Raw genomic sequence first — 223,595 nt, forward strand, 5'->3', positions numbered from 1 at the left:
CTCGTCCTCGCCAAGCCGGACCTGCAGCCGCTGATCGACGCCCTGCCGCCAAGCCTGAAAGCGCCTCAGGGCCGACCGCTTCCTTCCGCCTTGGTGCCGATTTGATAGTCGAAGACGAGTTTTCCCCCATGCCAGCCCGTCACTGCGGTCATCCCCGCCATGACCAGCGACAAGGCCAGCCCAACCGGCAGCACCGCACCTTCCGGATCACCGATGCGGATGATCCAGTTCGCCCCGAGGATGGAGAGCAGCATCACCGCCAGAATGAAATGCGTCCAGCTCGACGCGCGGTTGCGGATGCCGCGCACCAGCAGCAGTTCGGCGGTGCCCGTGAGGCCGGCCAGCACGCCCATGGCGAAGGCGCCGAACACCGCATAGGCCGCCACCAGCGCCCAGAAGCCCTCGCCGGTCCACATATAGAGAAGGTCCGCCCCCAGCGTGCTGAAGGACAGGGCGATGGGAAAGGCCACCAGCATCGCGTGCAGCGGATGACCGGCGATGGCGATCTTCGATTCCGTGTCCTGCAGGGCCCGCCGCTCTTCCAGCGGGTCGAACAGATCGGGGCGCGTATCCATCGGGTTCCCTTCGCTTCGCGTCTGGCCTCCCCGTTGAAGTGCGCAGGCTTGGCTACGGTTCCCCTTCTTCTGGCGGGATGTGACGGCCCGCTCTCGACCCTGTCGCCCTCCGGCCCTGTCGCGCAGGACATCGCCTGGCTCTGGTGGGCGATGCTGGCGGGGGCGACCCTGCTGGCCCTCATGGTGTTCGTGCTGGTGGCCCTCAGCTTCGGCCGGCCCCGCGAGGTGCCCGAGGCGCGGTGGATCCTCGGACTGGGCGTGTGGTTCTCGCTCGGCGTACTCACGCTGACGCTTATTGCCGCGCTGTGGGTGGGCGAGCGTATCCTGCCGCACGGGACCGCGCTGGAGGTGCACGCCCATGCACGGCAATGGTCGTGGAGCTTCACGCAACCCGGCGCGGACGGCCCGAGCGAGACGCAGGGCGTACTGCACATACCCGCCGGCCAGCCGGTCGACGTGCTCATCACCTCATCGGACGTGATCCATTCCTTCTGGGTGCCGCAGCTCGGCGGCAAGATGGATGCGATCCCCGGCCGTGTGAACCGTCTGCGCATCGAAGCCGCGCGGCCTGGCACCTATGAAGGCCTGTGCGCCGAGTTCTGCGGGCTGGAGCATGCGGCGATGCGCTTCGAGGTGATCGCGCACGACCCGGCCGATTGGCCGCCACGCGCGCCGGAGGCCCGCCCATGACCCCGAACGACATGCCCTCCGCCCTCCCCGCCAATCGCGCGCGCCGGGCGCTCGCCCTGCACAGGGAAATGGATCGCGTCTGGCGCAACGATCCCGGCCTGTGGGGACAGATCACCACCGTGAGCCACACCACGCTCGGCCTGCGCTTCATGGGCACCGCCTTCGTGTTCTTCGGCATTGGCGGCCTGCTCTCGATGCTGATCCGGGCGCAGCTGGCGACCCCGGACGGCGCGTTTCTCGACACGGCGCTCTACAACCAGATCTTCACGATGCATGGCAGCATCATGATGTTCCTGTTCGCCATCCCGCTCCTGGAGGGGCTGGCGATGTATCTGCTGCCGAAGATGCTGGGAACGCGGGACCTTGCCTTTCCTCGCCTCTCGGCGCTGGGCTACTGGTGCTACCTGCTTGGCGGCACCATTCTCATCGTCGCGCTGCTGGCCGGCGTGGCGCCCGGCGAAGGGTGGTTCATGTACACGCCCTTGTCGGGGCGGGCCTATTCGCCGGGAATCAATGCCGATGTCTGGCTTCTGGGCGTCACCTTCGTCGAGATTTCCGCCCTGTCGGCGGCGATCGAGCTGATGGTGTCCATCCTGCGCCTGCGGGCGCCGGGGATGAAGCTGACGCAGATGCCGCTCTTCGCCTGGTACATGCTGGGCACCGCCGCGATGATGCTGGCGGGTTTCCCGCCGCTGATCCTCGGCTCCGTCCTCCTGGAAATGGAGCGCGCCTTCGGCTGGCCGTTCTTCGATCCCGAACGCGGCGGCGACCCGCTATTGTGGCAGCATCTGTTCTGGCTGTTCGGCCATCCCGAGGTCTACATCATCTTCCTGCCGGCGGCGGGCGTCCTGTCCACCGTCATTCCCGTGCTCTGCCGCACGCGGATCGTCGGCTACGGCGCCATTGTCGCGGCGATCCTCGGCATGGTGTTCCTGAGCTTCGGGCTGTGGGTGCACCACATGTTCGCGGTGGGGATTCCCCATCTCGCGCTGGCGTTCTTTTCCGCCGCGTCGATGCTGGTCGCGGTGCCCACCGCAGTGCAGATCTTCGCCTGGATCGGCACGATGTGGCGCGGGCGGCCAGAGCTGAAGCTGCCCATGTATTACATACTCGGCTTCTTCCTTACCTTCGTGATGGGCGGGCTGACAGGCGTGATGCTGGCGGTCGTGCCGTTCAACTGGCAGGCGCACGACACCGCCTTCGTCACCGCCCACCTGCATTATGTGCTGATCGGCGGCTTCGTCTTTCCTATGCTGGCGGGGATGACGTGGTGGATGCCGATGATGAGCGGGCGCCGCCCCATCAAGGGGCTGGGCGAGGCGGCCTTCTGGATCATTCTGATCGGCTTCCACGGCACCTTCTTTCTCATGCACCTGACCGGCCTCATGGGCATGCCGCGCCGGATACCGACCTATGCCGGCAATCCCGAATGGATGTGGCTCAACCTGAGCTCGTCCTTCTTCAGCTTCGTCATGACCATCGGCTTCGCCCTGTTCCTGATCGACCTTCTGCTTCAGGCCGGGCTTGGCAAACGCAGCGTGCGCAACCCTTGGGACGCGCCGACGCTGGATTGGGCGATCGCGCTGCCGCCGCCCAACTACAATTTCGCCTCGCTGCCGGGCCCGGCGCTGCTGAGCGCCGGCGCGCCGGCGGCAAGCCTGCCCCTGGCGCGCGGCGAGGGCCTGCTGCCGGGGGCGCCGCGCGGCCGGCGCGAAATCCTGGTGTCGTCCGTCGGCTCGGCACGGCCCGAGCATGTCGCCCTGTTGCCGTTCAACACGGCCCTGCCCCTGCTGGTCGCGCTCGCCATCGGCACCTTCGTGCTGCTGATGCTGGCGGGCCTCTACAAGGTGGCGCCAGTGGCGCTGATCCCGGTCGTCGCGCTGACCTGGATATGGGCCCGACGGGCCACTGTTGGGAAGGACGGGGAGACGATCGAGGTCGCGCCGGGGCTACATCTGCCGGTCGGCCCGCGCGATGAGCCGACGCTGACGCTGAGCGGGCTGCGCTTCCTGCTATTTGCCGACGGCGCCTTCTTCGCCTCGCTGCTGTTCGGCCTCGCCTTCCTGTCGCTCGTCTCGCCCGGTCCCGCCATGCCCCCCTGGCAGCCCGCCGCCCCAGCGGTTGGCATCGGCGCCGTCGCCCTGCTGGCGCTTCTCGCGCTGGGCGCCATCTGCGCCCGGCAGGCGCTGTCACGTGCCGAGACCCGCCGGCCCGCGACGGCCCGACTTGCCGGCGCCGTGGCCGCCAACCTCATTGCCTTGCTTGCGCTGGCGACACTGGCATTCTGGCAGCTTCCCGACCCGACCCGCCATGCCGCAGACGCGGTACGCGCGGCCATCGTGGCCTATGCCGGGCTGCATGTCGCCCTGGCGCTGCTCTTCAGCGCCTTCGCGCTGGATGAGGCGCGACGGGGCGAACTGACGCCGCGCGCGGGTTCGCTGCGCAATCTCGGGGCATGGCAGAGCTACACGCTGGTAGTGGCCGGGCTGGCGGCGGTGGCCATCTGGGCGCAGGGGACGGCGGGATGAGCAGCTCTGGCGGGATACGCTGGCTGGCATGGTTCATCGCCGGCCCCACGATCTGGGCGGTGAGCTTCTCCGCCGCCTATGGCCTGCACGGCCTTGGCTGCGCGTGGGACTGGACGTCGCTGGCCATTGGTCCGGTCAGCCTCCAGCGCGCGGCGATCCTGCTCGTCTGGCTGGCCGGAATGCTCGCCTGCCTCGCTCTGCTCCCTCCGGCCGGCCGAAGCCTCGGCCCTGACGCGCGGCTGCCCCGGCTGGGCCTCTGGATCGGCTTCGTCGCCACCCTCTTCACGCTCGCCCCGGCGCTGGTAGCCTCTACCTGCTGATCCGCCCGCCCGTCTTCATCGCCACGCACCAAGGGCCATGACGACAGGGCGCCGCTGCGGGCAGGCCGTGCTGGATTTGCGTTGGAAAACCGAGCCGATTGCAGGAGCCCCGGCCGCTGGAGACATTGCCTCTTCTCGTGGCGATCTCGGAACCGAAAGGGCCACGGCCGAACCGCAGCGCTGCGAAGGCAATCCGCAGAAAATGGCGCGCCCACGGGGAATCGAACCCCGGTTTTCGCCGTGAGAGGGCGACGTCCTAACCGCTAGACGATGGGCGCATCTAGGCAGGCCGGTCTCTTAGAGCGATTTGGCAGCGGGATCAAGCGTCCCGTCCGGAGGCCGCTGCTTTTTCCACCGGCTGTGCACGTCGCTGGTGCGACCCGCCATGGCGGCGCGGCTCAGGGCGCACTGGCGAAACCGAGGACGCCGCGCGGCGCGCGGGTGTCGAGGTCGAAGAAATGCGTCTCGACGCGGCCCTCGCGCGCCACCGTCACGGCGATGAGGTCGCCCGAGACCACGGCCGAACGCACATCCGCGCCTTTTGGCAGCTGGATCGTACCGGCAATCTCGGCCGGGGCGCTTTTCCTGCCGCTCATCAGCTTGTATGCGATCGCTCCAAAGACGGCGAGAAAGCCGAGAAGCATGATAAGGCCGGAGAAGGCGGCGAAGCGGCGCATCCGGCGCAGCACGCGCTCGGCCGCGGGGTCGAGCTTGTCGTCGTCTGTATCAGGAGAAGTCATGCCGGCACCGGACGAACTGAACGAGGATCTGGACGATGTCGTGCCGGAAGTCGGCGCAACGCGCGTCGATATCACCGTCGGGCCGGAGGATGAAGGGCAAAGGCTCGATCGGGTCCTGGCGCGGCACTGGCCCGAGCTGAGCCGCACCCGTCTGCAGGCCCTGATGGCGGGGGGAAAGGTCCAGCGCGCCGGGCAGCCGGTCTCCGGCGGTTCGGCCAAGGCCATAGTCGGCGAGACCTACAGCATCGAGGTGCCGGCGCCCGAGGCGGCCGCGCCGGTGGCGCAGGACATCCCGCTCGACATCGTCTACGAAGACGAGCACCTGATCGTTATCGACAAGCCCGCCGGCATGGTCGTGCACCCCGCCCCGGGCAATGCGGACGGCACGCTGGTCAACGCGCTGCTATATCACTGCGGCGACAGCCTTTCCGGCATTGGCGGGGTGAAGCGGCCGGGCATCGTCCATCGGCTCGACAAGGACACATCCGGCCTGATCGTCGTCGCCAAAAACGACCGCGCCCATAAAAGGCTGGCCGCCCAGTTCGCCGACCATGGCCGCACCGGCCCGCTGGAGCGCGCCTATCTCGCCTTCGTGTGGGGCGTGCCCGATCTGCCCAGCGGCACGGTGGACGCCCCCCTCGCCCGCCATCCCGTCGCCCGCGAGCGCATCGCCGTGCGCACCGGCGGACGCTTCGCCATCACCCATTGGCAGCGCCTCGCCTCCTATGCCGACACGCAGGGCCGCCCCATCGCCGCGTTGGTGGAATGCCAGCTGGAGACCGGGCGCACGCACCAGATCCGCGTGCACATGGCCCATGTCGGGCACCCCCTGCTGGGGGATTCGATCTATTCCGGCGGCCAGCGCACGCGCGCCCACCGGCTCGGCGAGCCGGCGGGCGCGGCGCTGGAGGCGCTCGGCCGGCAGGCGCTCCATGCCGCGCGGCTGGGCTTCGAGCATCCCGCGACCGGCGAATTTCTGCTGTTTGAAAGCGAACTCCCGGCGGACCTCGCGCGCCTGCAGGCGGCGCTTGATGCCGGCGACTGAGCCCGTATACGCCCGCTCAACGCTTCGTGACCCTTCTTTGCCTTGCGCTTTCGCAAAAACGGCCTCTTCCTGCTATTATAGGTGTAGGGCCGGCTAAAAGCGGCCGCAAATCGGTCGCCCGATGAAGGGGACCGCGAGAAAAGGAGGGTGCAGTTATGGCCCGTTCCGCTATGAGCCTACCGTCTGCCGAAGGCGGCCTGAGCCGCTATCTGGCGGAAATCCGCCGGTTCCCCATGCTGGAGCCGCAGGAAGAATATATGCTCGCCAAGCGCTGGCGCGAGCACGAGGATCCCGATGCCGCGCACCGGCTGGTCACCAGCCATCTGCGTCTCGTCGCCAAGATCGCCATGGGCTACCGCGGCTACGGCCTGCCGATTTCGGAAGTCATTTCCGAAGGCAATGTCGGCCTGATGCAGGCGGTGAAGCGCTTCGAGCCGGACAAGGGCTTCCGTTTGGCCACCTATGCCATGTGGTGGATCAAGGCCTCGATCCAGGAATACATCCTGCGCTCGTGGAGCCTGGTGAAGATGGGCACCACGGCGGCCCAGAAGAAGCTGTTCTTCAACCTGCGCAAGGCCAAGAGCCAGATTTCAGCGCTGGAGGAAGGCGATCTTCGTCCCGACCAAGTGCAGCAGATCGCGACCAAGCTCGGTGTTACCGCGCAGGAAGTGATCGAGATGAACCGGCGGCTGGGCGGCGACGCCTCGCTGAACTCCCCGCTGCGCGGCGATGTCGAGGGCGGCGGCGAGTGGCAGGATTGGCTGGCCGACGACAGCGACAGCCAGGAATCGGTGCTGGTCGAGCACGAGGAGATGGATAACCGCCGCAGTGCGCTGTCCGGCGCCCTCTCGGTGCTGAACGAGCGCGAGCGGCGCATCTTCGAGGCGCGCCGGCTGTCCGACGACCCGATGACGCTGGAGGATCTCGCCACCGAGTTCGGCGTGTCGCGTGAGCGCGTGCGCCAGATCGAGGTCCGCGCCTTCGAGAAGGTGCAGAAGGCGGTGATCGACCGCGTGCATCAGATGGAGACGGCGCCGATGCGGCAGGAAGTCTCGCCGGCGCTTTGAGGCCATTCATCGATCGAGCCGAACGAGGGCGCCCCGCAAGGGCGCCCTTTTCATTTCCGCTCAGATCGGCAGAACCCCTGCCCCGGCCGAGGTCGACAGCGGCGCGGCGAAGGTGCTGGCCCGGCGGACATCGTGAGACAGCACGTCGCGGATGCTGAGCACGCCGACCAGCTGGTGCTCTTCCAGCACCGGCAGATGCCGCACATGGTGTTCGTCCATCAGGGCGCGGACATGGTCGACGGTGTCGGCCATCTGGCAGGAAATCATGTTGCGCGACATCAGGTCGCCGACCGTGAGCCGCAGCGCGGCGGCCCCGCGCTCCGCCACGGCCCGCACCACGTCACGCTCGGAGAAGATGCCGACGACGGTGACGCCCTCGGAACCGCAGGCATCCTTCACTACCACGGCGCCGATGCGCTCGCGATTGAGCAAAGTTGCCGCCATTTCAACGGTTTCCGACATGCGGACCGTTGGCACGCGGGCGTTTTTCAGCTTCATGAGATCGGCGACAAGCATGGCGTATCCCTCTGGTGGTGGAGCCTAGGCCGTCACGCTTCTTATTCTTTTGTCTAAGTCTGGTATGCAATACACAAGCCGTCAACCAATTCCGTTGCGGCACCGCAACATCTGGCGCAACCGGCACAGCAAAAAGGCCGGGCGTGTGCCCGGCCTTTGGCCGCTCCGAGGTGTGGAGGGTCGGTTCGATGAGGTGGACGATGAGACCGACGAGACCGATGAGGCCGGTCCGACCGACCGGCCTCGCGGGGCGTGCCGCTCAATGTCCGAGGTTCTTGACGATGTCCTCGACCATTTTCTTGGCGTCGGCGAACAGCATCATGGTGTTGTCGCGGAAGAACAGCTCGTTCTCCACGCCGGCATAGCCCGCCGCCATGCCGCGCTTGATGAACAGCACCGTCTTGGCCTTCTCCACGTCGAGGATCGGCATGCCGTAGATCGCCGAGGTCGGGTCGGTCTTCGCCGCCGGGTTGGTCACGTCATTGGCGCCGATGACGAAGGCGACGTCCGCCTGCGCGAACTCCGAGTTGATGTCCTCGAGCTCGAACACCTCGTCATAGGGCACGTTGGCCTCGGCCAGCAGCACGTTCATGTGCCCGGGCATGCGCCCCGCCACCGGGTGGATGGCGTACTTGACCTCGACGCCCTCCTCCTTGAGACGGTCGCCCATCTCGCGCAGCGCGTGCTGGGCCTGCGCCACCGCCATGCCGTAGCCCGGCACGATGATGACCTTGGAGGCGTTCTTCATGATGAAGGCCGCGTCCTCGGCCGAGCCCTGCTTCACCGGGCGGCTTTCCACCGCGCCGGCCGGGCCGCCCGCCGCGTCGCCGCCGAACCCGCCCAGGATCACCGAGATGAACGAGCGGTTCATCGCCTTGCACATGATGTAGCTCAGGATCGCGCCCGACGAGCCCACCAGCGCGCCGGTGATAATCAGCGCCGTGTTGCCCAGCGTGAAGCCGATGCCCGCCGCCGCCCAGCCGGAATAGGAGTTCAGCATCGACACCACCACCGGCATGTCGGCGCCGCCGATCGGGATGATGATGAGGCCGCCCAGCACCAGCGCCGCGATCACGATCAGCCAGAACACCGTGTGGCTTTCGCTCATGACCAGCACGCCGATCAGCACCACGATCAGCGCGGCAAGGCCGGCATTGATCACGTGCCGGAACGGCAGCATGATCGGCTTGCCCGACATGTTGCCGTTGAGCTTGGCGAAGGCGATCACCGAACCTGTAAAGGTGATGGCGCCGATGGCGACGCCGAGGCTCATCTCGATCAGCGCCTGGGCGTGGATATGGCCGGGATCGCCGATGCCGAACGCCGCCGGCGCGTAGAGCGCCGCCGCCGCCACCATCACCGCCGACAGGCCGACCAGCGAATGGAAGGCCGCCACCAGCTGCGGCATCTGCGTCATGGCGATCTTGCGGGCGATGACGGCGCCGGCGCCGCCGCCAATGGCGAGGCCGCCGATCACCAGCGCCCAGCCGCCCAGCCCCGCCGGGGGCGAGGCGGCCAGCGTCGTCAGAATGGCGATGGTCATGCCGACCATGCCGAAGATGTTGCCCTGGCGCGAGGTCACCGGGCTCGACAGCCCGCGCAGCGCCAGGATGAACAGGACCCCCGAGACGAGGTAGAGAAGCGCGACGAGATTGGCGTTCATGTCAGCGCGCTCACTTCTTCTTCGAGTACATGGCGAGCATCCGGCTGGTCACCAGGAACCCGCCGAAAATGTTCACCGCCGCCAGGATGAGGCCGACAAAGCCGAAGCCCCGCGCCCATTCCGTGCCCTCGGCCACGGTGTCCACGCCCACTGCCAGCAGCGCGCCCACCACGATCACCGAGGAGATGGCGTTGGTCACGCTCATCAGCGGCGTGTGCAGCGCCGGCGTCACCGACCACACCACGTAATAGCCCACGCACACCGCCAGCACGAAGATGGCGAGGCGGAACACGAACGGGTCGATCGCCCCGCCGGTCAGCGCATGCGCCGCCGTTCCCGCGATGTCGGCATAGTTCTGCGCCGCGACCTCGGCATAGGCCTGCGCCGCCTCCGCCGCCTGGCGCGCCACGTCCGCTGCCATGCGCGCGCCTTCGGCCGCGTTCTGCGCCACGGCGTCGGAGACGCCCGGTGCGTTCTGGGCGAGTATCACGCCCCCTGCCGGATTGGCCATTTCCTATCCCCTTGAAGACTGTTTCCCGGGGCCCAGCCGCACCCTCCCCGGCACGGCCGCCCCGCCTGATCGATCGGGTGACGCGGCGCCTACGCCGCCGAGACGTCCGCCGCAGCAGCCGGTGCCGCAACCTCAACCGCAACCTCTTGCGGCCTGAAGCCCGGATGCACCACCGCCCCGTCCTTGGTCAGCAGCGTCGCCTTCACCAGCTCGTCGTCCCACTTCACCGCCAGGCTCTTCGTCCCCTTGTCGACCAGCGTCTCGACAAACGCGTAGAGGTTCTTGGCGTAGAGCTGCGAGGCGGTCGCCGCCAGCCGGCCCGGCACGTTGAGATGGCCGACGATCTTGACCCCGTTCGCCGTGGTGGCGACTTCGCCCGGCACCGCGCCCTCGACATTGCCGCCGCGCTCCACCGCGAGGTCGATCAGCACCGAGCCCGGCTTCATCGCCGCCACCATGTCGGCGGAAACGAGCTTGGGCGCCGGCCGGCCGGGGATCAGCGCCGTGGTGATGACGATGTCCTGCTTGGCGATATGCGCCGCCGTCAGCGCCGCCTGCTTGGCCTGGTATTCCGCCGACATCGCCTTGGCGTAGCCGCCGGCCGTCTCCGCCTGCTTGAACTCCTCGTCCTCGACCGCGATGAACTTGGCGCCGAGGGATTCGACCTGTTCCTTCGCCGCCGGGCGCACATCGGTGGCCGAGACCACCGCGCCGAGGCGCCGCGCCGTGGCGATCGCCTGCAGGCCGGCAACGCCCGCCCCCATCACGAACACCCGCGCCGCCGGCACGGTGCCGGCCGCCGTCATCATCATCGGGAAGGCGCGGCCGAACTCGGACGAGGCGTCGATCACCGCGCGGTAGCCGGCAAGGTTGGCCTGGGAGGACAGCACGTCCATCACCTGCGCCCGCGTGATGCGCGGCATCAGCTCCATGGCGAACAGGCTCACGCCGGTGCCGGCCACCTCGGCCAGCGCCGCCTCATGGCCGTGCGGGTCGGCGATGGCGATCACCAGCGCCCCGGGCTTCACCCCGGCGAGCGCCGCCGCCTCCGGCCGCCGCACGCCGAGCACGATATCCGCCCCGGCCACCGCCGCCGCATTATCCGCAACCACCGTGGCCCCCGCGCCCTCGTAATCGGCATCGCCGATCCCCGACGCCGACCCCGCTCCCGACGCGACAAACACATCCGCCCCAAGCGAAACATACCGCTTGACCGTGTCCGAAGACGCGGAAACCCGTGGCTCCGAAGCAGAGCTCTCTTTGACAATTGCGATACGCATGGCTGGTCTCAGGACGTGATGATCAAGGCGAGGACGAGCACGCCGAGGAGGGCGAACAGCAGCTTGGGCTTGCCGTCCTGCGAGGCGAGGCCGACGGCGCAGGCGGCTACCGCGGCGAGCGTGCCGACGGTGAAGATGCCCCAGTGCCCGTTGGCGCCGCCAATGGCGAAGGCCACCATGAAGCAGCAGAGGGCCAGCGTGCTGACGAGGGTCATCTTGGTGAAGAAGTGGTACGTGCCACGGTGCTCGGTATAGTCGTTACCGTCCGCCTTGGCGTATTCGGTCACTCCGTGATCGGCCATGTCGACCCCCTCCCAAAGAATAATGATCGCGCGATGCTCCGCTTTAGCGGAAGACGCAAGCTGCGGCAACGGCAGCTCCCCGGCAGCTCAGCGCAGCCCGGCCTTTGCGAGCGCGGCGCCTTGACGCGCCGCCACCGTGTCCACCGCGAAATCGGCGATCGCCTGCTCGAACAGCGCGTGGAAGTTCAGCTCGGCCTTCAGATGCAGGAACACCCCGCCGAGGCCGATGGCCGCCCGGTCCATGAAGACGAATTCGCGCGGCACCCGCACCGGCCCCAGCTCCTTCAGCGCACGGTGCACGGTGAAGGCCTCGCGCCGGCCATATTCGCCCGGCGCCACGCCGTCGGCGATGGTGCGGACCCGGTCGTCAAGCAACGGCCCATAGATGAAGCGCGCCCAGATGTTGAGCACGTCGATCATCGCGCGCTGGAGATCGCGGAAGCCCCAGGTCTCGTAGGCATGCACGATGCGCGCCTCGTCGCCGGTCTGCAGCCCGCGATAGAGATCGACGACGCCGCCGACGAAGCTTGGGGGGAAGATGCGGATGCAGCCATAATCCAGCAGGTTGATGCCGGCAGGCTCCGCCTTCCGCGCCCCTGCCTCCTCGAACACGGTGTAATTGCCGAGATGCGGGTCACCATGGATGACGCCGAAGCGCGAGAAGGGTAGCCACCAGGCGGCGAACATGGCCCGGGCGATGGCGTTGCGCTGTTCCAGAGGATGGTCGACATAGTCGAGCAGCCGCCGCCCCTCCAGCCAGTCGAGGGTGAGCAGCCGGCCGGTCGACAGCGCCGCGCGGACGCCCGGCACGCGCACGGAAGGCTCATCCGCCAAGATCTGCGCGTACAGCGCCGCATGGGCGGCCTCGCGCCGATAATCCAGCTCCTCGCGCACGCGCGCGCCAATTTCCTCGGCGATTTCAGTGGTATCGATCGCCGGGTCCATGCGGCGGTGAAGGGCGAGAAGCATGCCGAGCTGCTGCAGATCCGCCTCCACGGCGGACTGCATGTCCGGGTATTGCAGCTTCACCGCCAGCGCGGTGCCGTCGAGGTCGCGGGCGCGGTGCACCTGGCCGAGCGAGGCGGCGGCCGCGGGCTCCTTGTTGAAGGAAAGGAAGCGCGCCATCCAGTCCGGGCCGAGTTCAGCCATCATCCGGCGCTTGACGAAGGCCCAGCCCATGGGCGGGGCCTGGTTCTGCAGGGTGGCGAGCTGGGCGGCATATTCCGGCGGCAGCGCGTCGGGGATGGTCGCCATGAGCTGGGCGACCTTCATGATCGGCCCCTTAAGGCCGCCGAGCGCGGCTGCAAGCGCGGCTGCATTGCCCTGCTGCTGGTTCAGCCCGAACAGGCGCGTGCCGGCCATGCGCGCCGCCACCCCGCCGACCTTGGTGCCGACACGGGCATAACGCAAAGCACGGGCGGAAAGCCGGTTGGCTTCCCGGTCGGTGGAATCGGAATCGGTCAAGGCAACCTCGCGCGTTTCCCAGCACTTAGGGTCCGCCGGGCGGCGCGCAACCTGTCGCACCGGCCGGGGGCATCACCTTTGCGGTACGGGCCCGAGCACGCGCTGGACCAGCAGCAGGCCCAGCACGGCAAGCGGGGTGAGGAAATCGGTATAGAAGATCGGCCCGGCATTGCCGCTGGCGAGGTTGCCCGTCTCCTCGATCTGGATGGCGTGGCCGATGCCGGCACCGCCGAGGAAGCCGACCGCCACCACGCCCACCGCCGCGCGGAAGCCCGGCGAGCCGAGAAAGGCGCCGATGAGCCCGGCCATGCCGATGCCGAGATTGGCCATGCCGACCTCGGTCTGGAACGGGCTCGTCGCCCAGCCGATCGAGGCCGCCGTTCGCTCGGCGAAGAACACATGGCCCGTGAAGGCCCACAGCCCCTGAAGGCCGACCGGCAGCAGCATGATGTAGCGCAGGAGCTGATCGACCAGCACGCCGAGCGAGAACCGGCGCGGCCCACGCAGTGACATGGCCACCGCCAGCACCAGCGCGAGCGCCCAGATGATCAACGGGAACCAGAAAACCACCGGCACCTCCCCCCTTGCGGCGGCGCAGTCTAGGTCACAGACCCATAAACGGGATTCCCTTTTGGGTCGGAGGCTGATTCATTTCTCCTGATGGAGGATGAGATGGCCCGCTTTGATCTAACGGATTTCGAGTGGTCGGTGATCCAGCCGCTTTTGCCGAACAAGCCGAGGGGCGTGCCTCGGGTGGACGACCGGCGCGTGCTGAACGGGATTTTCTGGCGACTTCGGACCGGGGCGCCGTGGGCCGACATTCCCGAGCGCTACGGCCCGCACACGACCTGCGTGAACCGCTTCAACCGCTGGCGCAAGGCGGGGGTCTGGGATCGGCTTCTGGAAGCGGTGTCAAAGGCTTACGATGGCGACATCCAGATGATCGATTCCTCCAGCATCCGCGTGCACCAGCACGCCGCCAACGCCCAAAAAAAGACGACCGATCCGGTTGCATGGGTCGCTCGCGGGGCGGCCTGACAACGAAGATCCATGCTCTGGTGGATGCCGAAGGCCTGCCGATCGCCCTGAAATTGACCGAGGGCCAGGCTCATGACGGACGCAGCGCCCGCGACATGCTCGGCGCGCTTGTCGATGGCCAGACCCTCCTGGCCGACCGCGCCTATGACAGCGACGAACTCCGGCAAAGCCTGCGCGAGCGAGGCGCATGGGCCAACATCAAGCCCATGCCGAACCGCAAGAACGTGCCAGCCTTCAGCCCCTTCTTGTATCGCTATCGCAACCTCGTCGAGCGCTTCTTCAACAAGATCAAGCACTACCGCGCCGTTGCGACCCGATACGACAAGCGACCTGACAATTTCCTCGCCGGCGTAAAACTCGCATCACTCAGAATATGGATGCGGTTTAATGAGTCGGTCGCCTAGGCGCCGCTCGCGATCCGCTCCAGCACGCCGGCGACGGCGTCGCGGTGCTCGGTCAGGCCCTTATAGGCGAGTTGCTCGGCGTCGAGCCCGAGGATCTGCGCGCGCAGCGAGCCGGCGAGTTCGCGCCCTTCCGGATGGCGGCGGAAGGCGGTGAACGGGTCGACATGCACCCGCACCGTGAACAGCATGTCGCCCGACACCGGCAGGCGCCGCAGCGTCTGCCGCTCGACCCGCACGAAAACCTCCGGCGCGAGATTGTCGGGATCGTCGAACCAGTTGCGCGGGCGCGCCTTCGATTCGGGATGGTGCAGTTCATCGTCGGGATAGATTGACCAGTTCAGCCGCCACACCGGCTGCTCCACCTTCAGATTCTCGAAGATGCGGTTCATCAGCTTGGCCATCTTGTCGGGATAGCCCGGCACGGCGGCGTGGATGGCGTCCAGCGACTGGCCGAACTTCTCCGCCAGCGACCAGGCGGAGGGAAAGCACAGCACGGCGGCAATGAGCCGGTAGCCGCCCTCGCCCTTGCGCAGCATCAGCAGGTCGTCGGAGATCAGCTGCGCGGCGATGACGAGCGGCGCCTCGTCCGTCGCGTCGAGATAGAAGCTGCGGCCGGTCGGCACGACGGTGAGAGTGCGCCCCTCCAGACGATATAGCAGGGGATAGGTGGCGGTGACGAACGCCACGATCAGCTCCAGCGCCTCGCGCTGGGCCTCGCGCGTGCCCGCCTCCTCGCGCACCACCACGTCGCGCTTATCGCGGATCAGGGCCTCGCGCTCGGCCAGCGTCGCCGCCAGCCGCGCATCGGGCTCGATCCATTGCGCGAGATCGAGCGGGGCCAGCGCGATCGAGAACGGCTTGCGCGAACCGTCAAAGGGCGTGTGGGCAAAAGGCTCCGCCGGGGCCTCTTCAAGGCCGGCGAGCGGGGCGGGAGACGGGGTGGCGATGTTCATCGTAGCGGCTCGGCTAGGGGCGCGGGGGCCTCCAGCTTAGAACGTGTGCAGCAATTCCGTCAGCCCAATCTTTGGTCGGTTGCGACGACGATGCGCGCTCCCCCGCCGCCGATACGGACGGCACGGCGAGGCCGACGCCGTCCGCGCTCCTGTCAGTTCGCGAACTGGTAGGTCACCGGCAGCCAGCGATAGCCCCCATCCCGCCGCTCGACATAGCCGAGCGAGGGGAAGGAGGTGTGATAGGCTGCCACCGCGATCCGTTCGGTCGCCGCCATGTCGTAGATCCTGCGCCGCGTGGCGACGCCCGCTTCCTTGTCCTGGTCGAACAGCGCATGCCAGTCCGGCCGCGCCAGCGAGGCCACCTCGTGGTGGGCGCAGTCGCCCCAGACCAGCAGGCGCTGGCCTTCGCTCTCGACATGGAAGGCAAGGTGGCCCGGCGTGTGGCCATGCGCCGCCACCGCGCGGATGCCCGGCACCACCTCGCCATCGGCCGCCACGAAGCTCATCCGCTCTGTGAGCGGCAGCACATGCGAGCGGAACATGATGGCCGAGCCATATTCGTTGCTCTCCTTCGGCGCAGCGAGCGGGCGCTCGCTCTTCCAGAAGTCGAACTCCGTGGCGCCGATGACATAGCGCGCGTTGGGAAAGGTCGGCTTGCCGCCGCTCATCAGTCCGCCGACATGGTCGGGATGGGCATGGGTCAGCGCGACCACGTCGACCTGCTCGGGCGCATAGCCGGCCGCTTCGAGCGACGCGACCAGCCAGCCGCCGGCCGGCGGCGGAACGAACCCGTTCTCGCCATTGCCGGCGTCGAACAGGACCAGTTCGCGCCCGGTATTGACGAGGGTTGGCGAGAAGCCGGGACGGAAGCGGCGCTGCGGCAACAGGTTCGCCTGCATCAACGCCTCGACCTCGCCGGCCGGGCGATCCTCCCCGACGATCGGCCATGGGCCATCAATCATGGCGCTGGCGTCGAGCAGCGTCGTCACGTCGAAGGCCCCGAGCCGGAGGCGCTGGAAGGTCTGGGTCGTCGGCCCGAGGGCCGGCGCACCGGCATGCGCGGGGACACAGCGCAGCACCGCCGGCGCGCAGACAAGGCCGAGTGCGGCCGCCAGAACCCTGCGGCGCGACGGTGCGCCGCCCCGGCCAGGCGGGTGAATGAGGGTCTTCATGGACGTTCCTCCCGGCCCGCTTCGCGGCGCGCCCTTTTGATGTTCAACTGGGTGCGGTGTCGCGCGTGCACCATTGGGGAGGCTAGCCATGGCGCCGGCGGCGCGCTTGTATGAATGTGCGGCGCCCGCCCGGCCCGGGACGGCGCCGGGGCCGCTATGGCACCTCGACGGCGAACGCACCTGCTTCATCGGCCCGCTGACCTACAACGCGCCGCACCGGCACGGCGCCCCGGTGTTCCTGGCAGGGCTCTACGGACGGTTCGGCCTGCGGCTCGCCGGCGGCCCCTGGCGCCGTGTGCGCACGGCGATGGTGCCGGCGGGCGTCGTCCACGAACTCGACATTGGCGGCGACCCGATCGGCGTTCTCTACATCGAGCCGACGCTGGAAGGCGCCCACACGCTGGCCGCCCTCGCCGCCTCGACGACGGAGACGCAGGGCGCGCTGACCGGCGAGGACGCCGGCACCGGCGCCTGCGAGGTGATGCGGGAATTGTGGGAGGATGCGGCAAGCGTCGCGTGGGCCGGGGCGGCGCTGGACGATCTCATAGGCTTCGGCGCCCGGCGGGCGCGCCGGCTGATCGACCCCCGCATCGCTCGGATGCTCGGCACGCTGGCGGAAGGCGCGGACGGTGCGACCGGCGTGGCCGCCGCCAGTGCGCTGGTGGGGCTTTCGCCGCATCATTTCCAGCACCTGTTCACCCGCGAGGTCGGCGTGCCCTACCGGCGCTATCGTTCCTGGGGACGCATGCGGCGCGCCGTCGCGGCGGTCGCGCGGGGCTGCACTTTGACACAGGCCGCGCACGAGGCGGGCTTCTGCGACCAGGCGCATTTCACCCACGATTTCCGCCGCACCTTCGGTGCCCCACCCTCGTGGAGCCTCAGCGGCGTGCGGCTATCGACACAGCCGGCGCGGGGGAAGCCCCCAGCGCCGGCGTGAGGCTTACGCCTCCTCCATCGCCTCAAGCTCGGCGATCATGCGCTCGATGAGGCCGAGGCCGGTCTGCCAGAAGGCGGGGTCGCGGGCGTCGAGGCCGAAGGGCTTCAGCAACTCCGAATGGTGCTTGGTGCCGCCGGCCGCAAGCATGTCCAGATAGCGCTCGGCAAAGCCCTCCGAGGCGTTCTCATAGACGGCATAGAGCGAGTTCACCAGGCAATCGCCGAAGGCATAGGCGTAGACATAGAACGGCGAATGGATGAAGTGGCCGATATAGACCCAGTAATTCTCGTAGCCCGGCCCGAGATGAATGGCCTCCCCGAGGCTCTCGCTCTGCACTTCCATCCATATCTTGCAGATACGCTCGGCGGTCAGCTCGCCATTCTTGCGTTCGGTGTGGATGCGGCGCTCGAACGTGTAGAAGGCGATCTGGCGCACCACCGTGTTGATCATGTCCTCCACCTTCGAGGCCAGCATCGCCTTGCGGGCGCGGGCATCCGGCGCGGCGGCGAGCAGCCGGCGGAAGGTGAGCATTTCGCCGAACACCGAGGCGGTTTCAGCCAGGGTGAGCGGGGTCGGCGCCATCAGCGCGCCGTTCGGCGCCGCCAGCACCTGATGCACGCCATGGCCAAGCTCATGGGCGAGCGTCATCACGTCGCGCGGCTTGCCCATATAGTTGAGCAGCACATAGGGATGGGCGGAAGGCACGGTGGGGTGGGCGAAGGCGCCCGTCGCCTTGCCCGGCCGGATGCCGGCATCGATCCAGCTCTTGTCGAAGAAGTCGCGGGCGATATCGGCCATGCGCGGGGAGAAGGTGGAATAGGCGCCGAGCACCGTGTCGCGCGCCTCGTCCCAGCCGATCGGGCGGGTATCCACCTTCGGCAGCGGCGCGTTGCGGTCCCAATATTCCAGCTTCTCCTTGCCGAACCACTTGGCCTTGAGCTTGTAGTAGCGGTGCGCGAGGCGCGGATAGGCGGCGTGGACGGAGGAGACCAGCGCGTCCACCACTTCGCGCTCGACGCGATTGGCGAGGTGGCGCGAATCGGCAATGTCCTCGAAGCCGCGCCAGCGGTCGGAGATTTCCTTATCCTTGGCCAGCGTGTTGGTGATGAGGGTGAACAGGCGCAGATTCTCGCCGAACACCTTGGCGAGCGCTTCCGCGCCGAGCTTGCGCTTTTCCTCCTCCGGATCGGCGAAGAAGTTCAGCGCCTGCTCCAGCGGCAGGATCTCGCCGCCCACGTCGAAGCGCAGCCCCGCGATGGTCTCGTCGAACAGCCGGTTCCACGCGCCGCGCCCGGTGACGCCCTTTTCGTGGAACAGGTGCTCGATGCGGTCTTCCAGCTGGTAGGGCTTTTCCGCCCGCACATCCTCGATCCAGGGGCGGTACGTGCCGAAGGCCGGATTGGCGAGCGCGGCCTCCATCTTGGCATCGTCGAGCCGGTTCAGCTCCAGCGTGAAGAACAGCAGATGCGTCGAGGTGTCGGTGAGCTTCTCCTGCACGTCGCCATAGAACTTGGCGCGAACGGGATCGGTGGTGTCGCCGGAATAGACAAGACCGGCAAAGGAATAGAGACGGCCGAGCAGATCCTCGATCTTCTCGTAGCGCGCCACGATCTCCGCCATCTGGCCTCCAGCATCCGCGCCGTCGAGCACGGCGGAGAGCTTGCCCTTATAGGCGTCCTCGAAGCCGACCGCCTCTGCCGCGACGGTGGCGAGGTCGGCCTCCAGCTCCGGCGAATCCATCGACGGATACAGGTCCGACAGGTCCCATTGCGGCAGTTGGGCGAGAGCGGCGGCGGATGCCTCGGGCGAGCGGGGCACGAAGGCAAGATGATCGAGACGGCGCGGCATGTTCACTCCGGCGGGATGGGGAGGCGCGGTAAGCTGTGCTGCACTGATATCGTGCGCGAATGCGCGCTATCAACCACCACGTCGCCGGATGGTTGCCTGAACGACCGTTTGCCCGGCAGGCCGGCGCCCGCCGCCCGCAACTCTCCCTTGCCGGCAACCCGGCGCCGCCGCATGCTGCCGGCAAACCGGGGGTTCAGAGATGTCGTTGCAGCGCTTTGTGGCCGCCTTCGCGGCGGTGATGATCGGCCTTGGTGTGTCAGCCGCCGAGGCGGCGCCCAAACGCATCGTGATCGTGCGGCATGGCGAGAAGCAAGCCCCCCTCACCCTGTGCAGCATCGGCACGGAGCGGGCGCAGGCGCTGGCGGCGCAATATCTCAGCCCCACAAGCCCGATGAGCCTGATCAAGAACGACCCGCCGGCCGCCATCCTCGCCATGACGCTGCACACGGTGGAAACCGCGCGCCCCATCGCCCGCGCGTGGAACATGAAGCTGACGGCGCCGGCAATCGGCTATGTGCCGATCCGCAACAACCGCTACTTCAACGCCAAGCTCAACACGGTGAACCAGCGCGTGGCGGCGGACCTGCTGACCAATCCCCGCTGGCATGGCCAGACGGTGGTGATGGTGTGGGAGCATTTCCATATCGCCAGCGCGCCGCTGGAGAAGGAATTCGCCGGCGAGAAGGTGACACTGCGCCAGTTGCTGCACCTCGACCAGGTGAAGGGCGTGCCGGGCGGTGTTCCCGACACCTGGCCGGACGACAACTATAATTTCTTCTGGATCCTGACCTATGACCGGCCGGGCGACACGGTGCCGAGCCAGTTCAAGGTCGTCCGCCAATATTTCGCCGAGCCTTATGCGAACCTGCCCTCGAATGGCTGGGGCAAGCCGGAACCGCGGCCCGCAGGGAGCGGCTGCAGCTAAAAAAAAGCGCCCCGTGAAGGGCGCTGAAGGCTGGTCATTAAGAAGTAGAGCGCTCGATGGTCAGTCGAAAGCGCGCTTCATGCGCTGCCAGGGCGAATCGCGCCCCTCATAAAGCGGGCCGAAGAAGGCGCGCTCCTTCGATTCGCCCTGCGTCTGGCGAACCTGCTGCTTGCGAATCCTGTCGTGCTCGCGCACCTGCTTGCGATCCACGCTGTCGCCGATCTGCGGCTTGTCGCGCGGGCCGACCGAGGTTGCGCTGGCGGGGGCGGCGACAAAAACAAAGCCGGCGGCAACAAGTGCAGCAACGCCGACCGACGTCTTCACTCGCGTCTTCGTCATGATAACCTCCATGAGGATGTTCTGACGGATCAACTTCCCAATCGGCAATTGGTTGCAAACAAATACGCGATTCCTCGCAGGCAACTCCACGCCGCCCGCCCCCGCCCGGGCGCCGAGGCGCGGAACATTTCGATACCTCCGGCTGTTTCTGCAGACAAACTTGCCCGGGAGCTTGCATGAACACGCCCGCCGCCTTCACCCCGCCGCTCCGGCTGACGGTCGACGGTGAAACCGCCGACATCGCCACCCTGGATGCGGCACTCATCTTTGCCGAGAGGCATCCCCGCCCCAAGGGCGATTATGAGGGGCTCATCCGACGCCTGCAGGGCGCCCACAGCGAGGCGCAGAAAACAGAGGCGGCCGACGCCTTTCGCTGGTGGGCCGAATCCAACGCGCTCTTCGCGCCCGCATGACAGCGGCGCGGGCGGTCGACTGAAAGGCTTGGGGAAGGCTCGCCGCCATTCCCGGGGCCGGGAATGGGAAGGACTGGAATGGTGGGCGCGACAGGGATTGAACCTGTGACCCCCTCGATGTCAACGAGGTGCTCTCCCGCTGAGCTACGCGCCCATTCCGTGGTCTCTTGCGAGCGGGGCTCCCCTATAACGAGAACCCTCCGCCCGTGCAAGCGGGTAGTGGCGGCTGTGGATGACGTCGCCGTTCCGCGCTCGATCCGGCGGCGCCTTCACGCCGCCGCCTTCCTCACGCCGCCAGCATCTTGCCGACCTCGTTGACGAGGTCGCGCAGGTGGAACGGCTTGGACAGAACCTTGGCATCCTTGGGCGCCTGGCTGTCGGCGTTCAGCGCCACCGCCGCGAAGCCGGTGATGAACATCACCTTGATATCCGGGTCGAGATCGGTGGCGCGGCGGGCGAGTTCGATGCCGTCCATCTCCGGCATGACGATATCGGTGAGCAGCAGTTCGAACGGCTCTTCACGCAGCCGGTCATAGGCGGAACGGCCATTGTCGAAGTCGGTGACCTCGTAGCCCGCATTCTGCAGCGCTTTCACCAGAAAGCGGCGCATGTCGTTGTCGTCTTCGGCGAGCAGGATCTTGAGCATCCCGGGCATCCTGATTGTCTGAGGCGGCGGGCTGGGCGCCGGACGAGCCGATAGGCGCACTGCCCCCGCATGTACATCACCCTTGGGTACTCCCACGCCTCTTAGCACATCGTGAACATGCGCGAATTCTGCCGCCCTGTGCCTGAGGGCCTCGCGCTGACGTGTGCGCAAATACACGCTCCCCCGCCCCTGCCGCATTCCGCGCCGGGAGACGTCATGTTAGACACGGTCGGGGAGGCGCGTGGGGATCGCCCTTGCAGACCCCGCCGCCGAAAACGGATGAGGAATGATGGCCGTCATCGCGGAGCTGATCGACCCGGCATTCGAGATCGTGCAGCCGGCCTCGCTCCGCGCCCCGTTCCTTTTCAACTCGCCTCACAGCGGGGTGGTCTATCCGCGGGAATTCGTCAGCCAGTCCCGGCTCGAACTGCCCGTGCTGCGCCGCTCGGAGGACAGCTTCGTCGACGATCTGTTTCGCGACGTCACCGGCCTCGGCATGAATTTCATGCGGGCGCACTTCCCGCGCTGCTATCTCGACGTCAACCGCGAGCCCTATGAGCTCGACCCGCGCATGTTCGACGGCCGCCTGCCCGCCTATGCGAATACGCGCTCCATGCGGGTGGCCGGGGGGCTCGGCACCATTGCCCGCATCGTCGGCGAGGCGCAGGAAATATATGGCCGCCGCATTCCGGTGGACGAGGCTATTGCGCGGATCGAATCGCTCTACAAGCCGTATCATCGCTCGCTGCGCCAGTTGATGGTGCAGATGCAGCGCAGTTTCGGCATCGCGGTACTGGTGGATTGCCATTCAATGCCGTCCGGCTGCCAGCGCGATGCGCGCATCGACATCGTGCTCGGCGACCGCTACGGCACAAGTTGCGCACCGGTCATTCCCGACATCATCGAATCCGAGCTGCGCCGCCGGGGTTATTCCGTGGCGCGCAACAAGCCCTATGCCGGCGGCTTCATCACCGAGCATTACGGCAACCCGGCCTCCGGAATGCACGCCGTGCAGATCGAGATCAACCGCGCCTTGTATATGCGCGAGGCGGTCTACCAGCCGTCGGAAAACTTCGAAATCGTCCGCAACGACCTCATCGAGGTGGCGCGGGCGCTCTCGGATATTTCCCACCTGGACCTCGCGCCGCTCCGCGCGGCGGCGGAATAGTTGTTATTTTCAATACGTTAGATGCATCGGGTTGCAGTTTTGATGGGGTGATGTAAAAAACCTCAAAAGAGAGCCTTGCATTTTCAACATGCGACCTATACCAATTCTGCACGCTCGGTTCCGGGCTGATGTTCCACTACCGATGGATCGGTTCAAGCCGCCACGAGGCGGAGGGAAATGTCAGCTCAGGTGATCGGGGGGCTCTTTCGAGGGCGCACGGACAGCAGTGAACCGACCGGCAAGATGGCAAAGCCCACGGCAGGCGGTTCGTCAGGCGCAAAAGAAAGAGGCCGCTTACGCAGTGCGCAAGCGGCCCAAGTCTAGGGAGGAAACGCCCAAGGAGGGCTGTACGAAGCGACGCCAATCGCTGCGTACGAATGTAAGATGTAGGTGCATTGCGGAATAATCAAGGCAGGCACCGGGACTTTCTGGCATACCAAATACAACAGTCGTTCCGGTGTGGCATTAATGCCTCATTCGATGGTACGGCAGCACCCTGCGAAGGGGGCTCGCCGCCCTGACGGGCGTTGACGGGTCGGCCGGGGGGTCGCGACGCGTCAGCGCCCGTTTCGTCTGTAGGGCTTTGTCAGCCGAATTTCCTCGGAATCGTAGCCTCGGAACGCTGAGGCGCCTCGCCGTCATGTGGCGAAGGGCCCGCGTTGTGCACGCCTGAGCGGCATCGCTCCCGCCTCCAACCCCTCGCCATCGTCCGTCGCCCCCCATAGCCTTTGCCGGGCCGGCATGGCCTTTTGCCGGGCTGGCGGCTGCGGCGGGACGCCCCTCACCGCAAGCCGCGCAACCCCGGCAGGGAGTGTTTTGCGGAGCGTTCCGTGCGGAGGGGCTCGTGCGGCGAGGCGGATGCGAAGCGCGCCGGAGGGCGGCATCCCTGCCCCGTCAGACGCCCGGCCAGAGGCGGCACGCAGCGCGGGGCATGTCTGAAAAGAAAGAGGCCGCTTACGCAGTGCGCAAGCGGCCCAAGTCTAGGGAGGAAACGCCCAAGAAGGGCGGCGGCAACATGACGCCAATCACGTCGCCGCAACGCAATATCCATAACCCTGTGGCGCGTGGCTGACAACCGCCAAACGAACCAAACGAAACCGGCATTTGGTCGCAGGCCTTCAAATGATGACAATCGCGCATCCGACGCGCCCTACCCCCGAAACAGGCGCCCGCCGGTCCGTGGCGCGCAATCGAGCGCCTACGGGCGCGCCCGCGCTCAGGGAATGCGGCGGTAAAGCCCGACACGAGCCACCCGCCATGGACGCGGATAACCGTTTATTTTCAAGATGATGCTGAAAAAGAAAGGGGCCGCTCACGTTGCCGGAGCGGCCCAAGTCTAGGGAGGAAACGCCCAAGGAGGGCGGCGGTAAAGCGACGCCAATCGCTCTACCGCGCTGCAATAATATGGCAGTTTCGCTTCCCGAAGGCAACGGCAGAATTGCCCATTTCTTGACCGTGCCGGAATGGCAGCCATGCGCAGGACGCGGGGCATTTCTGACATACGCCCCTCAGCTTGTGCATGGCGCGCCAGATCCCGCCGCCGGGGTTCATGTCCCACCGCATATCGGGCGCGGACGATTGCCGTCTCCCGCCGCGCCCGATATGCGTTGACGACCGGCGCCGCGCGTCGGCGTGTGGCAGCCGACAGGGATCTGGCCGATGGGTGCGGTGGACTTCGAGACGTTCGTGCAGGAACTCGCCACTCTCTCGGGGCAGGCCATCCTGCCCTTCTTCCGCACCGCGCTGGGCGTCGAGGACAAAAGCCGGGGCGCGGTGTTCGACCCCGTCACCGCCGCCGACCGCGCCGCCGAGCAGGCCATGCGCACCCTCATCCGCCGCACCTTTCCCAGCCATGGCGTGCGCGGCGAGGAGTTTCCCGACGAGGGCACGGATGCCGATTATGTCTGGGTGCTGGATCCCATTGACGGCACCAAGTCGTTCATAAGCGGCATGCCGGCCTGGGGCACGCTCATCGGCCTGTGCCACCATGGCGAGCCGGTCTACGGCATGATGCACCAGCCCTTCATCCGCGAGCGCTTCTTCGGCGACGGCGCGCAGGCGCGCTATCGCGGTCCGGCGGGCGACCGGCGCCTGACGGTGCGGGCCTGCGGCAGCCTGGGCGAGGCTGTGATGATGACCACGAGTCCGCTGCTGATGGATGAAGGCAATCGCGCACTCTATACGCAGGTGGAGAAGCGGGTGCGCCTGCCGCGCTACGGCGGCGACTGCTACGCCTACTGCATGCTGGCCGCCGGCCATGTCGACCTCGTCATCGAAACCAATCTCAACGATTTCGACATCCTGCCGCTGACCCCGATCATCGCCGGCGCGGGGGGCATCGTCACCAATTGGGAAGGCGGCCCGGACCTCACCGGCGGCCGCGTGGTCGCCTCCGGCGACCGGCGCGTGCATGACGAGGCGCTCCGGGTCCTCAACGGCGGCTAGAGCTTTGCGTCACGCGGCGACGCCCTCGATCAGGCCGCCGCGCTGCCGGGAATGAAGGCGTCGAAAGCCGCCAGCAGCGGCTCGCGGAACACGTCGCGCTCCTGCAGCAATTCGTGCCGGGCGCCGGGAATGACGATATGGGCACCGGCGATGAGCCGCATGCCGAAATGCTCGATGGTGGGCGTGCAGACGATCTTGTCCGCCCCGGCTGCCACCATCAGCAAGGGCTGGCGGATCGCCCGCGCGGTCGCCGGAGCCGCCAGCGTTTCCATCAGGTCGAACGCGGCCCGGACCCAGCCGATGGTGGGCGGCCCGACATCGAGCTGCGGCTGCTCCAGGGCGATGGTCAGGTTGCGGGCGAAGCGGGCCTCGTCCGAGGTCAGCCGGTTGCCCTCGAAATGCACCTCGTGGATCGGCCGCACCTTCCGGGTCGGCACGTAGGCGCGCGACAGGCCGAGGCGGGAGAGCGTGCGCGCCAGCCGCCGCGCCGCGACATCATACTTGACCAGCGAGAGTTCGAGCATGGGGGCGATGAGGAACATGCGGTCGAAGAACGGCCCCTGGCGCCGCGCATGGTCGATGAGGATGGAGGCGCCCATGGAATGGGCGAGCGCGAAATACGGGCCGGGCATGTCCGGCGCCACCACCTGGCGCACCAGCGCCTCGATATCGAGCTGGTACTCGGCGAAATCGCGGATATGCCCCTTCATCGCATTGGCGAGAAGGCGCTGCGAGCCGCCCTGCCCGCGCCAGTCGATGGCGGCGACCGCGAAGCCGCGCTGGAGCAGGTTGCGCACCGTCTCGAAATATTTCTCGATCTTCTCCGTGCGGCCGGGAAACACGCACACCGTGCCCCGGCACGGCGCGTCCTCCACCGGCATCCAGCGGGCGACGCGCAGCTTGACGCCGTCCGAGGCCGGCACGAGGCCGCAACTGGCCCCCTCGGGGACGGGGTTGCCCTTGGTGCTGTAGAGGGTGGTGTCGGCCATGCGGGGGAATACTCGTTGCGACCTTGCGGCTTATAAACCAGCCATGCCGCGCCACAAGGCACCCGCCCGGCAAAAGCCGCCTGGTTTTGCCGTTCAGTAGCGTTTGTCGCCGAAGCCGATCACCTTCATGCCGCTGATGGCGCCCGAGGCCCCGTCGACCACCACCTGCACCCGCTCGCCGCGCGGGCCATTGGCCTCCAGCAGGATGGTGGCGCCGCGCCGGCGTATCACCGAGATATTCGAGAAGCCGCGCCCGGCAAGCATCCGCATTGCCGCGTCGGCATCGACGGGTCCGCCGGCCCGGCCGCGCGGCGCGGGCGGCGCATCATAGGGGGCGTAAGGGCCGGGACTGGGGGCGTAAGGGCCGGGGGGCGGACGATAATTCTGGGCGTGCACGGTCAATCCGCCCGGCAGGGCGGGAAGCAGCAGCCCGAGCAGCAAGCCCAGCGCGACGATCCGTACCGTCGATGCCCGCGCCATCACGCAAACCGTCCTTTGAAACCGGCGAGTATCGAATGTCTATCCCATAAGAACCGGGCACTGAACACCGCCCGAGCCGCCCGTTCATCTCCCGTTCATCGAGGTCACTTCGGTGCTGCAATACCTCGCGGCAGGGTTGCGGCACGGCCGCGCGGTGCCCTGCCCTTCCCGCTGCGCGACGCCGGAAGATTTGCGGCGAAGGCCCTTGCGGCGTGCAAACGCCTTCCTATCTCGAAGTCGTACCGGCCGGAAGGCGGTACGCGAACCGGGTCCGGCTCAGTCGAGAGGACCCAACCATCTGCATGTCGCTTTAAGTGAGGATATGCCATGCGTACGTTTGATCTTACCCCCCTGCACCGTTCCACTGTCGGCTTCGACCGGCTCTTCTCGCTGCTCGACCAGGTTAACAGCGTCGACACCAGCACCACCTATCCCCCTTACAATATCGAGCGGACGGGCGAGAATGCCTACCGCATCACCGTTGCGGTGGCCGGCTTCACCGAGCAGGACCTGTCCATCGAGGTGAAGGAGAACGGTCTTTCCATTCGCGGCGACCGCAAGGCCGAGGCGGCCGGCAAGAACGAAGTGCTCTATCAGGGCATTGCCGCGCGCGGCTTCGAGCGCCGCTTCCAGCTCGCCGATCACGTCGAGGTCCGTGGCGCCAGCCTTGCCAACGGCCTGCTGCATGTGGACCTGGTGCGCGAGATTCCCGAGGCGATGAAGCCCCGCACCATCCCGATCTCGGCCGGCGCCTCCACGCCCCGCACCATCGAGGCGAAGACCAGCGAAGCCCGGGCGGCGTGACCGCGCCGTCAGCCTGAGGCGGGTGGATTGACCGTCCCCTTTTCAGGCGAGGCGCAATAATCGGCCGGGTGAGGCTCTCCCCCACCTCCCCCGGCCCGCAAGGAAAAGGGCGCCCCGGCTGACCACCGGGACGCCCTTCTTCGTATGTAGCGGGCCGCTGGCGGCGCTATTCCTCGGCCGGCGCCGCCTTGGTGGAGGTGCCGCGCGCAAACACAGAGGCCGTACCGGCCGGCGTGTCGCTGCCGGTGCCGACGCCGGTTCCCGTGCCGCTGCTCGGAAGCGGCGGCTCGGCCGACGCCGCAGCACTTGGCGCCGCAGAATTTGGCGCCGCAGAACTTGGCGCGGGCGTCGCGCTCTCCGCCCGTGAATCGGCTGTGCTGCCGGCGGCCGCCGCCGCGCTGGGCGGCACGGCAGTGCCGGGAATGATCCGCACTGCTCCGGGCGCCGCCGGAACTGGGGTCGCCGGAGTTGCAGCTGCCGTCGCTGGCGCTGCTGCGTCGGATGGCGCCGCAGCGTCTGATGGCACCGAGGTCGCCGGGGCGGTGGGCGCCTGCTCGGCAGCGGCCGACGGTGCGGCCTCCACGGACGGCGCGGGCGCCGGCACGGCCGCCAGTTCCGGCGGGCGCGTCGGCGGCAGCGGCGCCACGGTGGGCAGCGCCTGCCGCGCATTCGGCGGGCGCGGGGCGGCGGCTCCGGCGAACGGCTCTTCGCCCAAAGGCGCGCGGCCGACCGGGGCTTGGCCTATCGGGTGCATGGCGATCACCTGCCCGCTATAGGCATCGATACGCACGCGCATGCGCGCACCCGACCGCGCGGTGGCATCGACGAGATAGGTCGGGCCATCGACGCGGGCGCGCCCAATGCCGGTCATGCCCATGGAACGGAGCATCGGGCCGATATCGGCGAAGGGAAAGCGCCCCGGCGCCGCATAGGCCGGCGGGGGCGGATAATAGGCGGGCGGCGGCGGGTAATAGGCCGGCGGCGGCTCGTAATACCGCTCGACATAGACCCCGCCATAGGGACGCAGGAAAACCTGTGCCTGCGCCGGCACGCTGGTGAGCGCGCACAGGCCCGCCAGCACCGGCAGGGCGACCGACGAGAGGCGCAGCGGCGCGCGGGCCGTCGGCGCGAAGGACATCGGCATGGACATCTCCGAGGAGGTTGAACCGCCCCCAAGGGAAGCCCTAAATACGGCGTGGGAAAGACCCTTCGCGCAGGAACCGCCGCCCGCGAAGCGGCGACGACGCGAGCAACGGCGTTGCGTGCGGACGCCGGGCGCCTTACCGTTCGTTTCGCGTGGCGCGCACACTTCGCAAGAAGAGTGAAAAAACGCGTCGGCCATCGCACGCGCGGCGCTTGTGCGCGAGCGTCAATTCTGGCATCTTCGCGGTTGATAGGGCAGCTATGCTGTCCTATAATTCGACGGCCGGTGCCCGGAACGGGCATGGCACGAAGGATGCTAGCGGAGTTCGGCGGCCGAGCACGCCTTGCGGGGGAGCGCCCTGCGGGGTCAATACGTGTCGGCGCCGGGCGTTAAGGCGACCCTTGAGGGAGTGACGGGAATGACAGAGGAAATGGGCGGCCTTGCCGCGCACGTGGTCGGCGAGGGTTCGGTTCGTCCGGCCGCGACGGACCGTGCCACCAAAACCATTTCCCATATCGACCCGGGCTTGCCCGTGGCGCAGGGTCTCTATGACCCGCGCAACGAGAAGGATTCCTGCGGCGTCGGCTTCATCGCCGACATCAAGGGCCGCAAGTCGCACCAGATCGTGCAGGACGGCCTGAAGATCCTGCTGAATCTCGAGCACCGCGGCGCGGTGGGCGCCGACCCGCGCGCCGGCGACGGCGCCGGCATGCTGGTGCAGCTGCCGCACAGGTTCTTCGTCAAGGAAGCGGCCAAGCTCGGCTTCGAGCTGCCGGAGCCCGGCCACTATGCCGTCGGCCACATCTTCATGCCGCATGATTCCGAGGGGCACGACATCATCCGCGCCACCATGGAGCAGGTGGTGGCGGAAGAAGGCCAGGTCGTGCTGGGCTGGCGCGACGTGCCGACCGACAATTCCTCGCTCGGCCACACCGTGCTGCCGACCGAGCCCAAGCATGTGCAGGTTTTCGTCGGCCGTGGCGAAGCGGTGGCCAGCGAGGACGATTTCGAGCGCCGGCTGTTCGTGCTGCGCAAGGTCATCTCCAACGCCATCTATTCCGCCAAGGACCCGCGCACCTCGGGCTACTACGTCGTGTCGCTGTCCTGCCGCACCCTCGTCTACAAGGGCATGTTCAACGCCGACCAGCTCGGCGCCTATTATGCCGACCTGCATGACGAGGATTTCGAGAGCGCGGTGGCCCTCGTCCACCAGCGTTTCTCGACAAATACCTTCCCGGCCTGGTCGCTTGCCCATCCCTACCGGATGGTCGCCCATAATGGCGAGATCAACACGCTGCGCGGCAATGTGAACTGGATGGCGGCCCGCCAGGCTTCCGTCGACAGCGAGCTGTTCGGCAACGACATCTCCAAGCTGTGGCCGATCTCCTATGAGGGCCAGTCCGACACCGCCTGCTTCGACAACGCGCTCGAATTCCTCATCCAGGGCGGCTACGAGCTGCCGCACGCGGCGATGATGCTGGTGCCGGAGGCCTGGGCCGGCAACCCGCTGATGAACGAGGAACGCCGCGCCTTCTACGAGTACCACGCCGCCATGATGGAGCCGTGGGACGGGCCGGCGGCCATCGTCGCCACCGACGGGCGCCAGATCGTCGCCATGCTCGACCGCAACGGCCTGCGGCCGGCGCGCTACATGGTGACCACCGACGACAAGATTGTGCTCGCCTCGGAAATGGGCGTGCTCACCTTCCCCGAAAGCGAGATCATCACCAAGTGGCGCCTGCAGCCGGGCCGCATGCTGCTGGTCGACCTTGAGGAAGGCCGGCTCGTGCCGGACGAGGAGGTGAAGACCGCCCTCGCCCAGGCCCACCCCTACAAGGAGTGGCTGCAGCGCACCCAGCTGGTGCTGGAGGAACTGCGCTCGGTGGAAGCGCGCGAGGTGCGCACCGACGTGTCGCTGCTCGATCGCCAGCAGGCCTTCGGCTACACGCAGGAAGACCTCAAGATGCTCATGGCGCCGATGGCGACCACGGGCCAGGAGGCGGTCGGCTCCATGGGGACCGACACCCCGATCTCGCCGCTGTCGAAGAAGTCGAAGTCGCTGTTCAGCTATTTCAAGCAGAACTTCGCGCAGGTCACCAACCCGCCGATCGATCCGATCCGCGAGGAGCTGGTGATGAGCCTCGTCTCGTTCATCGGGCCGCGGCCGAACATCTTCGACCTCGAAGGCAACTCCCGCCGCAAGCGCCTGGAAGTGCGCCAGCCGATCCTGACCAATGGGGATCTGGAGAAGATCCGCTCCATCGGCTTCATGGAGGAGCGCTTCGACACCCGCACGCTCGACATGACCTACCCGTCCGACAAGGGCGCGGCGGGCATGGGCGATGCGGTGGAGCGGCTGTGCGAGCGCGCCGAGGCCGCCGTGCATGGCGGCTACAACATCATCATCCTGTCCGACCGCCTGGTCGGCCCGGACCGCATCCCGATTCCCTCGCTGCTGGCGACGGCCTCCGTGCACCACCACCTGATCCGCAAGGGGCTGCGCACCTCCGTCGGCCTGGTGGTGGAGACCGGAGAGGCGCGCGAGGTGCACCATTTCGCCTGCCTCGCCGGCTATGGCGCCGAGGCGATCAACCCCTATCTCGCCTTCGAGACGATGATCGACATGCGCGTCGACATCCCCGAGGAGGTCGACGAGTACGAGATCGTCAAGCGCTACATCAAGTCGATCGACAAGGGCCTGCTCAAGGTCATGTCCAAGATGGGCATCTCGACCTACCAGTCCTATTGCGGCGCGCAGATCTTCGACGCGGTCGGCCTGAACCAGGACGTCGTCGACCGCTATTTCTCCGGCACCGCCTCCTCCATTGGCGGCATCGGCCTTGCCGAGATCGCCGAGGAAACCGCCATGCGCCACCGCGACGCCTTCAGCGACGCGCCGGTGTACCGCACCTCGCTGGATGTCGGCGGCGACTACGCCTTCCGCCTGCGCGGCGAGGAGCATGCGTGGGACCCGGAGACCGTCGCGGTGCTGCAGCACGCGGTGCGCGGCAATGCGCAGGACAAGTACCGCCACTTCGCCCAGCTGGTGAACGAGGCCGGCACCAAGACGCTGAACATCCGCTCGCTGTTCCGCATCCGCGAGGCGGAGGAACTCGGCCGCACGTCGGTGCCGCTCGACGAGGTCGAGCCCGTGGCCGACATCGTCAAGCGCTTCGTCACCGGCGCCATGTCGTTCGGCTCGATCTCGCGCGAGGCGCATTCCACGCTGGCCATCGCGATGAACCGCATCGGCGGCAAGTCGAACACCGGCGAGGGCGGCGAGGAGGCCACGCGTTTCAAGCCGCTGCCGAACGGCGATTCCATGCGCTCGGCGATCAAGCAGGTCGCTTCGGGCCGCTTCGGCGTCACGGCGGACTACCTTGTCAATGCCGACATGATCCAGCTCAAGATGGCGCAGGGTGCCAAGCCCGGCGAAGGCGGCCAGCTGCCCGGCCACAAGGTCGATGCGGTGATCGCCAAGGTGCGCCACTCGACCCCGGGGGTCGGCCTCATCTCGCCGCCGCCGCACCATGACATCTACTCGATCGAGGACCTGGCGCAGCTCATCTACGACGTGAAGAACGTCAATCCGGAAGCCGACGTCTCGGTCAAGCTCGTCTCCGAGGTAGGCGTGGGCACGGTGGCGGCCGGCGTCGCCAAGGCGCGCGCCGACCACATCACCATCTCCGGCTTCGAGGGTGGCACCGGCGCCTCGCCGCTCACCGCCATCAAGCATGCCGGCTCACCCTGGGAGATCGGCCTCGCCGAGGCGCACCAGACGCTGGTGCTGAACAATCTGCGCGGGCGCATCGCGCTGCAGGTCGATGGCGGCCTGCGCACCGGCCGCGACGTGGTGATCGGCGCGCTGCTCGGCGCCGACGACTTCGCCTTCTCGACCGCCCCGCTGATCGCGGCGGGCTGCATCATGATGCGCAAGTGCCACCTCAACACCTGCCCGGTGGGCGTCGCCACCCAGGACCCGGTGCTGCGCAAGCGCTTCAAGGGCACGCCCGAGCATGTCATCAACTACTTCTTCTTCGTCGCCGAGGAAGTGCGCGAGCTGATGGCGCTGATGGGCGTGCGGACCTTCCGTGAACTGATCGGCCGCTCCGACTGGCTCGACCAGCGCGAGGCGATCGAGCACTGGAAGGCCAAGGGACTCGACTTCAGCCGCATCTTCGCCAAGCCGGATGCCGGCCCCGATGTCGCGATCTACCACACCGAGCGGCAGAACCACCCGATCCAGCACGTGCTGGACCGCACGCTGATCGCGCAGGCGATGCCGGCGCTGGAAAGCGGCGAGAAGGTGGTGATCCACAGCCCGATCAAGAGCATCAACCGCTCCGTCGGGGCGATGCTTTCGGGCGAGGTGGCCAAGCGCTATGGCGACACCGGCCTGCCGGACGACACGATCGACATCCACCTGACCGGCACCGCCGGCCAGTCATTCGGCGCGTTCCTGGCCACCGGCGTGTCGATGACGCTGGTGGGCGAGGCCAATGACTATGTCGGCAAGGGCCTTTCCGGCGGGCGCATCGTGGTGCAGCCGGCCAAGGACAGCGCCATCGTGCCGGAGAACTCGATCATCGTCGGCAACACCGTCATGTACGGCGCCACCTCCGGCGAGTGCTACTTCCACGGCGTCGCCGGCGAGCGCTTCGCGGTCCGCAACTCGGGCGCCATCGCGGTGGTCGAGGGCACCGGCGACCATGGCTGCGAGTACATGACCGGCGGCATCGTCGTCGTCATCGGCCAGACCGGGCGCAATTTCGCGGCCGGCATGTCCGGCGGCGTCGCCTATGTGCTGGACGAGGACAACAGCTTCAAGAAGCGCTGCAACCTCTCCATGGTCGATCTGGAGCCGGTGGAGGAGGAGGAAGACCTTCTCGAACGCCTGCACCACCATGGCGGCGACCTGGAGTTCAAGGGCCGCATCGACATCATGGAGGATATGGGCCACCACGATGAGGAGCGCCTGCACCAGCTCATCGCCAAGCACCTGCACTATACGGGCTCGGCGCGGGCGCAGGCGATCCTCGACAACTGGGCCGAATATCGCGGCAAGTTCGTCAAGGTGATGCCCGTCGAGTATCAGCGGGCGCTGCGCGAAATGGAGAAAATGCGCGGCCTGCAGGCGGCCGAATAGGCCCGCCTGCTCTCCCGCCGCGACGCGGCGGGGGGACATGGCCCTTCCGGTGGGCCACGGCTCGGTCGTGGCGCGGCTCTCTGCCGCGCCGCCATTTTCCAACTGGCATGTTTGATGTATCTGGCACCGGAGGTGGAATGCCTCCAAGGTGGCGGTGCTCCGCGAAAGAGGGCGCAATGGGCAAGGTTACGGGCTTTCTCGAAATCGATCGGCGCGAGGCGAAGTATCAGCCCGCTTCCGACCGCATTCGTCACTTCCGCGAATTCACCCTGCCCTTGCCGGATGCCGAGGTGGCCAACCAGGCCTCGCGCTGCATGGATTGCGGCGTGCCGTTCTGCCACGGCCCCAATGGCTGCCCGATCCACAACCAGATCCCGGACTGGAACGACCTCGTCTATCACGGCAATTGGGAAGAGGCGGCGCGCAACCTCCACTCCACCAACAACTTCCCCGAATTCACCGGCCGCATCTGCCCCGCCCCCTGCGAGGAAGCCTGCACGCTGAACCTCGAGGATGTGCCGGTCACCATCAAGACGGTCGAGCAGGCCATTGCCGACAAGGCGTGGAAGGCGGGCTGGATCAAGCCGGAGCCCGCCGCGCACAAGACCGGCCGCAAGGTCGCGGTGGTCGGCTCCGGCCCGGCCGGCCTTGCCGCCGCCCAGCAGCTCGCCCGCGCCGGGCACGAGGTGCATGTGTATGAGCGCGAGCCCAAGGCCGGCGGCCTGCTGCGCTACGGCATCCCCGACTTCAAGATGGAAAAGCACTATATCGACCGCCGCGTCGCGCAGATGCAGGGCGAGGGCGTCATTTTCCATTACGGCGTCAATGTCGGCGTCACCACGCCGCTGGACGAATTGCTGGAGGCCCATGACGCGGTGTTGATGTGCGGCGGCTCGGAAGCCCCGCGCGACCCTGCCCTGCCCGGCCAGGAGCTGGAAGGCGTGCACTACGCCATGCCCTATCTCGTCCAGCAGAACCGCCGTGTCGGCCATGAGGACGTTTCGCGCGAGCAGCCGATCCTCTCCGCCGGCAAGCATGTGGTGGTGATCGGCGGCGGCGATACCGCCTCCGACTGCGTGGGAACCTCGTTCCGCCAGGGCGCCCTCTCGGTACACCAGCTCGATATCCGGCCGGTGCCGCCGCTGAAGGAAGACAAGCTGGCCGTGTGGCCCTATTGGCCGACCAAGTTCCGCACCTCCTCCTCGCAGGCCGAGGGCGCGGACCGCGAATTCGCGGCAGCCACGCTCGGCATCGAGGGCAAGAAGGGCCGCGTGACGGCGGTGAAGTGCGCCCGCGTCGACGCCAAGCGCCAGCCCATTCCCGGCACCGAATTCTTCATCAAGGCCGATCTCGTCTTCATCGCGCTCGGCTTCGTCCACCCGCTGCGCGAGGGCATGCTGGAGCAGGAAGGCCTCGCCCTCGACAAGCGCGGCAATGTCGGCGCCAGCGATCTCGACTATGCCACCAGCGTGCCCAAGCTGTTCGCCGCCGGCGACATGCGGCGCGGCCAGTCGCTGGTGGTCTGGGCGATCCGCGAAGGCCGCCAGGCGGCGCAGTCGATCGACACCTTCCTGATGGGCAGCTCCGTCCTGCCGCGCTGAGGGTCGTCATGGCCGACAGCAACGCCGGCGGCGGGCCCTCCCCTGCGCCGGATTTCGTCTGGGCGCCACTGGTGCCCGAGCTCCTGGTGGCGAACCTCGCCGCCAGCCTTGTCTTCTGGCGCGATCTCTGCGGCTTCGAGATTGCCTATCGCCGCGACGAGGATGGCTTCGCCTACCTCGCGCGCGAAGGCGCGCAGCTGATGCTCGAAGAGCTAGGCGAGGGCCGGCAGTGGATCACAGGGCCTCTCGAAAAGCCCTTTGGCCGGGGCATCAATTTCCAGATCGCGGTACGTGTGGTGGAGCCGATCCTCGATGCGCTCGCCGTCGCGGGCTGGCCGCTCCACATGGCGCCGGAAGACAAATGGTATCGCGCCGGTGAGGACGAGGTCGGCGTGCGCCAGTTCCTGGTTCAGGACCCCGACGGCTATCTCATCCGCTTCTCGGCGAGCCTCGGCCGGCGGCCCCGCAGCTAGTCCTATTTCGCGGCGGGGTATGGAATTCAGGGCGTCGTCGCGCTCGGCAGCGGCGTCTGCGGCATGGCCGGCACCAGCGGCTCGGTCGGCTGCCCGGCGGGCCAGCGGAAATCGTCGGTCCGCCCCACCACCGGCGGCAGGGCCGCGCCATCCACCAGCACGCTCGCCGGCTCGGGCTTGCCCTCTTCCGCGGCAGCGGCCCGGCCGATATCGTTCACCGACGCGACGCTCGGGGCGCCGGCAAGCGTGCGGGCATTGCCCGCCGGCGCTCCGCCGGTGAGCATGATGATGGAGGGGCGCGCGTCGGCGGGATCGGCCGCCGCTGCCGGAATATCCTGGCCCGAGAGCAGGTCGTCGAGCTTCTGGTCGACGAAGAAGGCCAGCTTGCGTGCCCCCGCGCGGGTGAAGCCGACGCCGTCGGAGTTGCGCAGCCGGCGCCGCTGGCCATCGACCGCCGGGCCGGACATCATGAACTTGCCGTTCTCGTCGACGAACCCGTCCGTCACGTCCACGAAGATGAAGCCGCTGCGCTCGACCATTTCCTTGAGCAGGGCGTTGTAGCGGGCGATCTGCTCGCTGCGCACGCTATCCTCAACGGGGGGCAGGCCCACCACCACCACGGTGCGGCGCTGCAGCTTCAGGGCCAGCAGGAAATCCTCGAAGCGGCGGGAATAGAGGTCGCGCCAGCGCTCGTCGAACAATTCGGCCCGGCCGGCCGGGTCGTCGATCGCCTGCAGGTCATTGCCGCCGGCGAACACCACGATGACGTTGGCCTGGTCGTTGCCGGTCGGCAGCTGGCGCGCGGCGGCGATCAGGTCGACGCGTCGGCCCGGTGCGAAGCCCGCATCCGCCTCCGAACGGCTGACGACGGCGGCGGTCTCGCGGTCGGCGGCGAAGGCGTCCGCAAGCCCCTGCGCCAGCGTGCCGGCCTGCTCGTCACCGAACACCAGCACGACTTCCTTCACATCCCCGGAGGAGCCGCGCGCGTCGGCGACCGAGTCATACACCTTGCCGCGCGGATCGGCCGGCGGCTGCGCCACCACGGGCGGCGGCGGCGCGAAGACGGGCGCTTCGGAAGGCGGGCGCACGCGGCGGGGGCGGTTGTCATTGCCGCCGAACAGTTCGATCAGCGGCTGGAACGGCGACCAGCTGCGACGCGGCTCGGCGACCTGCGGCGCCGCACGCTGTTGCTGCTGTTGCTGGGGCCGTGCCTGCTGGCGCTGCTGCGGGCGTTGCTGCTGCTGGGAGGGGCGCGTGGCGGGCTGGCCGACATCGCCCGGGGGGCGGAACCAGTCGCTCTGCGCCTGCGCGAGCGAGCAGCCGGCGACCAGCGCGCCGGCCACGGCCAGCGCCTTCAGTCCGATCCGGTAGCCGTGCACGCGGCGCATGAGCCGTTTTCCCGATGGCAATCGCCTTGCACGGGTGAACCATTATCGCGGCTGTTTCAAGACCCGCGACGCAAGTCGCGGTATCAGGTGCCGCCGCGCAGGCTTTCCAGTACCTCGCCGCTCGCCATTCCGTCCGGCGGCAGTCCCGCCGCCACCTGATAGTCGCGTACCGCCGCCCGCGTCTGCGCGCCGATGGCGCCGTCATGCGCGCCGACATCGTAGCCGCGCGAGGCCAGGCGCTTCTGCAGCTCCGAACGCTCGTTGCGGGACAGCGCCCGCTGATCATCCGGCCAGGGCTGCACGAAGGGCCCGCCGCCGCGCAGGCGGTCGGCAAGGTGCCCGATGGCGAGCGCATAGGCGTCGGCCGGGTTGTAGCTGAGGATGGCCTTGAAATTGTCGGTCATCAGGAAGGCCGGGCCCTTGGCACCAGCGGGCAGGAGCAAATAGGCCGTTTCGTTGGCGTCCGGCATCGCCCGCCCCTCGGGGCGCTGAACCCCGAGCGCCGCCCATTCGCGCATCGGCTTGCGGACATTCTTGTCGGCGAGGAGATAATCGAAGCGCCGGGGAAGCACGACCTCGTATCCCCAGCTGCGCCCCGCCTGCCAGCCACCGCGCTTCAGCTTGTTGGCAGTCGAGCCCATGGCGTCGGCCACCGAATCGACGACGTTGCGATGCCCGTCGCCGTCGAAATCCACCGCGTCGCGCTGGAAGGCGGTGGGCATGAACTGGGTGAGGCCGAAGGCGCCGGCCCAGGAGCCGCGCAGATGCGTTTCGGGAATGTCGCCCCGGTCGACAATGCGCAGCGCGGCGACGAACTCGTCGCGGAAATAGGCCTTGCGGCGACCGACGCAGGCAAGCGTGCCCGTCGCCTCGATCACCGGATAGGAGCCGCGGGCGCTGCCGTAATTGGTCTCGATGCCCCAGATCGCCGCCACCACATAGCGGTCGACGCCATAGGTACGCTCCACCTGCGCGAACACGGCGGCGTTCTGCGCCATCGCCTCGCGGCCCTTGCGGATGCGGGTCTCGGAAACCAGCATGGTCACGTAGTCGCCGGCGGTGCGGGTGAATTCGGGCTGCGTCTGCAGCTTGTCCATGATGCCCATGTCCGGCTTCAGGCCGGCGGTGTAGCGTCGGAACCCGGCGGCCGAGACGCCGGCCGCGCGCGCCTTCGGCTCCAGCGCGGCGATGCAGCGGCTGAAATTCGCCTCGTCGCGGGCAAGAGCGGCGGGGGTCATGTCGGGATGGCCGGACGTGGAGGCCGGGGCGGCGGGGCGTGCCTGGGCCACGGGGCGCGGCGCGGTGGCGCGCGCCTGCGCCGGCGGCGCGGCGAAGGCGCCGGTGATGTCGTTCGAACCTGCGCAGCCGGCGAGGCCGAAGCAGACAATGGCGACGCCGGCAATGATGCCGGCATGCCCCCGGCCGGAGGCCGTGCGATGACTCATGACGCAACCCTAACGCAATTCAGGGCGATGATTAGGCAGGCCACGTGGTTTCGAGGCCGTTAACGCCACGGAATCTTCCCAAACGTCAGGCACTCCCGCCGTCGGTAAAAAATGAATGCCGTATCCGAACCTATTCGGTCATGTCAGCGTTATCCCGCCGGTGCATTGCCGGGAGCGAAGCGTTAAGCTCGCTACGTTACCAATTTCGCTCTTTCTGTCTGAACCTGCGTCATCAAAAGCGGCATATCTCCCCGATGGTAAAACCTATCCGCAAAGCGATCCTCCCCGTCGCCGGCCTCGGCACGCGGTTTCTGCCGGCCACCAAGGCCGTCCCGAAGGAAATGCTGACGGTGGTGGACCGCCCCGTCGTCCAGCATGTGGTGGACGAGGCCCGCGCGGCCGGCATCGAGCACATTGTCTTCGTGACCGGACGCAACAAGGGCGTCATCGAGGATCATTTCGATCGCCAATACGAGCTCGAAGACACGCTGCAGGAACGCGGCAAGATCCAGATGCTGGAGCGGCTGCGCGAGGAGACCATGGGTCCCGGCGCCACCAGCTTCACCCGCCAGCAATTGCCGCTCGGTCTCGGCCACGCGGTGTGGTGCGCGCGCGACATCATCGGCAACGAGCCCTTCGCGCTGCTGCTCCCCGACATGCTGCACAAGGCCAATAACGGCATGGGATGCCTCGCCCAGATGGCCGCGGCCTATGCGCGGACCGGCGGCGGCAACCATCTCGCGGTCTATGAAGTGCCGAGCGAGCAGACCGACCAATACGGCATTGTCGGCCTCGGCGAGGAAATGGCCGAGGGCGTGCACAAGATCGCCCGCATGGTTGAGAAGCCTAAACGGGACGTCGCGCCCTCCAACCTCGCCATTTCGGGCCGCTACATCCTGCAGCCGGAGATTTTCGATCTCCTCGCCACCCAGGAGCGGGGTGCCGGCAACGAAATCCAGCTCACCGACTCCATGCTGAAGCTGGCGCAGACGCAGGAATTCTACAGCGTCACCTTTGACGGCGCGATCTATGACTGCGGCTCCAAGCTCGGCTTCCTGATGGCCAACGTCGCCTATGCGCTGGACAACCCGGAAATCTCCGGCACCTTCCGCCCCGAGCTCGACGCGCTGCTGGCCAAGAGCTGACAGAGCGGGAGCGGACGGGCCGGAAGCTGACGGGCCGGGAGCTGAACCGCCGTCGGCACGCCATATGAAAAGGGCGCCTCGCGGCGCCCTTTTGGCTTGTTCGGCGCGGCGATCACGCGCGCCAGAAGTCGGCCGCCCCTTCCGGCAGTGTCCCCAGCAGCCTGTCGAACGCCTCAGTGTCCACATGCCGGCGTAGCGCCCGGGCAACGTCGACGAGGCAGGTGTCGGGCGCGAAATTATGGTGCTGGCGCAGCGCCTGCACCTCCCGCGTCAGGCTCGCCCGGTCGGTGAAGGGCAGGACCGGCTCGGCGAGGTCCCAGCGCGCGACAAAGATGGCGCGCACGAGCGGCGGCAACGTATCGGCAAAGTGCAGCGCCTGCTGCACCTTCAGCCGGCGGCGGAACGTGCGAAGCACACCCTCGACCATCGTGTAGGTCTGATTGCGGGTGGTGAGGCCCGATCCGTCGCGGGCATCGGCGAGAAACCGCTCGAAATCATCCGATGCGTGCTGCAGTTCCATCGGTATTGGCATGCGCGGTTTGCCTTCCCTCATGCAAGAAGGGCCCCGGCGAGGGGCCCTTCGGTGGTTCTGAACGATCACAAAGGCGAACGGGACCCGGTCGTCAGGCGGCTTCGTCCACCGTGCGGGCGCGGGTGTCGAACAGCAGTTCGTTCGCCCCGCGCTCCACCCGCACCGCGTCGCCATCCTTCACCGTGCCCGCGAGGATGCGGCCGGCCAGCGGGTCCTGCAGCAGCTTCTGGATGACCCGCTTGAGCGGGCGCGCACCATAGGCCGGGTCGTAGCCCTTCTCGGCAAGGAAGTCCCGCGCCTCGGGGGTGATCTCCAGCGCGATCTTGCGCTCCTCCAGCAGCTTCTCCAACCGCTTGACCTGAATGTCGACGATGGCGCCCATCTGGTCGCGGCGCAGCCGGTGGAACAGGACGATCTCGTCGACCCGGTTGAGGAATTCCGGGCGGAAGTGCGAACGCACCACCCCCATCACTTCCTCGCGCACCGCCTCGCTGTCCTCGCCGTCGGGCTGGTTCACCAGATATTCGGCGCCCAGATTCGAGGTCATGATGATCAGCGTGTTGCGGAAATCGACCGTGCGGCCCTGCCCGTCCGTCAGCCGCCCATCGTCCAGCACCTGCAGGAGGACGTTGAACACGTCCGGATGCGCCTTCTCGATCTCGTCGAACAGCACCACCTGGTAGGGCCGGCGCCGCACCGCCTCGGTGAGGGCGCCGCCCTCCTCATAGCCGACATAGCCGGGAGGCGCGCCGATGAGCCGGGCGACCGAGTGCTTCTCCATGTATTCCGACATGTCGAGGCGCACGAGCGCGGTGTCGTCGTCGAACAGGAACGAGGCCAGCGCCTTGGTCAGCTCGGTCTTGCCGACGCCGGTGGGGCCGAGGAAGATGAACGAGCCGATCGGCCGGTGCGGGTCCTGAAGCCCGGCCCGCGCGCGGCGGACCGCAGTCGAGACGGCCTCCACGGCCTCCTTCTGGCCGACCACACGCTTGGACAGCATGTCCTCCATGCGCAGCAGCTTCTCCTTCTCGCCCTCCAGCATCTTGTCGACGGGAACGCCGGTCCAGCGCGAGACGACGCCGGCGATGTGGTCGGGCGTCACCGCCTCCTCCACCATGCCGGCGGCCTTGGAGCCGTCATGCGCCTCCACCTCGGCGAGCTTCTTCTCCAGCGCCGGGATGGTGCCATAGGCGAGCTCGCCCGCCTTCTGGTACTCGCCCGAGCGCTGGGCGATGGCGAGGTCGGCGCGCGCCTTCTCGAGATCGCTCTTGATCTTCTGCGCGTCGCCCAGCTTCTCCTTCTCCGCCTTCCAGCGCGAGGTGATGGAGGCAGACTGCTCCTCGAGATTGGCGAGTTCCTTTTCCAGCTTCTTCAGCCGGTCCTTGGAGCCGGAATCGCTTTCCTTCTTCAGCGCCTCCTGCTCGATGCGCAGGCGCACGATCTCGCGGTCGATGCTGTCGAGTTCCTCGGGCTTGGAATCCACCTGCATGCGCAGGCGCGAGGAGGCCTCGTCGACGAGGTCGATCGCCTTGTCGGGCAGGAAACGGTCGGTGATGTAGCGGTTCGACAGCGTCGCCGCCGCCACCAGCGCGGAATCAGTGATGCGCACGCCGTGATGCAGCTCGTACTTCTCCTTGATGCCGCGAAGGATGGAGATGGTATCCTCCACCGTCGGCTCTGCGACGAAGACAGGCTGGAAGCGGCGGGCGAGCGCGGCGTCCTTCTCGATATATTTGCGGTACTCGTCGAGCGTGGTAGCGCCGACGCAGTGCAGCTCCCCGCGCGCCAGAGCCGGCTTGAGCAGGTTCGAGGCGTCCATGGCGCCTTCGGTCTTGCCGGCACCGACAAGGGTGTGCAGCTCGTCGATGAACAGGATGATGCCGCCGTCGGCCGCCTGCACTTCCGACAGCACGCTCTTCAGCCGCTCCTCGAACTCGCCGCGATATTTCGCGCCGGCGATGAGCGAACCCATGTCGAGCGAGAGCAGGCTCTTTTCCTTGAGGCTCTCGGGTACGTCGCCATCGACGATGCGCAAAGCCAGACCCTCGACGATCGCCGTCTTGCCGACGCCGGGCTCGCCGATGAGCACCGGATTGTTCTTGGTGCGGCGGGACAGCACCTGGATGGTGCGGCGGATTTCCTCGTCGCGACCGATCACCGGGTCGAGCTTGCCCTCGCGGGCCGCCTCGGTGAGGTCGCGGGCATATTTCTTCAGCGCGTCATAGGCGTTCTCGGCCGTGGCGCTGTCGGCCGTGCGGCCCTTGCGCAGCGTCTCGATGGCGGCATTGATCTTCTGCGGCGTGGCACCGGCCTTGGCGAGAATCTTGCCCGCCTCGCTGTCCTTTTCCAGCGCGAGGGCCAGCAGCAGCCGCTCAACGGTGACATAGCCGTCGCCGGCCTTCTTCGCCGCCTGCTCGGCCGCCTCGAAGACGCGCGCCATGGCCGGCGCGAGATAGACCTGCCCGGCACCGGAACCCTGCACCTTGGGCAGCTTCTTCAGCGCCGCCTCGGTATCGGCGAGCACGATGCGGGCATCGCCGCCGCTGCGGGTGATCAGGCCCGCGCACAGGCCCTCCGGGTCATCGAGAAGCACCTTGAGCAGATGCTCGGGCGTGAACTGCTGGTTGCCCTCACGCAGGGCAAGCGACTGGGCGGACTGGACAAATCCGCGCGCGCGCTCGGTGTATATCTCGAAATTCATGTCTCAAAGCCTCCTGGCCCCCCGTCCGCCCGGAACGGCACGAACGGTCACGTGGGACGACGGCGCCCGTATCCCGGCCACCGCAACGGATCCCGTTGTGGCGATCCGTCCGTCTTCATGTAGTGTGGCTTATCGGCAACGGAAGGGCGTTGCGCAGCATCAAGCGCGGATTTTCCTCACGCACCCGCCGGCTCGGGCAGCGGCACGGTTCCGCCACGGCGTGAGCCGGTTCCACCCGGGCAACCGCCGATGAAGTAGGCGCCGGCCGCGAGCAGCGCCACGCCGCCCAGCACGAGGAAGGCGGTGGGGTAGCCGAGTTGCTGCGCCACCACGCCGCCGAGCAGGGTGGAGAGGGAGGCGCCGATGCCCTGCGCGGTCATCACGAAGCCCAGCCCGAAATTGAAGCGCCCGGACCCGGCGAGGATGCGCGCCACCACGCCGGGAGTCGCCACGCCGAGCAGGCCGGCGCCGACGCCGTCCAGAAGCTGGACCGGAACGAGCGCCCAGAACGCCCCGTAATGCACCGCCGCCGCCGCGATGACGCCGCGAACAGGCAGCGCCGCCAGCGCCAGCAGCAGGACGAGGCGGTAGCCGCGCTGCTGGCCCAGCTTCGCCGCGATCAGCGCCATCGGTATCATTGCCGCCTGCGCCACCACCACGGTGGTCGCGGTGAGCGCGCTGGGGTCGGCGCCGGCGGTCGCCACCATGGCCTGGCCGAACAGCGGCAGCATCGCCGCATTGCCCAGATGGAACAGGCCGAAGGTGATCGCCGCCGTGACCAGTGCCGGCTCGCGCAGCAGCCCGCCAATGCTTTCCCGGCCGGGCCGGGCCTCGCCGGCCACCGTCGGTGTCGAAGCGCCGCCCCGCGCCGCTTCGTGGTCGATGGCGTCGGCCGGAATCATCAGCGCGGACAGGGCGCCGAGCACCGCCATGGCGCCGAGCAGCGCGAACACCGCGGGCAGCCCGAACCACCAGCCGAGCACGCCGGCCAGCACCGCGGCAAGGATGTTGCCGGCGTGGTTGAAGGCTTCGTTGCGGCCCAGCTGGTGGTCGAAGCCCGCCGGCCCGACCAGCCCGAGCGTGAGGCCGGCAATGGCCGGCAGCAGCACAGCGGCAGCGATGCCGTTGACCGCCTGCGCCACCGCCACCGCGCCGAAATTGGGCAAAGCCAGGATGGTCATCGACGCGGCGAGAATCGCCGCCGAACCGATGACGATGATTGCCCGCTTGGCCCGGCTGGCATCGACGAGCGCGCCCATCGGCATGGTGGCGGCCATGCCGGCGAGGCCGCCCAGCGTCATGACGAGGCCGATCTCGGAGGGGCTCCAGCTCTTTTCCTGCAGGAACACGCCGAGAAACGGCCCGAGCCCGTCACGCACATCCGCGAGGAACAGGTTCAGCGCCGCAAGTGCCGCGAGCGGGGAGAGCAACGCGACCGTGGAGGGCGATGAGCGCATGGGCGACAATCCTGAGGTGATATCGCACCGATAAGTCGCCGCCGCTCGGCCGGTTCCGGCCGGGTCGCGTCATTTTGCTGGTGGCGTCACGCTAGGCTTCCGGCCGCCGCTGCGCCAGCATCATGTAGTTGACCGAAAGGTCACCGGAGCGGCGCCAGTCATTGGCCAGCGGGTTGAACACCACGCCCTCGCGAGCGACCACCTCAAGGCCCCCGGCCTCCAGCGCGCCCTGCAATTCCTCCGGGGTGACGAAGCGCTTCCAGTCATGCGTGCCTTTCGGCAGCCAGCCCAGCACATATTCGGCGCCGACGATGGCGAGGGCGAAGGAGCGCTTGGTGCGGTTCAGCGTCGCGGCAAACAGCAGGCCGCCCGGCTTCACCATCTCCGCCGCGCGGGAGAGGAACAGGTCGACATCGGCCACATGCTCCACCACCTCCATCGCCATCACCACGTCGAATCGCTCGCCGGTATCGGCCAGCGCCTCGGCGGTGGTCGCGCGGTAGTCGACGGCGACGCCGCTCTCTTCGGCGTGCAGCGCGGCGATGCGTACATTGCGTTCGGCCGGATCGATGCCGACCACCGACGCGCCCATGCGGGCCAGCGGCTCGCTGAGCAGGCCGCCGCCGCAGCCGATGTCGAGAAGGCGCAGCCCCTCGAGCGCGCGGATGTCGCGCGGGTCGCGGCCGAAATGGGCGGTGATCTTCTCGCGCAGCCAGGCCAGCCGAACCGGGTTGAACGTGTGCAGCACGCGCATCTTGCCGCGCGGGTTCCACCATTCGGCGGCGAGTGCGGCGAAGCGCTCGACCTCGCGCGGATCGACGGTGGTGGCGGTTGCGGTCATCGACGCCTCGTCTTCGCTCGGCCATGCCGAGAGGGATTCCAAGCTCGCGCGACGGCGTTGCGGGCGCGGCGCGAGGTGGATATGTATACGCGCCTTTTGGGCCGGGAGCCCACCTCCTCCCGCCCGGCCCCACAGAAGAACACGGTACGGTTTCCCGCAATGGCACGTCTGGTGATGAAGTTCGGCGGCACGTCGGTCGCCAACATTGAGCGCATTCGAATCGTCGCGCGGCACGTCAAACGGGAAGTGGAGGCCGGCCACCAGGTTGCCGTCGTGGTGTCCGCCATGGCCGGAAAGACCAATGAATTGGTCGGCTGGTGCCGCGAGGCCGCCATGCTGCACGACGCGCGCGAATATGACGCCCTCGTCGCTTCCGGCGAACAGGTGACCTCGGGCCTGCTGGCCATCGTGCTGCAGGACATGGGCATTCCGGCCCGCTCCTGGCTCGGCTGGCAGCTCCCCATCTCCACCGACGATTCGCATGGCGCCGCGCGCATTCTCGACGTGAATGGCGAGGAGATCATCAATCGCTTCGCGCAGGGCGAAGTGGCTGTTATCGCCGGGTTCCAGGGCATCCATTTGCCGTCCGGCCGCCTCACCACGCTCGGGCGCGGCGGCTCGGACACCAGCGCGGTGGCGGTCGCCGCCGGCATCAAGGCCGACCGCTGCGACATCTATACCGACGTCGACGGCGTCTACACCACCGATCCGCGCATCGTTCCCAAGGCGCGCCGGCTGGAGAAGGTCGCCTTCGAGGAAATGCTGGAAATGGCGTCGCTCGGCGCCAAGGTTCTTCAGGTGCGCTCGGTCGAGCTCGCCATGGTACACAAGGTGCGTACCTTCGTGCGCTCCAGCTTCACCGATCCGGACGCCCCGGAACTCAAGACCGCCGGCGACCCGCCCGGCACACTGATTTGCGACGAGGAGGAAATCGTGGAGAGTGAAGTCGTCACCGGCATCGCCTTCGCCCGGGACGAAGCCCAGGTCAGCATCCGTCACGTGCCGGACCAGCCCGGCATCGCGGCCAATGTGTTCGTGCCGCTCGCGGAAGCAAACATCAATGTCGACATGATCGTCCAGAATATCTCGGCCGAGGGCTTCACCGACATCACCTTCACCGTGCCGACCGCCGATTTCGAGCGCGCCAAGGCGGCGCTCTCCGCCGTGCGCGACGAGATCGGCTTCCAGAGCATCGAGGGCGCCACGGATGTCGTGAAGGTCTCGATCATCGGCATCGGCATGCGTTCGCACGCCGGCGTCGCGGCGCGCGCCTTCAAGGCCCTGTCCGAGCGCGGCATCAACATCCGCGCCATCTCCACCTCCGAGATCAAGATCTCGGTGCTGATCGACGCCGCCTATACCGAGCTTGCCGTGCGAACGCTGCATTCGGTATACGGGCTGGACGCCTGACGTCAGGCAACGACGCGGCGCGAGTCGCGCCGACTTAGGTAAAGCTCCGGGACAGCGGCTCCCGGAAACCGAGGACGGCCAATGCGTGGCGCGCTCGGCGGCCCGCGCGTGCTTTTGAGGCGTCTCCGCGAGGTCATGGCGGAGCCGGTGAGCGCGCAGGACCGCCTCGACAAGATCGTGGTACTGATCGCGGCCAACATGGTGGCCGAGGTGTGCTCGGTCTATGTGCTGCGCGTCGACGGCACGCTTGAGCTCTACGCCACCGAGGGCCTGAACCGCACCGCCGTGCATCTGACGGTGATGCGCATCGACGAAGGCCTGGTGGGCACCGTCGCCCGCGAGGCAGAGCCGATCAGCCTGTCCAACGCCCAGGCGCATCCCGCCTTCTCCTACCGGCCGGAGACGGGCGAGGAAATCTACCACTCCTTCCTCGGCGTGCCGATCCTGCGGGCCGGCAACACGCTCGGCGTGCTGGTGGTGCAGAACCGCGCCCACCGCTCCTATACCGAGGAGGAGATCGAGGCCCTCCAGACCACCGCGATGGTGCTGGCCGAGATCATCGCCTCGGGCGAACTCACCGCCATGGCGCTGCCCGGCGCCGAGCCGGCCGCCCGCCGGCCGCTGCACCTCAAGGGGCTCGCGCTTTCGGAAGGCATCGGCCTCGGCCACGTGGTGCTGCACGAGCCGCGTATCGAGGTCACCAAGGTCATCGCCGACGACCTGCCCGCCGAGCTGAAGCGCATCGACGGGGCGGTGGAGACGCTGCGCGCCTCGATCGACACGATGCTGGCGGACGAGGGCGTCGCCCGCGTCGGCGAGCACCGCGAGATCCTCGAAGCCTACCGCATGTTCGCCCATGATCGCGGCTGGATCGGCCGCATGCGCGAGGCAGTCATGACCGGCCTCACCGCCGAGGGTGCGGTGGAGCGCGTGCAGTCGGACACCCGCGCCCGCATGCTGCGCATGACCGATCCCTATCTGCGCGAGCGGATGCACGATCTCGACGATCTGGCCAACCGCCTGCTGCGCCAGCTCACCGGCCGCTCCGCCGGCTCGGACCATGATCGGCTGCCCGACAATGCGGTCATCGTCGCCCGCAACATGAGCCCGGCGGCGCTGCTGGACTATGACCGCACCCGCATTCGCGGCCTTGTGCTCGAAGAAGGCGCGGCCACCAGCCATCTCACCATCGTCGCCCGGGCGCTCGGCATCTCCGCCGTCGGCCACATGGAGAATGTCGTCGGCCAGGTCGACGCCGGCGACGCCGTCATCGTCGATGGCGTCAGCGGCGAGGTGCATATCCGCCCGCCCGCCGAGGTCGAGAACGCCTATGCCGACAAGGTGCGGTTCCGTGCCAAGCGGCTGGAGCGCTATGCCGCGCTGCGCGATGTGCCGACCGTCACCAGGGATGGCATCCCGATCGAGCTGCACCTCAATGCCGGCCTGCTCGTCGACCTGCCGCATATCGAGGAGACCGGCGCGACCGGCATCGGCCTGTTCCGCACCGAACTGCAGTTCATGATCGCCTCCGCCTTTCCGCGCACCAATGAGCAGCTCAAGCTCTACCGCTCGGTGCTGGACGCGGCGGGCGAACGCCCGGTGGTGTTCCGCACCCTCGACATCGGCGGCGACAAGGTGCTGCCCTATATGCGGGCGATCGAGGAGGAGAACCCGGCGCTGGGCTGGCGCGCGATCCGCCTCGGCCTCGACCGGCCCGGCCTGCTGCGCAGTCAGATCCGCGCGCTGCTGCGCGCCGCCACCGGCCGCGAGCTGCGCCTCATCTTTCCAATGGTGTCGGCGGTGGAGGAATATGACCGCGCCCACCATATCGTCGAGCGCGAGCTGACCCATCTGCGCCGGCACGGCCACGGCCTGCCCGAGCGGGTGCTGGTGGGGGTGATGCTGGAAGTGCCGGCCCTGCTGTTCCAGCTCGACCTGCTGTTCAGCCGGGTGGACTTCGCCTCCGTCGGCTCCAACGACCTCGTGCAGTTCCTCTACGCCGCCGATCGCGGCAATTCGCGCGTCGCCGACCGCTTCGACCCGCTGGCCCCGGCGGCGCTGCGGGCGCTGAAGATGATCATCGACAAGGCCGCCGAATACGGCAAGCCGGTGACGCTGTGCGGCGAGCTGGCCTCGCGCCCGCTGGAAGCGCTGGCGCTGGCCGCCATCGGCTATCGCAAGCTGTCCGTCTCGCCGGCGTCCTATGGGCCGGTGAAGGCGATGCTGCTGGAGCTCGATCTCGCGGCCGCCTCCGCCTTTGTCGCGCCGCTTCTGGGCATCACCGGCGAAGTACACTCGCTGCGCCCGCAACTCGCCGCCTTCGCCCAGAAGGCGGGCCTGCCGCTGTGAGTGCCGCTACGTGACCGCCCTGCCCGATGCCCGGCTCGACCAGTTGCTCGCCCGCCACGCGGAGATCGAGCATGCGCTGTCGGGAAGCCCGGAGGCGGAAACCTATGTCCGCCTGTCGCGCGAATTCGCCGACCTTTCCCCCCTTGTTGAACGCGTGAAGGAATTGCGGCGCGCCGAGCGCCAGCTCAGCGAGGCCCGCACCCTTGCTGCCGACACGGCGGGCGACCGCGAGATGGCGGCCATGGCGCAGGAAGAGGCGCACACGCTGGAGGAGGAGGTCGAAACCCTCTCCCGCGCGGTGCGGCTCGCCTTGCTGCCCAAGGACGCGATGGATGAGCGCGGCGTCATCCTCGAAGTGCGCGGCGGCACGGGCGGCGACGAGGCGGCGCTGTTCGCGGGCGACCTGTTCCGCATGTATGAGCGCTTCGCCGCCCTCAATGGCTGGTCGGTCGAGGTGCTGTCGATGACCGAGGGCGGCGCCGGCGGCTTCAAGGAAATCGTCGCCGGGCTGCACGGCAGCGGCGCCTATGCCAAGCTCAAATTCGAATCCGGCGTCCACCGCGTGCAGCGCGTGCCGGACACCGAAGCCTCCGGGCGTATCCACACCTCCGCCGCGACGGTGGCGGTGCTGCCCGAGGTCGAGGATGTCGACATCGACATCAATGAGAGCGACCTGCGCATCGACGTGTTCCGCGCCTCCGGCGCCGGCGGCCAGCACGTCAACAAGACCGAGAGCGCGGTGCGCATCACCCATATTCCCACCGGCACCGTCGTCGCGGTGCAGGACGAGCGCTCGCAGCACAAGAACAAGGCCCGCGCCATGGGCATGCTGCGGGCGAAGATCTACGAGGCCGAGCGCGAGAAGCGCGACAGCGCGCGCGCCAATGAGCGCAAGGTGCAGGTCGGCTCCGGCGACCGTTCCGAGCGCATCCGCACCTATAATTTCCCGCAGGCGCGCGTCACCGACCACCGCATCGGCCTCACCCTGCACAAGCTGCCGGAGATCCTCGCCGGCGACGCGCTGGGCGAACTCGTCGACGCGCTGACGACCGAATATCAGGCGGCACTGCTCGCCGAGGCGGAAAGCAGCGGCTGGGGCGAACGGTGATTTCCCGCGGCGACCTCCTGCGCGAGATTGCCGCAGGCTTTGCCGCGGCAGAGATGGAAGTGCCCGACCGGGAGGCACGCGCGCTGCTCAAGCTGGGCCTCCATCTCACGGATCTCGACCTCGTCGCCCGTGCCGAGACACCCGTGGCGGATGACGACGCCGAGGCGATGCGCGTGCTGGCGGGCCGCCGCCGGAACGGTGAACCGCTCGCCCGGCTGGTGGGGCGGCGCGAGTTCTGGAGCCTCGACTTCACGCTGGCGCCCGAGACGCTGGTGCCGCGCCCGGAGACCGAAACGCTGGTCGAGGCGGTGCTCGCCCTCTACCCCGAACGGCATGCTCCGCTGCGCATCCTCGATCTCGGCACCGGCAGCGGCGCCCTGCTCGCGGCGCTTCTGAGCGAGTATCCGTCCGCGCGCGGCCTCGGCGTGGACCTGTCGCTGGGGGCGGCCCGGCAGGCGCGGAAAAACCTTGTGGCATTGGGGCTTGGCGCCCGCTCGATGGTGATCGTCGGGTGCTGGGCGGAGGCGCTCGGCGGGGGCTTCGATCTCGTGGTCTCCAATCCGCCTTATATTCCCAGCACCGATATCGCGGCGCTCGACCGGGAGGTGCGCGAACACGACCCGCTTCTCGCCCTGGATGGGGGCCCGCGAGGCCTCGACGCCTACCGCGTCCTCGCACGCGCCCTGCCCGGCCTGCTTGTCCCGGGCGGACGTGCGGTGCTGGAACTCGGGATCGGGCAGGAAGAGGATGTGGCGGCGCTGCTTGCTGCGGCCGGACTTCCCGCCGACGGTGCCGCCCGGCGCGACCTCGCCGGAATCGCACGCGCCATCGTGACCGGGCCGGCCCGGCTTTGATGGCAGTGCAGCAAAAAAGGGCTTGGAACGAGATACCGAACCGATTAGTGTCGTCTGTAGGAATCGTCCTGAGACATCATCTGCCTTTTGGTGATTTGACTGCCGGTCGCTCCTCGACCCGAGCGGCCGTGCTCGTCGCCGGCAGACGCATTCTGAACCTTTCGGAAGGCCGGGATGCAAACCGTTTCAAAGGGGCGAACGCTCCAAGAGTTTATCAGCGCGGTTTCGGTTGCGCGATGAAACATGGGGTCGGCTGCAGCGCAAAAGCGCGCGCCGGGTCCAGGCCGGAGAAATGCGGCCAGGACGGATCGTTGTCGGCATGGCCGGCGGCGAAGCATCTTCGAGATGCGCTCCCATGGAAGAAGCCTGATGGTCGACGGCGACCTGTGGCACGACTGGAACCTCGCGGTTCCGGCCTGCGGCAGCCTTGTCCCGACTGATGGCGAGATTTCCCGCCGTGCCGTTACCAAAGGCCTTGGGCCGAAGGAGCGGAACTGCGGACACATTGGTGATTGACCCGCCTGCACGGCACCGACCGGGGTTCGCCCCGCCAACGGCCTTTCGGCACCAGAGACCAGCTCGATGCGAAATAATAACCAGCAGAAGCGTATGCGTAGCCGCAACAACAACAATAATGGTGGCGGCGGCAATCGTCGGAGCCAAAACCCGCTGACCCGGGTTTACGAGTCAAACGGACCGGACGTGAAAGTGCGCGGCACCGCGCAGCATGTCGTCGAGAAATACCAGCAGCTCGCGCGGGATTCACAGGCCACCGGCGACTATGTGGCGGCGGAGAACTATCTCCAGCACGCCGAGCACTATTACCGGATCATCGCCGCCGCGCAGGCGCAGTTCGGCGTGCAGGGCCAGCCCTACCAGCGCACGGATGACGAGGATTTCGACGAGGACATGGAGGAAGGCAGCGCCGACGCGCAGCCGGCGTTCCAGCCCCGCGAACAGCAGGCGCCGCGTGACGGCGGCCAGCGGGACAATGGGCAACGCGACAATGGTCCGCGCGAGGGCGGCCAGCGCGACATTGTCCAGCGTGAGGGTGGCCCCCGCGAAGGCCAGCGCGACTTCTTCCGCGACCGCGACAACCGCCGCGACAATCGCGATCGCGGGCAGGATCGAAACCTGGACCGTAATCAGGATCGAAGCCAAGACCGCAATCAGGAGCGCGCACCGGAACGCAGCCAGGAGCGCGATCGTGGCGATCGCCCGGACCGCGACCGGGCGGACCAGCCGCGCGAGAGCCGCTGGGGACGCGACAACCGCCCCTATCGCGATCGCGACAATCGCGACAACCGTGCTCCCCGCGAAAATGGTGAAGCCGGCTACCGTGACCCTGCCCAGCAACCGCAGCCGCGCCTCGGGCCGGATGTGGAAGCCGAGATTGGCCTCCCCGCCTTCATCACCCAGAGCGGTGGCGCGACGCCCGTAACGCCGGCGCCGGCGCGCAAGGCGGAAGCCCCGGTTGAGGCCGCCGAGCCCCGCTCGGCCGCTCCTGCCGTCACCGCATCGCCCGAAGCCGCTCCGGTGGAGGTGGCGCCCGCCGCCGAAGCACCGGCGCCGAAGACCTCCAGCCGCTCTCGCGCGGCAAAGCCGCCGGTGGCAGCCGTGCCCGAGGAAGCCGTCGCCGAGGACGGCGAGGCCCGCGCCCCGCGCACCCGCCGCCGCCGCTACCGCCGCAGCGAGACCGAAGGCGAAGGCTCTGAGCCCGCCACGGCGGACGTCGCCGAATAAGCCGGCGACGAAACCAAGCTTCCAACATGAAAAAGGCCCGGCTCAGCCGGGCCTTTTTTGTAGCATCCACTCAGCATGGGCCGAGGTCGGCGCCGGGCCGGCGGCTCAGACGGTAATCCGCACCGAATCCCCGTCGGCAATGAGCCCGCCCTGTTCGATCTCGGCGAAGATTCCGCAATCGGTGTGCCCGAAGGTGCGCATCAGCGTCCCCGGCACGTCCAGATCGCGCTTGGCCGTTTCCGGGTCCACATTTGTCGCCGCACAGCGGAAGATGCGCTGGGTGACCTTGAGCCGGACCTGGTTGCCGACCTCGATCGTATGGCCGACGAGGTCGAACTCCTCCCACGGCTCCATGCCGTCGAGATAGAGATTGCCGCGAAAACGCAGCGGGTCCACCGGCTGGCCGATAATCTCGCCAAGCGCCCGGCAGCTCGCCAGATTGATCAGCGAGATGTAGCCTTCGGTCGTGTCCACGAAGCGGAAATCCTGCGGCGCGGCCAGCACGCGCGGCGCGCCGCGCAGCTCGTAGCGGGAATAGCGCTGGAAGAACGCCTCGATCGCCTCCCGGCCTTCGGGCGTGTCGAGCTTGCCGCGCACGACCTCGGCCCCCTCGTGACGGATCACCAGTTCGGCGGTGGCGTCCTCGAAACGGGCATCGAGCGCGGCCAGGCGCTCATTGCGCATCAGCATCAGGAACTTGATCTTCGGCTGGAAGGCCGGCGCTTCCGGGATGAAGCCGGAGGGGCCGTTCTCGATGGCATAGAGCCGGTCGCCGGGAAAATACTTCCCTGCCTCCAGTTCCACCACCTCCAGCCGCTCGGGCGTCAGGCCTTTCACGGGGTAACGGTAGATGGAATCGATACTGGCGAAGCTGAGCGACTTCGCTGCCTCCGTCGCAGTGATGGAAAGATCGGCATCTTCGGTCGATTCGCTCGTCATGCCTCACCATATCGGCTTGCGGCGCCCGCGTCAGCCGGAGAGGCGTCGCAGGGCCCGCCCCACAGGCACCAGCCCGGCCCGTGTTTTGCCTGTCGCATTTTGGGCTTTTCCTCGGAGGGCGAATCCGTGTCAATCATCGGCTGGTTCCCTTGCCGGTAACAGATAGGAGGGGGTCATGCCGCGGCTCTTCACCGCCCTCGAAATCCCGAGCGACGTCGCCGAGCATCTGTCGATGCTGCGCGGCGGTCTTCCCGGCGCTCGCTGGATCAGCCCGGAATTCTACCATGTGACGCTGCGCTTCATCGGCGATGTCGACCATGTGGTCGCCCGTGACGCCGCCGCCGCGCTCGACGAGATCGAACGCTTCGGCTTCGACCTCACCTTGTCGGGCGTCGACCAGTTCGGAAATCACAAACCGCACTCGATCTTTGTCGGGGTGAAGGCGAACCAGGAGCTGAACGACCTGCAGGCCGAGCACGAGCGGGCGATGAAGCGGATCGGGCTTCCCCCGGAGGGCCGCAATTTCCGCCCGCACGTCACGCTGGCGCGGCTGCGCGACGCCGCCCCCCGGCAGGTGGCGGATTATCTCGCTCTGCGCGGCTATTTCCGCAGCGAGACCTTTCAGGTCTCCCGCTTCGTCCTCTACTCCTCGCGCGATTCGGTTGGCGGCGGGCCGTACCGGCTCGAGGCGGCCTATCCGCTGATGTGACCACGAGGATGTTGCGAAAACGCACGGGGGCAACCATGTCACGCCTAAGGCCGGCCGTCCTTGTGCCTGTCCGGAGAGCGAGATGATCCACCGATCCGACCCTTCCTTCGATCTCGACGACATCGAAATCCCCGCCGCCGGCGCCGAGGAGGAAGCGCGGGTGCGCGCGCGTTTCTGGCCGAAGCTGGCGGCGACATTGTCGCGCGTCCCTTTCGCCGAGGACGCTGCCGCCGCCTATTATTGCGCACTGGACAGCCAGACGCCGACCCGGGTGCGTGCCCTGCTGTTCGGCGCGCTTGGCTATTTCCTGCTGCCCACCGATGCGGTGCCGGACATCTTCGTCGGCCTCGGCTTCACCGACGATGCCGCCGTGCTCGCCACCGCGCTCAACCTTCTCGCCAGCCATATCGGCGCCGACCATCGCGCTGCGGCGCGGGCAGCCCTGGCGCGGTTGCGCGGCGCCTGACGCCATGCGGGCGGCGATGGTATCGTGCGGGCTGGGGATCGCGGGAAATTCGCCCGCTCTGCCATCAATTCGCCGCCCGTCTTCAGCCATTTAAGCGACAAAGCCATCCTATCGGGACGCCAAGGGTTCACAGCCGCGACTCGCGCGGATATCCCTGATGCGGCTTGAGCGGAGAATCACGCGGGCCGCCTCGGCGGCCGACGATACGGAGGACGGAGACCATGGCACGACGCACCGTGCGCGCGGCGCTCGCCGGCTTGGCACTGGCGATGATCGGAACAGTCGGCGCCAGTGCTCAGGGTGCGCCCAAGCTCGTCGGCCAGTTCGGTGACTGGGGGGTCTATCTGGATACGAGCGGCAGCGGCAAGATCTGCTATGCCCTGTCGCAACCCAAGACCCGCATGCCGGCCGGCCTCAAGCGCGACCCTGCCTATTTCTTCATCTCCACCCGCACCGCCGAGAATGTGAAGGGCGAAGTCAGCGTCATCATGGGCTTCGCGCTCAAGGAGGGCACCGACGCCGTGCTCACCATCGGGACCGCCAATTTCGAGCTTTATACCCGCGGCACCGGCGCCTGGGTCCGCAATGTCGCCGAGGAAACACGCCTCGTCGACGCCATGCGCAAGGGCCGCGACGTGGTGGTGAAGAGCACGTCCCTGCGTGGAAACGTCACTACCGACACCTACTCGCTGAGCGGCATTTCCGCGGCCGTCGACCGTGCCGCGCAGGAATGCCGCTGATCGACAAGCGCCCACGCTAGACGCCGCCGAACCGGAGGCCGCAGACAGGCATATTGCCCGGGCGGCCCCGGATGCCTGACCAGATGATGGCGGCCGCTGCCTGCGACCGCTCCCGTAGCGCCAATCTTCGAGGTCACCATGCCCGCCGAACTGCGGCTCATCCCTTGCCTGGCCGACAATTACGCGGTGCTGCTGCGCGACCCCGTGACGGAGGCGACCGCCGTCATCGACGTTCCGGAGGTGGCGCCCGTGCTCGCCGCGCTGGAGCGGGAGGACTGGACGCTGACGCACATCCTCGTCACCCACCACCACACCGACCATATTGCGGGCGTGGAAGCGCTGAAGGAGCGTTTCGGCGCCACGGTCATCGGGCCGAAGGCAGAGCGTGACACCATCCCCGGCCTCGACTTCGCCGTGGTGGATGGCGACCCGGTCGCGGTGGGCGGGCTGGTGGGGCGGGTGATGGAAACGCCCGGCCATACCAAGGGCCATATCGTCTTCCTGTTCGAGGAGGAGCGCCTGCTGTTCTCGGGCGACACGCTGTTTGTCATGGGCTGCGGCCGCCCCTTCGAGTGCGACCCGCCGGTGCTGTGGGAATCGCTCGCCCGCCTGCGCACACTGCCCGACGACATCTCGGTGTATTGCGGGCACGAATACACGCTCTCCAATGCCCGCTTCGCGCTCAGCGTCGACCCGGACAACGCCGCCGTCGCCGCCCGGCTGGAAGAGGTCGAGATCCTGCGCGCACAGGGCAAGCCGACACTTCCCACCACGATTGGTGCGGAGAAGGCGACGAACCCCTTCATGCGGGCGGACGACCCCGAGCTTGCCGCCCGCATCGGCCTGCCGGGCGCCGAGCCGGGCGCGGTGTTCACCGAGTTGCGCAGCCTCAAGAACAGCTTCCGCGGCTGAGACGGCCCATGCGCCTCGACGAGCTTTCCGCGCAGGAGGTCATCGCCCGACTGGCGCTCGCTCCGCACCCGGAAGGCGGCCATTTCCGCGAGACCTTTCGCGATGCGCACCGCTACGCAGAGGGGCGCTCCGTCTCCACCGCAATCTACTATCTGCTGCGCGCCGGCGAGGTGTCGCACTGGCACCGGGTGGACGCCGCCGAGGCGTGGCACTGGTATGGCGGGGCGCCGCTGGAGCTGCGGGTGGCAGAGGCCGATGCGGGACCCGTCGCGGTTCATCTCCTCGGCCCCGCGCTCGATGCGGGCGAGGAGCCCCAGCGCATCGTGCCGCGCGACGCCTGGCAATCCGCCCGCAGCCTCGGCGCCTGGACGCTGGTCGGCTGCACCGTGGCGCCAGGCTTCGACTTCGCCGGCTTTGAGATGGCGGCACCGGGCTGGGAGCCGGGCTGAGCCTCAGCGCCGTGCCAGCAGCGTTGCCACGGCGGCGCCGCCGACGATGAGCGCGCAGGCGGCCGCCAGCGACCAGCTCAGTGCAGCGAACCCTGCCGCCACCAGCAGCAGCGTCGAGAGCACGGGCGCCGCGTAGGACATGACGCCGAGCAGGCGGATGTCGCCACGCTTCATGCCGATGTCCCAGGTGTAGAAGGCGATGCCGACCGGCCCGATGCCGAGCGCCACCACCGCCAGCCACTCCCCCGCCCCCGCCGGCCAGATGGACGGCTCGAACAGGGCGTGGCAGACCGCCGACAGCACGGCCGTGGCGAGGCAGAAGCCTGCGACGACCTCGGTCGGCACGTTCGCGAAATATCGCGAGCCGACCGAGTAAAGCGTCCAGATCACCGCGCAGAGCGCGGCGGCGAGATAGCCGGGCACGAATTCCGGCGCAAAACCAAGCCCGCCGGCGCGGGCGCCCAGCAGCACCACCGTGCCCGCCAGCCCCATCAGCGCACCGACAATATGCGCCGGGCGCAGCTTCTCGCCCGGCAGGAAGGCCGAGAAAACGACGATAAGCAATGGCCAGAGATAGGCGATCAGGCCCGCCTCGGCCGGCGGCGCGAGCTTCAGCGCCGAGAAATAGAAGAAGTGATAGCCGAACAGCCCGCCCACGCCATGCAGCCACACCGGCCAGGGCTGGCGCAGCACGCCGAGGCCGACGCCGCGCACCAATGCCGTGACCAGCCCCACCGAGCCGCCAATGGCGAAGGTCAGCGCGGTGAGCAGGAAGGGCGGCACGGCGCCGGTCGACGACGTGGCGAGTGCCAGCGTCGACCAGAGCAGGATGGCGGTGAAGCCGATGAGGGTGGCGGCGCGGCGGGAGAGCGGGCGGGCGGCGGCAGTCGAGAGCGGCATGGGGACACCTGGATGGGGCGCTTCTTATGGCCGGCCGGGTGACGCAAGCCAAGGGGGCGCACGCCGAGAGGACGCACGCCGGCAATCGTCACATGCGGGGAACCGTTCGGCCGAGAGCGCCTTACCCTTGCGTTACCTCACCCTTCAGGAGCTCCGCATGAAATCCCTGGGTTATGCCGTCGCCGCCCTCGCCTTCGCCGCCCTGCCCGCGCTCGCTCAGACCCCGACCATCAGCGCCGAGGACGCGCTGCGTATCGCCCGCGATGGCGGGCTCACCACGATCACCTCGATCGAGCTCGACGATGGAGAATGGGAAGCCGAGGGCCGCGACAGCGCCGGCAAGGAGATGGAGATCGACATCAACGCCGCAACCGGTGCCGTCGTCAGGCGCGAAATCGACTGAGCACGGCCATCTTGGTCAAGCGCACCTTACGGCCAAGCGGCGCGCCTTGCCGCTTGGCTTATCGGGCTCCGGGCCCAAGGCTCAGACCAGATACTGGCCGCCATTGGCCGCAAGCGTCGAGCCGGTGATGAAGCTGGCCTCATCGGCCGCGAGGAACACGACGCACCGGGCGATTTCCTCCGCCTCGCCGAGCCGGCCCACCGGGATTTGCGGGATGATGTTCTTCTCCAGCACGTCCTTCGGCACAGCCAGAACCATCTCGGTGGCGATATAGCCGGGGCAGATGGCGTTTACGGTGATGCCCTTGCGGGCCACTTCCTGCGCTAAGGCCTTGGAGAAGCCGATTTCGCCGGCCTTGGCGGCGGAATAGTTGGTCTGGCCCATCTGACCCTTCTGGCCGTTGATCGACGAGATGTTGACGATGCGGCCGAAATTGCTCTCGCGCATGCTGTCGATTACGTTTCGGCACATGTTGAACACCGAGGTGAGGTTGGTGTTGATGACCGCGTGCCAGTTCTCCGGCGTCATCTTGTGCAGCATGCCGTCGCGGGTGATGCCGGCATTGTTCACCAGCACCTCGACCGGGCCGAGCTGTGCCGTCACCGCCGCGATGCCGGCCTTGCAGGCGTCGAAATCGGAGACGTCCCATTTGAAGGTGGGAATGCCGGTCTGGGCGGTGAAGTCGGCGGCGGCAGCGTCATTGCCGGCATAGTTGGCGGCGACGGAGTAGCCTGCCGCCTTCAGGGCCCTGCAGATGGCCGCGCCGATACCGCGCGTACCACCCGTGACCAACGCAACACGAGCCATGTATTCCCCCTCTGGCGTCCCTTCCCCAGGGAACTCTCGACGGCTTTTACGTCGATTCTTGATGACGGCAAGGCGGAGTGCCCGCCTGCCGCAGCGTTAGGGCACAGCGGCTGCCCGCTGTGCCCGATTCGCATCAGTCGCGCTCCAGGCACATGGCGATGCCCATGCCGCCGCCGATGCACAGCGTGGCAAGCGCCTTCTTGGCGTCGCGCTTCTCCATTTCATAGAGCAGTGTGGTGAGCACGCGGGCGCCCGAGGCGCCGATCGGGTGGCCGAGCGCGATGGCGCCGCCATTGACGTTGACCTTGGCGGGGTCCCAGCCGAGGTCCTTGTTCACCGCGCAGGCCTGCGCGGCGAAGGCCTCGTTCGCCTCGACGAGGTCGAGATCGGCCACCGTCCAGCCGGCCTTTTCCAGCGCGCGACGCGAGGCGGGGATGGGGCCTGAGCCCATGATCGCCGGATCGACGCCCGCCTGCGCCCAGGAAACGATGCGCGCCAGCGGCTTCTTGCCGGCGCTGGCGGCCCGGGAGGCCGACATCAGCACGAGTGCGGCAGCGCCGTCATTGATGCCGGACGCGTTACCCGCCGTCACCGTGCCGTCCTTGGAGAAGGCCGGGCGCAGCTTGGTCATGGCATCGATGGTGGCGCCGTGGCGGGGATATTCGTCGTCGCTGACGATGACGTCGCCCTTGCGCGAGGAGATGGTGACGGGGACGATCTCGTCCTTGAAGCGGCCGGACTTCTGCGCCGCCTCGGCCTTGTTCTGCGAGCCGACGGCGAAGCTGTCCTGCTCCTCGCGGGTGATCTGCCACTGGCGGGCCACGTTCTCGGCGGTCGTGCCCATGTGATAGCCGTTGAAGGCGTCCCACAGGCCGTCCTTGATCATGGTGTCGACCATTTCGAGGTTGCCCATCTTGGTGCCGTTGCGCAGATGCGCGACATGTGGCGCCTGGCTCATCGATTCCTGCCCGCCCGCCACCACGACGTCGCTGTCGCCGTTCAGGATCGCCTGAAAGCCGAGCGCGACGGCGCGCAGGCCGGAGCCGCAGAGCTGGTTGACGCCCCAGGCCGGGCTTTCCACCGGGATACCGGCCGCCACCGAGGCCTGCCGCGCCGGGTTCTGCCCCGCGCCGGCGGTGAGGATCTGGCCCATGATGGTCTCGCTCACCTCGTCCGGCGCGACGCCGGCCCGCTCAAGCGCCGCCGCGATGGCGATCTTGCCGAGTTCATGCGCCGGCAGCGAGGAGAGCGCGCCGTTGAACGCGCCGACAGGTGTGCGCGCGGCGCCGACGATGACGATGCCGTCTTTCATGAGTGACGTCCTCCGGTACGTTGCGTTTTTTCTGGCGCAGCCTGCGAGCCAATGCCGCACCTTCACGCTCAGCTGTGACAGTATCGTGGTGGGCTCGCGTGATCCATGTCAATGGCAGGCGGCTTTTCTTGACCTCAGCTCTGCTGCCCGCCGCGCCGCCGGCGCTCCCGCCCGCAAGCGGCCACAATTCCTGTAGCCGAGCGTCGGGAAACGTCCTAGAGTTTTCAATGGGAAACGATCAAGGCGACTGGATCACAATGGCTAAATCCAACGAACCCGTCACCATCAAGAAATACGCGAACCGCCGCCTCTACAATACCGGCACCAGCACTTATGTAACGCTCGAAGACCTCGCTCAGATGGTCAAGAACGGCGAAGACTTCGTGGTCTACGATGCAAAGTCCTCGGACGACATCACCCATTCGGTCCTGACCCAGATCATCTTCGAGCAGGAAGGCAAGGGGCAGAACCTGCTGCCGATCAATTTCCTTCGCCAGATCATCCGTTTCTACGGCGACAGCATGCAGATGCTGGTGCCGCGCTATCTCGACATGACGATCGAGAATTTCAGCAAGGAACAGAACAGCCTGCGGGAGAATTTCACCAAGACGCTGGGCATTGGCGGCATTGGCGGCTTCGGCATACTGGACGAGCATGTCCGCCGGAACATGGAAATGTTCGACCGGACCTTCAAGATGTTCCTGCCCAATGGCCGCACCGAAGAGACCCCAGCGGCGCCGGCCGGCCCGCAGCCGGACGATTTCGACGAATTGCGCCGGCAGGTCGCCGACATGCAGAAGCGCCTGGACAAGCTCGGCGACGGCGGCAAGACGGACTGAGGAGCGGCGCCCACCGCTCTCTCCGTGGAAGGACGGCGGCGCGAAGAGTGGCCCGGACAGGGGCGCGCGCCCTGTCGCCCGCCCGAACTCAGCATCGGACCAAACTCAGCATCCGCGTTGAAAGCCGCCCCGCCGCGACAGAGCGCGTGCGGCGGCGGCCGGCGGCCCTCAGCGCCGCGCGACGGCGTTCGCGCTGACGATGGACGTCGCGGTGTCGACGACCGGATCGCTCTCGTGCGGTTCGCCCGCGCTCGATTCGGATTGGGCGGGAAGGCCGGCAGCAACCTGCGATGCCCGCATCTTGTCGATGCCCGAGAACTGGATGCCCGCCACCTCGACCGTGGAGGCCCCGCTCGCCTGTGCGGCGCGCGCCAGCATGCCGCGCAGTTGCGGGGCCATTTCGGCCAGCTGGGCAAATTTGGCGTGGTTGAAACCGTCGGTCGACTTCACATTGGACATGTCGATGACGACAGCGCCCAGTTCGACCAGTTCGGTGTCGTGCGTGTAGGCGCCGAGGCGCGGCTTGTCGCCGGCGATGAAGTCGGAGAAGGCCAGCGCCTTGTCGTCGCGCGAGACGATGACGATGAAGGGCTTGGGCAGCTTGCCGAAACGCTTGAGCTGGCTCTTGAAGACATCAACGTCGATGTCGGGGGCAGCCAGTACGATGTTGCCGAGCTTGTTCACGGGCAGCGGCCGGTCGGAGATCTTGATCTGGCGCAGCGCCTCGACCGTCACCCAGTTACCCATCGAATGGGCGACAATGGTCACCTGATCGGCCCCGCTGTCGAAGACGAGGCGCATCGTCTCTTCCAGCCGGTCGCGGGCGGCGGTGGCGCTGTTGTTGTCGTAGACATAATCGGTGACCTCGCCGCGCGAGGCCCAGGTGAACAGCACCGGCACGCCGGGCGCCTTGGAATCCTCCGCCATCTGGGTGAGGCGGTAGAGCGCTTCGGAGAACAGCGTGTTGTAGCCATGGACGAAGATGACCACCTGCCGCTTGCCGACGGGATATTTCGACAGCTCGCTGTTGAGGTCGGCGCTGAACTGTTTCGGCGTGTCGCGATACACCGCCTCGCGCACCACCATGTCGGTGGCGGGATTGGGCGGCGATTTGGTCGGGGCCTCCACCATGCCGGGCTTGTGGGTGGGAGGAACCGCGATCTCGACCTTGGCGAAGCTGAGTTCCGGCGTCCGCTCGCCGCTGTAGAACACACCCGGACGTGAGTCGCGGGCACGGGCGGAGGCGACGAGAATGGTGTGCTCGCTGATGCTGACCGGGTCGACCTCGATGATCGAAAGCGCGTCATCGCCGGGCCGGGACGCGCAGCCAGCAAGAACCGGCACTGCCACGGCAGCCATCAGCAGCCAGGCGAACCGGCGGCGCATTCCACGGCTGGCATCACGCAACACGGCACGCTCCAAGGTTCACCGGCCGGAAGCTACCATCGTTCCGGTGCAACAGTAAGGCAGGCGGCAGGGCTCGCGCGCTTCATCGATTGCCATGGCTTCCGGATCGTTACCGGTTCCGGGACGGCAACGCATCGCGCCGCATCGCCAAACGCAGAAAAGCCGGCCCTCGGGGCCGGCTTAAGCGCAACGGGCAGGACAGCCCGGCTGACGGCGATCAGGCCTCGGCCTTGACCTTCAGCACCTGACGGCCCTTGTACATGCCGGTCTTCAGGTCGAGGTGGTGGGGACGGCGAAGCTCGCCGGAATCCTTGTCCTCGATATAGGTCGGCTTGGCGAGGGCGTCGGCGGAACGACGCATGCCGCGACGCGACGGGCTGGTTTTCTTCTTCGGAACTGCCATGGTCTTCTCCTGTCCCGGCTTGGCTCACGCCCAGTCGGAAGGGCCGGCGCCGGATGGTGCGTAATTCGAGTGGCGGCTTATACAGACTCATGCGCGCGAGTGAAAGAGGCTGACGCAATTCTGTCGCAGGCTTCCCGCGCCGCCTACCACCCGCTCAGAGGCAGGAGGTGAGCTCGGCGCCCTCGCTCGGAATGCGGGCCTGCAGGTTGGCGGCCAGCCGGCTCAGCCCGCGCCCCGGCTTGCCGGCGTCGCGCTTGTGTGGATTGGGCAGCATCACGGCCAGCAGCGCGGCCTGGCGCGCCGACAAATCCCCTGCCCCGCGCCCGAAGGCGCGCTGCGCCCCGGCCTCGACGCCGAACTGGCCGTCGGGGCCCCATTCGGCGAGGTTGAGATAGATTTCGAGCTGGCGGTGCTTGGACATCACCACGTTCAGATAAAGCGCCAGCGGCAGCTCCAGCCCCTTGCGGATGACGCTGCGGCCGTTCCACAGGAACAGGTTCTTCACCAGCTGCATGGTGATGGTGGAGGCGCCGCGCGGCGCATTGAGCCCGTCCGATTCGTCGATCACCCCTTGCAACTCGACCATGTCGATCCCCGAATGGGTGCAGAACCGCGCATCCTCGGAGGCCAGCACGGAGCGGACCAGATTCGGCGAGATGGCGTCGAGCGGCTTCCAGATGCGTTCGACCGGCTGGCCCGTCACCCAGCGCGCCAGCATCAATGTCGAGGGCGCAGGTGCCACATTATATAAAAGGCCGAGCACCAGCGGCGTCGCGACAACCACCAGCGCGATCTTCCAGGCCCAGCTCCACACGACACCCATGCTCTCTCCCCGGCAAGGCACTCTAGAACACACGTCGCGCGGAGGGCACCGCTATCTCAGCGATAATCTCGCGCGACGCACCGGCACCGCTCTGCTTGACCCCACCGCCCGGCTCGGGCACGGAACGGCGCGTTCCGGCTGACAACCCTGTGCGGATCTCCATCATGCCTTCTACCCAAAGCCGCCCGCCCCTTTCCGTTGTGCTGGCGCACACGGCCGAGGCCGTCGCCCATCATATTGACGGCGTCATCGAGACGAGCGGCGCACCGGGCGAGCGGCTGGCGGCGGCGATGCGCCATGCCACGCTTGCCGGCGGCAAGAGGCTGCGCCCGTTCCTGGTGATCGAGAGCGCGGCGCTGTTCGGCGTGCCGGCGGCTGCCGCAATGCCCGCCGCCGCGGCGCTTGAATGCATCCACTGCTATTCCCTCGTCCATGACGACCTGCCGGCCATGGACGACGACGACATGCGGCGCGGCAAGCCGACCGTGCACCGCGCCTATGACGAGGCCACTGCGATTCTCGCCGGCGACGGGCTGCTGACGCTCGCTTTCGAGATTCTCGCGGGCGAGGATGCCGGTCCGGATGCGCAGGTGCGCATCGCCCTGGTCGCCAGCCTCGCGCGGGCGGCGGGCGTGGCGGGCATGATCGGCGGCCAGATGCTCGACCTCGCCGCCGAGGGGCGATTCGCCGATGGGGCGCCGCTCGATCTGCCGGCGGAGGCGATCATCGAGCTGCAGGCCATGAAGACCGGCGCGCTGCTGCGCCAGGCCTGCGAGGCCGGTGCCCTGCTGGGGCGGGCGGGAGCCGGCGAACGCGCGAGCCTTGACCGTTACGCCCGGGCCGTCGGGCGCGCCTTCCAGATCGCCGACGATCTGCTCGATGTCGAGGGCGAGGCGGGCATGGTGGGCAAGGCGGTGGGCAAGGATGCCGCCGCCGGAAAGGCCACCCTTGTCGGCCGGCTGGGCGTCGAGGGTGCGCGCGCGGAGCTGGCGCGGCTGGTCGGCGAGGCCGAAGCCGCGCTCGCCGGCTTCGGCAGCGCGGCAACACTTCTCGTGGAAGCGGCATATTTCGTTGCCGATCGGCGGAATTAGGACTTCCCTCATCTCGACGGAACGATAAGTTCCGGGCAATGTTGTACCGAACGAGACCGTCCGCGCCGCGCGACGCGACCGTTGCTTGGAGGTTGAGATGCGTGTCGCCCTGTTCGCCCTTGCCGCTCTGGTAGCCGGCACCGCTGTCGTCGCCACGGCGCCCGCCGACGCGCAGGAGTCCAGCCGCATCATTATCCGCAAGTTGCCGCCGCGGTCCTATCTCGATCCCGGCCCGGTGGTGAAGCCCGGCACCTCGCGCGACCTCAACTATGTCTATGTCGTCCAGCCGCTCTACCCGCAATATGGCGACGATGGCGGCATTACCGGCACGCGCTGGCCGCTGCCGAGCCGTTTCGATCTGCCCGGCTACTGATTCGCCCCTTCAGATCGCCTGTGACGACCTCAAAGCCCGGCCAGCGCCGGGCTTTTTCATGAGCGGATGCGGGCGAGAGCCAACAAAAAGCCCGGCCGAAGCCGGGCTTTTCGCGTCTTGAAGGGAGCGACGACGGCTCAGGCCGCCTTGTCGAGCTCGGCGAGGATGGCGTCGCCCATGCCGGACGTACCGACGCGGGTCTTGCCCTCGGAATAAATGTCCGCCGTGCGGAAGCCGCCGGCGAGCACCCCGGCAATCGCGGCCTCGATGCGGTCGGCCGCCTCCAGCTCGCCAAAGGAATAGCGCAGCGCCATGGCGAGCGAGCCGATCATGGCGATGGGATTGGCGAGCCCCTTGCCGGCAATGTCCGGGGCGGCGCCGTGGACGGGCTCGTAAAGCGCGCGGCGGCGCCCGGAGACTTCCTCGATTCCGCCGAGCGAGGCGGAGGGCAGCATGCCGAGCGAGCCAGTCAACATCGCCGCGACGTCGGAGAGGATGTCGCCGAACAGATTGTCGGTGACGATGACGTCGAACTGCTTGGGCGCGCGCACCAGCTGCATGCCGCAGGAATCGGCGAGCTGATGCTCCAGCTCGACATCCTCATAGCTCGACCCGTGCACCTCGCTCACCACCTGCTTCCAGAGCAGGCCGGTCTTCATCACATTGTGCTTCTCGGTGGAGACCACCTTGTTGCGGCGGGTGCGGGCGAGATCGAAGGCGACGCGGGCGATGCGCTCGATTTCATAGGATTCATAGACCTGCGTATCGATGGCCCGCTTCTGGCCGTCGCTGAGGTCGGTGATCGTCTTGGGTTCGCCGAAATAGACGCCGCCGGTCAGCTCGCGCACGATCAGCACGTCGAGCCCCTCGACCAGCTCGCGCTTCAGGCTGGAAGCGTCGGCGAGCGCCGGGTAGCACACCGCCGGGCGCAGATTGGCGAAGAGCTGCAGGTCCTTGCGCAGGCGCAGCAGGCCGGCCTCGGGACGCACCTCGTAGTGCACATTGGCCCATTTGGTGCCGCCCACGGCGCCCAAAAGGATGGCGTCGGCCGCGAACGCCTTGGCCATCGCCTCCTCCGAAATCGGCTGGCCGCAGGAATCATAGGCCGCGCCGCCCACGAGATCCTCCTCGATGGCGAAGGAGGCAATGCCGCGCCTGTCGAGCCAGTCGATGACCCGCTTCACTTCGGCCATGACTTCAATGCCGATGCCGTCGCCGGGAAGAAGGAGAAGCTTGTGGGTGGCCATGATGTCCCTCGCAGGCGCTGTGGGGGAAGCGTCTTAGCCGGGCGGGCCGCCCGGTGAGGGAGTGCTAAAGCCAGACGCGTGCGCTGGCAAGCGGTGCCGGGCACCCGGCCGGGCAAAAGGAAACCGCCGGCAGGGCGGCCGGCGGCGACAGGTGGGGAGGAACGAGAGCGCTGCCCCGTTCCGGGCGCGGGAGGAGCCGGGATCGCTCCCGCATGGCCGCGCCATCCCGAACGGCCTTGCGGCCGCAGCGGGATAGCGGGGTTGGTCAGATGGTCTTGCGCGTCATCTCCCCGGCGATGAACTCGGCCTGGCGCAGCGCCAGCGCCACGATGGTCAGGGTCGGGTTCTCGGCGCCGCCGGTGGTGAACTGGCTGCCATCGGCGATGAACAGGTTCGGGACATCGTGGGTCTGCCCGTGCTTGTTCACCACGCCGTCGCGCGGCTTTTCGCTCATCCGGTTGGTGCCGAGATTATGCGTCGAGGGATAGGGCGGCGTCGGCAGGGTGCGCGTCGCGCCGACCGAATCATACATCGCCGCGCCCTGCGTATAGGCGTGGTTGCGCATGGCGACGTCGTTGGGATGGTCGTCGAAATGCACATTGGCGACCGGCAGGCCGTACTGGTCCTTCACGTCGGTGTTGAGCGTGACGCGGTTGGTCTCCTGCGGCATGTCCTCGCCGACGATCCACAGTCCGGCCATGTTCACATAGCCGTCCATGGCGGAGGCGAAGGGACGGCCCCAGCCGCCCGGATCCAGGAAGGCGGCCATGAACGGCACGCCAATGGACAGCGTCTCCATCTCGTAGCCGCCGACGAAGCCGCGCTTGGTGTCGTTCACCGCCTCGTCGCGCACGATGCCGGCCATGGTGGTACCTCGATACATGTGCACCGGCTTCTCGAAGATGGCGTAGACCGAGCCGGTCATGTGCCGCATGTAGTTGCGCCCCACCTGCCCCGAGGAGTTGGCAAGCCCGTCCGGGAACATGTTGCTGGCGGAATTGAGCAGCAGGCGCGGGCTCTCGATGGAATTGCCGGCCACCGCGACGATGCGGGCCTTCTGGCGCTGGGTCTTGCCGTCCTTGTCGACATAGACGACGGCCGACGCCTTGCCGGAGGCATCGTGCTCGATCTTCTGCACCATGCTCTGCGGCCGCACTTCCAGATTGCCGGTGGCCTCGCCGCGCGGGATCTCGGCGATCAGCGTCGACCATTTGGCGCCCGACTTGCAGCCCTGGAAGCAGAAGCCGATCTGCTGGCAAGAACCACGGTCGGCACGCGGCTCGCTGTTGATCGCCATCCGGCCGGTGGAGACTTCCTTGTAGCCGATCTTCTTGGCGCCGGCCTCGAACACCTTGAAGTTGTTGTTGCCGGGCAGGCCGGGAATGCCGTTGGTGCGCGTCACGCCCATCCGGTCCTCGGCCTTGGCGTACCAGGGCTCAAGCTCCTGCAGGGTGATCGGCCAGTCGAGCAGGTTGGCCCCTTCGAGGCCGCCATAGGTCGTGTGCGTCTTGAACTCGTGCTCCTGCAGGCGCAGCGAGGCGCCGGCCCAGTGGACGGAGGAGCCGCCGACCGCCTTGACGATCCAGGCGGGAAGGTTGGGGAAATTCTTGTGCACCCGCCATGAGCCGGAGGTGGTGCGCATGTCGGTCCAGGCGAGCTGGGAGAAGCTCTCCCACTCATTGTTGACGAAATCTTCCATGTTGTGGCGCTGGCCGGCTTCAAGGATCACCACCTTGATGCCCTTCAGCGCCAGCTCGGTGCCCAGCGTGCCGCCGCCGGCGCCGGAGCCGACGATGACAACAACGGAATCGTCATTCAGATCGAAGGGTGCGGACATGGTTCAAGCTCCCTTCACAGCCAGGCGATGTCGTTGAAGCCGCGGTCGATGTAACCGCCTTTGTCGGCCGAGGAGCCCTCATAGCCAAAGATCGGCCAGATCTCCTCCTGGTTGTAGAGGCCGACGACCAGCCCGCCGCGCACCTTCTGGAAGAAGGCGCTGTCCTCGATTTCGCGCAACACGGCGACCCGCTGGTCCTCCCAGCCGACATCGGCATAGGGCACGCCGTATTTGGCCTTGGCGAGCGTATCGAGGGTGATGACGCCATTCTCGACCAGCGTCTTGACGGCGGGGTCCTTGGCCGAATCGGCCTCATAGGGCTTCATCGCGATGGCGTAGAAGCGGTCGGGAACGCGGTCATGCGGGTAGACGTCGCGCGCCATCACGATGAGCGTGCGCATGGTCTCGGGCTTGAGCGCCGTGACCTCCAGCCCCCAGGCCTCGCGCGGATTAAGCACCGCCGCGCCGCTCACCATCAGCGCGCCGGCCGCTCCGATGCCGGCGAGAAGGGCGCGGCGTGACGGACCTCGCCTGTCGATCAGTGTTGCCATTGTTACCTCCCAGGTATTTTTATGTATTATTTAAGTCTTCCGCGCCGGTTGGCGTGCCGGCGCGGTCTTTCAGCGGTATCGTCCGTGCTTCTGCAGCACCTCGATCTTGTAACCATCCGGGTCCGCGACGAAGAAAAACCGGGCGAGCAGCGCTCCCTCGTGCATGAAATCCTTGATCGGGTTCGGATTGAGCCCTTCATCACTGAAGCGGGCATGCTCGGCGGCGAGATCGTCCACCACGAAGGCGATGTGCCCATAGCCGTCGCCCAGCACATAGGGCTCGGTGCGGTCGTGATTGATGGTCAGCTCGACTTCGAAATCGGCTTCCGCGTTGCGCAGATAGACCAGCGTGAAGCCGTCAAAGGGCAGGCGTTGGGCAATCTCAAGCCCGAACGCGCGTGCGTAGAAATCCACCGAGCGCGCCTCTTCGAGCACGCGGATCATCGAATGTATGGCCTTCGCCACCTGTTCCTCCGGCCTTGAACCTCACCGCGGCGAACGCGTCGCCGTGATCAGGATGCTAGGCCGCGCCACCGGCGGCAGGTGGTAGACAGCTAACACATCACCACGATGTGCATTGAAGACCGGCGGACCGGTGCTTCGCCCTGCCCTATTCGGCAGCTTCGAGGTGGATGCGACCGCTTTCGCAGAGATAGCGTCCGCGGGCGGCGGCGGGCGCGACCCCGGCCGGGCGCACCTCGGCGAGGAAGATCAGGCATGAGCAGCGCAGCAGCGAGGCGAAGTTGCGCACCTCGCCATGCAGGTCCAGCACCTCGTCATGCAGCTTGGTGACGAATTTGCCGACGCTCATGCCCTGATGGACGGCAACGTCCTCGAGCACGGTCCAGAAGGCCGCTTCCAGGCGAATCGAGGTCGAATGACCGCCGATCCGCACCGAGCGGGTCTGGCTCTCATAGGTTTCGGGCGCTTGGCCCGCGAAGATGTGGCACATGGGGCGTCTCCCGGAATGTTCTCGTTTTGAACGATTCCATCCCGGGAACACGGCGCTGTAAAGCGAAAACGCGACAGCGCGCACTCTCAGCCCTGGCGGCGGGCCGTTACCTCGATCTCGATCTTCATCTCCGGTTGCAGGAGACCGGCGACGATGAGCGTGGCGGCAGGCCGCGCTTTGGCGAAATAGCTGCCGAAGATCGGGAAGACGGTGTCGGCATAGCTCGCATCGGTCACGATGTAGCGCACCCGCACCACATCATCGAGGCCGGCGCCCGCCTCCGCCAGCGCCGCCGCGATGTTGCGGAAGCAGGCATGGGTCTGGGCGACGAGATCCGCGGGCAGCTGCATGGCGGCATAGTCGTAGCCGGTGGTGCCGGACACGAAGATGTCGTTCCCGTCGACCACGGCGCGGGAATAGCCGGCCAATGCCTCGAAGGCGGAGCCGGAGGAGATGCGGCGACGCTCAGCCATGGTTGTTTCCCCGTGAAGTGAAGAACCGCGTCACGGCTGGCTCCGTCCCGGCCATCCACGTCTTCCTGCTGCGCCAAAGACGTGGATGCCCGGCAAACGGCCGGGCATGACGGCGTGGTTCCGATCCGTCAGGACCACGGCCGCTCATTGGCCAGCGTGTCCTCGAAGGACTTGATCTTGTCCGCCTTCACCTGGGTGAGGCCGATATCGTCGAGGCCGTTGAGCAGGCAGTGCTTGCGGAACGCATCCACCTCGAAGGAGATGCTGCCGCCGTCCGGCCCGGTGATGGTCTGGCTTTCCAGATCGACGGTGATTTTGGCATTGGCGCCGCGCCCGGCGTCGTCGAACAGGGCGGCGAGCTGCTCGGGCGTAACCTTGATTGGCAGGATGCCGTTCTTGAAGCAGTTATTGTAGAAAATGTCCGCGAACGAGGTCGAGATCACGCAGCGTATGCCGAAATCCAGCAGCGCCCAGGGCGCGTGCTCGCGCGACGAGCCGCAGCCGAAATTGTCGCCGGCGACCAGGATCTGCGCGCCCTTATAGGCCGGCTTGTTGAGCACGAAATCGGGATTGTCCGACCCATCCTCGAGGTAGCGCAGTTCCGAGAACAGCCCGGTGCCGAGCCCGGTGCGCTTGATGGTCTTCAGGTACTGCTTGGGGATGATCATGTCGGTATCGACATTGACCAGATGCAGCGGCGCCGCGACGCCGTTCAGGGTGGTGAACTTGTCCATCTCTCAAACCTCCAGGACGCCGGAGCGTCCGTCAAATTCAATCGGAGCCGGCGGGTCTCAGCCTGCCGCCTCCTCGATGCGCTCCATGTCGTCGTCCGACAGGCCGAAATGGTGGCCGATCTCATGCACCAGAACGTGGGTGACGATGTCGCCCAGCGTTTCCTCGTTCTCCGCCCAATAGTCGAGGATCGGGCGGCGGTAGAGAAAGATCATGTTGGGCAGCACCCCGGTGACCGTCTCGTAGCCCTGCGCCAGGCCGATGCCCTGGAACAGGCCGAGCAGGTCGAACGGGCTTTCCGCCTCCATCTCCTTCTGCACCTCGTCGGTCGGAAAGTCCTCGACCCGGATGACGAGATTGCCGCACAGCGCCCGGAACTCGTCGGGCAGCCGGGCATAGGCCTCCTCCGCCATCTCCTCCATGTCGCCGAGGGAGGGCGCCCCGCGCTTCAGCCAGTCCCCGCTTTCGGTCATCGGCTCACCTGAGATAGGTCGCAAACAGATAATAGGCCATTGCGAGCCCCGCCACGACGGCGAGCCCGCGCCCGATACGGCGGCCCCACACTTCCATGGGGTCGTCCTCGGGCGGAAACTCGTTGGGTGCCCGGCTCATGCGGCGGTTTCCCCTGCCCGCACATTTCCGATTCGCACGGCCATGGACGGGTTTCGCAAGGGCACCCCTACAGCCGGCGCGGTCCGCACACCCCACATCTCCATCGGGCGACGTCCTAGAGAAGGACGACGATAATGACCACGATGACATCCCGCGCGGCCGGCGCGATGAAGACCGGCCTCGTCGCACTCACCTTGCTTGCCGGCAGCGTCGGCATCGCCGCCGCTCACGGTGGAGGCGGCGGCTTTGGCGGCGGCGGCTTCCATGGCGGCGGCTATGAAGGCGGCGGCTTTCACGGTGGTGGATTTCCCGGCGGATACCACGATGGCGGCGGCTATTTTCCGCACGGCATTCCCTTCCACAACGTCTACCACAACCACGGCTATGGCTTCGGCTACGCGCCCTTCTTCGGCGACTATGCCTTCGGGCCGTACTCGTCCTATCTGGATGAGGGTCCGGCCTGCAGCACCGCTCTGGTGAAGGTCGGAACGCCCCACCATCGCCGCTACGTCAGGGAAACGAACTGCGGCTGAACCGACGCGCGCCTGCGTACCCGGCCCGGCGCGAAGCCGGGTCGGGAACACGCATCACACGGCGCCGGGCCACTGGCGCACGTCCACGAAGCGCCCGGCGATCGCCGCCGCCGCCGCCATGGCCGGGGAGACGAGATGGGTCCGGCCCTTGAAGCCCTGCCGCCCCTCGAAATTACGGTTCGAGGTGGAGGCGCAGCGCTCCTCCGGGCCGAGCTTGTCGGCGTTCATGGCGAGGCACATGGAGCAGCCGGGCTCGCGCCAATCGAAGCCGGCCGCGCGGAAGATCGCGTCCAGACCCTCGGCCTCGGCCTGCAGCTTCACCAGGCCGGAGCCCGGAACGATCATCCCGCTCACGCCCTCGCGGATGGTGTGGCCGTTGACGATCTTCGCCGCCGCGCGCAGATCCTCGATGCGGCCATTGGTGCAGGAGCCGATGAACACCTTGTCGACGGCGATGTCGGTGATCTTGGTTCCGGCGATCAGGCCCATATAGGCCAGCGCGCGCTTCTTCGCCTCACGCCGGTCGGCGTCCTCGATGGCGTCTGGATCCGGCACGCGTCCGTCCACCGAGATCACGTCCTCCGGGCTGGTTCCCCAGGAGACGATGGGCGGCAGCGAGGCGCCGTCGAGGCGGATTTCCTTGTCGAAGAAGGCACCTTCATCGGAGCGCAGCGTGTCCCAATAGCGCAGCGCCGCATCCCAGGCGGTGCCCTTCGGCGCGCGCGGGCGATCCTTGATATAGGCATAGGTCGTCTCGTCCGGCGCCACCATGCCGGCCCGCGCCCCGCCCTCGATCGACATGTTGCAGACCGTCATGCGGCCTTCCATGGTGAGGTTGCGGAACACCTCGCCGGAATACTCGATGACATAGCCGGTGCCGCCGGCGGTCCCGGTAGCGCCGATGATGGCGAGCGTCACGTCCTTGGCGGTCACGCCGTCCGGCAACCGGCCGTCGACCGAGACGCGCATGTTCTTGCTCTTCTTCTGGATCAGCGTCTGGGTGGCGAGCACATGCTCGACCTCCGAGGTGCCGATGCCATGAGCAAGCGCGCCGAAGGCGCCATGCGTCGAGGTGTGGCTGTCGCCGCACACGATAGTGGTACCCGGCAAGGTGAAGCCCTGCTCCGGGCCGATGACGTGGACGATGCCCTGGCGCTTGTCGAGCTCGTTGAAATATTCGACACCGAACTCGCGGGCGTTCTCCGCCAGCGTCTCCACCTGGATGCGGCTCTCCGGGTCGTCGATGCCGAAGCGGCGGTCCGTCGTCGGCACGTTATGGTCGACCACGGCGAGCGTCTTGGACGGCGCATGCACCCGGCGGCCGGCCACGCGCAGGCCCTCGAAGGCCTGCGGGCTTGTCACCTCATGCACCAGATGCCGGTCGATATAGAGCAGGCAGGTGCCGTCTTCCTGGCGGTCGATGATGTGGTCGTCGAAAATCTTGTCGTACAGGGTGCGGGGAGCGGACGTGCTCATCTGGCGTCTCACGAAACAGGGAAACAAGGGGCGGGGCAGCAGCGCGGCCGGGAGCACGGGGCTCCGGGCGGCGCTCAGCTAAGCCCGGCGACCGCGCAGGCGGTGAAGCGGCCGAAGAAACGCGCCGGCATGCGGACATGGTCCGGCACGGCGGCAAAGCCGATCGTGGTCGGCAGCCGGCGGCGAACCTCGGGACGCGCGGCGCCGGGCGCCGACGAGACCGTCGCGCCGCAGGAAGCCGTGGTCGAGGAGCCTTCCGCCATCATGGAACCCTTCTAGCAAGAACGTCTTCTAGCAAGTCTTGAGCGCGCAAACAATCACCGCCCGTGATGTCAGCCACGCCGGACCGCGCACGAGCCCGTGACGACCGGGTGAGCGGCGCGAAACTGTAATAATGTATAACCAAGTATCTGCCCGATGTTTTTCTCTGCGACACTAAGATCAGGGGCGTTACGAAAGGATATGGCGTAACGTAAGCCTCGACGCCAAGCTGAGCGGGCGTTGGGAGACAACGATGCGTGTGACCGACATCGCCCTGATCGCTGCAACCCTCGGCGTGTTCGTCGCCGCCGAAGCGCATAACCGCATCGATATGACCCCGCAGCTTGCCAAGGCAGAGGCGGCCCCCGCCCGCCAGTTGATCACCTGCCCGCTGCGCCGGCCGGACTTCGCCACAGTCATGCAGGCGGCGATGCTGGGCGACGGCACGCTGCTGGTGGAGCAGCAGACCAATACCCGCGTGCTGCACATCAAGGATTGCTGACGCGCGCCCCGTTTGGGCAGCCCGCTCAGGCGGCGTGCATGCTCTGCCGCGCGCTCTTCATGTCGCGCACCGGCGGCTGGCCGAACAGCCGGCCATATTCCCGGGTGAACTGCGGCACGCTCTCATAGCCGACGGCGAAGGCGGCGCTGCTGGCCGAGGCGCCCTCCCCGGCCATGAGGCGGCGCGCTTCGATCAGCCGCAGCTGCTTCTGGAACTGCAGCGGCGAGAGCGAGGTGACGGCGCGGAAATGCTGGTGGAAGGCGGAAACGCTCATTCCCGCCTCGGCTGCCAGCCTTTCGACCGGCAGCGGCCGGGCAAAGTCGGCGCGCAGCAGGGTGATCGCCCGCGCCACCCGCCGTGCATGGCCGTCCGGCCATCCGAGCCGGCGGATGGCCGCGCCGTGGCGGCCGGCCAGCAGCCAGTAATGCAGCTCGCGCACCAGCTGCGCCTGCAGCACCGGCAGGGCGGCCGGACGATCGAGCAAGCGCATGAGGCGCAAGGCGGCATCGGCCACCTCGCTGTCGGTCGGGTCGACCCGCACCGGCGCGCCGCCGTGCCCAAGCGCACCCTGCATCTGCGCGCCGAGGTCCGCGATCACCGTCGGGTCGAGTTCCATCACCAGCGACAGATAGGGCGCGGCATGGCTGGCCTGGATGATCTGGCTGGCGATCGGCACGTCGGCGGTGATGAGCAGCGTGTCGCCGGCGCCGAAGCGAAACTCCTGCGTCCCCGCATTGTGCGTTCCCCAGTCGCGCGTTCCCATCGCGACATGCTTGGCTCCCTGCACCACCAGGCAGATGAGCGGGCGGGAAATGGCGTGGGCGATGCCGGTGGGGGCCGTGGCGCGCACGACCATGAGGCCGGGGACCGCGGTGGGCGCCATGCCGTTCGCGTCCGCGTGGAGCTTGCCGTGTCGGGCGACGGCGTCGAGCAGCGTTGTCATGCCGGCATGATAGCGCAGGACGGCTTCTGTTGAACCTTCTTTGGAGGATTGAGCAAGCAATCGCGGCCATCCGGCAACCGCCGCCACGGGGCCGGCTCCATATCTGGTTCATCCACCTGACAGGAGACCTATCATGACGAAGATCACCCTCATCACCGGCGGCAGCCGCGGCCTTGGCCGCAACACCGCCCTCTGCGTCGCCCGGCACGGCGGCGATGTCGTCGTCACCTATCAGAGCCGCGAAGACGACGCCCTCGCCGTCGTTGCGGAAATCGAAGCGCTCGGCCGCAAGGCTGTCGCGCTTCAGCTCGACACCGGCAAGATCGCCGGCTTTCCCGACTTTGCCGATCGGCTGCGCAACACGCTCAGCGCCATCTGGGGCCGCGAGACCTTCGACCACCTCGTCAACAATGCCGGCCACGGCGACTACGCGTCCTTCGCCGAGACCACCGAGGCGCAGTTCGACCGGCTGGTCGACGTCCATTTCAAGGGCGTGTTCTTCCTGACCCAGACGCTGCTGCCGCTGCTCGCCGACGGCGGACGGATCGTGAATTTTTCCAGCGGCCTGACGCGGTTCGCCTATCCCGGCTATGCCGCCTATGCGGCGACCAAGGGCGCGGTGGAAGTGCTCACCCAATATCTGGCGAAGGAGTTGGGCGCGCGCGGCATCGCCGTCAACACCGTGGCGCCCGGGGCGATCGAAACCGATTTCGGCGGCGGCGCCGTACGCGACAACCCGGAGATCAACCGGCACATCGCCGGCATCACGGCGCTCGGCCGCGTCGGCGTGCCGGACGATATCGGCCCGATGGTCGCCAGCCTGCTCTCCAGCGACAACCGCTGGATCAACGCCCAGCGCATCGAGGTCTCGGGCGGCCAGGCGATCTGAGCCCCCGCCCATCGCGCGAAAAACAAAAAGGCCGGGGCATGCCCCGGCCTTTTCATCAAATGCGAAGCGTGGTGCTCACTCGGCAGCGGCGACCGGGGCAGCGCCCTTCTTGCGGCTGCCGGCGTTCTTGTCCTGGCGCTCGGCGATACGGGCCGACTTGCCGCGACGATCGCGCAGGTAATAGAGCTTGGCGCGGCGGACCTTGCCGCGGCGGACAACCTTCAGGCTGTCAATGTTCGGCGAATAGAGCGGGAACACGCGCTCGACGCCTTCGCCGTAGGAAATCTTGCGGACGGTGAAGCTCTCATTGATGCCGCCGCCATTGCGGGCGATCACAACGCCTTCATAGGCCTGAACGCGGGTGCGCTCGCCTTCCTTCACCTTCACGTTCACGATAACGGTATCGCCCGGCTGGAAGTCGGGGATGGCGCGCACTTCGGAAAGCCTGGCGGCCTGCTCGATGTCGAGCTCGCGAATAATATCAACCATTTTATCACCTCAGGCGAGATCGGTCAGGGCATGTCAGACCCGGCCGCCCGCATCTTGCTGTTGTCAGTTGGTAGTGACGGCGCGCCCTATACGCGAAACCGAAGGGTTTGTCATTCCCCCTTCGTCGCAGGACCGTCATGCGCGGCGCGCCAGGTCGCCCAGAGGTCCGGCCGGCGGGCCTTGGTGACGGCCTCCGCCTGCTCGCGACGCCAGCGCGCGACCTTGGCATGGTCGCCGCCGGTCAGCACGGCGGGGATCTCAAGCCCCTCGAAATTCTGCGGGCGGGTATATTGCGGGTATTCCAGCAGCCCGGCGGAGAAGCTCTCCTCGGTGCCTGAGTTAGGATGCCCCATGACACCCGGCAGCAGCCGCACGCAGGCGTCGAGCAGCACCAGCGCGCCGATCTCGCCGCCGGACAGCACAACGTCGCCCACCGAGACTTCCTCCAGTTCCCGTGCGGCCACGAGGCGATCATCGACCCCCTCGAACCGCCCGCAGACGACGACGACCCCGTCGCCCGCCGCCAACTCGCGCACCCGCTTCTGGGTCAGCGGCGCACCGCGCGGCGTCATCAGCAGGCGCGGGCGGGTGTCGCCCTGCGGCGCGGCGGCATCCACCGCACGGGCTAGCACGTCGACCCGCATCACCATGCCGGGGCCGCCGCCGGCCGGCGTGTCGTCGACCGAGCGGTGGCGGTCGGTGGCATGCTCGCGCGGATCGACGGTCTCGACCGCCCAGCCGCCCTGCCCCAGCGCGCGCCCCGCCAAGGACAGGCCGAGCGGGCCGGGAAACATCTCGGGGAAGATGGTGACGATCGAGGCGCGCCACATGGCAGGGTTTCCGATCCGGTGGCCAGCGTGGTCAGGCCGTCATCCCGGAATGGCTGCAGCCCTATCCGGGATCGCGTGAAAGATAGGGCTCTACGTACGGCGCGCGATCCCGGCTCGGCCCTCGCTTGGCCGGGATGAGGGCTCGCCCAAGCCGTCCCGACGGCCGCTCAGCCTCGGTCCGCCTCGGGCGGCGGGGCCTCCTCGCGCGCCCATTCGCCGGGATCGACCGTGAGGCGCCCGGCCTTGAGATCGACGCTCGGCACCACCGCCTTGGTGAAGGGCAGCATAAGGGTCTTGCCCCCCGCCTCGGGGGATATTTCCAGAATGTCGCCGGCGCCGAAATCATGCACCGCCACCACCTTGCCGAACGGCGCGCCATCGCCGGTGAGCGCGGCCAGCCCGATCAGGTCGGCATGGTAGAAATCGTCTTCCTCATCGGGTTCCGGCAGCAGGTCACGGGTGACGTAGAGGCCGGCATTGGTGAGCGCCTCTGCCGCCTCGCGCGTGTCGACGCCTTCCAGCCGGGCGACGAAATGATCCTTCGCCGGCCGCAGCGTCTTGATGCGGAAGACGCGCGTGCCCGCCTCGTCGGTGAGCGGCTCGTAATCCTGCAGCGCGGCGGGATCGCCGGCAAAGACGAACAGCCGCACCTCGCCGCGCACCCCGTGCGGGGCGCCGATGCGGGCGAGGAGGATGCGGTCAGGGGACATGAAGCGGTCTCGCGGCAGATCAGGCAAGCGCCTGCGGCGCAGCCTCTCCTAGGTCCCGGATCGGCGCTTTGCTATGGCGTCGCTGGTCCGGGACACAGCAATGGGCCCCGTTTCCCGGACAAGACGCGCGCGGCGCGGCGCCGATCCGGGACCCAGCAAAAGATGCCGCCGAAGGTGTCGACCCTCATGGGTCGACACCTTCGGCGCAGGGTCTCACTCGGCAGAGGGGGCCGCAGCGGCGGCGGCAGCGGCTTCGGCGGCCTTGGCGGCCTCGGCAGCGCGCTCCTGCGCCTTCTTGCCGGGAACGGCCTTCTCCGGGTTGTTGCGCGCAGCGCGCTTCACCAGCTCAAGGCTGTCGAGGAAGCGGGCGACGCGGTCGGTCGGCTGGGCGCCCTTGGCGAGCCAGGCCTTGGCCTTCTCGACGTCGAGGGTGAAGCGGTCGGTCGCATCCTTGGGCTTCAGCGGATCGAAGGTGCCGATCTTCTCGATGAAGCGGCCATCGCGCGGAGAGCGCGAATCGGCGACCACGATGCGGTAATAGGGACGCTTCTTGGCGCCGCCACGGGCGAGACGGATCTTGAGGGACATGTCTTTCTTCCTTTGGTGTCGATGTCGTCGGTTGGTGTCTGTCGTCATCCCGGACGAAGAGAGCGCAGCGAACGCCGATCCGGGATCGTTTGACGCCTAAGGCGGGGAACGATCCCGGATCGGCGCTTGAAGCGCCGTCCGGGATGACGGCAATGGGGTCAGTTCATCGGGCCATCACTTCTTCTTCGGCGGGAAGCCCGGCAGGCCCGGAAGCCCGCCCGGCTTGGTTCCCAGCCCCGGCAGCCCGCCCGGAAGGCCGGACATGTTGCCGGGGAAATTAGGCGGCAGACCGCCGCCACCAAGCCCGCCGGGCATCTTCTCGGCCATCTGCTTCAGCTGGTCGGGGCTCGGCATGCCGCCCCCACCCAGGCCGAACATGTTGGCGAGGCCGGCCATCGGCCCGCGCTTGGCCCCCGGCGCGCCCATCGCCTTCATCATGTCCGCCATCTGGCGGTGCATCTTCATCAGCCGGTTGACCTCTTCGACCTTGGTGCCGGAGCCGGCGGCGATGCGCTTGCGGCGGGACCCGTCCATGAGCTTCGGGTTGCGCCGCTCCTTCTTGGTCATCGAATCGATGATCGCCTTCTGGCGCTTCAGCACCCCGTCATTCATGCCGGAGGCGGCGAGCTGGTTCTTCATCTTGCCGACGCCGGGCAGCATGCCCATCAGCCCGCCGAGGCCGCCGAGCTTCTCCATCTGGTCGAGCTGCATGCGCAGGTCGTTGAGGTCGAACTGCCCCTTGCGCATGCGATCGGCCGCAGCCATCGCCTTTTCGGCATCGATGTTCTCGACCGCCTTCTCGACCAGCGACACCACGTCGCCCATGCCGAGGATGCGCCCGGCGACGCGGCGGGGATCGAAATCCTCCAGCGCGTCCATCTTTTCGCCGGTGCCGAGCAGCTTGATCGGCTTGCCGGTGACGGCGCGCATGGAAAGGGCGGCACCGCCGCGCCCATCGCCATCGGCGCGGGTCAGCACGATGCCGGTGAGGCCGACGCGTTCGTCGAACGCCTTGGCGGTGTTCACCGCGTCCTGGCCGGTGAGGCTGTCGGCAACGAGCAGCACTTCATGCGGCTTGGTCGCCGCCTTAACCTCAGCCACCTCGGCCATCAGCGCTTCGTCGAGCGTGACGCGGCCGGCGGTGTCGAGCATCACCACGTCGTAGCCGCCGAGACGGGCGGCCTCCATGGCGCGCCGCGCGATCTGCACGGCGGACTGGCCGGCAACGATCGGCAGGGTGGCGACGCCGACCTGCGTGCCGAGCGTGGCCAGCTGCTCCATCGCCGCCGGGCGGCGGGTGTCGAGCGAGGCCATCAGCACCTTGCGGTTGCTCCGCTCGGTCAGGCGCTTGGCGATCTTGGCGGTGGAGGTCGTCTTGCCCGAGCCCTGAAGGCCGACCATCAGCACCGGCACTGGCGGGGCGGCTTCGAGGTCGATCGGCTTGGCGTCGGAACCGAGCATGGCGATGAGTTCGTCATTGACGATCTTCACCACCATCTGGCCGGGGGTGATCGACTTGATCACCTCGGCACCCACCGCGCGCGCCCTCACCTTGTCGGTAAAGGAGCGCACCACGTCGAGCGCGACGTCGGCCTCGATCAGGGCCCGGCGCACTTCGCGCATGGCCTCGTTCACGTCGGCCTCGGTGAGGGCGCCGCGTCGCTTCAGCCGGTCGAGTATGCCGCCAAGGCGGTCGGTCAATGAATCGAACATGCGTTCGCTCAGCTCCATTTCCCGCAGGTCACTACGCAACGCCGAACGTCGCCCGAGGGCGCAAAGCGCTGTCGGGCGTTAACCTCCGGACTCAAGGACCGGGCGGCGGGTCGGCTCGCGGGTTCTGCGAGGATGCGGGTTTCGTAAGCGCCGCCCGCGGGTAAGTCAAGTTTTCGCACGCTTTCGCACCCTTTCAAAGACTGCGGCAGAGGGCGAGGCCATCTGACAGCGCCTTGCCAGGGCTCATGGCCCGACGAGATAATGGCCCGTCCATTCCGAGGTCGGGATCGCCGCGCCCAGCGTGTAGCGGAAGCTCTTCACCTCCAGCCCCTCATGGGCGGTCTCGCATTCATAGGCGATGTGATACCAGGTCGCCCCGCTGCGCACCGCCGCGCCCGGCGCCCGGATCGCCCAGCCCTTGATCACCGGGTCGGCATAGGCATAGGCGACCAGTTCGTCCGGATGCAGCGCCTTGTGCTCGCGCCCGACCTCGCCCATAGCGCGGGCATTGCACCGCTGCTCGATCCGCTCGGACGGCACCAGCATCATCATCTGGTCGTCGGCCGAACGTGCCTGTGCCGGCGGCACCGAAAGGGGCACGGCGGCCAGCGCGAGGAGGAGGATGGCAGGTGCGGCGGCGATGTGCGGCATAAGCGCTCGATTCCCGTATCGTCGATGATGCGTTGGTTGAATAGCGCAGTTTTGTCCATCCTGTGGCTCACATCCGCGTTTCGACGCAGGAGGGGCATGTTGCCGAGATTTGTGCGGCAGATTAGAACCGCCCCATGGCGCTGATGGACCTTGCCAACCCCACTCGTTTCCTTGCCCTTTCCGGGCGCGTCCTGCCATGGCTGACCGGCCTTGCGCTGGCGACGCTGGCGCTTGGCTTCTTCCTCGCCTTTCGTGCCCCCGCCGACTACCAGCAGGGCGAGACGGTGCGGATCATGTACATCCACGTGCCTTTCGCGTGGCTGGCGATGTTCGGCTATTCCATGCTGGCGGTCTCGGCGCTCGGCATCCTTGTCTGGCGCCACCCGCTGGCGGATGTCGCGCACAAGGCTATGGCGCCCATTGGCGCGGTGTTCGCCTTTCTGTGCCTGTTCACCGGTTCGCTGTGGGGGCGGCCGATGTGGGGCACCTACTGGGTCTGGGACGCGCGGTTGACCTCGATGCTAGTGCTGCTGCTGCTCTATCTGGGCCTGCTCGCGCTGCGCTCGGCGATCGAGGACCCCAACCAGGCGGGCCGCGCCGCGGCGGTGCTGTCGCTGGTCGGCTTCGTCAACGTGCCGATCGTCAAGTTCTCGGTCGACTGGTGGAACACGTTGCACCAGCCGGCCTCCGTCTTCCGCATGGACGGGCCCACCATCCACCCGAGCCTGCTGTGGCCGCTGATGATCTGCGCCCTCGGTTTCACCTTGCTCATGCTGGCGCTGCACATGGCGGCGATGCGCACCGAAATCTACCGCCGTCGCCTGCGCGTGCTCGAAGCGCGCGCCGCCGCCGAGGCCGCCTATGCGTGAGGCCGCGTGATGCTTGGTGGAATGCTTGGCGAGCATGGCTTCTTCATCCTCGCCTGCTATGGGATGAGCGCGCTGGTGCTGGGCGCTTTGGCGCTGTGGATCGTTATCGACGGGCGCCTGGTGCGGCGCCGGCTGGACGAGCTGGAACTACGCGGCGTGCGCCGCCGCTCCGCCGGGCGGGAGCCCTCGTGAGCGCCTCCTCGGACACCCTGCCCGGATCGCCCCCGCCCGAGCCGCCCGCGCCGGAAAAGACCGGTCGCCGCCGGCTGCTCGTGCTGCTGCCGCTCGTCGCCTTCCTGGCGCTGGCGGGCCTGTTCTATGGCCGGCTGTTCTCGGGCGACCCGTCCCGCGTGCCCTCGGCGCTGATCGGCCGGCAGGCGCCGGCGCTCGACCTGCCGGCGCTCGAAGGGTTGATGCGCGACGGTCAGCCGGTGCCCGGCCTTGTCTCGGCCGCGCTCAACGGCGAGGTGACGGTGCTGAACGTCTTCGCCTCCTGGTGCGTGCCGTGCCGCGACGAGCATCCCTTTCTTGTCCAGCTGTCGCAGATGCCCGGCTTCCGCCTCGTCGGCCTCAACTACAAGGACGATGCAGGCAATGCCCGCCGCTTCCTCGGCCGCTTCGGCAACCCCTACGCGGCGGTCGGCGTCGACGCCAACGGACGCACCGCGATCGACTGGGGCGTCTATGGCGTGCCGGAGACCTTCATCATCGGCAAGGACGGGCGCATCGCCTACAAGTTCATCGGCCCGATCGACGCGCAGGGCCTAAAGGAACGCCTGCTGCCGGAGATCGAGAAGGCGCAGGCGGCGAACTGAGGGCCTGCTCTCGGGGGGGCCGTCATCCCGGCCGGAGCGGAGCGGAGAGCCGGGATCGCTATCAATTCGCCAAAGCGATCCCGGATCGGTCCTGTGGACCGTCCGGGATGACGATTGCCGCCCCCCTCAGTTCCGCTCATCCGGCAGAACGGGGATCGGCAGCACCTCGATCTCGTCCTCGATCAGCGCCCGCACCTCGTCGGGTGTCGCCTCGCCGCGGATCGCGCGCTTCTCCTCCTCGCCCTCATGCATGCGGCGGGCGCGTGTCGCGAACTCGTCGCCGACATCGACGGAATTGGCGACGACATGCGCCCGCACCGCGCGCAGCATGGCGCGCAGCTGCTGCTCCTTCTCCGACATCAGGGCGACGGGCTGAACGGCGGGCGAAGGAGCTGCGCTTGCCTCCGGGGTTTCCGCCGGCTCGACGGGAGCCTCAGCCGCGAATTTGCGCGCCGCACGGCCCAGCGCCGGGGCCATCAGCGCCTTCTCCACCTCAAGCGAACCGCAGACCGGGCAGGTGACGAGGCCACGCGCGCGCTGGTCGTCATAGGCGGTGGAATCGCGGAACCAGCTCTCGAACTCGTGCTCCTTCGCGCAGCACAAGCGGTAGAGGATCATGCCCCGCCACCGGGAACGAGATGCAGCCGGCTCTGGTCGGCCGGCATCACAAGCTCGAAGCGACGCCCGTTGGACAGCGAGGGAATGCGCGCGCGCACGGCCGCCACCTTGGCCGGGTCGATCTCGGCGGCGACGATTCCGGGCTCGGTCCCACCCTCGGCGAGAACAGCGCCCCACGGGTCGATGATGAGGCTGTGGCCGAAGGTCTTGCGGCCGTTCTCATGCGTGCCGCCCTGTGCCGCCGCCAGCACGTAGCAGCCGGTCTCAATGGCGCGCGCCCGCTGGAGAATGTGCCAGTGCGCCTCCCCCGTCGACTGGGTGAAGGCCGCCGGTGCCGCGATCATCCCCGCCCCGGCCTCGGCCAGCGCGCGGAACAGCGCGGGAAAGCGCAAATCATAGCAGATGGTGAAGCCGAGCCGGATCTGCGGCAAGTCCGCGACGATGGCCAGGTCGCCCGGACGATAAGCGGCGGATTCGCGGTAGACGTCGCCATTGGGCAGGTCGACGTCGAACATGTGGATCTTGTCGTAGCAGGCGGCGATCGACCCGTCGGGAGCGAGGAGATAGGAGCGGTTTGCCGCCCGGTGCTCGCTGGCCCGCACCGCCAGCGAACCGATGTGCAGATGTATCTTGAGCTCCGCCGCCAGCGCCCGGAACGCCGCGAGCGCCGGATCGTCTTCCTCCGCGTGCAGTACCCTGAACAGCGCGTCGCGGTTCTCTTCCATGGTGCCGGTCATCTCCGGCGTCTGGATATAGCTCGCCCCTGCGGCCGCCGCTTCGCGGATCATCGCGGACGCCGCCTCTATATTGGCCGCGACGCTCTTGGCCGTGCGCATCTGGATGAGTGCGGCGCGGAAGGGAGCGCCGAGCGGCGGGGTGCCCGGCGTGATGGTGTCGGAAGAGGCGGTCATGGTTACGGTCTCGTTCAGCTTGCCACGAGCGCGTCCAGCTCGCCGGCCTCCTCAAGGGCGTAAAGGTCGTCGCAGCCGCCGACATGCCGTCCATCGATGAAAATCTGCGGCACGCTCGTCCGCCCATTGGCCCGGCTCGACATCGCCGAGCGCGCCACCGGGTCGCCGGTCACGTTGAACTCGGAGAATTCCAGGCCCTTGCGCTGAAGAAGCGCCTTGGCGGCACGGCAATAGGGGCAGGTATAGGTCGTGTAGATCTCGATCTTCGACATCGACTGGTCGTCCTTGCCGTCGGCCACCGCAGCGGCCGGCATTCGTGTTTCTTATGATATGGGCGCGTCATGCCCGTCAGCAACCCGCGCGAACACAAGGACGTCGACCTGTCCCGCCCCGGCGCGCAGCAGCGCCTTGACGCAGGCATCGAGGGTCGCCCCCGTGGTCAGCACATCGTCCACCAGCACCACCCGCCGGCCACGCAGTTCGCCCTTCGCCATGTCGGGCACGGCGAAGGCGCCCTGGACATTGCGCGCCCGCGCCGCCCGGTCGAGCCCCACCTGCGGCAGGGTCGCCCGCCGGCGCTCCAGCCAGCCGGCGCGCACCGGCACGCCGATTGTCCGGCCGATGACCCGGGCAAGGGCGGCCGACTGGTTGAAACGCCGCCGCCAGAGCCGCAGCCGATGCAGCGGCACCGGCACCAGAGCCTCGGCCTCCTGGAGAATGTCAGCTCCGGCGCGCACCATCATCCTCGCCATGGGCGGGGCCAGATCGAGCCGGTCGGCATATTTGAGACCGTGGATCAGGTCGCGCGCCACATCTCCGAACAGCACCACCGCCCGGGCACGGCCATAGGCCGGCGGTTCCGCGCGCGCCTCCGCCGAGATTACCCGGCCCTCGCCGGGCTGGAACGGCAGCGGCGTCCCGAGGCGGTCGCAGATCGGCGGACCAATGAATGAGAGGCGGCTCCAGCACGCGCCGCACAGGCATCCCGGCTCGTCCACCGCCGCGCGGCAGGCCATGCAGGCCGGCGGTAGCGCGACATCGACAAGCCCGCGCATGACGCGGCGCGCCAAGGCGCGCGCCCGCCCGAGAAGGGCCGGCGCAGGCTCGGTCTCGCAAACCGGCTCAAAAGACGGATCCATGCCGCCAGCCTAGCATGGGCCGCGGCGACCCGCTGCGCAGGACGGCTGCAACCGGACGGCCTTTGACCCCGTGCCGCTGTCGCCCTATGGCTCTCGCCCAAGGAGCATCCCAATGTCAGCTTCGCCGGCCTCCGGTTCCCCGCTCGATGTCTTCGATCCGCGCGCCCTGGCGCAACGCCGCCGCCGGGCCCGGGCGCTCGGCCCGGAGACGTTCCTGCTCGACCGGGCAGCGGAGGATCTCGTCGACCGGCTCAGCGCGGTGAAGCGCCGGTTCGGCACCTGCGCCGATCTCGGAACGCCCACACGCACCCTGCGCGACGCGCTTGCGGGCTCGCCGATGGTCGAGCGCTATTTTGCCTTCGGCCCCGCCGAGCGCACCGATGTCGATGCCGTCACCGACCCGGAAATCCTGCCCTTCGCGCCGGCCTCGCTCGACCTCGTCATCTCCGCACTGGCGCTTCAGAGCGTGAACGACCTGCCCGGCGTTCTCGCGCAGATCCGCCGCGCGCTGCAGCCGGATGGACTGCTGCTCGCCGGGTTTTTCGGCGGCGGCACGCTCGCCGAGCTGCGGGAGGCCTTCGCCGTTGCCGAAAGCGACACGCTCGGCGGCATCTCGCCGCGCGTGGCGCCCTTTGTCGATCTGCGCGACCTCGGCGGGCTGCTGCAGCGCGCCGGCCTCGCTTTGCCGGTTACCGATGTCGACCGCGTGGTGGTGCGCTATGGCGACCCGCTGGCACTGATGCACGATCTCCGCCGCATGGGCGCCGCCAACCCGCTCACCGACCGGCGCCGGGCCCCGCTGCTGAAGAAGACACTGGCGCGGCTCTTCGAGGTCTATGCGGAACGCTTCGCCGACCCGGATGGCCGCTTGCGCGCGACCTTCGAAATCGTTTGGGTGTCCGGCTGGGCGCCGCATGAGAGCCAGCAACAGCCGCTGCGGCCCGGTTCGGCGAAGGTACGCCTCGCCGATGCGTTGAAAGTGCCGGAGGGCCGGCTGAAAGGCGACGGCTAGCGCCGTTTAGCTCGCAAGGCGGCGACCGGCGGAACGGCGCAGGACGACGATCTGCGCGATAACACCGATGACGAGCAGCGCCAGCAGGCTTGCCTGCGCCCCCACGAGCAACGGCGCATCCATTCGCGTGACGATGGGGTGTCCATCGGGCACCCGCCGCAGGATTTCGCTGACGGTGGGCACCATGAGCAGGAACGCCGTCACGCTCAGGCTGATCGTCTCGATATAGCGGCCCGCCCTGCCGAGGCCGGCCCACCCCACCAGATAGCCGACCGCCAGAAAGAGCAGCGTCACCGCCCCGATGATGTTGCTGACCGGCTCATGAGCCACCAGAAATACCGTGAACCCGCCGATCAGCATCGACACCAGATAGAGCATGCCGGCCGGCGAGCGGGGCACGATCCGGCCATAGCGGGCGAGCATGTAGGCGGCGGCGGGAATGGCCGGCAGGCTGCCAAGCGTGTGCACCCAGCCGATGGGAGTAATACCGAACATGAGAGTTTTCCTTTTGAGAGATGAGGGAAGACGCAGAACAGGCCCATAGACTACCTACTGATTGGTAGGCCATTCTATCAAATAGCCACGTCCGCTTGGCCGCGGATCAGGGAAGAAGCCGCTCCAACAGTGGACGGGTGATGCGGCTGAAGGCGCCGGGATCGCCATAGGCACGGGCCGAGAGCATGGCGCCGTGAACCGTGGCCATGAACAATTCCGCCTCCGCCTCGGCAGTGCCGGTCAGGCGCAGCCGGCCCTGCCGGGCACCTGCTTCCAAGACCGAGGCCAGCCAGGCCGACAGCCCACGAAAATGCATGCGCACCTCGGCCGCGACCGCCTCCGGCAGGGCGGGGAGTTCGCTGGCGAGCAGCGCGCAGATGCAGATGGGCGCGCTGCCGTCGGCGATGCACGTGCTCCAGTACCCGACATAGGCGTGCAGCCTTTCCACCGGGTCTTCGACATGGCGCTCAAGGTTCCCCAGCCCGACCTCGGCCTCCTGCCGATACCGTGCCACGAGAACCCGCACGAGATCGGCCTTGCCGGGGAAATGGTGGTGGATGCTGGCATTGCGAATGCCGACCACCTTGGCGATGTCGGCATAGCTGAAGCCGTTATACCCCCCCGCGACGATCAGCGAGCGCGCGGTAAGCAGAATGTCGTCGGACGTGGTCGAAGCCTTGCTCATACATCTACCTACCATCTAGTAGGTAGATCGTCAATGTGTCGGTGAGGCGACGCTCCGGCGCGGCGCGCTACCGCCCCGGCCCCAGAAGATCGAGCAGCACGGGAATCAACGGCTCATCCGCCGGCGGCATGGGGTATTCCCGCAGCGCGCCCGGCTTCACCCAGGCGAGGCGCTGGCCCTCGCGCCCTTGCGCCTGCCCTTCCCAGCGCCGGCAGACCCATAGCGGCATGAGCAGCTGGAAATTCTCATAAGTGTGCGAGGCGAAGCTGAGCGGAGCCAGGCACGGCTCCTGTACGTTGATGCCGAGTTCCTCGGCAAGTTCGCGGATGAGGCATTCCTCCGGCCGCTCGCCCGGCTCGACCTTGCCGCCGGGAAACTCCCACAGCCCGGCCAGCGACTTGCCCGCCGGCCGCTCGGTGAGCAGCACGCGGCCATCGGCGTCGATGAGGGCGGCGGCGGCGACGAGCACGAGCTTCATGAACTTCTCCTCGACATCAGATGGTCATCGCCGGGCTCGCACCGCCCCTCCGCGTGCTGGACGACGACGGCGTGGCCCGGGCGCGATGGTGGCCATCCGGCCTGCCGAGCTACGCTCGCCCACCATGTCAGGAGCGGTAATCGCCATTGATGGCGACATATTCCTTGGTGAGGTCGCAGGTCATCACCCGGTCGCTCCCGCGCCCCAGTCCGATATCGACGGCGATGTCGATCACGTCGTTCTTCATATAGGCGGAGGTTTCCGCCTCGTCATAGGCGGGATCGCGCGCGCCTTCATGGGCGACGCGGATCGGGCCGAAGGAGATGGAAAGCCTGTCGCGCTCGGCCGGCTCACCGGCCTTGCCCACCGCCATGACGATGCGGCCCCAATTGGCGTCCTCGCCGGCCACCGCCGTCTTCACCAGCGGCGAATTGGCAATCGACATGGCGATGCGCCGGGCCGAGCGCTTGGAGACGGCGCCGGTGACATGGATGCGCACCAGCTTGCGCGCCCCCTCCCCGTCGCGCGCCACCTGCTCGGCGAGATCCGCCAGCACCCCGGTAAGCGCTCGGCGGAAGCGCGCAAGGCGTGGATCCCTGGCATCACTGATGCGCGGCGCGCCTGCGGCGCCGGTGGCAAACAGCATGAGCGTATCGGACGTCGAGGTGTCGCCGTCGATGGTAACGGCGTTGAAGCTGTCGACCACGCCCTTCGACAGCAGCGCCTGGAGCGCCGGCGCCTCGATCGCCGCATCGGTGAACACGAAGGACAGCATGGTCGCCATGTCAGGCGCGATCATCCCCGCGCCCTTGGCGATGCCGGCGATGGTCACCTCGACGCCGTCGATCTTCACCTTGGCCGTGGCCAGCTTGGGGAAGGTGTCGGTGGTCATGATCGCCTTGGCCGGCTCGATCCAGGGCAGCGGTGCGAGCCGTGTGGCGGCCTCCTCCAGCACGCCCTCGAACTTGCCGGCGTCCAGCGGCTCACCGATGACACCGGTCGAGGCGAGATAGATCTCCTCCTCCCGGCAGCCAAGCGCCTTGGCGGCGATTTTCGCGGTGAGCGCGGTCGAGGCGCGGCCCTTGCCGCCGGTGAAGGCGTTGGCATTGCCGGAATTCACCACCAACGCCCGTGCGGTGCCGTTCGGCAGATTGGTCCGGCACCACTCGACCGGCGCCGACGGGCATTTGGAGCGGGTGAACACGCCCGCCACCGTCGTGCCGGCGTCGAGGGCCAGCACCAGCACATCTGTGCGGCCCTTGTACTTGATGCCCGCCTCGGCGGTGGCGAAGCGGACCCCGGCCACGGTGCCGACCTCGGGCACGGTCTTCGGAGCGAGCGGAGAGACGGGAGAAGCGTGGGCCATCGTCGGGGACTCTGCGCGGGAGGGGCGAGACGGGTGTGCCCGAGATGCGCAACATTCGCAAGACGATGCACGGCGGCGCCGCACAATTCGGGCGGTACGCATGGACCACGTGGCGCCTTCCCGATGAGAGGGCGCCCGAGAGGCGAGCACTTCGCGGCGCGGCGAAGGAGGGCTCAGCCGGAAGAGCGGCATGACGTGTGTTGCGCCGGGTGGGACGGCGCCTTGGGCAGCCGCACAAAGGGGAGCCGAAGCTCGTGGAGATGCACCGCAAAGAACGGCGCGGCGCGGCGTTGAGGTGGTACGGCTTCATCCGGCTTGGCTCACCCTTGGCAAGGCCCTGCCTCAGCGGGCGGCGGGACGTTGCGATCTTTGCCGCGACGTCTCGGCCCAGACTATGTCGGCGATGACCAATGCACGCGGCCCTCGCCCAGCGAACCGCCTTCTTCCGGCATCGAGGCAAATCGGGTAGCCGCCTAATGATTGGATATTCGCCCGCCACGCATATGGTGGCGGCCGGTCTTTGATCATCGCCATGAGGCGCGGGTTCCATTGCTAATGCGGCCAACTTTTTGTTTCCGGAGTTTATTAGCCGGCTTATGATAAAACGACGGATGACCTTGGAGAGGCTTGTCACGGCGTCCGGCGGCGGCTCACTAAGGGAGGCTCCCGCCCTTGTTGTGATGAGGCGTTAAGAGCGTGGCCAGCGGGGGCCGCCGGGTATGTGATGCCCGAACGACCCGCACCGAGCGCCCGGCCACGGCCCCCCTCTTCCGCGCCAGATGCTTGAAACGAGAACCTGTCGCTGACGACCCCGCAGTGTGACGTGACATGACGCGGCACAGCGTGATCGGACGTCGCGCCTGAGCATCGCGGAACGCTGACGGAGCATCGAGATGCTGGTGCAGCGGGCAAGCGGCACCCCCGCGCGCAACCATCGGCGACGTCCAAGGTCTCGCCGGAGGCACGTAGCGGTGCGTTCCAGAGGAGCCTTGCCCTATCGCGGACGGCGCGAGCAGAGGGCGTTATGAGGGCAATCTCGGCCAGCGCGCCGCAGGTGAGAGCCGCATCCTGTCGGATCAGACGGCACCAAGGCAGCACGAACCTCGCCGGGAGACTAAGCGGAGCGCGTGACAGTTTGACGGCTGCACAGCGGCAGGAGGTTGCCGTGTCAGGCGTTACGGCCGAGCTGACCGCAGCACGATGGGCTTACAGTACCATCGGAAGGCAGCACGGATGTCGCGCGCACCCCGCCGTGCTGAGATCGCTTACCGCGATCAAACTTCGTGTCACAGCGTCCCTCAACAAGGCAGCGTCGAGGCCCAGCATTGGAGCTTCGACTCACATCGCCGGAGGGCAGCGCGCCGGCTTTGCCGAGGCATGGGCCAGTGCGATGCCGCTGGTCGACGCACAGGCGGAAGGCCCGACACGGCGGCATCGAGGGCCATCGTCCGCGTCGAAGCCCGCCCGGCCCCTAGCAGCGGCGCTCGCACGGGAAGGCGCGCCCTGCCCCGGCGCTCGCCGGGCTGGTAGGGCGCACCCTGCTTCAGCGCCGCCCGGGCTTGAAGGGCGCATCCTGCTCTGGCGCTTCCCCGGGCCGGTAGGGCGCACCCTCAAACGGGACTGATGCAAGGCCAAGGACTGCCGTCTCCATTGCGCCCCGCGATTTCGAAATCGCCACTACCTCCCACAACTTCAACACCCGCGCAGCCTCCCGGTGGTGACAGCAGGCCCGCTCCAGCCGGTGCCGAGCGGCGTCAACTACCCCCATGACACCCCGGCCCACCTGCAGCGACGGGGTTGGTGTCACACCTCGGCGGCGGGTCTCAGACGGTCGGCCCGCCGCAGGCGTGCCATTCACCCGCAAACGGCGCGGACCGCCGCCGAGCCGGCGCCTCCCTGTGAGGCTCGTCCCATTCTTCGAGCGCCCAAGGGGCAAGTCACACGAAGAACCGCGACCTCCACACGGCGCTCGCCATTCGATCACCGGTGGCGCGGACAGCACGTCGACTTCCGGCATCCCCGCGGACCTCGCCCCATTCGAGCGCGCGGCGTGAGGCATTTCTACCGTCGTGGGACGGCAAACAGCTTTGGCGTTCCGCGGCGCCCCGCAGCGTCTTCCGCACACAAGCCCGTCGCAGGTTATGGTTAATATCTGGACGCGAATCATGCCGAAGGCGCACCATCACGAGGGCAGGTGATTCGCGGTGATGCCGTAGCTGAGGTCGAACATGCGCCTGCGCTACACTGTGCGTGTCGCGCAGGTGCACGAATGTGTTCGATGCCAAAATTCCAGCGAAAACAACAACCTAATAATCGATACGTAACGTACCGTTTTGATGAACGTTTCGTGACGTGTCGTTTAGTTACGCGTATTATCGCGGCCGGCGGCGCCCCTGCGGGCGCCGGACGATGGTTAACGCAGATGGTTAAAAAGGATGGTTAACGGGCCTTCACGGCAAAAGCCAGCGGGAGCCGCTGAAGGGCTCGGGCGCCGGGGCTCGGCGGGTCCACGCAGAAGCAAGGCGGCCGCGGACGCCATTATCGAGGCGGCCGTAGCCGTCCTCACAGAAGACGGCTACGCGGGCTTCACCATTGAGCGGGTGGCCCGCCGCGCGGGCGCCGGCAAGCCGACGATCTATCGCTGGTGGAGCGGCAAACCCGCCTTGCTACTGGAAATCTATGCGCGACAGTCGCTCGATCTGTCGGCCACGGATACCGGCGCGCTCGAAAGCGACCTTATGGCCGTGTTCCGCCTCCTGTTCCGCTTCTGGCGCGGTACGCCGGCCGGACAGGCCTTCATCGCCATCTTGGTGGAAGCCCAGCACGATCCTGCGGCTTTGCAAGCGTTGCGCGCCTTCGTCGCCGAACGCACCTACCCGCTGGCCGATCCGTTCGACCGTGCGGCCCGGCGGGGCGATCTCGCTGCGGATTTCGACCTCGCTGCCACCCTCGATCTCGTGAGCGGCTATGTCTGGGCACGCCTGCTGACCCGCCAGCTCGATGAGGATCACGAGGCGCTGGCCTCCGCCGCCCGCATCATCGTGCGCGGCAGCCTGCGGCGGTAACAGTCCCGGCCAAGAACGTCGGGGGCCTGTGCCGGATGTGGCGCGAGAGCGCACCCTTGCCCCCCGGCTCCCCTCGCCGGCCCGTTCGACCGTGCGGCCCGGCGGGGCGATCTCGCGCCGGATTTTGACCTCGCTGCCACCCTCGATCTCGTGAGCCGCTTTGTCTGGGCACGCCTGCTGACCCGCCAGCTCGATGAGGATCACGAGGCGCTGGCCTCCGCCGCCCGCATCATCGCGCGCGGCAGCCTGCGGTGGCAACTGTCCCGGCCTGGAACGCCGGGGCCTTGTTCCAGGGGGCAAATGAGAGCACGCCGTGGCCGGCTATCGCGCTCCAGTTCCTCGGCGGTTTGGCGGGGACACAGCCCAGATCAGGCAGTTCCAACGCGCCCTCCCCGCGCTGGAGCCGGCTTCCATGACTTTCGATTTCAGAAGCCCGAGCAGGCACGAATGGGACTGGCCGGCAACTGGTCCCACGCCGCACGGCCGGTTACGCAGGTCTTGACCTTCAACTCCACCCGTCCCTGCTTGTGCGTCGCCGCCAAGCGCGATGCGCCCGGTGCCTTCCGGCTGGACGACCGCGCCGACCGAGACCGGCGCGACGCCTAGGTGTTTGATTCCGGGCTTTGATGGTGCAGTCTTTTCGCAGGAATGGAGGGATGCGCAATGAGCCAGATTCTCACTGGATGCTTGCCACGACGACAGAGACGGTCCGTCGAGCGATTCAGCACAGCCAAGAGAGCCTGACGGCTCCGGCCCAGCGCTACGGGATCAACCAGAAGACTGTCGCGAAATGGACGCAGCGGGCCTCGGTAGCCGACCTGCCGACTGGCCCGAGGGAGCCCACATCGACGGTTCTGTCGGTTGAGGAAGAGGCCATCATCATCGCCTTCTGCCGGCATACGCTGCTGCCACTCGATGACTGCCTCTATGCCGTGCAGGCGACGATCCCGCACCTAACACGGTCATCCCTACATCGTTGCCTTCAGCGCCATGGTATCAGCCGGCTGCCGGAGGTGGAGGGCGACAAGGAGCCGAAGAGGCGCTTCCAGTCCTACCCTATCGGCTTCTTCCACACGACATTGCCGAGGTGCACATGGAAGAGGGCAGATTGTGCCTGCATGTCGGCACGGACCGAACCTCGAAATTTGCCCTCGCCCAACTCGTCGAAAAGGCCCCACGGCCACGATACGGGTCTTCCTCGACGCGCTGGTGGCTGCCATTCCCTCCAGCATTATGACGGGCACGATCAGTTCCGAGCCCGCCTCGATAGCTTCATCGCCCCCTACAAATTCGCCCGTGCCTCAAGACCCTGACGGGCGTCACGCCCTGCGAATTCATCTGCAAATGCTGGAGTTCAGAGCACGCAAGATTCACCCTTGATCCAATCCATCAAATGCCGGGACTGAACACCGAAGACGCGCACCTTGCGACAGACGTGCTGGCTGCGGAGCAGCGTCGGCAGCACCATGGCGGCGATAAGCTTGCCTGGTTCCAGCGCTGTCCCGATAGGCGAGGTGTCGCCCGGCAGCCTGTCGAAGTTCGCGTCGTCGGGGTCCCGGGTGCCGCCGTCGGCGCACACGGCCGTCGCGTCCAGCGCGCAGCATGACGGCCTGTCGGGGGGATGCATGGCGATGCGGGCCTCGCTGGCGCCGATGACGCCAAGCTGGGGGTCATGCCACCGATGGCCGCTCAGCGACCGCCGGGACGACGTTTGTTGCGGGGTTGGTTGGTGTCGTGGAAATAGAGGCGGCGGGTGCCCTGCGGCGGTTGCGGCCGCCCCATGTGTCGTCGCATCCGGCTACGGCAGATTGCGCCGTCTCGGCAATGCCGGCGTCGCGCCGTGGAAGGCGCCCATCTGCGGCGCACGAAGCACCGGCGGGCCATGTTCCATCCGACCGCCGGGCGGGTCGGCGCCCCCAATGCGTATCGCCTTCAAATGGCGGCTGCTCATCGCCGGCTCAAAGCCATCGCGCCGTCGGGATCACTGCGCGGTTTCGAGAAATGGGGCCGCCACCGCCGCGTGCCCCACCATAAGCGCCTCACCGGTGTCGCGAACCACGAAGCGGCAGTCGGGGACGTCGGCAGAACCCAGAGCCGCGCCCTTGCCGAGGCTCGAGGAAGGCTTCCAACGGAAAAGGTCCCGCACCTTTCGATCCGGGACCTCACTTTGTTTCCATGCCCGCGACCGCGCTGGCCGAAGGCGCTCGGCACGCCATCGGCACGGTCGATCGCGCGCCGCGCGTCAGCCGTGCCGTATGTGCACCCCGCACCGGGCGAGAGCGCCGATGCGGGCGCCGCTCACGGGGTCGGGGTGGCGGGGGCCGGTGCGGCCGGTGCGGTCATCAGGTCGCTGGGCTTCGGCGCCGCGTCGGTCTTCTCCACCTTGGCGCTCTCGCGGGTCTTCTGCACCACGTCGGCCTGGGCCTTCTGGGCCACGAACTGCTCGATCTGCGGCTTCACTTCGGCGAAGGTCGGCACCGGGCGCTCGCGCACTTCCTCCAGCTTGATCACGTGCCAGCCGAACTGCGTCTTCACCGGCTTGGAGACTTCGCCCGGCTTCAGCTCGAAGGCGACCTCGGCGAATTCCGGCACCATCTGCTCCTTGGTGAAGAAGCCGAGATCGCCGCCATCCTTCTTGCCGGAGGGGTCTTCGGTGAGTTCGCCGGCCAGCTTGGCGAAGTCCTCGCCCTTCTTCAGGCGCGCCTCGACATCCTCTGCCTTCTTCTCGGCAGCGGCACCGGAGGCCGCGTCGGCCGGGTCGGCGCGGAACAGGATGTGGCGGGCGCGCACTTCCTTCTCCGGCTTCTGCTGCGCCACGGCTTCCTGGTAGGTCTTCTGCATGGCGTCATCGGTGAGGGCGGCCTTGGTCGCCTTCTCCAGAATGGCCTGCATCAGCACGCGCTTGCGGATGAATTCCATCTCGCGCTTGAAAGCGTCGGTGTCATACAGCTTCTCGGCCTCGGCGGCCTGCGCCATGGCGTTGAGGTCGATGAGGAAGCCGAGCACATATTCGTCGCGCGCCGGGCCCTGAATCTGCTGCGGCAGGTTGGGCGCCAGCTCGGCGGCGGCGGCCGTCACGTCGCTGCGGCGGATCGGCGTGCCGTTCACGGTGGCGAGCACCGGGTCGTCGCCCTGGGCGGCGGCGGCCGCGGCCGGCTTGGGGGCGTCCTGCGCCAGCGCCGGAAGGGCGGGAAGCAGCGCCGCACCGAGCAGAGCGGCGAGAAGGCCGGCGCGCAGCGGGCCGGAGGCGACCCTGCCGGCGGCGGGGCGAACGGACGCCTCGGTCGCGGCGTGCGGGCAATGACGGGTCATGGAACGTTCCTCAATTTCGGTTTGGCCGCGGGGGCCGCGAAAGCTGGCCCAGCCCGGTCCAGGTTGCAAGCATGTATGATCACCGACGCCGGATATTTCGCCGCTTGCGCGCCGTGGGCATGGGCAGCCTCAGCGAAGGCCTGCCGGTAAGCAGAACTGTCGTCGGGCCTGCGATTGACAACCCCTAAACCCGTTCATAAGTGTGGCACGCAGCGCGGGTTCCCGCCCGTGCTCGCGCTTATGTGACGCAAGAACCCGCAAGCCGTTCGCGGCGGCTTGGCCTCGAAGACCCATTTCGGCCGCAAATGGCGTCTCGATGAGGCTTAGCCCGCGCTTTCGCGCCCGCAGCTTGCGCAAGAGGACGACGCGGCCCGTCACCGCCCGTCCGACACCTGAATCCTGGCGGACTCGGATTGGAAGCCTCATGTTCGGCGCTCTCGCGCGAAAGCTCTTCGGATCGGCCAATGATCGCCGCGTGCGCGGCTATCAGCCCAAGGTGGCGGCCATCAACGCGCTCGAGCCGGAGCTGAAGGCGCTCTCCGACGACGATCTGCGTGCCCGCACCGTCATGTTCCGCGAGCAACTCGCGAAGGGCGCCACGCTGGACGATCTGCTGGTCCCGGCCTTCGCCACGGTGCGCGAGGCCTCGCGCCGCGCCCTCGGCCAGCGGCACTTCGACGTCCAACTCATCGGCGGCATGGTGCTGCATGAGCGCGGCATTGCCGAGATGCGCACCGGCGAAGGCAAGACGCTGGTGGCCACCGCGCCGGTCTATCTCAACGCGCTCACCGGCAAGGGCGTGCACGTCGTCACCGTCAACGACTACCTCGCCAAGCGCGATGCCGAATGGATGGGGCGCGTCTACCGCTTCCTCGGGCTCACCACCGGCATCATCCATCACGGGCTGGACGATAATGAGCGCCGCGCGGCCTATGCCTGCGACGTCACCTACGCCACCAATAACGAGCTCGGCTTCGACTATCTGCGCGACAACATGAAGTACGAGCTGAACCAGATGGTGCAGCGCCCGCACTTTTATGCCGTGGTCGACGAGGTCGACTCCATCCTGGTGGACGAAGCCCGCACGCCGCTCATCATCTCCGGCCCGCTGGACGACCGCTCGGACTTCTACAACACCATCGACACCTATATTCCGAAGCTGTCGAAGGAAGATTACGACGTCGACGAGAAGCAGCGCTCGGTGGCCCTCACCGAAGCCGGCATGGAAAAGACCGAGACCCTGCTGCGCGACGCCGGCCTGCTCAAGGGCGAGAGCCTGTACGACATCGAGAACGTCTCGGTGGTCCACCACGTCAACCAGGCGCTGCGCGCCCACACCCTGTTCCAGCGCGACAAGGACTACATCGTCCGCAACGACGAAGTGGTCATCATCGACGAGTTCACCGGCCGCATGATGCCGGGCCGCCGCTATTCGGAAGGCCTGCACCAGGCGCTGGAGGCGAAGGAAAAGGTGCAGGTCCAGCCCGAGAACCAGACGCTGGCCTCGATCACCTTCCAGAACTATTTCCGCATGTACGAGAAGCTGGCCGGCATGACCGGCACGGCCAACACCGAGGCGGCGGAGTTCCAGGACATCTACAATCTCGAAGTCATCGAGATCCCCACCAACCTGCCGGTGCGGCGCGTCGACGATGATGACGAGGTCTACCGGACGGCCGGCGAGAAATACAACGCCATCATCGACCTGATCGCCGACTGCAAGACGCGCGGCCAGCCGGTGCTGGTCGGCACCACCTCGATCGAGAAGTCGGAACTGCTGGCGGAGCTGCTGAAGAAGCGCGGCTTCAAGCAGAAGGACTTCTCCGACCCGGACGCCTTCCGCCCGCTCTATGATGGCGATCAGGGCACGGCCGACGACCAGGTGTTCGCGGTGCTCAATGCCCGCCACCACGAGCAGGAATCCTACATCGTCAGCCAGGCCGGCGTCCCCGGCGCCGTCACCATCGCCACCAACATGGCCGGCCGCGGCACCGACATCCAGCTCGGCGGCAATGCCGACATGCGCATCTCGCACGAGCTGGGCGACATGCCCGAGGGCGAGCAGCGCGCGGCAGCGGAAGCCGGCATCCGCGAGGAGATCGCCAAGCTCAAGGCCAGGGCGCTGGAGGCCGGCGGCCTCTACGTCATCGGCACCGAGCGGCACGAGAGCCGGCGCATCGACAACCAGCTGCGCGGCCGCTCCGGCCGCCAGGGCGACCCCGGACACTCGCATTTCTTCCTGTCGCTGGAAGACGACCTGATGCGCATCTTCGGGTCGGACCGGCTCGACGGCATGCTGCAGAAGCTCGGCCTCAAAGAGGGCGAGGCCATCGTCCACCCCTGGATCAACCGCGCGCTGGAAAAGGCGCAGCAGAAGGTCGAGGCGCGCAATTACGACATCCGCAAGAACCTGCTGAAATATGACGACGTGATGAACGACCAGCGCAAGGTGGTGTTCGAGCAGCGCGTCGAGCTGATGCAGGACGAGGACGTCGCCGAGACTGTCGCCGAGATGCGCCACGGCGTCATCGAGGACATCGTCATCAAGCACGTGCCGCCCAATGCCTATCCCGAGCAGTGGGACACGGACGGCCTTGCCGAGGCGCTGGAGCGCGTGCTTGGCCTCAACCTGCCGGTCAAGGAATGGGCCGCCGAGGAAGGCATAGCCGACGAGGAGATGCGCGAGCGCGTCCAGCGCCGGGCGGACGAGGCGATGGCGCTGAAGGCCGCCAAATACGGCCCCGACATCATGCGCTATGTCGAGAAGTCGATCCTGCTGCAGACGCTGGACCACCTTTGGCGCGAGCATCTGGTGACGCTCGACCATCTGCGCCAGGTCATCGGCCTGCGCGGCTATGCCCAGCGCGATCCGCTGAACGAGTACAAGTCGGAAGCCTTCCAGCTGTTCGAGGCCATGCTCTCGAGCCTGCGCGAGGCCGTAACCGCCCAGTTGATGCGCGTCGAAGTGATGTCGGCGCCGCAGACCGACGACATGCCGCCCATGGCACCCCACCACATCGACGCGGCGACCGGCGAGGATGAGTTCGCGCTGGCCGATGCGGAGATCGCCGTCGAGGCGACGCTGGCCCCCGCGCCGGACGCGGCCGCCCCGGCGCGCAACCCGGATGACCCGTCAAGCTGGGGCCGGGTCGGGCGCAACGAGCCGTGCCCTTGCGGCTCCGGCCTCAAATACAAGCACTGCCACGGCAAGTTCGTCTGAGCGGCGCCATGGAAAGCAGCGGCTCGGCGGAAGACGACATCAGGAGCGTCGAGGCCGCCGAGCTCCGGCTGCGCGATGCGGCTCTTGCGGGCGATGTAGCCGCGCTTGAGGCGCTGCTGGCGGATGACCTCGTTTTCGTCAACCAGCTCGGCCATGTGCTGGGCAAGGAAGACGACCTCGACCTGCACCGCACCGGCGCCTTCCGGCTGGAAACACTCACCTTCTCCGGCTATCGCCTGCGGTCGATGGGCCCGGGGCTGATCTTCGCGGTGCTGCGCGCCGACGCCACCGGCGAAGCGGGAGGCGCGCCCTTCGAGGCGACGCTGCGCTTCACGCGCCTTTGGCGGCGCGACGAGACCGGCTGGCGGGTCGCCAGCGCCCAGTGCACGTCCATCGCCTGAAGCCGGCACACGGCCCGCTCGACGCGGCGCCGGCGGCCACTTCCCGGCTACTGCACCGACGAGAAGCTGCCCGGCGCCAATATGCCGGTGGCGCCCGGCAGCGTCGGCGGCGTGCCATACAGCGTTTCACTCCCCGACGAGGCGACGGCCGGCCGCAAGGCGGGCGTCGCCGTGCCCGGCGCGACGGGCGCCGACGCGCCTGGCGCGGGCTTGGCCGGCGTCGCGGCCACCGTCGAAGGTGCCGGTTGCGGGCGGACCGCCTGCGGCGCCGGAGGCGTGGTCGCCTGGCGCGGCACGGGCGGGCGGGCCGGCGGCATCGGCACATCGGCGGCGGCTTCCGCCTCGGCCGCAGGCGCCGGCGGCGTGCTGCCGCCGAACCAGTTCTTCAGGCTGTCGAGAAAGCCGCCATTGCTGCCGGCGTCGAGCGCGGCGACCTGCGGCAACGGGGCCGGCTTGGCGTCCGCAGCCACCGGCGGCGCGCCGGCCGTTCCGGCTGCCTCCGGCTTGGCATCCGTGGGGCCGGCCACCGCCGGCTTGGCCTCGCTCGCCGACGAGCCGCCGAACAGGCCGAAGAAGCCATTGGACGCTACCGACGCAGGAGCCGCCGCCACGGCGGTGCGCGCCCCGCCCGGTGCGTCGTCCGGGCGGGGTATCGGCAGCGGGACGGCCGCTGATTCGGTCACCGTGTCGGCATTAGCCAGCGCGATGCTCTCGGCCGGGGCCGGCTCGGTGGTGGAGACGCCGTAGTCGACGCCCGGCGGCTTCACCACCGGCGGCAGCGAGCCGGGCGCGGAAAGCTCGGGGTTCTCCAGCTTGGCGAGGAACACCTTGTGCATCCCGCCATCCTTGCCGGTCTTGACAGGCGCGACGGGCTGCAGGGCGCCCGCGCTGGCGATCTTGGCGTTGGCGTCCTTCTGGCGGGCGGCCACCGCCTCGGCGAGACCCTCGGGCAGCGTGTAGTCCGGGCACGGGACCGAGGCCTGCAGCTTCTGGCCGGGGTCGGTGGGCGTGGCGTTGAACACATAGCGCTTGCCGCAATAATCCACCTTCGGCGGCGCCTTGGTGATCTCGAACACGTCGCTGCCTTCCTTCAGCATCTTCCAGAAGGCGAGGTTCGGGTTGTTGCGGTGCCGCACCAGGTTGTCGGACGTCATGCGGAAGGGATAGGCCTGCACCTGGAAGGAGCGCTGGCCGCCGAAGAAGCTCTCGCGGCCCAGCGCGAAAATCTCCTGCACCTGCTCGTCGGTCATCGCGTAGCAGCCGCGCGAGGAGCAGTCGCCATGCACCATCAGATTGCTGCCGGAGCGGCCCAGGGCGCGGTCATAAGCGTTGGGATAGCCGAGATCGAAGGCGAGGTAGTAGCTGGAATTCGGGTTCATCTGGCCGGGGGTGATGGTGTAGAAACCCTCCGGCGCCTGCCGGTCGCCTTCCCGCACCTTCGGCCCGAGTTCACCGGACCAGCGGCAGATCGGGTAGGTCTTGAGCAGCGCGTATTCGCCGCCGCCGGTCTCTTTCCAGACCTCCAGCTCGGCTTCTTCCTTGAAGATGCGGACCACGATCGGGCTCGACTTGGTCATGCCCTTCTGATCGATCAGCGCCAGCGTCTGCGGCGACAGCGACTTGCTGGCCTTGGACATCGGGGACGAACCGTCACCGCCATTGCAGCCGGCCAGAACCAGCGCGGTGCAGCCGGCAAGCAGGACTGAACGCCAGCGCGCGCCGAGCCCCCGGTTGCCGGTGCTGCGCAAGAGGCTGGAAAACCCTGCAACCTTCAACCCCGGAATCTCCCCGAAAGCGCGACGCTGAAAGCGCCTGCGCAGAAGCGTTATACCGCCCCGGAAGGGTCCGCAATACCGCCCCGGAATACCAGTAATCCCGCCTTTGTCGTCAAAGGCCGCCGGCACGTCGTCCGGGGGCGCGCCGAGCCCGCAGGCTCAGAGGTTCCGGCCGATGGCGAGGAACTTCTCGCGGCGCGCCTTGCGAAGCGATGCCGGGTCCATTCCGTCCAGTGCGCCAAGCGCCGCCTCGATGGCGTCGCCCGCTGCCTCCATCGCCACCTCGGGGGCGCGATGGGCGCCGCCGGCAGGTTCGGCGATGATCGAATCGATGACATGGAAGCGGAGCAAATCCTGCGCCGTGATCTTCATGTTCATCGCGGCGTCCTGCGCCTTTGCGGTGTCCCGCCAAAGGATTGAGGCCGCCCCTTCCGGCGAAATCACGCTGTAGATCGAGTGCTCCAGCATCAGCACACGGTTGGCCGTGGCAATGGCGATGGCGCCACCCGAACCACCCTCGCCAATGATGACGGCAACATTTGGGACGCCGAGCGAGAGGCACGCGTCGGTCGAGCGGGCGATGGCCTCGGCCTGGCCGCGCTCCTCGGCATCGAGCCCGGGAAACGCGCCGGCGGTGTCCACCAGCGAGATCACCGGCAGCGAGAAGCGGTCGGCAAGCTCCATCAGCCGCACCGCCTTGCGGTAGCCTTCCGGGCGCGCCATGCCGAAATTGTGTTTGATGCGGGTCTCGGTCGAGGAGCCCTTCTCCTGCCCGATGAGGCAGACGGCGCGGCCGCGAAAGCGCGCGAGGCCGCCGAGAATCGCATGGTCGTCGCCGAATTTGCGGTCGCCGGCGAGCGGGTCGAACTCTTCGAACAGGTGCGCCGCATAGTCGGAAAAATGCGGGCGCAGCGGATGGCGGGCCACCTGCGTCTTCTGTGAAGGCGAGAGATTGGCGTAGAGCTGGAGCAGCGCGTCGCGCGCCTTGCCCTCCAGCCGGCCAATGTCGTCGCCAATGGCGACCGCGTCGCCCTGCGCCGCCATGGCGCGCAGTTCTTCCAGCTTGGCCTCAAGCTCGGCCACGGGCTTCTCAAAATCGAGGTAGCTGCGCATCGGAAATGACTGAACCGTCTGACAAGACAAGGGCGGCCACCCGGACGGGCGGCCCGCGAAATCGGGCGGAAGCTGCCCCGAGAGGGTGGCGACGTCAAGGCAGGCGCGCAAATGCGCTCAATCGCCGCTGCCGTCGCCCAGCGGATGGAGGTCCCGAACCAGGCTTTTCAACCGCTCGTCCAGCACATGGGTGTAGATCTGCGTCGTCGAAATGTCGGTGTGGCCGAGCAGCGTCTGCACGATCCGCAGTTCTGCTCCATGTGCCAGCAAATGGCTGGCGAAGGCATGGCGCAGCACATGCGGCGACAGGCGGGCGGGGTCGATCTCCGCCGCCAGCGCCAGATCCTTCAGGTCTAGCGCCACCTGCTGGCGGGTGATGTGGCCGCTGGCGGCGCCGGAGGGAAACAGCCACTTCCCGCGGGGCTCGGCGCGCGCCTGCCCCGCCTTGCTCGTTTCCGCCTTCGCCGCCGCCGCCTTTTCCAGCGCCCCGCGATAGGCGGTCATCGCCGCCTTGGCGGCGTCGCCCAGCGGCACCAGCCGCTCCTTGTTGCCCTTGCCGCGCACGATGATGGCATCGCCGCGCGTGTTCGCGGCAGAGGCCGGCAGCGCCGCCAGCTCGGAAACGCGCAGCCCTGTGGCGTAGAGCAGTTCGACGAAACACGCCGTGCGCGCCCGCCGCGCGCCTTCCGCGAAGCTCGACACTGCCTCGCCCGCCCGCTTATGGGCGGTGGCGATCAGGCGGCTCACCTCGTCCAGCGACAACACCTTCGGCAAGGGCCGGCTGCGGCGCGGGCCTTCCAGCACGGCAGCGGGGTCGTCACCGCGATGGCCCTCGGCATAGAGAAAGCGGTGGAGCTGGCGCACCGCCGAGAGTTTGCGCGCCACGCTGGCGCTGGCGAGGCCGCGCCGGGAGAGGTCCGCGAGCCAGTCGCGAAGCTGGGCGGTGCCGGCGACGAGCAGATCCAGGCCCTGCCTCGCCAGAAAGCCCTCATAATCCTCAAGATCGCGCTGATAGGCCGCCAGCGTGTTCGGGCCCGCACCGCGCTCGGCCGCCATCATGTCGAGGAACAGCCGCGCGGGGTTGTGGACGCTCATTTCGCGAACCGGTCCGGCGGCACTGCGATGTTCATTTCACGCGTCTGCGGGTGAACGAGATTGGCGAAGGCCCACAGCGTGCCGTAGCCGATGCCGCCGAGGATGCCGAGGATGACCAGAAGGCGGATGAGGCTCGGCATGGGGAAGCGGGCCTTGCGCGATTCGAAGAACGGACTCTTGCGATCCTACGGCCTTTCGGGCCGGGCGGAAGCAAACGGAACAGGACGGTTTCAAACTCACCCTGCCACGCCTGTCTGAACGGAGCGTTACACAGGCCGGCCCAACCGGGCTGGAGCATCGCCTTCGCATTGCGTCACCCTCGCATTGCGTCACTCTTTCGCCAATGATAGTCCGCGCTTCGATGAACGAGCATGGTGCCATGACGGCGGACCCCGAACAGGACGAGAAGGCGGCGAGGCTGCGCGCGGTTCTCGGCGCACGCTCCATCGTGCTTGTCGGCATGATGGGGGCCGGCAAATCCTCGGTCGGCAAGCGCCTCGCCCGCCGCCTCGCCCTGCCCTTCGCCGATGCCGACACCGAGATCGAGCAGGCGGCGGGAATGACCATCCCCGAGATCTTCGCCCTGCACGGCGAGCCGGCCTTCCGCGACGGCGAGAAGAAGGTGATCGCACGCCTGCTGGAGGCCGGCCCCATGGTGCTCGCTACCGGCGGCGGCGCCTATATGAACGCGGAGACGCGCGCCGCCATCGCCCGCCACGGCATCTGCGTCTGGCTGAAGGCCGAGCTCGACGTGCTGCTGCGCCGCGTGCGCCGGCGCGACGACCGGCCGCTGCTCAAGAACGGCGACCCGGAATCCACGCTCGCCCGGCTGATCGACCTGCGTTATCCCGCCTATGCGGAGGCGGACGTCACTGTGGTGTCGCATGACGTGCCGCAGGACGTGATGGTCGATACCGTGATCGAGGCGCTGGGCCGCCATCTGCACGTGCCGGGTCCGGGAGACGAGATGTGAACAAGCCTGCCGCCCCCTTCACCGCCGCCGACCGGACGCAGCTTCGCGTCGGGCTCGGCGATCGCTCCTATGACATCGTCATCGGCCCGGGGCTGCTGGCAGAGGCCGGCACCCGCATCGCCGCGCTGCGGCCGGGTGCCCGCATCGGCATCGTCACCGACCGTAACGTCGCCGACCGCCATCTCGGCACCGTGGAGGCCGCCCTGCTAGCGGCCGGCCTGACCCCGACGCCGGTCATCGTCGAGCCGGGCGAGAAATCCAAGTGCTTCGCGGTCTTCGAGCAGGTGGTGGACGCTTTGCTCGCCGCCCGCATCGAGCGGGGCGACCTCGTGCTCGCCCTGGGCGGCGGCGTGGTCGGCGATCTCGCCGGCTTCGCGGCGGCGGCGCTGCGGCGCGGCGTCGATTTCGTGCAGGCCCCGACCAGCCTGCTGGCGCAGGTGGATTCGTCCGTCGGCGGCAAGACCGGCATCAATTCGCGCCACGGCAAGAACCTCGTCGGCGCCTTCCACCAGCCCATATTGGTGCTGGCCGACACCGGCGCCCTTGACACATTGCCGCTACGCGAATTCCGCTCCGGCTATGCCGAGGTCGCCAAATACGGGCTCATCGACAACGCCGCCTTCTTCGGCTGGCTGGAGCGGAAGTGGCAGGCCGTGTTCGGCGGCGGCGCGGAGCGTATCGAGGCCATCGCCACCAGCTGCGCCTCCAAGGCCGCCGTGGTCAGCCGCGACGAGAAGGAAACCGGCGACCGCGCTCTGCTCAATCTCGGCCACACCTTCGGCCACGCGCTGGAAGCCGGCGCCGGCTTCTCGCAGCGCCTGCTGCATGGCGAGGCGGTGGCCGTCGGCATGGCGCAAGCCTTCCGCTTTTCCGCCGCGCAGGGCCTGTGCCCGGCAGCCGATGCCCAGCGGGTAGAGGTGCATCTGCGCACCGTCGGCCTGCCCACCCGCGTCGCCGACATCCCGGGCGACTTGCCGGACACGGACGGTTTGATGAACCTCATCGGCCAGGACAAGAAGGTCTCGCGCGGCGCCCTTACCTTCATCCTCGCCCGCGGCATCGGCCAGAGCTTCATCGCCCGCGATGTCGACCCCGCGCAGGTGCGGGCTTTCCTTGAGGGCGAGCGTCAGGCCGGCTAAGAAGGGCCATGACCCCTTATGATTGGCTCGCGCTTGGTGCCGTCGTCATCTGCCTGCTGCTGTCCTTTTTCTTTTCGGGCAGCGAGACGGCACTGACCGCTTCCTCGAAGGCGCGCATGCACGCGCTGGAGAAGAACGGCGACGTGCGCGCCGCGCTGGTCAACAGGATGATGGGGCAGCGCGAGCGTCTCATCGGCGGCATCCTGCTCGGCAACAACTTCGCCAACATCGCGGCCTCCTCGCTCACCACCGGGCTGCTGCTCGCCTGGTTTGGCACGGCCGGCATCGCCTATGCGACGTTGGGCATGACGATCGTCATCGTCATTTTCTCGGAAGTGCTGCCCAAGACCATCGCCATCAATCATCCCGATCGCGTGTCACTGCTGGTGGCGGGGCCGATCCGTTTCATCGTCGGCCTGTTCGGGCCGCTGACGCTCGGCATCGAGGCGCTGGTGCGGGCGCTGCTGCGCGCCTTCGGCGTCACCCTCGGCGCCACCACCAATGTGCTCTCCGCCTCCGAGGAACTGCGCGGCGCGGTCGACCTGATGCACCGCGAAGGCAGCGTGGTGAAGGACGAGCGCGACATGCTCGGCGGCCTGCTCGATCTCGGCGAGCTCGAAGTCTCCGACATCATGGTCCACCGCACCAAGATGGCGAGCCTGAACGCCGACGAGCCGCCGGAGCGGATCGTCCACGACGTTCTCGCTTCCCCGCACACCCGCCTGCCGCTGTGGCGCGAGCGCCCGGACAACATCATCGGCGTGCTGCACGCCAAGGATCTGCTGCGCGAACTGATGGCGCTCGGCAACGACACCTCGAAGCTGGATATCGAGAAGATCGCCCGGGCGCCGTGGTTCGTGCCCGACGTCACCTCCCTGCCCGACCAGTTGAAGGCCTTCCGCCGGCGCAAGCAGCACTTCGCCCTCGTCGTCGACGAGTATGGCGAGGTGATGGGGCTGGTCACCCTGGAGGATATTCTGGAGGAGATCGTCGGCGACATCTCCGACGAGCACGACAAGGCCTTCACCGGCGCCCGCCGCAACCCTGACGGTTCGCTCAGCGTCGAGGGTACGGTGGCGATCCGCGACCTCAACCGGGCGATGGGCTGGCACCTGCCGGACGAGGAGGCCACCACGATTGCGGGCCTCGTCATCCACGAGGCCCGCATCATTCCCGAGCCGGGGCAGGCCTTCATGTTCCACGGCTTCCGCTTCCAGGTGATGCGCAAGCAGCGCAACCGCATCACCCTTCTGCGCGTGTCCCCCCTGCGGCGCCCGGGCGCCTGACGACGATCGGAAGGGTCAGTCCTCCGCAGCCGGCGCCGGCACCGGATCACCCAGCGGGTTGACGTCGTCGACGAAGGCCAGGAGATGGGCGAGCGAGGTGATCGGCGCCTCCCCGACCCGAAGCGGCGAATCCCCGTCTGGCGAGAAGACCTTGAGCGTTCCCGCCATTGCCGTATCGCCGAGGTCGGCCGGATCGACCCCCGCATTGAAGATGGATGTGACCGAGGCCCGGATGAGCCCGACAAACGTCTCGATGAGTATGCGGCTGCCGACCGGGCCCAGATGCTCGCCGCCCGCGAGTTCCGCCTCGCGAAGGATGTAGTACCAGAGCGGCGTCTTCACATCGAATTCGTGCTCGCGCAGAACGGCATTGTCGTCGAGCGCCAGCGCATCGTCGGCAATGAGCGTCTTCATGACCTTGCCCGGGGTCAGCAGGGCACTGCCCGACAATCCGCCGGCAGCGGCCATCAATTGAGCGACGTCCTGTCCGCAGGGAAGGCCGAGGCGCGCGCCGCGAAGAAGATTTCGTGCCGCCAGATTGCCCCCGCCACCCGGCAGATTGCCGAGCGCTGGCATAATGCGGGTGTCGAGCTTCTTGGCGACGCCCAGAGGGACTTGCGGGCGAGGAACGGCCGGAAAACCGGGAACCTCGGAGAAATCGAACAGCCGCCGCCAATCGGCAATCCAGATACTCGGCAGGGCGACGAAATCGTTCGCAGGTGCCGTCGCCAGCTTGTCCGGCTTGCCCAGGCCGCCGGACGTATTGGTGAAATCGAAGAACTGCCGGAACGGCGCGCCGGGAAAGATGCGGTTCCACGAATAGCCCGGCCGCACGAGGGAATGCCCGAGCCGGTAGGTGGCGACGGAGAATTCCAGCGGCATGGGCGGCGTCTCGTATCCGGTGACGCGGAAGAAAAGCGGATTGAGCCTCAGCGTGGCTGGCAGCGTGAGGGGCTTGGCCGGGTCATCGGGAAGGTCCGACGGGGTGAGGCCGAGCACGGCCGCAAAGGTCGCCGGATCCGCGATGCGGCGGATGAAATCGAACAGCACCAGCCACTGGTAATGGCGCGTGACGAGTTCCCGCGTCTGCTTGAACAGCGAGGTCGGGCTGATCGCGCCTTTCGCCTTCAGCGTTTCCGCCACCTTGTTGTGAAACTTGAGGAAGGCGAGATGCAGCTGGGCGACGATGAGGTTTTCGTCGTTGCGGTCGTCGCCGATCAATGGCTTGCCGGCATCCTGGCCAAACAGGATGCGAGGCAAATCATTGGGGAGCGCCTTGCCCGCCGGATCGTTTTCGTCCACCGCAAATTGCGGTACCGGTTCGGTCAAGCCGATCCGAAACATTACCGGGTCCGCCGGTTCGAAGAAGGCATCGGCGCGCCCGCCGAAATCGCCGTACAGGCTGTCGAGATCCAGCCGCGGCGAGCGTATCTGCAGCACCTGGTCAGGGCTGAGCGGCTTCACCTCCTCCACGCGGCCCGCCGTGCCATCCCGGGTAATGTCGTGGTCGACGAACTGCCCGAAATACGTGTAACCGGCTGGAAGTTTGGAATCATCCGGCGGCAGGGGCGGCTGTCCCGCAGCCAGCGCGGCGGTCATCCGCGCGCCCAGCGCCGTGAGCGATGCGTCGGTCGGGCGAAAAGGCGCCAGCCCCTCGAAGATGCGGCCGAACCGAAATCCCGCGCCGGGCGTTTCGAGTTCCGTGCCCTTGACGACCTGGATCTCGCCCTCGACCTCGTAAGTATCCTTAACCCCGTGATGCGCCATCGCCCGTCCCCCTGGGCGGGTGGTGGGCCGCAGCCCTACCGAGCCCGCACGCCATGATTGCAGGGGCAGCCTATAACTCTTTTAAGTTTAGTCTATCTTCATTTTCTATTTATGCGTGCATCACCCGCCCGGCGTGTCGGGAGCGGTGCGCGCATCGCCTGCGCCGGCAACGGCTGGAAATTTCGTCGCCGGCACCCATATGGGCGATATGAATTCCGGAAATGTCCCGCGTCGCCCCCGGCAGAGCGCGCTATTCGCCGGGCGCCTTCGCCTCGATGGCGAGCGCGTGCAGGCCGCGCGCGATCTCGCTCGCGAGCAGGCCGTTCACCATGCGGTGGCGCGCCAGCCGGTTCTGGTCGCGGAAAACCTCGGCGACGAGGCGCACGCGCAGGTGGGTGAGCTGCCCCGGCCGGTGCCCGCCATGGCCTTCGTGACGATGGCTTTCATCCTCCAGCTCAAGGACGGAGGGGGAAAGCTCGGCCAGCGCGGCCCGCACGCGGGCAAGCGCCTGGGCGACGGCATCGTCGGAACCGGGAATATGCGTGTCCATGGTCGATGCGGTACGCCCCCGCCCCATCGGCGTCAACATCTGGGCTAAGATCGCCGCGAGAGGCGGTGACGAACCCACGGTTTCTTGTATACCTGCTCCAGCATCAGCATAATCGTCGGACCATGAAGCTCGACTCCCCGATATTCGACCGCATCCGCGTCAAGGCGGACCGCGATCGCCGCGCCAAGGTTGAAGGCCCTACCTGCGAGTGGGAGGGCTGCAGCCATGCCGCGACTCATCGCGCGCCGAAGGGCCGGCAGATGGAGGGCCAGTTCTGGCGCTTCTGCTTCGACCATGCGCGCGCCTACAACCAGTCCTATAATTATTTCTCGGGGATGGGCGACGACGCCGTCGCCGCCTACCAGAAGGACGCGCTCACCGGCCATCGCCCGACCTGGAAGATGGGCTCGAAGGGCGGAGCGGCGAAGGCCGCCGAGCATGCCAAGCGCCATTCGGCGGAAGACATCGGCGATCCGTTCGGCATGTTCGGCGAAGTGGGCGGGCGCACCCGCCCCGAGCCCGAGCCGCCGCGCGAGAGCCGGATGATCCGCAATGTGGAGCGCCGGGCCTTCGAATCCCTCGGCATGGAGATTTCCGCCACGCCCGAGGAGCTGAAGGCGCGCTTCAAGGAGCTGGTGAAAAAATACCATCCCGACGCCAATGGCGGCGACATATCGACCGAGGACCGTCTGCGCGACGTGATCCAGTCCTATAATCATCTCAAGAGCGCGGGCTTCTGCTAGGAAGCGCGTGTGCCAGACCAGTCCGCGCCCGTGCGCGGCAACGGAGGAAGAATGACCGCCCCGCTCACGCAAGCGCCCGCGCTGCCGGACATGAAGGTTTCGGTCCGTCAGGTTTTCGGCATCGACGTCGACCTCGAAGTGCCGGCCTATGCCGAACCGGACGCCCATGTGCCGGAAATCGATCCCGATTACCTGTTCGACCGTCCGACCACGCTCGCCATCCTCGCCGGCTTCGCCCATAACCGCCGGGTGATGGTCACCGGCTATCACGGCACCGGCAAGTCGAGCCATATCGAGCAGGTCGCGGCCCGCCTCAACTGGCCCTGCGTGCGCGTCAACCTCGACAGCCACATCAGCCGCATCGACCTGATCGGCAAGGACGCCATCGTGGTGCGCGACGGGCTGCAGATTACCGAGTTTCGCGACGGCATCCTGCCCTGGGCCTACCAGAACAACGTGGCGCTGGTGTTCGACGAATATGACGCCGGCCGCCCGGACGTGATGTTCGTCATCCAGCGCGTGCTCGAATCCGCCGGCCGGCTGACGCTGCTCGACCAGAACCGCGTCATCCGCCCGCACGGCGCCTTCCGCCTGTTCTCCACGGCCAACACCATCGGCCTCGGCGACACGACGGGCCTCTACCATGGCACCCAGCAGATCAACCAGGCGCAGATGGACCGCTGGTCCATCGTCACCACGCTGAACTATCTGGCCCATGACAAGGAGGTCGATATCATCGTCTCCAAGGCCAAGAACCTGCAGACGCCGGAAGGCCGCGACACTGCCGCGCGCATGGTGCGCCTCGCCGATCTGACCCGGCAGGCCTTCATCAATGGCGACCTGTCCACCGTGATGAGCCCGCGCACCGTCATCACCTGGGCCGAGAATGCCGAGATCTTCCAGGAACTCGCCTTCTCGTTCCGCGTCACCTTCCTGAACAAGTGCGACGAGCTCGAGCGCCCGCTGGTGGCCGAGTTCTACCAGCGCTGCTTCGGCAAGGAACTGACCGAGTCGGCCGTCAACGTCGTGCTTTCCTGAGCGGCACGCACCCTCTCCCCGCCGAACCCGGCCGCTGCCGGGTTCGGTTGCAGCCGGGGTCGGCGGGGCGAGGGTCTTCGATGCCCCGCGCGGCGCGTCACCTCTCGCCGGCTGCTTTGAGGGCACCTCTCCGCAATGGAGAGGAAAGGTAAACACCTAGGGCCAAAGCCATGAGTTCCACGTCGAACCGCACCACCCGCACCCCGCCCAAGGAAGCCCCGACCGAGCCGCTCAAGCGCGCCGTCACCGGCTGCCTGCGCGCCATTGCGGGCAATCGCGAGATCGACGTCACCTTCGGCTCCGAGAAGCCCGGCTATGCCGACGGGCGGGCCCGGCTGCCCGAGCCGGCGCGCCGCATGTCGAAGCAGGACGCCGCCATCATGCGCGGCCATGCCGATTCCATGGCGCTGCGCATGGCCTGCCACGACCCCAAGGTGCACAAGCGGCTGGTGCCGATGGGCGAGCAGGCCCGCGCCGCCTTCGAGGCCGCCGAGCAGACGCGCTGCGAGTCGGTCGGCGCCCTGCGCATGGACGGCGTGGCGCTGAACCTCTCGGCCATGCTGGAAGACCGCTACCAGAAGGCCAATTTCGCCAACCTCGCTGACCGCTCGGACGCGCCGCTGGAGCACGCGCTCTCGCTCATCCTTCGCGAGCGCATGACCGGCATGGCCCCGCCTGCCGCCGCGCGCGAGATGGTCAACCTCTGGCGCGGCTTCATCGAGGAGCATGGCGCCACCGCGCTCGACGAACTGGCCGGCGCCACCGAGAACCAGGCCCGCTTCGCCGAAGCGATGCGCGACCTGCTCTCCTCGCTCGGCATGGGCGAGGACATCGCGCCCTTCGACGAGAATAACGACCCCTCGACCGACACCGACGACAGCCGCGACGACGACAACGGCAAGGGCAGCGACAGCGAGGACGAGGAAAACGCCGAGGGCCAGACCGAGGTCGACACCGATCTCTCCTCCGACCAGAACCCGGAAGAGGCCGAGGAACAGCAGGACCAGCCCAATTCCGAGCTTTCCGACGATGCGGAGCTGGGCGAGTCCGACGATTCCTCCGAGCCGTGGAAGCCGGAAAACGCGGTGCCGGCCGAGCCGCGCCCGCCGGAATATCACCCCTTTACGCCGCGTTTCGACGAGACGGTGAATGCCGACGAACTGTGCGACGCCGAGGAACTGGCGCGGCTGCGCGCCCATCTCGACAAGCAGCTCGTGCATCTCTCGGGCATCGTCGCGCGCCTCGCCAACCGGCTGCAGCGCCGGCTGATGGCGCAGCAGAACCGAGGCTGGGAGTTCGACCTCGAAGAGGGGATGCTCGACCCGGCGCGCCTGCACCGCATCATTCTCGACCCGATGCAGTCGCTCTCCTTCAAGCGCGAGCGCGACACCGATTTCCGCGACACCGTGGTCACGCTGCTGCTCGACAATTCCGGCTCGATGCGCGGGCGCCCGATCACCGTGGCCGCCGCCTGCGCCGACATTCTGGCGCGGACGCTGGAGCGCTGCGGCGTGAAGGTGGAGATTCTCGGCTTCACCACCAAGGCCTGGAAGGGCGGGCAGGCGCGCGAGGCGTGGCTCTCCGCCGGCAAGCCGGGCTCGCCCGGCCGCCTCAATGATCTGCGCCACATCATCTACAAATCCGCCGACGCCCCGTGGCGCCGGGCGCGGCGCAATCTCGGCCTGATGATGCGCGAGGGGCTGCTGAAGGAGAACATCGACGGCGAGGCGCTGGAATGGGCGCATAATCGGCTGCTGGCGCGCAATGAATCGCGCCGCATCCTGATGATGATCTCCGACGGCGCGCCGGTCGACGATTCCACCCTCTCGGTAAACCCCGGCAATTATCTGGAGCGCCATCTGCGCTGGATGATCCAGCAGATCGAGGACAAGTCGCCGGTCGAGTTGATCGCCATCGGCATCGGCCATGACGTGACGCGCTACTACAAGCGCGCCGTCACCATTGTCGACGCCGAGGAACTGGGCGGCGCGATGACCGACAAGCTGGCGGAACTGTTCAGCGAGCAGGGGGCGCGCGGCGCCGGCAAGGAGCAGAAGGGCCGCAGCGCCGCAGCTTTCGCGCAGGCCCCCAAGCCCGCGAAGCCCGCCGCACCCACGCCGCTGTCCACGCGCCGGGTGCACTGAGCCCGGCGTCGTCGGCTTCGCGCCGGCCGGTCGCGAGCCGGAAAAAGTTCGTCATGGCCGGGCTGGACCCGGCCATCCACGAGGTCCGGCCGACACACGTCGTGGATGGCCGGCCCAAGGCGGGGCATGACGTCGCTTTCGTCGAACGCCAGGCGCTAGACGCCACGCCAGACGCTGGGAACACCGAAGGCGCCAAGACCCAATGCGCGACCGCCGAGCGCACGGCCCTGCCCTCGCCCCTTGCAAAGCCGGCGCGGCATCCCACATTGATGCTAACCCAGTCAGAACAGGGCTTCCGGCATGTTGACACCTCGTCAGTGTCTCGTCGGATGGAGCGCGGTCAGGACGGATGTACTCCGACCACGCTTGAACCCTCCGGCCGCTTGACGAGCGGCCGGCTTCTGACCGGGTACCTCCAAGGGGAAATCAGCGCGCCGCATGGCGCGCTTTTTTTTGCGCCGGCACAGCAGGCGCAGCGTGACGCAAGCCCAGCGCCCACGCGAGGCTCGGCTCGCGCGACGCTGGGCGGCCCTCACATATAGGGCCCGCGCGGCACCGCGCCGGGCTCGTCGGCAAAGGGCGCGCCGGGGCCGGGATCGTCCGGCAGATGCGGCATCGCCACCACGGGCGTGACTACCGGGGTCAGCAGCGGCGGCTTGGTCGCCACCTTTTCCGGCTCCGCCTGGGCAGCGATCGGCGCGGCCGCGTCGGATTCCGGCGCCAGGCTCGCCGAGGCGCTGGACGCGGTGAGGTCGACTACCGACCCCTCAGAGGAGGCCGGCGGGCGGCTCTCAATGGCAGCGGCAATCGCCGCCTTCACGCGCTCGGCCTCACTCTCCAGCATCGGCGTCGTCGCCAGTCCCGGAGGCAGCTTCCATTCGAAGGCGTCGAGACGGCCGGTGACGGGAGAGACCGGTCCCCATGCTTCCGCCACCACGCCATCCGCCACCCACGCGGGATCGCGCTGGGCGCGTACCGCGCGGGCCGTCCATTCGCGCGCCTTGCCGACATCACCGTGCTCGCCGGCTTCCAGCTCCGCCATCAGAAGGCAGGTGCGCTGCGTCGGCGCCACAAGCAACGGCGCCAGCGCCGTGCGGGCGACGTCAAAGTCCTGCGCGTCGATGGCCGCGCGCGCCAGCGCCATGGCGCTTTCGGGGTGCGCCGGCATATGCGCGGTCAGCGTGCGCACGCGCTTCAGCCGCTCGCGCGAGGCATCGCCCGGCCGCAGGTGCAGATAGGCGTCGGCGAGGTCGGGATGCGGCGTTGCCGCATAGGCGGCCTCGAGAACCTTCGCTGCCTTGCGCACATCGCCCGCCGCGCCCAGCAGGCGCCCGGCAATCTCTGCCGCGGGCACCAGAGTCGGTGCGAGGCGCGCCGCTTCCTGGGCTTTTTCGCGCGCGCTCGCCGGATCGGAAAGTTCCAGGGCCTGCGCCTGCGCGGCCAGCAGCACGGCGCGGCGGCGCCGGTGCGTCGCGCGGTCCAGTGCCCCATGCGCCGCTTCGCGCTCCAGCGTCGCGAGCGCCCCGGCGAAATCGCCATTGAGGCAGCGCGACTCGATGACCGCGTCCGCCGCCCAGGCAAGGCCCGGTTCGTGGCGGGCCGCTTCTTCCGCCGCCTGCAGCGCCGCGCTCTGGTCGCCGCGACGCCGCGCTTCCACATGCAGCCCGCGCAGGCCGAGCAGGCGCGTGCCGGGGTTTTCCGTCATGGAGCGGAACACCGCCTCGGCGCCGGCGGCATCGCCGGAAAGCTGCGCCGCCTGCGCCGCCAGCAGCTTCGAAAGCGGTTCCTCGCCGAGCAGGCGCTGGGCATCATTGGCCGCGCGCCGCGCGCCCACCGCATCTCCGGAGCCGACCGCGACAAGGCCGCGCGTCACCGCCGACCAGCCACGGTTGCGCCGCCGGCTGCGCCAGGAAAACGCGATCATGTCCGGCGAGCGGACGATCAGCCGCAGCAGCGTCCACAGCAGGATCACCGTCGCCAGCAGGGCCAGCAGGGCACTCGCCGCCACGAGGATGCTGGTCTCGATCTGCCAGCCCTGCCAATCGATGATGACCGCGCCGGGCCGGTCCGCCAGCCAGGCGATGCCGAAGGCGACGACGGAGAGAACGAGAAGGTAGACGACGAGGCGGATCACTGGGCCCCTCCCGCGAGTGTGGCGAGCACGCGCCGGTCAAGTTCGGCGATGGTGGCAAGCGCCGCCTGGCGTGCGTCGAGCGCGGCAAGCACCGGTTGGGCAGCGGTGCGTTCGCTCTCCGGCAGTGCCGCGAGCGCGGCACGCGCGGCATCGACATCATCCCGCGCCAGCGCCGCTTCCGCCTGGGCCAGCGCCGGCGTGGAGGCCGCGTCCTCCGAACGGCGAACGGTGACGAGCTTCTTCGCGCCGCTCAGCAGCTTCGCGGCGAACCCCTCCTCGGCCGCCGCCTCGGGCGTCGGCTCGGTGGCAGTCGCGGGAGCGGTGGCCGTGCGCAACTGCGCGGCCAGCGCCGGCCCGGTGGCGAAGCCGTTCGCGGCGGCAGGCTCCAGGGCAGCGAGGGACGCGCCCTCGCTGCCCAGAAGGGACTGTGCCGCCTTCAGTTCGGTGGCGAAGGGCCGGCCGGAAGCCACCGCCTCGCGCAACCGGCCGAGCATCACCATCTGCGCCGCGCCCTGCCCGCTCTCGCGCTGGGCGGCGGTGGCGGCGCCGAGCTTGTCTTCCAGCGCCTTGAGACGCGTATTGGTGGCGTCGAGATCGGCGGGCGAAGCAGCGGGCACCGGCGCGGGAAGCGCACCCACACGCTGCTCCAGCGCCTCGATCTGCCCCCGCACGGCCGCCACGTCCTCGGACGAGGCTACGGGTGCCGTACCGGCCCCGGCGGAAGCGGGCGCGGCCGGAAGCGTGTCGACCTTCTTGCCGAGGGAATCGAGGCCGCTTTCCAGCGCGTCGAGACGCGTCGCCAGCTCGGCTGGCGCGTCGAGGCCAGGCGCCGCCGCCTCACCGGAGCGGGTTTCCAGCAGTTCCACCCGCTGGCGCAGGTCGAGGGCGCGGGCCTCCAGATCGGTGATGGCGTCGACATTTTGCTCGGCATTGGAGAAGGCCGAAACGACCGCGAGCGCGAAAGCCGCGCCGATGACGCCGGAGAGCAGCGCCGCGAACAGCGTGCCGATAACGCCCAGCGTGCGCGGCGAACGCGGCGCGGCCGGCGGAGGAATGGGGTGGACGGGCTCAGGAGGAGCGCCGCGCGTTTCGCCAGCCTCGGAAGGCTCCGCAGGCGGCACTGGCGTGTCCGGGGGAGAGGCGTCAGCAGCGTCAAGCGCCGGCGCCTCGCTGGGCGCGGCCACATCGGTCGCGGGCGGATTCGCGCGTACTGTCTCGGGAGCGGCCGCCTCGGGCGCCGTATCGCCGGTCGCGGCGTCGTCCGGGACGGACACCACTTCCTTGGCCGCGAGGTCGAGCGTCGGCGGCTTGCGGCGCGCGGGCTTGGCACCCGCCTCCGGCTTGTCCTCGGCACCCTTGTTCGGATCGTCTGTCGCCACGTGCTTACCTCTGCCTTGATAAAGCGCCGGGCCGGCCCCTTGTTCCCGGGATAGACCGCCCGCCCCCGCGCCGCAACCTCGGGAGACTGCGATGGTTTACCGGACGAGCAGCGCGAACAGCCCGTCTTCCGTCGGCGCGGCGGCGATACGGGTCGGCCAGCCGGCCGCCGCGAGGGGCGCCGCCACATTGGCGGAGAAGCACAAATGCTCGACATGGCGAAAAAGCGCCGAGACGCCCGCTTCCTGCGCCCGCGCCGCCAGCGTCGCCGCCGTACGCGGCGAGAAATGGAAGGCCGTGTCGATCCGCCCCTCCTGCACCGCCACCATCGTCTCCATCGAAAGCCTTGTCGCCGGAACGGTACGGTAGATCACGAAAAGTTCGGTGGAAATGCCGTCGGCGACAAGTTCCGCCCCGAGATCGACCGCCCGGTCCGCGCCGGCCACATAGAGCAGCCTCGCCCCGCGCGGCAATTCGGCCCGCAGCAGGGTGGCGAGCGCCGCGCCGTCGCCGCCGGCGATCCGCACATCGGCGAAGGCGTCCGGCGCCGCCGCCGCCGTGCGTCGTCCCACCGCGTAAAGCGGCAGCCCGGCCAGCGCCTGCAGTTCCGGCCGTGCACCGAGAGCCCGCGCCCCGTTGACGCTGGTCAGCGCCACCGCGTCGAAGCGCCCCGGGGGCAGCTCCGCCCCGGCCAGCGCCTCCACGGCGAGCAGGGAATCCACCATCGCCTCATGCCCGGCGCCGCGCAGCCGCTCGGCGGTCGCCCAGGCATCGGGAAGCGGCCGTGTCACCAGCACGCGCATGCCTCGCCCCCCGCTCAGTGCGGCAGCAATTCGGGCGGCACCAGAGCGCGCATCTCCTTGCCCGCCGCAATGCCGAGCTCCAGCGCGCGGTTGACCGGCCCGTAGCGCACGATCTCGTAATAACGTGACCCATCGGGCGAGAGCACGGCGCCGCGGAAGTGGATCTCATCGCCTTCCACCAGCGCCAGCCCGCCGATCGGCGTGCGGCAGGAGCCATCGAGCTGGCCGAGATAGGCCCGCTCCACCCGCAGCGCCAGGCCGGTGGCAGGGGAGACCACCGGCACCACCAGCGCGTCCACGGCGATGTCGCCGAAGCGGGTCTCGATGGCCACCGCCCCCTGCCCCACCGCCGGCAGGAAATCCGCCGTCTCCAGCACCGAGCTCACCCTGTCGGCAAGGCCGAGGCGGCTGAGGCCGGCATAGGCGAGCAGTGTCGCGTCGAATTCGCCGCTCTCCACCTTGGCGAGACGGGTATGCACATTGCCGCGCAGCAGCGCCACCTCGAGGTCCGGCCGCAGCCGGCGCAGCTGCGCCTCCCGCCGCAGCGAGGCGGTGCCGACCCGCGCGCCCGGCTTCAAATCGCGCAGCGCCACGCCCTCGCGCAGGATAAGCGCGTCACGCACATCGGCGCGCGGCAGGTAGCCGACAAGGTGCAGCCCGTCCGGCAGCCGGGTCGGCATGTCCTTGGCGGAATGCACGGCGAGGTCGATGCGCCGGTCGATCAGCGCTTCCTCCAGCTCCTTGGTGAACAGGCCCTTGCCGCCGGCCTCGGAAAGCGCCCGGTCGGTGATGGCGTCGCCGGTGGTGCGGATCACCTGCACCTCGACGGCCTCCTCCGGCCAGCGATGCGCCTTGAGCAGCGCGTCGCGCACCGCATGGGCCTGCCAGAGCGCAAGCGGGCTGCCGCGCGTGCCGAGCCGGAGTTTGGGAAGCGATTGCGTCATGCGGTCCTGCGGTGCTACTGGGTAAAACCCGTCGGATAAGCTCCAGATGTCGGGTTTCACCCACAATATCAATATTTTGTGGGCCAAATTGGCCATATCATCGCGGAGCCGGATGATGCGGCCGGGCCACCAGCGGTTCGGTTCCGGTTCAGTTCACTGTCCAACCTTATAAAGTCAATGCGCGATCTTCTCCTGCTCGGGATCGAAACCACCTGCGACGAAACCGCCGCTGCGGTGGTGCGTCGCCGTGCCGATGGCACCGGCACGATCCTGTCCAACATCGTCCATTCGCAGACCGAGGATCACGCCGAATATGGCGGCGTGGTGCCGGAGATCGCCTCCCGCGCCCATGTCGAGGTGCTCGACCATGTGATCTCGCGCGCCCTGCGCGCCTCCGGCCTGGCGCTTGCCGAACTCGACGGAATCGCCGCCGCCGCCGGCCCGGGCCTGATCGGCGGCGTCATCGTCGGCCTCACCACCGCCAAGGCGCTGGCACTGGCGGCGAAGAAGCCGCTCATCGCCGTCAACCATCTGGAAGCCCATGCGCTGACCGCGCGGCTGACCGACAAGGTGCCCTTCCCCTTCCTGTTGCTGCTGGTGTCGGGCGGCCACACCCAGCTCGTTTGCGTCACCGGCATCGGCGAATACGCCAAGCTCGGCGGCACCATGGACGACGCCATCGGCGAGGCTTTCGACAAGACCGCCAAGATGCTCGGCCTGCCCTATCCCGGCGGCCCGGCGGTGGAGCGCGCGGCGCTGAAGGGCGATCCCGGCCGGTTCGCCCTGCCCCGCCCGCTGCACGGCAAGCCGGTGCCGGACTTCTCGCTCTCCGGTCTGAAGACCGCCGTGCGCATCGAGGCGCTGAAGATCGCCCCGTTGAGCGAGGAAGACGTCAACGACCTCTGCGCCTCGTTTCAGGCGGCGATCGTCGACATTCTCTCCGACCGCGTGCGCTGTGCCCTGCGGGTGATGCGCCAGAAGGGAATCAAGCCGAGCGCCCTGGTGCTCGCCGGCGGCGTCGGTGCCAATCAGGCGGTGCGCCGCACGCTGCACAAGGTCGCGGCCGATGGCGGCACCCGCCTCGCCGTGCCGCCGCCGGAACTGTGCACCGACAATGGCGCGATGATCGCCTGGGCCGGCGCCGAGCGGCTGGCGCGCGGCCTGCATGACGGGCTCGACGCCTCGCCGCGCGCCCGCTGGCCGCTCGCCGAGGTCGAGGGGATTCCCGGCTCCTCCGCGCTTGCCGCCCTTGCCGCGCCGGCAGAGACATCAGCCGCCGATGCCGAGCGGATTGGCGGCTGATGTCCGCACGATTCGGGTCCATCGGCGTTGTCGGCGCAGGTGCGTGGGGCACCGCATTGGCCAATGCGAGCGCCCGCGCCGGGCGCGGGGTCGTGCTGTGGGGCCGGGATGAGGAACTCATCGCCACCCTGCGGCGCGCGCGGGCCAATCCAGCCCATCTGCCGGGCGTCGATCTCGCCGACAGCGTGCGCCCGACCTCGGATCTTGCCGAACTCGCGGGCGTCGACGCCGTCCTGCTCGTCGTTCCGGCGCAGGCGAGCCGCGCCGTCGCGCAGGCGCTGGCGCCGCATCTGGAGGCCGGCACGCCGGTGGTGACCTGCGCCAAGGGCATCGAGCGTGGCACCTCGCTGTTCATGACGCAGGTGCTGGGCGAGGCCTGCCCGCAGGCGGTTCCCGCCATCCTCTCCGGCCCCAGCTTTGCCGCCGATGTCGCCGCCGGCCTGCCAACCGCCGTCACCCTCGCCTCGCGCGACCTCGGCATCGCCGAGGCGCTGGCGGCGGCGCTCGGCTCGTCCTCGTTCCGGCTCTATCACAGCGATGATGTGCGCGGCGTCGAGATCGGCGGCGCGGCCAAGAATGTGCTGGCCATCGCCGCCGGCATCGTTGGCGGCCGCCGGCTGGGCGCCAGCGCCGGCGCGGCACTGGTCGCGCGCGGCTTCGCCGAGCTGATGCGCTTCGGCAAGGCGTTCGGCGCCAAGGCGGAAACGCTCACCGGCCTGTCGGGCCTCGGCGACCTCATCCTCACCTGCTCCACCGCGCAGTCGCGCAATTACGCGCTGGGCCTCAGCCTCGGGCAGGACGAAGGGCTGCACCCGCCCGGCAAGCTGGCGGAGGGCGCGCTCACCGCCGGCGTGCTGGTGGCGATGGCGCAGGCCCGCGGCGTCGACATGCCCATCGCCCGCGCGGTCGAAGCGGTGCTGGCCGGGCGCAGCGATATCGAACAGGCGATCGGGTCGCTGCTGGCCCGCCCCCAGAAAGCGGAAGCGTGACATGGCGCACTGGCTCTACAAATCCGAACCGTTCAAATGGTCCTGGGAGAACCAGGTCGCCGCCGGGGCCAAGGGCACGCATTGGGACGGCGTGCGCAACCACCTCGCCAAGCAGCAGCTTCTGGCCATGAAGCTGGGCGATCACGGCTTCTTCTACCATTCCAATGAGGGCAAGGAGATCGTCGGCATCGTCGAGGTGATCAAGGAAGCCTATCCCGATCCCTCCGACCCCTCCGGCAAATTCGTCATGGTCGACATCAAGGCGGTCGACACGCTGAAAAGCCCGGTGTCGCTGGCCGCCGTCAAGAACGAGCCCCGCCTTGCCGAAATGGCGCTGATGAAGTTCTCGCGGCTGTCGGTGCAGCCCGTCACCGACGCCGAATGGGACATCGTGCTGGAGATGGCAGGCGGCACGCGGTGACGCCCCGCGTCATTGCCTATCCCGCCGCCTTCATCCGCCTGGAGACCCGTCTCCTTTCTCCGCCTTTGGTGCCGGAGATCACGCTCCACCTCGCCGAGGAATCGCTGCCGATCTGGCAGCGCACCGAGGAGGAGCTGGGCGAGATCGGCCTGGCCCCGCCCTTCTGGGCCTTCGCCTGGGCCGGCGGGCAGGCGCTCGCCCGCTACATCCTCGACCATCCCGAGACAGTGCGGGGCAAGCGGGTGCTGGATTTTGCCTCGGGCTCCGGCCTCGTCGGCATTGCGGCGCGCAAGGCGGGGGCGGCGCATGTCGCCTGCGCCGACATCGACCCCTTCGCCCATGCCGCCATCGCGCTGAATGCGGCGCTGAACGCGGCCGATGCCGTGACGGTGCTGACGACGGATGTCATCGGCACGCGGGGCGGCTGGGAGGTGGTGCTGGCCGGCGACATCGCCTATGAGCGCGATCTGGCGACCAGGGTCTTCGCCTGGCTGGAGACCCTTCACGCCGAGGGGGTGCAGGTGTGGATCGGCGATCCCGGCCGCTCCTACCTGCCGCGCGACAGGCTGGAAAAGGTGGCGGAGTATGCCGTGCCGGTGTCGCGCGAGCTGGAAGATGCTGAGATAAAGGCCACCAGCGTCTGGCGCCCGCGTCCCGAACGCGCGGGCGGTGCTGCGACGTCGCCAAGATCAGGCCACGCGCCATGACAGGAACGGATATGACCGAGGACAACAAGCAGCTGGTCCGCGACTTCATCGAGAGAGCGATCAACGGTCACGACCCGGAAGTCGCCGGCGACTACGTGGCTGAGGACATGGTGGAGCAGGTGCCGTTTCCCGGCCAGGGACCGGGTCTGGCGGGGCTGAAGGACGTCCTGCGGGGCCTGTTCTCCGCCTTTCCCGACATGCATTGGACCGTGGAGGAGCAGATCGCCGAAGCCGACAAGGTGCTGACGCGCTTTACATGGACCGCCACGCATGGCGGTGCATTCTTCGGCATGCCGGCCTCCGGCAGCCAGGTGTCGGTCTGGGGCATGGTGATCGACCGCATCGAGGACGGCCGTATCAAGGACACCCGTATCCTGATGGACCTGCCGGCGCTGATGCGGCAGATCGGGGCGGGGGCCTGAGCGCGGGCCGACCGGGCCCCCGTACGGTGCGGCGCGGCTGCACCCGACCAAAGTTCGGCGCAGCCGCGCTTGTCGCGGGTCAAAGCGCCGCCCATAATTTCATGAGAAACAGGAGCGAGGCGGCCCCGAAGAGGCCGCCGCCCGAGCCTTGGAGGAAGACGCCATGACCGACAAGATCTACGATGTGCCCGCGCAATGGGCCGAGCGCGCTTTCCTCGACGATCGCGCCTACCGGGCGAAGTACGACGCGTCGGTGAACGACCCCGAAGCCTTCTGGGCGGACGAAGGCAAGCGCATCGAGTGGTTCGAGCCGTATACGATCGTCAAGAACACCTCCTTCGCCCCCGGCAATGTGTCGATCAAATGGTTCGAGGACGGCGTCACCAATGTGGCGTGGAACTGCATCGACCGGCACCTTTCCACCCGCGCCGATCAGGTCGCCATCATCTGGGAAGGCGACGACCCGTCGGAGCAGCGCCACATCACCTATCAGGAGCTGCATGACGAGGTCTGCCGCTTCGCCAATGTCCTGCGCAACCGCAGCGTGGAGAAGGGCGACCGCGTCACCATCTACATGCCGATGATCCCCGAGGCGGCCTATGCGATGCTCGCCTGTGCGCGGCTCGGCGCCGTCCACTCGGTGGTTTTCGGCGGCTTCTCGCCGGACAGCCTGGCCGGGCGCATCCGCGATTGCGGCTCGAAGGTCGTCATCACCGCCGATGAGGGCCTGCGCGGTGGCCGCAAGGTGCCGCTGAAGGCCAATGTCGACGCCGCCATCGCGAAGCTGACGGATATCGAGGTCGATCATGTGGTCGTGGTGAAGCGCACCGGCGGCGCTGTCGACATGAAGCCCGGCCGCGACGTGTGGTATCACGAGGCTGCGGAGTTGGTGACCAGCCACTGCCCCGCCGCACATGTGAACGCCGAGCACCCGCTGTTCATCCTTTACACCTCGGGCTCCACCGGCCTGCCCAAGGGGGTGCTGCACACCACCGGCGGCTATCTCGTCTATGCCGCGATGACGCATCAATACGTCTTCGACTACCATGACGGCGACATCTACTGGTGCACCGCCGATGTCGGCTGGGTCACCGGCCACAGCTACATCGTCTATGGCCCGCTCGCCAACGGCGCCACCACGCTGATGTTCGAGGGCGTGCCGAACTACCCGACCAATTCCCGCTTCTGGGAAGTGATCGACAAGCACAAGGTGAACATCTTCTACACCGCCCCTACCGCCATCCGCGCCCTCATGCAGGGTGGCGATGCCCCGGTGACGAAGACCAGCCGCGCCAGCCTGCGCCTGCTCGGTTCGGTCGGCGAGCCGATCAACCCGGAAGCGTGGGAATGGTATCACCGCGTCGTCGGCGAGGAGCGCTGCCCCATCGTCGACACCTGGTGGCAGACGGAGACCGGCGGCATCCTCATCACGCCGCTGCCCGGCGCGACCAAGCTCAAGCCCGGATCGGCGACGACGCCGTTCTTTGGCGTGGTTCCCGAGGTGGTCGACGCCGAGGGCACGCCGATGGAGGGCGCCTGCGAGGGCAATCTGGTGATCGCCGATTCCTGGCCCGGCCAGATGCGCACGGTCTATGGCGACCATGAGCGCTTCATGCAGACCTATTTCGCCACCTATCCCGGCAAGTACTTCACCGGCGATGGCTGCCGGCGCGACGCGGACGGCTATTACTGGATCACCGGGCGCGTCGATGACGTCATCAACGTCTCCGGCCACCGTATGGGCACCGCCGAGGTGGAGAGCGCCCTCGTCGCCCACCCGAAGGTGTCGGAGGCCGCCGTGGTCGGATATCCCCACGACATCAAGGGCCAGGGCATCTATGCCTATGTCACGCTGATGTCCGGCATCGAGCCGACCGAGGAACTGCGCAAGGAACTCGTCACCTGGGTCCGCCGCGAGATTGGCCCCATCGCCTCGCCGGACCTCGTGCAGTTCGCGCCCGGCTTGCCCAAGACCCGCTCCGGCAAGATCATGCGCCGCATCCTGCGCAAGATCGCCGAGGACGAGTTCGGCAATCTCGGCGACACCTCGACGCTGGCCGACCCGACCGTGGTCGAGGATCTCATCTCCCACCGCCAGAACAAGAAGCACGCGCCGGTCTGACGCGGCGCTGGCCGGCCGCGCATTGTCGCGGCCGGTTTTCTCTCACGGCCGGTCGGCCCCGGTAATGTCGTGATGCGGCCGGCGCTCCCGCGCCGGCGGCAGCGTGCGCCAGTCGCCATAGAGGTTGCGCAGAACCTCGTCATACGCGCGCGGCACGGGAAAGCGGTGGCCCTCGAACGCCATCTCGATGCAATCGTCGAAATCGCGCGCCGCACGCATCTGGCGATAGCGCATCCGCCCGGCGACGAGGCAGGCGAGATGCCCGGTAGGGCGCCCCTCATACCACCGGGCGAGCGTCTCCAGCCGCTCGGCGAGACGGTTCGGACACTGCCGGACAGCGAGCCAGCCGAGCGCGCGCCGCGCCCAGCGCCGCACCGCCGAGGACGGTCGTCTTTGCGCAGGCGCCCCCTTCTGCCCATAGGCCAGCATCGCCATAGCGAGATAGGCGCCGCGCATATGCAGCCGCCCGCGCAGCGGCGCACGGCGGACGCCGTCGAAGGGGAAGATGTCGATAAAGGCGCCCGAGACGCGGCCCGGTGCCCGGCTCCTTTCCATCTTGCAAAAGAGGAAGCCGCAATCGGGGTCGGTTCCCCTGTGCTGCAGCCGGCAGGTCGGCGCGAGCCCGTCCGGCGCGAACTCTTGCCACGCGACGGTGAGAAACCGTTCATACGCCTCGCGGCGCAGGCAGACGTCGATGTCGTCGTCCCAGGGAATGAAGCCGCCATGGCGCACCGCGCCAAGCAACGTGCCAGCGGCGAGCTGGTAGGCGATGCTGTGCCGGCGGCAGATCCGGTCGAACGCGACCAGCAGCGCAAGCGCCTCGCTCTGGATCCGGCCGAGCTCCGTCATCCCGGCACCCCGCCGTTCCGCAGCGGGACGCAGCGAAGGGCCGGCGAAACCTCCTCAAGCGGATGGCGGACAGCGAGATGGCCGTCGATGCCAGCTATCCGGCCATTGAGGATGCGCGGGCGCCACTGCCCCTGCCCATCGCTCTCCAGCACGCCGGTGCCGACCCAGGGCTGCATGATCGACGTGGCGCAGGAGCCCAGATGCAGAGAGAGCGAGGCGCCGCGAATATGGGTGATCTGGATGCGCGGGCCGTATTTGTTGAAGCAGCGGCGTTCCTCCAGGCTTTCCATGGCGGCACAGCGCAGCGCCGACGCCTCGATCTCCTCCGCCGTGGGGACTGCCTCCGAGACGTCGCGGGCAAGGTTGCGGGCCGCGCTGTGCACCGCCAAAGGCGGCACGCTGGCGCCATCCGCCAGCGCCGCGCGCATCTCCCGGAAGCGACTGTCGATAGCCGCCACCGCCCCTGCGGCGCCGCCGAACTGCGTGGACAGATCGACCAGGCGGAAGGCAATGAGGGCGTCGGAAAAACGGGCGAGCAGGGCACGCAGGCCGGCGACGTAGCGGTCCTGATCGCCCGGCGGCACGCCGTTGATGTCACCCAGCACGCCGTGAAAATAGGAGAGCGAGAACAGCACGCCGGCGGCATGGTGCCCGGCGACGGTTTCGGCGTAGCGGCGCAGATGGCCGATCCAGAACACCTCCGCCCAGTCCAGTTCCGGCGCGGATGGCTGGAGCGCGCCCTTGTAGCCGCCGAATGGCACGGCGAATTCGAGCGGTGCGCCCGCCTCGATCGCTGCCGCGATCTTGGCGCGGATGTCGGCCAAGGTCTGCGGATCGACGCGCGAGCGACGCCATTGCCTGGCGCAGACCCGCGCGGCAAGGCGCTCGACCGGCGACATCGGCTCGGGCGATCCGCCCGGCGTCGGTTCGAAGACGCCCGCCGCCGGCGCTGCGGTCAGCCGTGCGATGGCGGCACGGATCGCGGCCTCGTTCATGGCAGATCGGCGAATGCCGGCGTTCCGGCCAGTTCCAGCGGGCTTTCCTGCCAGTACTGCACCGGCCTGCCTACTGTTTCGAGATAGAGGTCCGGCCCTTGACGGCCGCCGCCCTCGAAAGGCTCGGCAGCGTCGGCGATGGCGGACCAGCGCGCCATGATCGCCGGCATCTGCTCCATCATCTGCGGATACAACCCCGCCACAAGGCGCGGCATGCGGTCGAAATAGAAGCCGAAGCGGTCATGGCGGAACCGCGTCGCGCCGCCCTGCGGATTGACGACCTGATAGGCGACCTTCCGCCCGCCAAAGCGCAGATAGCGCACGAAGATGCTGTAGGCCGCGCGCTGCGGGTTCAGCTTCAGCGTCTGCGCGAACGCCAGCCCTTCGCCCGCGCGGGCGCCTAGCTCGAAGGTCACCTCATGGGCCAGCAGGCTCACCAGATCGTCCTCCGGCGTCGTCAGGTGCTCGACGGCGGAAAAGTCGATATCGAAGAGCGGCACCGTGCGCCAGAAATCGTCACCCGCCTCGGCGAGCAGGCGTGCCAGCGCCGTCCGCCGCGCGGCTTCGCTGACATGTCGTCCGATGGCGAGGCTTTCCGCCGCGACGATGACGTTCTTGGGCGTCGCGTCGCGAAACGGCACGCTTACCTGTTCGTCCCATCGCACCTTGAACGCGTCGAGCTCGGTGCGCTCCGTCGCGCTGAGCGGCGGCAGCCCGAGCAGTTGCGAGAGCAGCGCGAACATGCCCGCGACCTTGATGTCGCAGGGATAGGGGCCGACGCTCAGCCGGCCGGCGGCCTCCGCCAGCAGCGCCTGCATCCGCTCGACCCGCGCGCGGCAGCGCTCCAGAAGCACGAGCGCGGCCCGCTCCGCCCCGGCCTGCAGCGCGACGTCGACGCTGCCCATGCGCCGCAACAGACGCAGGAGATCATAGAGCCGGATGCCCTCGACGAGTTCGAGGTGCAGTTCGCACCCGCGCTGCTCAAGGGGACGCGGCACCAGATTTTCGCCTCGCGCGTCCGCGAGCAGGCGGAGCGTCTCGAATTCGCGCCGGGCGCTTTCGGCATCCCGCGCCTGCTTCAGGAAGGCGCTTACGGAACGGCGGTCGCGGCCGCGAAAATGCTCGTCCTTGCTGATATCGGCGCGGAAGTGGTCAAGAACATCGGCCGGGAAGGGTCGCGTAGCGCTCATCATGGTCCATCAGGCAGGCTCGGCACGAGGGCGCGCGTTTGACGTCGCGCGCGCCAGATCATCGAGCGTGTCGATATCGTGCGCGCCATCCAGAGGTAACATAATGGCCCGAATCGAGAAAGCTCGCTCCGTTGTTTCTTCCCGCAAAAGGGCGGCGATGAGCTGCCACTGGTAGCGCATGCCCGCCTCGGCCGCCTCCCGCAGGCGAGTCCGTAGCTGCGGCGGCCAGCGCACCGCATGGGCCATGCGCCAGGCGCTTGCCCGCGCCGCATCCGCCACGGCGAGCACGGCGCCATCCCGAACCTCGACGGGAATTTCGCCATCCCCGACGCCGGCGCGCGCCGTCACGGCCATCGCCACACCGCCCGGTTCGGCGGCGAAGAGCGCGGCGAGGGCAGCGTCGGAATAGACGGTATCCGCCAGCAGCACCCAGCAGTCGCGCAGGCCCGGCAGCTCCGGCGCCAGGGCGCAGCCAAGGCTCTGCAGCATCTCGGTCGATTCGTAGCGTGAATTGTGCACGCAGCGCGCGCCGGGGAAGCGCCCCCGGACGAGGCGCTCGACATCCTCGTGCCGATAGCCGGTCACCACCGTCACCCGGTGCGCGGGGAGATGACCGAGCTGGCCGAGCAGCCTTTCCAGCGTGCCCTGCCCTGCCACCGCGGGCACCAGCGCCTTGTGCGCGGCGATTCCCATGCGCCGCCCGCGCCCCGCGGCAAGGATGACCACATCCGCCCCCGGCTCGCGGCCTGCCGCCCCGGCGCGGTTCCCGCCTTCTGCGCTCACCAGGCCCCCCGGCGCTAGCCTCGAACGAGATCGCCGATCAGGCTGGCGGCCACCGACAGCTTCGACACGCTCAGCCCCGAGCCGGCGATGTCGTGGACGCCGTTGCGCGCCCGCTCCACCACATCGCCGCGCGCCCGCGCCCAGCTGGACACGCCGGCGACGCCGGCGCCATGGTCCTCGATCACCTCGGCGGTGAGCCGCCGCACCGCGCTTTCGAACGCCGCCAGCGCCCGCTCCAGCGCCAGCCGGTCGTAATAGTCGCTCACCGAGAGCGTCCGGGCCGGGCCGAGAATGCGGTCGAGGCGGAACAGCAGGGCGACGGCGAAGAAGGTCACCGCGGCGTCCGCCAGGGGGGCGCGGGTGCGGTCGGCGATCAGCACGATGTCGGTGGCGCTCTCCACCGCCGGCAGCCGGGCGATGCGGCGTGCCAGCGCCTCGGGCACGCCGGCCTGCGTCCACTGGCTCACGCGCGCATCGTGCAGCACGCGGGTTTCCTCGGGCAGCAATTCCCGCACCGGGCCGGCGAGCACCTTTTCCACCGGACCGATGCCGGCGGCGTAATGGCCGACCAGCTCGTCGAGATTGCGCCTCAGATCGACATTGCGCAGGAACCAGATCGACCGGTCGAGCAGCATGTCCTGAACCACGGCATAGAGGTCGAGTTGCACCGCGCCCGGCACCTGCCCGTCCAGCGCATCGATCTCGCGGTTGAGCACCGAGAGCCCGAAACCGTCGCGCACCACGGCGAAGGCCTTGGCGATGCTGTCGATGCCGGCACCGGTCTCGTCCGCCAGCCTTGCGATGAAGGCCGGCCCGCCATGGTTGATCATGGCGTTGGACAGGCGGGTGGCGATGATGTCGCGGCGCAGCCGGTGGCGCTCGATGCCCTCGGGGAATTGCTCGCGCAGTTCGGCGGGGAAATAGGCGGCGAGTTCGCGCGCGAGATAGGGGTCGTCCGGCACGCCGGTGTCCATCAGCTCCGCATGGGCGGAGAGCTTGGCATAGGCGAGCAGCACGGCCATTTCCGGCCGGGTGAGGCCCTCGCCGCGCCCGCGCCGCTCGTTCAGCTCGGCGTCGGAGGGCAGATACTCGACGGCCCGGTCGAGCAGGCCACGCCCTTCCAGCCGCTGCATCAGCCGCTGGACGAAGCCGATCTCGTCGAGCCCGCGCATTTCGGCGAGCGAAAGCGCCAGTGTCTGGAGGTAATTATTGGTCAGCACCAGCGCCGCGATGTCGCCGGTCATGCCGGCGAGGATATGCGCCCGCGTCTGCGGGTCGAGCCGCCCCTCGCGCAGCGCCGGGCCCATGGCGATCTTGATGTTCACCTCGATGTCGGAGGTGTTCACGCCGGCGGAATTGTCGATTGCGTCGGTGTTGAGCCGCACCCCGCGCCGCGCCGCCTCGATGCGCCCGCGCTGGGTGACGCCGAGATTGGCGCCCTCGCCGATCACCCGCGCCCGCACCTCGCCGCCGGTGATGCGCACGCCGTCATTGGCGCGGTCCCCGGCCTGGGCATCGCTCTCCGTCGACGCGCGCACATAGGTGCCGATGCCGCCGAACCACAACAGATCCGCCGGCGCGCGCAGGATGGCGCTGATCACTTCGGCGGGCGACGCCGAGCTCTTGTCGAACCCCAGCACCTCGCGCATCGCCACCGTGAGCGGGATGCTCTTGGCAGTGCGCGGGAACACCCCGCCGCCCGGCGAGATGAGCGACTTGTCATAGTCCTGCCAGGAGGAGCGCGGCAGCGCGAACAGCCGCTTGCGCTCGCGGAAGGAAAGCTCCGGGTCGGGGTTGGGATCGAGGAAGATGTCGCGGTGGTCGAAGGCGGCGACCAGGCGGATGGTGTTCTCCAGGATCATGCCGTTGCCGAACACGTCGCCCGACATGTCGCCGACGCCGACCACGGTGAAGGGCGTGCTGCGGATGTCGACATCCATCTCGCGGAAATGCCGGCGCACCGCCTCCCAGGCGCCGCGCGCGGTGATTCCCATCGCCTTGTGGTCGTAGCCGACCGAGCCGCCGGAGGCGAAGGCGTCGCCCAGCCAGAAGCCGCGCTGCAGCGAGAGCGCGTTCGCGGTGTCGGAGAAGGTCGCCGTGCCCTTGTCGGCGGCGACCACCAGATAGGGGTCGTCCTCGTCGTGCCGCACCGTGTGCGGGGGATGGACGGTACGCCCGTCCTCGATGTTGTCGGTGACGTCCAGCAGGCTGGAGATGAACAGCTTGTAGGCCTCGATGCCCTCGGCCTGTATGGCCTCGCGCGGGCCGGCGGGCAGTTGCAGAGGCACGAAGCCGCCCTTCGCCCCCACCGGAACGATGACCGCGTTCTTCACCTGCTGCGCCTTGACGAGGCCGAGCACTTCTGTCCGGAAATCCTGCGGCCGGTCCGACCAGCGCAGCCCGCCGCGCGCGACGCGGCCGAAACGCAGGTGAATGCCCTCCACCCGCGGCGAGTGCACGAAGATCTCGAACAACGGGTGCGGTCGCGGCAGCCCCTCGACCTCGGCGCTGATGAATTTCAGGGCCACCGTCGGGCGATGGCCGCCCTGGGCGCCGCGCTGGAAGAAATTGGTCCGCACCGCCGCGCCGATCAGATTGACGAAGCGGCGCAGGATGCGGTCCTCGTCGAGGCTCGGCACATCCGCAAGCGCGCTCTCGATCTCGGCGCGCAGCTCCGCCTGCCGCTCCACCCGGCGCTCGCCCTGGTCGGGGTCGAAGCGGACATGGAACAGCGCCACCATCTTCTGGGCGATGGCGGGATGGGCGTTGAGCGTCTGCCAGAGATAATCCTGGCTGAAGGGAATGCCGACCTGCCGGAGATAGCGCCCCAGCGCGCGCAGCAGCGCGATGTCGCGCCAGCCGAGCTGGGCGTTCAGCGCCAGCGCGTTGAAGCCATCGCTCTCGCCGCCGCGCAGCACCGCCATCAGTGTCGCGTGCAGGCGGGGGCCGAACTTGTCGAGCGGGATCTCGCTGCCGCCCCGGCGGGAAAGCAGCATGTCGTGCAGATAGACCGGCGCGCCGCCGGTCGGCCGGATGGTGAAGGTTCGTTCGTCGATGACAATAAAGCCCATCGATTCGAGCAGCGGCACGCGCTCGGAAAGCAGGCGCGGCACCTTGTAGCTGAACACCTTCAGCGCGACCCGGCCGCGCTCGCGCAGCGTCGAGGTGCGGAAATCCGCCGCCACCGGGCTGGCATCGCTCAACTCCTCGATCAGCCGCAGGTCGTCGATCGCCTCGGCCGGCGCGCTGGCCGACTGGTAGCCGGCCGGAAACGCCTTGGCGTAGCGCTCCATCAGCTCGCTCGCCTTGCTGGCGGGAACCGTCGCCGCCAGCGCCTCGGCGAAGCCGTCCGCCCAGGTGCGGATGATCGCGCCGATCGATTCTTCCAGCGAGGCGCGGCTGACGGCGGGCACCTCGCCCGGGCCGCGCTCGATGATGAAGTGCACCCGCGTCAGCGGCCCATCGAGGAACATCGGGCGGAAGGCGGCGATCTGGCCGCCGAAGCTGACCGCCAGCAGGTTGCCGATCTTCTCGCGCACCTCGCTGCCATAGCGGTCGCGCGGCACGAAGACGAGGATCGAGACGAACCGGTCGAAGCGCTCGTTCAGCGCCAGCACACGCACGCGGGGGTGCTCGTCGAGCTGGAGGATGGAGAGCGCGAACTGGTACAGCGCCGCCGAATCGATCTGGAACAGGTCGTCGCGGGGGTAGGTTTCGAGCACCTTCACAAGGGCCCGGCCGGAATGGCTTTCCGGCGCGAATCCGGCGCGTGCCAGCACGGTGGCGGTCTTTCGCCGGAGCATCGGGATGGTGCGGACCGAGCTCGTATAGGCGGTGGCGGTAAAAAGGCCGGCGATGCACAGCCCGCCGACCACGCGCCCCTGCGAATCGTAGCGCTTGACCAGAACCACGTCGATCCAGGCCCGCCGGTGCACATGCGAGAGGGTGCGGGACTTGGTGACGATAAGCGGGCTGGTATCGGCAAGCGCGTCGGTGAGGTCGGCACTGACGGCGCGTGGGTCGCCGGCGGAGCGGAACAGGCGGAAATCCTCGTCCGCCATCAGGCCCAGCGCGTCTTCCATGCGCCGCTCGAACTGCGTCGCCTTGGGGCCGGCGGGCGTACCGGTGGCCTGATAATGGCGGCAGCCGAGAAAGGTGAAGCGCCCGGCCAGCAGCCATTCGAGGAAGGCGATGGCCTCCTCGCGCTCTTCGCGCGGCACCATGGCGGGGGCGAGGGTGAGGTTGGTCACGGCGGCGCGCACCTGCGCCATCATCGGCTGCCAGGCGCCCACCACCTGGCGCACCTGGTTCAGCACCAGCCCGAGATCCTCGACCAGCGCCGCGCGCCGGCCCTCATCCTCGATCCGGGGCACGTGGATCTGGATCAGGCTCTCGCGCCGCATCCGCGCGCCGGCCGGCGACTCCCCGGCGATCAGGCTGCTCACCTGGCCGCCGGCATCGCGGTCGACGCCCATGATGGGATGCACGACGAAGCTCGCGGTCAGGCCCTGCGCGTTGAGCGCACCCATGACCGAATCGAGCAGGAACGGCATGTCGTCATTGACGATCTCGATCACCGAGACGCGGCCCAGCCGGTCGCCGCCCTCGGCGGGCTCGGGCTGCTCGATGCGGATGTCGAAGCTGTCGCGCCGGCGAACCTTCAAATGGCCATAGGCGAGGCGGGCGAGAGTCGCGAGTTCATGCGGCGTATAGACACGCACGTCCTCCGCCACGGCACGGCCGAACAATCCATGGGCGAACCGCGCCGGCACGTCGCCGTCGGTTGCCTGCAGAATGAGGTCCGCCTGCTCGACGAGCTGGCGCGCGACGCGCTCGTCCTCGCTGGCCAGGAACCCTTCGACGCCCATCACTTCCCCCCGCCGGATGCCGCAGGCGCCGCATGGCTGCCCACGTGCCGGCTGTCTCCGATCGTTCTATTATACGTCTATTCTTCCCGCTGGAATGCGGGTTCCCCCGTCGCCCTTCGTTCTGTTGCCCGTCGGTCACAGAAATACAAGACTATCGCCCGATTGATCTCGATCAAGCGCGCGGCGCCCTCCTCCCCTCACGAATAGGCGTGTGCCCCGCACAGGGGCAAGGGAATCAAGGGGTTTGGGGCATGCCGTCCATCCGGTTAACATCACGTCGCGTTTCCGCTCCGGCGGTGGGTCTGGCTCTGTTGGGCGCCGCGCTTGCCGGGGCGCCGGCGCGCGCCGCCGACATGACGCGCACGCCGCCGCTGGCCTACAAGGCGCCCGCGCCGGTGGTGGAACAAAGCCCGTGGCAGATCCGCCTGCGCCTGCTCGGCGTGCTGCCGGAGGATGGCGGCTCGGTGCGCGGGGTCAACGGCTCGAATCTCGATTATTCCGACTCGGTCGTCCCCGAACTCGACATCACCTATTATTTCACCAAGAACTGGGCCGCCGAACTGATCCTCGGCGTGACGCCCCACGACATCAGCGGCGCCGGCACCCTCAAGAGCCTCGACAAGATCGCCGAGGTCTGGCTGCTGCCGCCGACCCTGACGCTGCAGTACCACTTCACCGATCTCGGCGCCTTCAAGCCCTATGTCGGCGCGGGCATCAACTACACCTTCTTTTTCGACCAGAAGGCCTATTCGGCCGATTCGATCGATGTGAAGGACACGTTCGGCTGGGCGCTGCAGGCCGGCTTCGACTACATGCTCGACGAGCACTGGGGCCTCAACGTCGACGTGAAGAAGCTGTTCCTGAAGCCCGATTTCGATGTCGTGGTCGCCGGCCAGAAACTCACCGGCACCGCCGATCTCGACCCGTGGATCGTCGGCGTCGGCGTCACCTACCGCTTCTGATTGTCATCTGAACGACGCCATGGCCGGGCTAGCCCCGGCCATCCACGTCCGGGGTCCGGTGGATCGTCGGGAAGGCGTTCATCCCCGGGCCAGGCGCGGGGATGACGGCGGGCGGGCGACGTGCGCCCCATCAGTGCCGGAAGTGCCGCACCCCGGTGAACACCATGGCGAGGCCGGCCGCGTCGGCGGCGGCGATCACGTCGGCGTCGCGGATCGAGCCGCCCGGCTGGATCACGGCGGTCGCCCCCGCCTCGATGGCGGCAACCAAGCCGTCGGCGAAGGGGAAGAACGCGTCCGAGGCCACCACGCTGCCGCGCGTCAGCGGCTCGGCCATCCCGGCGGCCGCTGCGGCGTCGCGCGCCTTGTGGGCGGCGATGCGCGCCGAATCGACACGGCTCATCTGGCCGGCGCCGATGCCCACCGTGGCGAGGTCGCGGGCGTAGACGATGGCGTTGGACTTCACATGCTTCACCACCCGGAAGGCGAAGGCGAGGTCCGCCCGTTCCTTCTCGGTCGGGGCGCGCCTGGTCACCACCTTCAGCGCCATGTCGTCCACCACCGCATTGTCGCGCGACTGCACGAGATAGCCGCCCGCCAGCGACTTCACGCCGAGCCCGCCGCCGCGCGGGTCCGGCAGCGCGCCGGTGACCAGCAGGCGCAGGTTCTTCTTGCCGGCGATGATGGCGGCGGCTTCCTCGGTGGCGTCGGGGGCGACGATCACCTCGGTGAAGATCTCGACGATGGCGCGGGCGGCGTCGGCGTCCAGCGTGCGGTTCAGCGCCACGATGCCGCCAAAGGCCGAGGTCGGGTCGCAGGCCAGCGCCTTGCGATAGGCCTCGACCAGCGTCTCGCCCTCGGCCACGCCGCACGGGTTGGCGTGCTTGACGATCACCACCGCCGGCGCGCGAGACGGGTCGAACTCGGCCACCGCCTCGAAGGCGGCATCGGTATCGTTGAGGTTGTTGTAGGAAAGAGCCTTGCCCTGAAGCTGCCGCGCCGTGGCGACGCCCGGCCGGGCCGCGCCGCCGACATAAAAGGCCGCGCTCTGGTGCGGGTTCTCGCCATAGCGCAGCGCCTCGGCAAGCCGCCCGCCAAAGACGCGGCTCTCGGCTGCCGCTTCCGCGTTTTCCTTCGCCTCCACCTCTGCGAACCACGCCGCGATGGCGCCGTCATAGGTGGCGGTGCGGGCATAGGCGAGCTGTGCCAGCGTGCGGCGGGTGGCGAGCGTGGTGCCGCCTTTCGCGTCGATGTCGGCGAGCACGGTAGCGTAGCTCGACGGATCGACCACCACCGCCACGTCGGCATGGTTCTTGGCCGCCGCGCGGATCATCGCCGGGCCGCCAATGTCGATGTTCTCCACGCAGTCATCATAGCCGGCGCCACGCGCCACCGTCGCCTCGAACGGGTAGAGATTCACCACCACGAGGTCGATCGGCAAAATGCCGTGCGCGTCCATGGAGGCGCGGTGGCCGGCGTCGTCGCGAATGGCGAGAATGCCGCCATGCACGCCCGGGTGCAGCGTCTTCACCCGCCCGTCCATCATCTCGGGAAAGCCGGTGAGGTCGGAAACGTCGCTCACCTCCAGCCCGGCCTCGGCCAGCGCCTTGCGGGTGCCGCCGGTGGAAACCAGCGCGATGCCCTTGGCGGCCAGCGCCTGCGCGAAGGGCACGAGGCCGGTCTTGTCGGAGACCGAGAGCAGGGCGCGGGCGATGGGGCGGATGTCAGCAGACATGGGGGCGGCCAGTGCGTTTGAACCAGGATGGGCGCCGCCCTACCACGTCTGCCCCCCCGGGTGAACCGCCGCCACGGCAGAACGGCTCTGCGCGCAACGGCAGGGGATGCCGGCCTAGCCCCGCAGCGCCCGCAGCTGGACGAAGGTCCACTCCACCCGGGGCGTCTGCCGGGCGGTGCCTGATATCACCAATTGCTCGGTGCGGCGGGGGCCGGCATTGCTGCCGAGGAAGATGCTTTCCTCGATGACGACGGCACTGCCCGGGGCGGTGAACGCCCAGTCGTCGCCATCCGGCAGCCGCAGGATCACCGTTTGCCCGTCCGAGGCGCGGGAGGGCTCGACAGAGGGGTGCAGGTGGAAGCGCACCGCGTAGCGGCCCGGCTGGTCGGAGGAAAATTCCTCGCCCTGCGCCACCCGGAACAGGTCCTCGCCATCGAGCCGCATGCCGTCGCCCGACAGCCGCCAGGAGCGCTGGTGGATGACGCCGAAGCGCTGCGCGTAGCCGTCATGGCTGGCGAGCAGAACGTCAGCCCCGCCCCGCTCGCTGCGATCGACATGCAGCTCGCCCGGGCCGCCCAGCACCGGCGCGCCGCACAGCCGCGTCAACGCCCCGGCAGAAAGGAAGCGGCAGGAGGAGGTGTCCTCCACCACCACGGTGGAATGCGCCGCCGTCTGCCGTGCCACGGCGCGCCATTCCTCCCGCCCGGCGGCGGGCAGGCCGCAATTGACCACGAGGCGGTGCCTGCCGGCCGAAAGCTCGAAGGACAGGCAGCCCGCATGCGCTTCCAGGCTGAGTGGCATGGGCGGCGGCGCGCCGGTGTCGGCAATCACCACGGTCGAGCCGGCCTCCATGCGCTGGTAGCCGGAATAGGGCGCGTTCGACACCGGGCGCCCGCGCGCATCATCATAGGCCAGCACGGTGGCCAGCACGTCCGCCGGGGTCGGGCCCATGCCGTTGAACAGCGCGAAGGCGCCGTCGACATGGCGGAAGAAGCGCAGCATCGGCATCATGCGGTCGATGGCGTTGAGCAGAGCCGGCGGCGGCGCGATATGGCGCGCGCCATAGCACTGGCGCAGCGGCAGCAAATCGAGCAGCAGCTCGATGAGCACGCCGGGATTGCGGCTCACATGGCCGCCATCGCCCAGCACCTGGCGTTCGAGTTCCTCGATGAGCCGTTTTTGCGCCGAGCGCATCAGCCGCGTCTGGTCGGCCATGCAGAGGCTCGCCAGCGCCAGCGTCACCGCGCAGGCAAGGCGCGGGCGGCCATCCGGCGCGTTCGGGGCGACGCTCTTGATGTAGCGCACCTGCGCCGTCAGGCTGCGGATGAAGCGGCGATGGAAGCTGGGATCGGCATCCTGCAGGATCAGCGGCGCCTGCGTCAGCCAGCTCGCCACCCGCCGCGCGGCGACCTCCGGCGCGGAGGCACGCGGCAGGCGGTGGCCGCGCATGGCGATCCAGTCGCCCACCAGCGCGCGGGCATGCGCCCGGGCGATGGGGGAGGAGGCGGCCTGCAAATGCGGCAGCCAGCCGAAGGAATAGAGTTCGCGCGCCCATTCCGGCGAGGGCGGCTCCATCTCGAAGGGCGAGGCGCCGTCGGTCAGCACGAGCTTGCCGGCGAAGCTGTAGCGGCCGGCATAGAACTCGCTCGCCCGTGCCGGATCGCCGGTGCGCAATTCGTGCGGCGCGAAGAGAAGGCGCGAGGGCACGGGCACGGACGCCGCGCGCCACGGAAACCACGGATGCGCCAGCGTGCGCGCTACAAGGCTGTTCCAGCCGGTCTCGGCGGCGAAAAGCGCCAGGCGGGCGCGGTCCGCATAGATTTCGCGGGCCATCAGCGTCTCAGCCCCTCTCGAAGACGCCGGGAATCACCAGCTCTGCCATGGCGCGACCTTAGCGGAGCGGCACCCGCCGTCCAACCGGTCACCGGGCTCGCGCACCCCCTCACCCCTTGCGCAACCGCGCGGCGAAGAAGCCGTCGAGGCCGGCATAGCGCGGGTCTTCGTCGGGCAGGTGGGTGGGCAAGGTGCGAACCTCGCCCTGCGTGTTGATCCACTCCGCCGCGATGCCGCACTCGCCCGATGTGACAGGGTCGCGGACAAAATCGGGGCGGCGTTCCAAGAAGGCGGCGACCTGCCGCTCGCCCTCCTCCGGCTCCAGCGAGCAGGTGGAATAGACCATCACCCCGCCCGGCTTCACCAGATCGGCGGCATGGGAGAGCAGCCGGGCCTGCAGCGCGGCGAGGCTGGCAATGTCGGCGGGCGCCTTGGTCCATGCCACTTCCGGGTGGCGGCGAATTGTGCCGGTGGCCGAACAGGGCGCGTCGATCAGCACGGCGTCGAACGGCCCCGCCTGCAGGCGCGTGGCGTCGGCCTCGATGATGTCAGCGGAAAGGTTGAGCCGCGCCAGATTGGCCTTCAGCCGGCGCAGGCGCGGGGCGGAACGGTCGACCGCCACCACCCGCGCGCCAGCCGCCGCCAGCTGCGCCGTCTTGCCGCCGGGTGCAGCACAGAGGTCGGCGATTACCATTCCTGCAGCCGGGTGAAGCAGCAGTGCCGGCAGTGCCGCCGCCGCGTCCTGCACCCACCATTCGCCCTCGTCGAAGCCCGGCAGCGCGGTGACGTTGCCGGCCTCCACCAGGCGGATCGAGCCGGTCGGCAGCAACCGTCCGCCGAGTTTTTCCGCAAGCATTTCAGGGTGTTGACGGGCGGTGAGATCGAGCGGGGCCTCGGCGGCCAGCGCATGGGAGATCGCGGTGCCTGCCGCCGGGCCATAGGCCGCGGTCCAGCCCTCCACCATCCATTCCGGCTGGTCGGCGACGTCGGGAAGGACAGCCTTGCCCTCCCGCGTGATCCGCCGAAGCACAGCATTTGCAAGGCCTTTGAAGCCGGCCGTACTCGCCTGCTCGCCCACCAGCGTCACCGTGGTGCCCACCGCCGCATGGTCGGGAACGTCCATGAACAGGATCTGCGCGGCACCGACCAGCATCAGCACCTCGACCCGCCGCGCCTTTTCCGGGATGCCCCGTTCCAGCAGTGTCCGCAGCAGCGCCCGCAAGCTCCCCAGCCGCCGCAGCGTCGTTGCCGCGATCATCCGCGCCAGCGCGCGGTCGCGGTCATCCAGCCCGCGGGTGAGCCGTTCCAGCGTCTCCTCCAGCGGGTGGCCGCTTTCGAGGATAGCTTCGACGGCGTCAGCCGCCGCGCGGCGGGGCGCGAGACCGGGCGCATCGAGGGAAGCGGAGCGAGGGGTTTGGCGCGTGTCTTTCATCGCGATGGGACTAGGCCGAGCCACGCGGGAAGGCAACCTTATCTCGCCGATCGCACATTGCCACGCATCCAAATGGCCACGTGGGGGTTGTCGAAGCGGGCGAGATTGGGTCCTATCCCGACTTGACCCGCCGCCACGCCTCTACGCCGCCACGCCTTTTCTCGCAGCGAACGGACCATGCCGCACCAGATCCTCATCGCCGATATCGGCGGAACCTCCTCTCGCCTCGCCCTCGTCGGTACGGATGGCGTGCCGCGCGACATCCAGATTCACCGCAATGACAGCTTCGCCGGCTTCAAGCAGATGATCGAGGCCGATCTCGACCAGCGCGGCGAGGGTGCCCGCGCGGCCGTCGGCGGCGCGGTGCTGGCCGTGGCGGGACCGGCGGATGAGGAGGTCATCCGGCTGACCAACCGCGACTGGTCGTTTGCCAAGCGTGACATGCGCCGGCATTTCGGCTGGCAGAAATTCGCCGCGCTGAACGATTTCGAGGCGCTTGCGCTGGGTGTGCTGGCGCTCACCCCGGACGACCTCGTTCCGGTGGGCGGCGGGCATGCGGAACGCGACGCGCCCATCCTCGTCTGCGGCCCCGGCACCGGCTTCGGCACCGCCATTCTTGTGAAGACCGGCCGCAATCGCATGGTGCTCACCGGCGAAGGCGGGCGCGTGCGGCTCGGCGCCGCCGATTCCGAGGAGGCGCTGCTGCTGGGGCACATGGTGCGCGAGCTCGGCCCCGTGGTGGTGGAGCATGCTCTGTCCGGCTCGGGCCTCGCGCGCATCCACCACATCCTGTCGGGCACCAGTCTCTCTCCCGAAGCGGTGATCGCCGCCGCCCTGCGCGGCGAGGACGAAGCGCAGCACAGCTGCCACGTTTTCCTCAAGCTGTTCGGCCGCATTGCCGGCGATCTCGCGCTCATTACCAATGCTCGCGGCGGCGTTTATCTCGCCGGCGGCGTCTCCGTGGGCCTGGCGTCGCTTTTCGCCGGCTCGGCGTTCCGTGCCGCCTTCGAGGAACATCCGCCCTTCGAGGGGCGGCTCGCCGACATGCCGGTACAGGTCATCACCCACCCCACGCCGGGGCTGATCGGCTGCGGCCAGTATGGCGGCCGGATCGCCCGCACGCTCAAGCCCGGCCTGCGCGTGGTGTGAAGTCGGCGGCATCCGCCAGCGCTTCCAGCACGGCGGGGTCGAACCCCGCCCGCTCCAGCGTGGCGCGCATATGGGCGGGCAGCGGCGCTCGCACGTCCACCGGGTCGCGGCCCTTCTTCTGCGGGATCACCGCGCGCCGCGAATGCAGATGCAGGATCGGCCCGCCCGGCAGGCGCGAGGCGCCGCCATAGATGCTGTCGCCGAGGATCGGGTGGCCGATGGCATCGAGATGCACGCGCAATTGATGTGTGCGCCCGGTAAGCGGCGAGAGCGCCAACACCGCCAGCCCCTCGCCCTCAGCAATTTTCTCCCATTCGGTGATGGCTTCCTGCCCCTTGGCATCGACCGCCATCCACCAGCCGCGCGTCGGCGAGCGCTTGGCGAGCCGGAGTTCGATGCGCCCGCGCGCCTGCGCCGGCACGCCGCGCACTACCGCCATATAGGTCTTGCCCACCGTGCCGTCGGCAAATGCCTTGCCGAGATCGGCCAGCGCCTTGCGGTGGCGGCCGAGCACGAGGCAGCCGGAGGTGTCCTTGTCGAGCCGGTGGGCGAGTTCCGGCGCATTGGGCAGGCCGAAGCGCAGCGCGTCGAGATGGTCGGCCAGGGTCTCGCCGCCCTTCGGCCCCTTATGCACCGCAAGACCCGGCGGCTTGTCGATGACCAGCATCATGCCGTCGCGATGCAGGACGCGGGCGGCGATGTCGAATGCGCCCTCCGTGGCGGGGGCGGCTTCGTCGGAAGGGGCGGTCTGGCTCATTGCCCCGTCACACCACAAAGCCGGGCGCGCGTCGAGGGGCGCCTATTTCGCCACCCAGCCGCCATCCATCTGCTGCAGCGCGCCGGTGATGGAGCGGGCGCTGTCACTGGCGAGGAACACCGCCAGCGCCGCCACTTCCTCGACGGTGACGAACTGCTTGGTCGGCTGCTCGGCCAGCAGCATCTCCTTCACCTGCGCCTCCGTCATGCCGCGTGCCTTCATGGTGTCGGGAATCTGCCGCTCCACCAGCGGCGTCCAGACATATCCTGGGCAGATGGCGTTGACCGTGATGCCGAACGGCGCCGTCTCCAGCGCCACCGTCTTGGTCAAACCGGCAATGCCGTGCTTGGCCGCGACATAGGCCGACTTGAAGGGCGAGGCGACCAGCGCATGGGCGGACGCCGTGTTGATGATGCGCCCCCAATTGCGCGCCTTCATGCCCGGCACGGCGGCCTTGATGGTGTGGAAGGCGGCCGTGAGGTTCAGCGCGATGATGAGGTCCCATTTGTCATCGGGGAACTCGTCGACCGGCGCGACATGCTGCACGCCGGCATTGTTCACGAGGATGTCGACCGAGCCGAGCTTTTCCTGCGCGAATTCGATGAGGCCGGCGCATTCCGCCCCCTTGGTGAGGTCGGCACCGGAATACAGTGCCGTAACGCCGAAGGCGCTCGCGATGCCGGAACGGTCCTGCTCGATCGCCGCAGCATCACCGAAGCCGTTCAGCACCACATTGACCCCTTCGGCGGCGAACGCACGGGCTATGGCGAGGCCGATGCCGCTGGTCGAGCCGGTGATGACGGCGTTCTTACCCTTCAAGGCCATGGACACTTCCCTGTTCGACGAAGACGGGCGGCATACCGCGCCGCAGGAGAGGCACGAGGCGGCGACGGGCGTGTCACCGTCTCGCACGCAGGGGCAGGCGCCGCCAGCACCGGCGGCGCGACAGCCGCCGGTCAGGGCTGCTTGAGGCAGACCGCGACGACTTCCTTCACCGGGTGCTCGCAGGCGACGACGGTCTTGCCGCCATCCGCCGCAAAGGACGCGATGTGCTGGAACCCACGGTCGGTATTGACGCAATAGCCGGAAACGATGACCTCGCCGGCCTCGCAGCTGCTGGTGCAGCCCGCCGACGGACACGGCGCGGTGCGCACCGTGATGGCGGTGGCCCCGGACGAACCGGGCGCGCCCGCCGCGCCGGCAGGGCCCTGCGGCCCCGTGGGACCGGCCGGACCGGCGGGGCCGGCAGGCCCTGTGGTGCCGGCGGGACCGGCCGGGCCAACCGCACCTGCGGGACCCGCCTGCCCGACGGCGCCAGCCTCGCCCTTCGGCCCGGGAGGACCGGCGGCGCCCTCGAAACACCCTGCCAGAGGCAAGGCGAGCGCCGCGATGAGAATGAATTTGAAAGCCTGCATAGAACCCCCAATGAGCTACCCAGCAGGCCCATCCTGCTCCGGCTCACCGAGGGTCACAAGGGAGCGATGCGGTGAAAAACGCCTCTCCCGGCAACTCTTTTGCCCGGCCTGCTGCCTTTCGCTGGCGGGCACGCCTGCGGCACGCAGCGCATTCCCGGCTTTGTGGCGGGCCGTCATGGCGCGGCGACGGGGGAGACGTTATATTGATGCCATGTCGACGCTCCCTCCCTCGCCCGCCGGTCCACATGGGCATGATGACCACGATCATGCCGCCTGCGTGGCCGGTGCCATTGCGCGCTTCGAGGAGTGCTGCGCCCGCAGCGGCGCGCGCCTGACGCCGCTGCGCCGGCGCGTGCTGGAGGAACTGGCCGACAGCCACACCCCGCTCGGCGCCTATGATCTTGTCGAGCGCCTCGGCGGCTCCGGCGAGAAGCCGCCGCCGATGTCGGTGTATCGCGCTTTGGATTTTCTGGTGTCGGAAGGGCTCGTCCACCGCATCGAGAGCCGCAACGCCTATCTTGTCTGCGGACGCGAACATGGCCCGGACGACGTCATCGTGTTTCTCATCTGCGAGAGCTGCGGCGTGACGGCGGAAGTCGCCTCGCACGCCATCGGCCGGGATCTCGCCTGGGCCACCCGGGGCGCCGGCTTCACGCCGCGCACCCCGGTGGTCGAGATTGCCGGAAGCTGCGCCCGATGCCGCACCGCCGCTGGCGCGGAAGCCGCGCGGACCGAACGCGTCGAGGCCGCCCGTTGACGCCCCGCCCGCGCCGGCTTACCCCCTGCCGCGCAGGCGCGCCGACCGCCGCAAAAACGACTCTGGCCCGCGCGATATTGCCGCGCTTTGCCTCCGGACGATGAACCCCATGGACGCCCTCTCGCCTGCCCCCATCGTAGCGCCCGATCTGGAAGCTGCCGGCCCCGCCCCGCGCCGACTCACCGTCGCCGTCAAGGTTGGCGGCGTCACGGTCGGCGGCGGCGCGCCGGTGGTTGTGCAGTCGATGACCAATACCGACACGGCGGACGCCGAGGGCACTGCCCGGCAGATCGCGGCGCTGGCCCGCGCCGGTTCGGAGATCGTGCGCATCACGGTCGATCGGGATGAATCCGCCGCCGCTGTGCCCGCGATCAAGGAGCGCCTGCTCCGCATGGGGCTCGACACGCCCCTCGTCGGCGACTTCCATTACAACGGCCATTTGCTGCTGACGAAATACCCGGACTGCGCGCAGGCGCTCGACAAGTACCGCATCAATCCCGGCAATGTCGGCTTCGGCGAGAAGCGTGACCGCCACTTCGCCACCATCGTCGAGCAGGCAATCAGATACGAAAAACCGGTGCGCATCGGCGCCAATTGGGGCTCGCTCGACGACGACCTGCTTACCGCGCTGATGGATGCCAACGCCCGGCTGCCCAACCCGGCACCGGCCCGCGCCGTCACCCGCGAGGCGCTGGTGCGCTCCGCCCTTCTCTCGGCGGCGCTGGCCGAGGAGATAGGTCTGCCGAAGGAGAAGATCATCCTTTCCGCCAAGGTCTCGGCGGTGCAGGACCTCATCACCGTCTATGCCGAACTGGCGCGCCGCGCCGACTATGCGCTGCATCTCGGCCTTACCGAGGCCGGCATGGGCTCCAAGGGCATCGTCGCCTCGTCCACCGCCATGGGCGTGCTGCTCCAGCAGGGCATCGGCGACACGATCCGCGTCTCGCTCACCCCCGAGCCGGGCGGCGACCGCACCCGCGAGGTGACGGTGGCGCAGGAGATGCTGCAGACCATGGGCCTGCGCACTTTCGTGCCGCTGGTCGCCGCCTGCCCCGGCTGCGGTCGCACCACCTCCACCACCTTCCAGGAACTGGCCTTCGAAGTGCAGGACTTCATCCGCACGTCGATGCCGGAATGGAAGAAGCATTATCCCGGCGTCGAGACGCTGAACGTCGCGGTGATGGGCTGCATCGTCAACGGACCGGGCGAGAGCAAGCATGCCGATATCGGCATCTCGCTGCCGGGCACCGGCGAGTTCCCGACCGCCCCGGTCTATCTCGACGGCAAGAAGGCGATGACGCTGCGCGGGCCGCGCCTGCGCGAGGATTTCAAGAAAATCGTCGAGGACTATGTCGAGCGTCGCTTCGGCGTAGGCGGACGCAATGCGGGTGTCGACGCGGCGGAGTGAGGGCGATGAAGAAGGGCTACCAGCAATTGCTCGCCGAAGCCGAGGCGCATATCGAGGCGATCGAGGTGGCCGACGCCTCGACGCTGCAGGGCCGAGACGACGTGGTCTTCGTCGACCTGCGCGAGCCCCGCGAGCGCGAGCGGGACGGCACCATTCCCGGCGCCTTTTCCTGCCCACGCGGCGTGCTGGAATTCTGGCTCGACCCGGAAAGCCCCTACGCCAAGCCGATCTTCGCGCAGGACAAGCGCTTCGTGTTCTTCTGCGCCGTCGGCTGGCGCTCGGCGCTGGCGACCAGGACCGCGCAGGAAATGGGGCTGGAGAAGGCCTGCCACCTCAAGGGCGGCTTCACCGCCTGGAAAGACGCCGGCGGCACGGTGGAGACGGTTTCGGCGAAGGGATGAGCTGCGGCTGGGATAAGCTCGCTTCAGCCCAAGCCGAGAAAGAGCGCCAGTGATCGCGTAACCCGGACCATCGCGTCGTCCTCTAATCGGCCGAAAGCCGGGCCAATACGATCACGGCGGATCGTCATGGGCTTGTCGACCATGATCTGCGAGGATTTGCGCAGGCCATTCGCCTCACTCGGCTCCACCGCTATGCGGATCAAAGGCGCATCGACCAGCGTGCCGGACAGTGGAAGCACGGTGACGGACGCGGTCTCGTCGAACTGGTCCGCCTGAACCACAAGGGCCGGACGCAGCTTGCCAAAATCGCCCGGAAGCGAGACCGTCACAAGGTGGCCTCGCATCACTCATCTGCCGGAAGATCGGCCCATGCCCCATCCATGAAGGCCTGAAGGTCCTGGTCAGCTAGGTCGGCCGCCGCCGTAAGGCGCGACTGCCGCCGGCACTCCTCGGCAAATCCCGGGCGCCGCGTATCAGGCACCCAGATTTGAACGGGCCGAAGCCCTGCCGACCGCAACGCGTCGCGGCGGCGCTGGACCCGCACCCTGACGGATGTTGCCATCGCACTCTCTCCAATGTGTTACATGTAACATAAGTCGAGCCCAAGAGCTGTCAATGGCGCCGGGCTGCCCCGCGCCACCACCCGTTGCCTCGCCGCGCCTTATCGCGTAAAAGCCCGCGCTCGCCCGAGCCTGTGAATGGCAGGGCCTTCAGGAGATCAGCACATGGGCTACAAGGTCGCCATCGTCGGTGCCACAGGCAATGTGGGCCGCGAAATGCTCGACATTCTCTCCGAGCGGGGATTTCCCGCCGACGAGGTGGTCGCGCTCGCCTCTCGCCGTTCCGTCGGCACCGAGGTTTCGTTCGGCGACAAGACGCTCAAGTGCAAAGCCCTGGAAAACTACGATTTTTCCGACACCGATATCTGCCTGATGTCGGCCGGCGGCGACGTTTCCAAGGAATGGTCGCCCAAGATTGGCCGCCAGGGCTGCGTGGTGATCGATAACTCCTCCGCCTTCCGCTACGACAGCGACGTGCCGCTGATCGTGCCGGAAGTGAACGCCGACGCCATCACCGGCTTCACCAAGAAGAACATCATCGCCAACCCCAACTGCTCGACCGCCCAACTCGTCGTGGCCCTCAAGCCGCTGCACGATCTGGCAACCATCAAGCGCGTGGTGGTGGCGACCTATCAGTCCGTCTCCGGCGCCGGCAAGGACGCCATGGACGAGCTGTTCGCGCAGACCCGCGCGGTGTTCGTCTCCGACCCGGTGGAAGCCAAGAAGTTCCCCAAGCGCATCGCCTTCAACGTCATTCCTCACATCGACGTCTTCATGGAAGACGGCTACACGAAGGAGGAATGGAAGGTGATGGTCGAGACCAAGAAGATTCTCGACCCCAAGATCAAGCTCACCTGCACCGCCGTGCGCGTGCCGGTGTTCATCTCCCATTCGGAAGCCGTGAACGTCGAGTTCGAGAAGCCGATCACCGCCGAGGAAGCGACGCAGGCCCTGCGCAACGCGCCGGGCGTGCTCGTCATCGATAAGCGCGAGCCCGGCGGCTACATCACCCCCTATGAGGCGGCCGGCGAGGACGCCACCTATGTCTCGCGCATCCGCGAGGACGCCACCGTCGAGAACGGCCTCTCCTTCTGGTGCGTGTCGGACAATCTGCGCAAGGGCGCAGCGCTGAACGCGGTGCAGATCGCGGAAGTTCTGATCAACCGCAAGCTGATCCAGCCCAAGGCCCGCAAGGCGGCCTGAGCCCCTGCGCGATATCGTGACTAAAGCACCGGCCGCCTTCGGGCGGCCGTTGCCGTTTAGGGTGCGCCCCGTCACCATTCCGCCGAACTCCGCCGCCACCACTGCGTCACCTTGGCGGCTTGAGAGGAACCGACGTGATCCAGCGGCTTCTGGCCACACTGCTCGTCCTCGGCGCCCTCACCGGCTCCGCGCTGGCCCATCCGCACGTGTGGGTCGAGGTGCATTCCGAGCTCGACTACGCCCCGGACGGCACGCTCGCCGGCGTGCGCCACCACTGGAAGTTCGACGAGGCGTTCTCCACCTATGCCCTGCAGGGCCTGGAAACGACGCCCGATGGCAAGCCGAGCGAGAAGACACTCAAGGAACTCGCGCAGGTGAACATCGATTCCCTGCACGAATTCGACTTCTTCACCTACGCCAAGCGCGGCAAGCAGGACATGACGTTCCTGCCGCCCAAGGACTACACGCTGACCTATGACGGCACCGCGCTGACGCTGCACTTCACCCTGCCGCTCGCCCAGCCGCCGGCCCGAAAGGGCGAGCTGGCGCTCGACATCTACGACCCCACCTATTTCGTCGCCTTCCAGCTTGCCGACGACAACCCTGTGACATTCGCCGGCAATGCCGGGGACTGCGCGCTGACCCTGCACCGGCCCGACCCGGCGGCGACCGGCAGCTCGACCACCCTGTCGGAAGGCTTCTTCAACGCCCTCACCTCGGCCAGCCAGTTCGGCTCGCAATTCGCCAACCGCGTCACGGTGAAATGCTCGTGAACCGCCGGCTGGCCGCCTTGGCACTGGCGCTCGTCGCCGGCGCGCTCATGCTGCACCCCGCCCTCGCCCAGAGCCCGTTCGGCGTCGGCGCCCCCGCCCCGCCGGAGGCCGGAGGCATCGCCGGCTTCATCCTCGCCAAGCAGGCCGAGTTCTACCGGCTGCTCACCTCGGCCGTGCGCGCCTCGAAGCAGGACGGGCACGCGGTGCTGCTGCTCGGCGGCATCTCCTTCGCCTATGGGGTGTTCCATGCCGCCGGGCCCGGCCATGGCAAGGCGGTGATCTCGTCCTATCTGCTCGCCAATGAGGCGACGCTGAAGCGCGGCATCGGCCTCGCCTTCGCCAGCGCACTGGCGCAGGCGACGACCGCCATTCTGGTGGCCGGCATTCTTGCCGCGCTCATCGGCACGACGGCGGCCACGATGAGCCGGGCGGTCTCGCTGATCGAGCTGGCGGCCTATGGGCTGATCGTCCTCATCGGGCTGCGGCTCACTTGGATAAAGGGCCGCGCCCTCCTCGCCGCCGCGCGCGGCACCCCGGCGCGTCGCCACGGTCCGGAATGCGGCTGCGGCGACGACCACGCCCATATGCCCGCTCCCGACGACCTGCCCCGCAGTGGCGGCTGGCGCGAATGGTGGGGCGCAGTGATGTCGGTGGGACTGCGCCCCTGCTCGGGCGCCATCCTCGTGCTGGTCTTCGCGCTGGCGCAGGGCATCTTCTGGGTCGGTGCGGCCTCGGCATTGCTGATGGGCGTCGGCACGGCGCTGACGGTGAGCGCCATCGCCGCCATCGCGGTGTTTGCCAAGCACACCGCCGTCCGGCTCGCCGCCAATCGTCAGGGGTCGACGGGCGCGCTCGTCCTGCGCGGCATGGAGTTCCTCGCCGCGCTGGCGCTGGTCGCCTTCGGGCTGGCCCTGTTGCTCGGCTTCATGGCCACCGAGAGGCTGACGCTGGGCTAGGCTCGGTCCTTGAGATAGTCGTGGACCACCTTGCCGAGGCCGAGGGTGACATCGGTGCGGAAATGCGCGGCCGAGAGCACCTCCAGCACCGGAGCTTGGCGACGTCGGCGAGAGCGTGCGGGAACAGGCCCAGCGCCCCCGGCCCGGTCCACGCCTCCTTCACCACGATGTCTTCGAGATGATACTCGACCAGCTCGCACACCCGCGCCGAACCGTCGACATGGGGAATGATCTTGATCACCCAGTTCGGCCCGCGCAGCGAGGCGTGCAGGGCCTCCTTGTCGAGCGCCTTGTACTTGTAGCCCATGGTGGCGGAGCTCACGAGTACGCTGCCGTAATGCAGCGTCCCCACCAGCGTGTCGCTCTCGATGCGCAGCGATGGCTTGGCGAGCTTCTTGGGAAAGCCCCACAGCTCGCGCCCGCCGGCGATCGGGGCCTCGTCGTCGAGATACATGGAGTGGACGTAGACGCCCTTCACCCCGTTCAGCTCCACGGGAATGACCTGCCCGGTCTCCGTATAGTCGCCGAAGCCGGTCGAATCCGGCATGCGGATGAACTCATATTTGACGATGGGCTCGACCACCTTGAGCGGCTCGGGCACCACCTTTTCCAGCGCCGCGGGATCGGTGCGGTAGGTGATGATGAAGAACTCGCGGTTGAAGAATTGGTACGGCCCCTTGGGATAGGACGGGCTGGTGAGCGGCATGGAATAAGCGGTGCGGCGAACGTCGTCGATCTTCATGGCGGGGCTACCTCCTGGGACGCCTCAGCTTAGAACATCGACGGCGACAAAGAGAGCGGAGACGGCCGAACCTCAGCGTGGCAGGCCCGGCCGGCACCGACTCAGAAGCGGTAGGTGAAGCCGCCCTTGACCGCGTTGGTGTCGACATCGCTGGCGAACTGCCCCTCATAGCCGATGGTGAGCAGCGCGTTCTGTCCGACCGCGACGTCGATGCCCACGCCGAGGAGGAAGCTGTCCTCGGCAATCGGCGCGCCGGCGACGGTGAAGGCGGTGCCGGTGGAAGCGAACGCCATGCCGAGTTCCGGCGTGATGTCGCCATAGGCGTGGCGCCAGGCCAGGCTGGTATGCGGCGTCACCGTCCCCTCGCCCATGGCGAGCGTGGTGGCGAGGCGCAGGCCGAGCGTGGAATAGGGCACGTCATAGGACAGGCCGGAGGAGACGAGCCCGCTGGCAAAAGCCCCCGTCTCGGTGAAGCTGTCGGTGTCGACCCAGCTCCAGGCCATCTGCGCGAAGGGCTCGAAGGCGATGCTGCCGGCCTGCCACGCATAGGCCGCCTCGACGAACACGTTGGCGGTTGCGCCGTCATAGGAGCCGAGCGGATTTTCCTGGAGGCTCAGCATCGAAACCGTGCGCCGGGTGTCGATGTCGCTCCAGCCATAGCTGGCGCCGCCCCGCAGGCGGAAGGCATCGAAACTGGCGCCGGCATAGGCGGCCAGGATCATCGTGTCGGCGTCGGCACTGCTCAGCCGGTCGTCGACATCCGCGCTGGCGGAGGCGTAGCCCGCCGCCAGGCCGAAGGTGAGGTTGCCGGAGGTGACGTCGCCGCCGGCGAGGAAGCCGCCGAGCGAGGAATCGACATCGGCCGAATTGCCGCTGCCGTCGGCCGAATTCCATTGGCCGAAGCCCTGCGCCCAGGTCGCATAGACCGGCCCCACCGGCTCAAGAGGAGCCGCCTTGACCGGGAACGGGCTGGCCGCTGCCGGCGCCTTGGCGGCGTAGGCCGTCACCGGGCCGCCATTGGCGAGTGCCGCCAGAGCCGGCGAGGCGCCTGACCCGGAGGAACCCGCCACGGTGGCCTGCCGCAACCGGCCGACCAGCGTGTCGGCGATCAGCGACGACTGGTAGAACAGCGTGGTGCCGAGCGAGGCGTGCACCTCGCCCGAAAGCAGGTCGTAGCCGGCGCGGATCGCCTGCGACTGGCCCTGCGTGCCGGCGAGGACCGTGCCTTGCAGCAGGCTTCCCTCCGCGCGGTCGAGGGCGCGGGCGACGCTCGCCTGGTTGGCGGTGCGGGCGAGGCTGGCGAAGGCGACGTCGTTGCGATCGATGGCGAGCGTTACCGAGGCGTCGTCCCGGCCGAGTTCGGCGTCGACGAACAGGAAGCCGGGATCCTGAAGCTCGAACTGGGCCGCCGGCGTGGTGGTCGCCACGGCGGAGAGGAGGGTGAAGATGGTGCCATCATAGAGCGGACCGATCGCCGAGAGCACCACCGCCCCGCCATTGAGAGTGAGCGTGTCGGTCACGATCTGGTCGGAGGAAAGCCCGCTCAGCTCGACCTCGTAGACGGAGCCAGCCTCGAACGTGGTGGTGCCCAGCACCGTAATGGTGCCGATGGAATTGCCCGGCGCCACCGTACCGCCGGCCCCCATGGTGAGAGTGCCGACCGTGGCATTGCCACCGAGATACCCATCCTCGCCGACGCCGACCGACGCCGAGGCCAGCGAGCCGTTCAGCACGAACGATCCGTTGATGTCGACCTTGCCATCAAATGTCGAGCTGCCCGTGCCGGTAAAGCGCGAGCCTTCGTCCACCAGCAGCGTGCTGAAGTCACGATATTGCGCGTCGTCGCCCAGCAGCGACAGGTCGAACGTTCCCACGCCGCCGAGTTCGAAGGTGTTGTCGCCATCATTGCCGAGAACGAGGCCGATCACCTCGCTGCCGTCGACATAGACGAACAGATCGTCGCCGCCCCCCATGTCGACCGCGATGTCGTTGTCGCTGGAGATCAGGCCGGCATTGACGATGGTGTCGTCCTGCGTGCCGATGAGGGTGATCGCGGTTCCATCCGAACGGATGGTGCCCTCATTGGCGATCTGCGTCGCGAAGGGCGCCGGGCCCTGCGAGCTGTCGTCGATGAGGATGGCGCGGCCGACATCGTCGGAGCCGTCATTGGGGTAGTTGTCGAACGCCTCGATGATGGCGCCCGCATGATTGACGATGGTGCCGCCGCCGGCCGCGATGCCGTCCGCCGTGTTGGGGGTGCCGTCATTGGTGCCGGTGGCGCCGGTGCCCTGGATCAGCCCGTAATTGCTCAGCAGCAACTTTCCGTCGACGTCGATGCCGTCACCGTCGCCGTCCGGCACGCCGTCGGGATCGCCATCATCGTCGATAAGGCCCGTCACCTCGCCGCGGATGGTTCCGTAATTGACCACCTCGACGAGGGTGTCGCCGCTGCTGTCGACATTGATGCCCGACCCGTTGCGGCCGACGATCAGACCGCCCTTCTCATTGAGCACGCCGACCGCGCCATCGCCGGTGACGCCGTGCTTGGCGCCGAGAATTTCGCCGGTCGATTTGTTGATCACCGTGCCGCCGGCATCCTGGAAATCGACGCCGTCGCCGTCGCTGGTGAGGTCGGTCGACTGGATGAGACCGTAATTGGTGACGACGGCGCCCGCGCCGGGGCGGATGCCGTCGGCGACCGAGGATTGCAGCGTGCCGTAATTGACGATCGCGATCTGGTTGTCCGGCGAGGTCAGGTCGGCGAAGTCGAGTGCTTGGCCGACGCCGCCATCGATCAGCCCATGGTTCTCGACATAGATCTGCGCGTCGGAGGTGTCGGAATCAGCAGCGAACTTGAAGCCGTCATCCTGGCCGAGAATCTGGCCGCCCTTCTTGTTGATGAGGGTGAACGAGTCCAGCGTGTCGATCGTGGCCTTATTGTCGAACTTCAGCGCGCGGCTTTCGCCCTCCAGCGTCTGGATGGTGCCCGAATTGGTGAGCACGATGGTGCCGCCGCCAAAGCGTATGGCGTCGCTGTCGAGGGCCGTGATCGTGCCGCGATTGTCGATTTCGACAATGGCGCTTTCCGCCGTCGCCTTGTTGAGATCGAAGACCTGGCCGCTGGTGGCGGTCATCGAACCCGTATTGACGACATACAGCTCGCCATCGGCGAAGGCGCCGTTGAGACGCACCGTGTCGTCGTCCGAGGTGATGGTGCCAGTGTTGCGCAGGGTCAGCGTGCCGCTCACATTGGAGGCGGTATCAAGCGCCCGGCCACTGCTCGTGAGCGTGCCGTTGTTGCGCAGGACGACGCCCGTGCCGGTCGCCGGCGCGCTCCAGGTGATCGCCGTTCCGTCGACCTCAAGCGCCCCGTTTGTCGCGATCACCCCGGTATCGGTGCCGGACACGCTCTGCGGCGCCGTCTCCACCGCGCCGTTTGGCACGGAGAAGGATTCGGCGCGGGCGGCGGAGACGCTGGCAAGCGGCGCGACGAGAACGGCACCAGCCGCCAGCAGCGCAAGGCGGCTGGTCGACGAGAAATAGCGGCTCATGGCAATAAATCCCCGGACATCTTCTCTTGATGTCCCGGGCTAGCGGCGAGCGATGACAGCGGGGTGACGATGCGAGAGCGGCACGGCCGTCTTGACCGGCTCGGCCACACGTGCCCGGCACGCGTGGCGCGGCAGCCACAGTCGGGTCGTTAAGCCATTGACGCAGCTTATGGTATCGATGAACCGTCAGAAAGCGAGGAGGCCCGCCGCCCCGCTCTCCGTGCCGATGGCGAGCGCCCCCCCGTCGCCGCGCCATGCCAGAGCGCTCACGGCCGCGCCGTCGGGCGCGCGCAGCAGGATCTCGGCGCCGTCGGAAATCCGCACCATCAGCACCAGCCCGTCCTCATAGCCGCAGGCGATCACCTCGTCGCGCGGATGGGCGGCCACCGCCGAAACCCGGACGTCGCGCGGCGCCAGCATCGTCGGCTGCTTGCCCATAGGCCCTTCCTTGCTGGCGAAGGGCCAGAGGATGGCCTCCCGGGAGCCGGAGGTGGCGAGGAACTTGCCGCCCGCGGTGAAGGCCATGGAGGTGACCCGCGAGGGGTAGCCCGACATGCGCATATGGCCGCCATCGGCGAGACGCCAGCCATGCAGCGCCGCCTCCTGCATCGTCGTCACCACGAAGCGCATGTCCGGGCTCCACATCACGCCGCGATGCGAGCCTTTCCACTCAAGCCGCTCGGGCTTGGCGACGGCGTTGGGAAACCACAGCGAGACCCCGCCATAATGAGCCACGGCGAGACGCGTGCCCTTCGGCGCGAAGGCGAGCCCGCCCACGGTGGAGGGCAGGTCGAGGCTCCGGCGCTCGCCCTTGACCGGCTGGAAATGCGCGGTCTTGCCGGCGGAAAAGGCGAAAGCCCCGTCGCTCCCGGCCGCCACCTGGTCGATCCAGCGGCCCTTCTGCTCGAACAGCACCTGCATCGAGCCGTCAGCCGAGGTCGCCACAACGCGCCCGTCATCGCCGCCGGTAATGAGCCGCTTGTCGTCGCCGGCGACGGAGAGGACGGCGCCGGCATGCGCCCGCACGCGCATCTCCTCCTCGCCAGCCAGCACAATCTCGCCCTCGCCGAGGGCGAAGGCGGCGCGCGCGCCGAGGAACCGCACGGACACGGCGACCCCACCCAGATCGAGATGGCGGAGCTTGGAGGTCAGGGAGGAGGGAGCGGAGGTGTCGGCCATGGCGCTATCGGTGCTCGGAATGGACCGAAGCCTTACCCGATGCCGGCGGTGACGTCACGCCCCCGCCGGCGGCGCGAGGGATCAATGCGTGGTCAGTCGCCATCGCCCTCGCCGCGCCACCCGCCCCTCACGCCACGCAGCTGAGGAAGCCCTTCTCCAGCGCTGCCGCGTCCAGCTGCCGGCCGATGAAGACGATACGGCTCAGCTTGGGCTCATCCGCCCGCCAGGGGCGCTGATGGTCGCCGTCGAGGATCATGTGCACGCCCTGGAACACGAAACGATCCGGGTCGTCCTTGAAAGCGAGGATGCCCTTGGAGCGCAGGATGTTCGGCCCTTCCGTCTGGGTCAGGTTCTGGATCCAGGGGAAGAACTTGTCGGCGTCGAGCGGCTTTTCCGACGAGAACGAATAGGAGCGCATGTCCTCGTCGTGGAAGTGGCGATGGCCGCCTTCGAGGAAATCCGGATCGATGGCCTGGATGCGATCGAGGTCGAACGCCCCCTGCCCTAGCACCTTGTCGATGGCGATCTCGGAACGCTGGGTCCGGTGGATGCGGGCGAAGGGATTGATGGCACGGATGCGCATCTCCACGTCCTTCAACTCGGTCTCAGAGACGAGGTCGGTCTTGTTGAGCAGGATCACGTCGGCGAAGGCTATCTGGCTCTTGGCCTCCGGCGCGTCCTTCAGCCGGTCCTTCAGCCATTTGGCGTCGGCCACCGTCACCACCGCATCGAGCGTCGTCTTGGCGCCCACCGTTTCGTCGACGAAGAAGGTCTGCGCCACCGGGGCGGGGTCGGCGAGGCCCGTGGTCTCGATGATGATGCCGTCGAAATCGTTCTTGCGGCGCAGGAGGCCGTCGATGATACGGATGAGATCGCCGCGAACCGTGCAGCAGATGCAGCCATTGTTCATCTCGAACACTTCCTCATCGGCGCCGACCACGAGGTCGTTGTCGATGCCGATCTCGCCGAATTCATTGACGACGACCGCGTATTTCTTGCCGTGCGGCTCGGAGAGGATGCGGTTGAGCAGGGTCGTCTTGCCGGCACCGAGATAGCCGGTGAGCACGGTGACGGGAATTTTGGTGGAAGCCACGTCAGGCATGGAAACCTCGATCTTTCATGACGTCACACCCGGGCGCGGCCCGAGCATCCATGTCTTCCCTCAGGAAAAACGGGGATGGCCGGGACGAGCCCGGCCATGACGAAGTGGTGAACCGTACGCTCAGCTCGACAGCGCCGAGGAGAGCTGAGCGACGTTGTTTTTCATCATGTCGATGTAGGTGCTGGCCGGGCCTTTGTCATCGGAGAGCGCGTCCGAAAACAGCTCGCCGCCGATCTTCGCCTTGGTCTCGGTGGCGATGCGCTTCACCAGACGCGGGTCGGAGATGTTTTCCATGAACACGGCCGGGATTTTCTCGGCCTTGATCTGCCGGATAATGCGGGCCACGTCCTTGGCCGAAGCCTCGGATTCGGTGGAGACGCCCTGCGGGGCGATGAACTCAACGCCATAGGCAGCGCCGAAATAACCGAAGGCATCATGCGAGGTGATGATGCGGCGGCGCTCGGCCGGAATGGCCGCCACGCCTGCCTTCACCTCGGCGTCGAGCGCCTGCAGCTTGGCGGCGTAGGCGCCGGCATTCGCCGCATAGGTGGCGGCGCCCGCCGGATCGGCGGCGATCAGCGCGTCGCGGATATTGGCGACATAGATCTGCGCATTGGCCACCGACTGCCAGGCATGCGGATCGACGCCACCATGTTCGTGGCCCGCATGGTCATGCTTCTTGTCGTGGTCGTGGTCATGCGCATCGGCGGCACCGGGCGCGTCCTCCTCGGCCATCGCGCGCGGCGTGATGCCCGTAGTGGCGACGACGATTTCGGCCTTGGTGCCGGAGGCCTTCACCAGCCGGTCGATCCAGCCCTCGAAGCCGAGGCCGTTGACGAAGACGATCTGCGCGGCCGCCACTTTCTTGGCGTCGGCGGGAGCAGGCTGGAACACATGGGCATCGCCATTGGCGCCGACGAGGGTGGTGACATCCACCCGGTCGCCGCCGACCTGCTTCACAAAGTCGCCAAGGATGGAGAAGGAGGCGACGACGGGGATCCTGGTCTCCTGCGCCGCGGCAGGAATTGCGAGCGGCAGGGCAAGGCCGAGCGCGAGCGCGCCGGCGAGGGTGAGGCGGCGGGTGAGCATGGGTGGCTCCTTCAGGCTTCGAGGTGGCGTTGTGGCAGGAAGCGGAGCAGAAGCCCGCCGACCGGCCCGAACAGCACCGACAGCGCATAGGCGCCGCCGGCAACGAGGATGATGGCGGGCCCGGAGGGCACGCCGGAATGGTAGGAGACCAGCAGCCCCAGCACGCCGGACGCGCAGGCGATCAACACCGACAGGCCGACCAGGGTGGTCAGTTCGCGCGTCCAGAAACGCCCGGCGGCGGCCGGCAGCATCATCAGCCCGACGGCCAACAGCGTGCCCAGCGCGTGGAAGCCACCGACGAGGTTCATCACCACCAGAGCCAGGAAGATCAGGTGCGTGGGCGCCCCCGCCCGGCTCACCGAGCGCAGGAAGCCGGGGTCCACGCTCTCCAGCACCAGCGGCCGCCACGCCAGCGCCAGCACCAGCAGTGTCAGGCTGGAGATCGAGACGATGAGCAGCAGCGTGGCGTCGTCGAGCGCCAGCACAGTGCCGAACAGCACATGCAGCAAATCGACATTCGAGCCGCGCAGCGAGACCAGTAGCACGCCGAGCGCCAGCGAGATAAGGTAGAAGGCGGCCAGCGCTGCGTCCTCCTTCATCTGCGTCGCCCGCGCCACCGCACCGGCGCCGAGCGCCACCGCGAAGCCGGCGACCAGCCCCCCCACCGTCATGGCGAACAGGTTCAGCCCGGCGGCGAGGAAGCCGACCGCCGCGCCGGGAAGGATGGCGTGGGCCATGGCGTCGCCGGCAAGGCTCATGCGGCGCAGCATCATCAGCACGCCGATGGGGCCGGCCCCGACGCCGAGCGCCAGAACGCCAACCAGCGCACGGCGCATGAAGTCGAATTCGGCGAAGGGCGCAATGAGCAGATCGTACATCACGCCGCCCTCCCCGACGAATTCACCTTCCGGGATGGCGCGCAGGCGGGGGCGTCCTCGTCCCACGCCTCGCACATGCGCCGCGCCTCGGCGAGATTGTCGGACGTCAGCACCTCGTCGGTGGCGCCCCAGGCCACCGCCTCGCGGGCCAGCAGCAGCGTGCGGGGGAAATGCCCGCGCACCAGCTCGAAATCGTGCAGCACGGCGATGACGGTGCGGCCCTCGCCGTTCCAGCTATTCACCAGCGCGGTCAGATCGGCGATAGTGCCGGCGTCGAGCGCGGTGAAAGGCTCGTCCAGCAGCAGCAGCCGCGCATCCTGCAGCAGCAGGCGGGCGAACAGCGCGCGCTGCATCTGCCCGCCGGACAAGGTGCCGATGGGGCGCGCCTCGAAGCCTTCCAGACCGACGGCGGACATCGCCTGCTCGATGCGCGCACGATCCGCGCGGCTGATGCCGCCGAACAGCCCGGCCCGGCGCCAAAGGCCCATGGAGACGAGGTCGTAGACATCGATCGGGAAGGAGCGGTCGACCTCCGCCGCCTGCGGCAGATAGGCTATTTCCTGTGCCGGCACGTGCCCTTCGATGCGGCCGGTCAGTGGCGCGAGCACGCCGGCAATGCCCTTGAGCAGCGTCGACTTGCCCGCCCCGTTCGGCCCGCAAATGGCGAGCATGTCGCCTTCCGGCACCTCGCCGTCGAGATGGTGCACGGCGGGGTGGCGATCATAGCCGAGGGTGAGGTTGCGGAAGGACAGCACGTTGCCCATCACGCGCCAACCCCGATCACCGCGAGGGCCATGATCCAGAGGAACGCCGCCAGCGGCACGGCGATGGCCAGCCGCTGCAGGGCCGAGAGCCGCAGCAGCGAGAAGGCCGGACGCGCCGGAGGATGCCGCTCGCCGGCGGCATGCGCGTGATGACGGTGGGAAGGGCGCGCTTGGGTGTGCGGATGGTCATGCCCATGCGCGTCCCCGGAACCGGAAGGATGAGCATGCCCGTGCCCGCCATGACTGGCCTTTCCACCTCCCTCCGGAGGGGCGGAGCTGTGGGGGTGGTCGTGCAGGCGGACGGGGGCGAGGGGCATGCTCAAACTCCATAGGCCGAATTGATACTGTATATCCGCTGGAGCCGTCCAGCGAAAAGATACACTGTATCGATCGCCGCCTCGAACATGGTCGCTACTGCCCCGACCGCACAGATCGCCGCTGCCAGCCGAATTGATGGGACGACATGTCTCGACGGCGCGCCCGCATCGACTTATGAGAGGGCGCCTTTACGCCTGCCGGCCTTGCCGGCCCGTCGATCTGGAGCCCGTTGGAGCCCCCTCATGGATATTTCGCGCATTTCGGTCGGGCCCAACCCGCCTGACGAAGTCCACGCCATCATCGAGATCCCGGCCGGCGGCGCGCCGGTGAAGTACGAAATCGACAAGGAATCCGGCGCGCTGTTCGTCGACCGTTTCCTGCACACGCCGATGTTCTACCCCGGCAATTACGGCTTCGTGCCGAACACGCTCGGCGATGATGGCGACCCGATCGATGTGATCGTCATTTCGCCGATGCCGCTGATCGCCGGCTCTGTCATCGCCTGCCGGCCGATCGGCGTGCTGATGATGACCGACGAGAAGGGTGGGGACGAGAAGATCCTCGCCGTGCCGGCGGACTCGGTCTACCCCTACCATTCCAAGATCAAGAGCTACGAAGACCTGCCGGGCCTGATCATCGAGCAGATCGGCCACTTCTTCACCCACTACAAGGATCTGGAGAAGGGCAAGACGGTCACGGTCGCCGGATGGGAAGGCCCCGAGCGTGCCCGCGAACTGATCCTCAAGGCGATCGCCGCCTATAAGTGATGCCAGGCGCCGGTTCGGCGCGGCGAAAAGCGAAAGGCCCGGGCATGCCCGGGCCTTTTTTGCATCGAGCGCTCCGGCTTAACGGGCGGCGTCCTCGAACCCCATCTGCGCCAGCGCCCGCTGCACGGCCGCCGTCAACGTCACGCCCTCGCGGGAAGCTCGCTCCCGGTTGAGCAGGCGCCGCGTGCCCGGCAGCCGCGCGCCGGGCTCGCTCTCGATGGCCAGCGCCAGCCGCTCCAGATGGTCGAGATACGCGTCGCCCGCCACCGCGCCGGGATCGATGGCGATGATCACATGCCCCACCGCCGCCGGAGGCCCCTTTTCGTCGAAGAAGCTGGGCGCATCCAGGGAGAAGGTGGATGCCGTCAGCGCCGCCGCCATCACCTCGATGACGAAGGCCAGCGCCGTGCCCTTGGCCTCGCCCATCGGCACCATGGTGCCGGCCAGCGCCGTCGTCGGGTCGGTCGTCGGGTTGCCGTCCGCATCGAACGCCCAGCCCTCGGGGATCGTGTCGTCGCCACGCTGCACGGCGGCGAGGATGTTGCCGCGCGCCACCTTGGCGACCGAGAGGTCCACCACCGCCGGCGCTCTCGCCTTCAGTGGCGTGGCGAAGGCCATCGGGTTGGTGCCGAACACCGGCCGCTTGCCGCCCCATGGCGCGATGGAGGCGGACGCATTGGCGAAGGCGAGGCCTACCAGCCCTTCATTGGCCAGCGCCTCCACGGGCTGGCCGGCGACGCCGAAATGGCTGGAGCGGCGCACCGCCATCATGCCGATGCCGCTCCCGCGCGTCATCGCCACCAGTTCCGGCAGGCCAAGCGCGAGGGCGGGATAGGCGAAGCCGTTGCCGGCGTCGACCGCCAGCACCGACGGCGCGACGCGGCGCATCTTCGGGGCCGCGTGGCCGTCGATCTTGCCGGCCGCCGCCATAGCGCCATAGCTCGGCAGCCGCGTAAGGCCGTGCGTGCCCAGCCCGTCCGCCTCGGCGCGCACCAGCGCATCGGCCGTGACGGCGGCGTTCTCCGGCGAGGTGCCGAAACACTCCAGCACCCGCGCGGCATAGGCACGCGCCGACGCAAGGGCGAGAGACCGGCTGTGGAAAGCCGGGCGGACGATCGACGCTTCCATCAGACAGCCGCCCCGCCAAGAGGACCGGCCGGCAGCCGCGACAGGTCGAAGCGATGCACGTCGGCGAGCAGTTCCACAAAGGCGCGCGCGCCATAGAGCGCGCAGGCCTCGCCCTTCTCACGGCTGGCCTCGCCGGCATTGCCCATGGCGCCGGAGGGCTGGATATCCTGCGCCATCCAGCCGAAACCGGCCGGCGAGCCGGCGCGCAGGAAGGCGAATTCCTGCTCCATGGCGAGCGTGACGGGAGGAAAATCCCGCACCTCGCCCTCACGCACCGTGTCGGGCCGGAACGCCTGCATGAGCGAGGTCTCCACCCCGCCGGCGTGGATGCCGTGCTGGCGCTCCTGCGCGGTGAACAGGCCTTCGGGATAACCGAAGCGATGCCAGGAGACGGTCACCGCCAGCATGCCGAGCCGGGCCCGCAGTTCGCGCGCCACGATGTCGAGGATCGGCACATTGCCGCCATGCGAATTGACGATGACCAGCTTGCGCACCCCGGCGCGATGCACGCTTTCGCCGATCTCGGTCCAGGCGCGGACCACCGTCTCCGCGGAAAGCGTCAGCGTGCCGGGAAAATGGACGTGCTCGTTGGACTTGCCGATGGCCTGCAGCGGCAGGAACACGGCGGGAAGGTCGTCCGGCAGCAGCCGCGCCACTTCCTGCAGATAGCCCTCGCCGATGAACGCATCGACGCCGACGGGCAGATGCGGGCCGTGCTGTTCCACCGCCGCCACCGGCAGCACGGCGATCCAGTTCTGCGTGTCGCCCTCCGCAAAATCGGGCCAGGCAAGTTCGGTCCAGAAGCGTTTGGGGGGCATGGCAGCGGGTCCGGTCGTTGAATGGCGCGTTCTAGATCATTTCCGCGCGACGTGCGCTAGGCTCATTCCGCCCGCGCCGCCAGCGCCTCGATCTCCACCTTGAATTCCGGCCGGGCGAAGCCCGAAACGATCATCAGCGTGGAGGCCGGTGGCGGATCAATGATGAATCGGTCGCGCGCGGCCATGTAGCCGCTGAGATGCGCGCGCTCGGTAACATAGGCGTTCAGCCGCACAATATGCTGGCGGCCCATCCCCGCCTCATCGAGGCAGGCAGCGATGGCGGCAAAGCACAGCGCCGCCTGCTCCTCCACGCTCTCGGGGATGGTGTCGTCCACAGCAATGCCGAGCTGGCCGGAAACCAGCAGCAGCCGCGCCCCGGCGGGGATCTCCACCGCATGGCTGTAGCGGGCGAAGGGCCGGCGGATGGCGGGTGGCACAAGATGGCGGAGCATGGCGAGGTTCTCCGTTGGGCGTCGGCAGGCGCGCAGGACGCGCATGCACAGGCTTGTCGCCGAGGCATATGTGCATCGCGATTAAGCTCGCCTATCATGACGGCACAGCTTCCGTCACGCATTGCCCTTCGTACCCGGATGGAGATCTCGATGCGCCTGCGTCTGCCGCGCTTGCGTTCCCTCTTCCCCCTCGCCGCCCTTGCCGCGCTGTGCGCCGCCGGGCTCCTGCCCGCAACGCCGGCGGGGGCTACCGACAAGGTGACCTTCGGCACCAACTGGGTCGCCCAGGCCGAGCATGGCGGCTTCTACCAGGCGCTGACCGACGGTACGTATGAGAAATACGGGCTCAACGTCACCATCCTGCCGGGCGGGCCGCAGGCCAATAACCGGCTGCTGCTGCCGGTCGGCAAGATTGATTTCTACATGGGCGGCAACATGCTGCAGTCGATTTCCTCGGTGGTTGAGGAAATTCCCACGAAAGTGGTTGCGGCCATGTTCCAGAAGGACCCACAGGTTCTCATCGCCCATCCGGACGTGACCGCCTTCGAGCAGCTCAAGACCCGGACGCTTTTCATCTCCAAGGAAGGGCTGGCCAGCTATTATCAGTGGCTGGTGGACGCGTACGGCTTCAGCGAGGAGCAGGTGAAGCCATATACCTTCAACGCGGCGCCGTTCCTCGTCGACAAGAACAGCGCCATGCAGGGCTATGTTACCTCCGAGCCCTATGCCATCGAGCAGCAGGGCGGGTTCAAGCCGGCGCTGTTCCTGCTGGCCGATTACGGCTTCGACACCTATGCCACCACCATCGAGACCCGCAACGAACTCGTGAAACAGAATCCCGACCTCGTGCAGCGTTTCGTCGATGCCTCGATCATCGGCTGGTACAATTATCTCTACGGCGACAACGCCAAGGCCAACGCGCTGATCAAGCAGGACAATCCCGAGATCACCGACGCCATGATCGCCTTTTCCATCGCCAAGATGAAGGAGTATGGCATCGTCGATTCCGGCGACACCGCCACGCTTGGCATCGGCGCCATGACCGATGCACGGATGAAGGGGTTCTACGACAAGATGGTGAAGGCCAAGGTGCTGGAACCCGGCATCGACTACGCCAAGTCCTACACGCTGCAATTCGTCAACAAGGGCGTCGGCAAGGAGTTAGCGCCGAAATGACCGGGCGGCCGCATGACGGGGCGTCGGCGACGAGGCCCGCCTCCTTTTCCGCCGTGCCCGCGTGCCGGCCATGAACGCCCTGGCACCGGAGGTCGAGCCGCGCGCGGCAACGGGCGCGCCGCTGCTGCGTCTTGCCGGCGTCGGCAAGCGCTTCGCCAATGCCGTCACCGCGCTTGAATGGCTCGACATGGAGGTGCGCGAGGGCGAATTCGTCTCGCTGCTCGGCCCCTCCGGCTGCGGCAAGTCGACGGCGCTGCGCCTCATCGCCGGGCTCACCGAGCCGAGCGAGGGACGGCTGGAATGGGATGAGAACGAGAAGGGCCGCCGCGCGCGCGAGCCGCACTCCATCGGCTTCGTCTTCCAGGAGCCGACGCTGATGCCGTGGGCCAGCGTGTTCGGCAATGTCCACCTGCCACTGAAGCTGGCCGGGATCGGCCGGCACGAGGCCGAGCCCGCGATAACCGAGGCGCTGGAGCTCGTCGGCCTCTCCGCCTTTCGCGACGCCTATCCGCGCGAACTCTCCGGCGGCATGAAGATGCGCGTCTCCATCGCCCGCGCGCTGGTCACCAAACCCCGCCTGCTGCTGATGGACGAGCCCTTCGCCGCACTCGACGAGATCACCCGCTTCAAGCTGAACAACGACCTGCTGGAGGTGTGGCGACGGCTTGGATGCACCATCGTGTTCGTTACCCATTCCGTGTTCGAATCGGTCTACCTGTCCTCGCGCATCCTGGTGTTCCGCGCCCGGCCGGGGCGGGTGTCGTCGGAACTCTTCATCGATCCGAACCAGCCGCGCGACGAGGCCTTCCGCACCTCGCCGGAATATGTCGGCCTGTGCCGCGAAACCTCCCTCGCCCTCGCCCGGGCGATGGACGCGCAGTAGCGGGGGCGGGGATGGCCACTTCGCCGCTGCGCTGGCTTTTCCCCCTCGGCGTGCTGGCGGCGCTCGTCCTGGCCTGGTCGCTGGTGGTGAGCCTGAACGACCTGCCGCCCTATGTGCTGCCGGCGCCGGGGGCGGTGCTGGAAACGCTGATCGACGACCGCGCGGTGCTGTTCGCCTCCATGCTGGTGACGCTGAAAACCACGGTGATCGCGCTGCTGCTCGCCGTGGCCGGCGGGGTGGCGCTGGCCCTCATCTTCGCCAGTGCCCGCATCGTCGAATTCTCGCTGTTCCCGATTGCCGTCATCCTGCAGGTGACGCCGGTGATCGCGGTGGCACCGCTGATGCTGATTTATCTCTCCACCGACGCCGCCGTGCTGGTCTGCGCCTGGATCGTCGCGTTTTTCCCGGTCCTGTCCAACACCACGCTGGGGCTGAACTCCGTCGACGCGAATCTGCGCGACCTGTTCCGCCTGTCCGGCGCCTCGCGCTGGCAGACGCTGATGCAGTTGAAGCTGCCGACCGCCCTGCCTTTTTTCCTCGGCGGCCTGCGCATTGCCGGCGGTCTGGCGCTCATCGGCGCGGTGGTCGGCGAGATCGCCGCCGGCTCGGCCGGACAGGGCTCGGGCCTCGCCTTCCGCATTGTCGAATCGGCCTACCGGCTCAACATCACCCGCCTGTTCGCGGCGCTCCTGCTCATTTCGCTCACCGGAATCCTCATCTACGCCGCGCTGAGCCTGCTCTCCTGGCTGGTGCTGCGCCGCTGGCACGAGAGCGAACTCGGCGGCCGGGCGTGACGGGGGTCGATCTGAAGACGCCTCCCGCCGCGTGGGTGCTCGCCCATGCACGGGTGCCCGCCTGCCTCGTCCCGGCGCTCCCCGGACCGGTGGATGCGGAGGGGCTGGTGGCGCTCGACATCGCGCTGGAAGGCCTGCGCATCACCCGCCTCGCGCCCGCCGGAACGCTTCTCGACGCCGGCCCCCGCCATGATCTCGCCGGCCGGCTGGTGCTGCCCGGCCTCGTCGACCTCCACACCCATCTCGACAAGGGCTTCATCTGGAAGCGGGCGCCGAACCTGGACGGGACGTTTGACGGCGCCGTAGAGGCGGTGACCGCCGACCGCGCGGCGAACTGGACCGAGGACGACCTACGCCGACGCTTCGATTTCGCGCTGCGCTGCGCCTATGCGCACGGCACGGTCGCCATCCGCACCCATCTCGATTCGGATGGCCCGCGCGCGGCCACCGCGTGGCGGGTGTTCGGCGAGATGCGGGAGACGTGGCGCGGGCGCATCGCGCTGCAGGCGGTCGGCCTCATCGCGATCGACCATGTCCGCGACGACGCGGCTTTTGCGACCCTCCTCAACCTCGTGCGGGAACATGGCGGGCTGCTCGGCAGCTACACCTATGTCACGCCCCATCTCGCCGCCGGGCTGGAGCGCCTGTTCGCGGCCGCCGAGCGTCACGGGCTTGGGCTGGACCTCCATGTCGACGAGCGCGACCGCCATGGAAACGGCCTCGACGCTCTGGCGCGCATGGCGCTGGAGCGTCGGTTCGAAGGCCCCATCCTCGCCGGCCATTGCTGCGCGATGGCGGTGAAGGACGCGCACGAGATCGACCGAACGCTCGACCTCGTGGCGCGGGCCGGCATCGCCGTCGTGTCGCTGCCCATGTGCAATCTCTACCTTCAGGACCGGCACGCCGGCCGCACCCCGCGTTGGCGCGGCGTCACCCTGCTGCACGAGATGAAGGCGCGCGGCATTCCCGTCATGGTGGCGAGCGACAACACCCGCGACCCGTTCTATGCCTATGGCGACCTCGATCTGGTGGAGGTCTACCGGGAAGCCGCCCGCATCGCCCATCTCGACCACCCCCATGGCGACTGGCCGGCGATCATTGCGCGTGAACCCGCCGCGCATATGGGCGTTGAGGCAGGGGTGCTCGCGACGGGGACCACCGCTGACCTGTCAATCTTCCCCGCGCGCAGCCTCAATGAATGGCTGTCGCGGGCGCCGACCGAGAGGTTGGTGCTGCGTGGCGGGCTGGCCATCGACACGGCCGTGCCCGACTATGCCGACCTCGACGACCTGATGGAGCGCCCGTGACCTACGACCTCGCCGCTCTCAAGGCCCGGCTGGACGGCATCCGCACCGAGGACAATCCCGCCTTGGTGCGCCAGAAGAGTCGCGACTTCTACTGGTACTCGCCGACGCTGAAGCGTCAGCTCGACGCGGTGACCGGCGATATCGTTGTCCTGCCGGCGAGCGAGGAGGAGGTGCTGCGCGTCCTCGCCGCCTGTTTCGATCTTGGCATCCCCGTCACCCCGCGCGGGACGGGGACCGGCAATTACGGACAGGCCATGCCGCTGGCGGGCGGCGTGGTGCTCGACCTTTCCGGTCTCGACCAGGTGCTGGAGATCGCCCCCGGCCGGGTGCGGGCGCAGGCCGGCGCCATCCTCGCCGATATCGATGCGGCCTGCGGCCCAAGCGGGCAGGAACTGCGGCTGCACCCTTCCACCTACCGCACCGCCTCGATCGGCGGCTTTATCGCCGGCGGCTCGGGCGGGGTCGGCTCCATCACCTGGGGCGGCCTGCGCGACCTCGGCAACATCCTCTCGCTGCGCATCGCCACCCTGGAGGCGACGCCGCGGATTCTCCACCTGACCGGCGAGGACGTGCAGAAGGTCGCCCATGCCTACGGCACCAACGGCATCATCCTCGACGTCGAAATGCCGCTCGCCCCGGCCTATGGCTGGATCGAGGCGATGGTGGGCTTCGCCGATTTCGGCGAGGCCGCCGCCTATGCCAACGCGCTGGGCGAGCAGGACGCGCTGCTGAAGAAGCTGGTCTCGGTCATCGCCGCACCGATCCCGCAGGAAACGTTCCTGCGCCACCGCGCCTTTCTGCCGGACGGCATGCATATCGTGCTGGCGATGCTCGCGCCGATGGCGCGCGCGGGCTTCGAGAGCTTCACCGCCCGCCATGGCGGCACCCTGCTGTTTCGTTCCGACCTGCTGTCGCCCGAGGAAGCCAAGGGGCTACCCCCGCTCTATGAGCTCGCCTGGAACCACACCACGCTGCGGGCGCTGCGAGTCGATCCCACCATCACCTATCTGCAGACGCTCTACCCCTTCCCGAACCAGCGGGAGCTGGTGGCCCGCATCCACGCCCTGCTCGGTGACGAAGTGCCCGCGCATCTCGAATTCGTGCGCTTCGACGGCAAGATCACCTGCTTCGGCCTGCCCTTGGTGCGCTACACCGGCGAGGAAAGGCTGGCGGAGATCGTCGCGCTGCATGAGCAGCACGGCATCCCGGTGTTCAACCCGCACCGCTACACGCTGGAAGAAGGCGGCATGAAGCAGACGGACGCGGCGCAGCTCGCCTTCAAGCGCGAGGCCGACCCGAAGGGCCTGCTGAACCCCGGCAAGATGATCGCCTGGGACCATCCCGACTTCGATTTCGATGCCGGCCGGACCTATCTGTTTCCGGGGCTGGAAAACCGCAACACGGGAGATTCCGGCTGATGCGCGCGCTTGTCGTCTATTGCCACCCGGTCGCCGAGAGCTTCACCGCCGGCGTGCGCGACGCCGTGCTGCGCGGGCTGCGGGCGGCCGGGCACGAGGTCGATCTCCTCGACCTTCATGCCGAGGCGTTCGATCCCGTCATGGGCCGGGACGAGCGCCTCGGCTATCATGAGCCGGGCCTGAACGTTCTGCCCATTGCCGGCGATCTCGAACGGGTGAAGCAGGCGGACGCCCTCATCTTCGTCGCCCCGACATGGTGGTACGGGCCGCCCGCCATGCTGAAGGGCTGGCTGGACCGCGTGCTGGTGCCGCACGAGACCTTCGGCATGCCCAAGCCTCTCAGGAATCTCGAACGCCGGCTCACCAATATCCGCGTGCTCGTCGCCGTGACCACGCTCGGCTCGCCCTGGTACTGGTGGTTGTGGATCGGCCAGCCCGGCCGGCGCATCCTGCTCGACGGTGTCGGCGGCATCATCCACCCGCGCGGCAGGAAGCTCTGGCTGGCCCTGCACAGCATGGATTCGGCGAGCGCCGCGAGCCGTGCCGCCTTCCTCGCCCGCGTCGAGGCGCGCTTCGCCCGGCTGTGAGCGGCGCCAAACCGGCCGAACTTTGACGAACCCCGCATTTGCGGCCATGTTCGTGCTGTCACGGCAATGCGTTACTCGGGGATTATATATCCGCCAGCGTGCCGTATTCGGTCGCAGGGGCGCCCATGAAAGACGGTTTCGACAAGAAGATCGGCCAGAGACTGCACCATGTGGCGCGCCTTCAGCGCGCTCTGGCGGCACGGCGTCTTCAGGATATCGGCCTGTTTCCCGGCCAGGAAACCGTGCTGCGGCTGCTGATCGAATCCGATGGCCGCACCATGACGGAACTCGCCGCCGCGTTGAAAGTGCGGCCGCCTACCGCTTCGAAGACGGTCGGCCGGCTCTCCGCGCAGGGACTGCTGATCCGGCGCGCCTCGGAAGGTGACGCCCGGCTGGTCCGCGTGCATCTCACCGACGAAGGGCGCGAGCGGGCCGTCACGATCGACGACATCTCGGACTCGATCGAGGACACCATGACCGACGGCCTCGACGGCAAGGACCGCAAGCGGCTGCGCAAGATGCTGCGCAAGATCGAGCGTAACCTCTCGACCCAGCTGGGCGCCGTCTCGACGGACCCGGACGAGGATGCCGAGGACGGGCTCGAGGAAGAGCCCGCCTGAAGCCGAAGGGCCCTTCGTCCGAATCGGGCTTGAATCCCGCCGGTCTTTGGTGAGGAATACCGGCCCTTTCGTCCCGAGGAGTGCCCCATGTCCGCCCGCCCCGACCTTCTCCAGACCGGCCCGATGATGGGCATGATCGAGGCGCAGCTGGAGGAGCACTTCACCGTCCACCGGCTCGACGCGCCGGATGCCGAGACGGTACTTGCCGAGGTTGCCCCGCGCATTCGCGCCGTCGCCACCGGCGTCGGCTCCACCGGCGGCGGCGCCCGCCGGGTGACGGACGCGCTCATGGCGCGCCTGCCCGCGCTGGAGATCGTCGCCAATTTCGGTGTCGGCTATGATTCGGTGGATGCCGAGGCCGCCGGTCGGCGCGGCGTCGTCGTCACCAACACGCCCGGCGTGCTCGACGACGAGGTGGCGGACCTCACCATCGGCCTGCTGCTCGCCACGCTGCGGCAGATTCCGCAGGCGGAGCGGCATTTGCGCGCCGGCAAATGGCCCTCCGGCGGCTTCCCGCTGACGGCGACGCTGCGCGACCGAACGCTCGGCATTGTCGGCATGGGCCGCATCGGCCGCGCCATCGCCCGACGGCTGGAAGGCTTCGGCCGGCCGATCGCCTATCACAGCCGCCGGCCGGTGGCGGACGTGCCTTATGCGCATTATCCGGAACTGGCGGCACTGGCGCGCGATGTCGACGTGCTCGTCGTCATCGTCCCCGGCGGCGCCGAGACCGACCGCATGATCAACGCCGATGTGCTCGCCGCTCTCGGACCGACCGGCGTGCTGATCAATGTCGCGCGCGGCTCGGTGGTGGATGAGCCGGCGCTGATCACGGCGCTGCAGGACGGCACCATCGCCGCCGCCGGGCTCGACGTCTTCGCCAATGAACCGCATGTGCCGGACGCGCTGATCGGCATGGACAATGTCGTGCTGCTGCCGCATGTCGCCTCTGCCACCCATGTCACCCGCAACGCCATGGGCCAGCTGGTCGTCGACAATCTGCTCGCCTGGGCGGCCGGCAAGCCGGTGCTGACACCGGTGCCGGAAACGCCGCTGAAGCCAGCGCCATGACCGGGAGCCGACCATGGGCCTTCGCAACAAAATTGGCCTGAGCCGTCATCGCCGCGCCACCATCGCCGCCACGGGGGCGCTCGTTCTCCTGCTCGCCTCTCCGGCCCGGGCACAGGAGAATGACGCGCCGCCCGCCGCGACACTCGCCGCGGATTACCGGCTGACCAATGCCGATGGCGACCGGGTCTGTCCCCTGGTGCTCTCCGACAAGCCGGAAGGCCGGCGTGGCGGTGGAGCCGAGCGCTACGCGGTCGCACTCGACCGCGCGGCCTGTGCCGCCATTCTGTTCAGTGTCGACATCGCCTCCTGGGCGCCCGGCCCCGGCAATTCCATCCGGCTGCACAGCCCGGATGGCGCGCTGGTCGCCGAGTTCACCGAAGGGGTCGGCGGCACCTGGGAGGCACTGCGGGAGGGCGACGGCGTCTATTTTCTCGTCAATCCCCACCTTGCCGACCCCGGGCTGCGCGCCGCCGACCTTGTCGGCGCCTGGGACCTCGCTGAGACGGCGGGCAAGCCGATCTGCCGCCTGGAACTCACCGATGCCGAGGCGGGCGGCGGCACCTTCCGCGTCAGGCTCGCCGCCACTTGCCCCGCGCGCCTCGCCGCACAGGTACCCGAGCGCTGGCGCCTCGATGGCGGCAGCCTGGTGCTGCTCGGCGCCGGCGGCGACGGCCTGCGCTTTGCGGCACAGGAAGATGGCGGCTGGGAGAAAGTTCCCCCGGACGAGGGCACGCCCCTATTGCTGAGCCGGCCGTGAACGAGACATTATGGAAGGATACCTTTCGTCTCACACATCGGACGGCGACATTTCTGTGCCTATAGTCTCCATATGTATACCGACCTATAGCCGCTCGAAAATGCTGGCGGAGCTGCTCGACAGCATCGTTGCGGAAGGTCATGCGGACGATGTCGAAGTCGTCGTGAGCGACGATGCGTCGACAGATGACACACTCGTCGTGGCTGGTCGATACAGCGAGCGCATCAAACATTTCAACTTGATAAGCCAGCCGCACAATTTAGGGTTCGACCGGAACTTCCTGGCCGTTACCGCTGCAGCCCGTGCACCTTATATCTGGCTCATGGGCGACGACGATCTTTTGGAGCCCGGCGGCCTGTCGCGACTGCTGGAGATGATCGAGCGATGGCCGCAGGCGGTGGGATTTACGCTTGGTGTCATCGACTACGATGTCACGATGACGACACCGATCGGAATCCGCGGCACGCCTCCGACACAGCTGATCACCGGGGCCAAGGATCTCTTTCTGTCCATGGCCGATCTCCTCGGCTTCATGTCGACACTTGTCGTGAAACGCTCGCTTTGGGATCAGGCGGCCAAGGATCCGCAGGTGCAATCCGTAAATAATTGCTATGTCCAGGTTATCATCGCTGGCAAGATCATCGGCGAAAGCGGTCAGTGGGGGGTCATTCAGGAGCCTTGCGTCGGCTTCCGAACGGGTAACGACCAGTTGCTCGCCAGATATGGCTGGCTTGACCGGCTTAAGATCGATGCACGGGCCTATGGCGAGATCGCCGACCTGCTGTTTCCCGATGATCCCGAGACACGGGCGCGGATCATCCGGCGCATTTTCGATACCCACATCATGGCGCGGATCCTCAATGCCAAGACGATGCCCGAGACAACCATGGGAACCTTTACGGCCGCTGTCTTTCTCGCCAGGACATACGGCGATCTGCCAGCCTATTGGACACGGGCGCTGCCGATCCTGATGGCTCCGAAATGGTCCATTCGGCACGCGCGCTCATTCTACAAGAACTATTTCAAGTCATCCGGCGCGTATCGTGCGTCGAATGAGTTCGCGAAGAAGGCGTAAGGCGCCGGACGGGGCCCGCGCCCAGTAAAGCCGACGATCAGGCGACCCGCAAAAACTAGCGCGGTCCGAGAGGCATCGCCTTGGGATCGATCTGGCGGGCCGCGCGCAGGCCCGCTTCGATCGCGCCCTCGACCCAGCCGGTCTTCAGCGTGGTGAAATCACCGGCGAAATGGATGCGGCCCTCGGGGGTGGTCCACTCGTTGACCATCCAGCCGCCACCGATCGGCGTGGACCCGAACGAGCCGCGAATCCAGGGCTGCTCGCTCCAGGCGAAGTCGCTGACGCTGACGACGTCGCCGAGCAGGCCCGGCAGATCCTGCTGGAACGCATCGACAACACGCTGTGCGCGCACGTCCCGGGGGGCATTGAGCACGAGGTCGGCGTTCGGCCCGTTGAGGTAGAAGAAACCGTTGCCGTGCCCGCCCGGCTCATTGCCGGTAATGTCGATGAAGCGTTCCCACGGGCGGTCGCCGCCGGCCATCGGCCAGCCGTGAACGTTCTGGCCGAGCCAGGTCGGCTTCTTGGTCTTGACGATGACCTTGACCGTCTTGTCCCACTCCATCTCGGCAAACATGCGCGCCTTGCCGGCGGACCAGGCCGGCATGACCTCGACCTCGTTCATCACGCTGAAGGGGATGGTCGATACGATGGCGTCGCCGGTGAATTCCTTGCCGTCGCGCGTGGCGACGCGGATCCGCGAACCGGTCTGGTCGATCGTCGTCACCTGCGCGTCGAGAACGATGTTGCCGGGGCCGATGGTATTGGCCATTGCCATGGGCAGGCGCTGATTGCCGCCCAGGATGCGAAAAACATTCTGGTCGCCGAAATGGTAGGCGAGGTCGGGAATGATGCCCAAGGTCTGCGCGAAGGGGGTGAACGTGCCGCCATGCGCGCCGAGCAACTTCAGGAAGGCCGTGGAAGCACCGACAGGCCGCAGCAGGTCTTCCAGGGTGATGTCGTCAAGGCGGTCGAGCAGATCGGGATTGGGCCAGCTCGGCTGCAGGACCGTCGCAGTGTCGAGGCCGGCGCGGAACAGATAGCGGTTCAGATTGGCCGCCACCGTGACATTGCGCTCCTCCGGGGTCAGGTCCCACGGCCAATCGGTCACATCGGCCGACTTTACCGTCTTTCCGTCGACCATATAGACCGGCAGCCCGTCGTTCAGGCTGAGCAGCGGCAGATTGTAGTGCCGCACATAATCAAGGACCAAGGGCATGTTGGAGCGGAAATGACCACCGCCGGCCTCGGTGAACATGCCGTCGCCGAGCGGCAGCGACAGCAGCCGGCCGCCGATGCGGCCCTGCCGCTCTATGACCGTTACCTTGTGCCCACGGCGCTGAAGCGCCAGCGCGGCGGTGAGGCCGGACATGCCGGCGCCGAGAACCAGGACGTCGACAGGCCGCTCCGGCTCGGTCTGAGCGAGGGCGGGGGCCGCCAGCCGGGACGCCGCCAGCGCGCCCGCGGTCGCAGCGGTGCCGGCCAGCAGCGAGCGTCGGGAGAATGCACGAGAAGGTGTTTCGGGAGGTGTCGCCATCAGCAAGTGCTCCGCCATGCCATGGCGGTTTCTAGCAGACAGAACTTAAAAATCTTCTGCCGATACCATCGGCGGCAACGAGGCTCAGATCAGTCGGAGACCGCGCAGGCTGGCGTGGCCGTCCTTGCCGACGATGATGTGGTCGTGCACCTCGATGCCGAGTGGCTTGGCCACGTCGATGATGGTCTTGGTCATCTGGATGTCGGCGTTCGAAGGCGTCGGGTCGCCACTCGGGTGATTATGGACGAGGATGATGGCGCTGGCGGCCACCTCCAGCGCCCGCTTCACCACCTCGCGCGGATAGACCGGCGTATGGTCCACCGTGCCACGCTGCTGCACCTCGTCGAGAATGAGCTGGTTGCGCTTGTCGAGAAACAGGATGCGGAACTGCTCCTGCTCGACGAAGGCCATGCTGGCGCGGCAATGGGCGATGACAGCGCTCCAGGAGGAGAGCACCGGCCGTGCCCGCACCTGGCCGCGCGTTACCCGCTCCACCGCTGCGCCGATCAGCTTGAGCTCGGTGACGATGGCCTCGCCCACGCCCTTCACCTCCCGCAGCCGCCCGGGCGGGGCGGTGACGACCTCGGCAAACGAGCCGAAACGGTCGATCAGCGCCTTGGCCAGCGGCTTCACATCCGCCCGAACGACGGCGCGGAACAGCACGAGTTCCAGCAGTTCATAGTCCGGCAACGCCTCGCCGCCGGCCTTGCGGAAACGCTCGCGCAGCCTTTCGCGGTGGCCGAGAAAATGCGGCTCCGCCTCCGCGAAGCCTGCCGGCGCGGCCAAGGGATCGGCCGGCGGATCGTCACGGCCGCCGCTGCGCCCTGATGGGTTTCGCGCCATGCGGGCTCCCGCCTCGCTCAGTCGTTGCTGAAGATCGGCTTGTGATAGCCCTTGGGCGAGAGGGTGAATATCTCGCACCCGGTTTCCGTGACGCCCACCGTGTGTTCGAACTGGGCGGAGAGCGAGCGGTCGCGCGTCACCGCCGTCCAGCCGTCGGAGAGCACCTTCACATGCGGCCGGCCGAGATTGATCATCGGCTCGATGGTGAAGATCATGCCGGGCAGCAGTTCCGGCCCGTCGCCGCGGCGGCCGACATGCACAATATTGGGCTCGTCGTGGAAGATCTGGCCGACACCATGGCCGCAGAAATCGCGCACCACGCTCATGTGGAATGGCTCGACGAATTCCTGGATCGCCGCACCGATGTCGCCGACATGGCGGCCGGGCTTCACCTCGGCAATGCCGCGCATCATCGATTCGTGAGTCACGTCGAGCAGCCGCTCGGCGCGACGGGGAATCTCGCCCACCGGGTACATGCGGCTGGAATCGCCGTACCAGCCGTCGACGATCAGCGTCACGTCGACATTGACGACGTCACCCTCACGCAGCGGCTTGTCGTTAGGAATGCCGTGGCAGACCACATGGTTGATCGAGGTGCAGGTGGATTTGCGGTAGCCGCGATACATCAGCGTCGCCGGCAGCGCGCCATGGTCCATCGCGAACTCGAACACCAGATTGTCGATCGCCTCGGTGGTGACGCCCGGCGCGACCAATTCGTGCACGAGGTCCAGCGCCTGCGCGGTCAAATGCCCGGCCTTGCGCATGCCCGCGAAGCCCTCGGGGCCGTGCAGCTTGATATGGCCGGTCTTGCGCAGCGGCGCACCGGCCGCCTCCACATAGCTCATCGTCGAAACGTCCAACTGCGTAGGGTCAGGGCGAATGCCCGCACCGCGAATGCCTGCGGGGAATGTAAGCTATCCGCCGCTTGGCGCAAGGAAAGCGCGCGCAGATCAGACAGGCGCGCGTCGCGTCACCCCACCTTGCCGCGAAGCCCTACCCCATCGCCTTCGCCATATGCACGAGCCGCCGGTCCGGCAACTGCTCCACCCGCTCGATGGCGAAGCCCTTGCGGCGATACCACTGGATGTTGGCCGCCAGCGGCTCGCCGGTATAGAGCCGTGCCGTGTCACGCCCGAGCGCGCGCGCTCTCGCTTCCACGGCCGCCAGCAGGACGTTGCCATGGCCGAAGCCCTGCGCCCGTGGGCAGGCGGCGAGACTGTCGATGAACATGTCCTCGGCCCGCGGCAGCAGTATGGCGACGCCGACAGGCCCGTCGCTGCCGTCGAGCACCCACACCTCGCGCTCGCGGAACACCTGGGCGTAGTCCCACAGCAGCGGCAACGGCTCGACGCCGAGCAGGATGCGGTTGCGGGCATAGGCCGCGCGCTGCAGCGTTTCCACGGCCGGCAGGTCCGACAGGTCGGCGCGGCGCAGCGTGCGGCCCTCGACCTCCATCTCGCGTGCGTTGAGCACGGAAAGCGCCGACAATTGCCGTCCGTGCGCGTCGAAATTCTCGGGCGCCAGCCAGGCTTCCATCGCCACCGCGATCTGCGGCCATTCCTCCGCAAGAATGGAGAACCAGGCGGTGTCGCGGTTTCGGCCCTTGACGATCATGTGGTGGCGGAAGAGACCCTCGAACCGGAAGCCGTAGCGCTCGGCCGCGCGCCGCGAGGGGGCGTTGAGCGCGTTGCACTTCCACTCATAGCGCCGATAGCCCAGCGTCTCGAAAACGTGCCGCGCCATCAGATACATGGCCTCGGTGCCGCCGGGCGTGCGCATCAGCGCGGGGGTGTAGAGGATATGGCCGACCTCGATCGTCCGGTTGGCCGGGTCGATCCGCAGATAGGTCGCATGGCCGATCGCGACGCCGGTCTCCTTGTCGAGGATGGCGAACATCAGCGGGTCGTCACGCCGTGCCGCCTCCCCGTAATAGGCCTCGAAGGCGGCGTAGTCGGCATAGGGACCATTGGGCAGATAGGCCCAGATCGCCTCGCTCGCCGGCCCATGGCTTGCCGCGAATAGTGCCGGCCCATGCACCGCGACGTCGAACGGCACAACAGCGACATGCCGCCCGATCAGGCGCGTACGTTCCGGCCGGGGCGCCGGGGCGGTGTCGACAGGGGCGCCGAGAGGGAGGCTCTCCGGCTCGGATTTCGGCTCATGCGGCACACTCATCGGCGTCACATCCACTCCCACGACCGCCGGCCCGGCCAGCGGAACCCCTTGAACCTCGCCCCTCTCCCGTGTGACAGGAATGCGAAAGACTGCAAGAGCTTTGACGCGACTTGCTCCCGGAAACGCCGCGAGGAACTGATGACCGCTGCCACCGCCTCCCCGATACACCCCGTCGCGGCCTTCGACCGGATCGGCGAGGAGAACGCCTTTGCCGTGCTTGCCCGTGCCGCCGCCCTGTCGGCGCAGGGGCGCGACATCATCAATCTCGGCATCGGCCAGCCGGATTTCGCGACGCCCGGCCACATCGTCGAGGCCGCCATCAAGGCGCTGCGCGACGGCCAGCACGGCTACACGCCTTCGGTCGGCATCCAGCCGCTGCGCGAGGCGGTGGCGGCCGACATTCACCGCCGCTTTCAGCTGGAGATCGACCCCGGCCGGGTGGTGATCGTGCCGGGGGGCAAGGTGACGATGTTCAGCGCCATCCTCATGCTGGGCGAGCCCGGCGCGGAAATCCTCTATCCCGATCCCGGCTTTCCCATCTATCGCTCGATGATCGAGTTCACCGGCGCCACTCCCGTGCCCGTGCCGGTGCGCGAGGAGAACGGCTTCGGCTTTTCCGCCACGGAGGCGCTCGCGCTCATCACCGAGCGGACGCGGCTCGTCATCCTCAACTCGCCGGCCAACCCGACCGGCGGCGTCACCCCGAAGGCCGAGATCGACGCCTTCGTTGCCGGACTGGCCGAACACCCGCATGTCGCCATCCTGTCGGACGAGATCTACGACCAGTTCCTGTTCGACGGCGAGGCGCACACCACGCTGCTCGCCTATCCCGAAATCCGCGACCGCCTGATCCTGCTCAATGGCTGGTCGAAGACCTACGCCATGACCGGCTGGCGGCTCGGCTGGGCGCTGTGGCCGGAAGGGCTGTTCGATGCCGCGCGCAAGCTGGCGGTCAATGCCTGGTCCTGCGTCAACGCACCCGCGCAGTTCGGTGCGCTGGCCGCCCTCACCGGCCCGCAGGACTGCGTCGCGGAGATGGTGGCCGAATTCGACCGCCGCCGGCATCTGGTGGTCGACGGGCTCAACGCCTTACCGGGCGTACGGTGCGCGGTGCCGAAGGGGGCGTTCTACGCCTTCCCCACCATCGCCGGCACCGGCTGGACCTCGGCGAAGAAGCTCGCTACCGCCTTGCTCGACGAGGCCGGCGTTGCCACCATTGGCGGGCCGGATTTCGGCGTGTTCGGCGAGGGCTATATCCGCCTCTCCTATGCTAATTCGGCCGAGAACATCTCCCGTGCGCTGGAGCGCATGGACGCTTTCTTGCGGACGGGCCGGACCGCCTGAGCACGACATCGCGGCGAGGAGCGAGGAAGACGATGACGCACCCGCTTCGCCTTCGCGGCTCGCTTGCCGCCGTTGCGCTGTTGTTCGGCGCACTGGCGCCGGCGGCCCTCGCCGGGAGCCCGGCCGAGTGCCGGCGCCAGAACGCCGACCCGCGCGGCTATCTCGACTGCCTGAACCTGCTGCAGAAGACCGGCGAGGACGAACTGCAGCGAAGCGTGATCGGCGTTACCGCCGTCATCGAGGCGCGCGCCGACCTGCAGCCCGCCCAGCGCCGGCGCTGGATCGGTCTGTTTGAGGAATCGCAGGGGCGGTTCGTGAGCTGGCGCAATTTCGAGTGCCAGAGCATCGCGCCCTTCGAGGGCGAAGGCCCCCGGCAGAGCGTCGGCGGGCGGATGGGCGGTGCCGGCGTCATCGAGCAGCGGCTCGTCTGCCTCATCGGCCACAATGAGCGCCGTGCCCGCGACCTCGCAGCCCGCTACGCCCCGGCCGGTGGCTGGCCGGCGCCCGCCGTTCCGCCGCCGGCCAGCGCGCCCGCGCCGGCGGCCTCCGCCGCACCCGCCGTCGCGCCGCGCCTCATCATCGCCCCCTGAGACCATGGCGGGATAAGCCCGCCGCGCGTCTTGTGCGTTTGCGGCGGTGCGGGGATCATGTCGGCCATGACTTTCCCCCCATGCGAAGGATGACCGAAGATGGATCTCGGACTGAAGGGACTGCGCGCCGTCGTGACCGGCGGCACCAAGGGCATCGGCCTCGCCATCGCCGAAACCCTCGCCGCTGAAGGCTGCGATGTGGCGGTGTGCAGCCGCAATGGCGCTGAAGCGGAAACCACCGCTGCCCGTCTCGCCGGCTCCGGCGTCAAGACCCTGGGCGTCGCCGCCGACGTGGCCGATGGCGCCGCCCTCGCCAGCTTCGTGGAAAAGGCCGCCGAAGCCTTTGGCGGGCTGGACATCGTCGTTGCCAATGTCAGCGCGCTGGCGGTCGGTCATGATGAGGAGCATTGGAAGAAGGGTTTCGACACCGACCTCATGGGCACGGTACGCCTCGTCAACGCGGCGATGCCTTATCTGGAGAAGAGCGCCGCCGGTTCCATCGTCACCATCTCCTCGGTCTCGGGCCGGGAGATCGACTTCGCCTGCGGGCCCTATGGCGTGTTCAAGGCGGCGCTGATCCACTACACGCAGGGCCTCGCCTTCCAGCTGGCGCCGAAGAAGATCCGCGCCAACACCGTCTCGCCGGGCAACACCTATTTCGACGGCGGCATCTGGAACCAGATCAAGGACGGCAACCCGGCCCTGTATGCCGAGGCGCTGGCGCTCAACCCGACCGGCCGCATGGCGACTCCGCAGGAGATCGCCAATGCCGCCGTGTTCCTCGCGAGCCCCGCTGCGAGCTTCGTCTACGGCACCAATCTCGTCGTCGATGGCGCGCTGACGCGCGGCGTCCAGCTCTGAGCCCCCACTCGATTCCGTCCCGCCTCGCGTGGGACGGAATCCACCCCGGCCTTGCCTCACCGGGGGAATAAAGCGAGGCTCCCGCGCGAATCGACGCGCGACCGAGGAGTGACGCATGGCCAAGGTAATCTCGATCGGCGAAGTCATGGTCGAACTGGCACGCGGCGCTGACGGGCGCTTCGGCCAGTCGATCGGCGGCGACACGTTCAACACCGCCGTCTATCTCTCCCGGGCCGGCGTCGAGACGGCCTATGCCACGGCACTGGGCGACGACCCCTACTCCGATTCCATCCGCGCCTCCGCCGAGGCCGAGGGCATCGACACCCGGCTGATGGCGCGGGTGCCCGGTCGCACGGCAGGGCTTTACCTCATCGACACCGATGCGATGGGCGAGCGCAGCTTTACCTATTGGCGCGAGAACGCGCCGGCACGCGAGTTGTTCGAGCTGGCGGGCTGGGAGGCGCTGTGCGAGCAGCTGATCGAGGCCAACCTCGTCTACCTCTCCGGCATCACCCTCTCGCTCTATTCCAATGCCGGGCTCGGGCGGCTGCTGGCGACGCTGGAATTCGCGCGTGAACGCGGCACGCGCATCGTCTTCGATGGCAATTTCCGCCCACGCAACTGGCAGGGTGATGTCGCCCGCGCCCGCGCGGTCTACGCCCAGGCACTCAAGCGCAGCTCCATCGCCCTGCCCACCTTCGAGGACGAAGCCATGCTGTGGGGCGACGGATCACCGACCGCCACCGCCGAGCGCCTCGCCACCTTCGGTGTGCAGGAGATCGTGGTGAAGAACGGCGCCGAGGGCGCGCTGGTGGTCAGCGGCGGCGCGGCGCAGCTCGTCCCCATTCCTCAGCCGGTGGACGCCATCGACACCACGGCGGCAGGCGACAGCTTCAACGCCGCCTATCTCGCCGCGCGACTGGCCGGCGAGGCGCCCGCCGCCGCCGCCGAGGCCGGCCACCATCTCGCCGGCCGCGTCATCCGGCATCGCGGGGCGATCCTGCCGCGCCACGCCAATGCCTGATCCACACGTCAAGCGCAGGTGCGAACGCTTCTGCGAATGACTTGCAAGTCATTGCGCATGCTTGCTTTTTCTGAAGTGAGCGACTAATCGCTGCGGCATCGGGCGCGCGGCGCCGAAACGGATACGGCGCCGATGGCTCACTCCTCGCGAATCGCATTGATCAATGTCGGCATCAGCCTTGTTGTGCTGGGGCTGAAATATCTCGCTTATCTGCTCACCGGCAGCGTGGCGCTGTATTCCGACGCGCTGGAAAGCATCGTCAATGTCGCCACCGCCATCACGGCGGTGCTCGCATTGCGCGTCAGCGCCAAGCCGGCCGATGCGGCGCACCCCTATGGCTATGCAAAGGCGGAGTATTTCTCCGCCGTCATCGTCGGCGTGCTCATCGTCGTCGCGGCCATCACCATCTTCCGCGAGGTTTATCTGGGCTGGCTTTCGCCGCATGCCTTCGATGCGTCGCCCAAGGGCCTCGCCATCAACGCCCTCGCCACCGTGATCAACGGCGTGTGGTGCGCGGTGCTGATCCGCGAGGGCCGCCGCTCCCGCTCGCCGGCGCTGGCCGCCGATGGCCGCCATCTGCTGACCGATGTCATCTCCTCGGCGGGCGTGCTGCTGGGCGTCGTGCTGGCCGCGCTCTCGGGCTGGGATAAGCTTGACCTCGTCCTCGCCGGGCTGGTCGCCCTCAACATCCTGTGGTCCGGCTGGTCGGTGCTGAAGGAGAGCGTTGGCGGGCTGATGGACCAGGCCGTGCCGGCCGACACGCTGGAGCGCATCCGCAAGCGCATCGCCGCCGAGGCGACCGGCGCGATCGAGGCGCACGACCTGCGGACCCGGCAGGCCGGCCGCATGATCTTCGTCGACTTCCACCTCGTCGTCCCCGGCGACATGCCGGTGAGCCAGGCCCATGCCATCTGCGACCGCATCGAAGACGCGCTGGAGGCCGAGGTCGCCGACATCCTCGTCAACATCCATGTCGAGCCGGAAGTGAAGGCCAAGCAGCAGGGCGTGCCTGTGCTGTAGAGGCTGACGGTTGGTCTGCCCTGCCGGCGAACGCTACCCCCCGCGCCGTTATCCCGCCCAGTCGCCGTCATCCCCGGGGTTTGACCCGAGGAACGAGGTTTTCGGCGCGAGGAAGAATGGCGTGGAGGACCGGGTCAAGCCCGGCCGTGACGTCGATCTGCCGGAAAAAGAATCACTTGCCCGCGCGCAGCGCCGCCACCAGTTCCGGCGTCGGGTAGGAATCGGCCGGCATGCCGAGCCGCATCTGCTCCACCTTGATCGCCTGCCGCGTCGCCGCGCCGATAATGCCGTCGACGCGCCCGACATGATGCCCGCGCGCATTCAGCAGCGTCTGCAGATCCTTCGCCTGCGCCATGGAGAGCACCGGGATCTTGTCGCCCTGCCCGCGATTGAACGGCCCCGCCCCGGCAACACGCGAGGCGAGATAGGCGGCGGAGGTGGCGTAGGTGAGCGAGTTGTTCCACTCGGTGAACACGTCGAAATTGGGATAGACGAGGAAGGCCGGCCCGAAGCGCCCCATGGGCAGCAGCAGCGAGGCCGGCAGTTGGTCGGCGGGAAGCTGCCCGCCGCCGGCCCGCACCACGCCCATGCGCGCCCATTGCGACCGGGGGATCTTGATCGAGAGATCCGCCTGGTCCCAGGGCAGGTTTGCCGGCACCCGCACCTCCTCCAGCCAGGGCTGTCCGGCCTTCCAGCCCAGGGCCTGGATGTAGTTCGCCGCCGAGGCCAGCGCGTCGGGGGCGGAGCGGATCAGGTCGACCCGGCCGTCGCCGTCGAAGTCGACGCCGTAATTGAGATAATGGTCGGGCAGGAACTGGAACTGGCCGAGCTCGCCGGCCCAAGGCCCGCGCATGGTCTGCGTGGTCAGGTCGCCGCGGTCGATGATCTTCAGCGCCGCCATCAACTGGGTGCGGAACATGTCCGAGCGCCGGCAATCCCACGCCAGCGAGGCCACCGAGCGGATCGTCTGCTTGTCGCCCATGAAGGCGCCGAAATCGGTCTCGAGCCCCCAGAAGGCGACCAGCACCGCGCCCGGCACGCCGAAGCGCTGCTCGATCCGGCTGAACAGATCGGGATTGCCCTGGATCTTCTGCCGCCCCTGCTGGATGCGGTAATTGGCGACCATGCGGTCGGAGAACTGGAAGAAGCTCTGCCCGAACACCTTCTGCCCGCGATCGGTGCCGACGATGTCGGGGGCGTAGGTCACGCCGTTGAGCGCCGCCGCCACCGTGCGCGGCGAGACGCCCTGCGCCACCGCCTGCTGCTTGAAGCCGGCCAGCCACGCATCGAAGCCGGCTCCCGAGGTGCCACAGTTCTGCTGCGCCATGGCGCCGGTGGCAAAGGCGAAGGGCGCGGCAAGCGCCGCCAGTATGGCAATCCTGCCAAGCGATGTGGTCAAGCTGGGCATGGCACTCTCCGGTGTCTCGTTCTGCAATCTAGCGCGTGGCTCAGCAATCTACAGGAAATACGGCGGCGGCAGGGTGACGGATCGCACCGGATTTGACCCGGCACCGACTTTCGTCAAAGATCAACACGTTCCAAGGGGAGCCCCGCTAGGGGGCTGAGAGAGCGCCGGCCACGCCGAAAGGCAAGGCAACGCGATGACCCTTCGAACCTGATCCGGGTCATGCCGGCGAAGGGATCGGAACCGAATGGCGTCGCCACCCCGCGCTTGTCGCGCCGGACAGGCGCCGCCATCCTTCCCCAACGTCAAATACCCGGGTCTCCCCAACCTCTGGTTCTGGAGATCCACAATGACGACCAAAAACCCCGAAAGCCCTGCCATCGGCGTCGCCACCGGCGCCATCCCCGGCTCGCGCCGCATCTATGCCGAATGCCCGGCGCGCGGCTTTCGCGTGCCGTTCCGCGAAATCCTGCTGCACCCCTCGGCCGGCGAGCCCAATCTGGCGGTCTATGATGCCTCCGGCCCCTATACGGATGAGAACGCCGCCATCGACATCGCATCGGGCCTCGCGCGCCCGCGCGACGCCTGGGTGCGCGGGCGCGCCGACGTTGAAGAGTATGCCGGCCGCCTGGTGAAGCCGGAAGACAACGGCCATGTGCCCGCCGACAGGCTGGTGGCGCCCTTCCCCGTTCACCGCCGGCCGCTGCGGGCGAAGGCCGGCGCGGTGACGCAGATGGCCTATGCGAGAGCCGGCATCGTCACGGCGGAGATGGAATATGTCGCCCTGCGCGAGAATGGCCTGCGCGAGCGGATGCACGACCTCATCCGCGACGGCGAGGATTTCGGCGCCGCCATCCCCGATATGGTGACGCCGGAATTCGTGCGCGACGAGGTGGCGCGCGGGCGGGCGGTCATCCCCGCCAACATCAACCATGGCGAGTTGGAGCCGATGGCCATCGGGCGCAACTTCCTCGTCAAGATCAACGCCAATATCGGCAATTCCGCCGTCACCTCCTCCGTCGCCGAGGAGGTTGACAAGATGGTGTGGGCCATTCGCTGGGGCGCTGACACGGTGATGGACCTCTCCACCGGGCGCAACATCCACAACATCCGCGACTGGATCGTGCGCAATTCGCCGGTGCCCATCGGTACCGTGCCGATCTACCAGGCGCTGGAGAAGGTGGGCGGCATCGCCGAGGACCTCACCTGGGAGGTGTTCCGCGACACGCTGGTCGAGCAGGCCGAGCAGGGCGTCGACTATTTCACCATCCATGCCGGCGTGCGCCTGCCCTATGTGCCGCTCACCGCCAACCGGGTGACCGGCATCGTCTCGCGCGGCGGTTCCATCATGGCGAAATGGTGCCTCGCCCATCACCGCGAGAGCTTCCTCTATGAACGCTTCGAGGACATATGCGAGATCATGCGCGCCTATGACGTCACCTTCTCGCTCGGCGACGGGCTGCGCCCCGGCTCCATAGCCGACGCCAATGACGCGGCGCAGTTCGCGGAGCTGGAGACGTTGGGAGAACTCACGCAGATCGCGTGGAAGCACGATTGCCAGGTCATCATCGAGGGGCCCGGGCATGTGCCGATGCACAAGATCAAGGCCAACATGGACAAGCAGCTCGCCACCTGCGGCGAGGCGCCGTTCTATACGCTCGGGCCACTGACCACCGACATCGCTCCCGGCTACGACCACATCACCAGCGCCATCGGTGCGGCGATGATCGGCTGGTTCGGCACCGCCATGCTCTGCTACGTCACGCCGAAGGAGCATCTCGGCCTGCCCAACCGCGACGACGTGAAGACCGGCGTCATCACCTACAAGATCGCCGCCCACGCGGCCGATCTCGCCAAGGGCCACCCGCTGGCGCGCGCCTGGGACGATGCGCTCTCGCGCGCCCGCTTCGAGTTCCGCTGGCAGGACCAGTTCAGCCTGGCGCTCGACCCGGACACCGCCATGGCCTTCCATGACGAGACCATGCCGAAGGAGGCGCACAAGCTGGCGCATTTCTGCTCGATGTGCGGGCCTAAATTCTGCTCGATGAAGATCAGCCACGAAATCCGCGACACCGCCCGGCAGGCCGAGAACGTGCGGGGGATGGAAGACATGGCGGAACGCTTCCGCAGCGGCGGCGGGCAGATCTATCGCGACGCCACAGCGGCGGAGTAGGTTCGGTGCGCGGCAGGCCCACCCCTGCCGCGCCCCTTCAGGAGCACCGACTGAATGAATGCGCCGTCCTCTGCCCGCCCTACCGTCGCCGTGCTGGCCCTCGTCGAACGCGCGGGGGAGGTGCTGCTGGTGCGCCGCGCCAATCCGCCGGATCAGGGCCTGTGGGGGTTTCCCGGCGGCCGGGTGGAGCCGGGCGAGACGCATCTCGACGCGGCACTGCGCGAACTGCACGAGGAAACCGGCATTGCGGCCGACACGCCGCGCCTGCTCACCGTGCTCGACTTCATCCAGCACAATGATGCCGGCACTCTCGCCCACCATTTCGCGATGATCGCGGTGCTTTGCCGCTGGCGCGCCGGCGAGGCGGTGGCGGCCGACGACGCGCTGGAGGCACGCTGGTTCGACCAGCCGGCGCTCGCCGTGCTCGGCCCGCTCGCCAGCCTGAAGGTCGAATACCTCGCCGATCTCGCGCTGGCTCTGCCGGCCGACGCCGGCTGAAATCCGTCTCCAAAACGAAAAGGGGGCCCGCAAGGGCCCCCAGATCGTACAGGTAACGCTATGGCGTGCGTTCCGTCCGGCGGCCGGAGGGGCCGCCGATCGGGGTCAGGCATGCGCCGAGGCGGTGGTGGTCTTTTCCACCGCAGGCGGCATGGCGGCGGAACGCGCCACATGCGCCTTGAGGGTGCGCGGCAGAACCGCGATCGCCAGGAAGGCCGCGAACAGGTCCATGGCGGCAACCGTGTAGAGCACGGTCGACCAGGTGCCGGTCGCTTCCATCAGCAGGTTGCCGACCGGCACGAACAGCGCGCCGATGCCCTTGGCGGTGTAGAGCACGCCGTAGATCTTGCCGATGTGCTTGGTGCCGAAGGCGTCGCCGGCCAGAGCCGAGAACAGCGAGTAGACTTCACCCCAGGCGAGGAACACCACGCCGGAGAGGATGAGGAACGCCCACGGATTGTGGCCGAAGGCGCCGAGCGCGATGATGCCGAGGCCTTCGAGCGTGAAGGCGATGACCATGGTCTTCTCACGGCCGATATGATCCGAGATCCAGCCGAACAGCGGACGCGAGATGCCGTTCATGACGCGATCGAGCATCAGCGCGAGCGGCAGGGCGGCCATCACGAAGAAGTACAGGTCGACCTTGAACTCCTTCACGCCGAGATCCTGCGCGATGACGCCGAGCTGCGCCACGGCCATCATGCCGCCGGTGACGACGCAGATGAACATCAGGAACATCAGCCAGAAGAGCTTGGTGCTCATGGCTTCGGTGAGGGTGTAGTCGCGGCGGCTCTGGTTGAGCTTGTTGGAAGCCTTCACTTCGCCAACCTTGGGCGAGCGCAGGAACCAAGCCGCGACGAAGGCGAGGCCGCCCTGCAGCAGGCCGAAGAAGAAGAAGGTCTCCTGGAAGCCCGACGACTCGATCATGGCGGCGATCGGCAGGATGGTGGCGGCCGAACCGGCGCCATAGCCACCCGCCGTCAGGCCGACGGCGAGGCCGCGGCGATCGGGGAACCACTTCAGGGCGTTGTTGATGCAGGTGGCGTAGATGGAGCCCACGCCGATGCCGCCGATGGCCGCGCCGAAGTAGAAGCCCATCAGGCTGGTGGCCTGCGCGTTGATCACCCAGGCGGTGCCGATGAAGACGGCACCGAAGGCGACCATCAGGCGCGGGCCGAGCTTGTCGATGAAGTAGCCTTCGATCGGCGCAAGCCAGGTCTGGACGAGGACGAAGATGGTGAACGCGATCTGGATCGATGCGCGCTCCCAGCCGAAGGTCTCCTGAATCTCAGGAACGAACAGGGTCCACGCGTACTGGATGTTCGCGGTGGCCACCATGCAGACGACACCGACGACAAGCTGAAGCCAGCGACGGCTTTCCGAAAAATCCTGGCCTGGCCCGACGGCCGCCAGCGTCTTGGACGTACTCAAGGGCGATCTCCTCATCCCAATTCAAATTGTGCCGCGGATCGGCTTTTTTGTTGCGGTCGCTCCGAGCCTCTGGGCAAGGGCGCCGGCTTGTCGTTGGTCACGGGGAGCGCTGTTCCCGCCCCCGTGACGGCCGCGTCGCGGCAGTGTCATTCCCAAAAAGGTTGCGCGGTATCTGCCGCCTTACGTCGTGTCCCGAGCCGCTCGAAGGCTCCTGACGCAGGGTTGCAGAACCGACCCGCTAAGGCCTGATCATAATCGACAATATTATGTATGCCAATTGTGTTTTATGCCTCTCACACCGTTCGGTAAGCCAACAGTCCTCGTACACTTTCGACTTGCCCTATGAGTCGACATTAAAAGATGTCACATCGTTGTCGCACGGTTGCGTTGGGTAAGCTCAAATTCATATAGCAAGTGATGAGCAGGAACGTTGAGGAATGTTGACTGACCCTCATCCGGGCAAACAACGTCAAATTCGCGGCGAAAGCGTGAACGGAGCCCCCGTCGCCAGCACCCGGGCGCCGCGTGTCTGTTTTGAATACTGCCAAGCTGCGCAGCGGGAGCCCGCCGCCGTGCCCTCGTGCGCAGGTCGCCAACCGCCGCGCCAAAGAAAAAGGGCCCGTCCGGAGACGGGCCCTGAAGATCGAAGCGACGAAAAAATGGCGGCGAACTACTCGGCCGCCACCACCTTGGCGGCCGACGCCTTGGCCGCCGCACGGCGGCCATGGGCTTTGGCCAGCGGCTTCAGCACCGCCAGCGCCATCACGGCGGCGATGATGTTCAGCGCTGCAGCGGCGATGAACACCGCGTGCCAGCTTCCGGTCGCGGTGGTGAGGATGCTGGTGAACGGCACGATCAGCGCGGCGGTGCCCTTGGCGGTGTAGAGAAGTCCCGCATTGGTGGTCGCGAACTTCGAGCCGAAGGCGTCGCCGCACATTGCCGGGAACAGCGAGTAGATCTCGCCCCAGGCGAAGAACACCAGGCCGGTGAGGATCACGAACAGCACCGGGTTCTGGCCGAGCACGCTGAGCGCATAGATGCCGACGCCCTCGATGGCGAAGGCCACGAACATGGTGTTCTCGCGGCCGATCTGGTCCGACACCCAGCCGAAGAACGGACGGGTGAGGCCGTTGAGCACGCGGTCGATCGCGGCGGCGAAGGTGAGTGCCGGCAGGGTAATGCCGATCAGGCTCACCGGGACGTCGGCGATGCCGAAATCCTTGGCGATCGGGCCGAGCTGAGCGGTCGCCATCAGACCGCCGGCGGCCATCATCACGAACATCGCGTACATGACCCAGAACAGCGGGGTCGTCAGCATTTCCTTCGGCGCGAAATCGCGCGCCGACTGGGAGACCTTGGCGATCGCCTTGGCGGCGAAAGCGGCGATCTGCTCCTTCTTCGGCGCGGCGAGGAAGAGGCCGATGAACAGGATCACGATGCCCTGGCCGATGCCGAAATAGAAGAACGCGGCCTCATAGCCCTGATTCTTGATCATGTTCTGGATCGGGATGACGGTCAGCGCCGAGCCGGCACCGAAGCCGGCGGCGGTGATGCCGGCGGCGAGGCCGCGACGATCCGGGAACCACTTGAGCGAGTTGCCCACGCAGGTGCCATACACCGCGCCGGCGCCGACGCCGCCGAGTGCCGCACCGACATAAAGCAGGGTCAGCGTGTCGGCATAGGAGTTCACCACCCAGGCAAGGCCGCAGAGCAGGCCGCCGAACAGCACCACCACGCGCGGGCCGTACTTGTCGACGAACCAGCCTTCGACCGGCACGAGCCAGGTTTCAGTAACGATGAAGATGGAGAACGCCACCTGGATCGCAGCGCGATCCCAGCCATGGGTTTCCTGCATCGGATTCACGAAGAAGGTCCAGCCGTACTGCATGTTGGCGATCATGCACATGCAGATCACACCGAACACGAGCTGCAGCCAGCGCTTCTTATTGACGGATGACGTTGCGTCAGTTGTCATAATGTCCTCGAACGTTTCCCAACGTAAAGCGAGCCGAATTTTCCTGTTCTTGCTTTTGAATGCGCGTCGATCGCGCCCATTCATCGGGCACACGATCGGCCATTGCGGCCACCATACTGACATTTTTCGGTTATGCAAAATTTTGCATACCATAAACATCTCGATGTAACAGAAAAATTGCTTACCTAGCGGCACATTACGGAAGGGAATACTGTCGGGTTATTACCTAACGTCACAGCGCCGCAATGCCGCCGCAAACCGGCATGGATCGGCGAAAAGCGCATGGGGCCGGGACAGGAAGGCCTGACGGCAAAGGTCGGCGCGCCCGCAGCCGGCCGCACGCCGCATGGACATTCTGTATGTGTTATACGATGCTCATTCGCGCCGCTTTCCCATGAAGAATCGTCAAGGTTCACGAGAGCGGCGCAACAGCCCGACCGAACGGGCGCCCTGCAGGAAACCTGCGGCGGCAGATAACAAGAACAACACTTTCACAACTGACGAGGAAGCCGCCCGTGGAAAGCGCCGACACCCAGACGAGACTGAACATCGCGCCTCTCGCCGCCAATACCAGCCTTCGGACATTGGCCTATGACGCCATCAAGAAGGCGATCACCGAGATGGACATGTACGGGCAGGACAGCGAGATCCGGCTGGACGAGCGTCAGCTCTCCCATGATCTCGGGGTCAGCCGCACCCCCATCCGCGAGGCGCTGACGGTTCTCGAACAGGAGGGCTTCGTGCGCTCGGTGCCGCGCCGGGGCATCTTCGTGGTGCGCAAGTCCAAGCGCGAGATCATCGACATGATCATCGTCTGGGCGGCGCTCGAGAGCATGGCCGCGCGTCTTGCGGCCAGCCGCGCCAGCGACCGCGACCTCGCCGAACTGCGCGAGATGTTCCACGGCTTCGAGGGCGAAGCCCCCGCCGAGCATATGAACGAGTACTCCAACGCCAATATCCGCTTCCACCAGACCATCATCCGGCTGGGCGGCTGCGAGATGATCGCGGAGGTGACGGAAAACCTCTTCATCCATATTCGCGGCATTCGCGCCGTCTCGGTGCGCCAGGAGAATCGCTCCGAGCGCTCGCTGCAGGAACACCGCGCCATCATCGCCGCCCTGGTGGGGCGCGATGCCGATCTCGCCGAGCGCCTGGTGCGCGAACACACGCTTGGTCTTGCCGCCCATGTGGAGAAGCACGGCAAGTTCCCCTCCTGAGCCGCGTCCGGGTTTCGGCGACGCGGGCGCGCCGCACCATCCCCCTCTCGCAACAGCCGTTTTCCCGGCCCGCTGCCCTCATCGGCGGCGGGCCGTTTCGCGCGATGAGGCCGGGTTCCGCTGGGTGTGGACGCCGTAGGGCGGTGTCCCCGCGAACTTTTGGCTGCGTGTTTCAGCAAAGTGTTCAGACGCTCTCGCCACGCGGGATCACCCGTGGTATATTGCATACGCAAGCGCGCTCCGGCCATCTTACGGAACGTCAGTCAGGCAAGAGAAAGCGCGCTGCGAGGTGAGGAAGAGGAGCCCGGGATACCCCCGTGACGGGGATAATCGAATTGACATGTTGGTATTTGGTATGCCACTTTTTCGGAAATCCTCGGTGGATTTTCCGCAGAGGACGCTTCCGTGAGCAGCAAGGCAATCGTGAGCAAGCGCTGGCAAAGCGGTGAGAATGGCCTGACCATCGAACGCCTGCCAGCCAAGGAGAGCTTCAAGAGCAAGGCCTATGCCGCTCTCAAGGAAGCCATCACTCACATGAACATCTACGGCTCGAGCGAGCCGATGCTGCTCGACGAGCGGGACATTTCCGAGCGTCTCGGCGCAAGCCGGACGCCGATCCGCGAGGCGGTCGCGATGCTGGAGCAGGAAGGCCTGCTCCGCGCCGTGCCCCGGCGGGGAATTATGGTTGTTCGCCGTTCCAAGGCCGAGATCATCGAGATGGTCGAGGCCTGGGCGGCGCTTGAAAGCATGGCGGCCCGGCTCGCAACGCAGCGCGCAAGCGACGAGGCGATCGCCGAGCTGAGGACGTTGTTCAAGAAATTCGATCTCTCACGGATCGAGCGTGACCGGTGCGACGAATATTCCAGTGCGAATATCGCGTTTCACCAGGCGCTGATCCGGTTGAGCGGCTCTTCGCTGCTCGTGGCGATGACGGAAAACCTGTTCTTCCATGTACGGGCCATCCGCCATCGCACGATCTTCGAGATGGACCGGGCCCAGCGTTCGGCGTCCGACCATCTTGAAATCATCCTTGCTCTCGAGGCGCGGGACGCGGACCGCGCGGAACGTCTGGTCAGAGACCACACGCTCCGTCTCGCCGAGCATGTCGAGAACCACGTAGACCTAGATTAGGGCGGCATGAACCCGCCGAAGGACGTTTGGGAGGGAATACGGGATGTCCGCAGTCGCACAGGTTATTGACGTGAATGCCGCCGCCGAGGTCGAACAGGACCTCACCGACGGCTTCCACCTGGTCATCGATGCGCTCAAACTGAACGATATCGACACCATTTACGGCGTGCCCGGGATTCCGATTACGGATCTGGGCCGCATGGCGCAGGCCGAGGGCATTCGTGTCGTCTCGTTCCGCCACGAGCAGAACGCCGGAAACGCGGCCGCCATCGCCGGCTTTCTGACCAAGAAGCCGGGCGTGTGCCTCACCGTCTCGGCGCCGGGCTTCCTCAACGGCCTCACCGCCCTGGCGAACGCCACCACCAACTGCTTCCCCATGATCCTCATCTCAGGCTCTTCCGAGCGCGAGATCGTCGACCTCCAGCAGGGCGACTATGAGGAGATGGACCAGCTCGCCATCGCCAAGCCGCTCTGCAAGGCCGCCTTCCGCGTGCTGCACGCGGCCGACATCGGCATCGGCGTCGCCCGCGCCATCCGCGCGGCGGTCTCCGGCCGTCCCGGCGGTGTCTATCTCGACCTGCCGGCCAAGCTGTTCTCGCAGGTGATGGATGCCGATGCCGGCGCCAAGTCGCTGGTCAAGGTGATCGACGCCGCCCCGGCGCAGCTCCCCTCCCCGGCCGCGGTCACCCGCGCCTTGGACGTGCTGAAGTCGGCGAAGAAGCCCCTCATCATCCTCGGCAAGGGCGCGGCCTACGCGCAGGCCGACGAGGAGATCCGCTCCTTCATCGAGACCTCCGGCATTCCCTTCCTGCCGATGTCGATGGCCAAGGGCCTGCTGCCCGACAATCATCCGCTCTCGGCCGGCGCCGCCCGCTCGACGGTGCTGAAGGACTCCGACGTCGTCCTGCTCATCGGCGCCCGCCTCAACTGGCTGCTGTCGCACGGCAAGGGCAAGACCTGGGGCGACGCCCCGAAGAAGTTCATCCAGGTCGACATCGAGCCGAAGGAAATGGACTCGAACGTCGAGATCGCCGCCCCGCTGGTCGGTGACATCGGCTCGGTCGTCGAGGCGCTGAACAACGGCATCAAGTCCGGCTGGAAGGCGCCCGCCTCCGAGTGGATCGACACCATCAACGCCCGCAAGGAAGTCAACATCGGCAAGATGTCTCAGCGCCTGCTGAAGAACTCGACCCCGATGGACTTCCACTCGGCGCTCGGCGCGCTGAAGCAGGTCATCAAGGAGCGTCCCGACGCGATCCTGGTCAATGAGGGCGCCAACACGCTCGACCTGGCGCGCGGCGTGATCGACATGTACCAGCCGCGCAAGCGCCTGGACGTCGGCACCTGGGGCGTGATGGGCATCGGCATGGGCTTCGCCATCGCCGCCGCCGTCGAGACCGGCAAGCCGGTTCTGGCAGTCGAGGGCGACTCGGCCTTCGGCTTCTCGGGCATGGAAGTCGAGACGGTCTGCCGGTACAACCTGCCGGTCTGCATCGTTATCTTCAACAATAACGGCATCTATCGCGGCACCGATATCGACCCGACGGGTCGTGATCCCGGCACCACCGTCTTCGTCCCCGGCTCGCGCTACGACAAGATGATGGAAGCCTTCGGCGGCGTGGGCGTCAACGTCACCACCCCGGACGAGCTGAAGCGCGCCGTGGACGAGGCGATGGACAGCGGCAAGCCGACCCTGATCAACGCTGTGATCGATCCGGCGGCCGGCAGCGAAAGCGGCAATATCGGCAGCCTTAACCCGCAGAGCGTCGTGAAGAAGAAGTAGTCAAACCGGGACGGGTGGGGAGCGGCAATTTCCCCACCCGTCCCATTCCCGATCCAACGACACAACGGCGAAAAGCCGGGTCATCTTGAGAGGAACCCCATGGGCAAGGCATTGGACGGCGTTCGCGTCCTCGATTTCACCCATGTTCAGTCCGGCCCCACCTGCACGCAGCTACTCGCGTGGTTCGGGGCCGATGTGATCAAGGTAGAGCGTCCCGGCGAGGGTGACGTGACCCGCGCCCAGCTGCGCGATGTCCCCAATGCGGACAGCCTCTACTTCACGATGCTGAACTCGAACAAGCGCTCCATCACGCTCGACACCAAGAACCCCGAGGGCAAGAAGGTCCTCGAGGAGCTGGTGAAGATCTGCGACGTGATGGTCGAGAATTTCGCCCCCGGCGCGCTCGATCGCATGGGCTTCACCTGGGAGCGCATCCAGGAGCTCAACCCGCGCATCATCCTCGCCTCGGTGAAGGGCTTCGGCCCCGGCCCGTTCGAGGACTGCAAGGTGTATGAGAATGTCGCCCAGTGCACCGGCGGCTCGGCCTCGACCACGGGTTTCCGCGACGGGCTTCCTCTCGTCACCGCCGCCCAGATCGGCGACAGCGGCACCGGCCTGCACCTCGCCCTCGGCATCGTCACGGCGCTCTACCAGCGCACGCTGACCGGCCGCGGCCAGAAGGTGCTCTGCGCCATGCAGGACGCGGTGCTGAACTTCTGCCGCGTGAAGATGCGCGACCAGCAGCGCCTGGAGCGCGGCCCGCTGCGCGAATACAGCCAGTTCGGCGAGGGCCTGCCCTTCGGTGATTCGGTGCCGCGCGCCGGCAATGATTCCGGTGGCGGCCAGCCCGGCCGCATCCTGAAGTGCAAGGGTTGGGAAACCGATCCCAACGCCTACATCTATTTCATCACCCAGGCTCCGGTCTGGGCGAAGATCTGCGACGTGATCGGCGAGCCGGATTGGAAGACCGATCCGAACTACGCCACGCCGGCCGCCCGCCTGCCGCACCTCAACGAGATCTTCCACCGCGTCGAATCGTGGACCATGGCCCACACCAAGTTCGAGGCGATGGAAATCCTCAACGAGGTCGACATTCCCTGCGGCCCGGTGCTCTCCATGAAGGAGATCGCCGAGGATAAGTCGCTCTACGCGACCGGGACGCTGGTGGAGATCGACCACCCCACGCGCGGCAAGTACCTCACCGTCGGCAACCCGATCAAGCTGTCGGACAATGACGTCGAGGTCGAACGCTCGCCGCTGCTGGGCGAGCACACCGAAGAGATCCTTGCCGAGGTTCTCGGGCTGGGTGGCGACGAGATCGAGCGCATCAAGGCTTCCGGCGCCGTCGGCGAGCCGGTGCGCCTGGCGGCCGAGTGATCGGCGCCCGAGTGACGGGTTGCCGAGTTATCGGCGCCCGGTGACGCCTCCGCCCTCGGGCGGTGCAATTCCTTCACGGCCGGTGCGTACACCGGCCGTGCGAAGGCCTCCCGGCGGCGGGAGGAAAGGGCGGACGTGTTCCCTCGTGTGCACGATTGCCCTTCGGACCAGACGGCGCGCCTGGCGGATTCGTCACGGCGCGTTGCGAAGAACGGTCTGTCGGGCGGCGAGCGCGATCTGCGCGGGCGCCCGGCGAACCGCAAGGCCAGGGTGGAGAGCAGACGTCGTACGTCGTTCCGAAGTCGATCCCTCCTGGGAGATGTCCGCCGATCCCCTCCGGGATTCGGGGGGCATGGGGAGAAGTATGATTTCCATCCAAGAGGGATGGAAAATCTCATTCCGGCGGCAGGGTGAGCCTGCGTTCGGATTAACGCTAAAAGGGAAGTCGACTAAAATGTCTAAGCCCCTCGAAGGTATTAAGATCATCGATTTCACGCACGTCCAGGCCGGTCCGGCCTGCACGCAGCTTCTTGCCTGGTTCGGCGCCGACGTGATCAAGGTCGAGCGCCCCGGCGCGGGCGATGTCACGCGCTCGCAGCTGCGTCATGTCAAGGACGCCGACGCGCTGTACTTCACCATGCTGAACTCCAACAAGCGTTCGCTCACGCTCGACACCAAGACGGCCCAGGGCAAGGAAGTCCTGACCAAGCTGATCAAGGAATCGGACGTGATGGTCGAGAATTTCGGCCCCGGCGCGCTCGACCGCATGGGCTTCACCTGGGAGCACATCCAGTCGCTCAACCCCGGCATGATCCTCGCTTCGGTGAAGGGCTTCTCGGAAGGCCACGCCTATGAGGACCTGAAGGTCTACGAGAACGTCGCGCAGTGCGCCGGCGGCGCCGCCTCCACCACCGGCTTCTGGGATGGCCCCCCGACCGTGTCGGCCGCCGCCCTCGGCGACAGCAACACCGGCATGCACCTTGCCATCGGCATCCTGACCGCTCTTCACCAGAAGACGAAGAACGGAAAGGGCCAGAAGGTCGCCGTCTCCATGCAGGATTCGGTGCTGAACCTCTGCCGCGTCAAGCTGCGCGACCAGCAGCGCCTCGACGCGCTGGGCTATCTCGAAGAGTACCCCCAGTACCCCCACGGCGAGTTCTCGGACGTCGTTCCGCGCGGTGGCAATGCCGGCGGCGGCGGTCAGCCGGGCTGGGTGCTGAAGTGCAAGGGCTGGGAAACCGATCCGAACGCCTACATCTACTTCACCATTCAGGGCCATGCCTGGGCGCCGATCTGCAAGGCGCTTGGCAAGCCGGAGTGGATCGACGACGCTGCCTACAACACCGCAGAAGCCCGTCAGGACAAGATCTTCGACATCTTCGCCTTCATCGAGTCCTGGCTCGCCGACAAGACGAAGTTCGAGGCCATCGACATCCTGCGCAAGTTCGACATCCCCTGCGCTCCGGTGCTGTCGATGAAGGAAATCGCCAACGACCCGTCGCTGCGCAAGAGCGGCACCGTGGTCGAGGTCGATCATCCCAAGCTCGGCAAGTACCTGACGGTCGGCTCGCCGATCAAGTTCTCGGACGTCGAAGTCGAGATCACCGCCTCGCCGCTGCTCGGCCAGCACACCAATGAAGTGCTCGCCGATCTCGGCTACTCGCAGGAAGAAATCGTCGCCCTGCACGACGCCAAGGCCGTCTGACCACTTTGGTCTGATCCGCCTTCAGGGCGGCGCGCCCCGCGCGTCGCCTGCATTGCCGCAGGAAACTGCGGACCTATCGGCATTTCCCTCAAAGCTGCGCGGCAATGTGGCGGAGTGGAATAGCCCCCGAGCCTCCCGGAGCAGGACGAAGGTTTACCCGACGTTCGGTTCCTCCTAGGCGACTGGTGCCGGCGCTCACCGCGCCGGCATTTTTTTGCCGTCTACCTTCCCGAATACTGCGTCGTGAGGCGGCGTGCCGCCTCGCGCACGCGGGCGCCAAGATCGGCGATGCGCTCGGGCGGCATGCGCACGGTGGGCGCCGAGATCGAAATCGCCCCCACCGGCTCGCGCCATTCATCCAGCACCGCCGCCGCCACGCAGCGCATGCCCGGCGTGTGCTCCTCGTCATCGATGGAAAAGCCGCGATCGGCGATCTCGGCGAGATCGGCCTGCAGCGCGCGCCGGCTGACATGGGTGTGCTCGGTGAAGCGCTGCAGCTGGTCGCCGCCGAGCCAGGCGCGGCGCGCCTCCGGGTTCATGCCGGAGAGAATGGCCTTGCCGCCGCCCGAGGCGTGGATCGGCAGGTCGCCGCCAATGCGGAAGAAGGCGCGCACCGCCGCATGGCTTTCCACCTGCGCCACGCAGACGAGGTGCGGCCCCTCGATCAGCGAAAGGTTCACCGTCTCGTTCACGCCGTGCGACAGCTCGCGCAGCAGCGAGCGGGCGATTTCCGGCAGCTTGCGGATGCGCAGATAGGCCGAGCCGACGCGGAACAGGCCTATGCCCACCATCCACAGCCCGGTCGCAGCGTCATGGCCGACAAGGCCGCGCCGTTCCAGCGTGGTGAGCAGCCGGTGCACCGTGGAGGTGGGCAACTCGGCGGCGCGCGCGACTTCGCTCAGGCTCAGCCCATCCGACAGCGCCAGCACTTCCAGCAGGGCGATGGCGCGGTCGAGCGACTGCACCTCGCCCCCGCCGCCCCCCTCGGTGCCGGTGGCGGAGGACGGGCGGCCGCGGCGGCGCACGGTCGGGACGGCCTGGTTCATCGGAAAACTCACCTCCGCATGCGGGCGGAAACATCCACCCCGACGCCTGTTTGCCCAACGCCTGTTCGCCCTTCCGGCGGCCGGCAGCGGCGCTTGCCTAGCATAAAGGCGCATCCGGTCTTTTTTCGCAAACTAGAAATACATCCCGTATTGCGGAAATGGGGACGACGTGGCATGTTTTCCGCGATTTCGGAAATTCATTCCGCAGTGCGGAAAGAATGATGCCGCTACGCAGCATGCGCCCGGTTCGCCGAACCATCGCTCGCCGCTGCGTGGGGCCGCCGAAAAGAGAGTTTTGAACAGGTCGGAAAGGCCGGTGCCGGGCGCCGCCAGCCCCGTGAAGGGGCGAGCCCCCGCCGGCAGGAACGACGCCAGGAGGAAGTCCCATGGCCAAGATGCGTGCCGTCGATGCGGCAATCCGAATTCTCGCAATGGAAGGCGTCACCACCGCCTTCGGCGTGCCCGGCGCTGCGATCAATCCGCTCTATTCCGCGATGCGCGCCTATGGGCAGACGCGCCACGTGCTGGCCCGCCATGTCGAGGCCGCCTCGCACATGGCCGAAGGCTATACCCGCGCCAAGGCCGGCAATATCGGCGTGTGCATCGGCACCTCCGGCCCGGCCGGCACCGACATGATCACCGGGCTCTATTCGGCCTCTGCCGATTCGATCCCGATCCTGTGCATCACCGGCCAGGCGCCGCGCGCGCGGCTCTACAAGGAAGACTTCCAGGCGGTCGACATCGAATCCATCGCCAAGCCGGTCGCCAAATGGGCGGTGCTGGTGCGCGAGCCGGCGCTGGTGCCGATGGTGTTCCAGCAGGCTTTCCACGTCATGCGCTCCGGCCGCCCGGGCCCGGTGCTGATCGATCTGCCGATCGACGTGCAGCTGGCCGAGATCGAGTTCGACGAGGAGACCTATTCCCCGCTCGAGGTCTACAAGCCCAAGGCCACGCGCAAGCAGGCCGAGAAGGCGATCGCCATGCTGAACGAGGCGGAGCGCCCGCTCATCGTCTCCGGCGGCGGCATCATCAATGCGGACGCCTCCGACAAGCTGGTCGCCTTCGCCGAGCTGGCCGGCATCCCGGTCATTCCGACCCTGATGGCCTGGGGCACCATCCCCGACGATCACGACCTTATGGCCGGCATGTGCGGCCTGCAGACCTCGCACCGCTACGGCAATGCGAACATGCTGGCCTCGGACTTCGTGTTCGGCATCGGCAACCGCTGGGCGAACCGCCACACCGGCTCGGTCGAGGTGTACACCAAGGGCCGCAAGTTCATTCACGTCGACATCGAGCCGACCCAGATCGGCCGCGTCTTCGGGCCCGATCTCGGCATCGTCTCGGATGCCGGTGCAGCGCTCGACCTCTTCATCGAGGTGGCACAGGAATACAAGGCTGCCGGCAAGCTGAAGGACCGCTCCGCCTGGGCCAAGGAATGCCTCGACCGCAAGAAGACCATGCTGCGCAAGACGCATTTCGACAACGTGCCGCTGAAGCCGCAGCGCGTCTATGAAGAGATGAACGAAGCCTTCGGCCGCGACACCCGCTACGTCTCGACCATCGGCCTCAGCCAGATCGCCGGCGCGCAGATGCTGCACGTCTACAAGCCGCGCAACTGGATCAATTGCGGCCAGGCCGGCCCGCTCGGCTGGACCCTGCCGGCAGCGCTCGGCGTGCGCGCGGCCGATCCGGACGCGGAGATCGTGGCGCTCTCGGGCGATTATGACTTCCAGTTCCTCATCGAGGAACTCGCGGTCGGCGCCCAGCACAAGCTGCCCTACATCCACGTCGTGGTGAACAACTCCTATCTCGGGCTGATCCGTCAGGCGCAGCGCGGCTTCAACATGGACTTCGAGGTCTCTCTCGCCTTCGACAACATCAATGCCGAGGAAAATGCCGGCTACGGCGTCGACCATGTCGCGGTGGCCGAGGGCCTCGGCTGCAAGGCGGTGCGCGTCTCCTCGCCGAACGAGTTCAAGGACGCCTTCGTCCGCGCCAAGGCGCTGATGAAGGAGCACCAGGTGCCGGTCGTGATGGAGTTCATCCTCGAGCGCGTCACCAACATCGCCATGGGCACCGAGATCGACGCGGTGAACGAGTTCGAGGACGTGCTCGACCTGCCGCTGGAAGGCGCCGCCAAGGCGTGAGAGTGGTTTCGCGATCATTCGCGAGCCGAAGTGCCTTTACTTTCCTCTCCCCGTTGGGGAGAGGTCGCCGCGCAGCGGCGGGTAAGGGGAAAGCCTCCGCCCTGCGGTAGCCCCCTCACCCCACCCCTCTCCCCGCCGGGGAGAGGGGGTCCGTCCATCTTCCGAATGCCCCAGGAGCGGTCCATGCCCCGTTTTGCCGCCAATCTCACCATGCTGTTCAACGAGGTGCCCTTCCTCGACCGGTTCGAGAAGGCCGCCGCGGCCGGCTTCACCGGCGTCGAATACCTCTTCCCCTATGACTTCGCGGTCGAGGAACTGGTCGCCAAGCTGCAGGCCAACAACCTCAAGCAGGTGCTGCACAATCTGCCCGCTGGCAATTGGGGTGGCGGCGAGCGCGGCATCGCGATTCTTCCCGAGCGCGTGGACGAGTTCCGCGCCGGCGTCGATAAGGCGATCACCTACGCCACGGCGCTGGGCTGCCCGCAGGTCAACATCCTCGCCGGCATCGCCCCGGCGGGCGCCGACCGCGAGCTGCTGCACAACACCTTCGTCAACAATTTGAAGTTCGCCGCGCCGAAGATCAAGGAAGCCGGCCTCAAGCTGCTGATCGAGCCGATCAACACCCGCGACATTCCCGGCTTCTTCCTGAACTACACGAAGCAGGCCAAGGCGATCATCGAGGAAGTCGGTTCCGACAACCTCTTCATCCAGTACGATATCTACCACATGCAGATCATGGAGGGCGATCTCGCCCGCACCATCGAGGCGAACCTTGCCTCCATCGCGCATGTGCAGCTTGCCGACAATCCCGGCCGCAACGAGCCGGGCACCGGCGAGATCAACTATCCCTTCCTGTTCCGCCATCTCGACGCCATCGGCTACGAGGGCTGGATCGGCTGCGAATACAAGCCGAAGGGCGACACGGAAGCCGGCCTCGGCTGGCTCAAGGAACTCACCGGCGCGGCGTGAGGCGGCTCCGGTCAAGAAACAAAACCTGTCTGGGAAAACGAGGACACGACGATGGCGAATGTTGGATTTGTAGGTCTCGGCATCATGGGCGCGCCCATGGCCGGTCATCTCATCGACGCGGGCCACACGCTCTATCTCTATGACGTCAAGCCGGTTCCGGCCGAGCTGACGGGCAAGGGCGGCGTCGCCTGCGCCAGCGGCACGGAAGTAGCCAAGAACGCCGACATCATCATCACCATGGTGCCGGATACTCCGCATGTCGCGGCGGCGCTGTTCGGCGAGAACGGCATCGCGGCGGGCCTGTCGGCCGGCAAGATCGTCGTCGACATGAGCTCCATTGCTCCGGTGGAGACGAAGGAGTTCGCCAAGAAGATCAACGATCTCGGCTGCGAATATCTCGACGCGCCGGTGTCGGGCGGCGAAGTGGGCGCCAAGGCGGCCTCGCTCACCATCATGGTCGGCGGCCCGGACAGCGCCTTCGCCACGGTGAAGCCGCTCTTCGAGAAGATGGGCAAGAACATCACGCTGGTCGGCGGCAATGGCGATGGCCAGACCACCAAGGTGGCGAACCAGATCATCGTCGCGCTGACCATCCAGGCGGTCGGCGAGGCGCTGCTGTTCGCGTCCAAGGCCGGTGCCGACCCGGCACGCGTGCGCGAAGCGCTGATGGGCGGCTTCGCCAATTCGCGCATCCTCGAAGTGCACGGCGAGCGCATGGTGAAGCGCACCTTCAACCCGGGCTTCCGTATCGAGTTGCACCAGAAGGACCTCAACCTGGCGCTCAACGGCGCCCGGCAGATGCAGATGTCGCTGCCGGCGACCGCGATCGCGCAGCAGCTGTTCAGCGCTTGCGCGGCCAATGGCGGCGCGGCGTGGGATCACTCGGCGCTCGTCAAGGCGCTGGAAATGATGGCAAATCACACCGTCGCGCCGGACGCCTGATCACTCCTGCATTCATAATTCACAACGACTTTCGGGGGCGCTTGGCGCCCCCGAACTGTTTCTGGCGAAAAAAGTAAGCATTGCTGTCCGGATAGTGAAACGCGACCCGGTCCGACGTCTTTTGCGTATTCATTCAGACAATTGTTCCGGCCTATACACCGTGGACAAGCCGGTCCTCCCCGAAGTAACTTAAGAGACACGTCGCAAACACGCCCCGCAAGGCAACGCGAAGCGGCTAAACATGCGCGACGTTTTATCACGCCCGTGCCTTCGCTCTTGACTAGGGCCTTATCGTCCCTAATCATGGCATACAAAATACCAAACAAAGTCCGGGCACCGCGGGGGTAGCTCGGGCATAGGAGGGAATCCCATGAAGGTCTGCATCTATGGTGCCGGCGCGATCGGCGGTTATGTCGGCGTTCAGCTCAAGCGGGCGGGCGTCGATGTCAGCCTCGTTGCCCGTGGCGCCCATCTCGAAGCTATGAAGAAGAATGGCCTCAAGCTGCTCATCGACGGCGAGGAGCGTGTCGAGCACATTCCCTGCTCCGACAACCCGGCCGAACTCGGCCCGCAGGACTATGTCATCGTCGCGCTGAAGGCCCATTCGGTGCCGGGCGTGGTCGACGCCATGCAGCCGCTGCTGGGCAACGACACCGCCGTGGTCACCGCCGTCAACGGCGTGCCCTACTGGTACTATTACAAGCACGGCGACCACCTCGAGAATAAGACGCTGGAAAGCGTCGATCCGGGCGGCAAGCAGTGGGCCGGCCTGCGCCCCGAGCGCGCCATCGGCTGCATCGTCTATCCCGCCACCGAAGTGGTCGAGCCGGGCGTCATCAAGCACGTCTATGGCGACAAGTTCCCGCTGGGCGAGCCCTCCGGCGAGATCACCGACCGCGTCACCAAGCTGTCGGAAGCCTTCACGGCGGGCGGCATGCGCGCCCCGGTGCTGCCCAACATCCGTGACGAGCTTTGGCTGAAGCTGTGGGGCAACCTCTGCTTCAACCCGATCAGCGCCCTCACCCACGCCACGCTCGACGTGATCGCCTCCGATCCCGGCACCCGTGCGATCGCGAAGGCGATGATGCTCGAAGCGCAGGAAATCGCCGTCCAGTCGGGCGTCAATTTCCGCGTCGGCGTCGAGCGCCGCATCGATGGCGCGGGCGCCGTCGGCGCGCACAAGACCTCGATGCTGCAGGATCTCGAGCGCTCGCGCGCCATGGAGATCGACGCGCTGGTCACCGTGGTCCAGGAAATGGGCCGCCTCGCCGGAATTCCGACCCCGACCCTCGACGTCGTGCTCGCCCTGGTTCGCCAGCGCGCGCAGATCGCCGGCTGCTACAACTGAGTTCGGCGACACATGACACAGTGGGTTCGTTACCAGCACTCGGGCGCTGCCGGCTTCGGCACGCTTGAGGGCGACACCATCACCGTCCACAGCGGCGACATGTTCAATGGCGCCACCCCGACCGGAGAGCGCGTCGCGCTCTCCGAGGTCGACCTCCTCGCCCCGACGGAGCCGACCAAGATCATCGCGCTGTGGAACAACTTCCATGCCCTGGCGGCGAAGATCAACTCGCCCATCCCGGCCGATCCGCTCTATCTGCTGAAGGCGGGCTCCTGCCTCACCACCCCGGGCGCCACCGTGCACCGGCCGGCCTCCTATGACGGCAAGGTCGTCTATGAGGGTGAGCTCGGCATCGTCATCGGCAAGAAGGCGACCGCCGTCTCCGAGGAAGAGGCCGGCGACTACATCTTCGGCTACACCTGCGTGAACGACATCACCGCCGCCGACATCATCAACAAGGACGCCACCTTTGCCCAATGGGTGCGGGCCAAGAGCTTCGACGGGTTCGGCCCGTTCGGCCCTGTGGTGGCGACGGATGTCGACCCGGCCACGCTCGTGGTGCGCACCGTGCTCAATGGCGAGGACCGCCAGCGCTACCCGATCAGCGACATGGTTTTCTCGGCCCGCCAACTGGTGAGCCGCATCTCGCATGACATGACTCTGAACCCCGGCGACGTCATCTGCTGCGGCACGTCGGTCGGCGTCGGTGTGATGAAGGCCCCGACCAACACGGTGGAGATCGTGATCGAGGGCATCGGGACGCTCAGCAACACTTTCGTGCAGTAGCGTCTTGGCGCGCTAGCGCCTATAGGGAAATAGGATACGCCAATCGACGGGGGGGCCTTCGGCAGCCCTCCCGACCCGCCGGTTGTGGAGGAGCGGAATTTTATGAACATCCATGAATATCAGGCCAAGGGAGTCCTCCGCGAATACGGGGTCCCGGTGCCGAATGGCGTCGCTATTCTCGACGCCTCCGAGGCGGATGCCGCCGCGGCCAAGGTCGCCGGCCCGGTCTGGGTGGTGAAGAGCCAGATTCACGCCGGCGGGCGCGGCAAGGGCAAGTTCAAGGAAGCCGATGCCGGCGAGAAGGGCGGCGTGCGCGTCGTCAAATCCGCCGCCGACGCCGCCGCCAATGCCAAGCAGATTCTCGGCAAGACGCTGGTGACCATCCAGACCGGCCCGTCCGGCAAGCAGGTCAACCGCGTCTATATCGAGGAAGGCTCCGAGATCGAGAAGGAGTTCTATCTCTCCGCCCTCGTCGACCGCGCCACCTCGCGCGTCGCCTTCGTCGTCTCCACCGAAGGCGGCATGGACATCGAGGAAGTCGCCCACTCGACCCCCGAGAAGATCCACACCTTCTCCATCGACCCCGCCACCGGCGTGATGCCCCATCACGGGCGCACCGTCGCGCAGGCGCTCGGCCTCACCGGCGATCTCGCCAAGCAGGCCGGCGACATCGTTGCCAAGCTCTATGCCGCCTTTGTCGGCAAGGACATGGCGATGCTCGAGATCAACCCGCTGGTCGTCACCAAGGACGGCAAGCTGAAGTGCCTCGACGCCAAGATCTCCTTCGATTCCAACTCGCTCTACCGCCATGCGGACGTGGTCGCGCTGCGCGACGAGACCGAGGAAGACGCCAAGGAAATCGAAGCGTCCAAATATGACCTCGCCTATATCGCGCTCGACGGCTCGATCGGCTGCATGGTCAACGGCGCCGGCCTTGCCATGGCCACGCTCGACATCATCAAGCTCTACGGCGAAGAGCCCGCCAACTTCCTCGACGTCGGCGGCGGTGCCACCGAGGAGAAGGTGACGGCGGCGTTCCAGATCATCACCTCGGACCCGAGCGTGAAGGGCATTCTGGTCAACATCTTCGGCGGCATCATGAAGTGCGACGTCATCGCGCGCGGCGTCATCGCCGCGGTGAAGACGGTGGGCCTCAAGGTTCCGCTGGTGGTGCGCCTCGAAGGCACCAATGTCGAGGAAGGCAAGACCATCATCCGTGAAAGCGGCCTGAACGTCATCCCGGCGGACGATCTCGACGACGCCGCCCAGAAGATCGTCAAGGCTGTGCAGGGAGCCGCCTGATGTCCATTCTCATCAACAAGAACACCAAGATCATCACCCAGGGCTTCACCGGCAAGAACGGCACCTTCCACTCCGAGCAGGCGCTGGCCTATGGCTCGCAGGTGGTTGGCGGCACCTCGCCGGGCAAGGGCGGTTCGGTCCATCTCGGCCTGCCGGTGTTCGACACCGTTGCCGAGGCGCGCGACAAGACCGGCGCCGATGCGTCGGTAATCTATGTGCCGCCCCCGGGCGCGGCCGATGCCATCTGCGAGGCGATCGCGGCAGAGATTCCGCTCATCGTCTGCATCACCGAGGGCATTCCGGTGCTCGACATGGTGAAGGTGCGCCGCGCGCTGGACGGTTCCAAGTCCCGCCTCGTCGGCCCCAACTGCCCCGGCATCGTCACCGCCGGCGAGTGCAAGATCGGCATCATGCCGGCCAACATCTTCAAGAAGGGCTCGGTCGGCGTCGTCTCGCGCTCCGGCACGCTGACCTATGAGGCGGTGTTCCAGACCTCGCAGGAGGGCCTCGGCCAGACCACCGCCGTCGGCATTGGCGGCGATCCGGTCAAGGGCACCGAGTTCATCGACATGCTGGAGATGTTCCTGGCCGACGACGCCACCGAGTCGATCGTGATGATCGGCGAGATCGGCGGCTCGGCCGAGGAAGAAGCGGCGCAGTTCATCAAGGACGAAGCCAAGCGCGGCCGCAAGAAGCCGATGGTCGGCTTCATCGCCGGCCGCACGGCGCCTCCGGGCCGCCGCATGGGCCATGCCGGCGCCATCATCTCCGGCGGCAAGGGCGGCGCCGAGGACAAGATCGCGGCGATGGAAGAGGCCGGCATCACCGTCTCCCCCTCGCCGGCACGTCTGGGCAAGACGCTGGTCGAGGTCCTGAAGGGCCGCGCCGCCGCCTGATCCATAGGCGACCGCAAGACACCAAGCCCCGTGGCAGCGATGCCGCGGGGCTTTTTCATAGGTCAGGCCGCGTAGCATTCCGGCGCGAGCGCCGCCGTCTCTTCCTCGCCGAGCAGTTCCACGATCAGGATCGACACCAACGCATGGGAGAGGATGAGCAGCGGCAGGATGGGGTACACCGACTGGAACATGCGTCGTCTCCGGTCCAATTCTGTTGCGACGCAACATACGGAACGGCTGACGTATCTGGTATACCTAATGCCATATACCACCCCCGCATCGGGCGCATGACAATGACCATGGGGCATCCGCGCAGGTGAAGCCATGCGCCGAAGGTCCGGGCCGGAAGGTCGAGGCCGGGAAGGTCAGCGCGCGGAAGGCGAGACGCGGCACCTCGTCCTCTTATGAGCCCGGAACGCAAAAGGGGAAGCGAAACGCTTCCCCTTCGGCCGTCAACCAGGGCGAGTTGCCCGATGATCAGTTCTGGTTCTGCTGCGGCGGGCCCACGGGCAGGCCCCACGCCGTGAAGGCCTCGCGGAACGCCTCATTGCCCGCGCCGCCCTTTTCCAGCACCAGGATGGCGCGGCGGCCATTCTCGAACACCAGCGGCAGGTCGAGCCAGTTGCGGGTGATGATGAAGCCGAGATTGCGCTGCACATCCGTGTCGAGCGAGGACAATCCGACCAGGAAGTAGTTCGGCGCCACCCGCACGGCGAGGCCGACCAGCGGCGCGCCCTGCGCTCCCTCGGAGGCCTTGGCGCGCATGCCCGGCACGCTGGAGATGTTGCCGAGATCGAAGCCGGACGGCAGCTTGAACTGCACCTCGATGATATGCGAGGCGGGAATGCTCGGATCCTGGTTGCGGCGGAAGGTCAGCGTGGCGGTGATGTTGCGGGCCGGGATGGAGATTTCCGCCCGCACGCCGACATCCGCCGGCTGGCCCGCACTGGCGCTCGCGCTCTCTGTGCTCCACACGACATTGCCGACATATTGCTGCAGGCCCTGCTCGCCGCCGCCGGCGCTCTCCTCGAACAGCACGGCGCGCGGGTCGGCGCCGATGGCCGAGCCCGATGCGCCGCCCGTCTGTGCCCCGCCCGCCTGCGAGGCACCGCTCGGCGCCGGCGCGGCGTCGTCGGCAGCCTGGACAATGCGGTCGGTCGACTTCGGCGCATCGGTCGACGCAGGAGCGGCCGGGGCCCGCGCGGACGGCGAGGGCGAGGCAGAACCGCCGCCCTTGATGAGCCCGACGATGGTCTCGCGCTGGGTATAGCCGACGACGCCGCCGGCAATCAGCAGCAGCGCGAAGACGAGGATGGCGAACAGCCGCCCCTTGCCGCCGCCGGAGGGCGCCTCCTCGGCGAGAACCTGCTCGGAAGCGGCCTCTTGCTCGACCTCGCGGGCGTGGGAGGCCACCTCTTCGGCCTCCCGCTCGCGCACGAGCCGGGCCGCCTCGCTGCGCCAGTCCGACGCGCCGCCGGCGCTGCGGGTCGGCACGAGGCCGGCCGCCACGGCTTCGGCTTCGGTGGGGTGGAAACCGGAGACCGGCTCGATGGGCCGCTCCGGCTGACGCGTGGAATAGGCAGGCTGAGGCGCGCTCGCGGCAACCACTGCGGCCGGCGTGACAGGCGGCGAAGGCGCAATGGGCGGCGGCGCGGAAAGCGGCTGCCGCGTCACCGGCGGCGCCGCGGGAGGAGTGGGTTGCGGCGCGGGCGGATTGGGAATCCGGGCTGCGGGCGCCCCGCTACCGGCGAATTCCGCCTCGACCCTGTCGATCGCCGTCTCCAGCGACTGCCGCTCCCGCGCCACGTCGGGCTCGGAAAGCGGCGGATCGACGGCGGTCAGCTGCGCGAGAAGCGCCCGCCGGGCCCGCTCGTAGACAGCCTTGCGGGCCTCCCCGGACTTTTCGGGAAGGCCGCCGATAGCGCGAGCGATGAGCGGGTAGTAGTCGGCCATGGGGGGCGATCGGATCTCGAGTGGAGGTCTAGGATTCGAAGGGATTCTTCATCAGGATCGTATCATCGCGTTCGGGGCTGGTGGACAGCAAAGCCACCGGGCAGCCGATCAGTTCCTCGATGAGACGCACATACTTCACCGCCTCGGCCGGCAGATCAGCCCAGGAACGGGCGCCCGCCGTCGATTCGGTCCAGCCCTCGATGGTCTCGTAGATCGGCTCCACCCGCGCCTGGGCGTCCTGCCCGGAGGGGAAGTAGTCGATCTCGCGGCCGTCGAGGCGGTAGCGGGTGCACACCTTCAGTTCGGTGAAGCCGTCCAGCACGTCGAGCTTGGTCAGGGCGATGCCGTTGATGCCGGAGGTGCGCACCGTCTGGCGCACCAGCGCGGCGTCGAACCAGCCGCAGCGACGCGGCCGCCCGGTCACGGTGCCGAACTCGCGGCCCCGCTCGCCGATACGGCGGCCGGTGTCGTCATGCAGTTCGGTCGGGAACGGGCCCTCGCCGACGCGAGTGGTGTAGGCCTTGGTTATGCCGAGCACATAGCCGATCGCGCCCGGGCCGAGGCCGGAACCCGTCGCTGCCTGCGCCGCCACCGTGTTGGACGAGGTGACGAAGGGATAGGTGCCATGGTCGACATCGAGCAGCGCGCCCTGCGCGCCCTCGAACAGGATCTTGGCGCCGCGCCGGCGCTCGTCGTCGAGCAAGGCCCACGCGCGGTCCATATAGGGCAGCACCTTCGGCGCAACCTCGATCAGCTCGTCGCGCAGCCGCGCGGCATCGACTTCCTCGATCCCGAGCCCGCGGCGCAGCGCGTTGTGGTGCGCCAGCAGGCGGTCGATCTTGGCGTCGAGCGTCTCGGGCGAAGCGAGGTCCACGAGGCGGATGGCGCGGCGGCCGACCTTGTCCTCATAGGCCGGGCCGATGCCCCGCTTGGTGGTGCCGATCTTGGTGCCGGCGGAGGCGTTCTCGCGAATGGCATCGAGTTCGCGGTGCAGCGGCAGGATGAGCGCGACCGTCTCCGCCACGCGCAGCCGCTCGGGCGTCACTTCCACACCCTGCCCGCTGATCCGCGTGATTTCGTCCACCAGCGCCCACGGGTCCAGCACGACACCGTTGCCGATTACCGAAAGACGGGCGCCGCGCACCACGCCGGAAGGCAGCAGCGACAGCTTGTAGGTTTTATCGCCGACGACCAGCGTATGGCCGGCATTATGGCCGCCCTGGAAGCGGACGACGACGTCCGCTTGCTCGCTGAGCCAATCGACAATCTTACCCTTACCCTCGTCGCCCCATTGGGAACCGACGACGACCACATTCGCCACGAGCCACGCTCCTGATTGCGAGGCGGGGTCCGGCGGCGTGCCGTGCCCGCGCACAGACAAAACCCCGGCGAAACGTCCGACCGGGGCTGCATCGTCTTAAGGTATGAGTCCGGGTGAGGCAAGAACGCAGCGGGCGCCCCCTTATGTTCGCCCGCAGCGCAGGCGCCGGGCGCGGATGGCAGAGCGGCCTTGCACGCCTGCAATCACGAGGTGATTGAACCCTTGCCCGGCCTGAGCGACGGTGAGTCTCGGCATCCGCGCGTGTAGTTTCCGCATGCCGTCAAGGAGCAATCATGAGCACGACCACCCGCAGCGCGTCCCCCTCCACCCAGGCGGGCGCGACCCTTCCGGCAAACCTCGGCATGGGGGCGGTGCGCCTGCGCGTACATGACGCGGCGCGCGCTGCGGCTTTCTACACTGGAACGGTAGGCCTCAGCCTGCTTGGCGAGAACGCGGATGGCAGCCTGCGTCTCGGCGCCGGCGGGCAACCCCTCGTCGAACTGGTCGGCGCTCCCGCCGCCGGCCCGCGCCCGCACGGCAGCACCGGCCTTTTCCATCTCGCCCTCCTGGTGCCCGACCGCGCCGCCCTTGCCGTCGTGCTGCGCCGGCTGGTGGCGAAAGGCGTGCGTCTGGGCGCCTCCGACCATCTGGTGAGCGAGGCGCTCTATCTCGACGACCCCGATGGCAACGGCATCGAGATCTATCGCGACCGCCCGGCCGCCGACTGGCGCTGGGATGGCGCGACGGTGGCGATGGCGACCCAGCCTCTCGATCTGCGCAATCTTCTGCAGGAAAGCCCCGAAGCGGTGCCGCTGGACGCGCCGATGCCCGAGGGCACCCGCATGGGGCATGTCCATCTCCAGGTCGGCGATCTCGCCGCCGCCCGCCGCTTCTATGTCGACGATTTCGGTTTCGACGTGACGACGGATCGCTACCCCGGCGCGTTGTTCGTCAGCGCCGGTGGCTACCATCATCATCTCGGGCTGAACATCTGGCAGAGCCGGGGCGGCCGCCCGGCTGCCGCCGACAGCGTCGGGTTGATCGCGTTCGAGGTGCTGCTGCCGGATGCCGCGTCGGTGGAAGCGGTGCGCGGGCGGCTGGCGGCGGCGGGGCATGTGCTCACGCCCCACGCGCACGGCTTCACCGTCGCCGATCCCTGGGGCAACCGTCTGCACCTGCGCGCGCGGGACTGAGAGCGTCCCGCCTTCCCCCGCCTGCCGTCCATCGCCTGCGCGAGGCGATGGATCAGAAGATTTCATGGCTGCGGCGATGCCGCCGGGGCGAATTTGCTTTAGAGCGTGGGCGGGCCATCCGTTCCCACCCGGCCGCAGCCATGTTCCGTCGCCTGCTCGACGCGCCCTATCTTCTGCTCACCCTCGTGCCGCTCTTCTGGGCGGGCAATATCGTGATGGGCCGCCATGTCGCCGGGCACGTGCCGCCGGCGAGCCTTGGCTGGCTGCGCTGGGCGCTGGCGGTGATGATCCTGCTGCCTTTCGCCTGGCAGGCGATGCGGGCGGACTGGCCGCTGATGCGGCGGCACTGGAAACTGGTCGGCGTCCTGTCGCTCACCGGCATCACCCTGTTCAACACCATGCAGTATCACGCGCTGCAGTTCACGCCGGCGCTCAACGCGCTGCTGATCCAGTCGACAGGCCCGCTGCTCATCGCCTTCTGGTCACTCATCCTCAATGGCGAGCGGCTCTCTCTTGGACAGGCATTCGGCATCGGCCTGTCGCTGCTGGGCGTGCTCACCATCATCTGCCGCGGCGACCCGGCGGTGCTGGTCAGCATCGGGTTCAACCAGGGCGATGTCTGGATGGTCGCCGCGATGGTCGTCTATGGCGTTTATTCGGCGCTGCTGGCGCGCCGGCCCGCCTTCTCGCAACTCGGCTTTCTCGGCTTCAGCCTGGGCCTCGGCGCGGTGCTGCTCACGCCGCTCTTCGTCGCCGAGCGTCTGGTGAGCCCGCCGCTGGTGTTTGACGCGAAGGCGCTCACCGCCATTGGCTATGTCGCGGTGTTCCCCTCGGTGCTGGCCTATCTGTTCTTCAACCGTGGCGTCCAGCTGGTAGGCCCCAACCGCGCCGCGCCGTTCTTTCACCTGATGCCGGTCTTCGGCTCGGCGCTGGCCATCGTGTTCCTCGGGGAGCGCCCGCATCTCTACCACGCCGCCGGCTATGCGCTGGTGCTGGCCGGGGTGGTCACCGCCACGCTATGGGCGCCGAAAACCGGCCATCGCGCGCCCTCACCCGAGCTCGAAGCTGGTGACCCCATAGAGGAGCTCCAGCGCCACCGGCCGGATTGAGCCGGTATACATCCGCGCGGTCTCGAAGACGGGGCTGAGCGCGTGGCGGCGGGCCAGCGCGAGGGCCGGCGCGTTCGGCTCGGGAATGTCGAGCACGATCGGCGCGTTGCCGGCCCCCGCCCGCAGCGCGCGAAAAATCTCCTCTGCCACGCCCTCATCCTCGGCGACCAGCGGACCGATCTTCCAGCCCTCCAGTGCCGGGCGCACCACACCCCACCCCGCAAGCCGGCCCTCGCGCAGCACCGCCCGCCCGGCATGGCCCGGCGCGGAAAGCCAGGCCTTGAGGAAAGCCGCGCGGCCGGCCGGAAACACCGCCGCATCGCTGGCCGCCACCGCCTCGAAGGGAATCCCCGCCAGATCGACCGTGCCCCCGGCCTCGCCCGGTTCCGGCGTTCCCGCGAAGCGGATGTTGCGATGGGCGAAGACGAAGCCCTGCCGCGCATAGTTCGCCTGCTGCGCCAGCACCCCGTCGAGGCCGATGGTCCGCGTGCCGGCATGGGCGAGGCCGGCCTGCCACAGGCGAAAGCCGATTCCCTGCCCGCGCAGGTCCGGCCGTACGATGTAGAAACCAAGAAAGGCGAAGCGCGCGTCGTAATTCACCACCGAGATCACTGCCGCTGGCGCGCCCTCGATTTCCGCCATCAGGAAGCCGCCGGGATCGACCGTCGCGAAGCAGGCGGCATCGCCGCAGCCCGGATTCCACCCCTCCGCCGCCGCCCAGGCGAGAGGCAGCTGGATTTCCGCCGCATTAAGCGCGCGAATGCTTAGATCCGCAGGCATTTACCCCTCCTCCGCCGCCCCCTGGGAGACCACGATGTTCTTCGATGAAGTCGCCATCGGCATCGTGACGATGTTGCTGGTCACGCTTGTCCATCTGATGGCCACCTATGTCCTCATCGACCATACCGACCCGTATGAGAACCTGCTGGCCCATCATCCGCGCTTCCGGCTGATGGTGGCGCTGGTCGTTGCCAATGTGGTGCTGCTGGCCGCCCATCTCGTGGAGGTCGGCATCTGGGCCGTCGTCTACGCCCAGAAGGGCTTGGTGGTGCATCACGAGGACGCCTACTACTCGGCCTTCGTCAACTACACCGCGCTCGGCTACGGCGATTCGCTGCAGCAGACGACAACGCGCCTGATCGGCCCGATGACGGCCGGCAGCGGCATCATGATGTTCGGCTGGACCACCGCTTTGCTGTTCCAGGTGATCCAGCGTCATCTCCCCGAAGTCCGGCGGCCGCCGCGCAAGCGTCCCGCCCATCGCGACGAGCCGGCTCAGGGTGTGGTGGAGCAGGAAGCGACCGGCGCCGCGTCCTCGCCCAAGGTCACGTCGTAGAGATCCGCCGTGTTGCCCTTGGTCCACCAGACATATTTGCCGGCGGCATAGCGGGCGCCCGAGGCGGCGAGGACGTTGGAGGCAACAAGGAATCCGCCCTTGAACGCCAGGCTCGCCAGCGCCACCGGCGGCGCGTTGAAATAGCGCGCCTCCACAGCGCCGAAGGTGCCGCAGGTGTAGTGCGCCTTGACGGTCTCGGCGCGGGCGCCCGCCGGCAGGGGAATGACGATCTCCCCCGCTTGCGCCACAGCGGGCGCCCCGGCGAGGACGAGGAGGGCGAAGAGGGCGTGGCGAAACTTCACGGCGTCACTCCTGAATCGGCGGCTTGTGGTGGGTGTGCCAGTGGCGGGCGATGTCGATGCGGCGCGGCACCCACACCCGGTCATGCCTCGCGATGTGGTCGAGAAAGCGCTGAAAGGCGAGGATGCGCCCCGGTCGCCCGACCAGCCGGCAATGCAGGCCGACGCTCATCATCTTCGGCGCCTCCGCCCCTTCCGCGTAGAGCGCATCGAAGGTGTCGCGCAGATAGGCGAAGAACGGGTCGCCATAGTTGAACCCGGCAGGTATCGCGAAGCGCATGTCGTTGGTGTCGAGCGTGTAGGGAATGCTCAGATGCGGCCCGCGCGGCCCCTCCACCCAGAATGGCAGGTCGTCGGAATAGATGTCGGAATCATAGAGAAAGCCCCCCTCCTCCATGACGATGCGGCGCGTATGCGCGGAGGTGCGCCCGGTGTACCAGCCGAGTGGGCGCTCGCCGGTGATCTCCGTATGCAGCCGCATTGTCGTCTCGAAGTCGGCCTTCTCGGCCTCATAGGAATGGTCGCGGTAATCGATCCATTTCAGCCCATGGCTGGCGATTTCCCAGTCCGCCTCCTTCATCGCGGCGACGGCGTCGGGGTTGCGCGCCATGGCGGTGGCCACGCCATAGACTGTGACCGGCAGGCCGCGCGAGGTGAACAGCCGCCACAGCCGCCAGAAGCCGGCGCGCGAGCCATATTCGTAGATCGACTCCATGTTCATGTGCCGCTGCCCCGGCCAGGGCTGGGCGCCGACGATCTCGGACAGGAAGGCTTCGGAAGCCGCGTCGCCGTGGAGGATGCAGTTCTCGCCGCCCTCCTCGTAATTGATCACGAACTGTACGGCGATCCGCGCCCCGCCCGGCCATTTCGGGTCAGGCGGGTTGCGCCCATAGCCGATCATGTCGCGGGGATAGATGGAATCGGTCTTGAACATGGCTCACTCGGGTGCGGCGGTGTCGTCCGGGTCAGGCTAGGTCATGAACGCTGAAACGGCTAGGCGCCGCCGGGCCCGGTGAGCCCCACCGCATCGGCCGCGATGAGCGCAAGCAGCCGCGTGCGGTCGTCGGGTCCGCTGAAGCCGAGCAGCACCGCGGCCGCCGCCGCCCGCGCCTGCCGGCCGAGCAAGGCGTCGGCCAGTTCGCCCGCGGTCCAGAAGGACAGCACGCCCCGGAAAGCGACCGCGAGGTGACGCGGCAGCGCCTCGAGCGCCAGTGGCCGCGTGGCGGCGGGCAGGTCGTCGCCCGCGCCCAGTGCCTCGCCCCACCAAGCCCGCGAGCGTGCGGAAACATCGCCTGGCGGCTCGCCCGGGGCGCCAATGGCCGCCATGACCGCGCGGCTGACCATCGGCGTTTCCAGCATGACCGCGCTCGCAATGTCGACCGCCACGAGAACGCGTCCCACCGTCGCGGCCGGCAGCGCCGCCTCGGCCAGTTGCCCGCGCATGGCGTCGATGCGGCGCTCCGACAGGGCGAGCATGATGCCGGCCTTGCTGGCGAACTGGTTGAACGGCGTCGCGAAACTTACCCCCGCCTCCTCGGCGAGATCGCGCATCGAAAAGCCGGCGCCGCCCTGCCCGAGCAGGCGCTCGGCGGCATCGAGAATGCGCGCGCGCGTCGTTTGCTTCGGCCGCGCCGGCCGGGGCTTGCTTTGGTCCATATCGAAATTATATCATGATATAAGTTTGCGATCGATCAACAGCAGGGATCCGCCATGACCACCTCCAGAACCTTCCTTATCACCGGCGTTGCCTCCGGTCTTGGACGCGCCTTCGCCGCAGCCGCCCTCAATGCCGGACATCGGGTGATCGGCACGGTGCGCCGTCCGGCGGACGCGGAAGCCTTCGGCGCGGCGGAGCGCGCCACGCCGCTGCAACTCGACGTTACCGACTTTGCCGCCATAGCGGGGGCCGTCCGCGCCGCCGAGGGCGAGGCCGGGCCGGTGGACGTGCTGGTCAACAATGCCGGCTACGGCCATGAGGGCGCGCTCGAGGAATCCTCGATCGACGACCTTCAGCGCCAGTTCGCCGCCAATGTGTTTGGCCCGGTGGCGATGATGAAGGCCGTGCTGCCGGGCATGCGCGCGCGCCGGCGCGGGCACATCGTCAACGTCACCTCCATGGGCGGCTTCATCACCATGCCGGGCATCTCCTTCTACTGCGGCAGCAAATTCGCGCTGGAAGGAATTTCCGAATCGCTCGGCAAGGAGGTCGCCGGCTTCGGCATAAAGGTCACCGCCCTGGCGCCGGGCCAGTTCCGCACGGATTGGGCGGGGCGCTCCATGGACCGCACGCCGCGCAGTATCGCCGACTATGACGCGGTCATGGACCCGCTGCGGCTGGCCCGCCAGATCAAGAACGGCAGCCAGCCCGGCGACCCGGACAAGGCGGCGCAGGCCCTGCTCCAGCTCGTCGAAGCGGAGAACCCGCCGACACGGCTCTTTCTCGGCGAGGATGCGCTGGGTCTCGTCGCGCAGAAGCTGCAACAGATGCAAGCCGAAATCGCCGCCTGGGAAGAGCTCTCCCGCTCCACCAGTTTCGCGGCTTGAACAAAGCGCGCGCATCGAGCCGCCGACGCGTGTGCGGGGCGTGGGATGGGAGGCATTGCCCCGCACTGCACAAAACTTGCCGTCGGGTCTCGACAAGCCGGCGCCCGGCGGTCTTCATGTGGCAAGGAATTCCGTCCCTGATCTCGCCGAACTTCTTGCAAGGTGCCCGATGTCGCTCCCCGATCCCAGCCTGCTGCTCGCCCGCGCTCCCGTCGTTCCCGTCGTCACCGTGCCGAGTGTCGCCGCCGGCGTGAAGCTCGCGCGCGCATTGGCCGAGGGCGGGCTGCCGCTGATCGAGGTGACGCTGCGCACGCCGGCGGCACTGGAAGCCATCGCCGCCATCGCCGCCGAGGTGCCGGACGCCATTGTCGGCGCCGGCACGGTGACCCGGCCGGACCTGATCCAGAAATCCATCGACGCCGGCGCCCGCTTCCTCGTCAGCCCCGGCTGCCCGCCGGCCCTGGCCGAAGCGTTGGCGGAAGCGCCGGTGCCGGTCATGCCCGGCTGCGCCACCGCAACCGAGGCGATGGCGCTCCACGCCATGGGTTTTCCGGTGCTGAAGCTGTTCCCGGCCGAAGCGGTCGGCGGCGTCAATCTCCTGAAGTCGCTGGCCGGCCCGCTGCCGGACCTGCGCTTCTGCCCGACCGGCGGCATCGGCCCCGGCAATGTCGGCTCCTACCTCGCCCAGCCCAACGTGCTGGCGGTCGGCGGCTCGTGGGTGGCACCGAGCGAGGCGGTGACGATGGGGGACTGGGAACAGATCGTCGCGCTGGCCAAGGCCGCCGCCAAGCTCCACCGCGCCGCCTTCCCGATGTGAGCGGGAAGGTCAGAAGGCTTTGGGGAGACCCGCCTGTTTCAAAGTTTCATTCGCGGAGTGCCGCGACTTTGAGCCTGTATCGATAGACACCTTGCGACCGGTTTCCGGATTCAACCATATCTCATGGTTCGCCCTTGCCGGAGCGCAGGTGCTCATAACCGCTGTCCATCAGGATTCGTCGCAACGCCGGCCAAAAGGCGCTCATGCAGCGTCGCGCTTAACGTGATCCGATACCCGGGCGACGATCTCGATCGAAAATTCATCCGGCGCGTCGCCGAGTTCTTCCAGCATATCTGGAATGATCAATTTGAGGCGTTCCCGCAGCGCCTCGATCGACGGCGCCTCGGTGACCACGTTGACACTGTCGGCCACACCGACCCAGACGTCGACTTCGGGATCCCAGATCGCTTCGACTCGTACGACACGCATAGTATGAGCCCTCCCCCGGATGTCGGGCGCATGATCGCCCAACACCCAAGGTCCGTCAAAGACGCCGCGCCGTGGCTCAGAACGCCAGCGGCTTGGCCTGCTTCACCGAGGGAAGCTGCTGCACCTTGTCGAGCAGTTCGGTCGGCACCTTGCCGTCCACCTCGACCAGCGCGATGGCGTCGCCGCCCTGCCGGTCGCGGCCGAGCGCGAAGGTGGCGATGTTCAGCCCGGCATCGCCCAGCAGGCTGGCGAAGCGGCCGACGAAGCCCGGGCGGTCCTCATTGGTGACATAGAGCATGGAGGGCGCGAACTCGGCGTCCACCTTGATGCCCTTGATGTCGACGATGCGCGGGCGCCCATCCGCGAACACCGTGCCGGAGATGGAGCGCTCCATCTTGTCGGTGATGACGGTCAGGGTGATCAGGCTCTCATAATCGCCGGCGATCTCGCGGGTGGTCTCTTCCACCACGATACCGCGCTCCTTGGCGATGCTCGGCGCCGACACGACATTGATGTCGGCCAGCGCCGGGCGCAGCAGGCCGGCCACCGCCGCCGAGGTCAGCGCCTTGATCTTCAGGCTGGCCACCGCGCCGTCATAGGTGATGCGCACGGTCTGGATGTCGGTGTCGGTGAGCTGGCCGGCAAAGGAGCCGAGCTTTTCCGCCAGCTCGATGAAGGGCTTCAGCTTGGGGGCTTCCTCGGCCGTGATCGAGGGGAAGTTCACCGCGTTGGAGATGGCGCCCCGCAGCAGGTAGTCGCTCATCTGCTCGGCCACCTGCAGCGCGACATTCTCCTGCGCCTCGGTGGTGGAAGCGCCCAGATGCGGCGTGCAGATCACGTTGGGATGGCCGAAGAGCGGGTTCTCGGTCGCCGGCTCGGTGATGAACACGTCGAATGCCGCGCCCGCGACATGGCCGCTTTCCAGCGCGAGCGCCAGCGCCGCCTCGTCCACCAGCCCGCCGCGCGCGCAATTGATGATGCGCACGCCCTTCTTGGTCTTGGCGATCGCCTCGGCGGAAAGCACGTTGCGGGTCTTGTCGGTCAGCGGCGTGTGCAGGGTGATGACGTCGGCACGGGCGAGCAGATCGTCCAGTTCCACCTTCTCGACGCCAATATCCCTCGCGCGCTCGGGCGAGAGGAACGGGTCGAAGGCGACGACCTTCATCTTCAGGCCGAGCGCGCGGTCGGCGACGATGGAGCCGATATTGCCGCAGCCGATGATGCCCAGCGTCTTGGCGGTCAGCTCCACGCCCATGAAGCGGTTCTTCTCCCACTTGCCGGCCTGGGTGGACGCGTCGGCGGCGGGGATTTCGCGGGCCAGCGCGAACATCATGGCGATGGCGTGCTCGGCGGTGGTGATGGAGTTGCCGAATGGCGTGTTCATCACGATCACGCCCTTGGCGGTGGCGGCCGGGATGTCGACATTGTCGACGCCGATGCCGGCGCGCCCCACCACTTTCAGCCGCGTGGCGTTGGCGAGGATCTTCGGCGTCACCTTGGTGGCGGAGCGGATGGCGAGACCATCATAATTGCCGATGATCTCGGCAAGCTTGTCCTTGTCCTTGCCCAGCGCCGGCTGGAAGTCGACCTCGATGCCGCGATCCTTGAAGATCTGTACGGCGGCGGGGGAGAGAGCGTCGGAAATGAGAACGCGGGGAGCCATGGGCTTCATCCTGTTCGGGAAGGTTGAGTGCTACCCGCACAGCACGGGCAAGGAAAACACGGGAAAAGAACGAGGCGTCCCGCCGCTGGCGGGAGAGGACGACGAAGCGTTCATGGGCCATTGGCTCGGAAGCGAGCGACGGTGAGACGCGGCCGGGAGAGAGAGCCATTCACCGTCGAAAGCGGGAGCCAATGCCCCTTCGCCGTCCCCTTGCGTCAGCGGCGGGAACAACGCGAAGGGGTTCAGGCGGCCTGCTTGAGACCCGCCTTGGCGCTGGCGAAGGCCCAGTCGAGCCAGGGCAGCAGCGCCTCGAGATCGTAGGCCTCCACCGTGGCGCCCGCCCAGATGCGCAGGCCCGCCGGCGCGTCGCGATAGGCGCCGATGTCATAGGCGACGCCGGCCTTTTCCAGCGCGGCCGCTAGCGCCTTGGCGAAGGCCGCCTGCGCGTCCGGCGCCAGCGCCTTCACCTCGGGGTCGGCGACCACCAGGCACACGCTGGTGTTGGAGCGGGTCTCCGGCACCTTGGCCAGGAAGTCGATCCACGGCGTCTTCGCCACATAATCGGCGAGCACCTTGAAGTTGGCGTCCGAGCGGGCGCGCAGGCCCTTGAGGCCGCCAACCGCCTTCGACCAGTTCAGCGCGTCGATATAGTCCTCGACGCAGAGCATGGACGGAGTGTTGATGGTCTCGCCTTCGAACGTGCCCTCGATCAGCTTGCCGCCCTTGGTCAGGCGGAAGATCTTCGGCAGCGGCCAGGCCGGCACATAGCTTTCCAGCCGCTCGACCGCGCGGGGGCTGAGCACCAGCATGCCGTGCGCCGCCTCGCCGCCCAGCACCTTCTGCCAGCTATAGGTCACGACATCGAGCTTGGCCCAGTCGAGGTCCTGCGCGAACACCGCCGAGGTGGCGTCGCAGATGGTCAGGCCCTGCCGCCCGGCGGGAATGAAGTCGGCGTTCGGCACGCGCACACCGGAGGTGGTGCCGTTCCAGGTGAAGACCACGTCATGGTCGAAATTCACCTGGGTGAGATCGGGCAGTTCGCCGTAGGCCGATTTGAGGACGCGGGCGTCCTTGAGCTTCAGCTGCTTGACGACATCCGTCACCCAGCCTTCGCCGAAGCTCTCCCACGCCAGCAGGTCGACCGGGCGGGCGCCCAGCAGCGACCACAGCGCCATCTCGACCGCGCCGGTGTCGGAGGCGGGAACGATGGCGATACGGTAGTCTGCGGGGATTTCGAGAATGTCGCGGGTGAGGTCGATGGCGAGCTTCAGCTTCGCCTTGCCGACCTTGGCACGGTGCGAGCGACCGAGCGGTGCATCGCTCAAGGCCTCAAGCGACCAACCGGGACGCTTGGCACAGGGGCCGGACGAGAAATTAGGATTGGCCGGCTTCACAGCCGGCTGCGCGGTATTCGTCATGATAGCCATCCTTCCAGATGGGAGCCCCTCGGTGGGGAGGGGTAGCCCGAGCCGGGAAGTACTCCCGCGGACGGGGAAACGCAAGAGGGGATTCGGCGGCGCGTTGCGCGGGTGATGGAAGCACCATCGGGCACGCGCCCCTGCCATGCCGGCCGCCGCGACAGCCCGCCGCCTCCTTGCAAATTTCCCTAGCGTCGCCCGCCGCAATCGTCACACTTACCGCCGTGCGCAGGGCCCCTCGCCGGAGGGCGGCGCGCAACGACATGCCGGGGGAAGCCGTCCACGCTTCCATCCGGCATCGGCGGGACGGACAGCACCAAGAAGGACGCACTATGACTTCGATCGAAACCCTGGACGACGTCACGACGGAATATAGCGAGCGCGAAGCCGTCGCTGTCTTCAGCACCGAGGCCGCGCTTCACGCCGCGGTCGATTCGCTGCTGCAGCTTGGCCTCGAAGAGAGCGACATGAGCGTTCTGGGCGCGCACGGCGCCTTCTCCCTCAAGCCGCTCAGCGAGATCGAGGATTCCGGCGATTCGGTGCGCAGCGCCTATGTGCCGGCGGATGATCGCGCGGAAGGCATGGCCGCGCTGGTCGGCAGCCCCGCGCTGGTGGCCGGCCTGTGCGCCGCCCTCGTCGTCGGCACCGGCGGCGCCGCGCTCATTCCCGCCATCGCGGTCACCGCCGGCAGCACGGCGGCCGGCGGCATGGTGGGCCTCATCCTGGCCCGCGCCTTTGGCCGCAAGCACGCCGCCTTTATCGAGCGCCAGATCGGCGATGGCGGCCTGCTCCTGTGGGTGCATGCCCCCGACGCCGACAAGGACGCCGAGATCGGCGAGATTCTCACGTCGAAGGGCGGGCGCGACGTACATTTCCACACCGTCACCCGCCAGTGGACGCTGCACGGCCTGCAGCCGGACCCGCTGCTGCGCGCCTGAGCGCCGCACGCCTCTCTAGGCCTTCGAAAGCGACGGGCGGCCCTGCGGGGGCGCCCGTTTTCATGTGGCGGAAGGCGCGGCGCGCGCCCCCGAATGCGGCCTCAACCGGGCACGATGTCCTCATTGTGATCGCGATTTTGCCCCGCGCCTTAACGCTGTCTTAACGCGACGCGACAAGTCTCCTGCGCTGAACTACAGACGAGAGGAGGCTTTCCCGCATGATTGGACGGACCGCCATCGCACTGAGTGTGATGTTTTTTGCCGCGACCGGCGCTATGGCTGCCACGCCGACAGCTCTGGGCGAGTACAAGGACTGGAGCGCCTGGCGCTTCAACGCCAGTGGCAAGTCGCAATGCTATGCGATCAGCGCCCCGACAGCGAAACAACCCGAGCGCCTTGCCCATGGCGATGTGACATTCTTCGTCACCGCGCTGGACGGCACGGCCCAGCGCACCGAGGTCAGCTTCCAGACCGGCTATGAATTCGCCAGCGGTTCGCAGGTTGTCGCCAGCATCGGCGACGACACGTTCACGCTGATGACCGAGGGCAACAGCGCGTGGCTGCGCCGGGCCGAGCGCGAGGCCGCCTTTCTCGAAGCCATGCGCGGCGGCAGCGAGATGAATATCAGCGCCACGTCGCGCCGGGGAAACGAGACCAGCTACGTGTTCTCGCTCAATGGCGCCACGGCGGCCACCAACGCCATCCTGCAGCGCTGCCGCTGAAAGGCGCGACGTAAGGAATGAGGGGCACGCCCCCTCATTCGCTGGCGCGGGAAGCGGCCTGCGATCAGTCGAACAGATAGCGCACGCCGAGGCGCACTTCGTGGGCGCTTTGGCTGATGTCCGCGAACGTGCCGCCGACTTCGGTGCTCTCGATGGCGAGGTAGCGGTAGCCGATATCCAGCTGCCAGTTCGGCGCCAGCGTCAGGGCGGTGCCGGCCATCAGCGCCCAGGCGAAGCCCCAGCCATCCGCGTCGCCGGCCCCGGCGATGCCGGAGAGCAAGACGTAGCTGGCGCCGATGCCCGCCCCGACATAGGGGGTCAGGCCGTGCCAGGTGCCGAGGTCGAGATAGGCATTGGCCAACAGGGTGGTCGCGCTGAAATCGGCGGAAAGACCCCAGACCGACATCTCCGCCGGGCTGCGATAATCGGCGGTCAGGTCGACGCGGAGAAGGTCGCTCAACCGCACGCCGGCACCGATGGCGAACACCCCGGCATCGTCAATCCCCGGCGTCGGGGAAAACCCCGCCACGTCGGGCGCCTCGTTGAAGACGAAGCCGATGTCGCCGCGCAGATACCAGCTGCGGGCATCCTCGATCTCGGGCGCCCGCGCCAGCAGATCGTCGGCGCCCATGTCGTCAACGGTGTCCGCCGCCCGGACCGGGCCGCCCAGGGCGATCACGGCGACCGAAAGCGCCGCTACAAGCACGGCCACCGGGCGCAGGCCCCCACGATCCATCAACACCACGCCAGCACGCATGCAACCATCCCGGACGAGCCGGGAGATTCCCGGCGCTCTTCGATGGCCGCACTGTGCCCGCGAGTGATTAAGACCGGCTTAACCTTAACGCTTAACCTTGATTACCTCCGGCTGAGCGTCAATTCCTGCCGCCGGAAGAATGCTTACGCCGTCCGCGCCGCGCGGGCGCTGGCCTCCAGATGCGGCACCAGTGCGGGGTCGAGCTTCAGCGCCGTGGCGAGGCGGGCGAGGAACACGCGTTCCGAGGTGGTGTCCGCGTCGATGGCGAGCAGCGCGGTCATGTAGACCTCGGCCGCCTGCTCGGGCGAGGACGCCTCGGAGGCCAGCGTCTCGGGCGACGCCGGCGCGCCGAGTTCGGTGGTGAGGAAGCGCTCGGCCTCGTCGAGATTGGCGCCCTGCCCCAGTTTGGTGGAGATGGCGGCGCGCTCGGCCTCGTCCACATGGCCGTCGGCGAGCGAGGCGGCGATCATGGTGCGCAGCAGCGTCACGTCGAAATGGCTGCGCTCGGCCTGCGCCGGATGGAAGGGCGACTGCGCCGGGGGAAGCTGCGTCGGCACCGGCTCGGCGGCCGTCTGCGCCGGCTTCTGGCCCTGCTGGTAGTTCTGGTAGGCCTTGTAGGCGAGTGTGCCGACCAGCGCGAGGCCGCCCAGTGCGGCGGCGTTGCCGGCCATCTTGCGCCCGCCCTTGCTGCCGAGCACCAGCGAGACCAGGGCACCGGCCGCCGCGCCCGAGGCCAGCGAGCCGCCATTGGTGCCGAGATAGTCCTTGGCGCGCCCCATCAGGTCGCCGGCGCCGGATGCGCCCGCTCCGGGGGGCTGCGCGTTGGCGCTGCCGGTGATGCCCCCCGTGAGGCCGCCGGTCAGCCCGCCGAGCAGGCCCCCGAGCGAGTTCTGCTGCGCCGGGACATTGCCCTGCCCGCCCGCCTGCGGCGTGAGAAACTGGTCGAGAAGCCGCTTGGCGTCGAAACTACCGCTGTTGAACATGACCCATCCCGTGTTGCTGTGTCGGCTGGCAGGTAATGAGCGATCATGGCTTCCGCAAGGAAAGCTGGCGCGGGCGCGTCACCAGCGCGTGAATGGGCCCGCTCCGCACCCGTGTCGCATCCAATGTCGCATCCGTTCAACACCAGCGCCGAAACAGTGCTCGCAGGAAGCGCGGCGCCGCGCGACCATGTGCCATCAGGCTTCATGCGGCGAGAATCCGCGGGCATCGACCCTTTGCGTCGGAGGCGAATGTGCAGAAATTCTCCGGCTTCGAGCTGTTCCGCCGCGCCTTTGGTGGCCACAAAAGTTGGCAGCCGCAATGGCGCACCCCCGAGCCCAAGCCCGAATATGATGTCGTCATCGTCGGCGCCGGCGGGCATGGCCTGGCCACGGCCTATTACCTCGCCAAGGAGCACGGCATCACCAATGTCGCGGTGATCGAGCGCGGCTGGCTGGGCGGCGGCAATACCGGGCGCAACACCACCATCGTGCGCTCCAACTATCTGTTCGACGAAAGCGCCGGGCTTTATGAGCACGCGGTGAAGCTGTGGGAGGGCCTCTCCCAGGACCTCAACTACAATGTGATGTATTCGGCGCGCGGTGTGCTGATGCTGGCGCACAATCATCACGACGAGATCAGCTTCAAGCGCCACGTCCACGCCAACCGGCTCAACGGCGTCGACAATGAATGGCTGACCGCCGAGCAGGTGAAGGAATTCTGCCCGCCGCTCAATATCAAGAGCATGCGCTACCCCATCATCGGCGGCGCGCTGCAGCGGCGCGGCGGCACCGCCCGGCACGATGCCGTGGCGTGGGGCTTCGCCCGCGCGGCGGATTCGCGCGGCGTCGATATCATCCAGAACTGCGAAGTCACCGGCATCCGGCGCGGCCCGTCGGGCGCGGTCGAGGGCGTGGAAACCTCGCGCGGCTTCATCCGGGCGAAAAAGGTCGGCGTCTCCGCCGCCGGCCATTCCAGCGTGGTGATGGCGATGGCGGGCGTGCGCATGCCGCTGGAAAGCTATCCCCTGCAGGCGCTGGTGTCGGAGCCGGTGAAGCCCGCCTTCCCCACGGTGGTGATGAGCAACACCATCCACGCCTATATCTCGCAGTCCGACAAGGGCGAGATGGTCATCGGCGCCGGCACCGACGCCTACACCTCCTATTCCCAGCGCGGCGCGCTGCACATCGCCTCGCACACGCTGGACGCCATCTGCGAACTGGTCCCGCAGTTCCGGCGCCTGCGCATGCTGCGCAATTGGGGTGGCATCGTCGACGTCACCCCGGACCGCTCGCCGATCATCGGCAAGACCCCGGTGCCGGGCCTCTATGTGAATTGCGGCTGGGGCACCGGCGGCTTCAAGGCGACGCCGGGCTCGGGCCATGTCTTCGCCCACACCATCGCGAAGGACGCCCCGCACCCCATCAACGCCCCCTTCACGCTGGAGCGCTTTCGCGATGGCTTCCTGATCGACGAAGCGGCCGCCGCCGCCGTCGCGCATTGAGGGGAGAGGGTCATGCACCGCTCCCGCAGTCCCATCCTTCGAGGCCCGGCGTGCCGCCGGGCGCCTCAGGATGACGTTCCTCCGTCCCGTCAGAACCCCGTCGTCCTGAGGTGCGAGCGCAGCGAGCCTCGAAGGATGGTCAAGCCGAACAACGTGGGAGCCCGCTGATGCTCATCATCAACTGCCCCTGGTGCGG

At 67.7% G+C, this 223,595-nt stretch carries 210 protein-coding genes, 2 tRNA genes, 4 pseudogenes and 1 riboswitch (2 of these 217 cut by a window edge); of the genes and pseudogenes, 102 read left to right on the plus strand and 114 right to left on the minus strand.

Translation table 11 applies throughout. The features are described from left to right. Positions 1-105: the final stretch of a CopD family protein gene (locus ACQY76_RS00490; RefSeq protein WP_428030972.1), read on the plus strand. 402 nt of this gene lie to the left of the window's left edge; the window shows 105 of its 507 coding nt (coding positions 403-507); its start codon lies beyond the left edge, outside the window; it ends in the stop codon at positions 103-105. Here ACQY76_RS00490 and ACQY76_RS00495 read toward each other — a convergent pair. Beyond that, positions 66-575 (minus strand): DUF2231 domain-containing protein, encoded by a 510-nt coding sequence (locus ACQY76_RS00495; protein ID WP_428030973.1) that lies wholly within the window; start codon positions 573-575, stop codon positions 66-68. The two genes, ACQY76_RS00490 and ACQY76_RS00495, sit on opposite strands and share 40 nt — an antisense overlap. 48 nt (positions 576-623) lie before the next feature. Between ACQY76_RS00495 and coxB the strand changes: the two genes are divergently transcribed. The 3 genes from coxB to ACQY76_RS00510 are packed head-to-tail and all read left to right on the plus strand — an operon-like array spanning position 624 to position 4,113. Beyond that, positions 624-1,265 (plus strand): cytochrome c oxidase subunit II, encoded by a 642-nt coding sequence (gene coxB / locus ACQY76_RS00500; RefSeq protein ID WP_428030974.1) that lies wholly within the window; start codon positions 624-626, stop codon positions 1,263-1,265. Further along, positions 1,262-3,793, plus strand: coding sequence for a cytochrome c oxidase subunit I (gene ctaD / locus ACQY76_RS00505; RefSeq protein WP_428030975.1), 2,532 nt, complete (start codon positions 1,262-1,264; stop codon positions 3,791-3,793). Before coxB ends, ctaD begins: the two co-directional genes overlap by 4 nt. Then, the gene (locus ACQY76_RS00510; RefSeq protein ID WP_428030976.1) at positions 3,790-4,113 is read left to right on the plus strand and encodes a hypothetical protein; all 324 of its coding nucleotides are present in this window, start codon (positions 3,790-3,792) and stop codon (positions 4,111-4,113) included. Before ctaD ends, ACQY76_RS00510 begins: the two co-directional genes overlap by 4 nt. A gap of 203 nt (positions 4,114-4,316) precedes the next feature. Here the strand turns inward: ACQY76_RS00510 and ACQY76_RS00515 are convergent. Continuing rightward, positions 4,317-4,391 (minus strand) — tRNA-Glu (locus ACQY76_RS00515). A gap of 120 nt (positions 4,392-4,511) precedes the next feature. Continuing rightward, positions 4,512-4,853: a DUF6476 family protein gene (locus ACQY76_RS00520; RefSeq protein ID WP_428030977.1), complete on the minus strand. Its 342-nt coding sequence runs from the start codon at positions 4,851-4,853 to the stop codon at positions 4,512-4,514. Between ACQY76_RS00520 and ACQY76_RS00525 the strand changes: the two genes are divergently transcribed. Next, positions 4,852-5,898, plus strand: a complete 1,047-nt coding sequence (locus ACQY76_RS00525) for an RluA family pseudouridine synthase (protein ID WP_428030978.1) — start codon at positions 4,852-4,854, stop codon at positions 5,896-5,898. The genes ACQY76_RS00520 and ACQY76_RS00525 overlap by 2 nt on opposite strands. Before the next feature lie 155 nt (positions 5,899-6,053). Further along, positions 6,054-6,965: an RNA polymerase sigma factor RpoH gene (rpoH, locus tag ACQY76_RS00530; protein ID WP_428030979.1), complete on the plus strand. Its 912-nt coding sequence runs from the start codon at positions 6,054-6,056 to the stop codon at positions 6,963-6,965. A gap of 60 nt (positions 6,966-7,025) precedes the next feature. Here the strand turns inward: rpoH and ACQY76_RS00535 are convergent, their stop codons facing one another. The 7 genes from ACQY76_RS00535 to ACQY76_RS00565 form a co-directional block, all read right to left on the minus strand. Beyond that, positions 7,026-7,481 (minus strand): CBS domain-containing protein, encoded by a 456-nt coding sequence (locus ACQY76_RS00535; protein WP_428030980.1) that lies wholly within the window; start codon positions 7,479-7,481, stop codon positions 7,026-7,028. Positions 7,482-7,740: 259 nt separating this feature from the next. After that, on the minus strand, positions 7,741-9,144 hold the full coding sequence (locus ACQY76_RS00540) for an NAD(P)(+) transhydrogenase (Re/Si-specific) subunit beta (RefSeq protein ID WP_428030981.1): 1,404 nt from the start codon (positions 9,142-9,144) through the stop codon (positions 7,741-7,743). 10 nt (positions 9,145-9,154) lie between these two features. Beyond that, on the minus strand, positions 9,155-9,655 hold the full coding sequence (locus ACQY76_RS00545; RefSeq protein ID WP_428030982.1) for an NAD(P) transhydrogenase subunit alpha: 501 nt from the start codon (positions 9,653-9,655) through the stop codon (positions 9,155-9,157). A gap of 89 nt (positions 9,656-9,744) precedes the next feature. Next, positions 9,745-10,935, minus strand: a complete 1,191-nt coding sequence (locus ACQY76_RS00550; protein ID WP_428030983.1) for a Re/Si-specific NAD(P)(+) transhydrogenase subunit alpha — start codon at positions 10,933-10,935, stop codon at positions 9,745-9,747. Between the two features lie 8 nt (positions 10,936-10,943). Then, on the minus strand, positions 10,944-11,237 hold the full coding sequence (locus tag ACQY76_RS00555; RefSeq protein WP_428030984.1) for an aa3-type cytochrome c oxidase subunit IV: 294 nt from the start codon (positions 11,235-11,237) through the stop codon (positions 10,944-10,946). Positions 11,238-11,324: 87 nt separating this feature from the next. Next, positions 11,325-12,701 (minus strand): ABC1 kinase family protein, encoded by a 1,377-nt coding sequence (locus ACQY76_RS00560; RefSeq protein WP_428030985.1) that lies wholly within the window; start codon positions 12,699-12,701, stop codon positions 11,325-11,327. A gap of 72 nt (positions 12,702-12,773) precedes the next feature. Continuing rightward, positions 12,774-13,271 (minus strand): DUF6790 family protein, encoded by a 498-nt coding sequence (locus ACQY76_RS00565; RefSeq protein ID WP_428030986.1) that lies wholly within the window; start codon positions 13,269-13,271, stop codon positions 12,774-12,776. 102 nt (positions 13,272-13,373) lie between these two features. On the opposite strand from ACQY76_RS00565, the pseudogene ACQY76_RS00570 reads away from it, so the two are divergent. Continuing rightward, positions 13,374-14,143 (plus strand): annotated as a pseudogene (locus tag ACQY76_RS00570) (IS5 family transposase). Here the strand turns inward: ACQY76_RS00570 and ACQY76_RS00575 are convergent. Both ACQY76_RS00575 and ACQY76_RS00580 read right to left on the minus strand, forming a co-directional pair. Beyond that, on the minus strand, positions 14,140-15,096 hold the full coding sequence (locus ACQY76_RS00575; RefSeq protein WP_428030987.1) for a heme-dependent oxidative N-demethylase family protein: 957 nt from the start codon (positions 15,094-15,096) through the stop codon (positions 14,140-14,142). The pseudogene ACQY76_RS00570 and the gene ACQY76_RS00575 overlap by 4 nt on opposite strands. 152 nt (positions 15,097-15,248) lie before the next feature. Then, positions 15,249-16,268 (minus strand): MBL fold metallo-hydrolase, encoded by a 1,020-nt coding sequence (locus ACQY76_RS00580; RefSeq protein ID WP_428030988.1) that lies wholly within the window; start codon positions 16,266-16,268, stop codon positions 15,249-15,251. A gap of 88 nt (positions 16,269-16,356) precedes the next feature. Between ACQY76_RS00580 and ACQY76_RS00585 the strand changes: the two genes are divergently transcribed. Beyond that, complete coding sequence (locus ACQY76_RS00585) at positions 16,357-17,205, plus strand: helix-turn-helix domain-containing protein (RefSeq protein ID WP_428030989.1); 849 nt, start codon at positions 16,357-16,359, stop codon at positions 17,203-17,205. Between the two features lie 3 nt (positions 17,206-17,208). On the opposite strand, the gene ACQY76_RS00590 is transcribed toward ACQY76_RS00585, so the two are convergent. Further along, the gene (locus tag ACQY76_RS00590) at positions 17,209-19,053 is read right to left on the minus strand and encodes a M3 family oligoendopeptidase (protein ID WP_428030990.1); all 1,845 of its coding nucleotides are present in this window, start codon (positions 19,051-19,053) and stop codon (positions 17,209-17,211) included. Positions 19,054-19,252: 199 nt separating this feature from the next. On the opposite strand from ACQY76_RS00590, the gene ACQY76_RS00595 reads away from it, so the two are divergent. Then, positions 19,253-19,978: a histidine phosphatase family protein gene (locus ACQY76_RS00595; RefSeq protein ID WP_428030991.1), complete on the plus strand. Its 726-nt coding sequence runs from the start codon at positions 19,253-19,255 to the stop codon at positions 19,976-19,978. A 60-nt stretch (positions 19,979-20,038) separates the two neighbouring features. Here the strand turns inward: ACQY76_RS00595 and ACQY76_RS00600 are convergent, their stop codons facing one another. Further along, the gene (locus ACQY76_RS00600) at positions 20,039-20,317 is read right to left on the minus strand and encodes a hypothetical protein (protein ID WP_428030992.1); all 279 of its coding nucleotides are present in this window, start codon (positions 20,315-20,317) and stop codon (positions 20,039-20,041) included. 176 nt (positions 20,318-20,493) lie between these two features. Between ACQY76_RS00600 and ACQY76_RS00605 the strand changes: the two genes are divergently transcribed. Continuing rightward, positions 20,494-20,730, plus strand: a complete 237-nt coding sequence (locus ACQY76_RS00605; protein WP_428030993.1) for a hypothetical protein — start codon at positions 20,494-20,496, stop codon at positions 20,728-20,730. 79 nt (positions 20,731-20,809) lie between these two features. Here ACQY76_RS00605 and ACQY76_RS00610 read toward each other — a convergent pair. Then, positions 20,810-20,884: transfer RNA gene (locus tag ACQY76_RS00610), tRNA-Val, on the minus strand. A gap of 132 nt (positions 20,885-21,016) precedes the next feature. Then, complete coding sequence (gene cpdR, locus ACQY76_RS00615; protein ID WP_428030994.1) at positions 21,017-21,376, minus strand: cell cycle two-component system response regulator CpdR; 360 nt, start codon at positions 21,374-21,376, stop codon at positions 21,017-21,019. 286 nt (positions 21,377-21,662) lie between these two features. Here cpdR and ACQY76_RS00620 point away from each other — a divergent pair, with 286 nt between their 5' ends. Then, positions 21,663-22,544, plus strand: a complete 882-nt coding sequence (locus tag ACQY76_RS00620; RefSeq protein WP_428030995.1) for an N-formylglutamate amidohydrolase — start codon at positions 21,663-21,665, stop codon at positions 22,542-22,544. A gap of 1,659 nt (positions 22,545-24,203) precedes the next feature. Beyond that, positions 24,204-24,989 carry a histidinol-phosphatase gene (gene hisN / locus ACQY76_RS00625; RefSeq protein ID WP_428030996.1) on the plus strand — a complete coding sequence of 262 codons (786 nt, stop codon included), beginning with the start codon at positions 24,204-24,206 and terminating at the stop codon, positions 24,987-24,989. A 29-nt stretch (positions 24,990-25,018) separates the two neighbouring features. Here hisN and ACQY76_RS00630 read toward each other — a convergent pair whose 3' ends face one another. Continuing rightward, complete coding sequence (locus ACQY76_RS00630) at positions 25,019-25,978, minus strand: alpha/beta fold hydrolase (RefSeq protein WP_428030997.1); 960 nt, start codon at positions 25,976-25,978, stop codon at positions 25,019-25,021. 93 nt (positions 25,979-26,071) lie between these two features. Further along, positions 26,072-26,458, minus strand: coding sequence for a hypothetical protein (locus tag ACQY76_RS00635; RefSeq protein ID WP_428030998.1), 387 nt, complete (start codon positions 26,456-26,458; stop codon positions 26,072-26,074). A gap of 327 nt (positions 26,459-26,785) precedes the next feature. On the opposite strand from ACQY76_RS00635, the gene ACQY76_RS00640 reads away from it, so the two are divergent. After that, positions 26,786-27,262, plus strand: coding sequence for an Hsp20 family protein (locus ACQY76_RS00640; RefSeq protein WP_428030999.1), 477 nt, complete (start codon positions 26,786-26,788; stop codon positions 27,260-27,262). 166 nt (positions 27,263-27,428) lie between these two features. Here ACQY76_RS00640 and ACQY76_RS00645 read toward each other — a convergent pair whose 3' ends face one another. Next, the gene (locus ACQY76_RS00645) at positions 27,429-28,406 is read right to left on the minus strand and encodes a hypothetical protein (RefSeq protein ID WP_428031000.1); all 978 of its coding nucleotides are present in this window, start codon (positions 28,404-28,406) and stop codon (positions 27,429-27,431) included. 409 nt (positions 28,407-28,815) lie between these two features. On the opposite strand from ACQY76_RS00645, the gene gltB reads away from it, so the two are divergent. The 3 genes from gltB to ACQY76_RS00660 all read left to right on the plus strand — a co-directional run bounded on the left by gltB (position 28,816) and on the right by ACQY76_RS00660 (position 35,626). Beyond that, positions 28,816-33,552: a glutamate synthase large subunit gene (gene gltB / locus ACQY76_RS00650; RefSeq protein WP_428031001.1), complete on the plus strand. Its 4,737-nt coding sequence runs from the start codon at positions 28,816-28,818 to the stop codon at positions 33,550-33,552. Positions 33,553-33,728: 176 nt separating this feature from the next. Beyond that, positions 33,729-35,153 carry a glutamate synthase subunit beta gene (locus tag ACQY76_RS00655; RefSeq protein ID WP_428031002.1) on the plus strand — a complete coding sequence of 475 codons (1,425 nt, stop codon included), beginning with the start codon at positions 33,729-33,731 and terminating at the stop codon, positions 35,151-35,153. Between the two features lie 8 nt (positions 35,154-35,161). Then, positions 35,162-35,626 (plus strand): bleomycin resistance protein, encoded by a 465-nt coding sequence (locus tag ACQY76_RS00660; RefSeq protein ID WP_428031003.1) that lies wholly within the window; start codon positions 35,162-35,164, stop codon positions 35,624-35,626. A gap of 26 nt (positions 35,627-35,652) precedes the next feature. Here ACQY76_RS00660 and ACQY76_RS00665 read toward each other — a convergent pair whose 3' ends face one another. Together ACQY76_RS00665 and ACQY76_RS00670 are read right to left on the minus strand one after the other, a co-directional pair. Next, positions 35,653-37,014, minus strand: a complete 1,362-nt coding sequence (locus ACQY76_RS00665; RefSeq protein WP_428031004.1) for an SGNH/GDSL hydrolase family protein — start codon at positions 37,012-37,014, stop codon at positions 35,653-35,655. 83 nt (positions 37,015-37,097) lie between these two features. After that, on the minus strand, positions 37,098-38,459 hold the full coding sequence (locus ACQY76_RS00670) for a lytic murein transglycosylase (protein ID WP_428031005.1): 1,362 nt from the start codon (positions 38,457-38,459) through the stop codon (positions 37,098-37,100). Positions 38,460-38,713: 254 nt separating this feature from the next. Here ACQY76_RS00670 and ACQY76_RS00675 point away from each other — a divergent pair, with 254 nt between their 5' ends. Continuing rightward, on the plus strand, positions 38,714-39,604 hold the full coding sequence (locus tag ACQY76_RS00675) for a UTP--glucose-1-phosphate uridylyltransferase (protein WP_428031006.1): 891 nt from the start codon (positions 38,714-38,716) through the stop codon (positions 39,602-39,604). A gap of 112 nt (positions 39,605-39,716) precedes the next feature. Here ACQY76_RS00675 and ACQY76_RS00680 read toward each other — a convergent pair whose 3' ends face one another. The 4 genes from ACQY76_RS00680 to ubiG all read right to left on the minus strand — a co-directional run bounded on the left by ACQY76_RS00680 (position 39,717) and on the right by ubiG (position 45,135). Continuing rightward, positions 39,717-40,136: a DUF2267 domain-containing protein gene (locus tag ACQY76_RS00680; protein WP_428031007.1), complete on the minus strand. Its 420-nt coding sequence runs from the start codon at positions 40,134-40,136 to the stop codon at positions 39,717-39,719. A 91-nt stretch (positions 40,137-40,227) separates the two neighbouring features. Continuing rightward, positions 40,228-42,837, minus strand: coding sequence for an ATP-dependent chaperone ClpB (clpB, locus tag ACQY76_RS00685; RefSeq protein WP_428031008.1), 2,610 nt, complete (start codon positions 42,835-42,837; stop codon positions 40,228-40,230). 176 nt (positions 42,838-43,013) lie between these two features. Further along, complete coding sequence (locus ACQY76_RS00690; RefSeq protein ID WP_428031009.1) at positions 43,014-44,294, minus strand: MFS transporter; 1,281 nt, start codon at positions 44,292-44,294, stop codon at positions 43,014-43,016. A 91-nt stretch (positions 44,295-44,385) separates the two neighbouring features. Further along, on the minus strand, positions 44,386-45,135 hold the full coding sequence (ubiG, locus tag ACQY76_RS00695; protein WP_428031010.1) for a bifunctional 2-polyprenyl-6-hydroxyphenol methylase/3-demethylubiquinol 3-O-methyltransferase UbiG: 750 nt from the start codon (positions 45,133-45,135) through the stop codon (positions 44,386-44,388). 159 nt (positions 45,136-45,294) lie between these two features. On the opposite strand from ubiG, the gene ACQY76_RS00700 reads away from it, so the two are divergent. The 6 genes from ACQY76_RS00700 to ACQY76_RS00725 all read left to right on the plus strand — a co-directional run bounded on the left by ACQY76_RS00700 (position 45,295) and on the right by ACQY76_RS00725 (position 52,599). Next, positions 45,295-46,545: an aspartate kinase gene (locus ACQY76_RS00700; protein WP_428031011.1), complete on the plus strand. Its 1,251-nt coding sequence runs from the start codon at positions 45,295-45,297 to the stop codon at positions 46,543-46,545. 81 nt (positions 46,546-46,626) lie between these two features. Further along, entirely contained in the window at positions 46,627-48,894 is a 2,268-nt protein-coding gene (ptsP, locus tag ACQY76_RS00705; RefSeq protein ID WP_428031012.1) for a phosphoenolpyruvate--protein phosphotransferase, read from the plus strand. 10 nt (positions 48,895-48,904) lie between these two features. Then, the gene (gene prfA / locus ACQY76_RS00710; protein ID WP_428031013.1) at positions 48,905-50,002 is read left to right on the plus strand and encodes a peptide chain release factor 1; all 1,098 of its coding nucleotides are present in this window, start codon (positions 48,905-48,907) and stop codon (positions 50,000-50,002) included. A gap of 53 nt (positions 50,003-50,055) precedes the next feature. Beyond that, the gene (gene prmC, locus ACQY76_RS00715) at positions 50,056-50,856 is read left to right on the plus strand and encodes a peptide chain release factor N(5)-glutamine methyltransferase (RefSeq protein ID WP_428032902.1); all 801 of its coding nucleotides are present in this window, start codon (positions 50,056-50,058) and stop codon (positions 50,854-50,856) included. A 369-nt stretch (positions 50,857-51,225) separates the two neighbouring features. Continuing rightward, the gene (locus ACQY76_RS00720; protein ID WP_428031014.1) at positions 51,226-51,372 is read left to right on the plus strand and encodes a hypothetical protein; all 147 of its coding nucleotides are present in this window, start codon (positions 51,226-51,228) and stop codon (positions 51,370-51,372) included. A gap of 93 nt (positions 51,373-51,465) precedes the next feature. Beyond that, the gene (locus ACQY76_RS00725) at positions 51,466-52,599 is read left to right on the plus strand and encodes a DUF4167 domain-containing protein (protein WP_428031015.1); all 1,134 of its coding nucleotides are present in this window, start codon (positions 51,466-51,468) and stop codon (positions 52,597-52,599) included. A 105-nt stretch (positions 52,600-52,704) separates the two neighbouring features. On the opposite strand, the gene ACQY76_RS00730 is transcribed toward ACQY76_RS00725, so the two are convergent. Next, positions 52,705-53,538, minus strand: coding sequence for an MOSC domain-containing protein (locus tag ACQY76_RS00730; RefSeq protein WP_428031016.1), 834 nt, complete (start codon positions 53,536-53,538; stop codon positions 52,705-52,707). Between the two features lie 175 nt (positions 53,539-53,713). Between ACQY76_RS00730 and thpR the strand changes: the two genes are divergently transcribed. The 5 genes from thpR to ACQY76_RS00755 all read left to right on the plus strand — a co-directional run bounded on the left by thpR (position 53,714) and on the right by ACQY76_RS00755 (position 56,814). Further along, entirely contained in the window at positions 53,714-54,247 is a 534-nt protein-coding gene (gene thpR, locus ACQY76_RS00735; protein ID WP_428031017.1) for an RNA 2',3'-cyclic phosphodiesterase, read from the plus strand. Between the two features lie 82 nt (positions 54,248-54,329). After that, entirely contained in the window at positions 54,330-54,713 is a 384-nt protein-coding gene (locus ACQY76_RS00740; protein WP_428031018.1) for a YkvA family protein, read from the plus strand. Between the two features lie 221 nt (positions 54,714-54,934). After that, on the plus strand, positions 54,935-55,453 hold the full coding sequence (locus tag ACQY76_RS00745; protein ID WP_428031019.1) for an invasion associated locus B family protein: 519 nt from the start codon (positions 54,935-54,937) through the stop codon (positions 55,451-55,453). A 138-nt stretch (positions 55,454-55,591) separates the two neighbouring features. Next, positions 55,592-56,365, plus strand: coding sequence for a hydroxyacylglutathione hydrolase (gene gloB / locus ACQY76_RS00750; RefSeq protein ID WP_428031020.1), 774 nt, complete (start codon positions 55,592-55,594; stop codon positions 56,363-56,365). Positions 56,366-56,373: 8 nt separating this feature from the next. Next, positions 56,374-56,814 (plus strand): cupin domain-containing protein, encoded by a 441-nt coding sequence (locus ACQY76_RS00755; RefSeq protein ID WP_428031021.1) that lies wholly within the window; start codon positions 56,374-56,376, stop codon positions 56,812-56,814. Between the two features lie 3 nt (positions 56,815-56,817). Here the strand turns inward: ACQY76_RS00755 and yddG are convergent, their stop codons facing one another. Continuing rightward, positions 56,818-57,714, minus strand: a complete 897-nt coding sequence (gene yddG, locus ACQY76_RS00760) for an aromatic amino acid exporter YddG (RefSeq protein ID WP_428031022.1) — start codon at positions 57,712-57,714, stop codon at positions 56,818-56,820. A gap of 157 nt (positions 57,715-57,871) precedes the next feature. Here yddG and ACQY76_RS00765 point away from each other — a divergent pair, with 157 nt between their 5' ends. After that, entirely contained in the window at positions 57,872-58,117 is a 246-nt protein-coding gene (locus ACQY76_RS00765) for a PepSY domain-containing protein (protein WP_428031023.1), read from the plus strand. Between the two features lie 81 nt (positions 58,118-58,198). On the opposite strand, the gene phbB is transcribed toward ACQY76_RS00765, so the two are convergent. Next, positions 58,199-58,924 carry an acetoacetyl-CoA reductase gene (gene phbB / locus ACQY76_RS00770; protein ID WP_428031024.1) on the minus strand — a complete coding sequence of 242 codons (726 nt, stop codon included), beginning with the start codon at positions 58,922-58,924 and terminating at the stop codon, positions 58,199-58,201. Positions 58,925-59,057: 133 nt separating this feature from the next. Next, positions 59,058-60,236, minus strand: a complete 1,179-nt coding sequence (locus ACQY76_RS00775; protein WP_428031025.1) for an acetyl-CoA C-acetyltransferase — start codon at positions 60,234-60,236, stop codon at positions 59,058-59,060. Between the two features lie 257 nt (positions 60,237-60,493). On the opposite strand from ACQY76_RS00775, the gene phaR reads away from it, so the two are divergent. After that, positions 60,494-61,075: a polyhydroxyalkanoate synthesis repressor PhaR gene (phaR, locus tag ACQY76_RS00780; protein WP_428032903.1), complete on the plus strand. Its 582-nt coding sequence runs from the start codon at positions 60,494-60,496 to the stop codon at positions 61,073-61,075. 168 nt (positions 61,076-61,243) lie between these two features. Here phaR and ACQY76_RS00785 read toward each other — a convergent pair whose 3' ends face one another. The 3 genes from ACQY76_RS00785 to ACQY76_RS00795 form a co-directional block, all read right to left on the minus strand. Then, positions 61,244-62,485, minus strand: a complete 1,242-nt coding sequence (locus ACQY76_RS00785; protein ID WP_428031026.1) for an alpha/beta hydrolase — start codon at positions 62,483-62,485, stop codon at positions 61,244-61,246. Positions 62,486-62,699: 214 nt separating this feature from the next. Next, positions 62,700-62,885: a 50S ribosomal protein L32 gene (gene rpmF, locus ACQY76_RS00790; RefSeq protein WP_018387408.1), complete on the minus strand. Its 186-nt coding sequence runs from the start codon at positions 62,883-62,885 to the stop codon at positions 62,700-62,702. Between the two features lie 154 nt (positions 62,886-63,039). Then, positions 63,040-63,708 carry a transglycosylase domain-containing protein gene (locus tag ACQY76_RS00795; protein ID WP_428031027.1) on the minus strand — a complete coding sequence of 223 codons (669 nt, stop codon included), beginning with the start codon at positions 63,706-63,708 and terminating at the stop codon, positions 63,040-63,042. A 164-nt stretch (positions 63,709-63,872) separates the two neighbouring features. Here ACQY76_RS00795 and ACQY76_RS00800 point away from each other — a divergent pair, with 164 nt between their 5' ends. Both ACQY76_RS00800 and ACQY76_RS00805 read left to right on the plus strand, forming a co-directional pair. Further along, positions 63,873-64,799: a polyprenyl synthetase family protein gene (locus ACQY76_RS00800; protein ID WP_428031028.1), complete on the plus strand. Its 927-nt coding sequence runs from the start codon at positions 63,873-63,875 to the stop codon at positions 64,797-64,799. Positions 64,800-64,896: 97 nt separating this feature from the next. Further along, positions 64,897-65,172 carry a hypothetical protein gene (locus ACQY76_RS00805; protein ID WP_428031029.1) on the plus strand — a complete coding sequence of 92 codons (276 nt, stop codon included), beginning with the start codon at positions 64,897-64,899 and terminating at the stop codon, positions 65,170-65,172. A gap of 137 nt (positions 65,173-65,309) precedes the next feature. Here the strand turns inward: ACQY76_RS00805 and leuB are convergent, their stop codons facing one another. From leuB to ACQY76_RS00850, 9 genes are all read right to left on the minus strand, one after another. After that, the gene (gene leuB, locus ACQY76_RS00810; protein ID WP_428031030.1) at positions 65,310-66,419 is read right to left on the minus strand and encodes a 3-isopropylmalate dehydrogenase; all 1,110 of its coding nucleotides are present in this window, start codon (positions 66,417-66,419) and stop codon (positions 65,310-65,312) included. Positions 66,420-66,684: 265 nt separating this feature from the next. Then, positions 66,685-68,256 (minus strand): GMC family oxidoreductase, encoded by a 1,572-nt coding sequence (locus ACQY76_RS00815; protein ID WP_428031031.1) that lies wholly within the window; start codon positions 68,254-68,256, stop codon positions 66,685-66,687. 14 nt (positions 68,257-68,270) lie between these two features. Next, positions 68,271-68,807, minus strand: coding sequence for a Twin-arginine translocation pathway signal (locus tag ACQY76_RS00820; RefSeq protein ID WP_428031032.1), 537 nt, complete (start codon positions 68,805-68,807; stop codon positions 68,271-68,273). Positions 68,808-68,876: 69 nt separating this feature from the next. Beyond that, the gene (locus tag ACQY76_RS00825; RefSeq protein ID WP_428031033.1) at positions 68,877-69,272 is read right to left on the minus strand and encodes a VOC family protein; all 396 of its coding nucleotides are present in this window, start codon (positions 69,270-69,272) and stop codon (positions 68,877-68,879) included. A gap of 145 nt (positions 69,273-69,417) precedes the next feature. Next, entirely contained in the window at positions 69,418-69,759 is a 342-nt protein-coding gene (locus ACQY76_RS00830; protein ID WP_428031034.1) for a ribbon-helix-helix domain-containing protein, read from the minus strand. An 86-nt stretch (positions 69,760-69,845) separates the two neighbouring features. Then, complete coding sequence (locus ACQY76_RS00835; protein WP_428031035.1) at positions 69,846-70,232, minus strand: RidA family protein; 387 nt, start codon at positions 70,230-70,232, stop codon at positions 69,846-69,848. A gap of 128 nt (positions 70,233-70,360) precedes the next feature. After that, a complete protein-coding gene (gene leuD / locus ACQY76_RS00840) occupies positions 70,361-70,966 on the minus strand; it encodes a 3-isopropylmalate dehydratase small subunit (RefSeq protein WP_428031036.1) in 606 nt (201 codons plus the stop codon). A gap of 57 nt (positions 70,967-71,023) precedes the next feature. Continuing rightward, positions 71,024-71,437, minus strand: coding sequence for a metallopeptidase family protein (locus ACQY76_RS00845; protein WP_428031037.1), 414 nt, complete (start codon positions 71,435-71,437; stop codon positions 71,024-71,026). A gap of 4 nt (positions 71,438-71,441) precedes the next feature. After that, entirely contained in the window at positions 71,442-71,576 is a 135-nt protein-coding gene (locus ACQY76_RS00850) for a hypothetical protein (protein WP_428031038.1), read from the minus strand. A 134-nt stretch (positions 71,577-71,710) separates the two neighbouring features. On the opposite strand from ACQY76_RS00850, the gene ACQY76_RS00855 reads away from it, so the two are divergent. Further along, entirely contained in the window at positions 71,711-72,109 is a 399-nt protein-coding gene (locus ACQY76_RS00855; RefSeq protein ID WP_428031039.1) for a hypothetical protein, read from the plus strand. Between the two features lie 54 nt (positions 72,110-72,163). On the opposite strand, the gene leuC is transcribed toward ACQY76_RS00855, so the two are convergent. Beyond that, positions 72,164-73,585, minus strand: coding sequence for a 3-isopropylmalate dehydratase large subunit (gene leuC, locus ACQY76_RS00860; RefSeq protein WP_428031040.1), 1,422 nt, complete (start codon positions 73,583-73,585; stop codon positions 72,164-72,166). 74 nt (positions 73,586-73,659) lie between these two features. Beyond that, positions 73,660-73,851, minus strand: a complete 192-nt coding sequence (locus ACQY76_RS00865) for a hypothetical protein (protein WP_428031041.1) — start codon at positions 73,849-73,851, stop codon at positions 73,660-73,662. 248 nt (positions 73,852-74,099) lie between these two features. Here ACQY76_RS00865 and ACQY76_RS00870 point away from each other — a divergent pair, with 248 nt between their 5' ends. Further along, the gene (locus ACQY76_RS00870) at positions 74,100-74,348 is read left to right on the plus strand and encodes a hypothetical protein (protein ID WP_428031042.1); all 249 of its coding nucleotides are present in this window, start codon (positions 74,100-74,102) and stop codon (positions 74,346-74,348) included. A gap of 25 nt (positions 74,349-74,373) precedes the next feature. Here ACQY76_RS00870 and ACQY76_RS00875 read toward each other — a convergent pair whose 3' ends face one another. Continuing rightward, a complete protein-coding gene (locus ACQY76_RS00875; protein WP_428031043.1) occupies positions 74,374-74,622 on the minus strand; it encodes a helix-turn-helix domain-containing protein in 249 nt (82 codons plus the stop codon). 124 nt (positions 74,623-74,746) lie between these two features. Further along, a pseudogene (locus tag ACQY76_RS00880) lies at positions 74,747-75,291 on the minus strand (AraC family transcriptional regulator); the annotation flags it as partial. Between the two features lie 133 nt (positions 75,292-75,424). Between ACQY76_RS00880 and ACQY76_RS00885 the strand changes: the two are divergent. Beyond that, on the plus strand, positions 75,425-76,180 hold the full coding sequence (locus tag ACQY76_RS00885; protein WP_428031044.1) for an SDR family NAD(P)-dependent oxidoreductase: 756 nt from the start codon (positions 75,425-75,427) through the stop codon (positions 76,178-76,180). Positions 76,181-76,255: 75 nt separating this feature from the next. On the opposite strand, the gene rplS is transcribed toward ACQY76_RS00885, so the two are convergent. From rplS to ACQY76_RS00915, 6 genes are all read right to left on the minus strand, one after another. After that, positions 76,256-76,669 (minus strand): 50S ribosomal protein L19, encoded by a 414-nt coding sequence (rplS, locus tag ACQY76_RS00890; RefSeq protein WP_428031045.1) that lies wholly within the window; start codon positions 76,667-76,669, stop codon positions 76,256-76,258. Between the two features lie 110 nt (positions 76,670-76,779). Continuing rightward, positions 76,780-77,499 (minus strand): tRNA (guanosine(37)-N1)-methyltransferase TrmD, encoded by a 720-nt coding sequence (gene trmD, locus ACQY76_RS00895; RefSeq protein WP_428031046.1) that lies wholly within the window; start codon positions 77,497-77,499, stop codon positions 76,780-76,782. A 167-nt stretch (positions 77,500-77,666) separates the two neighbouring features. Continuing rightward, the gene (rimM, locus tag ACQY76_RS00900) at positions 77,667-78,209 is read right to left on the minus strand and encodes a ribosome maturation factor RimM (RefSeq protein ID WP_428031047.1); all 543 of its coding nucleotides are present in this window, start codon (positions 78,207-78,209) and stop codon (positions 77,667-77,669) included. A gap of 213 nt (positions 78,210-78,422) precedes the next feature. Continuing rightward, positions 78,423-78,797: a 30S ribosomal protein S16 gene (rpsP, locus tag ACQY76_RS00905; protein WP_018387430.1), complete on the minus strand. Its 375-nt coding sequence runs from the start codon at positions 78,795-78,797 to the stop codon at positions 78,423-78,425. Positions 78,798-78,971: 174 nt separating this feature from the next. Continuing rightward, positions 78,972-80,510 (minus strand): signal recognition particle protein, encoded by a 1,539-nt coding sequence (gene ffh / locus ACQY76_RS00910; RefSeq protein WP_428031048.1) that lies wholly within the window; start codon positions 80,508-80,510, stop codon positions 78,972-78,974. A gap of 243 nt (positions 80,511-80,753) precedes the next feature. Next, positions 80,754-81,161 carry a DUF930 domain-containing protein gene (locus tag ACQY76_RS00915; protein ID WP_428031049.1) on the minus strand — a complete coding sequence of 136 codons (408 nt, stop codon included), beginning with the start codon at positions 81,159-81,161 and terminating at the stop codon, positions 80,754-80,756. A gap of 134 nt (positions 81,162-81,295) precedes the next feature. Here ACQY76_RS00915 and ACQY76_RS00920 point away from each other — a divergent pair, with 134 nt between their 5' ends. From ACQY76_RS00920 to ACQY76_RS00930, 3 genes are read left to right on the plus strand one after another with little or no spacing between them, the layout of a single operon-like run. Continuing rightward, on the plus strand, positions 81,296-82,030 hold the full coding sequence (locus tag ACQY76_RS00920; protein WP_428031050.1) for a heme ABC transporter permease: 735 nt from the start codon (positions 81,296-81,298) through the stop codon (positions 82,028-82,030). A 9-nt stretch (positions 82,031-82,039) separates the two neighbouring features. Further along, the gene (ccmD, locus tag ACQY76_RS00925) at positions 82,040-82,222 is read left to right on the plus strand and encodes a heme exporter protein CcmD (RefSeq protein WP_428031051.1); all 183 of its coding nucleotides are present in this window, start codon (positions 82,040-82,042) and stop codon (positions 82,220-82,222) included. Next, on the plus strand, positions 82,219-82,845 hold the full coding sequence (locus tag ACQY76_RS00930; RefSeq protein ID WP_428031052.1) for a DsbE family thiol:disulfide interchange protein: 627 nt from the start codon (positions 82,219-82,221) through the stop codon (positions 82,843-82,845). The genes ccmD and ACQY76_RS00930 overlap by 4 nt, the downstream gene beginning before the upstream one ends. Positions 82,846-82,971: 126 nt before the next feature. Here the strand turns inward: ACQY76_RS00930 and ACQY76_RS00935 are convergent, their stop codons facing one another. From ACQY76_RS00935 to ACQY76_RS00950, 4 genes are read right to left on the minus strand one after another with little or no spacing between them, the layout of a single operon-like run. Further along, positions 82,972-83,463: a DUF1178 family protein gene (locus ACQY76_RS00935; protein ID WP_428031053.1), complete on the minus strand. Its 492-nt coding sequence runs from the start codon at positions 83,461-83,463 to the stop codon at positions 82,972-82,974. Then, on the minus strand, positions 83,460-84,374 hold the full coding sequence (locus ACQY76_RS00940; protein ID WP_428031054.1) for a carbon-nitrogen hydrolase family protein: 915 nt from the start codon (positions 84,372-84,374) through the stop codon (positions 83,460-83,462). The genes ACQY76_RS00935 and ACQY76_RS00940 overlap by 4 nt, the downstream gene beginning before the upstream one ends. 14 nt (positions 84,375-84,388) lie before the next feature. Continuing rightward, entirely contained in the window at positions 84,389-84,646 is a 258-nt protein-coding gene (gene grxC / locus ACQY76_RS00945) for a glutaredoxin 3 (protein ID WP_428032904.1), read from the minus strand. Between the two features lie 51 nt (positions 84,647-84,697). Further along, the gene (locus tag ACQY76_RS00950; RefSeq protein WP_428031055.1) at positions 84,698-85,513 is read right to left on the minus strand and encodes a ComF family protein; all 816 of its coding nucleotides are present in this window, start codon (positions 85,511-85,513) and stop codon (positions 84,698-84,700) included. Positions 85,514-85,625: 112 nt separating this feature from the next. Between ACQY76_RS00950 and ACQY76_RS00955 the strand changes: the two genes are divergently transcribed. Next, positions 85,626-86,525, plus strand: a complete 900-nt coding sequence (locus ACQY76_RS00955; RefSeq protein ID WP_428031056.1) for a methyltransferase domain-containing protein — start codon at positions 85,626-85,628, stop codon at positions 86,523-86,525. Positions 86,526-86,531: 6 nt separating this feature from the next. On the opposite strand, the gene ACQY76_RS00960 is transcribed toward ACQY76_RS00955, so the two are convergent. From ACQY76_RS00960 to argJ, 4 genes are all read right to left on the minus strand, one after another. After that, positions 86,532-87,020, minus strand: a complete 489-nt coding sequence (locus tag ACQY76_RS00960) for a hypothetical protein (RefSeq protein ID WP_428031057.1) — start codon at positions 87,018-87,020, stop codon at positions 86,532-86,534. A 106-nt stretch (positions 87,021-87,126) separates the two neighbouring features. Continuing rightward, positions 87,127-87,705 carry a TetR/AcrR family transcriptional regulator gene (locus ACQY76_RS00965; RefSeq protein WP_428031058.1) on the minus strand — a complete coding sequence of 193 codons (579 nt, stop codon included), beginning with the start codon at positions 87,703-87,705 and terminating at the stop codon, positions 87,127-87,129. 67 nt (positions 87,706-87,772) lie between these two features. Next, positions 87,773-88,183 (minus strand): 8-oxo-dGTP diphosphatase MutT, encoded by a 411-nt coding sequence (mutT, locus tag ACQY76_RS00970; protein ID WP_428031059.1) that lies wholly within the window; start codon positions 88,181-88,183, stop codon positions 87,773-87,775. A gap of 127 nt (positions 88,184-88,310) precedes the next feature. Beyond that, entirely contained in the window at positions 88,311-89,549 is a 1,239-nt protein-coding gene (argJ, locus tag ACQY76_RS00975; protein WP_428031060.1) for a bifunctional glutamate N-acetyltransferase/amino-acid acetyltransferase ArgJ, read from the minus strand. A 2,435-nt stretch (positions 89,550-91,984) separates the two neighbouring features. Here argJ and ACQY76_RS00980 point away from each other — a divergent pair. Together ACQY76_RS00980 and ACQY76_RS00985 are read left to right on the plus strand one after the other, a co-directional pair. Next, positions 91,985-92,614: a TetR/AcrR family transcriptional regulator gene (locus ACQY76_RS00980; protein WP_428031061.1), complete on the plus strand. Its 630-nt coding sequence runs from the start codon at positions 91,985-91,987 to the stop codon at positions 92,612-92,614. A gap of 663 nt (positions 92,615-93,277) precedes the next feature. Further along, a pseudogene (locus ACQY76_RS00985) lies at positions 93,278-94,220 on the plus strand (IS481 family transposase). Positions 94,221-94,912: 692 nt separating this feature from the next. Here ACQY76_RS00985 and ACQY76_RS00990 read toward each other — a convergent pair. After that, positions 94,913-95,926 carry a peptidylprolyl isomerase gene (locus ACQY76_RS00990; RefSeq protein ID WP_428031062.1) on the minus strand — a complete coding sequence of 338 codons (1,014 nt, stop codon included), beginning with the start codon at positions 95,924-95,926 and terminating at the stop codon, positions 94,913-94,915. Positions 95,927-96,350: 424 nt separating this feature from the next. On the opposite strand from ACQY76_RS00990, the gene secA reads away from it, so the two are divergent. Together secA and ACQY76_RS01000 are read left to right on the plus strand one after the other, a co-directional pair. After that, positions 96,351-99,146, plus strand: a complete 2,796-nt coding sequence (gene secA / locus ACQY76_RS00995; protein WP_428031063.1) for a preprotein translocase subunit SecA — start codon at positions 96,351-96,353, stop codon at positions 99,144-99,146. An 8-nt stretch (positions 99,147-99,154) separates the two neighbouring features. Beyond that, the gene (locus ACQY76_RS01000; protein WP_428031064.1) at positions 99,155-99,547 is read left to right on the plus strand and encodes a nuclear transport factor 2 family protein; all 393 of its coding nucleotides are present in this window, start codon (positions 99,155-99,157) and stop codon (positions 99,545-99,547) included. Between the two features lie 47 nt (positions 99,548-99,594). Here the strand turns inward: ACQY76_RS01000 and ACQY76_RS01005 are convergent, their stop codons facing one another. The 4 genes from ACQY76_RS01005 to ACQY76_RS01020 all read right to left on the minus strand — a co-directional run bounded on the left by ACQY76_RS01005 (position 99,595) and on the right by ACQY76_RS01020 (position 103,670). Beyond that, the gene (locus ACQY76_RS01005; RefSeq protein WP_428031065.1) at positions 99,595-101,322 is read right to left on the minus strand and encodes a L,D-transpeptidase family protein; all 1,728 of its coding nucleotides are present in this window, start codon (positions 101,320-101,322) and stop codon (positions 99,595-99,597) included. Between the two features lie 159 nt (positions 101,323-101,481). Further along, positions 101,482-102,435 (minus strand): acetyl-CoA carboxylase carboxyltransferase subunit alpha, encoded by a 954-nt coding sequence (locus tag ACQY76_RS01010; protein ID WP_428031066.1) that lies wholly within the window; start codon positions 102,433-102,435, stop codon positions 101,482-101,484. Positions 102,436-102,552: 117 nt separating this feature from the next. Continuing rightward, on the minus strand, positions 102,553-103,530 hold the full coding sequence (locus ACQY76_RS01015) for a site-specific tyrosine recombinase XerD (RefSeq protein ID WP_428031067.1): 978 nt from the start codon (positions 103,528-103,530) through the stop codon (positions 102,553-102,555). Beyond that, complete coding sequence (locus ACQY76_RS01020; RefSeq protein ID WP_428031068.1) at positions 103,527-103,670, minus strand: hypothetical protein; 144 nt, start codon at positions 103,668-103,670, stop codon at positions 103,527-103,529. The genes ACQY76_RS01015 and ACQY76_RS01020 overlap by 4 nt, the downstream gene beginning before the upstream one ends. Positions 103,671-103,909: 239 nt before the next feature. Between ACQY76_RS01020 and ACQY76_RS01025 the strand changes: the two genes are divergently transcribed. Genes ACQY76_RS01025 through ACQY76_RS01035 form a run of 3 tightly spaced genes read left to right on the plus strand, consistent with a single transcriptional unit; the run spans position 103,910 to position 106,928 of the window. Next, positions 103,910-104,503, plus strand: coding sequence for a shikimate kinase (locus ACQY76_RS01025; RefSeq protein ID WP_428031069.1), 594 nt, complete (start codon positions 103,910-103,912; stop codon positions 104,501-104,503). Continuing rightward, positions 104,500-105,642: a 3-dehydroquinate synthase gene (aroB, locus tag ACQY76_RS01030; RefSeq protein ID WP_428031070.1), complete on the plus strand. Its 1,143-nt coding sequence runs from the start codon at positions 104,500-104,502 to the stop codon at positions 105,640-105,642. The genes ACQY76_RS01025 and aroB overlap by 4 nt, the downstream gene beginning before the upstream one ends. Positions 105,643-105,650: 8 nt before the next feature. After that, complete coding sequence (locus ACQY76_RS01035; RefSeq protein WP_428031071.1) at positions 105,651-106,928, plus strand: HlyC/CorC family transporter; 1,278 nt, start codon at positions 105,651-105,653, stop codon at positions 106,926-106,928. A 15-nt stretch (positions 106,929-106,943) separates the two neighbouring features. Here ACQY76_RS01035 and ACQY76_RS01040 read toward each other — a convergent pair whose 3' ends face one another. Both ACQY76_RS01040 and ACQY76_RS01045 read right to left on the minus strand, forming a co-directional pair. Continuing rightward, positions 106,944-108,695, minus strand: a complete 1,752-nt coding sequence (locus ACQY76_RS01040) for a peroxidase family protein (protein WP_428031072.1) — start codon at positions 108,693-108,695, stop codon at positions 106,944-106,946. Positions 108,696-108,945: 250 nt separating this feature from the next. Then, positions 108,946-109,245 carry a BolA family protein gene (locus tag ACQY76_RS01045; protein WP_428031073.1) on the minus strand — a complete coding sequence of 100 codons (300 nt, stop codon included), beginning with the start codon at positions 109,243-109,245 and terminating at the stop codon, positions 108,946-108,948. Positions 109,246-109,367: 122 nt separating this feature from the next. On the opposite strand from ACQY76_RS01045, the gene ACQY76_RS01050 reads away from it, so the two are divergent. The 3 genes from ACQY76_RS01050 (at position 109,368) to cobT (ending at position 113,170) form a co-directional block, all read left to right on the plus strand. Then, entirely contained in the window at positions 109,368-109,988 is a 621-nt protein-coding gene (locus ACQY76_RS01050; protein ID WP_428031074.1) for a J domain-containing protein, read from the plus strand. A gap of 51 nt (positions 109,989-110,039) precedes the next feature. Further along, positions 110,040-111,026: a cobaltochelatase subunit CobS gene (gene cobS, locus ACQY76_RS01055; RefSeq protein ID WP_428031075.1), complete on the plus strand. Its 987-nt coding sequence runs from the start codon at positions 110,040-110,042 to the stop codon at positions 111,024-111,026. Between the two features lie 170 nt (positions 111,027-111,196). Beyond that, positions 111,197-113,170 carry a cobaltochelatase subunit CobT gene (gene cobT / locus ACQY76_RS01060; RefSeq protein ID WP_428031076.1) on the plus strand — a complete coding sequence of 658 codons (1,974 nt, stop codon included), beginning with the start codon at positions 111,197-111,199 and terminating at the stop codon, positions 113,168-113,170. 532 nt (positions 113,171-113,702) lie between these two features. Here cobT and ACQY76_RS01065 read toward each other — a convergent pair. The 4 genes from ACQY76_RS01065 to hemC all read right to left on the minus strand — a co-directional run bounded on the left by ACQY76_RS01065 (position 113,703) and on the right by hemC (position 118,428). Next, positions 113,703-115,304: a heme biosynthesis protein HemY gene (locus ACQY76_RS01065; protein WP_428031077.1), complete on the minus strand. Its 1,602-nt coding sequence runs from the start codon at positions 115,302-115,304 to the stop codon at positions 113,703-113,705. Then, entirely contained in the window at positions 115,301-116,683 is a 1,383-nt protein-coding gene (locus tag ACQY76_RS01070) for a COG4223 family protein (protein WP_428031078.1), read from the minus strand. Before ACQY76_RS01070 ends, ACQY76_RS01065 begins: the two co-directional genes overlap by 4 nt. A 96-nt stretch (positions 116,684-116,779) precedes the next feature. Beyond that, positions 116,780-117,484 carry a uroporphyrinogen-III synthase gene (locus tag ACQY76_RS01075; RefSeq protein ID WP_428031079.1) on the minus strand — a complete coding sequence of 235 codons (705 nt, stop codon included), beginning with the start codon at positions 117,482-117,484 and terminating at the stop codon, positions 116,780-116,782. Between the two features lie 14 nt (positions 117,485-117,498). After that, complete coding sequence (hemC, locus tag ACQY76_RS01080; protein ID WP_428031080.1) at positions 117,499-118,428, minus strand: hydroxymethylbilane synthase; 930 nt, start codon at positions 118,426-118,428, stop codon at positions 117,499-117,501. Positions 118,429-118,605: 177 nt separating this feature from the next. Here hemC and tsaD point away from each other — a divergent pair, with 177 nt between their 5' ends. The 6 genes from tsaD to acs all read left to right on the plus strand — a co-directional run bounded on the left by tsaD (position 118,606) and on the right by acs (position 124,391). Continuing rightward, on the plus strand, positions 118,606-119,730 hold the full coding sequence (tsaD, locus tag ACQY76_RS01085; RefSeq protein WP_428031081.1) for a tRNA (adenosine(37)-N6)-threonylcarbamoyltransferase complex transferase subunit TsaD: 1,125 nt from the start codon (positions 118,606-118,608) through the stop codon (positions 119,728-119,730). After that, a complete protein-coding gene (locus ACQY76_RS01090; RefSeq protein ID WP_428031082.1) occupies positions 119,730-120,719 on the plus strand; it encodes an NAD(P)H-dependent glycerol-3-phosphate dehydrogenase in 990 nt (329 codons plus the stop codon). Before tsaD ends, ACQY76_RS01090 begins: the two co-directional genes overlap by 1 nt. 1 nt (position 120,720) lies before the next feature. Beyond that, positions 120,721-121,140 carry an EVE domain-containing protein gene (locus ACQY76_RS01095; protein WP_428031083.1) on the plus strand — a complete coding sequence of 140 codons (420 nt, stop codon included), beginning with the start codon at positions 120,721-120,723 and terminating at the stop codon, positions 121,138-121,140. Continuing rightward, positions 121,101-121,847 carry a class I SAM-dependent methyltransferase gene (locus ACQY76_RS01100; RefSeq protein WP_428031084.1) on the plus strand — a complete coding sequence of 249 codons (747 nt, stop codon included), beginning with the start codon at positions 121,101-121,103 and terminating at the stop codon, positions 121,845-121,847. The genes ACQY76_RS01095 and ACQY76_RS01100 overlap by 40 nt, the downstream gene beginning before the upstream one ends. Before the next feature lie 11 nt (positions 121,848-121,858). Continuing rightward, the gene (locus ACQY76_RS01105; RefSeq protein WP_428031085.1) at positions 121,859-122,269 is read left to right on the plus strand and encodes an ester cyclase; all 411 of its coding nucleotides are present in this window, start codon (positions 121,859-121,861) and stop codon (positions 122,267-122,269) included. 163 nt (positions 122,270-122,432) lie between these two features. Continuing rightward, a complete protein-coding gene (gene acs / locus ACQY76_RS01110) occupies positions 122,433-124,391 on the plus strand; it encodes an acetate--CoA ligase (RefSeq protein ID WP_428031086.1) in 1,959 nt (652 codons plus the stop codon). Positions 124,392-124,433: 42 nt separating this feature from the next. Here the strand turns inward: acs and ACQY76_RS01115 are convergent, their stop codons facing one another. The 5 genes from ACQY76_RS01115 to ACQY76_RS01135 all read right to left on the minus strand — a co-directional run bounded on the left by ACQY76_RS01115 (position 124,434) and on the right by ACQY76_RS01135 (position 133,076). After that, positions 124,434-125,240 (minus strand): LicD family protein, encoded by an 807-nt coding sequence (locus ACQY76_RS01115; protein WP_428031087.1) that lies wholly within the window; start codon positions 125,238-125,240, stop codon positions 124,434-124,436. Continuing rightward, the gene (locus tag ACQY76_RS01120) at positions 125,237-126,235 is read right to left on the minus strand and encodes a hypothetical protein (protein WP_428031088.1); all 999 of its coding nucleotides are present in this window, start codon (positions 126,233-126,235) and stop codon (positions 125,237-125,239) included. Before ACQY76_RS01120 ends, ACQY76_RS01115 begins: the two co-directional genes overlap by 4 nt. Beyond that, entirely contained in the window at positions 126,232-127,428 is a 1,197-nt protein-coding gene (locus tag ACQY76_RS01125) for a hypothetical protein (RefSeq protein WP_428031089.1), read from the minus strand. Before ACQY76_RS01125 ends, ACQY76_RS01120 begins: the two co-directional genes overlap by 4 nt. Positions 127,429-127,434: 6 nt before the next feature. After that, positions 127,435-128,118: an NTP transferase domain-containing protein gene (locus tag ACQY76_RS01130; protein WP_428031090.1), complete on the minus strand. Its 684-nt coding sequence runs from the start codon at positions 128,116-128,118 to the stop codon at positions 127,435-127,437. 104 nt (positions 128,119-128,222) lie between these two features. Then, on the minus strand, positions 128,223-133,076 hold the full coding sequence (locus tag ACQY76_RS01135; protein WP_428031091.1) for an NAD-glutamate dehydrogenase: 4,854 nt from the start codon (positions 133,074-133,076) through the stop codon (positions 128,223-128,225). Between the two features lie 251 nt (positions 133,077-133,327). On the opposite strand from ACQY76_RS01135, the gene ACQY76_RS01140 reads away from it, so the two are divergent. Then, a complete protein-coding gene (locus ACQY76_RS01140; RefSeq protein WP_428031092.1) occupies positions 133,328-134,038 on the plus strand; it encodes an OmpW/AlkL family protein in 711 nt (236 codons plus the stop codon). A gap of 130 nt (positions 134,039-134,168) precedes the next feature. Here ACQY76_RS01140 and purH read toward each other — a convergent pair whose 3' ends face one another. The 3 genes from purH to ACQY76_RS01155 form a co-directional block, all read right to left on the minus strand. After that, the gene (gene purH, locus ACQY76_RS01145; protein ID WP_428031093.1) at positions 134,169-135,770 is read right to left on the minus strand and encodes a bifunctional phosphoribosylaminoimidazolecarboxamide formyltransferase/IMP cyclohydrolase; all 1,602 of its coding nucleotides are present in this window, start codon (positions 135,768-135,770) and stop codon (positions 134,169-134,171) included. A gap of 114 nt (positions 135,771-135,884) precedes the next feature. Then, positions 135,885-137,603 (minus strand): heparinase II/III family protein, encoded by a 1,719-nt coding sequence (locus tag ACQY76_RS01150; RefSeq protein WP_428031094.1) that lies wholly within the window; start codon positions 137,601-137,603, stop codon positions 135,885-135,887. A gap of 109 nt (positions 137,604-137,712) precedes the next feature. Continuing rightward, positions 137,713-139,035 carry an RsmB/NOP family class I SAM-dependent RNA methyltransferase gene (locus ACQY76_RS01155; RefSeq protein WP_428031095.1) on the minus strand — a complete coding sequence of 441 codons (1,323 nt, stop codon included), beginning with the start codon at positions 139,033-139,035 and terminating at the stop codon, positions 137,713-137,715. 177 nt (positions 139,036-139,212) lie between these two features. On the opposite strand from ACQY76_RS01155, the gene ACQY76_RS01160 reads away from it, so the two are divergent. Then, positions 139,213-140,184 (plus strand): glucokinase, encoded by a 972-nt coding sequence (locus ACQY76_RS01160; RefSeq protein ID WP_428031096.1) that lies wholly within the window; start codon positions 139,213-139,215, stop codon positions 140,182-140,184. Here the strand turns inward: ACQY76_RS01160 and ACQY76_RS01165 are convergent. From ACQY76_RS01165 to ACQY76_RS01175, 3 genes are all read right to left on the minus strand, one after another. Further along, complete coding sequence (locus ACQY76_RS01165; protein WP_428031097.1) at positions 140,159-140,941, minus strand: RluA family pseudouridine synthase; 783 nt, start codon at positions 140,939-140,941, stop codon at positions 140,159-140,161. The two genes, ACQY76_RS01160 and ACQY76_RS01165, sit on opposite strands and share 26 nt — an antisense overlap. 42 nt (positions 140,942-140,983) lie before the next feature. Beyond that, positions 140,984-141,766 (minus strand): 3-hydroxybutyrate dehydrogenase, encoded by a 783-nt coding sequence (locus tag ACQY76_RS01170; protein WP_428031098.1) that lies wholly within the window; start codon positions 141,764-141,766, stop codon positions 140,984-140,986. Between the two features lie 131 nt (positions 141,767-141,897). Beyond that, on the minus strand, positions 141,898-142,356 hold the full coding sequence (locus tag ACQY76_RS01175; protein ID WP_428031099.1) for a hypothetical protein: 459 nt from the start codon (positions 142,354-142,356) through the stop codon (positions 141,898-141,900). Between the two features lie 211 nt (positions 142,357-142,567). Here ACQY76_RS01175 and ACQY76_RS01180 point away from each other — a divergent pair, with 211 nt between their 5' ends. The 3 genes from ACQY76_RS01180 to ACQY76_RS01190 all read left to right on the plus strand — a co-directional run bounded on the left by ACQY76_RS01180 (position 142,568) and on the right by ACQY76_RS01190 (position 144,922). Next, positions 142,568-143,113, plus strand: a complete 546-nt coding sequence (locus tag ACQY76_RS01180) for a Fur family transcriptional regulator (RefSeq protein WP_428031100.1) — start codon at positions 142,568-142,570, stop codon at positions 143,111-143,113. Between the two features lie 109 nt (positions 143,114-143,222). Beyond that, a complete protein-coding gene (gene ispG, locus ACQY76_RS01185; protein WP_428031101.1) occupies positions 143,223-144,521 on the plus strand; it encodes a flavodoxin-dependent (E)-4-hydroxy-3-methylbut-2-enyl-diphosphate synthase in 1,299 nt (432 codons plus the stop codon). 5 nt (positions 144,522-144,526) lie between these two features. Next, positions 144,527-144,922: a rhodanese-like domain-containing protein gene (locus ACQY76_RS01190; RefSeq protein WP_428031102.1), complete on the plus strand. Its 396-nt coding sequence runs from the start codon at positions 144,527-144,529 to the stop codon at positions 144,920-144,922. Between the two features lie 23 nt (positions 144,923-144,945). Here the strand turns inward: ACQY76_RS01190 and ACQY76_RS01195 are convergent, their stop codons facing one another. Both ACQY76_RS01195 and ACQY76_RS01200 read right to left on the minus strand, forming a co-directional pair. Further along, entirely contained in the window at positions 144,946-145,269 is a 324-nt protein-coding gene (locus ACQY76_RS01195; protein ID WP_428031103.1) for a type II toxin-antitoxin system PemK/MazF family toxin, read from the minus strand. Continuing rightward, positions 145,266-145,484, minus strand: a complete 219-nt coding sequence (locus ACQY76_RS01200; protein ID WP_428031104.1) for an antitoxin MazE family protein — start codon at positions 145,482-145,484, stop codon at positions 145,266-145,268. The genes ACQY76_RS01195 and ACQY76_RS01200 overlap by 4 nt, the downstream gene beginning before the upstream one ends. Before the next feature lie 163 nt (positions 145,485-145,647). On the opposite strand from ACQY76_RS01200, the gene ACQY76_RS01205 reads away from it, so the two are divergent. The 3 genes from ACQY76_RS01205 (at position 145,648) to ACQY76_RS01215 (ending at position 148,414) form a co-directional block, all read left to right on the plus strand. Beyond that, positions 145,648-146,685, plus strand: a complete 1,038-nt coding sequence (locus tag ACQY76_RS01205) for an aspartate-semialdehyde dehydrogenase (protein ID WP_428031105.1) — start codon at positions 145,648-145,650, stop codon at positions 146,683-146,685. A 134-nt stretch (positions 146,686-146,819) separates the two neighbouring features. Then, positions 146,820-147,458, plus strand: coding sequence for a DUF1007 family protein (locus ACQY76_RS01210; RefSeq protein WP_428031106.1), 639 nt, complete (start codon positions 146,820-146,822; stop codon positions 147,456-147,458). Then, on the plus strand, positions 147,449-148,414 hold the full coding sequence (locus tag ACQY76_RS01215; RefSeq protein ID WP_428031107.1) for a nickel/cobalt transporter: 966 nt from the start codon (positions 147,449-147,451) through the stop codon (positions 148,412-148,414). The genes ACQY76_RS01210 and ACQY76_RS01215 overlap by 10 nt, the downstream gene beginning before the upstream one ends. Here the strand turns inward: ACQY76_RS01215 and ACQY76_RS01220 are convergent. The 8 genes and pseudogenes from ACQY76_RS01220 to ACQY76_RS01255 form a co-directional block, all read right to left on the minus strand. Further along, positions 148,411-149,156: pseudogene (locus ACQY76_RS01220) on the minus strand (acetoacetate decarboxylase). The gene ACQY76_RS01215 and the pseudogene ACQY76_RS01220 sit on opposite strands and share 4 nt — an antisense overlap. A gap of 101 nt (positions 149,157-149,257) precedes the next feature. Continuing rightward, a complete protein-coding gene (locus tag ACQY76_RS01225) occupies positions 149,258-152,707 on the minus strand; it encodes an autotransporter domain-containing protein (protein WP_428031108.1) in 3,450 nt (1,149 codons plus the stop codon). Positions 152,708-152,893: 186 nt separating this feature from the next. Then, complete coding sequence (locus ACQY76_RS01230) at positions 152,894-153,886, minus strand: WD40 repeat domain-containing protein (RefSeq protein WP_428031109.1); 993 nt, start codon at positions 153,884-153,886, stop codon at positions 152,894-152,896. Positions 153,887-154,013: 127 nt separating this feature from the next. Further along, positions 154,014-154,988 (minus strand): CobW family GTP-binding protein, encoded by a 975-nt coding sequence (locus ACQY76_RS01235; protein ID WP_428031110.1) that lies wholly within the window; start codon positions 154,986-154,988, stop codon positions 154,014-154,016. Positions 154,989-155,108: 120 nt separating this feature from the next. Next, positions 155,109-156,077 carry a metal ABC transporter substrate-binding protein gene (locus ACQY76_RS01240; protein ID WP_428031111.1) on the minus strand — a complete coding sequence of 323 codons (969 nt, stop codon included), beginning with the start codon at positions 156,075-156,077 and terminating at the stop codon, positions 155,109-155,111. A gap of 11 nt (positions 156,078-156,088) precedes the next feature. Then, the gene (locus ACQY76_RS01245; RefSeq protein ID WP_428032905.1) at positions 156,089-156,955 is read right to left on the minus strand and encodes a metal ABC transporter permease; all 867 of its coding nucleotides are present in this window, start codon (positions 156,953-156,955) and stop codon (positions 156,089-156,091) included. Next, positions 156,955-157,719 (minus strand): zinc ABC transporter ATP-binding protein AztA, encoded by a 765-nt coding sequence (aztA, locus tag ACQY76_RS01250; RefSeq protein WP_428032906.1) that lies wholly within the window; start codon positions 157,717-157,719, stop codon positions 156,955-156,957. Before aztA ends, ACQY76_RS01245 begins: the two co-directional genes overlap by 1 nt. Continuing rightward, positions 157,719-158,036, minus strand: coding sequence for a hypothetical protein (locus tag ACQY76_RS01255; RefSeq protein WP_428031112.1), 318 nt, complete (start codon positions 158,034-158,036; stop codon positions 157,719-157,721). Before ACQY76_RS01255 ends, aztA begins: the two co-directional genes overlap by 1 nt. A 243-nt stretch (positions 158,037-158,279) precedes the next feature. Between ACQY76_RS01255 and ppa the strand changes: the two genes are divergently transcribed. Further along, positions 158,280-158,804, plus strand: a complete 525-nt coding sequence (gene ppa, locus ACQY76_RS01260; RefSeq protein ID WP_428031113.1) for an inorganic diphosphatase — start codon at positions 158,280-158,282, stop codon at positions 158,802-158,804. Positions 158,805-158,882: 78 nt separating this feature from the next. Here ppa and ACQY76_RS01265 read toward each other — a convergent pair whose 3' ends face one another. From ACQY76_RS01265 to ACQY76_RS01275, 3 genes are all read right to left on the minus strand, one after another. After that, the gene (locus ACQY76_RS01265; protein ID WP_428031114.1) at positions 158,883-159,932 is read right to left on the minus strand and encodes an Ldh family oxidoreductase; all 1,050 of its coding nucleotides are present in this window, start codon (positions 159,930-159,932) and stop codon (positions 158,883-158,885) included. Further along, positions 159,932-160,750, minus strand: a complete 819-nt coding sequence (locus ACQY76_RS01270; RefSeq protein ID WP_428031115.1) for a creatininase family protein — start codon at positions 160,748-160,750, stop codon at positions 159,932-159,934. Before ACQY76_RS01270 ends, ACQY76_RS01265 begins: the two co-directional genes overlap by 1 nt. Before the next feature lie 62 nt (positions 160,751-160,812). Beyond that, entirely contained in the window at positions 160,813-161,202 is a 390-nt protein-coding gene (locus ACQY76_RS01275) for a RidA family protein (RefSeq protein ID WP_428031116.1), read from the minus strand. Positions 161,203-161,352: 150 nt separating this feature from the next. On the opposite strand from ACQY76_RS01275, the gene ACQY76_RS01280 reads away from it, so the two are divergent. From ACQY76_RS01280 to ACQY76_RS01325, 10 genes are all read left to right on the plus strand, one after another. Then, a complete protein-coding gene (locus ACQY76_RS01280; RefSeq protein WP_428031117.1) occupies positions 161,353-162,378 on the plus strand; it encodes an ABC transporter substrate-binding protein in 1,026 nt (341 codons plus the stop codon). A 70-nt stretch (positions 162,379-162,448) separates the two neighbouring features. Beyond that, complete coding sequence (locus ACQY76_RS01285) at positions 162,449-163,261, plus strand: ABC transporter ATP-binding protein (protein ID WP_428031118.1); 813 nt, start codon at positions 162,449-162,451, stop codon at positions 163,259-163,261. Between the two features lie 11 nt (positions 163,262-163,272). Continuing rightward, positions 163,273-164,055, plus strand: a complete 783-nt coding sequence (locus ACQY76_RS01290) for an ABC transporter permease (RefSeq protein ID WP_428031119.1) — start codon at positions 163,273-163,275, stop codon at positions 164,053-164,055. Continuing rightward, on the plus strand, positions 164,052-165,362 hold the full coding sequence (locus ACQY76_RS01295; protein WP_428031120.1) for a cytosine deaminase: 1,311 nt from the start codon (positions 164,052-164,054) through the stop codon (positions 165,360-165,362). The genes ACQY76_RS01290 and ACQY76_RS01295 overlap by 4 nt, the downstream gene beginning before the upstream one ends. Next, entirely contained in the window at positions 165,359-166,780 is a 1,422-nt protein-coding gene (locus ACQY76_RS01300) for an FAD-binding oxidoreductase (protein ID WP_428031121.1), read from the plus strand. The genes ACQY76_RS01295 and ACQY76_RS01300 overlap by 4 nt, the downstream gene beginning before the upstream one ends. Next, positions 166,780-167,367, plus strand: coding sequence for an NAD(P)H-dependent oxidoreductase (locus ACQY76_RS01305; protein WP_428031122.1), 588 nt, complete (start codon positions 166,780-166,782; stop codon positions 167,365-167,367). Before ACQY76_RS01300 ends, ACQY76_RS01305 begins: the two co-directional genes overlap by 1 nt. 125 nt (positions 167,368-167,492) lie before the next feature. Further along, positions 167,493-167,987, plus strand: coding sequence for a MarR family winged helix-turn-helix transcriptional regulator (locus tag ACQY76_RS01310; protein ID WP_428031123.1), 495 nt, complete (start codon positions 167,493-167,495; stop codon positions 167,985-167,987). A gap of 87 nt (positions 167,988-168,074) precedes the next feature. After that, positions 168,075-169,058: a 2-hydroxyacid dehydrogenase gene (locus ACQY76_RS01315; RefSeq protein ID WP_428031124.1), complete on the plus strand. Its 984-nt coding sequence runs from the start codon at positions 168,075-168,077 to the stop codon at positions 169,056-169,058. 13 nt (positions 169,059-169,071) lie between these two features. Continuing rightward, complete coding sequence (locus ACQY76_RS01320; protein WP_428031125.1) at positions 169,072-169,815, plus strand: AprI/Inh family metalloprotease inhibitor; 744 nt, start codon at positions 169,072-169,074, stop codon at positions 169,813-169,815. Positions 169,816-169,915: 100 nt separating this feature from the next. Then, on the plus strand, positions 169,916-170,890 hold the full coding sequence (locus tag ACQY76_RS01325; protein WP_428031126.1) for a glycosyltransferase family 2 protein: 975 nt from the start codon (positions 169,916-169,918) through the stop codon (positions 170,888-170,890). Positions 170,891-170,945: 55 nt separating this feature from the next. Here ACQY76_RS01325 and ACQY76_RS01330 read toward each other — a convergent pair whose 3' ends face one another. The 4 genes from ACQY76_RS01330 to ACQY76_RS01345 all read right to left on the minus strand — a co-directional run bounded on the left by ACQY76_RS01330 (position 170,946) and on the right by ACQY76_RS01345 (position 175,442). Beyond that, the gene (locus tag ACQY76_RS01330; protein ID WP_428031127.1) at positions 170,946-172,424 is read right to left on the minus strand and encodes a flavin monoamine oxidase family protein; all 1,479 of its coding nucleotides are present in this window, start codon (positions 172,422-172,424) and stop codon (positions 170,946-170,948) included. Positions 172,425-172,508: 84 nt separating this feature from the next. Further along, positions 172,509-173,267 (minus strand): RadC family protein, encoded by a 759-nt coding sequence (gene radC / locus ACQY76_RS01335; RefSeq protein ID WP_428031128.1) that lies wholly within the window; start codon positions 173,265-173,267, stop codon positions 172,509-172,511. A gap of 17 nt (positions 173,268-173,284) precedes the next feature. Next, positions 173,285-174,112 (minus strand): type I methionyl aminopeptidase, encoded by an 828-nt coding sequence (gene map, locus ACQY76_RS01340; RefSeq protein WP_428031129.1) that lies wholly within the window; start codon positions 174,110-174,112, stop codon positions 173,285-173,287. Between the two features lie 148 nt (positions 174,113-174,260). Further along, the gene (locus ACQY76_RS01345) at positions 174,261-175,442 is read right to left on the minus strand and encodes a GNAT family N-acetyltransferase (protein ID WP_428031130.1); all 1,182 of its coding nucleotides are present in this window, start codon (positions 175,440-175,442) and stop codon (positions 174,261-174,263) included. A 138-nt stretch (positions 175,443-175,580) separates the two neighbouring features. On the opposite strand from ACQY76_RS01345, the gene ACQY76_RS01350 reads away from it, so the two are divergent. From ACQY76_RS01350 to ACQY76_RS01370, 5 genes are all read left to right on the plus strand, one after another. After that, on the plus strand, positions 175,581-176,786 hold the full coding sequence (locus tag ACQY76_RS01350) for a pyridoxal phosphate-dependent aminotransferase (RefSeq protein ID WP_428031131.1): 1,206 nt from the start codon (positions 175,581-175,583) through the stop codon (positions 176,784-176,786). A gap of 32 nt (positions 176,787-176,818) precedes the next feature. Then, on the plus strand, positions 176,819-177,376 hold the full coding sequence (locus ACQY76_RS01355; RefSeq protein ID WP_428031132.1) for a lysozyme inhibitor LprI family protein: 558 nt from the start codon (positions 176,819-176,821) through the stop codon (positions 177,374-177,376). Positions 177,377-177,475: 99 nt separating this feature from the next. After that, complete coding sequence (locus ACQY76_RS01360; protein WP_428031133.1) at positions 177,476-178,237, plus strand: SDR family NAD(P)-dependent oxidoreductase; 762 nt, start codon at positions 177,476-177,478, stop codon at positions 178,235-178,237. A gap of 115 nt (positions 178,238-178,352) precedes the next feature. Beyond that, positions 178,353-179,261, plus strand: coding sequence for a sugar kinase (locus ACQY76_RS01365; protein ID WP_428031134.1), 909 nt, complete (start codon positions 178,353-178,355; stop codon positions 179,259-179,261). A gap of 132 nt (positions 179,262-179,393) precedes the next feature. Next, positions 179,394-180,281, plus strand: coding sequence for a cation diffusion facilitator family transporter (locus ACQY76_RS01370; protein WP_428031135.1), 888 nt, complete (start codon positions 179,394-179,396; stop codon positions 180,279-180,281). 172 nt (positions 180,282-180,453) lie between these two features. On the opposite strand, the gene ACQY76_RS01375 is transcribed toward ACQY76_RS01370, so the two are convergent. Next, positions 180,454-181,689 carry a lytic murein transglycosylase gene (locus ACQY76_RS01375; protein WP_428031136.1) on the minus strand — a complete coding sequence of 412 codons (1,236 nt, stop codon included), beginning with the start codon at positions 181,687-181,689 and terminating at the stop codon, positions 180,454-180,456. A 123-nt stretch (positions 181,690-181,812) separates the two neighbouring features. Then, a riboswitch (TPP riboswitch) is annotated at positions 181,813-181,940 on the plus strand. 95 nt (positions 181,941-182,035) lie between these two features. On the opposite strand from ACQY76_RS01375, the gene thiC reads away from it, so the two are divergent. Both thiC and ACQY76_RS01385 read left to right on the plus strand, forming a co-directional pair. Then, positions 182,036-183,859, plus strand: coding sequence for a phosphomethylpyrimidine synthase ThiC (thiC, locus tag ACQY76_RS01380; protein WP_428031137.1), 1,824 nt, complete (start codon positions 182,036-182,038; stop codon positions 183,857-183,859). Positions 183,860-183,913: 54 nt separating this feature from the next. Continuing rightward, positions 183,914-184,357 carry an NUDIX hydrolase gene (locus ACQY76_RS01385; protein WP_428031138.1) on the plus strand — a complete coding sequence of 148 codons (444 nt, stop codon included), beginning with the start codon at positions 183,914-183,916 and terminating at the stop codon, positions 184,355-184,357. A 105-nt stretch (positions 184,358-184,462) separates the two neighbouring features. Here ACQY76_RS01385 and oxlT (ACQY76_RS01390) read toward each other — a convergent pair whose 3' ends face one another. After that, positions 184,463-185,695 (minus strand): oxalate/formate MFS antiporter, encoded by a 1,233-nt coding sequence (oxlT, locus tag ACQY76_RS01390; RefSeq protein WP_428032907.1) that lies wholly within the window; start codon positions 185,693-185,695, stop codon positions 184,463-184,465. 763 nt (positions 185,696-186,458) lie between these two features. Continuing rightward, positions 186,459-187,763: an oxalate/formate MFS antiporter gene (oxlT, locus tag ACQY76_RS01395; RefSeq protein ID WP_428031139.1), complete on the minus strand. Its 1,305-nt coding sequence runs from the start codon at positions 187,761-187,763 to the stop codon at positions 186,459-186,461. Positions 187,764-188,278: 515 nt separating this feature from the next. On the opposite strand from oxlT (ACQY76_RS01395), the gene ACQY76_RS01400 reads away from it, so the two are divergent. The 5 genes from ACQY76_RS01400 to frc (ACQY76_RS01420) all read left to right on the plus strand — a co-directional run bounded on the left by ACQY76_RS01400 (position 188,279) and on the right by frc (ACQY76_RS01420) (position 194,976). Continuing rightward, complete coding sequence (locus tag ACQY76_RS01400) at positions 188,279-188,980, plus strand: GntR family transcriptional regulator (protein ID WP_428031140.1); 702 nt, start codon at positions 188,279-188,281, stop codon at positions 188,978-188,980. A 405-nt stretch (positions 188,981-189,385) separates the two neighbouring features. After that, complete coding sequence (locus tag ACQY76_RS01405) at positions 189,386-190,111, plus strand: GntR family transcriptional regulator (protein WP_428031141.1); 726 nt, start codon at positions 189,386-189,388, stop codon at positions 190,109-190,111. A 43-nt stretch (positions 190,112-190,154) separates the two neighbouring features. Next, the gene (gene oxc / locus ACQY76_RS01410) at positions 190,155-191,894 is read left to right on the plus strand and encodes an oxalyl-CoA decarboxylase (protein WP_428031142.1); all 1,740 of its coding nucleotides are present in this window, start codon (positions 190,155-190,157) and stop codon (positions 191,892-191,894) included. Positions 191,895-191,993: 99 nt separating this feature from the next. Then, the gene (frc, locus tag ACQY76_RS01415; protein ID WP_428031143.1) at positions 191,994-193,271 is read left to right on the plus strand and encodes a formyl-CoA transferase; all 1,278 of its coding nucleotides are present in this window, start codon (positions 191,994-191,996) and stop codon (positions 193,269-193,271) included. Positions 193,272-193,725: 454 nt separating this feature from the next. Then, positions 193,726-194,976, plus strand: coding sequence for a formyl-CoA transferase (gene frc, locus ACQY76_RS01420; protein WP_428031144.1), 1,251 nt, complete (start codon positions 193,726-193,728; stop codon positions 194,974-194,976). Between the two features lie 221 nt (positions 194,977-195,197). On the opposite strand, the gene ACQY76_RS01425 is transcribed toward frc (ACQY76_RS01420), so the two are convergent. Further along, on the minus strand, positions 195,198-196,022 hold the full coding sequence (locus tag ACQY76_RS01425; protein WP_428031145.1) for an IclR family transcriptional regulator: 825 nt from the start codon (positions 196,020-196,022) through the stop codon (positions 195,198-195,200). Between the two features lie 386 nt (positions 196,023-196,408). On the opposite strand from ACQY76_RS01425, the gene gcl reads away from it, so the two are divergent. The 7 genes from gcl to sucD all read left to right on the plus strand — a co-directional run bounded on the left by gcl (position 196,409) and on the right by sucD (position 204,415). Continuing rightward, the gene (gcl, locus tag ACQY76_RS01430) at positions 196,409-198,172 is read left to right on the plus strand and encodes a glyoxylate carboligase (protein ID WP_428031146.1); all 1,764 of its coding nucleotides are present in this window, start codon (positions 196,409-196,411) and stop codon (positions 198,170-198,172) included. A gap of 183 nt (positions 198,173-198,355) precedes the next feature. Then, entirely contained in the window at positions 198,356-199,141 is a 786-nt protein-coding gene (otnI, locus tag ACQY76_RS01435; RefSeq protein WP_428031147.1) for a 2-oxo-tetronate isomerase, read from the plus strand. Between the two features lie 51 nt (positions 199,142-199,192). Further along, positions 199,193-200,083, plus strand: a complete 891-nt coding sequence (locus ACQY76_RS01440; protein WP_428031148.1) for a 2-hydroxy-3-oxopropionate reductase — start codon at positions 199,193-199,195, stop codon at positions 200,081-200,083. A 370-nt stretch (positions 200,084-200,453) separates the two neighbouring features. Then, positions 200,454-201,431 carry a 2-dehydropantoate 2-reductase gene (locus tag ACQY76_RS01445; protein ID WP_428031149.1) on the plus strand — a complete coding sequence of 326 codons (978 nt, stop codon included), beginning with the start codon at positions 200,454-200,456 and terminating at the stop codon, positions 201,429-201,431. Between the two features lie 12 nt (positions 201,432-201,443). Continuing rightward, complete coding sequence (locus ACQY76_RS01450; protein WP_428031150.1) at positions 201,444-202,217, plus strand: fumarylacetoacetate hydrolase family protein; 774 nt, start codon at positions 201,444-201,446, stop codon at positions 202,215-202,217. A gap of 102 nt (positions 202,218-202,319) precedes the next feature. After that, positions 202,320-203,519: an ADP-forming succinate--CoA ligase subunit beta gene (gene sucC / locus ACQY76_RS01455; protein ID WP_428031151.1), complete on the plus strand. Its 1,200-nt coding sequence runs from the start codon at positions 202,320-202,322 to the stop codon at positions 203,517-203,519. After that, positions 203,519-204,415: a succinate--CoA ligase subunit alpha gene (gene sucD, locus ACQY76_RS01460; RefSeq protein ID WP_428031152.1), complete on the plus strand. Its 897-nt coding sequence runs from the start codon at positions 203,519-203,521 to the stop codon at positions 204,413-204,415. Before sucC ends, sucD begins: the two co-directional genes overlap by 1 nt. Positions 204,416-204,477: 62 nt before the next feature. Here sucD and ACQY76_RS01465 read toward each other — a convergent pair whose 3' ends face one another. The 3 genes from ACQY76_RS01465 to ACQY76_RS01475 all read right to left on the minus strand — a co-directional run bounded on the left by ACQY76_RS01465 (position 204,478) and on the right by ACQY76_RS01475 (position 207,689). Continuing rightward, complete coding sequence (locus ACQY76_RS01465; RefSeq protein WP_428031153.1) at positions 204,478-204,606, minus strand: hypothetical protein; 129 nt, start codon at positions 204,604-204,606, stop codon at positions 204,478-204,480. A 286-nt stretch (positions 204,607-204,892) separates the two neighbouring features. After that, positions 204,893-206,368: a hypothetical protein gene (locus ACQY76_RS01470; protein ID WP_428031154.1), complete on the minus strand. Its 1,476-nt coding sequence runs from the start codon at positions 206,366-206,368 to the stop codon at positions 204,893-204,895. 28 nt (positions 206,369-206,396) lie between these two features. Beyond that, entirely contained in the window at positions 206,397-207,689 is a 1,293-nt protein-coding gene (locus ACQY76_RS01475) for an adenylosuccinate synthase (protein ID WP_428031155.1), read from the minus strand. A 293-nt stretch (positions 207,690-207,982) separates the two neighbouring features. Between ACQY76_RS01475 and ACQY76_RS01480 the strand changes: the two genes are divergently transcribed. Next, positions 207,983-208,882, plus strand: coding sequence for a VOC family protein (locus ACQY76_RS01480; protein ID WP_428031156.1), 900 nt, complete (start codon positions 207,983-207,985; stop codon positions 208,880-208,882). A 140-nt stretch (positions 208,883-209,022) separates the two neighbouring features. After that, a complete protein-coding gene (locus ACQY76_RS01485) occupies positions 209,023-209,991 on the plus strand; it encodes a DMT family transporter (protein ID WP_428031157.1) in 969 nt (322 codons plus the stop codon). On the opposite strand, the gene ACQY76_RS01490 is transcribed toward ACQY76_RS01485, so the two are convergent. Beyond that, positions 209,932-210,771 (minus strand): GNAT family N-acetyltransferase, encoded by an 840-nt coding sequence (locus ACQY76_RS01490; protein WP_428031158.1) that lies wholly within the window; start codon positions 210,769-210,771, stop codon positions 209,932-209,934. The genes ACQY76_RS01485 and ACQY76_RS01490 overlap by 60 nt on opposite strands. A 34-nt stretch (positions 210,772-210,805) precedes the next feature. Between ACQY76_RS01490 and ACQY76_RS01495 the strand changes: the two genes are divergently transcribed. Beyond that, positions 210,806-211,327 (plus strand): ion channel, encoded by a 522-nt coding sequence (locus tag ACQY76_RS01495; RefSeq protein WP_428031159.1) that lies wholly within the window; start codon positions 210,806-210,808, stop codon positions 211,325-211,327. On the opposite strand, the gene ACQY76_RS01500 is transcribed toward ACQY76_RS01495, so the two are convergent. Genes ACQY76_RS01500 through ACQY76_RS01510 form a run of 3 tightly spaced genes read right to left on the minus strand, consistent with a single transcriptional unit; the run spans position 211,267 to position 213,282 of the window. After that, a complete protein-coding gene (locus ACQY76_RS01500) occupies positions 211,267-211,629 on the minus strand; it encodes an MliC family protein (RefSeq protein ID WP_428031160.1) in 363 nt (120 codons plus the stop codon). The two genes, ACQY76_RS01495 and ACQY76_RS01500, sit on opposite strands and share 61 nt — an antisense overlap. Positions 211,630-211,633: 4 nt before the next feature. After that, positions 211,634-212,560 (minus strand): allantoinase PuuE, encoded by a 927-nt coding sequence (gene puuE, locus ACQY76_RS01505; RefSeq protein WP_428031161.1) that lies wholly within the window; start codon positions 212,558-212,560, stop codon positions 211,634-211,636. A gap of 59 nt (positions 212,561-212,619) precedes the next feature. After that, positions 212,620-213,282 carry a TetR/AcrR family transcriptional regulator gene (locus tag ACQY76_RS01510; protein ID WP_428031162.1) on the minus strand — a complete coding sequence of 221 codons (663 nt, stop codon included), beginning with the start codon at positions 213,280-213,282 and terminating at the stop codon, positions 212,620-212,622. A 54-nt stretch (positions 213,283-213,336) separates the two neighbouring features. Between ACQY76_RS01510 and ACQY76_RS01515 the strand changes: the two genes are divergently transcribed. Together ACQY76_RS01515 and eda are read left to right on the plus strand one after the other, a co-directional pair. Next, the gene (locus tag ACQY76_RS01515; protein ID WP_428031163.1) at positions 213,337-214,170 is read left to right on the plus strand and encodes an oxidoreductase; all 834 of its coding nucleotides are present in this window, start codon (positions 213,337-213,339) and stop codon (positions 214,168-214,170) included. A 169-nt stretch (positions 214,171-214,339) separates the two neighbouring features. After that, on the plus strand, positions 214,340-214,987 hold the full coding sequence (gene eda / locus ACQY76_RS01520) for a bifunctional 4-hydroxy-2-oxoglutarate aldolase/2-dehydro-3-deoxy-phosphogluconate aldolase (protein WP_428031164.1): 648 nt from the start codon (positions 214,340-214,342) through the stop codon (positions 214,985-214,987). Between the two features lie 201 nt (positions 214,988-215,188). Here the strand turns inward: eda and ACQY76_RS01525 are convergent, their stop codons facing one another. The 3 genes from ACQY76_RS01525 to ACQY76_RS01535 all read right to left on the minus strand — a co-directional run bounded on the left by ACQY76_RS01525 (position 215,189) and on the right by ACQY76_RS01535 (position 218,497). Beyond that, entirely contained in the window at positions 215,189-215,416 is a 228-nt protein-coding gene (locus ACQY76_RS01525; RefSeq protein ID WP_428031165.1) for a DUF1902 domain-containing protein, read from the minus strand. Between the two features lie 76 nt (positions 215,417-215,492). After that, the gene (gene serA / locus ACQY76_RS01530; RefSeq protein WP_428031166.1) at positions 215,493-217,079 is read right to left on the minus strand and encodes a phosphoglycerate dehydrogenase; all 1,587 of its coding nucleotides are present in this window, start codon (positions 217,077-217,079) and stop codon (positions 215,493-215,495) included. A 242-nt stretch (positions 217,080-217,321) separates the two neighbouring features. After that, positions 217,322-218,497: a phosphoserine transaminase gene (locus ACQY76_RS01535; protein WP_428031167.1), complete on the minus strand. Its 1,176-nt coding sequence runs from the start codon at positions 218,495-218,497 to the stop codon at positions 217,322-217,324. Between the two features lie 332 nt (positions 218,498-218,829). Between ACQY76_RS01535 and ACQY76_RS01540 the strand changes: the two genes are divergently transcribed. Together ACQY76_RS01540 and ACQY76_RS01545 are read left to right on the plus strand one after the other, a co-directional pair. After that, a complete protein-coding gene (locus ACQY76_RS01540; RefSeq protein WP_428031168.1) occupies positions 218,830-219,435 on the plus strand; it encodes a hypothetical protein in 606 nt (201 codons plus the stop codon). 275 nt (positions 219,436-219,710) lie between these two features. After that, on the plus strand, positions 219,711-220,157 hold the full coding sequence (locus ACQY76_RS01545; protein WP_428031169.1) for an invasion associated locus B family protein: 447 nt from the start codon (positions 219,711-219,713) through the stop codon (positions 220,155-220,157). Between the two features lie 64 nt (positions 220,158-220,221). Here the strand turns inward: ACQY76_RS01545 and ACQY76_RS01550 are convergent, their stop codons facing one another. Together ACQY76_RS01550 and ACQY76_RS01555 are read right to left on the minus strand one after the other, a co-directional pair. Beyond that, positions 220,222-220,914: an outer membrane protein gene (locus ACQY76_RS01550; RefSeq protein WP_428031170.1), complete on the minus strand. Its 693-nt coding sequence runs from the start codon at positions 220,912-220,914 to the stop codon at positions 220,222-220,224. 143 nt (positions 220,915-221,057) lie between these two features. Further along, complete coding sequence (locus ACQY76_RS01555) at positions 221,058-221,897, minus strand: tellurite resistance TerB family protein (RefSeq protein WP_428031171.1); 840 nt, start codon at positions 221,895-221,897, stop codon at positions 221,058-221,060. Between the two features lie 251 nt (positions 221,898-222,148). Here ACQY76_RS01555 and ACQY76_RS01560 point away from each other — a divergent pair, with 251 nt between their 5' ends. Together ACQY76_RS01560 and ACQY76_RS01565 are read left to right on the plus strand one after the other, a co-directional pair. Beyond that, the gene (locus ACQY76_RS01560; RefSeq protein ID WP_428031172.1) at positions 222,149-223,399 is read left to right on the plus strand and encodes a sarcosine oxidase subunit beta family protein; all 1,251 of its coding nucleotides are present in this window, start codon (positions 222,149-222,151) and stop codon (positions 223,397-223,399) included. Positions 223,400-223,566: 167 nt separating this feature from the next. After that, positions 223,567-223,595: the start of a sarcosine oxidase subunit delta gene (locus tag ACQY76_RS01565; protein WP_428031173.1), read on the plus strand. The gene runs 271 nt beyond the window's last position; the window shows 29 of its 300 coding nt (coding positions 1-29); its start codon is at positions 223,567-223,569; the stop codon falls past the right edge of the window.

Origin of the sequence: Ancylobacter sp. (assembly GCF_965279025.1) — a bacterium.
In the GTDB taxonomy this organism is placed as follows: Bacteria; Pseudomonadota; Alphaproteobacteria; order Rhizobiales; family Xanthobacteraceae; genus Ancylobacter.

Excerpts from the sequence above, each read along its gene's own strand:
- ACQY76_RS01025 (WP_428031069.1), top strand. The coding sequence starts at position 103,910 with ATGACGGCGGACCCCGAACAGGACGAGAAGGCGGCGAGGCTGCGCGCG.
- ACQY76_RS01180 (WP_428031100.1), top strand. The coding sequence starts at position 142,568 with ATGTCGACGCTCCCTCCCTCGCCCGCCGGTCCACATGGGCATGATGAC.
- cobT (WP_428031076.1), top strand. The coding sequence starts at position 111,197 with ATGAGTTCCACGTCGAACCGCACCACCCGCACCCCGCCCAAGGAAGCC.
- oxc (WP_428031142.1), top strand. The coding sequence starts at position 190,155 with ATGTCCGCAGTCGCACAGGTTATTGACGTGAATGCCGCCGCCGAGGTC.
- sucC (WP_428031151.1), top strand. The coding sequence starts at position 202,320 with ATGAACATCCATGAATATCAGGCCAAGGGAGTCCTCCGCGAATACGGG.
- ACQY76_RS00510 (WP_428030976.1), top strand. The coding sequence starts at position 3,790 with ATGAGCAGCTCTGGCGGGATACGCTGGCTGGCATGGTTCATCGCCGGC.
- ACQY76_RS01230 (WP_428031109.1), bottom strand. The coding sequence starts at position 153,886 with ATGGCCGACACCTCCGCTCCCTCCTCCCTGACCTCCAAGCTCCGCCAT.
- sucD (WP_428031152.1), top strand. The coding sequence starts at position 203,519 with ATGTCCATTCTCATCAACAAGAACACCAAGATCATCACCCAGGGCTTC.
- ACQY76_RS01465 (WP_428031153.1), bottom strand. The coding sequence starts at position 204,606 with ATGTTCCAGTCGGTGTACCCCATCCTGCCGCTGCTCATCCTCTCCCAT.
- ACQY76_RS01450 (WP_428031150.1), top strand. The coding sequence starts at position 201,444 with ATGACACAGTGGGTTCGTTACCAGCACTCGGGCGCTGCCGGCTTCGGC.
- ffh (WP_428031048.1), bottom strand. The coding sequence starts at position 80,510 with ATGTTCGATTCATTGACCGACCGCCTTGGCGGCATACTCGACCGGCTG.
- ACQY76_RS01095 (WP_428031083.1), top strand. The coding sequence starts at position 120,721 with ATGGCGCACTGGCTCTACAAATCCGAACCGTTCAAATGGTCCTGGGAG.
- ACQY76_RS01035 (WP_428031071.1), top strand. The coding sequence starts at position 105,651 with ATGACCCCTTATGATTGGCTCGCGCTTGGTGCCGTCGTCATCTGCCTG.
- ACQY76_RS00550 (WP_428030983.1), bottom strand. The coding sequence starts at position 10,935 with ATGCGTATCGCAATTGTCAAAGAGAGCTCTGCTTCGGAGCCACGGGTT.
- ACQY76_RS00520 (WP_428030977.1), bottom strand. The coding sequence starts at position 4,853 with ATGACTTCTCCTGATACAGACGACGACAAGCTCGACCCCGCGGCCGAG.
- ACQY76_RS00850 (WP_428031038.1), bottom strand. The coding sequence starts at position 71,576 with ATGAGCCGGGCACCCAACGAGTTTCCGCCCGAGGACGACCCCATGGAA.
- trmD (WP_428031046.1), bottom strand. The coding sequence starts at position 77,499 with ATGTGGCGCGCCTCGATCGTCACCATCTTCCCCGAGATGTTTCCCGGC.
- thiC (WP_428031137.1), top strand. The coding sequence starts at position 182,036 with ATGACGACCAAAAACCCCGAAAGCCCTGCCATCGGCGTCGCCACCGGC.
- ACQY76_RS00875 (WP_428031043.1), bottom strand. The coding sequence starts at position 74,622 with ATGAGCGTTTCCGCCTTCCACCAGCATTTCCGCGCCGTCACCTCGCTC.
- ACQY76_RS00660 (WP_428031003.1), top strand. The coding sequence starts at position 35,162 with ATGGCCGACAGCAACGCCGGCGGCGGGCCCTCCCCTGCGCCGGATTTC.
- ACQY76_RS01020 (WP_428031068.1), bottom strand. The coding sequence starts at position 103,670 with ATGCCGAGCCTCATCCGCCTTCTGGTCATCCTCGGCATCCTCGGCGGC.
- ACQY76_RS01205 (WP_428031105.1), top strand. The coding sequence starts at position 145,648 with ATGGGCTACAAGGTCGCCATCGTCGGTGCCACAGGCAATGTGGGCCGC.
- ACQY76_RS00540 (WP_428030981.1), bottom strand. The coding sequence starts at position 9,144 with ATGAACGCCAATCTCGTCGCGCTTCTCTACCTCGTCTCGGGGGTCCTG.
- ACQY76_RS01360 (WP_428031133.1), top strand. The coding sequence starts at position 177,476 with ATGGATCTCGGACTGAAGGGACTGCGCGCCGTCGTGACCGGCGGCACC.
- ACQY76_RS01370 (WP_428031135.1), top strand. The coding sequence starts at position 179,394 with ATGGCTCACTCCTCGCGAATCGCATTGATCAATGTCGGCATCAGCCTT.
- ACQY76_RS01200 (WP_428031104.1), bottom strand. The coding sequence starts at position 145,484 with ATGGCAACATCCGTCAGGGTGCGGGTCCAGCGCCGCCGCGACGCGTTG.
- ACQY76_RS00495 (WP_428030973.1), bottom strand. The coding sequence starts at position 575 with ATGGATACGCGCCCCGATCTGTTCGACCCGCTGGAAGAGCGGCGGGCC.
- ACQY76_RS01445 (WP_428031149.1), top strand. The coding sequence starts at position 200,454 with ATGAAGGTCTGCATCTATGGTGCCGGCGCGATCGGCGGTTATGTCGGC.
- rpmF (WP_018387408.1), bottom strand. The coding sequence starts at position 62,885 with ATGGCAGTTCCGAAGAAGAAAACCAGCCCGTCGCGTCGCGGCATGCGT.
- ACQY76_RS01050 (WP_428031074.1), top strand. The coding sequence starts at position 109,368 with ATGAAGCTCGACTCCCCGATATTCGACCGCATCCGCGTCAAGGCGGAC.
- ACQY76_RS00835 (WP_428031035.1), bottom strand. The coding sequence starts at position 70,232 with ATGGCTGAGCGTCGCCGCATCTCCTCCGGCTCCGCCTTCGAGGCATTG.
- ACQY76_RS01480 (WP_428031156.1), top strand. The coding sequence starts at position 207,983 with ATGAGCACGACCACCCGCAGCGCGTCCCCCTCCACCCAGGCGGGCGCG.
- radC (WP_428031128.1), bottom strand. The coding sequence starts at position 173,267 with ATGGCGCGAAACCCATCAGGGCGCAGCGGCGGCCGTGACGATCCGCCG.
- ACQY76_RS01485 (WP_428031157.1), top strand. The coding sequence starts at position 209,023 with ATGTTCCGTCGCCTGCTCGACGCGCCCTATCTTCTGCTCACCCTCGTG.
- ACQY76_RS01010 (WP_428031066.1), bottom strand. The coding sequence starts at position 102,435 with ATGCGCAGCTACCTCGATTTTGAGAAGCCCGTGGCCGAGCTTGAGGCC.
- puuE (WP_428031161.1), bottom strand. The coding sequence starts at position 212,560 with ATGTTCAAGACCGATTCCATCTATCCCCGCGACATGATCGGCTATGGG.
- ccmD (WP_428031051.1), top strand. The coding sequence starts at position 82,040 with ATGCTTGGTGGAATGCTTGGCGAGCATGGCTTCTTCATCCTCGCCTGC.
- phbB (WP_428031024.1), bottom strand. The coding sequence starts at position 58,924 with ATGGCTCGTGTTGCGTTGGTCACGGGTGGTACGCGCGGTATCGGCGCG.
- ACQY76_RS01385 (WP_428031138.1), top strand. The coding sequence starts at position 183,914 with ATGAATGCGCCGTCCTCTGCCCGCCCTACCGTCGCCGTGCTGGCCCTC.
- ACQY76_RS01215 (WP_428031107.1), top strand. The coding sequence starts at position 147,449 with ATGCTCGTGAACCGCCGGCTGGCCGCCTTGGCACTGGCGCTCGTCGCC.
- ACQY76_RS01235 (WP_428031110.1), bottom strand. The coding sequence starts at position 154,988 with ATGCCTGACGTGGCTTCCACCAAAATTCCCGTCACCGTGCTCACCGGC.
- ACQY76_RS01135 (WP_428031091.1), bottom strand. The coding sequence starts at position 133,076 with ATGGGCGTCGAAGGGTTCCTGGCCAGCGAGGACGAGCGCGTCGCGCGC.
- ACQY76_RS01540 (WP_428031168.1), top strand. The coding sequence starts at position 218,830 with ATGACTTCGATCGAAACCCTGGACGACGTCACGACGGAATATAGCGAG.
- aztA (WP_428032906.1), bottom strand. The coding sequence starts at position 157,719 with ATGGGCAACGTGCTGTCCTTCCGCAACCTCACCCTCGGCTATGATCGC.
- ACQY76_RS00720 (WP_428031014.1), top strand. The coding sequence starts at position 51,226 with ATGGTCGACGGCGACCTGTGGCACGACTGGAACCTCGCGGTTCCGGCC.
- ACQY76_RS01270 (WP_428031115.1), bottom strand. The coding sequence starts at position 160,750 with ATGCCCCCCAAACGCTTCTGGACCGAACTTGCCTGGCCCGATTTTGCG.
- ACQY76_RS00775 (WP_428031025.1), bottom strand. The coding sequence starts at position 60,236 with ATGAAAGACGGCATCGTCATCGTCGGCGCCGCGCGCACACCTGTCGGC.
- ACQY76_RS01170 (WP_428031098.1), bottom strand. The coding sequence starts at position 141,766 with ATGGCCTTGAAGGGTAAGAACGCCGTCATCACCGGCTCGACCAGCGGC.
- ACQY76_RS00980 (WP_428031061.1), top strand. The coding sequence starts at position 91,985 with ATGGTTAACGGGCCTTCACGGCAAAAGCCAGCGGGAGCCGCTGAAGGG.
- cobS (WP_428031075.1), top strand. The coding sequence starts at position 110,040 with ATGACCGCCCCGCTCACGCAAGCGCCCGCGCTGCCGGACATGAAGGTT.
- ACQY76_RS00580 (WP_428030988.1), bottom strand. The coding sequence starts at position 16,268 with ATGAAGACCCTCATTCACCCGCCTGGCCGGGGCGGCGCACCGTCGCGC.
- yddG (WP_428031022.1), bottom strand. The coding sequence starts at position 57,714 with ATGCCGCTCTCGACTGCCGCCGCCCGCCCGCTCTCCCGCCGCGCCGCC.
- ACQY76_RS00920 (WP_428031050.1), top strand. The coding sequence starts at position 81,296 with ATGGCGCTGATGGACCTTGCCAACCCCACTCGTTTCCTTGCCCTTTCC.
- ACQY76_RS00635 (WP_428030998.1), bottom strand. The coding sequence starts at position 26,458 with ATGGCGCGGGCATCGACGGTACGGATCGTCGCGCTGGGCTTGCTGCTC.
- ACQY76_RS00620 (WP_428030995.1), top strand. The coding sequence starts at position 21,663 with ATGATGGCCGTCATCGCGGAGCTGATCGACCCGGCATTCGAGATCGTG.
- ACQY76_RS00640 (WP_428030999.1), top strand. The coding sequence starts at position 26,786 with ATGCGTACGTTTGATCTTACCCCCCTGCACCGTTCCACTGTCGGCTTC.
- ACQY76_RS00675 (WP_428031006.1), top strand. The coding sequence starts at position 38,714 with ATGGTAAAACCTATCCGCAAAGCGATCCTCCCCGTCGCCGGCCTCGGC.
- ACQY76_RS01285 (WP_428031118.1), top strand. The coding sequence starts at position 162,449 with ATGAACGCCCTGGCACCGGAGGTCGAGCCGCGCGCGGCAACGGGCGCG.
- ACQY76_RS00955 (WP_428031056.1), top strand. The coding sequence starts at position 85,626 with ATGTCAGCTTCGCCGGCCTCCGGTTCCCCGCTCGATGTCTTCGATCCG.
- ACQY76_RS01315 (WP_428031124.1), top strand. The coding sequence starts at position 168,075 with ATGTCCGCCCGCCCCGACCTTCTCCAGACCGGCCCGATGATGGGCATG.
- ACQY76_RS00730 (WP_428031016.1), bottom strand. The coding sequence starts at position 53,538 with ATGACGAGCGAATCGACCGAAGATGCCGATCTTTCCATCACTGCGACG.
- ACQY76_RS00585 (WP_428030989.1), top strand. The coding sequence starts at position 16,357 with ATGGCGCCGGCGGCGCGCTTGTATGAATGTGCGGCGCCCGCCCGGCCC.
- ACQY76_RS01100 (WP_428031084.1), top strand. The coding sequence starts at position 121,101 with ATGGGACATCGTGCTGGAGATGGCAGGCGGCACGCGGTGACGCCCCGC.
- ACQY76_RS01245 (WP_428032905.1), bottom strand. The coding sequence starts at position 156,955 with ATGTACGATCTGCTCATTGCGCCCTTCGCCGAATTCGACTTCATGCGC.
- ACQY76_RS00575 (WP_428030987.1), bottom strand. The coding sequence starts at position 15,096 with ATGAACATCGCCACCCCGTCTCCCGCCCCGCTCGCCGGCCTTGAAGAG.
- ACQY76_RS01175 (WP_428031099.1), bottom strand. The coding sequence starts at position 142,356 with ATGCAGGCTTTCAAATTCATTCTCATCGCGGCGCTCGCCTTGCCTCTG.
- ACQY76_RS01160 (WP_428031096.1), top strand. The coding sequence starts at position 139,213 with ATGCCGCACCAGATCCTCATCGCCGATATCGGCGGAACCTCCTCTCGC.
- ACQY76_RS00645 (WP_428031000.1), bottom strand. The coding sequence starts at position 28,406 with ATGCCGATGTCCTTCGCGCCGACGGCCCGCGCGCCGCTGCGCCTCTCG.
- ACQY76_RS01330 (WP_428031127.1), bottom strand. The coding sequence starts at position 172,424 with ATGGCGACACCTCCCGAAACACCTTCTCGTGCATTCTCCCGACGCTCG.
- ACQY76_RS00795 (WP_428031027.1), bottom strand. The coding sequence starts at position 63,708 with ATGGGTGTCGTGTGGAGCTGGGCCTGGAAGATCGCGCTGGTGGTTGTC.
- ACQY76_RS00670 (WP_428031005.1), bottom strand. The coding sequence starts at position 38,459 with ATGAGTCATCGCACGGCCTCCGGCCGGGGGCATGCCGGCATCATTGCC.
- ACQY76_RS01040 (WP_428031072.1), bottom strand. The coding sequence starts at position 108,695 with ATGGCGCATCACGGGGTTAAGGATACTTACGAGGTCGAGGGCGAGATC.
- ACQY76_RS00950 (WP_428031055.1), bottom strand. The coding sequence starts at position 85,513 with ATGGATCCGTCTTTTGAGCCGGTTTGCGAGACCGAGCCTGCGCCGGCC.
- ACQY76_RS00525 (WP_428030978.1), top strand. The coding sequence starts at position 4,852 with ATGCCGGCACCGGACGAACTGAACGAGGATCTGGACGATGTCGTGCCG.
- rpsP (WP_018387430.1), bottom strand. The coding sequence starts at position 78,797 with ATGTCCCTCAAGATCCGTCTCGCCCGTGGCGGCGCCAAGAAGCGTCCC.
- ACQY76_RS00725 (WP_428031015.1), top strand. The coding sequence starts at position 51,466 with ATGCGTAGCCGCAACAACAACAATAATGGTGGCGGCGGCAATCGTCGG.
- rpoH (WP_428030979.1), top strand. The coding sequence starts at position 6,054 with ATGGCCCGTTCCGCTATGAGCCTACCGTCTGCCGAAGGCGGCCTGAGC.
- acs (WP_428031086.1), top strand. The coding sequence starts at position 122,433 with ATGACCGACAAGATCTACGATGTGCCCGCGCAATGGGCCGAGCGCGCT.
- ACQY76_RS01345 (WP_428031130.1), bottom strand. The coding sequence starts at position 175,442 with ATGAGTGTGCCGCATGAGCCGAAATCCGAGCCGGAGAGCCTCCCTCTC.
- prmC (WP_428032902.1), top strand. The coding sequence starts at position 50,056 with ATGGAAGTGCCCGACCGGGAGGCACGCGCGCTGCTCAAGCTGGGCCTC.
- ACQY76_RS01510 (WP_428031162.1), bottom strand. The coding sequence starts at position 213,282 with ATGGACCAAAGCAAGCCCCGGCCGGCGCGGCCGAAGCAAACGACGCGC.
- ACQY76_RS01425 (WP_428031145.1), bottom strand. The coding sequence starts at position 196,022 with ATGAACCAGGCCGTCCCGACCGTGCGCCGCCGCGGCCGCCCGTCCTCC.
- ACQY76_RS01150 (WP_428031094.1), bottom strand. The coding sequence starts at position 137,603 with ATGGCCCGCGAAATCTATGCGGACCGCGCCCGCCTGGCGCTTTTCGCC.
- gcl (WP_428031146.1), top strand. The coding sequence starts at position 196,409 with ATGGCCAAGATGCGTGCCGTCGATGCGGCAATCCGAATTCTCGCAATG.
- hisN (WP_428030996.1), top strand. The coding sequence starts at position 24,204 with ATGGGTGCGGTGGACTTCGAGACGTTCGTGCAGGAACTCGCCACTCTC.
- ACQY76_RS00960 (WP_428031057.1), bottom strand. The coding sequence starts at position 87,020 with ATGTTCGGTATTACTCCCATCGGCTGGGTGCACACGCTTGGCAGCCTG.
- ACQY76_RS00865 (WP_428031041.1), bottom strand. The coding sequence starts at position 73,851 with ATGATGGCGGAAGGCTCCTCGACCACGGCTTCCTGCGGCGCGACGGTC.
- ptsP (WP_428031012.1), top strand. The coding sequence starts at position 46,627 with ATGCGTGGCGCGCTCGGCGGCCCGCGCGTGCTTTTGAGGCGTCTCCGC.
- ACQY76_RS01355 (WP_428031132.1), top strand. The coding sequence starts at position 176,819 with ATGACGCACCCGCTTCGCCTTCGCGGCTCGCTTGCCGCCGTTGCGCTG.
- ACQY76_RS00605 (WP_428030993.1), top strand. The coding sequence starts at position 20,494 with ATGAACACGCCCGCCGCCTTCACCCCGCCGCTCCGGCTGACGGTCGAC.
- leuB (WP_428031030.1), bottom strand. The coding sequence starts at position 66,419 with ATGGCCACCCACAAGCTTCTCCTTCTTCCCGGCGACGGCATCGGCATT.
- ACQY76_RS01225 (WP_428031108.1), bottom strand. The coding sequence starts at position 152,707 with ATGAGCCGCTATTTCTCGTCGACCAGCCGCCTTGCGCTGCTGGCGGCT.
- ACQY76_RS00545 (WP_428030982.1), bottom strand. The coding sequence starts at position 9,655 with ATGGCCAATCCGGCAGGGGGCGTGATACTCGCCCAGAACGCACCGGGC.
- hemC (WP_428031080.1), bottom strand. The coding sequence starts at position 118,428 with ATGACGCAATCGCTTCCCAAACTCCGGCTCGGCACGCGCGGCAGCCCG.
- clpB (WP_428031008.1), bottom strand. The coding sequence starts at position 42,837 with ATGAATTTCGAGATATACACCGAGCGCGCGCGCGGATTTGTCCAGTCC.
- ACQY76_RS00700 (WP_428031011.1), top strand. The coding sequence starts at position 45,295 with ATGGCACGTCTGGTGATGAAGTTCGGCGGCACGTCGGTCGCCAACATT.
- frc (WP_428031143.1), top strand. The coding sequence starts at position 191,994 with ATGGGCAAGGCATTGGACGGCGTTCGCGTCCTCGATTTCACCCATGTT.
- ACQY76_RS00555 (WP_428030984.1), bottom strand. The coding sequence starts at position 11,237 with ATGGCCGATCACGGAGTGACCGAATACGCCAAGGCGGACGGTAACGAC.
- thpR (WP_428031017.1), top strand. The coding sequence starts at position 53,714 with ATGCCGCGGCTCTTCACCGCCCTCGAAATCCCGAGCGACGTCGCCGAG.
- ACQY76_RS01290 (WP_428031119.1), top strand. The coding sequence starts at position 163,273 with ATGGCCACTTCGCCGCTGCGCTGGCTTTTCCCCCTCGGCGTGCTGGCG.
- ACQY76_RS01120 (WP_428031088.1), bottom strand. The coding sequence starts at position 126,235 with ATGAACGAGGCCGCGATCCGTGCCGCCATCGCACGGCTGACCGCAGCG.
- ACQY76_RS01490 (WP_428031158.1), bottom strand. The coding sequence starts at position 210,771 with ATGCCTGCGGATCTAAGCATTCGCGCGCTTAATGCGGCGGAAATCCAG.
- ACQY76_RS01365 (WP_428031134.1), top strand. The coding sequence starts at position 178,353 with ATGGCCAAGGTAATCTCGATCGGCGAAGTCATGGTCGAACTGGCACGC.
- oxlT (WP_428031139.1), bottom strand. The coding sequence starts at position 187,763 with ATGACAACTGACGCAACGTCATCCGTCAATAAGAAGCGCTGGCTGCAG.
- ACQY76_RS00630 (WP_428030997.1), bottom strand. The coding sequence starts at position 25,978 with ATGGCCGACACCACCCTCTACAGCACCAAGGGCAACCCCGTCCCCGAG.
- ACQY76_RS01495 (WP_428031159.1), top strand. The coding sequence starts at position 210,806 with ATGTTCTTCGATGAAGTCGCCATCGGCATCGTGACGATGTTGCTGGTC.
- ACQY76_RS01535 (WP_428031167.1), bottom strand. The coding sequence starts at position 218,497 with ATGACGAATACCGCGCAGCCGGCTGTGAAGCCGGCCAATCCTAATTTC.
- cpdR (WP_428030994.1), bottom strand. The coding sequence starts at position 21,376 with ATGCTCAAGATCCTGCTCGCCGAAGACGACAACGACATGCGCCGCTTT.
- ACQY76_RS00830 (WP_428031034.1), bottom strand. The coding sequence starts at position 69,759 with ATGTGCCACATCTTCGCGGGCCAAGCGCCCGAAACCTATGAGAGCCAG.
- serA (WP_428031166.1), bottom strand. The coding sequence starts at position 217,079 with ATGGCTCCCCGCGTTCTCATTTCCGACGCTCTCTCCCCCGCCGCCGTA.
- ACQY76_RS00935 (WP_428031053.1), bottom strand. The coding sequence starts at position 83,463 with ATGATCCTCTACCGCTTGTGCTGCGCGAAGGAGCACGAGTTCGAGAGC.
- ppa (WP_428031113.1), top strand. The coding sequence starts at position 158,280 with ATGGATATTTCGCGCATTTCGGTCGGGCCCAACCCGCCTGACGAAGTC.
- otnI (WP_428031147.1), top strand. The coding sequence starts at position 198,356 with ATGCCCCGTTTTGCCGCCAATCTCACCATGCTGTTCAACGAGGTGCCC.
- ACQY76_RS01470 (WP_428031154.1), bottom strand. The coding sequence starts at position 206,368 with ATGGCCGACTACTACCCGCTCATCGCTCGCGCTATCGGCGGCCTTCCC.
- ACQY76_RS00680 (WP_428031007.1), bottom strand. The coding sequence starts at position 40,136 with ATGCCAATACCGATGGAACTGCAGCACGCATCGGATGATTTCGAGCGG.
- ACQY76_RS01310 (WP_428031123.1), top strand. The coding sequence starts at position 167,493 with ATGAAAGACGGTTTCGACAAGAAGATCGGCCAGAGACTGCACCATGTG.
- ACQY76_RS01525 (WP_428031165.1), bottom strand. The coding sequence starts at position 215,416 with ATGCGTGTCGTACGAGTCGAAGCGATCTGGGATCCCGAAGTCGACGTC.
- ACQY76_RS01280 (WP_428031117.1), top strand. The coding sequence starts at position 161,353 with ATGCGCCTGCGTCTGCCGCGCTTGCGTTCCCTCTTCCCCCTCGCCGCC.
- purH (WP_428031093.1), bottom strand. The coding sequence starts at position 135,770 with ATGTCTGCTGACATCCGCCCCATCGCCCGCGCCCTGCTCTCGGTCTCC.
- ACQY76_RS01130 (WP_428031090.1), bottom strand. The coding sequence starts at position 128,118 with ATGGGAATCGCCGCGCACAAGGCGCTGGTGCCCGCGGTGGCAGGGCAG.
- ACQY76_RS01000 (WP_428031064.1), top strand. The coding sequence starts at position 99,155 with ATGGAAAGCAGCGGCTCGGCGGAAGACGACATCAGGAGCGTCGAGGCC.
- ACQY76_RS01440 (WP_428031148.1), top strand. The coding sequence starts at position 199,193 with ATGGCGAATGTTGGATTTGTAGGTCTCGGCATCATGGGCGCGCCCATG.
- ACQY76_RS00915 (WP_428031049.1), bottom strand. The coding sequence starts at position 81,161 with ATGCCGCACATCGCCGCCGCACCTGCCATCCTCCTCCTCGCGCTGGCC.
- ACQY76_RS00805 (WP_428031029.1), top strand. The coding sequence starts at position 64,897 with ATGCGTGTCGCCCTGTTCGCCCTTGCCGCTCTGGTAGCCGGCACCGCT.
- ACQY76_RS00885 (WP_428031044.1), top strand. The coding sequence starts at position 75,425 with ATGACGAAGATCACCCTCATCACCGGCGGCAGCCGCGGCCTTGGCCGC.
- ACQY76_RS01015 (WP_428031067.1), bottom strand. The coding sequence starts at position 103,530 with ATGAGCGTCCACAACCCCGCGCGGCTGTTCCTCGACATGATGGCGGCC.
- ACQY76_RS01075 (WP_428031079.1), bottom strand. The coding sequence starts at position 117,484 with ATGCGCGTGCTGGTGACACGGCCGCTTCCCGATGCCTGGGCGACCGCC.
- leuC (WP_428031040.1), bottom strand. The coding sequence starts at position 73,585 with ATGAGCACGTCCGCTCCCCGCACCCTGTACGACAAGATTTTCGACGAC.
- oxlT (WP_428032907.1), bottom strand. The coding sequence starts at position 185,695 with ATGGTGGCCACCGCGAACATCCAGTACGCGTGGACCCTGTTCGTTCCT.
- ACQY76_RS01305 (WP_428031122.1), top strand. The coding sequence starts at position 166,780 with ATGCGCGCGCTTGTCGTCTATTGCCACCCGGTCGCCGAGAGCTTCACC.
- ctaD (WP_428030975.1), top strand. The coding sequence starts at position 1,262 with ATGACCCCGAACGACATGCCCTCCGCCCTCCCCGCCAATCGCGCGCGC.
- eda (WP_428031164.1), top strand. The coding sequence starts at position 214,340 with ATGTCGCTCCCCGATCCCAGCCTGCTGCTCGCCCGCGCTCCCGTCGTT.
- ACQY76_RS00800 (WP_428031028.1), top strand. The coding sequence starts at position 63,873 with ATGCCTTCTACCCAAAGCCGCCCGCCCCTTTCCGTTGTGCTGGCGCAC.
- phaR (WP_428032903.1), top strand. The coding sequence starts at position 60,494 with ATGGCTAAATCCAACGAACCCGTCACCATCAAGAAATACGCGAACCGC.
- secA (WP_428031063.1), top strand. The coding sequence starts at position 96,351 with ATGTTCGGCGCTCTCGCGCGAAAGCTCTTCGGATCGGCCAATGATCGC.
- ACQY76_RS00600 (WP_428030992.1), bottom strand. The coding sequence starts at position 20,317 with ATGACGAAGACGCGAGTGAAGACGTCGGTCGGCGTTGCTGCACTTGTT.
- ACQY76_RS00870 (WP_428031042.1), top strand. The coding sequence starts at position 74,100 with ATGCGTGTGACCGACATCGCCCTGATCGCTGCAACCCTCGGCGTGTTC.
- ACQY76_RS00590 (WP_428030990.1), bottom strand. The coding sequence starts at position 19,053 with ATGCCGCGCCGTCTCGATCATCTTGCCTTCGTGCCCCGCTCGCCCGAG.
- ACQY76_RS01275 (WP_428031116.1), bottom strand. The coding sequence starts at position 161,202 with ATGCTCCGCCATCTTGTGCCACCCGCCATCCGCCGGCCCTTCGCCCGC.
- ACQY76_RS00965 (WP_428031058.1), bottom strand. The coding sequence starts at position 87,705 with ATGAGCAAGGCTTCGACCACGTCCGACGACATTCTGCTTACCGCGCGC.
- gloB (WP_428031020.1), top strand. The coding sequence starts at position 55,592 with ATGCCCGCCGAACTGCGGCTCATCCCTTGCCTGGCCGACAATTACGCG.
- ACQY76_RS00990 (WP_428031062.1), bottom strand. The coding sequence starts at position 95,926 with ATGACCCGTCATTGCCCGCACGCCGCGACCGAGGCGTCCGTTCGCCCC.
- ACQY76_RS01165 (WP_428031097.1), bottom strand. The coding sequence starts at position 140,941 with ATGAGCCAGACCGCCCCTTCCGACGAAGCCGCCCCCGCCACGGAGGGC.
- ACQY76_RS01115 (WP_428031087.1), bottom strand. The coding sequence starts at position 125,240 with ATGACGGAGCTCGGCCGGATCCAGAGCGAGGCGCTTGCGCTGCTGGTC.
- ACQY76_RS01155 (WP_428031095.1), bottom strand. The coding sequence starts at position 139,035 with ATGAAAGACACGCGCCAAACCCCTCGCTCCGCTTCCCTCGATGCGCCC.
- ispG (WP_428031101.1), top strand. The coding sequence starts at position 143,223 with ATGGACGCCCTCTCGCCTGCCCCCATCGTAGCGCCCGATCTGGAAGCT.
- map (WP_428031129.1), bottom strand. The coding sequence starts at position 174,112 with ATGAGCTATGTGGAGGCGGCCGGTGCGCCGCTGCGCAAGACCGGCCAT.
- ACQY76_RS01105 (WP_428031085.1), top strand. The coding sequence starts at position 121,859 with ATGACCGAGGACAACAAGCAGCTGGTCCGCGACTTCATCGAGAGAGCG.
- ACQY76_RS01125 (WP_428031089.1), bottom strand. The coding sequence starts at position 127,428 with ATGATGAGCGCTACGCGACCCTTCCCGGCCGATGTTCTTGACCACTTC.
- ACQY76_RS00845 (WP_428031037.1), bottom strand. The coding sequence starts at position 71,437 with ATGACCGAAAGCGGGGACTGGCTGAAGCGCGGGGCGCCCTCCCTCGGC.
- leuD (WP_428031036.1), bottom strand. The coding sequence starts at position 70,966 with ATGGACAAGTTCACCACCCTGAACGGCGTCGCGGCGCCGCTGCATCTG.
- ACQY76_RS01140 (WP_428031092.1), top strand. The coding sequence starts at position 133,328 with ATGCCGTCCATCCGGTTAACATCACGTCGCGTTTCCGCTCCGGCGGTG.
- ACQY76_RS01320 (WP_428031125.1), top strand. The coding sequence starts at position 169,072 with ATGGGCCTTCGCAACAAAATTGGCCTGAGCCGTCATCGCCGCGCCACC.
- ACQY76_RS00940 (WP_428031054.1), bottom strand. The coding sequence starts at position 84,374 with ATGACCGCCTCTTCCGACACCATCACGCCGGGCACCCCGCCGCTCGGC.
- ACQY76_RS01350 (WP_428031131.1), top strand. The coding sequence starts at position 175,581 with ATGACCGCTGCCACCGCCTCCCCGATACACCCCGTCGCGGCCTTCGAC.
- ACQY76_RS00655 (WP_428031002.1), top strand. The coding sequence starts at position 33,729 with ATGGGCAAGGTTACGGGCTTTCTCGAAATCGATCGGCGCGAGGCGAAG.
- ACQY76_RS00820 (WP_428031032.1), bottom strand. The coding sequence starts at position 68,807 with ATGGCAACACTGATCGACAGGCGAGGTCCGTCACGCCGCGCCCTTCTC.
- ACQY76_RS00755 (WP_428031021.1), top strand. The coding sequence starts at position 56,374 with ATGCGCCTCGACGAGCTTTCCGCGCAGGAGGTCATCGCCCGACTGGCG.
- rplS (WP_428031045.1), bottom strand. The coding sequence starts at position 76,669 with ATGGTTGATATTATTCGCGAGCTCGACATCGAGCAGGCCGCCAGGCTT.
- grxC (WP_428032904.1), bottom strand. The coding sequence starts at position 84,646 with ATGTCGAAGATCGAGATCTACACGACCTATACCTGCCCCTATTGCCGT.
- mutT (WP_428031059.1), bottom strand. The coding sequence starts at position 88,183 with ATGAAGCTCGTGCTCGTCGCCGCCGCCGCCCTCATCGACGCCGATGGC.
- ACQY76_RS00815 (WP_428031031.1), bottom strand. The coding sequence starts at position 68,256 with ATGTCCGCACCCTTCGATCTGAATGACGATTCCGTTGTTGTCATCGTC.
- ACQY76_RS01255 (WP_428031112.1), bottom strand. The coding sequence starts at position 158,036 with ATGCCCCTCGCCCCCGTCCGCCTGCACGACCACCCCCACAGCTCCGCC.
- ACQY76_RS01240 (WP_428031111.1), bottom strand. The coding sequence starts at position 156,077 with ATGCTCACCCGCCGCCTCACCCTCGCCGGCGCGCTCGCGCTCGGCCTT.
- ACQY76_RS01090 (WP_428031082.1), top strand. The coding sequence starts at position 119,730 with ATGTCCGCACGATTCGGGTCCATCGGCGTTGTCGGCGCAGGTGCGTGG.
- ACQY76_RS00745 (WP_428031019.1), top strand. The coding sequence starts at position 54,935 with ATGGCACGACGCACCGTGCGCGCGGCGCTCGCCGGCTTGGCACTGGCG.
- ACQY76_RS01265 (WP_428031114.1), bottom strand. The coding sequence starts at position 159,932 with ATGGAAGCGTCGATCGTCCGCCCGGCTTTCCACAGCCGGTCTCTCGCC.
- ACQY76_RS00740 (WP_428031018.1), top strand. The coding sequence starts at position 54,330 with ATGATCCACCGATCCGACCCTTCCTTCGATCTCGACGACATCGAAATC.
- ACQY76_RS01555 (WP_428031171.1), bottom strand. The coding sequence starts at position 221,897 with ATGTTCAACAGCGGTAGTTTCGACGCCAAGCGGCTTCTCGACCAGTTT.
- ACQY76_RS01515 (WP_428031163.1), top strand. The coding sequence starts at position 213,337 with ATGACCACCTCCAGAACCTTCCTTATCACCGGCGTTGCCTCCGGTCTT.
- ACQY76_RS01545 (WP_428031169.1), top strand. The coding sequence starts at position 219,711 with ATGGCTGCCACGCCGACAGCTCTGGGCGAGTACAAGGACTGGAGCGCC.
- frc (WP_428031144.1), top strand. The coding sequence starts at position 193,726 with ATGTCTAAGCCCCTCGAAGGTATTAAGATCATCGATTTCACGCACGTC.
- ACQY76_RS00665 (WP_428031004.1), bottom strand. The coding sequence starts at position 37,014 with ATGCGCCGCGTGCACGGCTACCGGATCGGACTGAAGGCGCTGGCCGTG.
- ACQY76_RS01375 (WP_428031136.1), bottom strand. The coding sequence starts at position 181,689 with ATGCCCAGCTTGACCACATCGCTTGGCAGGATTGCCATACTGGCGGCG.
- ACQY76_RS00855 (WP_428031039.1), top strand. The coding sequence starts at position 71,711 with ATGACCACGATGACATCCCGCGCGGCCGGCGCGATGAAGACCGGCCTC.
- ACQY76_RS01550 (WP_428031170.1), bottom strand. The coding sequence starts at position 220,914 with ATGCGTGCTGGCGTGGTGTTGATGGATCGTGGGGGCCTGCGCCCGGTG.
- rimM (WP_428031047.1), bottom strand. The coding sequence starts at position 78,209 with ATGTCCCCTGACCGCATCCTCCTCGCCCGCATCGGCGCCCCGCACGGG.
- argJ (WP_428031060.1), bottom strand. The coding sequence starts at position 89,549 with ATGGCCCACGCTTCTCCCGTCTCTCCGCTCGCTCCGAAGACCGTGCCC.
- tsaD (WP_428031081.1), top strand. The coding sequence starts at position 118,606 with ATGCGCGATCTTCTCCTGCTCGGGATCGAAACCACCTGCGACGAAACC.
- ACQY76_RS00535 (WP_428030980.1), bottom strand. The coding sequence starts at position 7,481 with ATGCTTGTCGCCGATCTCATGAAGCTGAAAAACGCCCGCGTGCCAACG.
- ACQY76_RS00765 (WP_428031023.1), top strand. The coding sequence starts at position 57,872 with ATGAAATCCCTGGGTTATGCCGTCGCCGCCCTCGCCTTCGCCGCCCTG.
- ACQY76_RS00690 (WP_428031009.1), bottom strand. The coding sequence starts at position 44,294 with ATGCGCTCATCGCCCTCCACGGTCGCGTTGCTCTCCCCGCTCGCGGCA.
- ACQY76_RS01325 (WP_428031126.1), top strand. The coding sequence starts at position 169,916 with ATGCTGGCGGAGCTGCTCGACAGCATCGTTGCGGAAGGTCATGCGGAC.
- ACQY76_RS01045 (WP_428031073.1), bottom strand. The coding sequence starts at position 109,245 with ATGGACACGCATATTCCCGGTTCCGACGATGCCGTCGCCCAGGCGCTT.
- ubiG (WP_428031010.1), bottom strand. The coding sequence starts at position 45,135 with ATGACCGCAACCGCCACCACCGTCGATCCGCGCGAGGTCGAGCGCTTC.
- ACQY76_RS00595 (WP_428030991.1), top strand. The coding sequence starts at position 19,253 with ATGTCGTTGCAGCGCTTTGTGGCCGCCTTCGCGGCGGTGATGATCGGC.
- ACQY76_RS01190 (WP_428031102.1), top strand. The coding sequence starts at position 144,527 with ATGAAGAAGGGCTACCAGCAATTGCTCGCCGAAGCCGAGGCGCATATC.